Here is a 225,186-nt window from a genome sequence, read left to right as displayed (position 1 = left end):
GGTGAGAATGAGAAAGGTTAGCATGTAGAGCGGGTCCGGCGTTCAAGCAGGCCGGCCAGCCCGGGCAGGCTGGCCGGCATTGCCATCAGCGGACGTGATCCAGGAACTGGCGGTGGCGCTCGTACTGGTCCAGCACGTCGTGGATCACCTGGACTTTGGGCCATCCCATGACGTCGTAGTCCTGGCCGCCTTCGCGCAGGTACACCTCCGCCCGGTAGTGGCGGGTACCCTCGCTGGCGGGACGGCGGGGATCCTGCAGGGCAAACGTAGGCGCTTCGTAAGGCTGGGGGCGCACGGAATAGAAGAAGTCCATTTCCTCACCATGGCCTACGCGCAGCCATGCCCGGCCATCATCGCCTGCGGTCACCTCGACCGGCAGATCCTGCTTGCGCAGCTCCACGGCGACCTCCTGCAGCGCGGGCAGCACATGGTCCCTGATGAACCCGACCACCTCGATCTTGACGGGGTTGTGCGCCAACAGCTTCAGCCTGGCCCGCCAATCGCCACTGGTGCCCGGCAGCATGCGCGCCTCACGCAGGATCGAGCGCTTGGTCGCGTCCAGGTGCATGGCCTTGAGCAGGCCCCAGCACATCAGAATCATGACCACGGTGAAGGGAAGGGCGCTGGCGATGGTGGCGGCCTGGAGTGATTCAAGACCGCCGGCGATCAACAGGGCAACCGCGATGGCGCCGACCAGCAGTGCCCAGAAAATCCGCTGCCAGACCGGAGATTCTTCTTCACCCTTGGATGTCAGCATGTCGATCACCAGCGCGCCGGAGTCGGCCGAAGTGACGAAGAACAGCGCCACCAGCACCACGGCAAGCGAGGAGGTGATCATCGTCAACGGCAAGTGGCGCAGGAACTCGAACAGCGCCATCGAGCTGTCGTTGGATACGGCTGAGACAAGTGCTTGAACCCCATCGGACCGGACCATGAACAAGGCCGAGTTTCCGTAGATGGTCATCCAAAGGAACGTGAAACCAAGCGGCACCAGCAACACGCCGACGACGAATTCGCGCACCGTCCGGCCGCGGGAAATGCGCGCGATGAACATGCCGACGAACGGCGACCAGGCGATCCACCAGCCCCAGTAGAACAGCGTCCAGCCGCCCAGCCAGCCGCTCGGCTCATACGCGTACAGGTTGAACGTCATGGAGAAGAGCTGGGATGCATACATGCCCGTGTTCTGGACGAATGCCTGCATCAGATGCACCGTGGGGCCGCAGACCAGCACGAACGCCAGCAGCGCCACGGCCATGATCATGTTGATCTCGGACAGGCGGCGCACGCCGCTGTCCAGGCCTGCAACCACCGATCCGGTCGCCACCAGGATGATCACGCCGATCAGCGAAACCTGCACCAGGGTGCTGATTTCCAGGCCAAAAAGATAATTCAGACCCGAATTGATCTGCATGACCCCGAGGCCGAGCGAGGTGGCAAGGCCGAAGATGGTGCCAAGGGCTGCAAAGGTGTCCACTGCGTGGCCGATGGGACCATGGATACGGTCACCGATCAGTGGATAGAGTGCCGAGCGCACCCGCAGCGGGAGATTGTGCCGATACGCGAAGTAGGCGAGCGCCAACGCAACGACCGCGTAGATGGCCCAGGCGTGCACCCCCCAGTGGAAGAAGGTGATGCGCATGGCCTGGCGGGCTGCCTCGGCAGACTCGGCCGTGCCCGTCGGCGGGGTGGCGTAATGCATGATCGGCTCGGCCACGCCGAAGAACATCAGGCCGATGCCCATGCCTGCGGCGAAAAGCATGGCGAACCACGACGCGTAGCTGTAGTCGGGGCGGCTGTGATCGGGGCCCAGCTTGATGCGCCCATAACCGCTGATGGCCACGCCTACGACGAAGACAAGGAAGCCGGCGACGGACAGGATCGTGAACCAGCCTGCGTCGTTGGCGGTCCAGTTCTTGGCCGCGGTAAACCAGGTGGTGGCCTGTTCCGGGACGAAAATGGACAGCGCCACGAGAAGCAGGACGATGGCTGCGGTAGGGATGAACACCTGCGGCAGGATGCGCTGGCGAACAGGAGTGGATGGCGGAGCGGGGCTCTGCATGGAATCCTCCGGTTGATGCGATTGGAGCAGGAGAGCGGAGTGCTCTTAGAAATAGAACCCGATGTTGAGGTTCAGCCGGCTGTGCCAGCGGGAGGGTCCGCCGTCGTCGATGCCGATGCCGTCGCCGCCTGCGAACCACATGTTCTTGCCGGCGATCCAGTCCACATAGGTCAGCATGATTCCCTTCTGCAGGCTGCATCCGGTGACGTTCTGCCAAGACTCCCTGACGCCCGCGCGGCGACCGACCGGCCGCGTCATGCTCAGGTTGTTGTAGCAGGTGATGTCATCGAGCCAGCGCCGGGCGCCGAAGGAGTAGGCAACGTTGGCACTGGGCACGTCTGCTTCGGAGGCGATCTCGAAGGGGGCAAGGAAGGCTGACATCGCAATCCGCTCGCCCGGGACGCTGTAACGGTAGCGGGCCCACTGGAGCTGGGTGGTCCAACCCTCCCGTTTCCACTGGGCGTGCAATGCCGCGCCGTGGTGTCCGTGGTGGCGGCCGGTGGCGGTGTCCTGGACGCGGCCGCTGAATGCCGATGCGCCGAGCAGCAGTTCGCCCTCGTTCAACACGCCAGTATGTTCGTACCGGACGTGGACGCGGCCGCGCTCGCGGTAGGGCAGCTCGGGTGTCTGCGCCACATCGAACGAGTAGCGGTCATAACGCGATCCGCTTCCGTATTCATCGCCTGAGAACCAGCCCGCCGTCCAGTGGTGGTCGCCCTGTTCATGGCTGAACGTCACGCCCGGATCGTAATCGTCCTCGATCCCGAGGTAATAGCCCGAGCCAAACCAGAAGCTCTGCGACACGGTGGGTAGCAGGCCAAAGGGAACCTGTTGGATACCTGCCTTGAGTTGCGTGGTCTCGCTGAAATTCCATCCCGCGTAGGCGTGGTGGACGGCATCGAACCCGTCATACCAGCGATATTGGGCGGAGAAGAAAAGCGGGCCGGCACCGGCTTCGATATCTGCGCGGAGCAGCTCCAGCTGCAGTCGGCTGGTGGGCCCGTAGTCGAGCCAGCCGTAGTTGAAGCGCACCGCACCGCCGATGTCGACAAACGGATCGACCTGTCCGCCGCGCGCTTCCTGAGCGTGTACTGCATGCGTGGCCGTTGCCGCCGCACACAGAAAAATGAGGGGAAATACTTTCACGATAGTGGCCGCGGCCTCCATTTTGCGAACGAAAGCGTCCAAGTCTAACGCGTTGGCGCAGGAGACCCAAACGTGCGACGGCTGGCGGCGTCCTGCGCGCGGTGCTGCTCCAACGCATGAATCGCGCGCAGCTTCTCGCGATCCTGGGCAAAGCGGAGTGTTTGCAGGGCGCGCTCCAATGAAGAATCCGCATGGTGTCGCGCCGCTTCACGGGTGCTCGCCGAGCAGCCGGCGCAAAGGGCAGCCAATGCCTTCTGCAGCCGGATGTTGACCTCCAGCGACCCTGCTGCGTCGGTGGAGAGTGGGGCGAAGACATCCTCGAACAGGTCGTCCGCATCCAGCTGCGCCATATAGACGTGGCGATGCTGTACTTTCTCGTCCCGTTGCGCGCACGCCAGCGCATCCCATCTCAGCAGAAGCCGTACACAGGTGCCGATGACACTGATGCATGTACCGGGATCGTTGATTGCGGGGGACATCGACCGAACACCGATTTCAGCAAGGACGACCAGCCCGTAGCGTGGATCATTCTCTATCCTGCGGGAACCGCCGATGGTGACTGCTTCGACCAGTTGCGCCCGCTGGTCATCATGCAGGGTGCCCGTGACGTGGAGAAGTGCGCGGTTTGGCGTTGCGAATGTGCCCGGCTGGCAGGCGACGTAGACGGTCAGTCGGTGCGCTTCTGCGAGGGCGTCGAGGCGTTGGATGTCGATGTGCTCGACATGACCGACCACTGCTGCGAAGACGGCGATGGAGGCGTCCGGTACGCTGCCGGTATAGGGCATCGCGCCGAGGAACGGCTCCTCTGCACGCAGTTCCATCGACTTCAAGGTGGCCTTTTCGACCAGGTCAACCGTTTCGCCGAGCCGTCCAAAGCGGGAAAACTGCTCGATTGCGCGAAGCAGCGTTACGGTTATGACGATGATGACCGCGATGGTCGCTCCAAACAGCACCAGCCTTCCGCTGTCGCCGTAGATGCCGGTGCTGAGTGCGATCAGCCCGACGATGGAAAAAAGGAACGCGCCAACGAACGTCGCCAGCGTGCCTTGGGCACGCGTATCTTCTATCAGCAACCGGGATGCACGCGGTGTGGCGTTGGTGGCCGCTGATCCGTATGCGGCGACCATCGTGGACAGGGCGAAGGTGGTCACCGTCAGCATGGACGCGGCCAGGATGCCGAGGATGTTGCCAACCGAGTCGGCGCCGATCTGGGTGGCGAGGCCCTGCGGCAATACGAACCGGGCGGCAGCGCCCGCCAGCGCTGTGGCAACGCCCAGGACGCCATACAGCGTGGACCGGAACCACATCCTCCTGCTGATCCTGAACAGGGACAGCTTCCACTTGCTCATCATGGGACAGTTGCTCGGTCGTTGGTGCAGGGGAGTATCCCTGTTCGGCAGTTCGGACGCGTCAACATCCGATGATCAGGCCTCAGGTTGCAGCGGAGGCTGCTGGAACTCCCTGCTCGAGAACTTTAAGATCATGTTTCTTGGGCCTGTTCGGAGCTTGGGTTCTTGACATCGACGCACGTCCTGTCTCCCCCCAATCCATGAAAATCATCGTGTGTGGCGCTGGGCAGGTGGGCATGACCATCGCGCGGCAGCTGGCGTCGGAAGGCGTGGCGATCACCATCATAGACACCGATGCCGAGTTGATCCGGCGGGCCGACGAAAGCCACGACATCCGCGGCGTGGTAGGGCATGCATCGTACCCCGATACCTTGCGCGAGGCCGGCGCGTTGGACGCTGACATGCTGATCGCCGTCACCCGTTCGGATGAGGTCAACATGGTTGCCTGCCAGGTGGCGTATTCCCTGTTCAAGGTAAAGCGCCGGATTGCCAGGCTGCGGCATGTCGGCTACACCGCACGCGACACCAACGGCTTGTTTGCTGCCGAACATCTGCCGATCGATGTCATCATTTCCCCGGAGGCCGAGGTTGCCGAGGGCATCACGCGACGTCTTCGAACGCCTGGCGCATTCACGATTCTGCCATTGGCTCGTGGACAGTTGGAGGTGATCGGCGTTGGCGTGACGGATCCGGATTGCACCGCGATGGGTGAGCGGATCTGCGATCTTGAGTCCAATGGAAGGTTCGAGCACATAACGCTCCTTGCCGTCACCCGTAAGGGGATCACCTTCATTCCCACGCCACTGGATCGGGTAGAGCTGGGCGACGAGCTTTATCTGCTGGCTCGTTCTGAGCGGCGCAAGGCCACGATGGCACTTTTCGGGCACCGCGAGCGCCCCATCGCCGCGCTGGTGATCGCGGGGGCTGGCAATGTAGGCATGCATCTTGTGCGCAACATCCGTGCCCTGCTGCCGAAGACGCGCATCACGCTCATCGAACGTGATCGTGACAGGGCACGCCATGCAGCCGAGGCGCTCGGCAGCGATGTCGTCGTGCTGCATGGCGATGCATTGGATCGTGGAGTGCTCGAAGAAGCCCAGGTGGATCGAAAGGAATCGATGGTGGCGGTAACCAACGATGATGAGTCGAATATTTTCTGCTCGCTGCTGGCCCGCAAGCTCGGCTGTCGCCAAGCGGTGACACTGGTCAACAAGAGCACCTACGCCAGTCTTCTGCCTGGAATGGGCATCAACGCCGTGGTGAGTCCGAGTGCGGTGACGGTGTCGACAGTGCTGCGCCACGTTCGCCGCGGCAAGATCGTCGGATTGCAGACCTTGCGTGAGGACTTCGGTGAGGTGATCGAGGCAACCATCAGCGCCGGGCGCTCTGCGCTGTTGACCCGGCCGCTTGGCGCGCTCGCGCTTCCGGAGGGAATCAAGGTCGGGGCCGTCATCCGCGATGATCGCCCGCTGGACCTGAGCCCGGAGACACGGATTGTTCCGGGCGACCGGGTGGTGCTGGTGGTTGCCTACAGCGAAATAGATGCGGCTGAGCAGCTTCTGGGTGGCGCTGGCGGACGCTCGCTTTGAAGCACAACGGTCACGGCATGAGGTGGGCTCCTGGCGGGGTTTCGGCATCGAGCAACAGCTTTCGCCTGGTGGGAGCGATCGTGGGGCAGGTGCTGCTGGCAACGGCTGCGTTCATGCTGCTGCCGATGTTGGCTGACCTTTACTACGACAACCGGGACTGGCTGGCGTTCGGCATGGCATCGGGGGTTTCTGCGATGTGCGGTAGCGCCCTGGCGTGGAGTTATTGGCGATCAGGGGGCAAGTGGGGAAAGTCAGGACTGACCTTGAGGCAGGCTTTCGCCCTGACACCGCTGAGCTGGGTAGCGGTTTCGGCGGTCAGCGCGTTGCCCTTCCTGTTCTCGGAGCACCCGCAACTACGCGGTCACTTCGCCAACGCTTTTTTTGAAGCGGTTTCGGGCATTACAACCACCGGCGCCACGGTCATGACAGGGCTCGATGCAGCCCCGCCTGGTTTACTGTTGTGGCGCGGGCTTCTTCAATGGATGGGCGGTATCGGTATCATTGCCACCGCCATTGCCATCCTTCCTGCGTTGGGTGTCGGCGGGATGCAGCTGTTTCGAACCGAGTCGTCAGACCGCTCGCAGAAGGCGATGCCTCGGGTGCGGCAGATCGCCTCTACGATCGGCTACGCCTACATTGGTTTGACGGTCGTCGCCGCAGTGGCTTACTGGCTGGCAGGGATGGATCCATTTGACGCCATTGTCCATGCGCTTACGTCGATTGCCACGGGCGGCTACTCAACGTCGGATCAGTCGTTCGGACGCTGGCAGGACAACGGAATCCAGTGGCTTGCGACCTTCTTCATGCTGTCGGGCACGGTGCCCTTTGTCCTGTACGTACGCTTCCTGGCGGGTGACCGAAGCGCCTTCGTTGATCGCCAGGTCACGTCACTGTTGGGGCTGCTCGCGGTTTCGATAGGCGGCATCGGCACTTGGTTGGTGGTCTCGGGGCAGTACGGCGTCGAACAGGCGTTCCGCTACGCCGCGTTCAGTGTGGTGTCCGTGGTCACCACGACGGGCTACGCAGTGACCGATTATGGTCAGTGGGGTGCGGCGATCGTGGGAGTGTTCTTTCTGCTCACCTTCGTGGGCGGGTGCACGGGCTCGACCAGCGGTGGCATCAAGATATTCCGCTTTGAGGTCATGGCGGTGATGCTGCGTGTTCATTTCCTGCGCCTGCTTTATCCCAACGGGGTCTTTCCAAGGACCTACGACGGCAAACCTCTCTCCGATGAGGTGATCGGGTCGGTGGTCGCATTCCTGACGGTGTTTCTGGTCTGCTATGCCGTTTTGACGGTTGTGCTGCTGGGGCTTGGTCTGGACTTCTTGACCAGCGCAAGCGGAGCGGCCACGGCGCTGTCGAATGTGGGTCCGGGACTGGGCGAAACAATCGGCCCAGCGGGCACGTTCACCTCACTGCCAAGCGAGGCCAAATGGGTGCTGTCCTTTGCGATGCTCCTGGGCAGACTCGAACTCTTCACGGTGCTCATCATCTTCCTGCCTCGCTTCTGGCGGGGATGACGGCTGCCCGCACGGCGGTGATGCGGATCAAATGCGCGTGATTTCCCCATTTCCCCGTGTTCACAGCAAAGCGCGCAGCCTCACGACGCTTGCTGCGCCCGCAGCCATTCAGATGGAGCATCACCAATGAGTACACCCAGTGGATTCCCGGACCGCCGGCCGCTCGGCACCGAGTTCGATACCGTGGTCACTTCCACACCTGTCGTCACTCCCACCCCGGAAAGCGCGGTGTCCTGGGGCGCGATCATCGCCGGCGCCGTGGCCGCCGCTGCGCTGTCGCTGGTGCTGCTGATCCTGGGCGTCGGCCTGGGCCTGTCTTCGGTGTCGCCGTGGTCGTTCGACGGCGTATCGAAAGAAACCTTCGGCTGGACCAGCGTCGCCTGGCTGACCTTCACCGCGCTGGCGGCTTCCGGCCTGGGGGGCTATCTGGCCGGCCGTCTGCGTACCAAGTGGACCAACCTGCACGGTGACGAGACCTACTTCCGTGATACCGCGCACGGTTTCGTGTCGTGGGCGGTTGCCACGCTGCTGACCGCTGGCCTGCTCACCTCCGCCATCGGCGGCGTATTGGGTGCAGGCGCGAAAGTAGCCGGTGCCACCGCCGGCGCCGCTGCGACCACCGCTGCTGCGGCAGGTGCAGGCGCTGGGGCGGCCGGGATGGGCCCGCAGGAAGGCGACATGGAGTATTGGGTCGATTCCCTGTTCCGTAACGCCTCCACCAACCCGCCGCCGGCACCGCCGGCTCCGCCGATGGGCGCACCGATGGATCCGGCTGCCGGCCCGCGTGACGCCGCGATGCCGCCGCCGCGTCCGATGCCGGGCAACGAGCGCGTTGGCGATCGCCGTGAGGTGCGTGCCGAGGTCAACCGTATCGTGGTCTCCAGCCTGCAGAGCGAAGGCCTGGATCCGGCCGACAAGCAGTACCTCGCGCAGCTGATCGCCCGCGAAACCGGCATGACCCAAGCCGAGGCAGAAGCGCGCGTGACCGACGTGCAGACCCGCATGCGCGCCGCGCTGGAAGATGCCAAGAACACCGCCAAGACCGCTGCGGATGACGCCCGCAAGGCCACGGCCTATGCCGCGCTGTGGCTGTTCATCACGCTGCTGATTGGCGCGTTCTTCGCCAGCCTGAGTGCCACCTGGGGCGGCCGCCGCCGCGACCTGTAACTTTCGTATCCACCAAGGAGAACCGACATGAAAACCCTGCTGCTCTGGTTCCTGGGCGTTCCGATTCCGATCCTCATCCTGTACGCGATCTTCTTCTAAGCATCGTACCGGTAAGTAAAAACGCCAGGCCGCAGCAATGCGGCCTGGCGTTTTTCTGTATCAGTCCTGCAGGTCCCACTTGGCTGCGTCGGCGTGCTTTTCTTTATAGATGGCACCGGCGAAATCGACGTGCAGTTCGGTCCAGTCGCCGCCATCGCGATGGGCCAGCACTTCGAAGTGCTTGGGCTTGCGCTCTGGCGCGCCGTGAACCGTCCAGCCGGCTCTCTTCACCGCAGCCAGCACCGCGCGTGGATCGGCGGGAACGTCCGGATGGTGGTGCTTGGGGCCGTGGTGCGGCTTCTTGTGTTCCACCTCGACAAACCTTCCGCCCTTCCTGGCGATGCGGCTGACCTTGATCTCCGAAGGCCGTTGTTCGCCTTCCAGGCGGATGGCCAGGCCTTGGGCGAGCGGAAAGGCTTCAGCGCCCTTCGGGCCGAGATCGGCCAGGTAGGCAGCATCGTCGGCGATGATGGTGAAACGGTGGGCAAAGACGTGTTGGATGACGCCGGTGAGGGCGACCTTTTCGTGGTGCGGCATGCATTTCTCCTGAGAGCGCCCAACCGCGGGCGCATCCCCGAAATGGAGCTGGCGTGCAGGTGTTGCAATGCATGCGGCGCGGTATCAGCCACCGGCAGATAGCCGCCAGTCAGCCAGGGGCGGTCCGCCCGGAAAGCCGCCGAGCACGGCTCGGCGCTAGCGTTTTCCTGCTTAGAAAAGGCCTTCGAACGGGTTCCAGCTGACCTTGCCCTTCACCCGTTCGGCGTAATAGCTGTAGTTGGTGCTCATGGCCACCGAGAGACCGAGCGCCGCTCCGAGTGCACGTACCAGCAGGTCCGGCACGAAGAAGGAGACGGTGACCAGTGCCACGTACAGGCCGAATACAACCAGACCCTTGCGCCACATGCCCAGGATGAAAAGGTAGATCCAGCTGAAGAACAGGGCGAACAGGTTGATGTTCACCTTGAATTTTCCGGCGAAGGGCAGGTCTTTCAGAGCCTGTCGGTACTCCTTGGTCTTCGGCGCGCCATGCTGGGCGAAGAAGTCAAAGCGGAACTGCCATTTCGGACTGTGCGGGACGGTGTTCGGTGTTTCCATTGTCGATCAAAGCTCCATGTAATCGTTTACATGATAGCGAGATCAAGACGTATTCACCATGGAAAGGCCCGCAGCTCGTAGTAGATAGCGCCGAACCACGCTCGGCGAGCGCGGAGCGCGAAATGTTTCAGGCAGCGACGAGTCGGAACGGAAAGCCGCCGAGCATGGCTCGGCGCTACTTGGTGTCGCTGCACAGATCGAAACTGTGATCCAATCGATAAATTTCGCTATGTTTCGACATTGATACATAACGAAACATGCCATAAGGTCGTCGGCGACACTCTGGGGCTGGTTCAACGCCTCCTGTCGCCGTCTTCCCCGTGCAACCGAAGAGGTACGTCCATGTCGTCGTCACGTCCGTATTCCGGAATGCTGGCTGTCGCAGTCCTCGCCAGCGCCCTGTCCACCGCCTGTGCCCACGCCGGCACCCTGAACCCGGCGGTATCCACCCAGGAGTTCGACAATCCGCATCGTGGTTTCATGCTGTGGGGCAGTTCCTATGCAGTGGATGGCGGGGTGGATAATTTCCACGGGGCGCACATCTATCACGTGTACCTGCCGTGGCGGATCATCGAAACCGCCGACCAGGTATTCGACTGGACTGCGGTGGAGACGCTGTACCTGCAGCCGATCCTCAACGACGACCCGCTGGCGACCTTCGTGCTGCGTCCCGTCGCTGATTATCCGGAAAGTGCCGCCAGCCAGATCGACGCGCATTACACCGGCGGGGAGAACGAACGCGACTATCCGAAGTTCCTCGAACAGGCGCCACTCAACATTCCGTATGCGGTGCGCGCCAAGTGCGATTCGGACGGTCCGATCCGCAGCCTGGATTACAACAACCCGGCGGCGCGCCAGCAGATGCAGCAGTTCGTGCAGGCACTGGCCGCGCACTTCGATGGCGATCCGCGCATCACCGCCATCCAGGTCGGCCTGCTTGGCTTCTGGGGCGAGTGGCATACCAGTGGCTGCGAGGACCTGCAGCCCAACGCGCAGACCCGTTCGCTGATCCGCGATGCCTACACCGCTGCCTTCCTGAAGACGCCGCTGCAGACCCGCTATGCGCGGGCATCCGACGTGGGATCGGCGCTGTTTGGCTTCCACGAGGATTACTTCCCCTCGTTCACCGGCAAGTGCAACGCGTTCAATCCGCAGATGCCCAGCTGCAGCGACGATGGCTGGTGGAACCTGGAATACGGGCTGGCCAACGAGGTGCCAGCGGCGCGACAGAACTGGATGGTCAACCCGGTCAGCGGCGAGAGCCCGAACAGCGACCAGAAGAGTACCTGGACCAATCGCACCGCCGATGTGCGCAAGCTGCTGCGCGATTACCACTTCAGCTTCCTCGGCCCGGCCGGTGCGCACGAAACCAGTGGCAATGCGGCCAAGTTGAAGACGCTGAAGAGCGATCTGGGATACCGGCTGGGCATCAGCACGGTGACCTGGCCCAACACGCAGGTGCGTGGCCAGCAGGCGGCGCTGCAGCTGGGTATCAAGAACCACGGCTCGGCCCCGCTGTACAACGCCTACCACGTGGAACTGCATTGGGTGGCGGCTGATGGCAGCACCAAGGCGCGTACCTCGATACCCGCGGTGACCCTGAGCGAGATCATGCCGGGCACGGTGCAGAGCCGCAGCACCACCTTCACCGTGCCCAGCAGCCTGGCGCCGGGAAGCTATGCCCTGCGCCTTGCGCTGGCCGATGACACCCCGGGCCGCCGCAACATCGCCCCGCAGAACGATGGGCAGGATGCGCAGCGTCGATTGCCGCTTGGGCAGGTACAGGTGAACTGAGGGAGTGCGGTTCACTGGGGCATGGCGGTGCGGCGTGGGGCCGCATCGCCGCGCAGGCGCCCGGCCAGGCGCAGCCTTCCCCCGTCGTCACATTTGCGTCATCATGCCGCCCATTCTGTTACCTCCAGCCGCCGCCAGAGGATCACTTCCTGCCTGGAGGCATTGCCGTGTCCGTCGTTCCGTCCCCTGTTGCCCCGACCCGCAGCGGTCGTCTGCATCGCACCCTTGCCCGTTCGCCGCTGACCCAGGCGGTATCTGCGGTGCTCACCGTGGGCCTGCTCACCGTCGGCGCGCAGGCCCAGCAGAGCGCCGCCGCACAGACCGACGACGAGGCCGCACGGACCCTGCAGACCGTGCAGGTGACCGCCAACCAGCTGGGCACCGTGACCGAGTACAGCGGCTCCTACACGCCGGGCACCATCGCCACCGCCACCCGGTTGGTGCTGAGCCCGCGTCAGACCCCGCAGTCGATCAGCGTGATCACCCGGCAGGAAATGAACGACTTCGGCCTCAACGGCATCGACGATGTCATGAAGGTCACTCCGGGCGTCAGCATCGTCACCTACGACAGTGAGCGCACCGAGTACTACGCACGTGGTTTTGCCGTGCAGAACTTCCAGTACGACGGCATTCCGATGGCGCGCGACTCGGCTTATTCGGCCGGCAATACGCTCAGCGACATGGCCATCTATGATCGCGTGGAAGTGCTCAAGGGCGCCACCGGCCTGCTGACCGGCATGGGCGATCCCGGTGCCACCATCAACCTGATCCGCAAGAAGCCGACGCACGCGTTCACCGGTAGGGTCGGTCTGGGTATCGGCTCGTGGGACAGCTACCGCGCCGAAGTGGATGTCAGCGGCCCGCTGACCGAAAGCGGTCGCGTGCGTGGCCGCGCGGTGGCGGCGCAGCAGGACAAGCACTCCAACGTCGACCATTACCAGCGCACCAACAAGGTGTTCTACGGCATTCTCGAAGCAGACATCGACGACAGCACGTTGCTGACCTTCGGCGCCGACTACCAGGACAGCGATCCGCAGGGTTCCAGCTGGGGCGGCATTCCGTTGCTGGACACCACCGGCAACTTCAACAGGATGCCGCGTTCGTTCAACAACGGCGCGCGCTGGAGCAGCTGGGCGCAGTACAGCCGCACCGCCTTCGCCACGCTGGAACACACCTTCGGCAATGACTGGGTGGCCAAGCTGCAGCTCAATCACCAGGTCAACGGTTATGACGCCCCATTGGGCGCGGCGGCCGGCGGCAACCCGGACCCGGTCACCGGCGAAGGCGTGAGCATGTGGGTCGGCAAGTACGTGGGCGAGACCACCAGCAACGCCGCTGATCTGTATGTCAGCGGCGCGTTTGAATGGTTCGGTCGCCAGCATGAACTGGTGGTCGGTGGCAGCGTGTCGCGCAAGCGCTGGATCAACGATGGTTACTCGCCGCAGGAAGGCTACGTCACCAGCGTGGCCGATTATCGCGGCTGGACCGGCGATGTGCCCGAGCCGGACTGGCAGTGGGGTTACGGCAACAATGAAGTGACCCGCGAAAGCGGTGCCTACGTGGTGGGCCGCTTCGACCTGGCCGATCCGCTGAAGCTGATCCTGGGCAGCCGCGTGGCCAACTACAAGGCCTTGGATATCGACGAGACTGGCGTGATCGTGCCGTATGCCGGGCTGGTATACGACCTCAACCAGAACTACTCGGTGTTCGCCAGCTACAGTTCCATCTTCAAGCCGCAGAGTAACCAGGACGAGCAGGGCAGGGTGCTCGATCCGCTGGAGGGCCGCAGCTACGAAGCTGGCGTCAAGGCCGAGTTCCTGGAAGGACGCCTCAACGCGAGCGCGGCGGTGTTCCAGCTGGAGCAGGACAACCATGCCGAGCCCACTGGCGGGCTGACCCCGAGCGGTGGCATCGCCTACCGGGGGCTGATGGGCGTGCGCACCAAGGGCTACGAGTTCGATGTGTCCGGCCAGGTCGCACCGGGCTGGCAGGTGCAGGGTGGCTACGCGCACAAGATCGCGCGGCAGCAGTCCACCAAGGTTTCAACGCTGGAGCCGGAAGACCAGTTCAGCCTGCACACCACCTACCGCGTGCAGGACGGCGCGTTGCGTGGGGTGAGCATCGGGGGCGGCGCACGCTGGCAGGGCAGCACCTTCGGCACCATCACCAACCCGCTGGACGGTGGCAGCCTGGTGCATCGCACCGATCCGTACTGGCTGCTGGATGCGATGGCGCGCTATGAGTTCAACGACAGGCTGTCGGCCACGCTCAACGTCAACAACCTGCTGGACAAGCACTACTACACCATCTTCAACTGGTACAGCACCTATACCTGGGGTGAGCCGCGCAACGTGCGGCTGACGGTGGACTACAGGTTCTGATGGATGTGCACAGGTGCCCCGGGATGATTCCGGGGCGCCTGGCTGCGCTTGCTGGGACTTACGGAATCAGCCGCTGCGCCCGCAGCGTGGCAAACAGGTCGAAGAAGGCGTCGTCGCTCGGCTGGTAGTCCAGGAAACCCAGCCGTCGGCTCTTGGACATATCGGTTATCACTTCGACCGGACGGCCCAGGTCGGCGTCGGTGTGCCACGGAGACACCAACCGGTGGATGTCCGGCTCGGCCAGGCCCTGTTCGATAGCCAGCTGCACCCACAGTGCGGCGTCGTCCGCCATCTGCCGTTCCAGCGGGCGCAGCTCACCGGTGAACGGTGCCGCTTCGATGCCGAACCAGTCCGCGATGCGGCCCCACATCCAGCTCCAGCGGAAGACATCGCCATTGACGATGTTGAAGGCCTGGTTGGCTGCTGCCGGGGCTTGGGTGGCCCACACCAGCTGGCGTGCCAACTGGCGCGCGTCGGTCATGTCGGTCAGCCCGTTCCACTGCGCCAGCGAGCCGGGGAAATAGAACGGACGGCCGCTGCGCTTGCACAGCGAGGCATACACCGCCAGCGTGGTGCCCATGTTCATGGCGTTGCCCACCGCCGCACCGATCACCGTATGCGGACGATGCACGCTCCAGCTGAAGCCATCACGCGCGGCCGCGGCAAAGACCTCGTCTTCCTGTGCATAGTAGAAGTTCTCGATCGGCAGGCGGGGCTGTTCCTCGCGGAACGGGGTCTGCGGCAACGCGCCTTGGGCATAGGCTTCGAACGGCCCAAGGTAATGCTTCAGACCGGTCACCAGTGCGACGTGCTGCACCGAACCGGCCGGCTGCAGGGCATCCAGCAGGTGGCGCACCATGGCCGCATTCACGCGGATATTCTCGGCCTCGTTGGCCTGCCGCGACCACGTGGTGATGAATACATGGGTGGGGCGCAGGCCTGCCAGTGCGGCCCGGGTGGCCTGCGCATCGCGCAGATCGGCCGAGACACCGTGGACACCCGCCGGCAGCGCAGCCGGGTTGCGCGCCAGGCCGTGCACCTCCCAGCCTTCCTGGAGCAGCTGCTGGATCAGGGCACTGCCGGTAATGCCGGTTGCACCGACTACCAACGCTTTCTGGGTCATGGGGTCGCCTCTTTGCATCAAATAACAGGCAGACACCTTAGGATAATGGGGTCAGGCCCGAAAGAAGGCACCAAATGGTAACCACGCGATGAAAGCAGGCACTCCGGACGAAGAATGGCGCGAAGACTGTGCGCCCCGGCGGGTGCTGGAATTATTCAGCACCAAGTGGACGTCGATCGTGCTGCATACCCTGGCGGTGCGCCATGACGGGGTTGCGCGCAGCAACGCGCTGCACCGCAGCCTGCCTGCCATCTCGAAGAAGATGCTGATCCAGACCCTGCGCGAGATGGAGGTGGCGGGCATCGTGCTGCGGACCGAACATCCCACCGTGCCGCCCTCCGTGGAGTACAGCCTGACCGCGCTGGGCCGGCAGCTGGTGGAGCCGATCGAGCTGATCTACGACTGGGCGCGGCGCAATGCCGAGGCACTGGATGCGCTGAAAGCAAGGCCGACGTCGCGGCGGCGCGGGTAGCTCCAGGCAGGACCGTTCCGGTTCCGCCACCACCGCTCAGCAGATTCTGCGTGGCGCGCGGTGGGCCCGTTGCAGCTCATTCCAGACGTGGGGCGGATGCTGGCGGAGCGGGATGCAGCAGCTTGCCAAGCGTCACGGCAGTGGCGGGCTTGAGCGCCTGCGGCGCCACCTGGATGGCCGCTTTTACGGTCGGCTTCGGTTGCACCAGCGTCACAGCCCAGTTACCTGACACGTCCGTGCCAAGGGCCAACTGCGCATGGCTCTTTACCATTTTCTTCAGCCCCGCGTGGCCGTATGTTTTGGGTTTGAAGCCGGGATGCGTCTTTGAGAGATACTGCCCCAGTTCAGTTCCGCCCACTTTTCCTCCAGGCGATTGGGACGCCAGCTGCCTCACCGCGTCGACCAGCAGGGTTGGCGGCTTTTTTGCGACCGGCATGGCGGCTTTCGGGGCCGCGACCGCACTTGTCTTCGGCGCTGCCGGCGGCTTCATCACGGGCGCTGGGACCGCCGCAACGCTGGTGGTCTGCCCTTCGAAGAACTGGTCGCAGGCTTTCCTGAGTGCCATCGGGGATTGGGCGTCCCCCGCAACGACGACAGAGGCGCCACGCTCGCGCAATTTGCGGCACAGGTAAGCGAAGTCGGAATCGCTGGATACCAGGCAGAACGTATCGGCACGGCCATCCAGCAGGATCTCCATGGCGTCCAGCGCCAAGGCGATGTCCGTAGTGTTTTTTCCTGGTGCATAAGCGTATTGGAGGTGGGGAGTGAATGCTTCGCGAACCAGCATCTCCTGCCACTTCTTGCCGAGGGTGGTGTGCGTGCCGTAGCCGCGCCGGATGACCAGGCGCCCAAGTCCGGCGACTTTCTGCAACGCAAACTCGACGATCTCGGGTGAGACATTATCGCAGTCGACGAGGATCGCCACGCGTGCCGTGCTGGTCGTCGAGGAGCCGCTCATCCATGCGCTACCTGAGGTGTGATGCCCCATCTTGGAGCCAAACCGGGAGCCTCGGCAAGCAGGGGCCCCGGGGTAAGGGCAGGCGGGGGCGCTAAGGGAATCCCGGCCCGCGCCGCAGCCGGATTGGGCCCGACCCCAGGGCCTCCGGATCCAGTAGCTGATCCTTGCGGGTGATGATGATCCGATCTTCCCGCGCCAAGGCAGCGGCGGCTTCGCGCACCGGCTGCATGAGTGGGCGCCAGTCACCTGGCTCCGGGCGCAATGCTCGGGCAACCTCGGACGGACAGATGGAGGCCGACGCCGCGCGCTGGACCAGCAGGTCGATGATGGTCGCCGCGATATCCATCGCTGCACGATGCGTCGGCGCGCGTGATGGGCGCGCGGAGGTGGGCTGGGGAGCGCCGAGCCGTGCTCGGCGGCATTCCGTTCCGGCAGCACGATATCTGACGCAGGCCGCGCGGTGCGCTCGCCGAGCGTGGCTCGGCGCTACCAGAGCGAACCGACGAGATGCCTGATGCAGACCGATGATGGCAGCCGCGATATCCATCGCTGCACGATGCGTCGGCGCGCGTGATGAGCATGCCGACGTCCTGTGGCGGTAGGGCGCAGGGGATTGTCCAGAGCGGCTAACCGATGTGTCCAGCGTCTGATGGATACCGCCGCCGGGCAGGTGAGCGCATTGTCGCCCCTATCAAACAGGAAGGAGAATCATGTGAACCGATCGACTCCGAATAATCGCTTGGCCCTGGTGCTGATCTTGGCGATTGCAGCGCTGAGTTCCGCCCACGCCTCAACGCCTGAGCCCGTGCACGCCGCCGCCGCACACAACGAGGCTTTGGTCCGGAAGGCCTTCACGGACTGGTCTACGGGAAACGGCACCGTGTTTGCGCTGCTGTCCCCCGATGTCGTCTGGACCGTTCATGGCTCCGGTTCGGTGGCGGGTACTTACAAGGGCGTCGAAGCATTCCTGAAGGGCGCGGCGGCTCCGTTGACCGGCCGGCTGGCGCGGCCGTTGGTGCCGAAGGTGCATGCCATCTGGGCGGTGGGCGATACGGTGATCAGCCGGTTTGAAGCCGAATCCGTTACCACTGGGGGGCGCCCATACAGGAACCAGTATGTGTGGATTTTCCGGATGGAAGACGGCGTTGTGGTGGAGGCCGAGGCATTCCTGGATTTGGCGGCGTATGACAAGGTGGTGGCGGAGAACACCGCGCGGTAGCGCCGAGCTGTGCTCGGCGGCATTTCGTGCCGGCAGCATGATGTCCGACGCAGGCCGCGCGGTGCGCTCGCCGAGCATGGCTCGGCGCTACCGGGACGGGGCCTATGTGTTCGATGTCGGGCCGTTCACGCCGTGCAAATGGGCGCCGGATAGGATGCTGGCCTCACTGCCATCACGGAACGATCCAGTACATGAGCTCATCCACGCGTGTGTTGCCGCTGTCTGCTGTTTCTGTACTGTTGATTGCGCTTGCCGGGTGTTCCAAGGGGCCCGATTCGCCAGCGCCGAACCCCGTGACCGGCAACGCCGCCGCGGTCTCCGATGAGCAAGCCGATGTAGAACGGGCCAGCGATGTCCCCGAATTCCCGGTCATCCCGACGATCGTGGTGCCGGAGATCATCGGCGTCACCCCGGCGCAGCGTGCACTGGAAAACTCACTGCAGTCCATTCTCAATCCGGTGGAAGGCATTACCGTTTCACCGGCGCGCTGCAGCACGGATGGCAGCCTGATCAACGATGCCGGCATCACCAGCGTGGATGCGCAGGGCAAGCTGACCCGCAATGGCGACGAAGGCATCTTCGTGATCAACCCTGATGGCAGCGGCACCGCCAATTTCGAGGGCGGACTGGTGCGGGTCAATGCAGATGGCAGCGGCACCATCAACGGCAACCCCGGGGGAGGGGGCGACGATGCCATCATCAGCGTGGAAGCCGATGGATCCGGTACCTACAACGGCGTGGCCGGCCTGATCCGGCTGGACGGCAAAGGCGCCGGCACCTGGAACGGTGACAGTGGCCTGATCACGAATAATGGCGATGGCAGCGGCACGTGGAATGGGCCGATGGGCCTGGTGCGCGTCAATGCAGATGGCTCGGGCACCTGGAATGGCGACGAAGGGCTGATCACCAACAATGGCGATGGCACCGGCACCATCGGTCCGCCCGCGCGACCGGTCAAGATGCCGCCGCTGGCCCGCCTGGCGCCTGCCGGTAAATTCCCGCCGCTGAAAAAGTTTGCTCCGCCCGGTGCGCCCTGCGGTTATGTGATCACCTTGAATGACCGGGTGCTGTTTGACTTCGACAAGTCCGACATCCGTCCCGACGCGGCGAATCTGCTCGATACCTTGGCCGGGGCGCTGGCCGAAGTGAAAACGACCGGGATGGAAGTGCGCGGGCACACCGATTCCAAGGGCGCGAACGATTACAACCAGAGCCTGTCCGAACGCCGCGCGGCGTCGGTGGTTGCCGCATTGCGCCAGCGTGGTGCGGGCCAGCAGGCGGCGTCGAAGGGCTACGGCGAAACGCAGCCGGTGGCACCCAACGAGCTGGAGGACAAGGACAATCCGGGCGGCCGGCAGTTGAATCGCCGCGTGGAAATCTTCGTGCGTTCGTGAGTTCGGCAGCGCACGTTCAACACTGACAGGAGAACGGAATGAAGGCAGCGATACTCGCGGCGTTGGGCACGGTGGCCGCATTGGCAATGGCCTCGCCGGCCAAGGCGAATGATTTCAGCCTCGGCTACGACGTGGACCGTTTTCCGGCGGCCAAGCTGAGCATGCAGGCGTGCCGCGCGGCGGTAACGCGTGGGGCCGCGGCGGTGGGCTACAGCACGCGCGTGGACCAGGACCAGAAGACGCTGGTGCTGCACGTGTCCGCCCCGCGCGAGGATGGGCGCTCGCTGATCTCGTACTGCATCAGCGCAGGCGACCACACCGTGTTCGTGATCCAGGCGTTCGACTATTCGGGTCCGAACAATCCGGACGTGGATCGCGTCAAGGCGCGCGTCGGTGCGGAAGTCCGCAAGGCCGCGCGCGGCGGCTGAAGCCCTGCGTTACGTGACAGGCTGGCCGAGCTGGTTGATCTCGCGGTTTTCGACGATGGAAGGCGGGCTGGGGGGGCGGGCGAGGGAGATCATCGCCCGGCCGATGGCACCGTTGGTGGTGGCCGCCCCCGGCACATTCTTGACGATCATCCCCTGCAGCGGGTTGGCCAGCGCATGGAACATGCGCATCACACCGTGCGGGCTGTGCGTGCCTTGTTCGGGCAGGATGCCGCCCGGTCGCAGCATCACGGTGGTGATCGGCAACCGCTGCAGCGCATCCTCGGTTTCGCCCTTTATGCGCAACGGCATCAGCCGGCTGTCCGGATCGGAGTTCGCCCCGGATATATAGAAGAAGCGGCCTTGCGGATTGGCGGCGGCATAGGCTCGCGCCACTGCCAAGGTCAGCTCGAAGGTGACACGGCGGTATTCCTTTTCGGCGGTGCCGATAGGCGGAGCGCCGGCGCAGTAGAACGCCGCATCGATACCGGCCAGCTGTGACTGCACGCTGGCGGCCTGGCTGAAGTCTTCGAGCAGCACTTCGTTGACCTTCGCGTCAGCGCGTTCCAGCGGCCGACGGGCGAGGACGGTGATGTGGGTGACGTCAGGTGAGGTGAGGCAGGCGTTGAGGACACCCTGGCCGAGCAGGCCGGTCGCGCCGGTGAGGAGGATGTGCATGGCGTGGGATTCCTGTGCAGTGAAGGCGATGGCGCGTGCGTACACTCTACTTGCCCGGCATGCACTCATTGAACATTACCGGGCAGATGTTCTCGTCCTGTTCCACGCATTGCATGACGGCGCTTTCCTCTGCCTCGGCCTTGCTGGCTCCCGTGCCGCCGTAGGTGCGGGTCTGTCCACGAACAATAGCGCCGCATTGACCCAGCGACCATGCAACCACCACTTCGCAGCCGCGCTTTCCGCACTTGCTGATTGCCGTATCACCTGCGTCTTTCTGGTTCACGCCCAGGTGTATCGCAAACGCCGGACCGTCGCGTTCAGCAGCGATCGCGGTCCACGGCTGTGCCATGTTCATCGCCGGATCCTGCCCCTTTCCTGGGGTGATCGCGGTACTGGCTCCGCGTGCCTCCAAGGGTTTGGCGATGAACTCCGCCCCGCCGGGGAAAAACTCGAGTTTCGGCTTCGCCACGCGACTGGTGGCGATCAACTCCAAGCGGTGACTCAGCCGGTCCACCGCAGAATAGGCGAACTTCCAACCCGTACAGAATGCCTGATCTTCCGGACTGCGGCATTGCTCGCCCCCAGCAGCCTTGCAGGTGGAGAGTGCTGCATCGACGGCCTTTTTCTTGCTCTCGCCGTGATTGAAGTACATGCCGCCTTGTTGGCTGTAGGCTGGCACTACGCAGCTGTTGGCGAAGGTGGCTACGGGCCAGCAGGTTCCCTCGCATTTGCCCATGGCGTCACGCGTGGCCGTCTGCGGGTCGTACTGGTTGAGGATGACGTTCCAGCTGCCATCGGCCGTGCTGACCACCACGGAACCCCACCAGTCACGCTTGGCATCATCGCTGACCCGGCGCGCTGCAGCTCGCGCTGCGGCAGCGGCTTCCTGGGCGGCGTTGGCTTCTTCCGCGCTGATGTAGCGGACGGCCTGCTGGCTCTGCTGCCAGCCAAGGAAGTTCATCTGCGCCGCATGCGCCTGTTGCCTGGCCTGCGCACCATTCTGGGCTTGGGCGGTGCCGCCCGCGAACAGCAGGCCGGCGATCACCAGTGCGCCGCGCCAGTGGATGCTAGAAACAGTATTCAAGCTGCACCTCGCACTGTTTGGCGCCAGTGGCGGTGCATTGCTCCATCACCGAGGCGCCCAATGACTTTGCCTCGGCGGTGTTGGAGGCTGCTGCCATGACGAACACGGCGCGCTTGCCGGCAACTGCGCCCTTGTCGGCGGCGATACCCGTGCAATGGTTGCGGATCGGGAAGGTGGCCAGTTCAACACAGTCCGGGGCGGCCTTCTGGCATTCCATGCGCGCGCGCGCCTTGGCCTCCACTGCGGTGGCGCCCATGCCATCGCCGACGATATGTTTGCTGTCGCTGACGAACATGCTGCTGAAGATATCGACGCCAGCAGGGAGTCCCGCTGACATCGTGCCGGGCGGAGGTAGCTTGCTTGCAGCTCCGCCGGCCTGGGGGGCGGAGAACGCAGCGCTGGAAATGGCCAACGCGGTGGCACACAGCAGCGCAGGCCTGAGCCTCCAAGAGAGTAGTTGCATTCCGTTGCTCCAGGTTTTGTTTTTTTGGCGCGCGGAGCATACCCGGAACGCGGTCCGGATGGTGTGATGTGGTGGGGGGAATCGGGAAGAACGTGACGACCAACGGTCGTCACCCACCGGGGGCGCTTCCACGCCAGAGGGGCAGTCGTCACCCACCGGGGGTGTCCGGGGCGGGTGCAGCTACCCGTGTCACGGTCAGTTGTGTACAGTCCGGCCCATCATGCGCTCACGGAGGATCGGGTTTGTCCACGCAGAAATTGGTTCGTTATTCGGTCGCCCTCGTCGCGACTCTCGTCATCGGCTACCTGCTTTCGGGCTACCTGACCCTGCTGTTCCTTGGCCTGGATACCAGCCATTTCAGCTGGAACACCTACTACCCGTACGTCAGTGCGCTGGACCAGCCGCAGGTCGCGCCCTTCGTGGGCAAGATCAAGGCCGCCGGTTACGTGGGCTTCGGCATCCCGCTGTTCCTGTTGGTGGTGGTGGCCGGTTTCCTGCTGCTCCGGCGCAAGAAGAAGGGCCTGCACGGTGATGCGCGCTTCGCCACGGGTTCGGATCTGTCTTCACACGGGTTGTTCAAGAAGACCGGCGACAGCATCGTGGTGGGCAGCTACAAGGGCAAGCTGGTGCGCCTGTCCGGCCAGCAGTTCGTGATCCTGGCCGCGCCAACCCGTTCGGGCAAAGGCGTGGGCGTGGTGATTCCCAACCTGCTGGAATACGAAGAGTCCGTGGTGGTGCTGGACATCAAACAGGAAAACTACGAGCTCACCAGCGGCTGGCGCGCCAAGCAGGGGCAGGAAGTCTTCCTGTTCAACCCCTTCGCCGAAGACCGGCGCAGCCATCGCTGGAATCCGCTCAGCTACGTCTCCGATGACCCGGCCTTCCGCGTTTCCGACCTGATGAGCATCGCCGCGATGCTGTATCCAGATGGTTCGGACGACCAGAAGTTCTGGGTCAGCCAGGCGCGCAATGCGTTCATGGCCTTCACGCTGTACCTGTTCGACAATCATGATGACGAGCGCCGCAGTGGCTTCCCGGGCGGGCAGGGCGTACCCACGCTGGGTGCGATCTACCGCATTTCCTCCGGTGACGGTACCGACCTGCGCAAGTACCTGCAGACCCTGGCCAGCCGTCCGTTCCTGAGCGGCAACGCCAAGTCGGCCTTCGCCAACCTGCTGTCGCAGGCCGATGAGACCTTCGCCTCGATCATGGGCACCTTCAAGGAGCCGCTGAACGCCTGGATCAACCCGGTGCTGGATGCGGCCACCAGCAGCAACGACTTCCTGCTGACCGACCTGCGCAAGAAGAAGATGACCATCTACATCGGCATCCAGCCCAACAAGCTGGCCGAAAGCCGGATGATCATCAACCTGTTCTTCAGCCAGATCATCAACCTCAACACCAAGGAACTGCCCAAGTCCAATCCGGAGCTGAAGCATCAGGTGCTGCTGCTGATGGACGAATTCACCTCGATCGGCAAGGTGGACATCATTGCCTCGGCGGTGTCCTACATGGCCGGTTACAACGTGCGGCTGCTGCCGATCATCCAGAGCATGGCCCAGCTGGATGCCACCTATGGCCGTGATGTGTCGCGCACCATCATCACCAACCACGCCCTGCAGATCCTGTTCGCCCCGCGCGAGCAGCAGGATGCCAACGACTACTCGGACATGCTGGGCTACACCACGCTGCGCAAGAAGAACATCACCAAGGGCCGCGAGAAGAGCCACAGCTTCAGTGAAGAGCGGCGGGCGCTGATGCTGCCGCAGGAGCTGAAGGCCATGGGCACAGACAAGGAAGTGTTCCTCTACGAGGGCATTCCGCACCCGGTGATGTGCGACAAGATCCGCTACTACAAGGATCGTCACTTCACTTCGCGCCTGCTAGGAAAGGTTGAGGTTCCCAGCTTGCAGATATGAATCAGCTGGGACGAAAGCGCTGAAAATAAATGCATTCACTCCCGTGAAGTGGTGACGAGTGTCAACAATTTGTCGTGCATGCGTTGAACTTTCATGCGTTCTTGACGCATCCTTGACCTCGTTCTATGCCACTCTTCGCCATCGGTTCAGTTCATCGAGCCGATGGAGTCGATCAGGTGGTGCAGAACATCACCGGAACAGGGATGGCTTCGAACAAGGTGTCAGGCGATGCATCATGCCCACGAGGCGGTGCAACGCCCGTTGGGCAGGCGGCTTGGGCCGCAGGGGAGACGGTTGCACATGACGGCACAGGCCGGCGCGTAACCGGTTCCAGCGTGCAGATGCAACGCTGGACTGCCGAACCACCCGTATCGAAGCTGCTTATTCGTACGTCAAAGGATGTTCGTATGCGGCAAGCGTTGCTGAAGATTTTCATCGCCGTGGCGGCGGTCGCGATGTCTGGTTGTGCCACTACTCCCGCTCCGGATTTCGGCGGGCGTTGGAAGCCGGTCAATCGCTTTGACGCTGCACCCACGGAAATTCCCCTGTACACCAGCTATGCCTTCCAGGCATCGCCGATGGATGGCACCTTGAAGGCCATGCTCGAGCGCTGGGCGGCCGATTCGGGGATGTCGCTGGATTACCGGCTGGGGTCGGATTACACGCTGCACGGCGGCGTTTCCCGCATCTCCACGACCAGTGCGCAGCAGGCCGTGGCCGATGTCACCACCGCTTATGCGGCGCAGGGCGTTTACGTGAGCATCGTGGGCAACAAGATCGTCGCCGGCAGCAGCGCCGCGGTGCCGACGGCGGCCACCACGCCAGCCAGCGCGCCCAACGCCAACCCCGCATCCGCACCCGCCGAACCCGCGCCAAGCGGTAGCTGACTGCTGCCGTTTTCCCGTCGTGATGCTCCTGCGCTGGTCGCAGGGGCATGGCGCTCATTGACGATCATGCAGTCCGGAAAACCCCATGTTCCGTAAGAAAGACCCAGGCAATAGTCCCAAGGTGGAGCAGGCCGTCGCCAAGGCGGTGAGCTATGAGCTGACCGTGGCCGACATGGCGCGCAAGAGCGAGCGTCGTGCCTGGTGGGTGGCCGGTGCGTCGCTGGTGATGTCCCTGGCGCTCGCCGGCGGCTATTACTACATGCTGCCGCTGAAGGAGAAGGTACCGTTCCTGGTGATGGCTGACGCCTACACCGGCACCGCATCGGTGGCGCGCCTGCAGGGTGATTTCGGCAGCAGTTCAGTGACCCACGTCGAGGCGGTGAACCGCAGCAACGTGGCGCAGTACGTGCTGGCACACGAATCCTATGACCTGGCGCTGATGCAGCTGCGTGACTGGAACCTGGTGTTCACCATGTCCGCCGACAACATCGCCGCGCAGTTGCGGGCACGCTATGCGCGCACCAATCCGCAGAGCCCGGTGGTCCTGTACGGCAACACCAAGGCGATCCGGGTGAAGATCCTCAGCATCACCCCGATCGGCGAGCTGGACAACGGCGGCTTCCGTGGCGCATCGGTGCGCGTACAGCGCACCCTGGTGGACAAGAACAGTGGTGCGTCCACGTTCATGGACAACCGCCTGGTGACGCTACGCTTCAACTACGACGCCAAGCTGGCGCTCAACGACCAGGATCGCCTGCTCAATCCGCTGGGCTTCCAGGTTACCGAATACCGCGTGGACAGCGACTACGCCGCTGCGGTTCCGCTGCCTGACCAGGCCGCCACCGACGCACAGGCGCAGCAGCAGGCCATGCTGCAGGCACAACAGCAGGCTGCCGTGCAGGCCGACCCGGCGATGTTTGACCCGAGCCAGCAGATGGGCCAGGGCACGATTGATCCGGTGTCCGGCCAGCCCATGGTGGCGCCGGCTCCGCCGCCCCCGGGCCAGATGCTTCCGGCCCAGCAAGGCCTTCCTGCCCAGGGCATTCCCGGTGCTGCCGGGCCGGGACAGGCCGTACCTGCGCAGGGTTACCCGGTGCAGACCGCACCGGTTCCCGGTGCACCCGCTCAACAAGCGCCAGGCCGCGGCACGCCGGTCCCCGCGCGCAACCTTTCCACCGGAACTGCTGATGGAGCAAGCAACCGATGAGTAGTCGCAGAAACAAGGCATGTGCCTGGATGCTGGCGGGAATGCTGGCAGGGTATGCCACCACCGTCTCGGCCCAGGCCGTGGACCGATACGCCTATGTGCCGGACCAGATCTACACGGTCCGCACCGGCCTGGGCCTCACCACCCAGATCGAGTTGAGCCCGCATGAAAAGATCCTCGACTACAGCACCGGCTTCAGCAGTGGCTGGGAGCTGACGCGTCGCGGCAACGTCTTCTACTTGAAGCCGAAGAACGTGGACGTGGACACCAACATGATGGTGCGCACGGAAACCAACTCGTACATCTTCGAACTGAAGGTGGTGGCGACTGATTGGCGCCAACTGGACCAGGCGCGCAAGGCCGGCGTGCAGTACAAGATCGCTTTCACCTACCCCAGTGACAGTGAGTTCACCGTCGCCCAGGAGTCGGTGGAAGAGAGCAAGCCGCTGCTCAGCACCACCATCGCCAAGGATCGTCGCTACAACTTCGACTACTCCTATTCGACCCGCAAGGCCAAGCGGATGGGCTGGCTGATCCCGGTCAATGCCTACGACGATGGCCGCTTCACCTATGTGCGCCTCCCGTCTTCGCCGGAGTTCAAGACCGGCATCTTCCCGGCCGTGTTCGGCCGCGAGACCGAGAATGGCGAGGACTTCGTCATCAACACGACGGTGGAGGGCAATACCCTGGTGGTGCATGGCACCCACCCGTACCTGGTGATCCGACACGGTGACAACGTGGTCGGCCTGCGGAGGAATACCAAGAAATGAGCCAGAACACGCCTCCAGGGAATGACCCCCGCCAGGACGACGATGCCTACCGCCAGGAAGGCACCGCGCAGGAGCCCGGTAACCCGTATTACAACCGTGTGCAGCCGCAGGATGCGCCGGATCTGGATGCCAGCGCGCCGCAGCTGCGGACGGCGGAAGAACGCCGCTTGAATCGCAAGGCGTTGATGTTCATCGGTGGCATCCTCGCTCTGGTGCTGCTGATGGGCTTCCTGCTGCTGCGCAAGGGCAGGGACGACGCGGAGGCCCCCGCGCGCGGCGCTGAAGTTTCGCGTCCGAGCACGCCGGACCTTCCGAGCGTGGCGCCGACGGTGCAGACGCCCCCGCCGATGCAGGCCGATCCGATTCCGATGTTGCCGCCGCCGATGCCGGACGACATGCCGATGCCAATGGAGCGCAACAGCCGCACCATCGGCGAGGCGCCGCGCATGCCTTCGCTGCTTGATCGCCGCATTGCGGCCACCGGTAGCGGTGGCGGCGGTGATCCTTCCGAGCGCCAGGCGCCGGTCGATCCGACGTTGCTGGCGCTGCAGCAGATGAACGGCCGTCAGGCGCCGGAAGAAACACGTCGCGGTGCGGATGTGGACGATGTGTCCAACGCCGCTTTCATCCGCAGCCCGGATGCACTTCTGGTTCGCGGTACCTACCTGCGCTGCGTGCTTGAAACGCGCATCATCACCGACGTGGCCGGGTTCACCTCCTGCCTGGTGACCGAACCGGTCTACTCGATCAACGGCCGTACCCTGCTGTTGCCGAAGGGTTCCAAGATCTACGGCAGCTACGGTGGCGGCCCGATCGGCGAACGCGTGGATGTGATCTGGGATCGCATCACGACGCCGAACGGGATTGACGTTGCCATGTCCAGCCCGGGCACGGATGGGCTGGGCGGGGCAGGCATCCCGGGGCAGTACACCGCCCACTGGGGCCAGCGCATCGCCAGCGCCCTGATGATCAGCCTGCTCGCTGATGCCTTCAAATACGCAGCTGCGGAGAATGGCCCGGAGACCACCACGGTCAACAGCAGTGGCTTTGCGATGCAGTCGCCGTATGAAAGTGCAACCGCCCGCACCATGGAAAGCCTCGCACAGCAGGCCGCGAGCCAACGCCGCGCGCCGACCGTGACGGTCAACCAGGGCACCATCATCAACGTCTACGTCGCAAAGGACGTCGACTTCAGCGCCGTGCTGGCGCGTCGCTGATCCAGGAGCACAGGACCCGTCGTGGACATGGAGACTTCACCCCTCGCGCTGGTTTCCAGCGAATTCCTGCAATACCAGTACGAAGTGCTGGGTATTGCGGGTTACATGGGGTCGTCCGAAGTCACCGAAATCTGCGTCAACCGGCCTGGTGAGATCTACCTGGAAACGCGTGATGGCTGGCAGCAGGTGGCGGTGCCCACGTTGACCTTCGAACGGGCCCGCCAGTTCTGCACCGCAGTGGTGAACGAAAGCAACACGGGGCAGCGCATCACCGATGCCGATCCGATGGTGTCGCTGACCTTCCCCAGCGGCCAGCGTGCGCAGTTCGTGATTCCGCCCGCGTGTGACGCGGGCAAGGTCTCGATCACCATCCGCCTTCCTTCGCGGCAGATGCGTACCCTGCAGCAGTACCAGGACGATGGCTTCTTTGATCGCATCGTCGAGCACGATGGCAGCCTGAGTGCGCAGGACGAAGAGTTGATGGAGCTGCGCCGCGCGCGCGATTTCGCCGGCTTCTTCCGTCGTGCGGTGCAGTATCGCAAGAACATCGTGGTGTCCGGTGCCACCGGCAGCGGCAAGACGACCTTCATGAAATCGCTGGTCCACCACATTCCCCAAGGGGAACGCCTGGTCACCATCGAAGATGCGCGCGAGCTGTTCATCGAGCAGCCCAACGTCGTGCACCTGCTGTATTCCAAGGGCGGCCAGAGTGGCAGCAATGTCAGTGCCAAAACCTGCATGGAAGCCTGCCTGCGCATGAAGCCGGACCGGATCATCCTGGCCGAGCTGCGCGGCGATGAAGCGTTCTACTTCATCCGTAACTGCGCCTCCGGCCATCCCGGATCGATCACCAGCTGCCATGCGGGCAGCCCGGAACAGACCTGGGACCAGCTGGCGCTGATGGTGAAGGCATCCAACGAAGGCTCAGGGCTGGAGTTCCCGGTCATCAAGCGCCTGCTGCAGATGACCATCGACGTCGTTGTGCACGTGAAGGCGCACGCTGGCGACCGGCACATCACCGGCATCGATTTCAATCCCGGGCGTGCCCAGGGCCAAGGGGGCGCGGTATGAATGCCCGTCATGGCGGCCGCTGCCCGCATGCTCGCCAGGAGGTGCACTGATGCTGCCCGGACTGGAAGCGTTGGCCTGCCCCGAGCTGGCCGTGTCGATGGATGTCATGGCCCACGTGGTGAACGTGGAATCCTCGCGCAACCCGTACGCCATCGGCGTGGTGGGTGGTCGCCTTGCGCGCCAGCCGAAGGCTCTGGACGAGGCGGTGGCGACGGCACGGATGCTGGAAGAGAACGGCTACAACTTCTCGCTGGGGCTGGCCCAGGTCAATCGTTACAACCTGCAGAAATACGGGCTGGAAAGCTACGAAAAAGCCTTCCAGCAATGCCCGAACCTGCAGGCAGGATCGCGCATCCTGGCCGAATGCCATTCGCGTTCGAAGGGGGACTGGGGCAAGGCGTTCAGTTGCTACTACTCGGGCAACTTCGAAACCGGCTACCGGCACGGCTACGTGCAGAAGGTGTTCAATTCGATGCAGCGCGGCCAGATGGTCGCCTCCGCGAACGGCGTGTTGCCGATTCCGGTGGTGGATCGTACGCCGCGCGCACCGACTGCGGCAGCCCGCGCGCCGGCCGAATCCGCTGATGCGGCGCGCCTGCGCACCCGCATCGAAGGCCTGCAGACACAGATGCTGGCCCAGGGCGGCGGCGTAGTGATGCCCCTCCCGGAAGACCCCGCGCGCGCTTACGTGGTGTATCCCAACACCGGCGCCATGGTGCGGGGCAGCTTGCTGCGCGCCGCTGATGGTGGGCTGGCCCGTGCGGTGACCAACCTGGTCGACCGTGCGGTGCCTTCCGCAGCGCCGATGGCCGGCTATGCCGTTGAAGGCTACCCGCAGGGCCAACCGGTCGTCTCCGCACCGCCCATGGGCCTGCAAGCGCCTGCTGGCAGCCCCGGAGCTCCGGTGCTGCTGCGTCCCTGGAGTGAACGCAACCAACCTGCGGCAACCGGTGCGGCGGCAATGCCCGCGTCTGCCGCGCCTGTCACCGATGCACCTGCCAGGGACGCGGCTTTCGTGTTCTGAGCAGTTCACTGGCCGCCGGGCAGGGGCCGCACATGCTGTTTTTCGTCCATCAATAAGGAAGTCCCCATGAAGCTGAACACCCATGATCTCGCCCAGGCCCAGCGCACCCTGAAGACCCTGGCGATGGCCGTCGCCTTCGTTGGCATGATGTTCGTCCCGCAGGCCTTCGCGCAGGAATTCGGCGGCACCGACAAGAAGGTGTGCGGCTTCTTCGACAGCGTCAAAGGCCTGTTGAACCTGGTGTCGATCGCGGTGGTGACCATCGCGGTGATCTTCGCCGGTTACCAGATCGCCTTCGCCCACAAGCGCATCAGCGACGTGTCGCCGATCCTGATCGGTGGCGTGCTGATCGGTGCGGCTGGCCAGATCGCCCGCATGCTCCTGGGTGAGGAGTACGGCGAGTGCTCGGCCGTCGGCATGCTGAGCACCGCTGCCCAGTACTACAGTGCATAAGAACGTCGTCTTTCGCGGCTGCACGCGCCCGCCAATGTTCCTGGGCGTGCCCTACGTACCCTTCTTCATGGTGTGCGGCGGCCTGTTCCTGCTCGCCATCTACTGGGATTTCTGGGTCCTGCTCAGCATCCCGGTGGCCGTGATGATCATGCGGCAGATGGCGCGTCGGGACGAGATGATCTTCCGCCTGATGGGACTGCGATTGCAGTTCAAGTTCCGGGCGCGGAACGTGCGAGACCATGAAGGTATGTGGGTGTTCACTCCGAACCACTACCGCGACAAGCCGGCGCCTGCGAAGGCACCGGGTGGAAACCGCCGCTGAATGTTTCAGCGGCGTAGCAGCAGGCATATGGCAGTTCCTGGAGAGTAGGCATGTTCAGTCCGGATACGTCGATCAGCGAGTTCATTCCCTTGTCCTCGCACGTGGCCCCATCGGTGGTGAAGACCAGCGGTGGCGACTACCTGTTGACGTGGCACCTCGAGGGATTGCCGTTCGTGGGTCGGGAAGAATGGGAGCTTGAGCACAAGCACAACACCTTCAACCGACTGCTGCAGACGCTGCGCGCGCCGGATTTCGTCAACGTGGCGTTCTGGACGCACGACGTCCGCCGCCGCCGGCAGTTGAAGGAGCGCAGCAAGTTCGCCCAGCGCTTCAACCAGGACGTGTCCGATACCTACCTGGACATGCTGTCCAGCCAGCGGATCATGCAGAACGAGCTGTACCTGACGATGATCTATCGGCCGGTGGTGGCCGGTAAGCGTTTCGTTGAGAAATCAGCCGACGTGCCACGCCTGCAGGCCGAGCAGGAGCAGGCCGTTGAGAAGCTGATGGAGCTGGCCGGCAACGTCGAAGCGGTGCTGCGCGACTATGCGCCGTACCGCCTGGGCATGTACGAAGCGGCCAACGGCGTTGTGTTTTCCGAGACGCTGGAGTTCTTCGGCTACCTGATCAACCGCATCGATGAGCCGGTGCCGGTGCTGGCTGCGCCGGTGAAGGAATACCTGCCGGTGAGCCGCCACATGTTCTCGGCAAAGACCGGCGATTTCGTGATCAGTACGCCCAACGGCAAGAATCACTTCGGCGCGATCCTCAACATCAAGGAATACGCCGAGGGCACCTACCCCGGCATCCTGAACGGCTTGAAGTACCTTGATTTCGAGTACGTGGTCACCCAGTCCTTCAGCCCGATGGGCCGCCAGGATGCGCTGAAGATCCTGGACCGTACCAAGGGCATGATGATCTCCTCCGGCGACAAGGCGGTGAGCCAGATCATCGAGCTGGACCAGGCGATGGACCATCTGTCCTCGGGCAACTTCGTACTCGGCGAGTATCACTTCACCGTCGCCGTGTTTGCAGACAGCCAGGGCCAGCTATCGGCCAACGTGGCCACCACGCGTGCGGAGTTGTCCAACGCCGGCTTCGTGTCGGCCAAGGAAGACATCGCGATCACGGCATCGTTCTATTCGCAGATTCCGGCGAACTGGCGCTACCGCACGCGACTGGCCAACGTCAGTTCGCTGAACTTCCTGGGGCTGTCGCCGTTGCACAATTTCGCTACCGGCAAGCAGCACAACAATCCATGGGGGGACTGCCTGACCACGCTGCAGACCACCAACGGGCAGCCGTACTACTTCAATTTCCACGCCACCCATCCGGCGGAAAACTCGCTGGGCGAGAAGGCCATCGCCAATACAATGGTCATCGGCAAGTCCGGCACCGGCAAGACCGCGCTGATCAACTTCCTGCTCAGCCAGGTGCAGAAGTATGATCCGGCGCCGACCATCTTCTTCTTCGACAAGGACCGCGGCGCCGAGATCTTCGTGCGTGCCTGTGGTGGCAACTACCTGGCGCTGGAAAACGGGCGGCCGACCGGCTTCAATCCCTTCCAGTGCGAACGCACCGAAGCGAACGTGCAGTTCCTGGCCGATCTGGTCAAGGTGCTGGCCGGTAAGGGCCAGTACAGCGCCCGCGAAGAAGAGGACATCTTCCGCGCGGTGGAAAGCATGCTTGATACGCCCATGCACCTGCGCAGCATGACCAACTTCCAGAAGAGCCTGCCGAACCTCGGTGACGATGGGCTGTACGCGCGCATGCGCCGCTGGACTGCCGGCAGCTCGCTGGGTTGGGTGTTCGACAATCCGGTGGACACGATCGACCTGGAGCGGGCGAACATCATCGGCTTCGATTACACCGACGTTATCGACAATCCGGAAGTGCGCGTGCCGGTGATCAACTACCTTCTGCACCGGCTTGAATCGCTCATCGACGGGCGTCGCCTGATCTATGTGATGGACGAATTCTGGAAGATCCTCGATGGCGAGGGTGGACTGAAGGAGTTCGCCAAGAACAAGCAGAAGACCATCCGTAAGCAGAACGGCCTGGGCATCTTCGCCACGCAGAGCCCGGAAGACGCGCTGAAGAGCGATATTTCCGCCGCACTGATCGAACAGACCGCCACGCTGATCCTGCTGCCCAATCCGAATGCGAGCCGCACCGATTACATCGACGGACTGAAGTTGACCGATGCCGAATTCAAGGTCGTCACCGCGCTGGACGAGCGCTCACGCTGCTTCCTGGTCAAGCAGGGGCATGCCTCCAATGTCTGCCAGCTCAACATGCGCGGCATGGACGATATCCTGTCGGTGATCTCTGCCTCCACCGACAACATCGACGTCATGCACCGTGTGCTGCAGGACGCCGCTGCCCGTGAAAATGTTGTGGAATCGATGCTGACCCCCGAACAGTGGCTGGAGGATTTCTACCGCCGCCGCAAGGGTTCGGGAAAGCCGGCCAGCAACGACCGCGACAAGGCAGCCTGACCCATGACCACCCACCTCATTCCGGAGGCCACCATGAATACCGTTGCCCCGCAACGTCCCGCCCTTCGTCGTCGCCTGATGCCACTGGCGACGGCCACGCTTGCCTTGTGCGCATCGTTTTCACTGATGGCGCCTGCACCGGTGCAGGCACAGTGGATCGTCAATGACCCGCCGGCGCTTTTCCAGAGCGTGAAAGCCGATATCGCGGCCGGCCTGGAATACATCGAAACGGCCGGGCGCTGGACCCAGACCGCTTCGCACTACACCGCGACCTTGAACAACTGGCTGCAGAAGCTGCAGAACTGGTCGCAGATCATCGCCAACCCGATCATGCCGGCGACGCCGACGCTTACCACCATTCCGGATGACTGGAATATTGCCGAGCGCTGCGGCGGCGGTTCGGCGTTCAGCATCACCGGCATCATGGCCATGGCGGGGATCAGCCCTGGTGGCGACATCGGTGCGCAGCAGCGGACGATATGCTCGTACATCCAGGCGCTGGAGAACCGCAAGTACAACGAGACCGTCGCGGTCGTACAGCAGTCCCTGCCGCTCATGCAGCAGACGCTGGGAACGCTGCGCAACATCCGTCGGCTGTTTGACAACGAAGGCGCGCTGGCGGAAACCACCGCGAACGCGACCGCATCGCAGTTGCAGATCGATGCGAACTTCAAAACCTGGGAAAACCAGATGCGCATCTACGACCAGCAGATCGTGGCACTGCAGAGCCAGCAGCGTGCGCTGGCGCAGCGTGCGCTGAAGGGTGAAACCAATCCGATCGGCTCGGTGATCAAAGCTGCAGCGTTGAAGACGGCACTCGATTGAAAACCGTGCGTAATGCACCCCTGCGAGGCCCCGAAAAGGGGCAGGTGAAGCAATGAGTCTAGGGATGATGGACAGTATGTGGGCACAAGGAGCGCTGCACGGACCGATCGCGACCTCGTCGATTGGCGATTTCGTGTTCTTCAAACTGATCTTCGACTATCTCAGCAGGGAGATATCCGAGTTCGGCCTGGGTTTCCTCAGCCGCATGATGGAGTGGGTGGGCATCATCGCATTGGTGGTGATGACCATCTGGCTGCTGCTGCAGGGCTACCGCATCGTGACCGGCCGCAGCCGGGACTCGATGATGGCGCTGGTGACGGACATGGCGCGTGCCGCCCTGATCGTCATCACTGCCACCACGATGGCCATCTTCGGCCAGAACGTGCATTCCTTCCTGACCCATTACGTGCAGGACGAGATCACCTACGTGGTCACCGGTGAGGAAGACACGGCCAAGGACCTGATCGATGAAAACCTAGCGTACATGCAGGTGGCGCTGTCGGCGGTGGATGTGCTCGATGTCGCCGGTGACGTGACGCTGGACAACGCAAAGACCCGCGCCATGTGGTTCATCGGCCTGGGTACGGGCGGGCCCGCCGTAACCGCAGGTGCGATGCTGCTGCTGTATGAAGTCGCGATGGCGCTGTTCATTGGCTTCGCACCCTTGTTCATATTGTGCCTGCTGTTCGAACAGACCAAATCGCTATTCCAGCGATGGCTGTTCTATGGCATCGGCACGATGTTCTCGATGGCGGTGCTGGCGGCCATGACCGGGATCGCGATGAGCATGGTGTCCAAGGTGGCCTTTGCGTTCTGGGGCACCGCCGCGGCCGGCGCGCTGATGGGTTCCAACTTCACCGAAGGCATGACCAGCATGGCGCTGCAGCAGGGCGGCATGGGGTTGATCCTGACCACGTTGATCCTGACCGCACCGCCCATGGCGGCGATGTTCTTCCAGGGCACGCTGGGTGCGTTCATGGCGTACTCGCAGATCGGCGGTTCGCCGGGTGCTGCTGCACCGGGCCCGCAGGGTCAGCCGCCGGGTTCTTATGCGCCGCAGCAGGGGAGTGCGCAGGAACGTCCGGAGACTTCGGGCACCAACAACGTCAACACTTCGCCGCGTCTTTCGGGACTCCCTGCAGAGTCCCCGACGGCACCGGCAGGCAGCCGCGGGAATGCGCCGTTGTAGTGCCACTCAGCGTTGCCTGAGTAAGTTTCGAGCATGAATTCATGAAGAAGGGAATGGCGGGATGAACATCTGTCGAGTCGGCATTCTGGTCAAAGTGGCGTTGGCGGCTTCCGTTCTGTGGTTGTCGCTCGCCTTCGAAGCAAGTGCGGAAGGCCGCTGCCCACCGGGTCAATATCCTGTGGGCGGTCAAGGAGTAGGAGGGTGCGCGCCTATTCCGGGCAGGGGAACTGCTCAGCCTGCCCAGCAGCAGGCCCCGCCGCCGCCGCCGGTCTGGCTGCACACGCGCTATGGAGCCATCGCGATGTCGCCCTCCACTTCCGCAGCGGGTGTTGCCGCGGAACAGACAAGCAGCGAAGCCGCGGCGGCGGTGGCGATGAAGGATTGTCAGCGTGAAGGCGCCCGGGACTGCGCCGTGATCTCGCGGTACAGCAATCAATGCATCGCGCTTCTGGTCCCGGGCGCATGGCCTGCAGGAGCCAAGGGCGGAATAGGGACTGGCGTGACGCCTGAACTGGCCCGGCAAGACGCTCAGAAAAATTGCATCGATCCTGCCGGGTCCGGGTGTACAGCTACTTATGAGGCCTGCAGTTTCCCTGAGCGATGAACATATGCATGGTGCCTGCACGTCCTCGTCCTGATACGCGTCGCATGTATTGGGGTATCCGCGCTGGTGCGGGCCTGCTGGCGGCGCTGCTGATGTTTTGGGCGTGCGGTGCCTACGCTGAAGGGCGCTGCCCTCCGGGCCAGTACCCCGTCGGCGGCCAAGGCGTTGGCGGATGCGCACCGATTCCAGGCTACGGCGGCAACCAGGCGGCGCAGCCCGCGTCGCCGCCGATTGATCCGGGTCGTTACGAGGACCGCTGGGGCGCAATGGCGCTGTCTGACTCGACTCCTGATGCCGGCGTCGTGGTCGACCAGTTGACTGAGGGTGATGCCAAGCGTGTCGCCATCGAAAAATGTTCCCGGAACGGTCTGAAAGACTGTCGGATACTCCTTACTTACCGGAATCAGTGTGCCGCGTGGGTCGTTCCATCTGCAGGCGCGCCAGGAGCGAAAACAGGCATTTCAGCTGGGTTGTCCGAGCAGGCTGCGGTGGACAATGCAACTTCGAAGTGCAAACACGCCCCTGGTGGTTCATGCGTGCTCGCTTACAGCGCGTGCAGTCTCCCCCAGTGGACGCGATGAGTAGCGGCTCGGCGTCGAGTCAATCCTCGCCTGCACGCAAGTCAGCGCATGCGGGTTGGCATCTGTTGAGTGCACCGCCACCCATGGTCAACCGTATGCACAACGCTTCATGCGCGTTCCTCTTGCTGTCAGCAGTTATCGTCTGCTCCTGGCTTCCTGCTGTTCCCGCATTCGCAGAGGGCCGCTGCCCGCCCGGTCAATATCCTGTGGGCGGCCAAGGCGTAGGAGGCTGCGCCCCCATCCCGGGGTCGGCAGCGAGCCTACAACGCGCTGCTCCGCAGCCAGCCGCGCCGACATCACGTTGGGGAACGCGCTGGGGGGCTGTCGCGGCCTCCGATTCGACCTCTGACGCAGGGGCGGCAGCAGGACGCAGAGCCAAGGCGGCAGCGATAAGTGACGCGATGGCGGACTGTCGCCGCAATGGCGCGCCCGATTGCAAGATCATGGCGGAGTACAGCAACCAATGCTTCGCGTGGGTGTCTCCCGATGGTGGGGATGGCAAGGGATTGGGTGGGCTGGGTGAAGGTATGACACCGGAACTGGCACTCAAGAAAGCCATGAGCTACTGCGACAACCCGAAGGGTAACGGCTGCAAGGTTGCGTACAGTGCCTGCAGCCTGCCAGAGCTCGAAGCCCTTTGATGGCGCTTGTATCAGCTGTGCTGATAGTCTTTGAACTGGCCCGTTGGAGTAAGCGCAATGACAGCAAGATCACACTTCACCGGCACTCTGCTGCTTTCCCTGCTGCTGCTGCTCTGTGCGTTCAGCGCGCTTGCCGAAGGTAACTGCCCTCGGGGCTACTACCCCATCGGAGGGAAGGGCGTTCAAGGTTGCGCGCCTATCCCTTCTGGCACCAGAGCGCCTGCGCAATCCGGGTACTCCTACTCAGGGCCCATTTATTCGGAGACAGCAAACTCGCACCTTGAGGACAGTTGGGGCGCACTGGCGTTCTCGGCAAGCAGAGGTGCACTCGGGGATGCAGTCAACGAATACACGAAGGAGCTGGCCGAGGAGGCGGCCTTGGAGCGATGCGCGGCAAGAGGCGCCACGGATTGCAAGCTGATGGCGCACTACGCAAACAGCTGCATTGCCGTGGCTATTGCTACCGAGCCCGCCGGCCTCAGCCTGAGTGCAATCGGCATGGACAAATATCCAAACAACGCGGAGCGCGAGGCTGCACAGAACTGCATCAAGGGCGGCGCGAAGAAGTGCAGGATGTTTTACAACAACTGTGTGACTCCCAAGGTCGTCCCGAATTGAACTGCATCTCCTCTGTCGGCGGCTAAGGAGACAAAGATGATTGAAAAGATTGCTTTTGTAGTCCTATTGGCTGTGTCCGTGATGCTTCCGTTCGCGGCCGGCGCAGAAGGCCGCTGCCCTCCTGGTTCCTATCCTGCGGGCGGTCAAGGCGTAGGAGGCTGCGCCCCCCATCCCGGGGTCAGCAGCGAGCCAGCAATGCGCTGCTCCGCAGGCAGCTGCGCCGACATCACGCTGGGGAACGCGCTAAATGCCTTTTCTACGGCATAGGCAAGATGTTTTCGATGGCCGTCCTGGCGGCGATGGTTTCCATCGCGCTGGACATGGTGATCCGTGTTGCAGGTGCATTCTGGGCTACGGCTTTGGTCGATACCTTCCTGATGAACGGCAGCATGAGTGATGGCATGACCAGCCAGGCCATGCAGCAGGGTGGCATGGGCTTGATCCTGACGACGTTGATCTTGACCGCGCCTCCGATGGCAGCGTTCTTCTTCCAAGGGACTTTGGGTAACTACGCAGCGTACTCGCAGATCGGTGGCAGTGCTGCGTCGGCACCGAGCGCGGATGGTCGTCCGCCGGGTACGTATACGCCGACTGCACCCTCAGTCGGGCCGTCTAACGCGAGTAGCGTATCTTCACAAGAGGGGCGGTACCTCGGATCGACGCCTGGGGCGCAGGCCAATCCTGCCGATCCTGGGAAGTACGGTGCAGCAAACAGATGAATTGGTCCTCGAAACTGGAGCGTTGTATGGGCAAACAAATCGGGAATCTTCCTTCTGGGCTTGCAGTGCTGCTTCTTGCATGCGCAACCTTTGCATCTCCGGCAGTAGTTGCAGAAGGGAGGTGCCCGCCGGGGCAGTTCCCGGTCGGAGGTCCTGGCATGCTCGGTTGCGCACCTATCAATGGTGCAGCCCCAGCGCAATCAGCGCCGCAGCCCACGGGCAAATGGATCGACACGTGGGGCGCCATAGCGGTGTCAGACGCGAGCGGGGACAGCGGCGTTTCGAGCGGAAAGCTGAGCAGATCCGACGCGGTCTCGGAGGCGCTTCAGAACTGCACGGCAGGGGGGTCTGCGGATTGCAAAGCGCAGGTGACTTACAAAAACCAATGCGTCGCGGTGGCGAAGTCTTCCATCGCTACTCAGGAAGGTGTGGCTTACACCGGTCCTCAAGAAACGGTGCAGGCTGAAGCTCTCGCGCGTTGCTCCCGCGGCGGCAGGCACTGTCAGATAAAGTATGTCGACTGCACGAAGCCAATTTTCCAGCGCTTTTAGTTTCTCTCTTCTTGTTGGTGCCAACTGCCTAAGTAGACAGTAGTAAGCAAGCCTCGTGGGCTGGAGCCTGAGAAGCCTGGTTTTTCTCTCCCGTCTCTTACTTGGCGGGGGAGCCGCTGCAGAGGGGCGGTGCCCACCCGGCCAGTTTTCTATAGGAGGTCCAGGGATGCTTGGGTGTGCTTCTATTCCAGGGGGTCAGGCTCCCGCGCAGGAACCGCCCAGACCGAATGGACGCTGGCACTCCAGGTTTGGCGCTATCGCAGAGGATGCCTCCGCAGGTGAGCGTGGCGTCGTGCTATCCACCGGCGTGGCAGAGGCTCAATCTTCAAGTAGTGCAGCCAGCTCGCTCGCAATCAAGAATTGCGAGCAGAACGGTGGCTTGAGGTGCAAGGTCGTGACTTCCTACACTGATAGCTGCATTGCCTTGGCGGATCCCATTCCTCGCCCTCGCCCTCCGTCAATGAAGTCTGTTAGCGCTGGTGGACGAACGGAGGCCCTTGCCACCGACGCAGCACGGAAGGGGTGCTCATCCCAGGGCGGCGGCAAGAGCTGCAACATTGAATATGCGGCCTGCAGCCTGCCCATGTTTGAGGCATTTCGCTGACTCGATTGCCTGGAATTCGCTTGATCGGCGTAGGCAGCGTGTTCCTTTTGGTCCGTGTGAGCTAAGCCCTGCACCAGGGACATCCTGAGTGCTCTGATTTCCACCGCTGCGCCGATTCCAGTGCTCTTCGTCCAAGTGGCGATGCGCACGTTCACGGCTTAATCGCAGGTCGGCTGCACGAGCTTCGGTCAGCGCCAGCGATCACGTGACAACTGCGTTTCCTTGGTGGAGCGCAACGTTTAAGGGGTTCACGATATGTTTCGTTTCGTGGCCCTCTGGCCGTGTCCATTGGCGCTCTACTTCGAATGGGTGAAGGTGTGAAGGCTGAGGGTCGCTGCCCCCCTAGCCAGTTTCCGGTTGGAGGTCAGGGCATGCTGGGTTGCGCGCCGATCCCGCAGGCTGCTGCGGAGCCCGCTGCACCGTGACCTACCGGCAGATGGATTGAGACGTGGGGGGGCTTTGCAGTTTCAGGCACCACCGGCGGAGCCGCGACGGGCTTGCGAAGCGAGGCTGAAGCATCCAGAGCCGCTATCGCCGACTGTGCGAAGGATGGTGCGAAAAATTTCGCAGTGAAAATGACCTGTAATAACCAATGCATGGCGGCGATGTATTTTGGTCCTGGATACGAGAGCAGGCTTCGGTCCGCCGCAACGGTCCACATCGCCAGCCAGGGCTTGGAGCTTGACTGTAGGGCGCAGGTTCTGAGCGGCGTATGCGAAGTCATCTACACCGGCTGTAGCGAGCCGATCTTCGAGGAATGGCGTTGTCCGCCGGGCAGCCACCCGGTCGGGGGTCTGGGCGTGGGCGGGTGCGCACCAATAGGCGGTGGGCTGCCTTCCTCGCAACCTCGAGCGATGGGGCGATGGCATAAGTCGTGGGGTGCAGTGGCCATAGCTCCGAGCAATGGCGATATCGGCGTCTCTACCGGAAAGGCCAGCAAGCTCGAGGCGGAGCAGGAAGTGACTTCGTCATGCCGGAACGGCGGCGCACCCGATTGCCGAAGCGAATTGAGCTACAAGGATTAGTGTGTTGCTGCAGCATGATCTCAAGCCTCAAATGCGGGAAGTCTGAGGACAGGCGCGTCCGAGGAAAAGGCTAGTGAGTTCGCCCTCGCCGATGCGAATCGCATGGTGGAAGCTGTTCCATTATCTACGTCGGTTGCAGCAAGCCGGTATTTGAGTATTACGGAGTGGGTTGATCCGTGGTGGAGGATTGTCGTAGAGCATTTTTCACCGCCCAGCGCCTCCGCCGAACTGGATTGGTTGCGGTCGGCTTGTTGGGCCTGTTCTTCTTCTCACTGGGCAGCGGTTGCCTACGCTGAAGGGCGCTGTCCTCCCGGCCAGTACCCCATAGGCGGCCAAGGCGTTGGCGGGTGCGCACCGATTCCAGGCTACGGCGGCAACCAGACGGCGCAGCCCGCGCGGCCGCCGATTGATCCGGGTCGTTACGAGGACCGATCGGGCGCAATGGCGCTGTCTGATTCAACTCCTGATGCCGGCGTCATGGTCGACCAGTTGACTGAAGGTGATGCAAAGCGTGTCGCCATCGAAGAATGTTCCCGGAACGGTCTGAAAGACTGTCGAATACTCCTTACCTACCAGTGCGCTGCGTGGGTCGTTCCATCTGAAGACGCGCCAGGGGCGAGGCCAGGCATTTCAGCTGGATTGTCCGAGCAGGCTGCGGTGGAAAATGCAACTTCGAAGTGCAAACACGCTCCCGGTCGTTCATGCGTTCTCGCTTACAGCGCGTGCAGTCTCTCCCAGCGGACGCGATGGGCAGCGGCTCGGCGTCGAGTCCATTCTCGCCGGCACGCGACTCAGCGCATTCGGATTGGCATCTGTTGAGTGCAGCGCCACCCTTGGTCAGTCGTGTGCAACATTCTTCGTGGGCGTTGCTCTTGCTGTCAGCAGTTATCGTCTGCTCCTGGCTTTCTGCTGTTCCCGCATTCGCAGAGGGGCGCTGCCCGCCCGGTCAGTACCCTGTGGGCGGCCAAGGCGTAGGAGGCTGCGCCCCCATCCCGGGGTCAGCAGCGAGCCAGCAACGGGCTGTTCCCCAGCCAGCTGCCCCGACATCACGTTGGGGAACGCGCTGGGGGGCTGTCGCGGCCTCCGATTCGACCTCTGACGCAGGGGCGGCAGCAGGACGCAGAGCCAAGGCGGCAGCGATAAGTGACGCGATGGCGGACTGTCGCCGCAATGGCGCGCCCGATTGCAAGATCATGGCGGAGTACAGCAACCAATGCTTCGCGTGGGTGTCTCCCGATGGTGGGGATGGCAAGGGATTGGGTGGGCTGGGTGAAGGTATGACACCGGAACTGGCACTCAAGAAAGCCATGAGCTACTGCGACAACCCGAAGGGTAACGGCTGCAAGGTTGCGTACAGTGCCTGCAGCCTGCCAGAGCTCGAAGCCCTTTGATGGCGCTTGTATCAGCTGTGCTGATAGTCTTTGAACTGGCCCGTTGGAGTAAGCGCAATGACAGCAAGATCACACTTCACCGGCACTCTGCTGCTTTCCCTGCTGCTGCTGCTCTGTGCGTTCAGCGCGCTTGCCGAAGGTAACTGCCCTCGGGGCTACTACCCCATCGGAGGGAAGGGCGTTCAAGGTTGCGCGCCTATCCCTTCTGGCACCAGAGCGCCTGCGCAATCCGGGTACTCCTACTCAGGGCCCATTTATTCGGAGACAGCAAACTCGCACCTTGAGGACAGTTGGGGCGCACTGGCGTTCTCGGCAAGCAGAGGTGCACTCGGGGATGCAGTCAACGAATACACGAAGGAGCTGGCCGAGGAGGCGGCCTTGAAGCGATGCGCGGCAAGAGGCGCCACGGATTGCAAGCTGATGGCGCACTACGCAAATAGTTGCATAGCTGTCGCAGTCGCCACTGCACCCGCCGGCCTCAATTTGAGTGCGATCGGCATGGATGATCATCGGCCCAACGCGGAGCGCGAGGCTGCACAGAACTGCATCAAGGGCGGCGCCAAGAAGTGCAGGATGTTTTACAACAACTGTGTGACTCCCAAGGTCGTCCCGAATTGAACGGCATCTCATCTGTCGGGGGGGCTGAGGAGAGGAAGATGATTGAAAAGTTTGCTCTTGTAGTCCTATTGGCTGTGCCCGCGATGCTTCCGTTCGCGGCCGGCGCCGAAGGCCGCTGCCCACCCGGTCAATATCCTGTGGGTGGTCAAGGCGTAGGAGGGTGCGCGCCCATTCCGGGTAGGGGAAATGCTCAGCCTGCCCAGCAGCAGGCCCCGCCGCCGCCGCCGGTCTGGCTGCACACGCGCTATGGAGCCATTGCCATGTCTCCCTCGACGTCCGCCGCGGGTGTTTCTGCGGAACAGACAAGCAGCGAAGCTGCGGCGGCGGTGGCGATGAAGGATTGTCAGCGTGAAGGCGCCCAGGATTGCGCGGTGATCTCGCGGTACAGCAATCAATGCATCGCGCTTCTGGTCCCGGGCGCATGGCCTGCAGGAGCCAAGGGCGGAATAGGGACTGGCGTGACGCCTGAACTGGCCCGGCAAGACGCTCAGAAAAATTGCATCGATCCTGCCGGGTCCGGGTGTACAGCTACTTATGAGGCCTGCAGTTTCCCTGAGCGATGAACCTGTTCGTTCAACCTCTTCCCAGTGGACGCGCTGAGCGTCCATCCGGCCTGGTCTTGAGCCGATCCCACGCCGAAGCCAGTGCGTGAGATCGGCTTGAGGGAGTCACGGACGCGTACCTTCGGCCCGCCCCAACCAAGGCACCGGGGAACGGCTCAGGCATTCATACTGCGTGCCGCCACCTGGCTCTGCTCGATCTGCAGGTCACGCTCCTGCGAAGCCACCTGCTGCGCGGCCTGCTGCGAGGCCACGCGCTCGCTGGATTGATCCAGTGAGGTGTTCATCGCTTCGGTGGTTGCCACCGACACCCGCAGGTGCGCCGGGTCGTTGACTTCACCCTGCACGCCGAACGTGCGCGAGGCATCGTTGCTCATCAGCACATTGTCGATGCGGGTGCCGCCGTTGGCATGCATTTCCGCCGCAAGGCTGCCGGCGAGCTGGCCGCTGTGCTGGTCCGGCGTGCGGCCCACGCGCAGGTCCTGTGCTTCCACGCCGCGCAGCGCGTCCTGGAAAAGCAGGTTGCCGGGATGACCAGGCTGATCCATGCGCATCGCGCCGTCGCGCTTGTGGGCGTCTTCCTCCGCTGCCTTGCGCGCAGGCTCGCCCGGTTCCAGCGGACCGCGGATGCGGTTGATGATGTCCTCCGCGTTTCCGATTCCCCCGCGGGTGGCGGTCGTTACTCCACCGCGCAGGAATTCCAGCTTGTCGCGATACTCGCTGATCATGCCTTCGTTCTGCTTGGCCAACGCCTGCGAGGCCGGGTTGTCCAGCACCGAGCCCGCGCCGAGGAAGTTGCCCATCTTGTGCGAATCCAGCGAGCGGCCGGCGGCCAGCAACGCCGAATCGGGCATCAGGAAGCCAGCAACCGCGCCGTTGCGGAAGCCGGATCCGTACAGGTTTTTGATCTCGGTTTCGTTCGCATAGACCTTCACCTGGCCGTAGTGGCCGGACGCCGCGCTGACCGGATCGGCGGCCATCACATGGTTGACCATCGCATCGCCGCCTTCGCGGATGCGGTAACCCAGACTGGCTGCACCATAGGCATTGAAGGTCTCGCCCTTCAGGCCGTGGTGGTGCGCGCTCACTTGTGCCAGGGCACCGCCCAATGAATGTCCGGTGACGCTGACCTCGGCCGCACGCCCGTTCAACGAGGCGTTGACCTCGGCCTGGGCCACCGCACGCTGCGTCAGCGCGATGGCATCGGGCGCCTGCAGGTTGGCACGTGTGAGGACCATGCCGGCATCCGTCACTACGCCATCCAGCAGTATCTGTTCGGTGCCACGATGGGCAACGATGACTTCGCCGGTGTCGGCACGCTCGTAGATCGTGCCCTGATAGCCGTTGTTCTTGTTGTTTACATGTTCGATGATCTTGTACGAGTGACCATTGAGCGTGACGAGTTCGTCCTTGCCATTGTCACGGCGGCCAACGGCGTAGTCCTTGTACGCATCATCGGAAAGCGCGGCGTAATCCTGGCTGGTCAGGCTCATGGCTGGACCTGCCGCGCGGAGAGCTGGACGGAGAAGATCGAATCCTGCAGTTCAGGCTTGTAGTCGGTGGGCGCGGCTTCACCGCCGGCACGGTAGTCGGGCAGCGCCTCGGCACGCGGGTATACGGCGTTGGCGTAGTAGCGCGTCAGCGGCTCACTCTTTGCAAAGGCCGGGGATTCGAGGAACGAGGTGAAGCGGGTTTCGCCTTCGGCCCCGGTGGCCTTGAGCATCGCGCTGGCACCGCTGAACTCCCAGCGGCACACGCCGCGACCGTAGTAGTCCTCGTCGAGCATGCGGTCCAGGTAGACGATGCCGCGGTATTCGCCATCGGCCACCTTTCGCAGCTCGACAGGCTCCTGGCTGGTGATCCGGCCAGCGGTGCCGGTTTCCGGCTGTATGCGGCCGCACTGTTCTTCGTTGGTCACGTCATACTGCGCCACGGCCTCCACCACGTTGATCGGGCCGGGGGCGTCGTTGATCTTCAGCACGAACTCATATGCGTGACGTGGCGTGGGATTGAGCTTGGCGAGGCCACGGCCGCCCTGTTCGACGTCTTTTTCCGCGGTGGTGATTTCTTGGTTCATGGCAGTCTCGGAATGGCAGGCGGTGATGAGCAGCAGGGCGAGGCAGGGAAGGATCGTTCTACGCATGGGGTGCCTTCTCGGAACGAAGTCAGTGCGATGGTGGATGTGGGCTGACGAGGGTGACGCTGAACAATGACCCACGCAGCTCCGGTTTGAAGCCCTCGGGTGCGTCTTCGCCGTAATCGGCGTAGTTGTCCATGGCGTCGCGCGGATAACCCATATCGGCGTAATGCCGGGTTTCGGTGTCACCCTTGACGAAACGGTCGGCCTGGATGAAGGACAGGAAACGCGTCTCTCCATCGGCACCGGTGGCCTTCAGCATCGCGCCGGCGCCGCTGAACTTCCACTGGCAGACGCCGCGTCCGTAATAGTCCTCGTCCTGCATCAGGTCGAGATAAACCGTGCCACGGTATTCGTTGTCGCTGACTTGCTGCAGCTTCACCTCTTCCTTGCTGGTGATGCGGCCCGTGCGGCCGGTGGCCGGCACGATGCGCCCGCATTCCTGTTCGTTGATGACGTCGTACTGCGCGCTGCCTTCCACCACCTCGAAAGGGCCGGGCGCATCGGCGATCTTCAATACCAGCTCATGGGCCTGCCGCGGGGTGGGATTGAGTTTGGCGAGGCCGCGTTCGTTCTGCCCAGCGTCCTGTTCCGCACCGTGCGGATGGCAGGCTGCAAGCGCAACAATGGCGAGGCAGGGCAGCAGGGCCCGCCACCTCGGCCGAAGCCTTTCTGCAGAAGCGTGCGACTCAAGCATGCATCTGCCTGGCGCTGTCTTGCTGCTGTGAGAGCTGCCGCTCCTGCTCCTGTCCCATGCGCTGGCTGGCTGCCAACTGCGCGCGCTCACTGCTCTGTTCAAGGGGCACCTGCATGGCCTCGGTAGTTGCCACCGAAACCCTCAGGTGCGCCGGATCGTTGGGCTGGCCCTGCACGCCGAAGGTGCGCGAGGCATCGCTGCTCATCAGCACGCTGTCGATGCGGGTGCCGCCGTTGGCGTGCATTTCCGCCGCCAGGCTGCCGGCCAACTGGCCGCTGTGCTGGTCCGGCGTGCGGCCTACGCGCAGGTCCTGCGCCTCCACGCCGCGCAATGCGTCCTGGAACAGCAGGTTGCCGGGGTGGCCGGGGCTGTCCATGCGCATGGCGCCGTCGCGCTTGTGCGCATCTTCGGCCGCCTTGCGGGCCGGCTCGCCTGGATCCAGTGGGCCGCGGATCCGGTCGTAGAGGTCCACCGCCACGCCCGGCATGCCGCGCGCGCCGGTAGTGACCGCGCCGCGCAGCAGTTCCATCTTGTCGCGGTACTCGTCGATCATCCGCGCGTTCTGCTTGGCCAGATCCCGGGTTGCGGGATCATCCAGCACCGAACCGGTATCAGCGAAATTGCCGAGCTTGTGCGCGCCCAGCGAGCCGGCGGCGGCGACCAGCGCCGAATCCGGAATCACGCCGTTGTACCACTTGTTGCTGAAGCCGGCGTTGTCCAGCGTTCGGATCTCATCGGGCCTGGCGTACAGGCGTACCTCGCCGTAATGGCCGGAGGCCGCGCTCACCGGATCCGAGGCCATGGCATGGTTGAGCACGCTGTTGCCGCCTTCGGGGATGCGCAGGCCCAGGCTGGCCGCGCCGTAGGCGTTGAAGGTTTCGCCCTTCAGGTCGAAGTGGTGGGCGGTAACCTGGGCCAGCGCGCCGCCCAGTGAATGCCCGGTGACGCTGACTTCCGGGGCCCGGCCTTCGTTCTCGCCGATGTGCTTGGACAACGCGACCGCACGCTTTGTCAGCGCGATGGCATCGTCGGCCTGCAGGTTGTAGCGCGCCAGCACCATCCCGCCATCAGCAAGCACGGCGTCCTGCAGGATCTCCTCGGTGCCGCGGTGGGAGACGATGATCTCGCCGGTGTCCTCGCGCTGGTAGATCGTGCCCTGGTAGCCATTCTGCCGGTTGTTTACGTGCTCCAGCACCTTGTAGTTGTGCCCGTTGAGCGGCACCACTTCTTCCTGGCCGGGCGCGCGGCGGCCGACCTTGTGGTCTTCATACGCATCAGCGGAAAGTGCGGCGTAGTCGCGGTGGGTGAGCGGCATCAGCGCACCTCATGGGCGGTGAGGGTGGCGGTGAACAGCGCGTCCTGCAGCTCCGGGCGGAACCGCGACGGATCTTCGTGGCCGGCCTGGCCGAAGTCCGGCACCGATTCCACGCGTGGGTAATCGCGGTCCGGGTAATGGCGGGTGAGGGCCTTGCCGGCGATGAACTTGTCCGCTTCGATGAACGAGGTAAAGCGCGTTTCGCCATCGGCGCCAGTGGCCTTCAGCATCGCGCCGGCACCGCTGAAGGTCCACTTGCAGACGCCGCGGCCGTAGTAATCCTCATCCAGCATGCGGTCCAGGTAGACCGTGCCGCGGTACTCGGTATCGGACACCTTCTTCAGCTGCACCGGCTCCTGGCTGGTGATGCGCGCGGCCATGCCGGTGGCCGGAATAATGCGGCCGCATTCCTCTTCGTTGGTGACGTCGTACTGGGCCACGCCTTCCACCACGGCGAATGTGCCGGGTGCATCGGCGAGGCTCAGCACAAGCTCGAACGCCTGGCGTGGGCTGGGATTGAGCTTGGCCAGGCCGCGGCCGCCATTTTCGACGCCCTGTTCGGCGGTGGTGATTTCCTGGTTCATGGCGTTCTCCGGATGGCAGGCGGTGAGGAGGAGCAGGGCAGCGCACGGCAGAAACGTTCGGCGCACGGGGGGCCTCCTGGTTGCGGGTGGGAAGGGGGAAGTCGATGCGGTCATGCTGTGGCCACGCAAGCCATCGAGCGCGCCGGTAGCGGACGCAGGGCAGGGCGCACGCGCGGGAGCCTGGGGCTCGAACCGGTGTGCGGGGCTGCGATGTTGTCTCCGTTCCTTGGCGACATGTGCTCGATTCGTGACGAATAGATCGTCCTTTTTACCAGTTTCATGTTTCGTTTGCGTCAAAACGTTGGCGCACGGTTAACGGGACCGCATCGGTAACGCCGCGCCATGCGCGGCGGATTTGCCCGATCCCAAGCGTAATTGACTGCACTGCACACCACGCCGGGCGTGGCTGGGCGCTACCATGGCGGGGAATTTCGAAGGCCGTCATGTGATCAGGGGAACCGTTTGAATCCGCAGGAAAATTCCACCGACTCCGTGCCGGTCGAGCACGAGGCCTACCTGCGCAGCCAGCTGATCACCTATATCGGTAACAAGCGCGCGCTGTTGCCGTTTGTTGAGGCGGGCATCGCGCATGCCAAGGACCGCCTGGGCAAGGCGGGGATCGATTTCCTGGATCTGTTTTCCGGCTCCGGCGTGGTGGCGCGGCTGGCGCGCCGGCATGCCGCCACCCTGCAGTGCAACGACCTGGAGCGCTACAGCGAGGTCGGCAACCGCTGCTACCAGGCCAACGTGGCGGATGTGGATGCGGCAGCGCTGGAGGAAGAGCTTGTCCGCGTTGCGCACCGGGTGCAGCGCGAACTGGCGCCGGGCTTCCTGTGCGAACTGTATGCGCCGCTGGACGACGATGACATCCAGCCCGGCGAGCGGGTGTTCTATACGCGTCGCAACGCGATGTTCCTGGATACCTTCTGCCAGGTGCAGGTGGATACGCCGTTGGCGTTGCGGCCATTCCTGCTGGCGCCGGTGCTGGCGCAGGCGTCCATGTACACCAACACCTCCGGCGTGTTCAAAGGCTTCCACAAGAACCGCGAAGGCGTGGGCCAGTTCGGTGGCACGGCACGCAACGCGCTGTCGCGCATCCTGCGCCCGATCGAGGTGCAGGCGCCGGTGTTCAGTCGCTTCGCATGCGAGGTGCAGCTCCACCGCTGCGATGCCAACGCGCTGGTGCGTGAGCTGGACATGGTGGACGTGGCGTACTTCGATCCGCCCTACAATGAGCATCCGTACGGTTCGAACTACTTCATGTTGAACCTGCTGTGTGACTACCAGCGGCCATCGCAGGTCAGTCGGGTCTCGGGCATTCCAACCGACTGGAACCGTTCGGACTACAACAAGGCCCGGTTGGCCGAGACCGCGCTGTTCGACGCGGTGGCGCAGGTTCGCGCCCGTTTCGTGTTGATCTCGTACAACTCGGAGGGCTTCATCAGCCACGAGCGCTTCGTTGCCGCGCTGGAAGGGATGGGCGCGCTGAGCGTGATGGACACGCGGTACAACACCTTCCGCGGCAGCCGCAACCTGGGCGCCCGGGACACCCATGTGACCGAGTTCCTGTACCTGCTGGACAAGCGGTGAGCCGCATCCGGTAGTAACGGCCGCTGGCCGTCATGCTTGCGCCGTGGTGGGTGACGACCGTTGGTCGTCACGATTGTGCCTTCCGCTGCGCTCGCCGAGCATGGCTCGGCGCTACCAAGGCGGCAGCGTAGTGACGGCCGCTGGCCGTCATGCTCAGCGGCCCTGCAGGCGCCCGCGTACAATACCCGTATGCCCGACAGCGCCCGCCCGAAGTCCGTCCTCCCCGCCACCCAGGTCCACATGGAGGGCTTCGCGCAGGTGCGCGAGGCGCGCCGGTCCGAGCTGGTGGAGGACTACGTGGAGCTGATCGCCGACCTGATCGCTGATGGCCGCGAGGCGCGCCAGGTGGATATCGCCAGCCGCCTTGGGGTGGCCCAGCCGACGGTCGCCAAGGCGCTCAAGCGCCTGGTCAAGGAAGGCTGGGCGATCCAGCGCCCGTACCGTGGCGTGTTCCTGACCCCGGCCGGCGAACAGTTGGCGCGCGATGTACGCGTGCGCCATCAGACCGTGGAGCGCTTCCTGCTGGCGCTCGGCGTGGATGCCGATTCCGCGCGGCGCGATGCCGAAGGCATCGAACACCACGTCAGCGAGGCGACCCTGGCTGCCTTCGAGGCCTTCCTGGCCAAGGCGGCGCCGCATGTCTGACGCGCTGCCGGTGCACGATGCCGACGAACACTGGATGCGCCATGCACTGGCGCTGGCCGAGCGCGCACAGCGCGAGTTCAACGAGATACCGGTCGGTGCGGTGCTTGTCAGTGCCGAAGGTGAAGTGCTGGGCGAAGGCTGGAACCTCAACATTGCCGAGCACGACCCCAGCGCGCACGCCGAGATCGTGGCGATGCGGCGGGCGGGCAGGGCGCTGCAGAACCACCGGCTGATGGGCAGCACGCTGTACGTCACCCTGGAGCCCTGTGCGATGTGCGCGATGGCGATCGTGCACGCGCGCGTGGGCCGGCTGGTGTATGCGGCGTCCGACCCGAAGACCGGCGCCTGTGGCAGCGTGTTCGACCTCCTCGGCGATGCGCGCCACAACCACCGGGTAGAGATCCACGGCGGCGTGCTGGCACGCGAGGCGAGCACCCGGCTGACCAATTATTTCCGCGCCAAGCGCGGCCGCCCGCTGCTGTCGCTGGAAGCGCCGGGTGCCGACGAAGGCTGAACGGCGCGCTATCATGGCGCATCCATTCATGGCGAGCCTGCGGCCCGCCCACAGCGAGGCAACACGATGGCCGACACCGGCGCGGGCAATGACCGATTGATCTGGATCGACCTGGAAATGACCGGGTTGGACACCGACAACGATTCCATCATCGAGATCGCCACGGTGGTCACCGATGCCCAGCTCAACGTGCTTGCCGAAGGTCCGGAGTTCGCCATCCACCACGCGGTGGAGCGGCTGGACGCGATGGACGAGTGGAACCGCAACCAGCACCGCCGCTCGGGCCTGTGGCAGCGCGTGGTGGACAGCCAGGTCAGCCTGGGCCAGGCCGAAGCGGCCACGGTGAATTTCCTGGCCGAATGGATCGGCGCGGGCGCCTCGCCGATGTGCGGCAATTCGATCTGCCAGGACCGTCGTTTCCTGCACCGTGAGATGCCGCGGCTGGAGAAGTATTTCCACTACCGCAACCTGGATGTGTCCACCATCAAAGAGCTGGCCAAGCGCTGGGCCCCGGCGGTGGCCGCCGGGGTGGGCAAGAACAGCAACCACACCGCGCTGAGCGACGTGCATGACTCTATCAACGAACTGAAGCACTACCGGCAGTTCATGGGCACGCTGGCGGGCCTGCCGACGGCTTGATCGAGCACGGTCGGACTATGCGGTGCTCGGTAGGTGACGAGGGCATGGGTGAGTGACGTGGGCATAAGTGGGTGACGTGGGCATAGGTGGGTGACGACCGTTGGTCGTCACGCTTTTGCCGTGCGATAAAGCTGAGAAGCGTGACGACCAGCGGTCGTCACCCACACAGGCGCGGGTCATCACCCGGCCGTTCAACTACGCAGCGCTAAGATCGGCCCATGAACGAGCCGATCCTGCTTCCGCGTGACATCGCCCACCAGCCCCAGGACTGGGCCGACCTGCAGCGCGCCGTGAGCCTGCTGGAGGCCCCCACCATCACCGCGCGCATGGCCAACCTGGTCGGCACGCCGCTGGAGTTCGCGGTGAGCCGCCTGCCCAACGCGGTATCCAGCCGTATCCAAGGCGCCGTGCAGGCCGCGCTGTACAAGGCGGTGCAGGGAGCGCTGATGAGCATGGGCAACACGCCGGGCAAGTCCGCCTCTACGCGTTGGCACAAGCTGGCGGCGGCCACATCCGGCGCGGTCGGCGGCGCCTTCGGTTTTGCCGCGTTGTTGATCGAACTGCCGGTGTCGACCACCATCATGATGCGAGCGGTGGCCGACGTAGCGCGCAGCGAAGGCTTCGACCTGGCCGACATGTCCACCCGCCAGGCCTGCCTGGAAGTGTTCGCGCTGGGCGGCAACGCCAAGAGCGATGACGCCAGCGAAACCGGCTACTACCTGGCCCGTGGCTTCACTGCCGACGTGGTGCGGCACCTGTCAGCCGAGCTGGCCGGGCGGGTGGTGACCGGCCGCAACCTGACCCTCGGCGTGGCGCCGAAGGAAGCCGGCAAACTGCTGGCCAAGCTGGTGGAAAAGGTGGCCGCTCGGTTCGGCGTGGTGATCACCGAGAAGTTCGCCGCGCAGGCGGTGCCGATCGTCGGCGCGGCCACCGGTGCGGCGTTGAACACCATGTTTACCGACTACTACCAGGACGTGGCGCGCGGCCATTTCATCGTGCGCCGGCTGGAGCGCAAGTACGGCGAGGACGTGGTGCAGGCCTGCTACCAGCGCATCGCCCAAGGTTGACCGGGCGGCGCTGCTGGGCTGACGTCGCGCTGATCGTTGCACCACAGGCACAACTGTATTGCCTGGCCGGGTCTGTAAGCGGCGGCGGCCGGCCCCCATCCTTGTTGCATGCTCATCGCGCAAGGATTTTCCATGCTGTTCTCCCCGTATTCCCTGGGTCCGCTGCGGCTGGCCAACCGTATCGTGATGCCTCCGATGACCCGCTCGCGGGCCGCCGAAGGCAACGTGGCCACCGCTGAAATGGCGGAGTACTACGCCCAGCGCGCCTCGGCCGGGTTGATCGTCAGCGAAGGCACGCAGATCAGCCCGCAGGGGCAGGGCTATGCGTGGACGCCGGGCATCCACAGCCCCGCGCAGATCGAAGGCTGGCGCATGGTCACTGACGCGGTGCATGCCGCGGGCGGGCGCATCTTCGCCCAGTTGTGGCACGTGGGACGGGTCTCCCACGTGGCCCTGCAGCCGGGTAATGCCGCACCGGTTTCGTCGTCCGCGCTGCAGGCCGAGGGAGTGAAGGTGTTCGTCGATCCCACTGGCGCCGGGCCGGAGTCCGGGGTGGGCGAGATGATCCAGCATTCGATGCCGCGGGCGCTGTTGGAGGAGGAGATCCCCGGCATCGTTGCCGAGTACGCACAGGCCACCCGCAATGCGCTCGCCGCCGGCTTTGACGGGGTGGAGCTGCACGGTGCCAACGGCTACCTGATCAACCAGTTCATCGATTCGCAGGCCAACCAGCGCACCGATGGCTACGGTGGCGCGCTGGGCAACCGCCTGCGCTTCCTGCGCGAAGTGGCGGCGGCGGTGGTCAAGGTGGCCGGCGGCGAGCGGGTAGGGGTGCGGCTGGCGCCGCTGACCACGCTGCAGGGCGCGGTGGATGACACGCCGCAGGCCACGTATCTGGCCGCAGCGCACGTGCTGGAGCAGCTGGGCGTGGGTTACCTGCACATTGCCGAGGCCGACTGGGACGACGCACCGCTGATGCCTGTGGCGTTCAAGGAGGCCTTGCGGATCATCTACAGCGGCACGTTGATCTATGCCGGCAAGTACACCCTGGCGCGTGCCGAAGAGGCGCTGGCGCATGGTTGGGCCGATCTGATCGGTTTCGGCCGCCCGTTCATCGCCAACCCGGACCTGCCGCAGCGATTGCAGGCCGGTGTGACGTTGAACGAGCCAGACCGTGCGACCTATTTTGGTGGCGGGGTGGAAGGGTTCACCGATTACCCGGTGTTGGAAGCCGCGGAAGCGTAGCGGGCAGTAGCGCCGAGCCATGCTCGGCGAGCGCAGCGGAAGGCAGGAGCGTGACGACCAACGGTCGTCACCCACCAGCAGCAGGAGCATGACGGCCAGCGACCGTCACTACCGGGGTGATCGGTAGCGCCGAGCCATGCTCGGCGAGCGCAGCGGAAGGCAAAGCGTGACGACCAACGGTCGTCACCCACCAGGTCGTCACCCACCAGGAGAAGCAGCGTGACGGCCAGCGGCCGTCACTACCGGGTTTCAGCGCGGGTCGCGCACCAGGGCTTCGGCGCGGGTGACGCTGCCGTCCTTGCCGTGCAGGTACAGGTGCATGTCCTGCTGCGGATACGGGATGTTGATGCCGGCCTTGTCGTAGCCCAGCTTCAACTGCTCCAGCAGCGTCACCTTGGTGCCGAAGTGGTCGGCGGCGTTGACGTAGCAGCGGATGCCGAGGTTGATCGAGTGCGCGCCCAGTTCGTAGACCACCACGTCCGGCGCCGGGGTGGCCAGCACGCGCTTGTCGGCCTTCATGATGGACAGCGCGGTGTCGCGCGCCAGCTGGATGTCGTCCTCGTAACCAATGCCGATGACCAGCTCCACCCGGCGCGTCGGCTCGGCGGTGAGGTTGATGATCGGGGCTGCGGTGATCAGCGTGTTGGGGATGGTGGTGTGCTGGTTGTCGGCGCCGGTGATGACGGTCTGGAAGATGCGCACGTCGCGCACGGTGCCGGTCTGTCCGGCTACGGTCACCACGTCGCCCACGCGGAACGGCCGCAGGGTCACCAGCATCACGCCGGAGGCGATGTTGGACAGCGAGTCCTTCAAGGCCAGGCCGATCGCCAGGCCCGCGGTACCCAGCACCGCCAGCAGCGGGGAGATCGGCACGCCCAGCGTGGCGATGGCCAGCACCGCGACGATCACCAGCGCAGCGGCATAAACCACGTTGCGCATGAAGCTGCCGAGCATCGGGTCCATGCCGACCCGTGCGGTGGCGCGTGGCAGCACGTTGGACACGCGTCGGGCCAGCCAGATGCCGACCAGCAGCACCACAAGGGCGGCGATCAGCGGCAGGCCGTAGGTTTCGAAGATGCGTTCCCAGTTGAGGCTGTGCCACCAGGACGATGCGGGGAGGGCGGGCGTGGGATCGGGCGTGGGGGCGGCGGCTGACATGCGGTCTCCTGGGCGGGCGCTGGAAACAACAAGCCCCGCATAGGCGGGGCTTGTGTATGGCAGGAGTATGCCGGTGAAGCGGTAAAGATCCTGTAGAAGCGTGACGGCCAGCGGCCGTCACTACCAGGCGCAATCGGTAGCGCCGAGCCATGCTCGGCGAGCGCAGCGGCAAGCCGAAGAGCGTGAAGACCAACGGTCGTCACCCACCAAACCAGCGGCCGTCAGTACCGTCAGCCGGCCTGCTTCAGCTTGGCCAGCCGCAGCCAGGTGTCGACCACGGTGTCCGGGTTCAGCGACACCGATTCGATGCCTTCCTGCATCAGCCACTCGGCCAGGTCCGGGTGGTCCGACGGGCCCTGGCCGCAGATGCCGACGTACTTGCCCTTGGCGCGTGCGGCCTTGATCGCCATCGACAGCAGCTTCTTCACCGCCGGGTTCCGCTCGTCGAACAGGTGCGCGACGATCGACGAGTCGCGATCCAGGCCCAGCGTCAGCTGGGTCAGGTCGTTGGAGCCGATGGAGAAGCCATCGAAGATCTCAAGGAACTCATCGGCGAGCAGCGCGTTGGACGGCACCTCGCACATCATGATGATCTTCAGACCGTTCTCGCCCTGCTTGAGGCCATTCTGTTCCAGCACTTCGACGACCTTGCGGCCTTCTTCCAACGTGCGCACGAACGGAATCATGACCCACAGATTGTCCAAGCCCATTTCGTTGCGCACGCGCAGCACGGCCTTGCATTCCAGCGCGAAGGCAGCGGAGAAACTCGGGTCGACATAACGGCTGGCGCCGCGGAAGCCGATCATCGGGTTTTCTTCGTGCGGTTCGTAGTTGGTGCCGCCGATCAGGTTGGCGTACTCGTTGGACTTGAAGTCCGACAAGCGCACGATCACCGGGTTCGGCGCCACCGAAGCGGTCAAGGTGGCGATGCCTTCGGCCAGGCGATCCACGTAGAAGCTCACCGGATCCTTGTAGCCGGCAATCTTCTCGTCGATCTTCTTCTTCGTCGCCATGTCCTGGCGGTCGTATTCCAGCAGCGCATTCGGGTGGATGCCGATATGGCTGGCGATGATCATTTCCAGCCGCGCCAGGCCGATGCCCGCGTTCGGCAGCTGGCCGAAGTCGAAGGCACGTTCCGGGTTGGCCACGTTCATCATGATCTTCAGCGGCGCCGGCGGCATGTTGCCGAGATCGGTGGTGGTGCGTTCGAACTCGAGGATGCCTTCGTAGATGAAGCCGGTGTCACCCTCGGCGCAGCTGACAGTGACCTGCTGGCCATCCTGGATCAGCTGGGTGGCGTTGCCCGAACCGACCACGGCCGGTACGCCGAGCTCACGCGCGATGATCGCGGCGTGGCAGGTGCGGCCACCGCGGTTGGTGACGATGGCCGAAGCCCGCTTCATCACCGGCTCCCAATCGGGGTCGGTCATGTCGGCGATCAGCACGTCGCCGGGCTGCACGCGGGCCATGTCGTCCAGCGTCTTGACCACGCGGGCGGTGCCGGCACCGATCTTGGCACCCACGGCGCGGCCTTCTGCCAGCACCTTGCCGTCCTTCTGGCTCAGCGCGAAGCGCTCGATCTGGGTGGCGTGGCTGCGCGACTTCACCGTTTCCGGGCGCGCCTGCACGATGAACAGCTTGCCGCTGACACCGTCCTTGGCCCACTCGATGTCCATCGGGCGGCCGTAATGCTTTTCGATGACCAGCGCCTGCTTGGACAGTTCCTGCACGTCTTCGTCGCTGATCGAGAAGGTGCTGCGCAGCTCGGCCGGGGTGTCTTCGATGCGCACGCGCTCACCGGGGACGTCCGAATAGACCATGCGGATCGCCTTGCTGCCCAGCGAACGGCGCAGGATCGCCGGCTTGCCGGCATTCAAGGTGGGCTTGTAGACGTAGAACTCGTCCGGGTTGACCGCACCCTGAACGACCATCTCGCCGAGGCCGAACGAGGAGGTCACGAAGACCACGTCGCGGAAGCCGGATTCGGTGTCCAGGGTGAACAGCACGCCGGATGAACCGACGCCCGAACGCACCATCAGCTGCACGCCGGCGGACAGGAAAACATCCTCGTGCTTGAAGCCGTGGTGCACGCGGTAGGCGATGGCGCGATCGTTGTACAGCGAGGCGAATACTTCCTTGACCTTCAGCACGACATCGTCGGCGCCGGTCACGTTTAGGAACGTCTCCTGCTGGCCGGCGAAGGACGCATCGGGTAGGTCTTCGGCGGTGGCCGAGGAGCGCACGGCCACGGCGATGTCGCCGCCGCCGTTCTCAGCGCTCAGCTGCGCATACGCCGTGCGGATGTCCTGGTCCAGCTGCGGCTGCAGCGGCGCGTCGATGACCCAGCCACGGATTTCCTTGCCGGCAGCGGTCAGCGCGGCAACGTCTTCGACATCCAGCGTGGCCAGCTTGTCGAAAATGCGCTTGGACAGATCGTTATGGGCGATGAAGTCCTTGAAGGCTTCGGAGGTCGTGGCATAGCCCCCGGGCACGGACACCCCGAGACCGGCGAGGTTGCCGATCATTTCGCCCAGCGACGAATTTTTTCCACCCACGCGGGCCAGGTCGGCCAAGCGCAGTTCGTGCAACCACAGGATATTCTCGTTCAAGCGCGATGCTCCGTTTGGCCATCGCCCGAGGCGGGCTGGGAATGGCCGCGTCCGTAGGAAGAAGCCGCTATGATGCCGGTCGGACTGCCGTCGGCACAAGCTTGTGACAGCAGCTGTTTTAAGTTTCGGACTGGGAAAATGCGCATATGACGACCATCCGACCGGTGTTCTATGTCTCCGATGGAACCGGTATCACCGCTGAAACCATTGGGCATAGCCTGCTCACCCAGTTCTCCGGATTCAGCTTCATCACCGACCGGATGTCGTTCATAGACGACCCGGAAAAAGCCGCCGAGGCCTGTGCCCGTATCCAGGCGGCCGGGGAGCGCTACCAGGTCCGGCCGATCGTGGTGAACTCCTGCGTGGACCAGAGCCTGAGCGTGATCCTGGCCAGCAGCGGGGCGCTGATGCTGGACGTTTTCGCGCCTTTCATCGAACGGCTGGAGGCCGAGTTGTCCTCGCCGCGCTTGTCGCGGGTGGGCCAGGCGCACGGCATGGTCGACTTCGAGACCTATCACCGCCGGATCAACGCGATGAACTTCGCGCTGAGCCACGATGACGGCATCGCGGTGAACTACGACGATGCCGACGTGATCCTGGTGGCCGTCTCGCGGGCGGGAAAGACACCGACCTGCATCTACCTGGCGCTGCATTACGGGGTCAGCGCGGCCAACTACCCGCTGACCGACGAAGACCTGGAAACCGAGCAGCTGCCGCCGCGCCTGCGCAATTACCGCCGCAAGCTGTTCGGGCTGACCATCGATCCGGAACGGCTGCAGCAGATCCGCCAGGAACGCCGGCCGAACTCGCGCTATGCGGCCGCCGAAACCTGCCGCCGCGAAGTGGCCATCGCCGAGCGCATGTTCCAGCTGGAGCGGGTGCCGACGCTGAGCACCACGCATACCTCGATCGAGGAGATTTCCAGCAAGGTGCTGGCGACGCTGGGATTGCGGCGGGAGTTGTATTGAGGGGGGAAAAGCGTGACGACCCACGGTCGTCACCCACCAGAGCGGTGCCAACCCTGATCGTGCGCCCAACATGGGGGCCGCACGAGCTGCCGCGGCGTGTCCGCTTTGTGTAGGATCGAGGCATGGCCCAAGCCCGTCCCCTCGCCGAACGCATTCCCCGTCTCAGCCGGCTCAGCTGGTTGATGGGCCTGTACGCTGAAAACCACCGGCACCTGGTGCGCCTGTTCGCGCCCGGTGACCTGGAGGTTGGCAGCTATGTTTCCTCGGTCGGTGATGGGCTGGATGTCCGCCTGGACGTGATCGCCCGCCACGCCTATACGGTGGAGCTGCGGCTCACCTATGACCTGTGCGATCCGGTCACCGGGCAGCCGGACCCTTCGGCTTACATCCGGCTGTACCGCGACGCCCGGCAGGCCGAGACCACGCACTGCTACGTAGGCCGACGCTGGCAGGACGTGGTGGGCATGTACCCGCCGCCGGCCGAGCTGATCAGCCACCGCATGCGCATGAACACCTTCCTGGGCAAATGGCTGGATTACCTGGCCGAACGCGGCCACGGCGTGGCCACGCTGGTCCGGGACCACGGCACGGAACCAGCAGCCAGCGCCGAGAAGCGCCTGTCGATCGTGCCCTGATCGGACATAATCAGCGGCTCACCCGTTGCTGGACCCGCGCATGCCGTACACCCCCATCGTCGCCACCCTGGGCTACGTGCTGTCCCCTGATCGTCGCCAGGTGCTGATGATCCACCGCAACACGCGGCCGGGTGACCATCACCTAGGCAAGTACAACGGACTGGGTGGCAAGGTGGAGCCGGACGAAGACGTCGCCACCGGCATGCGCCGGGAGATCCAGGAAGAGGCGGGAATCGATTGCACTTCGATGCAGCTGCGCGGCACCATCAGCTGGCCGGGTTTCGGCAAGCACGGCGAGGACTGGTTCGGGTTCGTGTTCGTGGTCGATGCCTACGAGGGCACCCCGCACGGCGGCAACCACGAAGGCACGCTGGAGTGGGTGGACGTGGACAAGCTGGACAGCCTGCCGATGTGGGAAGGCGATCGCCATTTCCTGCCCCTGGTGTTCGACACTGATCCGCGTGCCTTCCATGGCGTGATGCCCTACCGGGACGGCCGTATGCAGTCCTGGAGTTACAGCCGGATCTGAAGGGCGCGGTCAGCCACGCCGAGCACGGCTCGGCGCTACCGAGCCCAGCGCGCCGAAGGCGGGGGGGATGTACGGCATGCGCGGACAACCCGCGCCCCGTCGGGCGGAGAATCCTTTGAGTCATACCGCAATCCGTCAGATGGAAAGCCCCCTTTGAAAGGGGGCGCGCCGAAGGCGGGGGGATGTACGGCATGCGCGGACAACCTGCGCCACGAGCCGGATCTGAAGGGCTTTCGCTTGAACTCCGTCATACCGCGGTCCGTCAGATGGAGAGCCCCCTTAAAAGGGGGCGCGCCGAAGGCGGGGGGATGTACGGCATGCGCGGGCAACCTGCGCCACCGCAGTGGCGCAGGTTGTCCACAGGGGGTGTGGATTGTTGGTGAGCAACTTTGTGGATAACCGCCGTTCGCCCCCGCCGGGCAACGCTGTCAAGATGGGTGGCCAAAAATTCACCGCATGTGATGGTCCGTGATGGGCGGGTGAATGCGCCATTCCGGCGCCGCTGTTGCCTTTGCGCGCCCTCGCGTACCCTGTAGCCCACTGCTGCCCGTGAGCCTTCATGAAACGACACTTCTCGATGCTGCGCGAGTTCCAGCTGGCCGACTGGTTCACCCTGGCCAACGCCTTCTGCGGCACCGGCGCGGTGTTCGCGGCGATGCGCTTCCTGCAGGACGGGGCACACGGCTACCTGCTGTTCGGCATGGCGCTGATACCGCTGGCTTTCATATTCGATGCCCTGGACGGGCGCATCGCGCGCTGGCGCAAGTCGAGCTCCACCCTTGGCCGTGAGCTGGATTCATTGTCCGATGTCATTTCCTTCGGCGTGGCGCCGGCCGCGCTGGCGTATGCCTGCGGCATGCAGGGTGGCTGGGACTGGCTGGTGCTGAGCTACTTCGTCTGCTGCGGCGTCAGCCGCCTGGCGCGCTACAACGTGACCGCCGAGGCGCTGTCCGATGGCGGTGACAAGGTGCCGTATTTCGAAGGCACGCCGATCCCGAGCAGCCTGCTGCTGGTGATCGTGCTGGCCATTGCCGCGGCCACCGGCGGCATCGGTCAGGAACTGTGGCTGGGCCAGTGGCAGCTGGGCCCGTGGCAGCTGCATCCGCTGGTGCTGCTGTTCGCGCTGTCCGGGTCGCTGATGATCAGCAAGACCCTGCACATCCCCAAGCCATGACGCAGGCATCGGCATGAGCGGATCGACCAACCAGCCCGGCGGCATGGATTTCGAGGCCCTTGCGCGCCAGTACTACGGCGCGTTGGGGGATTCGCTGCGCCAGGGCGGTGCCGGCGGCACCGATCCGGGTGAGTGGAAACAGGTACTGGACTGGTGGGCGCAGCTGCTGCCCGAGCGCGGCCCCGGCCCAGCGGACGATGCGCTGCATCGGTTCCGCGAACAGGCCGGCGGCTGGTACGGCACGATGCAACAGGTGGCCTCACGGTTTGCCGGCCGCGATGCGAGCAGTGCCGACGTGGCCCAGGCCTGGCGCGAAGCGGTGATGGGGCAGGGCAAGGGCGAAAGCCTGCTGCACTGGATGCTGCAGGGCGCGCAGGGGAGTACCGGCGCCGGCGGCGGCATGGACGATGTGGTGGCCGTGCTGGAGCAGTGGCAGGAGCGCCTGGCGCCGTGGCTGCAGAGTCCGGCATTCGGCCCGGCGCGCGAACACCAGGCGCGCTGGCAGAGGCTTCTTCAGGCCCAGCAGGCGTTCCAGGGCCATTCCAGGGAGTATGTGGCGCAGATCCAACAGGCGCTGGACGCGGCGTTCGCGCTGTTCGAGCAGCGGCTCGCCGAACACGAGTCGCCGGGAAGCCAGCTGACCAGCGCACGGGCGATGTTCGACCTGTGGATCGAAGTGGCCGAGGAGGCTTACGCGAAGGTGGCGCTTTCGGAGAGCTTCCAGCAGGTGTTCGCCTCGCTGGGCAATGCGCAGATGCGCCTGCGTTCGGCCGTGCAGCACGAAGTGGAGCAGCTGAGCGAACGCGTCGGTCTGCCGACGCGGACCGAAATGGACGCCGCGCACAAGCGCATCGCCGAACTGGAGCGTCAGCTGCGCCGCCTGCAGGCCAGCATGGAGCCGCTGCTGCGTGCCCCGGCCTCGGCTGCGGGAAGCGACGACTGGGCGGATGCAGTGCAACCGGCGGTCGCCAAGGTGGTGCCGCGGGCACGCAAGCGCGCTTCGCGTGCAACCAGCGCAGTGGCCCCCACGGCCAAGCCTGCGAAAGCGGCCAAGCCGGCCAAGCCGCGCGTCCGGAAGCCGCGCGCATGAAAGGCCCGCTGGGATTCAACGCCGACGACCTGATGCAGGAGACCCTGGCCATGCAGCGCAAGCTGATGGAGGGCCTGCAGCTGCTGCCATCGGTGGAGGACGTGGATTACGGCGCCACCGCGCGCGAGGCGGTCTGGAGCGACGGCAAGGTGGTGCTGTACCGGTTCGTGGGCGACCAGCCGCCGGTGCATGCCCGGCCATTGCTGATCGTCTACGCTCTGGTCAACCGGCCGTACATGGTGGATCTGCAGGCCGACCGGTCGCTGGTGCAGAAGCTGCTGGCGCTGGGACACGACGTCTACGTGCTGGACTGGGGCTACCCGGACCGCTCCGAGCGCTACCTCACCCTTGAAGATTACCTGCTGCGCTACATCGACGGCGCGGTGGATGCATTGCACGCGCGCAGCGGCGGGCCGGTGGACATGCTCGGCATCTGCCAGGGCGGTGTGTTCGCGCTGTGCTACGCCGCGCTGCGCCAGGCCAAGCTGGCCAACCTGGTCACCATGGTCACGCCGGTCGATTTCCATACCGCCGACAACATGCTGTCGCATTGGGCGCGCCAGGTGGACGTGGACCTGCTGGTGGACACGCTGGGCAACATCCCAGCCGACCTGATGAACAGCAGTTACCTGATGCTCAAGCCGTTTCGCCTCAACGTGCAGAAGTACGTCGGCCTGCTCGACATCCTGGATGACAAGGCTGCGCTGGAGGACTTCCTGCGCATGGAGAAGTGGATCTTCGATTCGCCCGACCTGGCCGGCGAAGCCTTCCGTGAGTTCATCAAGCAGTTCTACCAGGACAACGGCCTGGTCAAGGGGACGGTGCGCATCGGCGAGCACGCCGTGGACCTGTCGCAGATCACGTTGCCGGTGCTGAACCTGTATGCCGAGCAGGACCATCTGGTGCCGCCGGATGCCTCGCGTGCGCTGCGCGCGCGGCTGGGCACGACCGATTACACCGAATCCAGTTTCCGCGGCGGGCACATCGGTATCTACGTATCCGGCCGCGCCCAGCGCGAAGTGCCGGCGACGCTGCACGACTGGCTGCTGGCGCGCGCTGGCTGAATGGCCCGCGTGCCGCCCACGCATGGCGTAGACAGTGGGTTGGCTAGGGTAGTATCCAGACCATCGGAGCCGCTGCCATGAATGCCATCCCGCCTCGTTCCCTGTCGCGCTCGCTCAACGACCGCATGATCGCCGGGGTGATCGGCGGCATCGCGCACCGCTTCGGCTGGAGCCCGACCCTGTTGCGCATCCTGTTCGTGGTGGTCTCCATCGCCTCGGCGGCCTTCCCGGGCATCCTGGTCTACCTGATCCTGTGGCTGCTGATCCCCAACGAAGCCGACTGATCCCGGCGCCCTCCTGGTTGCGCGCGCTTCAGCTCCTCGGCGCGCTGTGGACCTCGCCCAACACGCTGATCGGCTTGGCCGCCGGCGCGCTTGGCTTGCTGGCCGGCGCCCGCGTGCGCTGGAGCGGCCGCGACTGTGCCTTGGTGTTCCAGCAGTGGCCGTGGGGACCGGGCGGCGCGATCACCCTGGGCAACGTCATCCTGCATACCGGCGGCGACCTGCAAGTGGCCTGCCATACCTACGCGCACCGTGCCGGACGAGGGGTGGAGCCGACGATCCGGCTGGATGACCACGAGCGCGCGCACGTTTACCAGTACCTGGTGCTGGGGCCGCTGTACCTGCCGGTCTACCTGCTGTGCGGCGGGGTGAGCGTGCGCAATCCATTCGAACGCGCCGCCGACCACTACGCACGCTTCGGCCACGGCTGGTGGCCCTGACGGCAACGCCGCCGGGCGGTCGCGTCAGCGTCGGGCGAACGACGGCAAAGGTGATCACCAGGTTAGCGTGGCGTTAAAAAAACGTCATGATTTCGCGTGGATCGTCCGTCATTTCCATGCAACCGGTCGTCATTACCATTGATGACATCTGAGTCAGCTTGGGCGCGCTAAGCTGCACTCAGGCGGTCGTGAAGGCAGTACTGCAGCGGCCACCTGGTTCAAGACGCAGTACGTAACCTGGAGAACACATCACATGGCAATTGTTCTATATGTCGGTGGTAGCAAGGACGGCGACAAGGGCGTGATGCCCTATGGCTTCAGCAAATCCCGCGCCGATACCGCGCTGGGGCCGGAGATCTATACCGAGCGGTTCATGGAACTGCAGGGCGTGGGCAAGGTCCGGTTGATGGCATTGGAGAGCCTGCGCGACGACATCGTCATGCAGCACGCCGCACGCCACTACCGCTGATCGCACTGACAGGCCTGGACACGCATCGAGGGCGTGTCCGCGCCGACATCCCAGCCTCACGCAAGGATGTCGGCGCCGGCAGGATTCCTGCCCCGCCTGCCACGCCGCTGTCAACGACTTCCCGTGCCAGCCGCGCGGCGCCAGAATGGGATCTTTCCGCATCAAGGCCACGGCCGGACGCAATGTCAGATACCAAGGTTGACCAGCAGATCGCCCAGACCATCGCCGATGAAATCGGTGCCCAGGCTGCCCAGGCGCGTGCCGCCATCGCGTTGCTGGACGAAGGCGCCAGCGTCCCGTTCATCGCACGCTACCGCAAGGAAGTCACCGGCGGGCTGGACGACACCCAGCTGCGCAACCTCGAATCGCGCCTGACCTACCTGCGTGAACTGGAAGACCGGCGCGCTGCGGTGCTGGCCAGCATCGACGAGCAGGGCAAGCTGACCGACGCTCTGCGCGGGGACATCCTGGCCGCTGACACCAAGAGCCGGCTGGAAGACCTGTACCTGCCGTACAAGACCAAGCGCCGCACCCGCGCGCAGATTGCCCGCGAGGCCGGCCTGGAGCCGCTCGCCGATGGCCTGCTGGCTGACCCGGCACGCGATCCCAAGCTGTTCGCCGAAGCCTTCGTCGATGCCGAAAAGGGCGTGGCCGACACCAAGGCCGCGCTGGAAGGCGCACGCGCGATCCTGATGGAGCGCTGGGGCGAAGATGCTGCTCTGGTGGGTGAACTGCGCAGCTGGCTGTCCGAAAACGGCGTGATCCGCGCCCGCGTGGCCGAGGGCAAGGAGAACGAAGGCGCCAAGTACCGCGACTATTTCGAGCATGCCGAAGCGCTGGCGAAGATTCCCTCCCACCGGTTGCTGGCGCTGTTCCGCGCGCGCCGCGAGGAAATCCTGCACCTTGAACTGGACCCGGGCACCGATGCCGAGGCCGGGCATCAGTACGGCGAAGGGCGTGTCGCGTTCAGGGCCGGCATCAGCGACAAGGGCCGTGCGGCTGATCGCTGGCTGCTCGATGCCTGCCGCCTGACCTGGCGCGCCAAGCTGCACATGCACCTGCTGCTGGACCTGTTCAACCAGGCCCGCGAAAAGGCCGAAGCCGAGGCGATCACCGTGTTCGGTGACAACCTGAAAGACCTGCTGCTGGCCGCACCGGCCGGACCGAAGACCGTGCTCGGGCTGGATCCGGGCATCCGCACCGGCTGCAAGGTCGCGGTGGTGGATGCCACCGGCAAGCTGGTGGCCACCGACACCATCTACCCGCACGAGCCGCGCCGGCAGTGGGAGCAGTCGCTGCAGTCGCTCAAGCACTTGTGCCTGAAGCACAACGTGGAACTGATCGCGATCGGCAACGGTACCGCCAGCCGCGAAACCGACAAGCTGGCCGGCGAAGTGATCGCCGCCATGGGCAGCACCACGCTGCAGAAGATCGTGGTCAGCGAGGCCGGTGCATCGGTGTATTCGGCCTCGGAATTCGCAGCCAGGGAGTTTCCGGACCTGGACGTGTCGATCCGTGGCGCGGTGTCCATCGCACGCCGCCTGCAGGACCCGCTCGCCGAGCTGGTGAAGATCGAGCCGAAGGCGATCGGTGTCGGCCAGTACCAGCATGACGTGGACCAGTACCGTCTGGCGCGGGCGCTGGAAGCGCGCGTGGAAGACTGTGTCAACGCGGTCGGCGTGCATGTCAACACCGCCTCTGCCGCACTGCTGGCGCGGGTGTCCGGGCTGTCCTCCACCGTGGCCGAGAACATCGTGCGGCACCGCGACGACAACGGACCGTTCAAGCGCCGCAAGGACCTGCTCAAGGTGCCGCGCCTGGGCGAAAAGACCTTTGAACAATGCGCCGGCTTCCTGCGCATCGCCGATGGCGACCAGCCACTGGACGCGTCCTCGGTGCATCCGGAAGCCTATCCGGTGGTGGAGCGCATCGTGGCCGCCACTGCCCGCCCGATCAAGGCGCTGATCGGCGATGGCAGCTTCCTGCGCGGGCTGAAGGCCGAACAGTTCACCGACGAGACCTTCGGCGTGCCGACCGTGCGTGACATCCTGAAGGAGCTGGAGAAGCCCGGCCGCGATCCGCGTCCGGAGTTCAGGGCCGCCCGCTTCGCCGAGGGCGTGGAGGACATCAAGGACCTGCGCGAAGGGATGATCCTGGAAGGCGTGGTGAGCAACGTGGCGGCGTTCGGCGCGTTCGTCGACATCGGCGTGCACCAGGACGGGCTGGTGCACATCTCGGCGCTGTCGGACACCTTCGTCAAGGATCCGCGCGATGTGGTCAAGGCCGGTGACATCGTCAAGGTCAAGGTGCTGGAGGTGGACGTGGCGCGCAAGCGCATCGCCCTGACCCGCCGCCTGGACGATACCCCAGGGCAATCCACCAGCCGTCCGGGCGCGCGCGAAGAGCGTCCAGGGGCGGGCAACCCGGCGCGCCGCGACGGAGGCGGCCGCGGTCCGGGCCAGCCGCGTGGCAATGGCGGCGGCGGGCGTCCTGGCAGCACGCCGGCCCCGGCCAACAATGCGCTGGCCGACGCCTTCGCCCGCGCCAAGCGCAGCTGAGGCAGGGCCGACAGGCCGGCCCGCAGTGTCCGGCCGAGCCCTTTCCGGCGATCTGGGACGGGGGGGCTTACGCAGCGCCCCGTGATTGCGCACACTGGGCGATGAGGGGGCCGATGAGGCCCGGGCCAGATGCCGGGAGGGCCATGGCGGTCAGTGCTGCAGGCGTGTCGACCAGGTCCCCGTGCGCAGGCACGCGACAGGCCTGCGCACGGGTGCGCGCGGTGCGCCGATGAACGACCTGTCCGCCCGTCCCCCCATCGATCTGCAGGCGCAGCTGGAGCAGGCGCTTGAGCAGGTCCGCCGGCTGCGCATGATCATCGATGGCAGCGCGGCTGGCACCTGGGAGTGGAGTCCGGCGACCGGCCACATGCAGGTCAACGCGCGCTGGGCCGAGATCGTCGGTTACACGCTGGAGGAGCTGCAACCCATCTGCTCCGATACCTTCGAGCGCCTGGTCCATCCCGATGACCTGCAACGTTCCGATGTCCAGCTGCAGGCGCATTTTGCCGGCCAGACGCCGTTCTACGAGTGCCTGGTGCGGATGCGCCACCGCAATGGCCACTGGGTATGGGTGCAGGACCGCGGCCGGGTCTGCGAATGGGATGCGGACGGGGCGCCGCTGTGGATGGCCGGCGCGCACGCCGATGTGACCGATCTGCAACAGGCACGCCAGGACGTGGCGGGTGCGCGCCAGCGGCTGCAGTCGATCGTCGACTCATCCGATGAAGTGGCGGTCATCGTCACCGATGAGCAGGGCTCGATCACGCTGTTCAACTCCGGTGCCGAACGCCTGCTGGGCTACCGGGCCGATGAAGTGGTGGGCGTCGCCAGCCCGGTGCTGTTCCACCAGGGCGAAGAAGCAGATGCGTTCCTGCGGACCCTGCCGGCCGACGAAGCAGCGGGAGGCGACCTGTTTTCGATACTCAGCGCGAGGGCACGCGAGCACACTTTTTCACGGCAGTGGACCTTCCTGCGCAAGGACGGCCAGCCCCGCCAGGTGCGGCTGTCGATCAGTGCCCTGGCCGACGCACGGGGGGAGATCACCGGCTTCGTCGGCATGGCTACCGACATCACCGAGGTGTTGCAGGCCCGCGCCGAGGCACGCCTGGCGGAAGAGAAATTCGCCGGGGCGTTCACCAGCGCGGCGCTGGGCATGGCGCTGGTGTCGCTGGAAGGGCGCTGGCTGGACGTCAACGATGCGCTGTGCCGGATCATGGGCTATTCGCGCAATGAGCTGCTGCAGGTCGATTTCCAGCGCCTGACCCACCCCGACGACCTGGACACCGACCTGGCCATGGTGCAGGGCCTGCTGCGCGGCGAGCGCGCGCATTACCACCTGGAAAAGCGCTACATCGGCCGCGAGGGCAACATCATCTGGACGCGTCTTTCGGTGTCGCTGGTGCGTAGCGAGCAGGGCGATCCGCTGCATTTCGTATCGCAGATCCAGGATGTCACCGCCCAGCACGCCAGCGAACAGCGCGTGCTGCAGGCCGAGCAGCGCAGCCGGATCACCCTGGATGCGGTGACCGACCTGGTGCTGAGCGTGGACCTGGACGGGCGCATTGAACATGCCAACGCGGCTGCGGTGCGTGCGCTGGGCGGGCCAGAGGGTGCCCCGCTGCACGGCCGCCACGTGGGGGAGATGATGCAGCTGACCACCGAATATGCACCGCTCTCACCGCTGGATATATCGGTGCTGCTGGATCCGGAAAGCAACGCAGTGGACCTGCATTCGGACCTGCTGCTGGTGCAGGACGGGGAGAACATGCCGGTGGATGTCTCCCAGGCCTGGCTGCATGACGATGCGGGCGCGCTGCGCGGTGCGGTGTGGGTGATACGCGATGTGACCCAGCTGCGCGCGCGGCAGCGCGAGGCGCGACAGCTGGCCGAGATGGATCCGCTGACCGACCTGGTCAACCGGCGCGGTTTCGAAGCGCACCTGCAGCAGGCCATCGCCCACGTGGACCGTACCGGGCAGGCCGCCTCGCTGATGTTCATCGACCTGGACCAGTTCAAGCCGGTCAACGATACCTGGGGGCATCTGGCCGGCGATGCGGTGCTGTGGGCGGTGGCCAACGTGCTGCGCCATGGCGTGCGTGATTCGGACGTGGTGGCCCGGCTGGGTGGCGACGAATTCGCAGTGATCCTGGCGGGTTGTTCGCTGCGCCGGGCGCGACGGATCGCCGGCGAGCTGCTGCATACCATCGGCGGGCTGTCCATCCCGTGGGAGCAGCACCGCATCAAGGTCGGGGTGAGCATCGGCATCGCCTCGATCAACACCGGGATGAGCGTGGACGAAGCGGTGGCCGCGGCCGACGTGCAGTGTTACCGGGCCAAGGCGGCCGGACGCAACAACGTGCAGTCCGAACCGATGGGCCTGGCTTCGCCACCGGAAAGTGACTGATCGGTGCGTGAAGGTCTCAGCCGGTGAGAGCGGGGCAGGGGACACTGCCCGCACCTTCAGAGACACCGGGGAACGGCATGGCAGATTGGGATCGGGAAGTGCTTCGTGCGTATGGACCTGCGGCAGCGGCGTGGATGGCTGCGGTGCTGGGTTGGCTGTTGCTTGAGCAGGTGCAGGGGGCGGCGCTGCACGTGGAACTGGCCAGCGTGCTGCGCTGGGCGGTGGTGGCGCTGCTGGGGGCCACGCTGGGACATGGCGGCTGGGTGAGCTGGCGGCTGTGGCGGAGAGCGTGACGACGGAAAGCGTGACGACCAACGGTCGTCACCCACCGGCCGATGGCATGGCGGCCAGCGGCTGTCGCTACGAATGAAAAAGCCAGGCACGTGGCCTGGCTTTTTCTTGTTGCTGGTGCCGGTGAAAGGACTCGAACCTTCATGGGGTCACCCCCGGCTGATTTTGAGTCAGCTGCGTATACCATTCCGCCACACCGGCAGCGTGGCCGCGTAGTGTAAACAAAACCGCGCGCCACGGGTAGGCCTCAAGCCGCTTCGCTCCAGGCGTATTCGATGTCTTCGCGGTCATCCAGGATCCGGTACTGCGCGGCCAGGTCGGTGGGATCCGGGTTCAGCCATGCATCCAGATGGGCTTCGCGAATCGGTACGATGCCGCGGTCGTGCCCGGTGGCGGCGACATCGCGCGGTGGCTCGTCGGTGACCGCCGCAAACGACAGCAGGCGGCCTTCGGGGCCTTCCCACTCCGCCCACAGGCAGGCGACCAGCAGGTCGCGGCGTGGCCGTGGCTGGAACTCCAGCACCACGTCGCTCTCGTCATCGGCGGACTGCAGCGGCAAGCCCTTGCGCGGTACGTGCTCGTAGAACGACTGCACCACCACCACGCCGTGGCGATGGCCGAATGCGCCACGCCAGTAGCCTTCCAGGCTGTCGCGGCGTGCGTTGTAGGTACCCGGATACAGCACGTCATTGCGCGCCGGCTTGTCCGGCAGCCGGCATTGGTAGCGCATCGGCTTGATCACCCGCCGGCCGTCTTCGGCCACGATGACCGGGGCATACGTGCCGGGAAAGATGCGATTGTCGCGCGGCAGCTGCTGGCTGCGCTGCAGGTCATCCAGGCGGGACTGGGCACGCTCGATGCGGTTGCCGGCGATGCGCAGTTCGTTGCGTGCCTTCTGCGTGGGCTTGCTGGCCACGGCGGCCTGGGCAACGGTGCGGCGCTCGTGCTGGCGCCGCAGTTCGGCTTCCAGTCCGGTCTGTTCCTGCGCATGCCACTGTTGGATCATCGCCACGATGTCGCGGCCGGCATCAGTGCGCGCGCCGCGGAATCCATCGTCCATCGCCTTCGGGGTTTTCGGCCGCTTCTTGGCCGGGTCGAAGGTGTACAGGCGGGAGAATTCCTCCAGCGACATCGTCGCGCCGTAGTGGCGGACCAGTTTGGCGTAGTCGGCGCGGATCTGGGCGGAGTAGCACATGCAGGCAGCTTAGCGCAGGAAAAGAAAAACCCGGCCGAAGCCGGGTTTTTGCAGAATTGGCGTCCCCACGGGGATTCGAACCCCGGTCGCCACCGTGAAAGGGTGATGTCCTAGGCCTCTAGACGATGGGGACGCACGAAAACTTGAGTTGTACTGCTATCCAGACGGCCTAATGCCTGGAGTGGTGGAGCCAAGCGGGATCGAACCGCTGACCTCCTGCATGCCATGCAGGCGCTCTCCCAGCTGAGCTATGGCCCCATTGAAACCCGGTTGCCTGATGGGTCAGGTTCCCGTTTTGAAACTGGCGTCCCCACGGGGATTCGAACCCCGGTCGCCACCGTGAAAGGGTGATGTCCTAGGCCTCTAGACGATGGGGACGCACGAAAAACTTCAAGTTGTAGAACCTTCGACGGCCTATTGTCGAAAGTGGTGGAGCCAAGCGGGATCGAACCGCTGACCTCCTGCATGCCATGCAGGCGCTCTCCCAGCTGAGCTATGGCCCCGTGTAACCGAGCCGCCTATCATACCGGCTTATTCACGTTTGTGGAAGCTTTTTCGAAGCTTCTCGACAATTGAAGGATACACCCACCGAAGTGAAGATCCGACAAGCGCCACGCCCGTGAAGGCCGAAGGCGATGAACAAAAAAGACCCGGTTTCGTCCGGGTCCCGGTTGTTCAGATGAGTGGCGTCCCCACGGGGATTCGAACCCCGGTCGCCACCGTGAAAGGGTGATGTCCTAGGCCTCTAGACGATGGGGACGCATTGCTCATCAATTTATTCGCGACCTTTCGACGGCCTAATGCCGAAAGTTTGGTGGAGCCAAGCGGGATCGAACCGCTGACCTCCTGCATGCCATGCAGGCGCTCTCCCAGCTGAGCTATGGCCCCACGTCGCTGAGGTGCGAAATCATAGCGATGGGTACTGGGGTTGGCAAGCATTTATTGCAGTTTTCTGCATGCCGATCCAGACACCCGGAAGCCGCTGCGAACGCAGCCGAAGTGCGTTGCTGATCACCGATACCGAACCCAGGTGCATCGCCACCGCCGCGTTCGGCCGAAAGCATCGGCAACGCGCCTGTTTTCTCCAGGCAGAAGGCAGCGCGGCGGCGGTCGGCCGGTCGGTAACAGCTGTTGCCGCTCGTAACGGCGGACGATATCGATAGGCGCGCTGGCACGGCGTACGGGTTGACCCCTATCCAGAGAGCCCTCCGAATGTGACCACCATCAACCCTTGAGTGAGGTCTAGAGCCACTAGCCGCTGAAAAGCAAGGCTTCTGACGCAGTTTGCAGCTTTCTTCATAGCCTCGGCCTGTACGCGATTCCTAACCTGCAGTCACCGAAGAGCCACGCCGTCAATGGCGGCGGCTCTGTTCGCGGGAGGCAAGAGGAGGAGCTGATGGACGCAAACAAGAACGAGCTGACAGAAATCGCAGTAGTGGAATACCCGGGTGCTGACCCTTCGGCTGCATCGATGCTGGCCGAGATGGCGCATGTCGGAAACCGGCTGGCGCAGCAACAGGGTCGGCATACGGCACGCATTCTGGTGTCGCGCTGGATCATGGCCAGCGATGGTGGCGGACCACAGCGGGTAGCCGGCGCGGAGATGCTGGATGCGACGGTGCCTGCGATCATCGCCCTGCCTGGGCAGGTCAGCCAGAACGGACAGATCCGTGACGAAACCGTGCTGCTGGACTGGTTAAGCGCCCACTACGACGGCGGAAGCCTGATGGCGGCGGTGAATGACGGAATCGGCGTGTTGTCACGCGCCGGACTGTTGGCTGGCCGGACGGTTGCCAGCGTGGACGCCACCCGCTTCCCGGGGCTGTCATCGCAGAGCGGAAGCTGGGTTCCCAGTGAACGGTTGCTGGTGGACGACGGCGACCTGTTGACCGTCACCGGATCCCAAGCGTGGCGATTCCTTGCCCTGCGCCTGCTTTACCGGGTGCACGGCCAAGGCGTGATGGCGGCGGTGGCTCACCAGCAGGGCATCGTGGTGCCTGCCGGCATCCAGCAGGACCTGGAGCGCTTCAGTGCCAACTTCGCACATGGTGATCGCGACGTGCTCAAGGCGCAGCGCTGGCTGCATACCACGGCCGCGCGCGGTGCCACGCTGGGGGCGATCTGCCAGGCCTCGGGACTGGAGCCGCGCACGCTGCAGCGTCGCTTCCTGAAGGCAACCGGGCTGCGCCCGATCGAGTATTGCCAACGGCTGCGCATTGCCAAGGCACAGCTGCTGCTGCAACTGGGCGGGGCCATCGATGAAGTGGCCTGGGGCGTCGGTTATGCGGACCAGAGCGCATTCCGCCGTCTGTTCCTGCGTATCGTCGGCATGACCCCGGCAACGTACCGGCGCATGGTGGCGGGCAAGCAGCGCGCCGCGCAGTCAGGCCCATCGCCGATGGGCAGCCCGTTCCGACCAGTCGACCGGCACGCTGCCTGAATGGACACCTGTCCAGTGGCTTGCTGCGGCCGCGATGGTGAACGACCCTCGTTCCTGCTGAACCTGCCGGACAGTATCCGTTGAAGACACACCTGTGATGATGAGCCTGGGACCAGTGCCACTGCCGGTGGCACTGGCCATCTCTTTCCTGCTGCTGGCGTTGCTGGTGGCGCGCCTGTGGCCGCGCCCGCCCGGCGTGGCATGGCGGCCCGCCACCGCCTTGCTGGTGGACATGTTCCTGCTGGGGCTGCTGGCCGCACGGGTGGTGTTCGTGCTGCGCGCCGCGCCGTTGTATCTGGCCGATCCCGGATCGATCCTGCGCATCGGTGATGGCGGCTTCGACCCTATTGGATTCTTCGCCTGTGCCGCTGGCTGGGGCGCGTGGAAGTTGCGTCAGCACCCTTCACTGCGCCCTGCCGTCGTTGCTGCCGCGCTGTTCGCCACGGCCGGTTGGTGGGGTGCCACCGCTGGCCTGCAGCATTGGCAGGCAGGGCAGGTCAGCCTGCCGGCGATGGTGCTGCACGACCTGGGTGGCCAACCGGTTGCATTGGCCGCAGGGCAGGGCAGCCCGGTCGTGGTGAACCTGTGGGCCAGTTGGTGTGGGCCGTGCATCCGCGAGATGCCGGTATTGGCAGCGGCACAGCGAGCGCACCCGCAGGTGCGTTTCCTGTTCGTGAACCAGGGCGAGGATGCGGAGACGGTGCAGGAATTCCTGCGCGTGCATGCGCCGGGCCTGCAGGGCGTGCTGCTGGACGAGCCGGCCCGCACGGCCGAGGCGATGGGCGTGCAGGCCTACCCGAGTACCCTGTTCTTCGACCGCGAAGGCCAGCTTCGCGAACTGCACCTGGGCGAACTGACCGCTGCAGGCCTCGAGCACAAACTGCGCCGGCTACGGTAGCCTGCGCGGGCATTCAATCAGGAGTTGTCATGCTTTCCACGTATCTGCGCGCCGCACCAGCGGCGCTGGTGTTGCCGATCCTGCTGGCGGTGTCCGGCTGTGGCCAGGCGCAGGCGCCGAAAACCGCGGCTCAGGCAACGCCTGCCACTGCGGGCGCCAATGGGGACGCAAGCGGCGTCCCGGCGCCGATCAAGGGCCTGCAGAAGCTCGGTTTCGAAGTGGTTTCAGAGTTCGAAGCGCCTGGCGGCCTGCGCGGGTTTGCCGGTGTGGTCAATGGCCAGCAGCCTGCCGCCGCTTACCTGACTCCCGATGGCAAGCATGTGGTGGTGGGCAGCCTGTTCGATGCGCAGGGCAATGACGTGGCGCGCGATCTGCTGACCGAAAAGGTGGCCGGGCCGATGACCGAGAAGATCTGGTCGCAGCTCGAATCCAGTGCCTGGGTCGCCGACGGCAAGGCCAGCGCGCCGCGCGTGGTGTACACCTTCAGCGATGCCAACTGCCCCTACTGCCACAAGTTCTGGGATGCGGCGCGGCCGTGGGTGGATGCCGGCAAGGTGCAATTGCGCCACATCATGGTGGGCGTGATCCGCGAAGACAGTCCGGGCAAGGCAGCGGCCATCCTGCAAGCGGCCAATCCGAGCGCTGCGCTGCTGGAGAACGAGCACGCCTTTGACCGCGGCGGCATCAAGCCGGTGGCGATCAGCGCCGATGCGTCGCGCAAGCTGGATGCCAACCAGGCGTTGATGGTCGAGATGGGTTTCCAGGGCACGCCGGGGATCCTGTTCAAGGATGCTGAAGGGCACGTGCAGCGTCGTTCGGGGCTGCCGCAGGGCAACGACCTGGAACTGATGTTCGGGCCGCGCTGAGTGTGTTCTGGTTTGCCGGGCCTGCGGCCCGGCACCCGCTTTTCAAGCCGAAGCAACGGCAACGTCAACGGCTGCAGGGCTGGTTGTTGGCGGGGCGGGGTGGCTGTGCAGGACACGCCGCAGGTACGTCCCTGTAGGCTCGCTTTTCGCATCCATGCGAAAAGACGGCCCTGCACAGCCACCCCGCCCCACCTTTCGACAGGTCCACGGCGGCCATGGAATCTTCGGTAGCGCCGACCCATGGTCGGCGGATTCTGTGGGGAAATGGGGTCTGATGGATTCCGCCGACCATGGGTCGGCGCTACCAGAGCGCCGTGTTTGTGTCGGGTGGAGGGAGCCCCTGAGTCAGGGGCGGCCGCGAAGCGGCGGGGTGTGGGTGTTGGTGAGACGGGGCCCGCGGTTTGCGCAGCAAAGCGTGGGAGCGGCAGCGCGAATGCGATGAAGTGGACCCGCGCCATGGATGGCGCGAAACGAGGCCCGCAGGAGCGGCTTTTGCCGTCCCCCGCACAGCCCCACCGCCCGGCCCCGAGCACGTAACCAGCAACAAAGCCACCCGCGAGGGGTTTCACCCGTTCGACCCACCGCCTACGGCGCCGAAGGCATCCCCGGCCGCACGTAGAACGAGCGCCCGGTATCGTCCACGAACATCAGCTCGGGCGCGCCCTGCCACGAGGTCAGCATCGCGCCCGTATTGTTCTGGTGCTTGACCATCAGCGTGGCACCCCGGTCCGGGTTGGCGACCACCTTGAAGACTTCGGTGGCGCCGGTGGCATCATCCAGGGTCAGGATCGCCTCGCCGCCGACGTCCGAGGTGCCATAGCCGCCGCGTTCGGAGCCGTCCGGGCCGAGCAGTACCAGGCCGGACAACGGAGCGCCACGCGGGCCCAGCGGCTTGCCGCCCGTGGTGGGATCGGGGACCGGGGCGCCCAGGATCAACCGCGCCTGGCCGTTCGCGTCGGTGATGATGAGTCCGCGGGCATGCAGCACCTGGTCGGGCGATTGCGCGCGCTGCTGGCGCCATGCGGTCCAGCCGCAGGCGGCCAGGGCGACCAGGGAGAGCGCGAGGGCGGTGCTGCTCAGGGCACGTGACATGGACGGATTCCTTCCTTGGATCGATCCACGACAATAGCCGATGCACGCGGCGTGCTCCAGTCGTCCATGCGACCTTCGCCGCATGCGACGGAGGTTGACAGCAACAAACCCCCTCGACCACTCTTCACCTGTTGGATTGCCTCGCAGTCCAGGAGCAGGTTGTCACGCCGGACGGAGGGGTCCGTGCGCAGGCCTGCTCCGCCCCGGTCCCTGCAGCATCGCTTCGGCGAGGCCTGCATGCGGGCTAGCGCTGCTCCCTTCGGCGGCACCCTTTCCAGGACCGACTGCGCAGGCATCGGGTTTGAAACGTCTGTCGATGAAAACGATTACAAAGCAGCTCTCCCTTTCCGCCGCCATTGCGCTGGCGCTCTCCGTTCCGGCCTTCGCTGCCGATACGACGCCGTCCTTCACTGTGTTGGCGCTGGACAAGGCCCCGCAGGCCGCCGATGTCGGTTCGCTGGCCACCCAGCTGACCTCGGTGCAGGCCGATGTGGTGACGGTGCTGGACGTGGAGCGTGCGGTCGGGGCGATTGATCCGCTGCAGACGCTGGCTGACCAGCTCGGCTTTGCCTACCGCTTCGTCCAGGCCGAGGTGGATGCCCAAGGCACTGCGCAGGGCCAGGTGATCCTCAGCCGTGTCCCGGTGCAGGCCGAGTCCGGTCCGGACCAGATCGGCCGAGGTTATCTGCGACTGGCCGATGACCGTCATGTGGTGGCGCTGTATGCGCAGGCCGGTGCGGATGCGACGGCACTGCCGGCCCTGCTGCAGTCCTCGCGCCTGGGGGCGCCGGCGGTGCTGCTGGCGTCGCAGGCCGTGCGGGCCGACGGCTTCGCCGCAACTGCGGTGGACGGCGTGGCCAGCAACGGATTCGCTGAAGGGCGCGCCTCGACGCTTGACCTGCGCGATGGCGCGGGTCGCAAGCTGCAGGCACGACTGCTGACCTTGCCGTATGCGCAGGGCGCGACGCCGCCGCAGCCGTGGATGGACACCACGCTGGGCGCCGATGAGCGCACCCGCCTGCTGTTGGGTGAGATGACCCAGGACGAAAAATTCCAGATGCTGCGCAGCTACTTCGGGCTGGGCAAGGACGGCGGTCCGCTGCCGGAAGGCGCGGTCGGTTCGGCCGGCTTCGTGCCCGGCGTGGCGCGGCTGGGCATCCCGGCGCAGCAGTCGGCCGATGCCGGCGTAGGGGTGACCAACCCCGGCGGCATCCGCAAGGGTGACTTCGCCACCGCGATGCCGTCCGGTCCATCCACGGCGTCCAGCTGGAATCCGCTGATCGCCTATGTCGGCGGCGCCACGATGGGTCGCGAAGCCTGGCAGCAGCGCTTCAACATCCTGCTCGGTGGCAGCGTCAACCTGCAGCGCGATCCGCGCAACGGGCGCAACTTCGAATACGCCGGTGAAGATCCGCTGCTGGGCGGGGTGATCGTGGGTGAGTCGATCCGCGGCATCCAGAGCCAGCACGTGATCTCCACGATGAAGCACTACGCGCTCAACGACATGGAGACGCGGCGCAACTTCCACAGCGTGCAGATCGGCGACCAGGCGATGCACGAGTCGGACCTGCTGGCCTTCGAGATCGCCATCGAGCTCGGCAAGCCGGGTTCGGCGATGTGTTCCTACAACAAGATCAACGGCATCTACGGCTGCGAACATCCGTACCTGATGAACCAGGTGCTGAAGCAGGAATGGAAGTTCCCCGGTTTCGTGATGTCCGACTGGGGCGGCGTGCACAGCGGCTCGAAGGCGGCGCTGGCCGGCCTGGACCAGCAGTCGGCCGGCGAAGTGTTCGACGCCACCACCTTCTTCGACCAGCCGCTGCGCCTGGCCGTGGCCGGTGGCACGGTGCCGCAGGCGCGGTTGGACGACATGGTGTCGCGCATCCTGCGCACGATGTTCCTGCATGGCAACTTCGACAACCCGCCGCAGCACCAGCCGATCGACGTGGAAGCCGGCTATGCCGCGGCCCAGCGCACGGTGGAAGAGGGCAGCGTGCTGCTGCGCAACGAAGGCAACCTGTTGCCGCTGGCCGACAGCGTAAAGCGCATCGTGATCATCGGCGGTCACGCCGACAAGGGCGTGATCGGCGGCGGTGGTTCGTCGATGGTGGGCATCACCGCCAAGGGCACCAACGCGGTACCGGGCGTGATGCCGACCACCTGGCCGGGTCCGGTGATCTTCCACCCGTCTTCGCCGCTGGAAGCGCTGCGCGCCGAGCGGCCCGATGCCCAGATCACCTATGTGGATGGCCGCAATCCGGCGGCCGCCGCGCGCGCGGCCGCACAGGCCGATGTGGCCCTGGTGTTCGCCACCCAGTGGTCTGCCGAATCGGTCGACCTGCCGGACATGCAGCTGCCCGACCAGCAGGACGCGCTGATCAGTGCGGTGGCCAAGGCCAATCCGAAGACCGTGGTGGTGCTGGAAACCAACGGCCCGGTGCGTACGCCGTGGCTGGCCCAGGTGCCGGCGCTGCTGCAGGCGTGGTATCCGGGCATCCGCGGTGGTGAGGGCATCGCCGCACTGCTCACCGGCAAGGTCAATCCGTCCGGTCGCCTGCCGGTGACGTGGGTGGTGGACGAATCACAGCTGCCGCGCCCGCACGTGCCGGGACTGGGGTTCAACCCGAAGCAGCCGGCGGTGGACATCTTCGATTTCGATATCGAAGGTGCCAACGTGGGTTACAAGTGGGCTGCAGCCAAGGGCCTGGTGCCCACCTTCGCCTTCGGCCATGGCCTGTCCTATTCCAGCTTCGCCTACGAGAACCTGCAGGTGAGCGTGGAAGGCCAGCGCCTGGTCGCCAGCGTGGACGTGCGCAACACCGGCGCGCGTGCCGGCGCTGATGTTGCCCAGCTGTACCTGAAGCTGCCACAGGGCCACACCACGCCGATCCGCCTGGTCGGTTTCGACAAGGTCAGCCTGCAGCCGGGTGAGCAGCGCCGGATCCGCATCGAAGCCGAGCCGAAGACACTGGCTGATTTCAATCCGACCGCGCGGGAGTGGAAGATTGCCGCTGGCGAGTACCAGCTGCAGCTGGGTCGCAACGCGGCCGAGCCGCTGCAGGTGGTGGATGTGAAGCTGCAGGACACCGTGGTTCGCTGATTGCGGTCGGGGAGGTGACGACCAACGGTCGTCACCCACCGGGCAGTCGTCACACCCACCGGGCGGTCGTCACACCCACCGGGCGGTCGTCACCCGCCGGGCGGTCGTCCCCCCACCGGGCAGTTGTCAGCCCGTGTTGCTCACAGCGGCGGGTAATCGGTGTAGCCCTTTGCACCGCCGCCATACAGGGTGGCCTGGTCGATTTCGGCCAGCGGTGCGTCGCGGCGCAGGCGCTCGACCAGGTCCGGATTGGCGATGAAGGCACGACCGAACGCCACCGCATCGGCGTAGCCCGATGCCAACGCGGCTTCGGCACGCGTCTTGTCGTAACCGTTGTTGGCGATCCATGCGCCGCCGAAACGCGAACGCAGGGCCGCATAGTCGAACGGGATATTGTCCCGGTCACCGCCGGTGGACCCTTCGATGACATGCACGAAGGCCAGCCCCTCGATATCGTCCAGGCGTTCCACGGCGCGTTCGAACAACGGCTGCGGATCGCTGTCGTGGGCATCACCGGCCGGGGTAGTGGGGGACAGGCGCACGCCGGTGCGCGCCGCACCGATCGTGCCGGCCACTGCGCTGACCACTTCGAACAACAGGCGGGTACGGTTCTCGATGCTGCAGCCGTAGGCGTCCTCGCGTTTGTTGCTGCCATCGCGCAGGAACTGATCGATCAGGTAGCCGTTGGCCGCGTGGACTTCAACACCGTCGAAGCCGGCTTCGATGGCGTTGTGCGCGGCCTTGCGGTAGTCCTCGATCAATGCCGGGATCTCGTCCAGGGCGAGCGCGCGCGGTGTGGACACGTCTTCGAAACCGTTGGCGGTAAAGGTCTTCGCATCGGCGCGGATGGCGCTGGGCGCGACCGGTACCTCACCTTCCGGCAGCAGGCTGGTGTGCGAGATGCGGCCGACGTGCCACAGCTGCAGCACGATCTTTCCGCCGCGGGCGTGGACTTCGTCGGTCACGGCCTTCCAGCCCTGCACCTGTGCGCTGCTGTAGATGCCCGGCGTGTCGAGGTAACCCTGGCCCAGCGGACTGATCTGTGTCGCTTCGGCGATGATCAGCCCGGCGCTGGCGCGCTGCCCGTAGTACTCGACCGCCAGCGGCGTAGGGACGCGGTCCGGCAGGGCGCGATTGCGGGTGAGCGGGGCCATCACCACCCGGTTGGCGATGGCGATCGCGCCCAGGCGGGTTGCAGAGAACAGCACAGTGTCATCGGTTGGCATCAAGCATCCTTCGTTGGGGGAGGAAAGGCCGCGTCAGGGCCCGTGCGCCGAGCATAGGACCTGGGTTGTTGCAGCGATGGGAAGGCCTGTTGCACGCGCCGTGGACGCATGTTGCGGGCGCGTCACGACGCGCGGCGTAACGTTGCCGGTGATGGCTGGACCCCATCCAGACCAACGCAACAGGAGTCGAGCAATGATTGATTACCAACTCAAGGGCAAGACCGCGATCGTGACCGGCGGCGTGTCCGGGATCGGGCTGGCCGTGGCGGAAATGCTGGCCGCTTCCGGTGCCGCGATTTCGGTATGGGACCTCAAGCAGGAGGCGGTCGACGCCACCGCCGAAGCGCTGCGCGGCAAGGGCGCAAAGGCGCTCGGCATCGCACTGGACGTCACCGACGAGACCGCCGTGGAAGCGGCCGTGGCACGCACCGTGGCCGAACTTGGCAGCGTGGATATCGCGGTCAACAACGCCGGCATCGGCGGTCCGGCCGCGATCAGTGGGGACTACCCCGTGGAGGGCTGGCGCAAGGTCATCGACGTGAACCTGACCAGCGTGTTCCTGTGCCAGCGCGCGCAGATCCAGGCCATGCGCAAGGCTGGCCGTGGCGGCAGCATCATCAACATGGCCTCGATCCTGGGCCAGGTGGGGTATGCCGGTTCGGTGGCCTACGCGGCGGCCAAGCATGGCGTGGTGGGTCTGACCCAGACCGCTGCCTGGGAGCATGCCGCCGACCAGATCCGCATCAACGCGGTCGGACCCGGTTTCATCAGCACCCCGTTGCTGGAACAGATGGACCCGAAGGTACGGGCCACGCTGGAAGGCCGGCACGCGCTCAAGCGCCTGGGCACGCCCGAAGAGGTCGCCGCGCTGGTGGCCTGGCTGGCCAGCGATGCCGCATCGTTCGCCACCGGCACCTACTACGCCATCGATGGCGGCTACCTGGCACAGTAAGCCAGCGGCTTTCACGGTCCTCGCACGGCATTCCGGCGACCTTCACGATTTGACCAAGGGAAGACGTGCGATGGATTTCAGCCAGGATATCTCCCTGCTGCTGCGGGTGGCTGCGGCCATGCTGTTCGGCGGGGTCATCGGGTTCGAGCGCGAACTGGGCAAGCATGCGGCGGGACTGCGCACGCACATGCTGCTGGCCGGCGCGGCGGCGCTGATCGTCGGGCTCGGCGATTCAGTGGCCGAGCATTTCCAGCAGGACCAGTACCGGGACCTGCTGCAGGTCGATCCGATCCGCCTGATCGAGGCGGTGGTGGCGTGCGTGGGCTTCATCGCCGCCGGCACCATCATCCGCGGTACGCGCGATGGCGAAGTCAGCGGCCTGACCACCGCCAGTTCGCTGATCATGTCCGCCGCGGTCGGCATCGCAGTCGGTATCGGCGCGTATGTGATCGCCAGCGGGGTGACGCTGATGTGCGTGGTGGTGCTGACCGTGATGCGCCGGGTCGAGAAAAAACTGTAAACCGGCGCATTCGCCGAAAGGCGAATTGCCTGGCGGCGCCGTTTGCGCTCACAGTCGGACATGATCATTTCCGCCTCCACCGACTACCGGGCAGCGGCGCAGCGCCGGTTGCCGCCGTTCCTGTTCCATTACGTGGACGGGGGTGCCTACGCCGAATACACGTTGCGGCGCAACGTGGAGGACCTGGCCGGGATCGCGTTGCGCCAGCGCGTGCTGCGCGACATGTCAGAACTGGACCTGCACACCGACCTGTTCGGCGAGACGCTGGCGATGCCGGTCGCGTTGGCGCCGGTCGGCCTGACCGGCATGTTCGCGCGGCGTGGCGAGGTCCAGGCCGCACGTGCGGCAGCCAGCCGGGGGATCCCGTTCACGCTGTCCACGGTATCGGTGTGCCCGATCGAAGAGGTGGCCCCGGCGATCAACCGGCCGATGTGGTTCCAGCTGTATGTCCTGCGTGATCGTGGCTTCATGCGCAACGCGCTGGAACGCGCACAAGCGGCCGGGGTGACCACGTTGGTGTTCACCGTGGACATGCCGTTGCCCGGTGCGCGCTACCGCGACATGCATTCCGGGATGAGCGGACCGAACGCTGCGCTGCGCCGCGCCGGCCAGGTGCTGGCGCATCCGCGCTGGGCCTGGGACGTCGGGGTGCGCGGGCGTCCGCACGATCTGGGCAACATCTCGGCTTACCGCGGCGATCCCACCGGGCTGGCCGACTATATCGGCTGGCTGGGCAGCAACTTCGATCCGTCGATCAGTTGGAAGGACCTGGAATGGATCCGCGAATTCTGGAAGGGATCGATGGTGATCAAGGGCATCCTCGACGCTGATGACGCGCGCGATGCGGTGCGCTTCGGTGCCGATGGCATCGTGGTGTCCAACCATGGCGGGCGCCAGCTGGATGGGGTGCTGTCGACCGCACGCGCCTTGCCGGCCATTGCCGATGCGGTAAAGGGCGAACTGAAGATCCTCGCCGATTCGGGCATCCGCAGTGGCCTGGACGTGGTGCGCATGCTGGCGCTGGGCGCCGATGCGGTACTGCTCGGACGCGCCTTCGTGTATGCCCTGGCCACCCATGGAGAAGCCGGGGTGGCCAACCTGCTGGACCTGATGGCGAGGGAGATGCGGGTGGCGATGACCCTCACCGGGGCGCGTTGCATCGCCGACATCAGTCCCGAACTGCTGGTCCGCGCGGACTGAAGGCCGCCCCGGTGCTGCGATTACTCGCAGCGCACGGCGGTGATCACGTCCTGCTTGTCGATGAAGACGCGCAGGCGATCGGTGCGCAGGTCCTTGGTGGTGATCGTGCCGGGGCCGATCGGGTTGACCAGCCCGGCGCCGCTTTCGCGTGACAGCCGCCGCATGTTCGCCTCGTTCGCAGGCTGGCCCACGGCCCATCCCAGCGCGCTGGCCTGGCACTGGCCACTGCCGCGCACCTGAGGGCCCGGACTGCTGGCACAGCCGTTCAGGACCAGCGTGCCGAGCAGGGCGAGGGGGATCATCATGCCGTGGCGGATATCCATCAGTGCGCTTTCACAGGGGTGGTGGGAGCACCATAGCACTGCCTGGCGTGATGGCCACGGTCAGTGCGGCAGCGCGCCCTGCAGGTAGCTTTCGATGACATAACTGAAAGGCCGCTGCGCGCTGTCGCGCAGCAGGGCACGGACTTCCAGCACGGTGGCGCCGGCACCGTCGCCGCGAGCGGGCCAGTAGGTTTGATCACGCAGGGTCTGGCGCTTGAAGCCGAGCGGTGCGACCACCCGGCCGAACGGCTCGTCACTGCCATCAAGCAGGCTGTTCATCGCCGGCGTCAGCAGCGCGGGCACGTACCAGTTGTCCGCTTCGGACAGCACGCGCGAACCGCAGGCCAACTGCACGCGGCGGTAGCGCAGCGGCGTGCTGGCGTCGACCTGCAGCGCCCTGCGTACGTCGTCGGGCGCATCGCGCTGCACGCCCTGGACCCGTACCGCGCGGACCCGCCCCTTGTCGGCCAGGCCGTGTTCGGCGCACCAGGCCTCCAGGGCCGCGGTGGCGCTGCGTTCGGCCAGCACACGCCGGTGCAGTTCCTCCACGCGCTGTTGCGGCGTTGCGGACGCCGCCGAGGCGTCCTGCCCGGTCTGCGCATCGGCCGCGGCCAAGGCGGCAACCGGCGCTGCCGCCAGCAGCGAGGCGGCCTGCCAGCGATGGCGGTCGGTGCGGTCGAACGGGCCCATGGATCCTGCTGTGGTGATTGCGTCATCGCTAGTTTACCCGCTCCTGCGATCGACCCGCTGCCGGGGCACCGGGCAGTGGCGTGGTGGATGCCTGCAATGCAGCGATTTCATTGGCGGCCTGGCCGTACCAGCCCGTAAGGTCGCATGCATTCATCGAAGGAGAACCGCATGACGGCCCTGCATGTACGTGGCGCGGTGGATGCCGCCGGCCAGCCCCTGTCCTTCACCATCGAGCACGGACGGTTCACCCGCTTCGGTGCCAGCGTGCCCCCCGAAGCCGGTGACGGCGAGGGGGTCGACCTGCGCGGGTACACGGTGCTGCCGGCTCTGGTCGACGGCCACATCCACCTGGACAAGAGTTTCGTTGGCGACCACTGGCGTCCCCACCAGCCGGTCGCCAGCCTGCGCGAGCGCCTGGCCCAGGAGAAGCAGGCGCTGGCGGCCGCCGCGCCGATGGACGTGCGCGCCGAGGCGTTGATGCGGCAGATCGCCGCGCTGGGTACTGCGGCGGTGCGTTGCCACGTCGATGTCGATGCGACCACCGGCCTGCGCAACCTGCATGCGGTGCAGCAGGCCCATGCACGCTGCGCGGACCTGCTGGACATCCAGTACGTTGCCTTCCCGCAGGCCGGGGTGATGTCCTGTGCCGGTACCGCGCAGGTGCTGCGGCAGGCATTGGCCGAAGGAGTGCAGGTCGTGGGCGGAATCGATCCGCAGGGCCTGGATGGAGACGCCCGTGGGCAGCTGGATCTGTTGTTCGGCCTGGGCGACCGGCACGGCGCACGGATCGACGTGCACCTGCACGAGCCCGGCGAGCAGGGCCTGGCGCAGCTGCAGCAGGTGTGTGCGCGTACCGAAGCGGCCGGCCTGCAGGGCAGGGTGGCGGTCAGTCATGCGTATGCCCTCGGTGAGGTGCCGCTGGCCCGTGCGCAGCAGGTCGGCGAAGCACTGGCACGCGCGCAGGTGGCGATCATGACCAATGCGCCGGGCGACCGGCCGTTTCCGCCGGTGGCGGCCCTGCATGCGCAGGGCGTGCGGCTGTTTTCCGGCAACGACAACATCCGTGACAGTTGGTGGCCTTATGGCAACGGCGACCTGCTGCAGCGCGCGATGTTGATCGGCTACCGGTCCGGCTTCCATACCGACGGCGAGCTGCAGCTGGCGCTGGACATGGTCACCAGCCACGCCGCGGCGGTGCTCGGCTTGCCGGAACATGGCCTGCAGGAGGGCTTGCCGGCGACCTTCGTGGCGGTACGCGCCGATCATGGACCGGCAGCGGTGGCGGCCGTGCCGTCGGACCGCGTTTCGATGCGCCGGGGACGCTGGATCCTGCCCCCGGCCAGCGCCTGAGCAGGCTGGCTCACCGGGTTTCGCTGTCGACCTGGCGTTTCAGCTCCAGCGCCAGCGCGCGCACGCCGTCGTCGGCGTTATCTCGGTAGAGGATGCCGATTTCGTAGCTGTCGATCACCGGTAGTCCGTGTTCGCCATCGATGATGCGATGGTCGGCGGTGACCGCACGACGTGGCAGCAGACTGATGCCGATACCATCGGCCACCGCGCCCTGGATGCCGCTCAGCGAGGAACTGGTGAAGGTGATCCGCCAGCGCCTGCCGAGCGTTTCGATCGCATGGATCATCTCATCGCGGTACAGCCCACGGGGTGGGAAGGTGACCAGCGGCAGCACGTCCTGGCCAGCGCTGGGCGTGGCCCTGCCGTCGATCCAGTGCATCGGTTCGGGCCAGCAATGCACGGCGGGCCGGCTGTTGCGCCGTTGCTTGACCAGCACCAGGTCCAGCTCACCGTGGTCGAAGCCCTGCGCCAGGTCCCGGCTCAGGCCGCTGCTGATTTCCAGCCGGACCTGCGGATTGCCCCGGTTGAAGGCGGCCAGCATGCGCGTGGTGGTCGGGTTGACGAAATCCTCGGGCACGCCGAGGCGCAGCGTCGTGGCCACCGTTGCACCGGCCAGCGCCTGCAGCAGTTCGTCGTTCAAGCCGAGCATGCGGCGCGCGTAGCCCAGCAGCGTCTGGCCGGCGTCGGTGGGCTGCACGTCGCGGTGGCCGCGTTCCAGCAGGCGATGGCCGGCCAGCTGTTCCAGGCGGCGCACCTTCTGGCTTATGGTGGACTGGGTGGAGTGCAGTCGGCTGGCGGCCGCGGTGAAACTGCCGCAGTCGGCGACCATGACCAGGGCGCGCAGCAGGTCCAGTTCAAACAATGATCTATTCGCCTGGTTCATCGCTGGGATTTACTTATTTCGTTTCCGCATGGGTAAATCGACTTCTACCATGCGCTGACACGGTGTGCCAGCGCGCATGCCCAAATCGATCCCACGGCCTGCGCGCCGTGCAACCGGATGCCGCCCATGTCTGCTCGAACCGTCTGCCTGCTTGCCTTCGCCCTTGCCGGGGCCGGCGTCCCCGCTGTCTCGCTGGCCTCGCCGAAGGTCGCCGACGTGCTGATCCAGCACGCCACGATCGTCGACGTCGAAGCGGCCAGGACCCGTCCCGGACAGAGCGTGGCGCTGCGTGGCGAGGACATCGTCGCCGTCGGTGACGATGCCTCCATGGCCTCCCGATGGACCGCTGCGCGGCGGATAGATGCGGGCAACCGGTACCTGGTTCCGGGGCTGTGGGACATGCACGTGCACTTCGGCGGTGGTCCGGCCCTGATCGAGGAGAACAAGGCGCTGCTTCCGCTGTACATCGCCCATGGCATCACCACCGTACGCGATGCGTCCGGCGACCTGCCGCAGCAGGTACTGCAGTGGCGTGGGCAGATCGCCAGCGGTGCGCTCGACGGGCCGCGGCTGCTGACGTCCGGGGCAAAGATCGAAGGCCTCGACCCGGTCTGGAAAGGCACGCTGGAAGTGGGCAGCGAGGCGGACGTGGATGCGGCGATCGCGCAGCTGCGTCGCGACCGCGTGGACTTCGTCAAGATCACCGACAGTACGTTGAAGCCCGAGCTGTTCCTGTACGCGGCCAGCGCGGCGCGCAAGGCCGGACTCAAGGCCTCCGGGCACATCCCGATGGCCTTGACGGTGGAGCAGGCCGTCGATGCGGGCCTGGCGTCCATCGAGCACCTGGATTACGCGTTCAAGGCCGGCAGTCGGGAACAGGCCGCCATCGCCGCGGATTTCGGCGCCGGGCGGATCGACCGCGCGCAGGCCAACCAGCGCCTGGATGCCAGCTTCGATCGGGACACTGCGATGTCGGCCTACCGTGACTTCGCCCGTCGCGGCGTCTTTGTCACGCCCACGCTCAACGGCGGACGCATCCTGGATTTCCTCGACCAGGACGACCATCGCCACGATCCCTACCTGGCCTACATCGGGCCCGGGCTGCGCGCCACCTATGCATGGCGCGTGGATCGCGCCGCCAAGGCCACGCAGGCGCAGGTGCAGGCGCGCCACCGGCAGTACCACCAGGTGGCTGCGGTGCTGCCGATGCTGCAGCAGGCCGGGGTGACGATCATTGCCGGTACCGATGCCGGGTTCCTCAATGCATTCAATTATCCCGGCATCGGGCTGCACCAGGAACTGCAGTTGTTCGTGCGCGAGGGACTGACGCCGCCGCAGGCACTGGCGGCAGCTACCCGCGCCGGTCCGGCCTGGTTCGGCCAGATGGACCGTTACGGTTCGGTGGAAGCGGGCAAGGCCGCCGACCTGGTGCTGCTGGACGCCAATCCGCTGCAGGACATCAGCGCCACCGAGTCGATCAACACGGTGGTGCTGCGTGGCAAGGTGCACGACCGCGCCGCGCTGGACGCGATGTTGCAGCAGGTGCGCAGCAAGGTGAAGGCCTGGGACGCAGCGCAGGGCGGCGCGCGCGTTGATTGAACCGCGCACCGCGGTTCACTTCGGGTCTTCAACCGCGATGAAGACGATGCTCAGCAGGCGGCCGTGCTGTCGATGGAGACGGCGTGCCACGCGGCCACGCTCGGCGATGCGGCGTGCTGCATGCCGGAGGCGCGGCAGCGCAGGATCCATGGCGGTCAGGACGGGCAGCGAGCGGAGGGCGGGCAGCTTGGTGGCTTGCGGCGGGGAGCGGAATACAAGAAACACGAAAAGGTGAATCCGCCGCCTTCGCCTCTTGGCCGGCGCTCATCATTGCCGCAGCGTGGAGTGCAAGGAGGATCGCCATGCACGCATCACCCTGGTGGTTGGCGGTAGGCATCGGTGTCTGCTCCGCTGCCTTTGCAGGGCCGGTCCATCGGTGTGGCAGCGGCGCCGCCGTGCGTTACCAGGACGCAGCGTGCGCGGCGGGCGAGCCGGCGGTGCGGTGGACGGTCCCGGACAGCGCGGCAAGCGGGGAAACCGCGGAAACCGCGGCCGTATCGCCCGTTGCCCAGCCACGGCCGCCGCCCGCCAGCCGCAGGACGCGCCAGCAACAGCCGGGTCGGGTCGTGTTGATCCCCCTGCAGCGCGATCCGCAGGCCTGCAGCCGCGCGCAGCGTGCACGCAGGAACGCCCTGCAGCGCAGACGCCGACGCGAATCCTTCGTTCAACAGCGGCACTGGGACGATCGGCTGCGCGATGCCTGTCGATGAAGGTCCAGTGCGCTCGCCGTTTCAGTCGCGTCCTATGGGGATCGAGGACGGGTCCGACTAACGTGCAGGTCATCTCCCCGGAACCCTGTGGCAACCAGGAACGCCGCGCGCTGCGTGGATCCTGCCTGCCTGCACGCCCCCAGCATGATTGCCTGCCTGCGGCCCCTCATCTACCTGTCGCGCCTGCGTGGACGTGATCGACCTGGCGGTGACCTGCGCGTGGTCCATCGGCATACGCGGCGCCTGCTGCTGGCGGCGGGGATACTGCTCAGCATGCTTTCGTGCATCGCACTGGCGATCACGGTTGCGTCCTGCGTGCGTGCCAGGCAGCAGGACCATCTGCACGATTTCCTGCGCGCGCGCGCAGCATTGGACGCGCACCTGCTCCATCAGCACGACCACTACGCCAAGCTTGCCCGCTTGACCGCCTACGCATGGCAACGGGGTACGGAAAGGGATCCTGCGCTGCAGGCAGCAGATCTGCGGCGTTACTTCGCCGATGGCCAGACGCTGCGGGTCAAGCAGGGAGCGGGTGCAGCCGTGCAGCTGGTGATTGGACGGGATACGCAGCGATGGCCCGCAACACGGCTCAGGCGCTACCTGGCGCTGTCGCGATCGATGTCGCTTCTTTCGCAGCTGGAGTCCGATGGTGCAGCGGCCGCGAGCGTGGCTTACTTCCTCGATCCCAGCGGACACTTTGCCGTGCTCGACGACGGCTTGCAGGACAGTGCCCTGGCCCGTGCGCTGTCCCGCGCGGACCGTGATGCGCCATTTGGCCAGCTGCGCGCGTATGTAAGATCGAGCCTGCCTGGGCCTTTGGGCGGCAGCGTGGCGACACCGGGCCCGACCCACGGCGATCATCGCAACCGGATCGGCATGGCTGCCCATCCCCTCAGCGGAAGGCCGTCGCGGATCACCGCGTTTCCGGTCCATGACGGCACGCGCGCGGTGGGTGTGCTGGTGGCCTTCGAACCCGTCGCAGCGCTGGCCGGCCTGCTGCGCCAGGCAACGGCCGACAATCTGCTGGTGGTTGGCCCCGATGGCGAAGTCATCCTGGGTTCGCGCGCGGACGCGCCGGTCGACCTGCTGCACGAATTGAAGGATATCCGGCGATGGCCACGAGGCGGATCGGGCATCAGCGAGTACCTGCACGAAGGCAGGCTGGGGTTCGCTGCGCCCGTGGCGGGAACCGGCTGGACGCTGGTCAGCCTGCTGGACGGGCGTGGCCTGCTGGCCGAGGCACGGCGCGAGCTGGGCATCGCCGTGGCCGTGTGGGCGCTGGGCATGGCCACGATCTGGATCCTGCTGGCATGGTTGGACCGGCGCGTGCTCGCCCCAGCAGCGCATCGGTCGCGGCAGGTGCATGCCGATGAACAGCTGTTCCGCTCGCTGATCCAGATGACGCCGGCCGGGCTGTGCCTGATAGACACCGAAGGGGCGCAGGCGGTGGTCCAGAATGAGCTGATGCGTCGTTATGCGGCCGCGGCCGAGCGATGCGGCATGGACCTGTATGCCGCCGTGGTGGAGGGCCACACCCGCGCGCGCAGGGTGGGCGGGGAGGGCGATCCGGCGATCGCCGAATTCGAACTGTCTCATCCTGCAGCGGGTCGGGTCGCCGCGCGCCACTTGCTGGTCAGTGCGACCCAGGTCGTCCACGAGCAGCGCAGCGTACTGTTGTGCGTGCTGCAGGACCTGACCGCACGGGTTGAACTGCAGGAGCAGAAGGACCTGCTGCATGACCAGGCAGAATCCGCGCACCGCGCCAGATCGCGCTTCCTGGCCGCGATGAGCCATGAGATACGCACGCCACTGCATGGCATCCTGGGCCATCTGGAGCTGTTTGCGCGCTCGCGGCTGGACAACGAGCAGCACGCCCGCCTGCGGCGCATCACCCAGTCCGCCGATTCGTTGCTGCTCATCATCAGTGACGTGCTTGATCTGGAGCGCGCCGAGGCGAACCAGCTCGGGCTGCAGGTGGTGCGCTTTGAGCCGGCCGTGCTGATCGAAGGCGTGGCCCTGCTGTATGCGCCATTGGCGCTGGGCAAGGGCGTGGACCTGGACCTGCTGGTCGATCCGCTGCTGCCCAGCCACTGCACCGGTCCGATGGCACGCATCGAGCAGGTGCTGCGCAACCTGGTCGGCAATGCCATCAAGTTCACCCCTTCCGGCAGGATCGAGATCCGGCTGCTGCCATCGGCGCAGCCGGGAGCGCTGCGCTGGGAGGTCGCCGATTCGGGAATCGGGCTGACCGAAACGCAGCAGGTGAATCTGTTCGAGCCTTTCATCCAGGCCGACGACTCCATTGCCGGCCGCTTCGGCGGTTCCGGCCTTGGCCTTTCGCTGTGCCGGCAGCTGTGCCGGCTGATGGGCGGGGACATCGATGTGCACAGCACGCCGGGGGTGGGCAGCGTGTTCGGTTTCGACATCCCGATGCTGCCTGCCGAACGTCCCTGCGACGAGGGGCGCGGTCCGCTCTCAGGCCGCCGGGTGCTGCTGCATTCGACGGTGACCAGTTGGCGCGAAGAGTTGGCGCGCCGGCTGCGCCGATGGGGCGCCGAGGTGCTGGTGCTGGACACGTTGGGGCAGGCGGACAAGGCCAATGACGGCGAACCATTGCCGCTGGTGATGTTTGAACGCAACCAGCGCGCTGCCGGTCCAGCGCGGCACGCCGGGGTCGAGCGTATCGTCCGTGTGCGCAGTGACGGGCCGCTGCGGGCCGCGCTGCGCGAAGGGGTCTGGCAGGTGTCGGCCTATTCGGCCGCATCGCTGCTGGAAGCACTGCTGGAACCGGAACGCACGGAGGACGGGTCGGCCGCGATGGATGGGCCGATGGCAACCCCGGCAGCGATCGGCTAGATTCGAGGCGCGCAGGCGCGCAAAGGGAATCGGCTTGGATACGTTGCCAACCAGTGTTGCATCGACGGTGCGGGGACGCTCCCTGTTGCCGTCGCTACGCCGCCACCAGCGCAGGCTGTTGTTCGGCGGCGGGGGCGTGGTCAGTCTGTTGATCCTGGCGACCCTGCTGGTGGCCCTGTTGTCCGATGTGGCCGCATTCCATGCAGCGCAGCAGCAGCGGTTCGCCGAAGCGCGCGCCTCGGTCGACTATTTCCTGTTCCAGCGCGACCGTGCCTATGCCGCCAACATCAACGGCAGCGAGGCCATGTGGAACGGGCAACAGGCACAGCTGCAGGCGCAGGGACGGCCGTTGGCAGACCGCTTCCTTGACGCTGGCGGACAATGGGTGGTGCGCGCGGAGGGACGTACCGCCGTGCCGTGGCTGGTACTGGGGGCGAAGGACAACCCGCTGCCACGGCCGCAGCTGGATGCCTACCTTGGCATCATGGTCGAGTACTCGGCCTATGCCGCCTCTACCGTGACCGCCCTGCGTGCCTCTGGTCCGGTCACGATGTACCTGTACGAACCGCAGGGACGCCTGTTGGCGGTTGCCGGGGTGCCCGACGAGGCCCAGCTGCTGCGCGCGCTTCGGGTTGCCAATCGTGAAGAAGCCTTCGCCCGGTTGCTGGTCGATGAAGAAAGGGCCCGGGCCATGCGGCCGCAGGTGGGTCCAGTGGAAAGTGCCGCGGCCAGCGGCCGCTTGATCTCGCGCTTCGATACCAACCCGATTACCGGCCAGCCGTCGCTGGTCGGCGTGCAGACCCTGCTGCAGGGGCGGGATCCGGCATTCCGACGCATCGTCTTCGAGCCGGTCGAGACCATCAAGACGCGGCTGGATGAGCGCGTTTCCGGTGCCTACGCCGTGGTCACCCGCGACGGGCGCACGGTGCTGCGCAGTGCCGGCCTGCCGCGTGATGTCAGTCCCGCGCTGGCGCGGCGGATCGCCCGTGCCGTCCCGGCGGGGGACGGCCGGCTGCATGTGGGCGGCCAGTTCATCGTGCATGGGCCGGTAAATGGGGTGGACTGGACCGTCCTGCACCTCTATGGCTGGGGTGATCTGTGGCAGGAGAAAGGCACGCGGCTGCTGGCGCAGGCGCTGGCTGCGGCGGTGATCCTGCTGGCGCTGTGGCTGCTGCTGCTGCGGCTGGACCGTCGCGTGTTCACCCCCGCGCTGGCAGACGCTTCTCGCGTGTACGAAAGCGAGGCGTTGAGCAGGGTGATCATCGATACTTCGCCGGTCGGGCTGGTGCTGATCGACCCGTCCAGCGGTGAGCCGCTGGTGGAAAATGAGCCGGCCCGGCAGATGGCCGCACAGGGCGTGGCCGCTGACGGCCAAGCGCTTTACGCAGTGTTGTCCGGACACGCGCGTGACGCCGTTGCGGCCGACGGCGATACCACCCATGAGTTCCAGTGGAACGCCGAGGGACCTGCCCGGCATGCGCTGAAACTACAGGTGGCGATGGCCCCTGCAATGTTCCGCGACCGGCCCGTGTGGGTCTGTGCGTTGCGCGATGTCACCGCGCAGGCAGAGCTGGAACAGACGCTGCGGGTTGCGCGCAGCGATGCCGATCGCGCGCGCGCGGCGGCCGAGTCGGCATCGCAGGCGAAATCCGCCTTCGTTGCCACCATGAGCCACGAGATCCGCACGCCGCTCAATGGGGTGCTGGGCCACCTCGAGCTGCTGGCGCGTTCGCCGATGCAACCGGCGCAGCAGGAGCGCGTAGAGCGCATCCGGCTGTCGGCCGACGCCTTGCTCGGCATCATCAGCGATGTGCTGGATTTCTCCAAGATCGAAGCAGGCCAGCTGGACATCGACCCGGTCGCGTTCGAGCCGCGGCCGCTGATCGAACAGGCCGCGCTGTTGTTTTCCGCGCAGGCCCAGCGCAAGGGCGTGAAGCTGTACTACGCGCTGGATCCGGCGCTGGACAGCGTGTTCCTGGCCGATGTGCAGCGCATCCGCCAGGTGCTCAACAACCTGCTGGGCAATGCAGTGAAGTTCACCGAGTCCGGCAGGATCGTGGTCAGGGCCGCGCTGGTGGAGCGCCCCACCGCGCCGGATCCGCTGCTGCGGCTGCAGGTGGTGGATTCAGGCATCGGGCTCGCCGAAGACCAGCTGGGGCAGTTGTTCCAGCCCTTCCAGCAGGCCGATGCCAGCGTTTCGCGTCGCTACGGCGGCAGCGGGCTCGGGCTGGCGCTGTGCCAGCAGCTGGCGCGCCTGCTGGGCGGCAGCATCGGCGCGGAAAGCACGTTGGGCGTGGGCAGCGTGTTCACCCTGGAGGTACCGGTGCAGCGTGCCGGGGTACCCGCCCGTCCCGCTGCAGTGCTTGCCGGCCAGCGCATCACGCTGCTGTCGGCCGCGGCGGAATGGCGGCTGGAAATCGGCGGGCTGTTGCAGCGGGCGGGGGCGGACGTGACGGTGCTGGAGCAGCCGCCACTGGAGCCGGTGGCCAGCGAGGGCGCCACGCTGCTGCTGTTCGGCGAGCGGCGCGCGTGGAGCGCCGATGACGAGGCGGCACTGGTCGCACGCCACCGTTACGTGGTGCGTGCCTACGCCAATGGCCCCCTCTCGCCGCAGCAGATGGCCGATGGGGTGCATGTCAGCTGCTATGCAGGACAGTCGCTGCTGCGTGCGCTGGGCGCGCTGCACGGCGCTGTTTCGCCCCTGCCGCCCGCACCGCCGGCGGCGGCCGTCAGCGCGCGCGGCAGGGTGCTGCTGGTGGAAGACAATCCGATCAACCGCGAATTGATCCAGCAGCAGCTGGAAACCCTGGGATTCACCGTGGACACCGCAGAGGATGGCAAGGAAGGGCTGCTGGCGTGGCGCCAGCATGAGCACCTGGCCGTGCTGACCGACATCAACATGCCGGTGATGGATGGTTACGCGCTGGCGCGTGCGCTGCGGGAACGCGCGGCCACGTTGCCGATCCTGGCGATAACGGCCACCGCACTTGCCAGCGAGCGCGAGCGCTGCCGCCAGGCCGGCATCACCGACCTGTTGCTCAAGCCGCTCAACCTGGAGACGCTGGGCCGCGTGCTGCTGCAGCATCTCGGTGCGATGCCCGGCATTGCCGGCGAGGCTGCCGTGCGGCCTGCCGGGCCGGCCGACGCCGCCCCGCCTGGAGGCGGGATGGTCCTCCCGGACCACCTGCGCCGCACGTTCGTCAACAGCTCCAGGGACGACCTGCAGCGCATCGCGCGTGCGCGCGCCGATCAGGATCAACCGGCCCTTCTGGATCGGGTACACGCGCTCAAGGGCGTGCTGATGATGCTGGGGCAGCGCGGGTTGGGGGAGCGCTTCAGCGAGATCGAAGCGCAGCTGCGCGAGGGCGGGCCCGTGGACGCCGCCGCGCTGGATGGGGTGATCGAAGCGCTGCAGGCGCTGGTCGACCAGCAGGCGGCGCAGCTTGGCGCAGGCTGAACCGGCCTGCGCGGATCGGCTCAGCTGGCGGCCCCCGACAGGCCCAGTTCGACGGCGTATTTGAACAGGTCCGCATCGCGCTCGATGCCCAGTTTGGCCATTCCGTTGACCTTCTGCGTGCTGACGGTCTGCTTGCGGCGGTCGAGTTTCTCGGCAATGGCGTTGACGCTCCAGCCGGCCACGAACAGGGTCAGTACCTCACGCTCGCGTGGCGACAGTGCCAGAGGCGGGCGCTGGGTGCCGCGCGAAGGCAGCAGGGGGGCGATGCTGGGCGAAAGATACCGGCGCCCTACGTGGGCGGCGGTGATCGCAGCGGCGATGTGGCTTACGTCATCGGCCTTGCTCAGGATATGGCTGATTCCCGCTTCAAACAGCGTCTGCACGATCGCGGCCTGGTCCAGGCCGGTGAACACCACGATCTGCAGTTCCGGATAGCGCTCGCGCAACAATTGCAGCAACGGCAGGCCATCGCCATGGGCGCCGCCCGGCATGGCGTAATCGGTGACCAGTACGTCACAGGTTTGTTCATCGAGCAGCGCTATCAGTTCGGTCGAATCGGCGGCGGATCCCACATGGACCAGGGCCGGGATCGAATCGAGGGCGGACTCGACGGCCATCCGGATCAGCGGGTGATCGTCTGCCACGACGACGTGGATCGAATTATCGGCCATTCAGGACTCCAGCTTTCGTGGTCAGCCCCTGCAGAAAGGGGGCGCGGCGCAACTATATGACAGCTTCGATTGAAGGTGGCATATAGTTCCCGGCATACCCTCAACCCATGGGCCGATGACGTGCCACTTCGCATAGCGATCGCCGATGACCACCCCGTGCTGCTGGCCGGGATCACCCATCTGCTCCAGTCCGAGGCCGACATTGAGGTCGTGGGCGTGGTGAAGGACTCCACTGCCCTGGTGGCGCTGGTCAGCGGGCAGGAGGTGGATGTGGTGGTCACCGATTTTTCGATGCCGCATGGGCAGTACGGTGACGGCATCGCCATGCTGCGGTTCCTGCATCGCCGGTTCCCGCAGACCCGGCTGGTGGTGCTGACCGGCATGGAGAGCCCACTGGTGCTGAACAACATCCTGGCGGCGGGCGTGGAATGCATCGTCAGCAAGAGCGATCCGATCGAGGAAGTGTTGCCGGCACTGCGGATGGCGTGGGCGCAGGGCGGCTATCTGTCGCCGCAGGTGCGGGCGCGCCTGGTGCCGGATGCCGGGGCGGATGACGAGGGCCAGCAGTTGTCCAAGCGCGAGAAGGAAGTGCTGCGCATGTATGCCGAAGGGCTTTCGGTGATCGAAATCGCTGCCCGCATCGGACGCTCGCGCAAGACCATCAGCACGCAGAAGGTGGCGGCGATGCGCAAGCTCGGGCTGGCGACCGACGCCGATGTGTTCCAGTACGCCATTGCCCATGGCCTGGTGAATGCCTCGCAGCAGGCCCGGGCGAATGCGGCCGAAGCGGAGTAGCGTTTAGTCCGGGTCCGATACGCGGCGCGTGCGCATGCCTCTATGGTGGCATGCAATGTCGTGGATCAACCGGTGCCGATGTGCTGCCCCTTCCACCCGCCCCTGTCGTGCTGATGCTGGTCCGGTTTTCCGAGCTCGACGCGAAAGGGCAGGCTGCTTTCCTTGATGCGCTCAATGCGTATCTGTATGCCTCCCCGCAACAGCGCAGGCGCCTGCGCGATGCCTGGCGCCTGCACGACTACGGTGCACCCTGCGCGGACGACCCACCCTGCAACGACCCGCCCGGCCTCGGCTGAGCCTCGATGGCGCCGTGCAGCGCCATCGTACGGGCCACGACGGTCGGATCAGTCGACCTGCGGGGCCGGTGACGGCGGCGGGGCCGGCGTGGGCAGCGTGGTTTCCGGATTGCCCTGTTGCAACTGCAGCTGCTGGATGCGCTGCTGCAGCGTGCCAAGCTGGCTGTTGCTGCTCTGCAGTTCGGTGCTCAGACTGACCGCCTGCTGCTGTGCCTGCTGCAGCGCGGTGCTGACCTGCAGGGACTGCGCGCGTTCCTGTTCCACCTGCGCCTGCAGGGTGCGCAGGCGCTCTTCGTTGAAGCTGACCAGGCGCTCGGTGTAGCGCTTGCCCGCATCCAGGCGGATGGTGTCGATGTTGACCTGCGCCAGCTGCTCGGTCTGCTGCACGAACGTGCGGTAGACGTGCTCGGCGTTCTCCACCGAATCGGTCTTGATCACGCGCCAGAAATTCTTTTCCTGGAACAGCGCCACGTAGTAGTTCAGCGTGCTGGGATTGAACAGCAGGCTGGCACCGTAGTTGCCGTTGTAGGTGGTGCGCAGCTCGGTCAGCTGCTTGGCGTCCATGAGCTGGCGCAGTTCGTCGACCGAATTGCGCGCTACCGGCGCGGTGCGTTCGGTATCCGGCATCGGCGTGCGCTCTGCGCGCGCGGCATGCGCTGCCGGCACCGAAAGGGGTGCTTGGCCAGGTGTAGCGGGCCAGCGAGGTGCAGCGGATCGAGGTGGTCGGATACACCGATCGCATCGGTAGCGCGTCCTACAACCGGGCGCTGTCCACGCGTCGTGCCGAGGCCGTGCGCAGTGCGCTGGTGGAAGGCGGAGTGGCCAGCGGGACGATCCGTGCCGAGGGTCGCGGCGCTGCCGAGCCGCTGGTGCAGTGCGACCAACGCAGCCAGCCGGCATTGATCGCCTGCCTTGCGCCGAACCGCCGGGTGCAGATATCCGGGCGTGCCCGGATCGACTGAGGTTTTCTTTTCGTGGGCGGCCTGCGGGCCGGCCCACCTCCCGTGTCCCCCTGGTTCCCCGGCACGCGCGGCAGCGTCTCCCCCGTCCAGCCCGCGCGTGCCGGTGAACCAGTTCTCTCCAGGCAGCATTGCATGAACGCCCAACTGGCGATGAAGACCTACACCACGATCAGCCTGTATGGACAGCTCGGCAACCATGCCGTGGTGCGTCTGCCGGGACGCCGCCATCCTGGCCTGATCGTGCAGTCCGACACCGTGGCCGGCTTCATCGCGCAGCTGCAGGAAGCGCAGGTGTCACTCCGTGCCGGCCGCCTTCCGCGCGCCGATGCGGAAATGGACCTGTTGATCGAGGTGCTGCAGGACTGGTATGCGCAGATCGAAGAACGCCTGGCCGATGCCGGCGAGGCGATGGGCTGAGTCCAGCCGTGCGTGGCTGCGGTGCTAAAATGCGCGTTGATTTCCGTTGCCGCGAGACTGCCATGAGCCCTGTTGCCTTCTATCCCGTGGGATCCCCCGGCCAGCCCTGGGGCGAGGCCGAGCGCACGCAATGGCGGGCACGGCAGCAGCGGCTGCGTCGCTTCGACCAGGACGTGTTGCCGCGCATCGATGCGCTCGCTGGTACCTTTGAGCCGGTGCAGTACGGTGCGCTGGACTACGCCGGCGAGACCTATCCGCTGCTGGCCCTGCGCAGCCCCGACTGGAATCCGGCGCTGCCGGCGGCACTGGTGACCGGCGGCGTGCACGGCTATGAGACCAGCGGCGTGATGGGCGCGCTGGAGTTCCTGGAACAGCATGCCGCCGCCTATGTGGGGCGCATCAACCTGCTGGTGGTGCCGTGCGTGAACCCTTGGGGCTATGAGCGCATCAACCGCTGGAATTTCGATGCCATCGACCCGAACCGCAACTTCCGCGAGGGCGCTCCGGCACGCGAGTCGACCGCGCTGATCGAGCTGGTGGCCCCGTTGAAGTCGCAGTTCGTGCTGCACATCGATCTGCACGAGACCACCGACAGCGACGAAAGCGAGTTCCGCCCGGCGGTGGCTGCACGCGACGGCAAGCCGTTCGTGCCTGGGCTGATTCCGGATGGGTTCTACCTGGTGGATGACACCGAAAACCCGCAGCCGGCGTTCCAGCAGGCGGTGGTGGCGGCGGTGGAGCAGGTGACCCACATCGCACCGGCCGACGAGGCCGGGGAGATCATCGGGTCGAAGGTGGTCTCGCACGGGGTGATCGAGTACCCGCTGGTGGCGCTGGGCCTGTGCGCCGGCATCACCGGGGCCCGCTACACCACCACCACCGAGGTCTACCCGGACAGCCCGCGCGCCACCCCGGCCCAGTGCAACCGGGCCCAGGTCGTGGCGGTGACCGCTGCGCTGGACTACGTAGTGGCTGCTGCGTGACGTAATCGACTGTCGCCTTTCGCCAGAAATCACGCTAAATGCTTGGTTTCTGGTGGCCTTCATCACGAATCGATGGTGGGACCGTCATGATGGTACGGATACCCCTTGATTCGGAGCAGGTCGCTTTCATGGAAGCCCTGGAGCCTCAACATAACCCGGTGCGGACGCTGCGGCCTGTCTTTGCCATCGCCTCGCTCATCGTCGTGGCGTTCGCCGTGTTCGTCAGCGTCTACCCCCTGGGTGCCGGGCGGATGCTCATGCAGGCGCAGGACTGGGCCTCGTCCAACGTGGGCTGGTACTACCTGCTGGCGATGACGCTGTACCTGGTATTCGTGGTGGTCGCCGCGCTGTCGCCGTATGGCAGCATCAAGCTGGGCGCCGACCACGACGAGCCGGAGTTCAGTTATCTGTCCTGGGCCGGCATGCTGTTCGCCGCCGGCATCAGCATCACCCTGTTCTTCTTCTGCGTGTCCGAGCCGCTGACCCACTTCATGCAGCCGCCGCAGGGTGACCCGGCGGCAGGCGAAGCGGGGGCGCGCCAGGCCATGCAGCTGTTGTTCCTGCACTGGGGCTTGCACGGCTGGGGCGTGTTCGCGCTGGCGGCGATGGCGATGGCCTACTTCGCCTACCGGCACAACCTGCCGCTGGCGCTGCGTTCGGCCCTTTACCCGCTGATCGGCAACCGGATCAACGGACCGATCGGCTACACCGTCGATGCCCTCGGCATCGTCGCCACCGTGTTCGGGCTCGGCGCGGACATGGGCTTTGGCGTGCTGCATCTCAACGCCGGCCTGGCCAATCTGTTCAACGTGCCACACACCCACGGCGTGCAGATCACGCTGATCGTGCTGATGATGGGCGCGGCGGTGGCGGTGGCGGTGACCGGCGTGGAAAAGGGCGTGCGCTGGATGTCCAACATCAACATGCTGCTGGCCATCGCGCTGGTGCTGTTCATGCTGTTCGCCGGCCCTACCCAGTACCTGCTGGGCACGCTGATGCAGAATGCAGGTGACTACCTGGGCAGCGTGGTGGGCAAGAGTTTCGATGTCTATGCCTACGGCGGGAAGCCGGGCTGGATGGGAAGCTGGACGGTGTTCTACTGGGCGTGGTGGATTGGCTGGTCTCCGTTCGTGGGGCTGTTCATCGCGCGCATCTCGCGCGGCCGCACCATCCGCCAGTTCGTGTTCGGCGTGCTGCTGATCCCGCTGGGGTTCACCCTGGCGTGGCTGTCGATCTTCGGCAACAGCGCGCTGGACCAGGTGCTGCACCATGGGCAATCGCAGCTGGCGCAGCTGGCCATCGATGACCCTCCCACCGTGCTTTACGCCTTGCTGGAAAGCTATCCGTGGAGTCGGGCGGTGATCGCGGTGACGGTGCTGGTGAGTTTCGTGTTCTTCGTGACCTCGGCCGATTCCGGTGCGGTGGTACTGTCCACGCTGTCATCGCATGGCGGGGCGCCCGAAGACGACGGTCCGCGTTGGCTGCGGGTGTTCTGGGGCACGGTGACCGCGGTGGTCACCGCCGGGCTGCTGCTGGCCGGCAACATGGATGCGTTGAAATCCGCAGTGGTGCTGGCCTCGCTGCCGTTCTCGGCGGTGCTGCTGCTGATGGCGTGGGGGCTGATGCGGTCCTTTGCCGATGAGTCGCATCGCAAGCGGGCGCTGCAGTACCGGGCCTCGCCGTTGGTGGGGGCCAGCCGGCACCATCAGGGCTGGCGCCAGCGGCTGGGGCGGGCGGTCAATTTCCCGGTACGCGACCAGGTGTACCGCTTCATGGATACCGACGTGAAGCCGGCGATGGAGGCAGTGGCCGAGCAGCTGCGCGGGGATGGCTGGGAAGTTTCCACGCGGCTGGAAGCGGGTGACATGGAGCTGTCGGTCAATCATGGGGAGCAGCAGGATTTCCTGTACCGGGTGATCCTGACCGGTTACCGGGTGCCGTCGTTCGCCTCGCACCAGGCGCGCAACAGCCGCTACTACCGGGCTGAGGTGCATCTGTACGAGGGCAGCCAGGATTATGATCTGGTCGATTACAGCCGCGAGCAGATCATCAACGACATCATCAGCCAGTACGAGCGCCATGTGCAGTTCCTGCACCTGAGCCGCTGATCTTCGTATGACGACCAACGGTCGTCACCCACCAGGGCGGGAAGCGGACGGCCAGCGGCCGTCACCCACCAGGGCGGGAAGCGGAAGAACAACGGTCGTCACCCACCAGGGCGGGAAGCGGACGGCCAGCGGCCGTGGTCGCCGCCGGCAATGGTCAAGAAACCGTCATACGGGTCGATAGAGAGGCTGTCCGCCCCCTTCCGAGTTCCGTGATGCGTACCGCTTCCCCCACTTCCCGCTCCACGCGTCAGCCCAGCGTGGCCCGGCGCCTGATGCTCGGCACCGGCCTGCTGGCCCTGGCCTGCTTCGGTTTCACCGCCGTGATCAGTTACTGGCGCAGCAGCGATGCATTGCTGGACAGCGCGCAGGCGCGGCTGCAGGACCTGGCCGGGCAGGAGGCCCAGCGGATCGCCGCGGAGATCGCGGTGGCCGCCGACACCGGCACGGCGCTGGCCAATAGTTTCAGCGTGCAGCGATCGCTGGGCAGCTTGGACCGGACGGCGGCCAACGAAATCATCCGCGCCCAGTTGCAGGCCCACCCGCAGTGGCTCGGCATGGGCACCTTGTGGGAGCCCGATGCTTTTGATGGCAAGGACGCTGCGTTCGTGGACAGCGAGGGCCATGATGGCAGCGGCCGCTTCATGACCTGGTGGGCCTGGCAGGACGGTACGCTGGTGCGCGAAGCGCTGCGCGATTACGAAAAGCCCGGTGACGGCGATTGGAACCTCAAGCCGCGGCAGACCCTCGCCCAGGCCGTAGTGGAACCGTACTACTACCCGGTGGCCGGCAAGGACACCCTGATGACCACCGTGGCCACCCCGATCCTCGCAGATGGGCGCTACCAGGGCGTGATCACGGTCGACTTCACCTTGGCGGCGCTGCAGGCGCGCATCGCGGCGATGCGGCCGATGGAAGTCGGCCATGCGACCCTGCTGTCGCCGGCCGGTTCGGTGATGGCCAGCCGTAATGCGGATGAGGTCGGCAAGCTGCGTGACGATGCCGGTACCCAGGCGATGCTGGCCGCCGTCGCAAAGGGTGAGACGATCGGCAGCCAAGCCCGCTTCAATGGCGAGGAGGAGCTGCAGGTGTTCGTGCCGTTGCGGGTAGGCTCGGCGCCGCAGGTGTTCGCCTTGGGTATCGCGGTACCGAAGGCCCACGTGATGGCGCAGGCGCGTACGCTGCTGTGGGTGATCGTGGCGGTGGGCCTTTTCTCGGCCGTGCTGCTGAGCGCGGCCTTGTTCGTGCTGCTGCGGGCGCTGGTGCTGAAGCCATTGGCCGAGGCCGAACGAGTGTCCGCGGCGGTGGCCGAGGGGCGCCTGGACAGCCGTATCAGCGTATCGCGCAATGACGAAGTGGGCCGCCTGTTGACCTCGATGGGGGCGATGCAGGACCAGCTGCGCGCGGTGATCGCCGCGCAGGCGGACATGGCCGGGCGGCATGACGAAGGGCAGATGAGCTATCGGCTGGATGATCGTGCCTTCCCCGGCGAGTATGGCCGCATGGTGGCCGGCACCAACATGCTGGTAGCTGGGCACGTGGACGTGCAGCGTCGGCTGGTCGAGGTCATGGCCTGCTACGCGGTGGGCGACATGAGTGCGGACATGGAGGAGCTGCCCGGCGAGAAGGCGATGATCAGCGCGGCGATGCGCGAGACCAAAGCCAACCTGCAGGCGATCAACGCGCAGATCCTGCAGCTGGCACACGCTGCGGCAGCCGGTGATTTCACCCAGCGCGGTGATGCGACGCGCTTCACCCACGATTTCCGCAGCATGGTGGAGGGTCTGAACACCCTGATGCACACCACCGACGGCAACCTGGCCGAGCTGTCGCGGCTGCTGCAGGCGATCGCCCGGGGCGACCTCACCGCGCGCATGCAGGGTGACTTCCACGGCGTGTTCGCCCGGATGCGGCGCGATGCCGATACCACGGTGGAGCAGCTGACGCGCATCGTCGGCGGCATCCAGCAGGCCAGCGCGATGATCAACAGTGCGGCAGGCGAGATCGCCGCGGGCAACGAGAACCTGTCGCAGCGTACCGAACAACAGGCGGCCAGCCTGGAAGAAACCGCTGCTTCGATGGAAGAACTGACCTCCACCGTGCGCCAGAATGCCGACCACGCACGCCAGGCCAACGAGCTGGTGCAGGGTACCGCCACGGTGGCGTCACAGGGAGGGGAGGTGGTCGCACAGGTGGTGCAGACCATGACCGGTATCGAAGGATCGTCGCGGCGCATCGCCGAGATCATCACGGTGATCGACGGCATCGCATTCCAGACCAACATCCTGGCGCTGAATGCCGCGGTGGAAGCGGCGCGTGCCGGTGAGCAGGGTCGCGGCTTCGCCGTGGTGGCCACCGAAGTACGCGCCCTGGCACAGCGTTCGGCCACTGCCGCGCGCGAGATCAAGGGCCTGATCGATGATTCGGTCGGGCAGGTGGAGCAGGGCGCCCAGCTGGTGCGCCAGGCCGGCAGCACCATGCAGGACATCGTCACTTCGGTGCACCGGGTGACCGACATCATGGCCGAGATCTCAGCTGCCTCGCAGGAGCAGAGCGCGGGCATCGAGCAGGTCAGCCAGACCGTGGTGCAGATGGACGAGGCGACCCAGCAGAATGCCGCGCTGGTGGAAGAGGCCAATGCCGCGGCGCGTTCCCTGGAAGAGCAGTCACACGAACTGCAGCAGGCGGTGGCGATCTTCCGCCTGCGCGAAACTTCCACCCTTACGCCGCGCGCCGCGCTCACCGCCGAGCCTGCATGACGTCCCGACGGTAGCGCCGAGCCGTGCTCGGCGGAATCCTTCCGGCGTCGTGGAAAAGCGCCGCCGAGCGCGGCCCGGCCCCTGCTCCGGGATGCCGCGTTTACGGACGCAGCAGCACCTTGCCGGTGCGTCCACCGGCCAGGCTGGCGGCGGCCGCGTCGGCGATCTGCGCGAGCGGATAGACCGCCTGCACCGGCAGCTGCAGGCCACCGCCAGCGGCACGCTTCAACAGCTCGCCCACCAGTCGGCGCTTGTCCTCCACGGCCATTGCCTGGCTGACCTTGCTGCCCCAGAAGCCCTTGACCGTAGCCTGCTTGAAGATCACGTCACCGGACGGAATCTGCATCGGTTCGCCGGTCATCGAACCGAACGACACCAGCGTGCCGCCCTCGCCAAGCAACCCCATCAGATCACCGCTGGCGCTGCCGCCGATGGAGTCCACTGCGGCGCGCGCCAGCCGGTCGCCGAGCGCTGTGCGCACCGCCTGCTGCCAGTTGTCGGAGGCGGTGGAGAACACATTGGCGATGCCCAGTGCTTCCAGTTCGGCTACGCCGTCGTCGCGGCGGACCAGATTGGCGACGTTGACCCCGCGTGCGCTGGCCAGCATCGCCAGCGTTTTGCCCACCGCACCGTTCGCGGTGTTCTGCACGATCCAGTCGCCCTTTTCCACATGCAGGAATTCCAGCAGCATCAACGCGCTGAGCGGCATCGCGATCAGCTGCGCTGCGGTCTCATCGTCGATCGCATCCGGCATCGGGATCACCATCCGAACCGGTGCGATGAAGGCTTCGGCCCAGGTTCCATGCACCGAAGCGGCGGCCACCCGCTGGCCTGGCGCGAGTCCTTCCACACCTTCGCCGAGGGCATCGATGATGCCCAGTCCCTCGCTGCCACCGACGGCCGGAAGGGTCGGCTTGTAACCATACTGCCCGCGCACCGTCCACAGGTCGTGGTTGTGGATCGGAGCGAGCACGGTGCGGATGCGCACTTCACCGGGACCCGGCTCGGGCAGGTCCGTCTGGCCTTCGGAGAGAACAGCGGTGGGGTCGCCAAAACTGGCGTGGAGGGCGGCGCGCATGCGGAATCCTGGTGGGGGTTGAGGCCCACAGGGTGCCACCGCGCGCGGTAACGGCAGGTCAACGGCATGGGGCAGTGGGGGCCGGTGGGGGGCGGTGGGTGACGACCGTTGGTCGTCACGCTTTGCAGCCATGAGCGTGACGACCAACGGTCGTCACCCACCGACGGTCGTCACCCACCGAGTATGACGGCCAGCGGCCGTCGTACCCGCATCAGCGCTTGCGGCGGAAGGCGGCCGGGGTGCGGGCGCCGACGATGATCATGCGCACCATGGTGGAAATCTCTTCGATCAGCTCGGCATCCTTTTCCGGCGGCTGGTCCATCGCGCTGGCGCCCATCGCGAACACCAGCCGGGTGATCGCCTTGGCGGCCAGCTGCGGGGCGTGCAGGCGCACCCCGTCCATCGCGGCCAGCCTGACCAGGTCGACCTGCAGCTCGTCTTCGAAGTACTGCAGCTCGCGTTCCACCGCGTGCTTGAAGTCGTCCGAACCGACCGCGCCTTCGCGCAGCAGCACGTGCAGCAGCTTGTCGTCGGCGCGCAGCTGTTCCATGAAGGTTTCCACCGACACCCAGACCACGCTGGTGGCCGACACCGTGGCACGGCGGCGGGCCTGGCCGATGATGGTGCGCAGCGAGCGCCCGGCCAGGTCGATCAGCGCGATGGACAGTTCGTCCATGTCACGGAACTGGCGGTAGAAGCTGTTCGGTGCGATGCCCGCTTCGCGCGCGACTTCACGCAGGCTGAGGGTGGACAGGCTGCGGTGCGGCCCGATCAGCGCCAGCGCCGCGATGATCAGATCCTCGCGGGTCACCGTACGGCGGACCGGCGTGGCGTCTTCGGGCGGAGGCGTGACGATGGGGGACATGGGGGAACCGGGTGGACCAAGCGTGAATCATACCTGATCCGGGTCGATATACACCTGTATACACAGCTGTGTGCGCGCACGTATAGTTGGATCCATGAACACTGCCGTCCGCCCTGCCATGGTTGATCGTCCGTCGCTGCTCTCGCCGCATCGCTGGCTGTCGCCGGCGCTTTTTGATTACTGGGCGGGGCAGGTCAACCGCCTGTGGACGCTGCGCCAGCCGCTGGCACGCCTGCTGCGGCGTGAGCCGGCCGGCGAGGGCGCCTGCACCCTGGTGCTGCGCACCAACCGCCACTGGCGCGGTATGCAGCCGGGCCAGCACGTGACCCTCGGCATCGAAATCGACGGCCGTCTGCTGCATCGCAGCTACAGCCCGACGCTGCTGGGGCCTAACCTGCTGGCGATCACCGTCAAGGCCGTCGATGGCGGCCGGGTCAGCCAGTATCTGGTGTCGCAGGCCCGCCGCGGCAGTGTTTTCCACATCGGTGAAGCGTTCGGTGAGTTCTCGGTACCGACTGCGGCTCCGCTGCTGCTGCTGGCCGCAGGCAGTGGCATCACTCCGATGCGCAGCCTGCTGCGCGCCCTGTCCGCGCGTCCGCTCGGTGCGCCGGTGGATCTGTATTACTGGGAGCGCAGCGACGCCGGCTTCAGCTTCCGCGAGGAGCTGCTGGCGATGGCGGCCGCCGATCCGCAACTGCAGGTGCGCCTGCTGGCCACGCGCGATGTGCAGGCGCCGGCAGCACGCATCGACAGCGTGGCCTTCGACAGCCTCGGCGATGTGCCGCTGGCGCAGCGCCACGTGCTGGCCTGTGGTCCGGATGGCTTCGTCGCTGCCGCGCGCAATCGCCTGCTGCATCAGGTGGCAGGGTTCCAGGCCGAAGCCTTCACCCCGCCATCGGCGCCTGCCGGTGACCAGGGCGAGGTGCAGCTGACCCTGGCACGCAGTGGCCGCACGCTGACCGTGCCACGCGGCAGGGCCCTGCTCGAAAGCCTGGAAGCCCAAGGGCTCAAGCCGAAGCATGGATGCCGCATGGGCATCTGCAATACCTGCACCTGCGTGCGCGCCAGTGGCGCCACGCGGCACCTGCGTACCGGCCAGGACCAGGATGAACCGGCAATGCCGGTGCGTATCTGCGTCAGTGCCCCGACCACCGACCTGGTCCTGGATCTCTAAAGGAAGCCTTTGCTGATGAGCCGCCCTGATCGTGCCCTGACCCCTGCTGAGCTGAACGCCTTCGGCGCCGAACTGGACGCGATCCGCGACCGCGTTATCGGCGAGCTGGGCGCCAAAGATACCCGCTACATCCGTCGCGTCGCCGCCGCCGTGCGCTGGTCCGGCGTGCTCGGCCGCCTGCTGCTGTTCGTTGGCGCCTTCTCGCCGCTGTTCTGGTCGCCCCTGCTGTGGCCGGCGTGCATCGCCGGTACGCTGCTGCTGGCGCTGTCCAAGATCCTGGAGAACATGGAGCTGGGCCACAACGTGATGCACGGCCAGTACGACTGGACCGGCGACCCGAAGCTGGACGGCAACAGCTACGAGTGGGACATCGTGGCCACCAGTGACAACTGGCGCAAGACCCACAACTTCAAGCACCACACCTATACCAACGTGCGCGGCATGGACGATGACATCGGCTACGGACTGCTGCGCATCTTCCCCGAGCAGCGCTGGCGCCCGTTCTACCTGCTGCAGCCGATCATCGCGCCGGTCTTCGCGCTGCTGTTCCAGTGGGGCGTGGCGATCCAGGACCTGCGCATCGGCCGTTGGCTGAAGGGCCGCATGACCGCCCGCCAACTGTGGAAGGAGACCCGTCCGGTGGGTGCCAAGATGGCGCGCCAGCTGGGCAAGGACTACATCCTGTTCCCGGCGCTGGCCGGCCCGTTCTTCCTGCCGGTGATGCTGGGCAACCTGGTGGCCAACGGCATGCGCAACATCTGGACCTACGTGATCATCTTCTGCGGTCATTTCACCGCCGATGCGGAAACCTTCCCCAAGGACTGCCTGCGCAATGAATCGCGCGGCCACTGGTACCTGCGCCAGCTGCGCGGCTCCTCCAACCTCAGGGGCGGCTGGGTGATCAACGTGCTGTCGGGCAACCTGAGCCACCAGATCGAGCACCATTTCTACCCGGACCTGCCGGCCAACCGCTATTCACGCATCGCCGTGGAAGTGAAGGACATCTGCCGCCGGTATGGCCAGCACTACAACACCGGCTCGCTGCCGAGCCAGTTCGGCCAGGTCGTCTGGCGCATCCTGCGGCATGCGTTCCCCAGCCGTCCGGCGCGCATGAGCTCCCGCGAGCCGGTGGCGGGCGCAGCCTGAACGGCCAGGGCCCGCGCTATGCAAAGCGCGGGCAATCGCTGAGAATTGCACGCATTGCGTTGTTTTCCGTAAAGGCGTGCGAGTGAACGTTGCGGTATCGTCCCCGGTCTCCATCGAGAGCCCATCCCCCTCGCCGCAGCCCTTGCCCGAGTCCCATGCCGCACAGATCGTCGCGGATGTCGGCGGGACCTTCGCCCGCCTGGCCTGGTCGTGCGGCGACGGGCGCGCGCCGCGCATCGAGGGTTTCCGCCGCTACCGCTGCGCCGACCATCCGAGCCTGTCCTCCATCCTGGCCGATTTCGCCGGCGAACGTGCAGGGTCTGGTTGTGGCGCGGTAGTGGCCATCGCCGGGCTGCTGCGCGGTGATGTGCTGGTCAACGCGAACCTGCCCTGGCCGGTGGCCGTCGAATCCACGCGCCAGCAGGCAGGATTGCATTCGCTGCAGCTGATCAACGATTTCGAAGCGGTCGCGCTGGCGATCCCGCACGTGCGCGCCGATGCACTGGTCGCGCTGCATGGCAGCGGCGATCCGACCACGGCGTGGCCGGCGCTGGTGCTCGGGCCCGGTACCGGACTGGGTGCTGCGCTGCGCTTTGCCGATGGCGCGCGTCCGGTGCTGGCCAGTGAAGTCGGTCATTCGGCGCTGTCGGCCGGTACCGCGCTGGAGCTGGACGTGCTGCGCCTGCTGCTGCAGCGCTGGGACCACGTCGACAACGAACGCGTGTTGTCCGGCACCGGCATGCTCAATCTTTATCAGTGCCTGAGCCAACTGCGTGGCGCGAGCGCGCACTGGGACGACACCGAAGCGCTGCTCGCTGCCGCGCATCGGGGCGATGATCCGCTGGCGCGTGAGACCGTCCACATGTTCTGCGGCTGGCTGGGCAGCTTCGTCGGTGACCTGGCGATTGCGTTCGGTGCACGCGCGGTCTACCTGGCCGGCGGGGTGTCGGCGCATATCGCGCCGTTCCTGCCGGACAGCCCGTTCGTGGCACGCTTCCTCAACAAGGGCGTACTGGCCAGCGTGCTGCAGCAGGTGCCGGTGTGGCGCGTTGAACATGGCGAACTGGGCGTACTCGGTGCAGCGGCGTGGAACGCCTCGGTGGCCCGGTAGAACCAGGCCACGGCGCCCGGTGGCACAACCAACAGAGGGATTCGCATGACCGATCGTAGAAGCTTCCTGCAGGCCGGTGCGTTGGCGGTCGGCGCTCTCGGACTGCCACGCAGCGCACGCGCGGCTGCGGCCGATCCCGGGCCCCGGGTGGTGTCGACCTGGGACTTCGGGGTGGGTGCCAACCAGGTGGCCTGGAAGACCCTGGCCGCGGGCGGCAGTGCGCTGGATGCGGTGGAGCAGGGCGCACGCTGGGCGGAGAGCGAACTCTGCAACCCGACTGTGGGGCGGTGTGGCAACCCCGACCGCGACGGCAACCTCAGCCTGGATGCCAGCATCATGGACGGCGACGGTCGCTGTGGCTCGGTCGCTGCGCTGATCGACATCCTGCATCCGGTATCGGTTGCGCGCCGGGTGATGGAACAGACCCCGCACGTGATGCTGGTCGGGCAGGGCGCACAGGCTTTCGCGGTTGAGCAGGGTTTCCCGCGCGGCAAGCTGCTCACCCCCGCTGCCGAAAAGGCCTGGAAGGCGTGGCTGGAGACCGCCGAGTACGCACCGCAGATCAATGCCGAACGCCGCACCCTTCCTGGCGACAGCAGCAACCATGACACCCTGGGTATCCTGGCACGCGACGCACAGGGTCGGCTGGCCGGGACGTGCACCACCAGCGGCATGGCGTGGAAAATGCAGGGCCGGGTGGGTGACAGCCCGATCATCGGCGCTGGCCTGTACGTGGACAACGAGGTGGGCGCGGCGACCGCATCAGGGGTCGGCGAGGAGATGATCCGCAACGCGGCCTCGTTCCTGGTGGTGGAGCTGATGCGCCAGGGCCGCAGTCCGGCCGAGGCCTGCCGCGAGGCGATCGCACGGGTGGTGCGCAGACGCCCCGAAGCCAGCCGCACACTGCAGGTGTGCTTCCTGGCGATGAATCGCGACGGCGAGGTCGGCGCCTACGCCCTGCATCGTGGATTCGTCTACGCGGTGTGCGATGCGCAACGCCAGGACGGGCTGCACGATGCGGACTCGGTGTACCGCACGGAGCAGGCCTGAGCATGCGCCGGCTGCTGGAGATCGCCGCTGATGGGGTCGGATCGGCACTGGCCGCGCAGGCCGGCGGAGCGGACCGCGTGGAACTGTTCGCCGACCTCGCCTCCGGCGGCCTGACGCCCTCGCATGCAACGCTCGCGGTCAGCCGCGACCGGGTGCGCCTGCCCCTGTTCGTGCTGATCCGGCCGCGCGCCGGGGACTTCCTGTATGGCGGTTGGGAAGCGGACGTCATGCTGCGCGACATCCAGCATTGCCGTGCACTGGGCATGGACGGCGTGGTGCTCGGCGCGTTGACGGCCGAGGGCGACGTCGATGTCGCGCTGTGCCGCGAGCTGGTGGCGGCGGCAGGCGGCCTGCCGGTCACTTTCCATCGCGCCTTCGACGCGGCGCGCGACCTGCCCGAGGCGCTGGAGACGGTGATCGGGCTGGGCTGCGCGCGGGTGCTGAGCTCCGGAGGCCACGGCTCGGCGCTGGAAGGCGCGGACGTGCTGGCGGACATGGTCCAGCGGTCTGCGGGGCGCATCGGGATCATCGCCGGGGCGGGCCTTGCCGCCTCCAACATCGCCGATGTCGCCCAGCGCAGTGGCTGCACCGAACTGCATGCCTCGGCGAAGGCGCTCAAGCGCAGTGCGATGCAGCACCACAACCGCGCTCTGTCCGGCCTGGCGCTGGATCATCAGCAGAGTGACGCCACGCAGGTCGCCGCGTTGCGTGCCGCGCTGGATGCGTTGCCGGACCGGCGCTGACGACGGCGTCACGGGCTGGACACTACGGTGTTTATCGTTTATCAATAAACACAGGGCGCTCTTCCGGCGCCTGTCTGCTGGAGGCCCCGTGCCGAGCCGTACCCGCCGCGCGCCTGATCCGCGTGGCATCTTCAAGCTGACCCATGCCGCCATCCACGCTGTCGTGGCGATGTGCTGGCTCGGCATCCTGGCCGCCCTGTGCGCGGTGCCGCTGGTGTTGCAGCGGCCGGCGCGGCTGCTCGATGCGGTCGACGCGTCGGTGGTGGCCGACCATGGCGATGCGCCGCACCTGCTGCTGCACTTCAGTGCCGGCCTGCTGGCCATCGTGGTGCTGCTGGCGCTTGGCCTGGTTTTCCTGCGCCACCTGCAGCGCCTGGTGCGTTCGGTGCGCGACCGGCAACCGTTCACCCGGGGCAATGTCACCCGCCTGCGCCGGATGGCCTGGCTGATGCTGGCGATGGAGCTGCTGTCGATCCTGATCGGCGTCTACGCCAGCTGGATGGGACCGCAGTTCGCCTGGATGGAAATAGGCGGCGGCATGTCGATCACCGGACTGGTGGCGGTGCTGATGCTGTTCGTCATCGCCCATGTGTTCGCCGTGGGCACTGCGATGCGTGAGGACCTGGACGGGGTGGTCTGATGGCGATCGTCATCACCCTGGACCGCATGCTGCAGCAACGCGGCATGACCCTGTCCGAGCTGGCCGGGCGCATCGACATCACCTTGGCCAACCTGTCCATCCTGAAGACCGGCAAGGCGCGTGCGATCCGCTTTTCCACGCTCGATGCGATCTGCCGCGAACTGCGCTGCACGCCCGGTGACCTGCTCGGGCACGATCCGGCCGCGGCCCAGGACGACGGCGCCTGATCCTGCAGCACCCGCACTTCTTTCCCTTCAACCAAAGAAAAGAACCCACGCATGGAATGGCTGGCTGACCCCTCGATATGGATGGGGCTTGCAACCCTGGTAGTGCTTGAGATCGTGCTTGGCATCGACAACCTGGTGTTCATCGCGATCCTGGCCGACAAGCTGCCGCCGCACCAGCGCGACCGTGCGCGGGTGATCGGCCTGACCCTGGCGCTGCTGATGCGGCTGGTGCTGCTGGCCGCGCTGTCCTGGATCATGAAACTGACCGAGCCGCTGTTCGCGGTGCTTGGCCATGATTTCTCAGGGCGCGACCTGATCCTGCTGGTGGGCGGCCTGTTCCTGCTGTTCAAGGGCACCATGGAACTGCACGAGCGGCTGGAAGGCCGTACGCACGAGGGCGGCGGCAACCGGGCATACGCCGGCTTCGGTACCGTGGTGGCGCAGATCGTGGTGCTCGATGCGGTGTTCTCGCTGGACTCGGTGATCACTGCGGTCGGCATGGTCGACAACCTGGGCGTCATGTATGCAGCAGTGACCATCGCGATGGCGCTGATGCTGCTGGCCAGCAGGCCGCTGACGCGCTTCGTCAACCGCCATCCCACCGTGGTGGTGCTGTGCCTTGGCTTCCTGCTGATGATCGGCTTCAGCCTGGTGGCCGAGGGCCTGGGCTTCAGGATCCCGAAGGGCTATCTGTACGCGGCGATCGCGTTCTCGATCCTGGTGGAAGGCTTCAACCAGTGGGTGGGCTTCAACCGCGAGCGCGACCAGGCCCAGCTGCCGTTCCGCCAGCGCACCGCCGATGCGGTGATGCGCATGTTCGGGGTGCGCGATGCCGACGCGCAGGAGGACGATGGTGATCCGGCTGCTGGCGTCGGCGGGGAGCGTCTGCAACCGGTGGAGCAGGACATGATCCGCAGCGTGTTGACCCTGGCCGAACGGCCGGTGTCCAGCGTGATGACCGTGCGCACCGATGTGCAGTGGATCGATGTCAGCCGTGGCACTGAAGATGTCATTGCACGGTTGATCGCCAGCCCCCACACCCGCCTGCTGGTCGCCGACGGCGACCTGGACCGCCTGCGCGGCGTGGTGCAGAGCCGTGACCTGCTGGCCAACCTGCTGCAGGGCAGACCGCTGCAGTTGGAAGCCAGCCTGCGCGAGGCCCAGTTTGTTTCCTCCAACGCCAGCGCGCTGCAGGTGCTGGAGCTGATCCGACAGCATCCGGTGCCGCTGGCGGTAGCCGTGGATGAGTACGGCAGCGTGGAAGGGCTGGTGACCGCCAACGATCTGTTGGCCGCCATCGCCGGCGACCTCGCCGACACCCAGGATGAGCGTTATGGCATCACCGGGATCGCCGACCAGCAGTGGGAGGCCGACGGCGCGCTGACCCTGGACGACCTGCAGCGCATGGCCGGCATCCGCTTCGAGCGCAGCGGCGACTACCAGACGCTGTCCGGGCTGGTCCTGCATGCGCTGGACAGGATGCCGCTGGCCGGGGATGTGATCGAACACGCAGGCTTCCGGCTGCGGGTGCTCTCGATGGAGAAGCGCAGGGTGGGACGGGTGGCCTTGCAGCGCATTTCTGAACAAGTCAGGTGACGCCGGCCTTGGCAATGCGGAGCACGCGACACGCCGCGTCGCGAGTCGCCCGGAACGTCTTCACGCGTTGAACACATTGCTGATTGCGTAATGTGAAGGTTGTCCGGTCGGGGAAGGGGAACGCACCGTACTGCGTTACGTCATACCCGGCTGGAATCCTTCCGGCCAGATGTCCATGCAATGGCATGCACTGCTGGCCCTACCCAGCAGGAAACTCTCATGGCGGCATTGCAGCAGCGCACCCTTGATCTCATCCGCAGCAACGAGGAACAGGTTCTCACACAGTGGCAGCAGACCCTTGCCGCCGCAGGCCAGGGACAGGACAACCGCATTTCCAGCCACGAAGTGGATTCGCAGCTTCGTGAGTTCTGGCGGCTGTTCCTGCAGTCCATCCCGGCCGCCGATGTCGGCAGCCTGCAGGGCCCGGAATGGCAGGGCCTGCGCCGCTTCCTGGAAGACCTGTCCGCCGATCGCGCGCGCAGGGGCTTCAATTCCTCGGAGACGGCGAGCTTCATCTTCTCGCTGAAGCGCCCGTTGTTCGCCCAGGTCCAGGCGGCCCTGGCGGGCGATCCGCAGCAGCTGGGCGACCAGCTGTGGGCCATCTCCGAACTGCTGGACCTGCTCGGGCTGCAGACCGTGAAGGCATTCCAGAAGAGCCGCGAAGAGGTCATCCAGCGCCAGCAGGAAGAAATGCTCGAGCTGTCCACCCCGGTGGTGAAGCTGTGGGAAGGCGTGCTGGCGCTGCCGATGATCGGCACGCTGGATTCGCAGCGCACCCAGGTGGTGATGGAATCGCTGCTGCAGCGGATCGTCGAAACCGGATCGGAAATCGCCATCATCGACATCACCGGCGTACCCACGGTGGATACGCTGGTGGCCCAGCACCTTCTGAAGACCGTCACCGCCATCCGCCTGATGGGCGCCGATGCGATCATCAGCGGCGTGCGCCCGCAGATCGCACAGACCATCGTGCACCTGGGCCTGGACCTGCAGGGCATCGTGACCAAGGCCAACCTGGCCGACGCCCTTGCACTGGCGCTCAAGCGGACCGGCCAGACCGTGACCAAGGTGGCTGGCTGAGATGGATCGCATCCCGATCCTGCAGATGGGCGATCTGCTGTTGGTGACCATCCAGGTGGACATGCACGACCAGCTGGCGTTGACGCTGCAGGATGACCTGACCGACAAGATCCAGCGCACCTCCGCACGTGGCGTGCTGATCGACATCTCCGCGCTGGATATCGTGGACTCGTTCATCGGGCGCATGATCTCCACCATTTCCGCGCTGGCGCGGATCATGGATGCCACCACCGTGGTGGTGGGCATGCAGCCGGCGGTGGCGATCACCCTGGTGGAGCTGGGCCTGGACCTGCGCGGCGTGCGTACCGCGCTGAACGTGGAGCGCGGCATGAAGCTGCTGCAGCTGCCTGCAGGCGACCCATGATCGCCGAAGACGGATCCCTTCCGATTCGCATCGAGCAGGACGTGGTGCTGGCGCGGCAGACCGTGCGGCAGCTTGCGGTCCGCTTCGGGCTGCGGCTGGTGGACCAGACCAAGCTGGTCACCGCCGCCAGCGAACTGGCACGCAACGCGGTGATCTATGGCGGTGGCGGTGACATGCACTGGCGCATCGTCGAACGCGGTGTCCGCCGCGGCATCCAGTTGCAGTTCGCCGACCAGGGGCCGGGTATTCCGGACCAGGTGAAGGCGCTCACCGATGGCTGGTCATCGGGGTCGGGGATGGGCCTGGGCCTGTCCGGTTCGCGTCGGCTGGTCGATGATTTTGATCTGGACACGGCCGCAGGGCAGGGCACGCGGGTAACCATCACCAAATGGATCTGAATTTTTCCGGTCCGCTTACCCGTGTCGTGGTCGTCGAGGAAACCACCCAGGTCGGGCAGGCGCGGCGCGAAGCGTTGCGCGTGGCCGCCGAAGCCGGCTTCAACGAGATCGATGCCGGCCGGGTCGCGCTGGCTGCCACGGAAATGGCGACCAACCTGTGGCGCCACGGTGGCGGCGGTCGCATGACCCTGTCGGTCATCGCCGGTGCCTGCGGCCAAGGGGTGGAGCTGTGCACCTTCGACCGCGGCCCGGGCTTCGTGCTGGCCCAGTGCCTGCAGGATGGGTACTCCACCGCCGGCAGCCAGGGCCTGGGCATGGCCGCCATCGCACGCCAGGCGCGGGTGATGGAGGCCTGGTCCGATGCGCGCGGCTCGATACTGGTGGTGCGGATCCATCCAGAGCGGGCGCCGCGCGATGCGGACCTTGCCTATGGCGCGGTGCGGCTGCCGATGAAGCATGAGCTCGCCTGCGGCGATGCCTGGCACCTGCGCGTGCAGGACCAGAAACTGGCGTTGACGGTGATCGACGGCCTGGGCCATGGCGCGCTGGCGGCGGAGGCTTCCGAGGGCGGGGTGCGCGCGCTGGCCGCGCTGCCAACCGCAGGCTCGGCCGTGGACACCATCAACGACCTGCATGCCGCATTGTCGGGCTCGCGCGGCGGTGCGGCGGCGGTCGCCTGTGTTTCGCTGGGAAGCGGGGACATTGAGTACGCCGGCGTGGGCAACATCGCCGGCAGCCTGCTGATCGGCGATACTTCGCGTGGCATGGCTTCGATGCCCGGCATCGTCGGCGTGCAGTACCGCAAGGCGCAGGCATTCAGCCTTCACGCCCCCGCTGGCACGCTGCTGGTGATGCATAGTGATGGACTGCAGGCGCGGTGGAGCCTGCGCGATTACCCTGGGCTGCAGCATCGCCATCCCGCGTTGGTGGTTGCCGTGCTGCAACGTGATTTTGATCGTGGTCGCGATGATGTCTGCGTCGTCGCGCTGCGCGTGGGAGCCTTCCGATGAGCGTCACCGATCTGTCCCCGCAGCAGGAAATGGAGCGTCTCCGCGCGGAGAACGAAGGCCTGCGCGCTGAGCTGGACGAGACCAACCAGGGCGTGCTGGCGCTGTATGGCGAACTGGACCAGCAGGCCGAACAGCTGCGCCAGGTGTCCGAGTTGAAGAGCCGCTTCCTGTCCTACATGAGCCACGAGTTCCGCACGCCGCTCGGGTCGATCCTGAGCATGACCCGGCTGCTCGACGATGGCATGGACGGCGAGCTCAGCAGCGGACAGCGCCAGCAGGTGCTGTTCATCAGCAACGCCGCCAGCGAGCTGCGCGAGATGGTCGATGACCTGCTCGACCTGGCCAAGATCGAAGCGGGGCGTATCACCATTTCACCGGGCTGGTTCGACTTGATGGATCTGTTCTCGGCCTTGCGCGGCATGTTCCGCCCGTTGGTCGAAGGCAACGACATAGAGCTGGAGTTCATCGCGCCGCCGCAGCTGCCGATGCTGTACACCGATGACAAGAAGCTGGCGCAGATCCTGCGCAATTACGTGTCCAATGCATTGAAGTTCACCCCGCGCGGCCGGATCGTGGTCTCCGCCGAGCTGGAAGGCGATGCGGCGGTGCGCTTCAGCGTGCGCGACACCGGCATCGGCATCCCGCAGGAGATGCAGGCGGCGTTGTTCGAGGATTTCATGCAGGTCGATTCACCGCTGCAGAAGCGCCTGCGAGGTACCGGGCTGGGGCTGTCGCTGTGCAAGCGCTTCGCCGGGCTGCTGGGTGGCCATGTCGGGGTCAACAGCGTGCAGGGCGAAGGCTCGGAGTTCTTCGTAGTGGTACCGGTGAACCTTGAAACCGCAGCAGAGGCCGTCGATGCCGCACCGTGACCGCATCCTGATCGTGGATGACAACGTAGCCACGCGCTATGCAGTGCGACGGGTGCTGGAGCATCACGGTTTCCGCGTGGATGAAGCCGGGATGGGACAGGACGGGCTGGATGCGGTGGCGGTCAATGACTTCGCAGCGCTCGTGCTGGATGTGAACCTGCCCGACATGAGCGGCTTCGACGTGGTCCGCGAGCTGCGCGCACAACCGCGTACCGCGCTGCTGCCTGTGGTGCACGTGTCGGCGGCTTCGATCAGCACCGGGGACATGATCACCGGGCTGGACGCGGGTGCTGACGGCTACCTCACCCACCCGGTCGATCCGGAAGTGCTGCTGGCTACCTTGCGCAGCCTGCTGCGGGCCCGCCGCGCCGAAGATGCGCTGCGCGAGGCCGAGGCCCGTTTCGGCGAGATCTTCCGCCAGATCAACGCGCCCATCGCGGTGTTGAACGCCGACCTGAGCGTGCGCGATGCCAATGATGCCTTCGCCCGGTTGCTGGGCACCGGCATCAGTGGCGGCTCGCCCCTGGACCGGCTCGGCGGGGCAGGCGATTTCATCGATGGGCTGCGCGGGGCGCTGCAGCGGCGCGAGCGCTGGCAGGGCACCGTCGCCCTGCCCAATCCGGGCGGGACCCCGCGCATGACCCAGTGGCGCCTGACCCCGTACCAGCAGCCCGACCAAGGGCTGGTGGTGGTGGAAGACATCACCGCCCACCACGAGCGCGACCGCGAACAGCGCCGCGAACTGGCGTACCAGATTTCCGAGCGCGAGCGCACCGAAGCCGAGCTGCTGCAGGCGCAGAAGATGGACGCGCTGGGCCAGTTGACCGGCGGCATCGCACACGACTTCAACAATCTGCTGACCACCATCATCTCCGGCCTGGACATGATCGAACTGGCGGCCGACAGCGGCAAGCTGGAGCGGCTCGGCCGCTACATCGATGCCGCCTCCAGTTCGGCCACCCGTGCCGCGGCGTTGACCCAGCGCATGCTGGCCTTCGCGCGCAAGCAGCCGCTGGATCCGCAGCCGTTCGACGTGGCCCAGCGCGTGCATTCGCTGGAAGACCTGCTGCGGCGGACCATCGGCGAGAACATCGAGCTGGAGTTCGAACTCGGCGACGCACCGCTGGTGGCGCTGGCCGATCCCAACCAGTTCGAAAGCGTGGTGCTGAACCTGGTGATCAACGCGCGCGATGCGCTGGGTGGCAACGGCCTGATCCGCATCCGCGGAGAGCGCACCACGGTGGAAGGCGACTACAGCCTGGCCGCCGGCGACTACATCAGCGTGAAGGTGATGGACAACGGCAGTGGCATCGAAGCGCACCTGCTGAAGAAGGTCTTCGAGCCGTTCTTCACCACCAAGCCACAGGGCGAGGGCACCGGGCTGGGTCTGTCGATGACCTATGGCTTTGCCCGCCAGAGCGGTGGCGTGGCACGCATCAGCAGCGAACCCGGGGTAGGGACCGAAGTGGAACTGCTGTTGCCATTGGGCGATGCGGCCAAGATCGAGGTGGCCGGTGAGCGCGGTGAAACACCGGTAGGCCGCTTCGAGCGGATCCTGGTGGTGGACGACACCGATTCGGTGCGCCAGATGGTACAGGACATGCTGCGTGAGGCAGGATACGAGGTCATCGCGGTGGCCGATGCGCGGCAGGCGCTGCGCGAACTGCGCGACGATGAGAGTATCGCGCTGCTGCTGTCCGATGTCGGCCTGCCGGGCATGAACGGTCGTGAGTTGGCCGATGCCGCTCGCGAGCTGCGTCCCCGTCTGCCGGTGCTGTTCATTACCGGCTACACCGAACGCGCAACGGTGCGCAACGAGTTCCTCGGGCCGGGCATGGGCCTGCTGCCCAAGCCGTTCAACCTGTCCGAACTGCTGCGCGCGGTGAGTTTCGCCCTGCGCTGAGCCAGGCGCTGGTGCTTAGACGCCGCCTTCGCGCGGCAGTGGCGCGGGAACATTCAGCTGCCCGCCGGCCGCGACGTAGGCGGCCAGCGCTTCACCCTGGCTGAGCAGGTGACGGTTCATCGTCGCTTCGGCGGCGGCTGCATCCCGACGGCGGATGCAGTCCATCAGTTCGCGGTGTTCGGCCAGTGACTGCGCCATCCGGCCCGGCGTCAGCAGCTGGCGGCCACGGTGCATCTTCAGGATCCGGTGCAGGTCATGGGTCACCCGGATCAGCCACGGATTGCCGGCGTGGGTCTGCAGGGATTCGTGGATGAAGTAGTTGTTGCGGTAGTACTCGGCCAGGTCGCCGGCCGCGGCCGCCGCTTCCATCGCATCGTGCAAGGCCTGCAGCTGGGCGATGCCGGCGTCATCTATGCGGCGCACCGCATCGTGCGCGCAGCGGCCTTCCAGCATCGCCATCACCGGGAACAGCTGGTTGAGGTCTTCCAGGGTGAGGCGGGTGACCCGGCTGCCACGCCCGGCATCGATCTGCACCAGGCCTTCGGCGGCCAGCAGTTTCAGGCTTTCGCGCAGCGGCGTACGGCTGATGCCGAGTTCCTCGGCCAGTGCCGGTTCGTCGATCCATTCGCCCGGTGGCAGGAGGTAATCGTAGATCTTCTGCCGCAGTTGTTCGGCCACCTCTTCATAGAGTGGCACGCGGCGGGTGCTTTTACGGGGGCCGGGGGCCAGGGGCATGGTCGAAGCGCAGTCCAGGTGGATGCATCAGTCTAGCGGGTGCACCGGGAGGTGACGACCAACGGTCGCCCCCTCCCGGACGGATCACATCCAGCCCGGTACCACGAACAGCAACCATGCCAGCAGCGGGCCGAAGGCCACCACCAGTCCGCTGTAGACCAGGAAGCGACGGAACAGTGCCTCGCGCTCCTCCTTCGCCGCCGACGCCACCACCAGCGCGCCATTGGTGGAGAACGGGCTGACGTCCACCACCGTGGACGACACCGCGAGCGCGCAGATCACCCCAGCGGCGCTGAGGTGGCCCTGCATCAGGAACGGGACTGCCAGCGGGATCGTGGCGCCGAGCACGGCCGCCGACGAGGCGAACGCCGAGACGATGCCCCCCACGTAGCAGACCAGCAGCGCACCCAGCAGCGGGATGCCGATGGCCCCGACGCCGTGGCCGACGAAGTCGACCGCGCCGGCCTTCTGCAGCACCGCGACATAGGTCACCACGCCGCTGATCAGCAGCACGGTGGACCAGCTGATGCCATCCACCGCGCCCTTCTGCGCGGAAGGCGAGGCCAGCGCGATGGCGACCGCGACGGTGATCGCCACCAGGCCCACGTTGAGGTCATACACCAGTGCCGCCACGCCCAGGCCCAGCAGGCCCACCAGGGTGATCAGGCGGTCGCGGTTGATGCGGACTTCGTCCAGTGCCTGCGGGTCGTTGGACAGGGTGCCGCCGCCGGCACTGACCACCGCGCCATGGCCTTCAATGGCGAACTGGCGCGATGACGCCTGCACGCCGGCGACCAGCGGTTCTTCGGCCACCGCACGCCCACGACGCAGCAACGCGATGCCGCCGAAGGCGAAGAAGCAGATGAAAGCCATCAGCAGGTTGAAGCCGAGGCTGGTCAGGAACACCGCCATTTCCGTGACGTCCAGTCCCGCCTTCTGCACCACCTGGTTGGTGATGCCGCCATACACGCTGATCGGCGAGAAGCCGCCGGCCTGCGCACCGTGGATCACCAGCAGGCCCATCATCAACGGGTTGATCCTGTACTGCTTGGCAAAGCGCAGTGCGACCGGGCCGATGATCGCCACCGCCGCCGGACCCAGCGCACCGAATGCGGTAAGCACCGCAGTCACGATGAACATCACCCACGGGATGGCCACGATGTGGCCTCTTACTGCTTTCACCGCCCAGTGCACCAGAAGGTCGATGGTGCCGTTCTTCTGCGCGATGGCGAACAGATACGTGATGCCGACCAGGGTCAGGAACAGGTCGCCGGGGAATCCGGCAAGGACGTCCTTGCCGTCCATGCCGACCCAGATACCGCCGACGATGAACGCCAATGCAAAGCCCACGGCACCCATGTTGATGGGCAGGGCCGTGGCCACGATGAACATGATCACCAGACCGATGATCGTTGCGATTTCCGGACTCATGCGCCCTCCCGAGACACCTGGTTCGTTGCTTCCGATGGCGACCCGCCATCCAGGGGTAGTGCTTCGACTGCGTGGCCGATGCGCCCGCTCATGCGCGCGCGCAGGCCGTTTCCACCCATTCCACGACGCCCTCCAGCGTGTGGAAATCCTCCACCGATCGCGCCTGCAGCTGCGGATGCAGTTCGCGCGCGAGACGGCTCAATGCACTGCCGGGACCCAGTTCCAGGAACACCCGCGCGCCGCGCTCGACGGCCTGCTGCATCACGCCCTGCCACTGCACGGTGTGGGCGATCTGGGCGGCCAGCGTGTTGCGCACCTGGTCCGGCGTGGCCACGCGGCGGCCGTCGATGCCAGCCAGCAGCGGCAGCCGTGGGGCGTGCAGTGGCGTGTCATCCAGCACCTGGGCGAACGCGGTGGCGGCGGCGGCCAGCAGCGGGGTATGCGCCGGCACGTGGACCGGCAACACCACGCAGCGCGCGCCGCGTTGTTCGGCGTCGGCCTGCACGGCCAGAAGGTCGGCGCGCAGACCGCCCAGCACCCTGTGGTCGTCACCGTTGACGATGGCGACGGTCACGCCGCGCCCGGCGCACAGCGCCTCGATGCTGCCGCGTTCCAGCCCCTGTACCGCCAGCAGGCCGGCGTCTGCCGGACTGGCTGCGTCCATGCAGGCGGCGCGGCGCACGGCCAGCTGCAGGCAGGCCGTCGCATCGCAGCTGCCGGCCACCGCGTGCGCGGCCAGTTCGCCGGCGCTGTAGCCGGCAACCACCGTGGGCACCGGCAAGCGTGCTTTCAGCGCCAGCCAATGGCTGAGTGCGCCGGCGCAGACCAGCGGTTGTGCAATGGCGTTGTCGAAACGTATGGGGCGGTTGGCGGCAGCGGTGGGCGCATCGCCGAGCAGCACAGCCGCCGCCGCCAGCAAGGCGCAGGCATCAGGGTCTGCCTGCACGCGGCGGAACATGTCCGGATGCTGGCCGCCCTGTCCGGGGCACAGGATGGCCAGGCTCATGCGGCCTCCTGCTGCAGCAGGAAAAGCGCGCAGGCCAGCAGGTCGGCGCTGCCGCCCGGGCTGAGTCGCCGCTCTTCGAAAGCGTGGCAGATGCGTGCCATGTGCGCGGGGGCATCGCTTGCGCGCACGCCGCCGGCGTCAAGGAAGCCGCGTGCCTGTGCCTGTGCGAACGCCAGGCCTTCGGCGCCGCCACGATGCAGCAGGTTGAGGTCATCGGTGACCGCGACCAGCTGCATCAACGTCTGCAGCAGGGCGGCATCGCGCGCCAGCCCATCGGCCAGCGCGGCGCGCAGCACCGGTACCGCCACCCCGTGCAGCAGCGGGAAGCCCGCGGCCGCCTGTTCGCGCACCCCCGGGACGGCATGGCGGGCACGCGCACGCTGGCCGGGGCTGCCGGCATCCAGCGGCGCCTGCAGCAGGGCGTGGCGCCACCGGCGCACGCCGTCGCACACCGCATCGGCGGAAGGGGCAGGGCAGCCTTCAGCGTTCAGCCGCGCCGCCGAAGCCACCAGCAGGCCGAGGCTGAAGATCGCGCCGCGATGCGTATTGACGTTGCCGGTGGCGGCCAGCATGCCGCGCTCGGCCTGGATGCCGAGCTGGCGCAGCGGCGCGAAATCGGCGCTGGCGGCGGCCTGTGCGGCGATCGCCGTGAAGTAACCGCGCAGCGCGAACAGGCTGCGCAGGAAGGTGCCGGCATCCATGTCCTGGTGGCTGCCACGGCTGAAGGGAGTGACCAGTCCGGGCTTCGGGCTGCAGGCCAGTTCGGCGTGCAGCGCGACGATCGCAAGGCGACCGAGCGGACGCGCGCGCGGCACGGCCGTGGAAAGCGGGCGGGCCAGCGCACTCATGCGGGCAGCTCCGCGCCGGCAAGGCGTGAACGCGCTGCCAGCCAGCAGGCGGCATCGCCCTTGACCAGCACCTGCGCGGCTTCGCCGGCGTACTCGCGCCAGTTCACGGCCTGCGCCGCATCGAACACCAGTTCGCCATCGGCACGCAGCCCGTGCAGCGCTTCCCAGTCCTGCAGCAGGCGGCAGACCTGCGATGCCTGGCGGGGTCCGTCGACCCGCCAGAGCAGGTCCAGGTCGGAGCCGGCATGCAGATAATCCAGACCGGTGATCGCCTGCCAGGCGTGGCTGCCAAACACGCGTGGAAACAGTGCCTGGGCCGCGCAGTGGTCTTGCAGCGCCTGCAGGGCCGGGCGCCACGGCGCCGACAGCGCATCGATGACCTCGGTCAACCGTGGCGGGGCCACGTGACGGATGACCGCCTCGCGCTTGATCCGCAGCGACAACCGTTGCCGCCCCTCATCCAGCGGCAACGGCACGCCCAGCCGCAGCTGCACGCCGTCGGCGGCGGGGTCACGCCGCGCCACCACCAGCGGCAGGCGCGCCTGCATCCACGCGCGCAGGCGCGGTTCGGCCTGCGGACTCAGCGTGGTCCACCTCGCCTGCGGGTCGATCCAGACCAGGTCGTGGCGATGCATTTTTCAGGCCTCGCCTGCGGCCACGGCGCGGGCGACGTCGTGCGCCAGCAAGCGACCGCCACGTTCCAGCCCGCGCTCTCGGCGCAGGTCGAGCCGTTGCGGTTCGCTCAGCGCGGCAGCCAGCGCGGCGGCCAGGTCACCCTGCCAGACCGCCTCCACCGCGCCCATGCTTACGTAGTTGTCCACGCCGGGTGCGAACACCGGCGAGCTCAGGCTCAGTGCCTGCAGCTTTTCCAGCGGTTGCTTGGTGACACGCGCCATCGCGCGCAGGTCCATCACCCGTACCTGTGCCTCGGGCAGGGCGAAGATGCGGTCGGCCATCAGGCCGAAGGACAGGAAACCGCCGCTGACCGATTCACCGTAGACCAGGCTGACCAAAGCGGCGCCGCGCCGGCGCGCCAGCTCCAGGCTGCGCGCCAGGTGGGCGAAGCAACCGTTGATGCCCAACAGTTCATCGCGCCGCGCCAGCCGCTGGCCGGCGGTATCGACCAGCATCACGATCGGTCGTGTGGGATGGCCGCGGGTACTGGCCAGCACGCAGGCCGACAGTGCCAGCGCATGGTCCACGCCGACCTCCAGCTTGTTGGCGGTGCCGATCACCGTCACCTCGCCGGCGGCGGTGGTTGCCGTCCCGGTCAGCACGTCGTCGTTGCGTTCGATGCGATGGCCGGCGGGGAACAGCGCCGGCAGCAACTGGTCAAGGTTCATGGGACGCTCCGCGCGGCAACCGCGTCGAGGAAGGCGGCCGTATCCAGCAGCGGCAGCCGGTCGGGATCGGCGATGCCCTGGCGGGCCCATATCTCCAGCGCGTCACGGCAGTCGCCGTAAGCGGCGATCCGCGCTTCCAGCTGCTGCTGCGCCTGTTCGAGCGCGGCCAGCGGATCCTGGTCCGGGTCGCACGCGGCAATCGCGGCGACCGCGGCATCGGCGAAGGCCTGCATGTGGTCGGCCACCAGCGCGGATGCCTCGCCTGTCAGGTAGCGGTGCTTGCCACCGGTCACCCGCCACACCAGCGCGCGATCGCGCGAGTCGAACTCTTCCACGCCGCGGACGGTTTCAATCACCTCCGGGCCTGACAGCGACAGACGGCCTTCTTCGGACATCAGCACGGCCGAGCAGCAGCGGGCGACGATGCCCATGCCACCGAATGCACCATTGCCGCTGCCCACCAGCGCGATGACCGGAACACCCTCGGCGCGTGCGGCAAGGACCGCGCGCATGATTTCGGAGATGGCGATCAGCCCGGCATTGGCCTCATGCAGGCGCACCCCGCCGCTGTCCAGCAGCAACAACACCGCGTCCGGGCGCTGCTCGCGGGCGCGTTCCAGCAGGCCGGTCAGCTTGGCGCCATGCACCTCGCCCACACCGCCGCCCATGAAGGCGCCTTGCTGTGCAGCGACCAGCACCTCGCGCCCCTGCAGGCGCCCGGCACCGACCACGATGCCATCGTCGAACGCGCCGGGCACGTCCAGCTGCGCCAGGTGCGGGCTGATGGTGCGGCGGCGCGGCCCGAAGAATTCGCTGAAGCTGCCGGCATCCAGCAGGCCCTCGATGCGCTCGCGCGCATCGGCTTCGTAGTAGCTGCGCTGGTTCATGCCTCACTCCCGCGTTCGGCAAGGGTTTCCAGCGCCTGCTGCAGTCGTAGGCTGACCACCGCCGGGGTGGCGCCGGCATCATTCAGTGACAGGCGGACATCGCGCAGCGGGTGGCGGGCGGCGAAATCGGCCAGCACCGCCTGCCAGACATCGCCGAACCCGCGCGCGGAGGTGATCACTTCGATCTCCATCGCGCCATCCAGTGGGGCCGGCTCGACCAGCACTTCCAGGTTGCCGGAGGCGACCACGCCGACCAGCGCATGCAGCTCGGCGCTGCCAAGTTCCTGGGTGCCGGGAAAACGATAACGAAGGGTTTCCATGGAGAGTGTCCCTTACCAGTTGCGGAAACGTTTGGGCGGGTCGTACAGGCCGCCGGACCAGTGCACCAGGTCCTTCACCGAGCGCGCGGCCAACAGGTCGCGGCTGGCATCGCGGCTGCGCACGCCAAGGTCTTCGGCGCGGCGGATCACGCCGCGGTCGCGCAGGTTCTCCACCATCGCCTTGTCGCGCGCCATGCCGACGGCGGTGTAGCCGGCGACCCCGCGGATCGCCTGTTCGCGCTCTTCCGGCGTACGGCACAGCAGCAGGTTGGCGATGCCCTCTTCGGTGAGGATGTGGGTGACATCGTCGCCGTAGATCATCACCGGCGGCAGCGGCATGTTCGCGCGCTCGGCCAGTTCCCAGGCATCGAGACGGTCGACGAACGCCGGCGCCATGTGTTCGCGGAAGGTTTCCACCATCTGTACCACCAGCTTTCGTCCGCGCGGCATCTGGCCGGGCAGGGCGGCCTGCTGGCCGGCCTTCAGCCAGGCCGGACTGGCGTGGCGGCGGCCGCGGGCGTCGGAGCCCATGTTCGGCGCGCCGCCGAAACCGGCGATGCGGTCGCGGGTCGCGGTCGAACTGTTGCCCTGCAGGTCGATCTGCAGCGTAGAGCCGATGAACATGTCGCAGGCATACAACCCGGCGGTCTGCGAGAACGCGCGGTTGGAGCGCATGCTGCCGTCGGCGCCGGTGAAGAACACATCCGGGCGGGCCTGGATGTACTTCTCCATGCCCAGCTCGGACCCGAAGGAATGCACGGATTTGACGAAGCCGGATTCGATCGCCGGGATCAGCGCCGGATGCGGGTTGAGCGCCCAGTGGCTGCCGATCTTGCCTTTCAGCCCCAGCGACTCCGCATAGGTGGGCAGCAGCAGTTCAATGGCCGCGGTATCGAAACCTATGCCGTGGTTGAGGCGCTGCACGCCGTATTCGGCGTAGATGCCCTTGATCGCCATCATCGCCATCAGCACCTGGATCTCGGAGATCTGCGCCGGATCACGGGTGAACAGCGGTTCGATGTAGTTGGGACGCGGCGCCAGGGTCACGAAGTCGACCCAGTCGGCCGGGATGTCGACGCGGGGAAGCGTGTCGACGATCTCGTTGACCTGGGCGATGACGATGCCGCCACCGAACGCGGTGGCCTCCACGATCACCGGGGTGTCCTCGGTATTGGGACCGGTGTAGAGGTTGCCGTGGCGGTCGGCGGCCTGCGCGGCCACCAGTGCGATCTTCGGGGTGAGGTCGATGAAATAGCGGCCGAACAGCTCCAGGTAGGTGTGGATGGCGCCGATGTCGATGCGGCCTTCGGCCACCAGCCCGGCCAGCCGCGCGCCCTGCGGTCCAGAGAACGAGAAGTCCAGGCGCTTGGCGATGCCACGCTCGAATACGTCCAGATGCGAAGGCAGCGACAACACCGACTGCACCATGTGCAGGTCGCGCACCCGTTCTGGATTGACCTGGGCCAGCGACTCGGCAAGGAAGTCAGCCTGCTTCTGGTTGTTGCCTTCCAGGCAGACCCGGTCGCCCGGTTCGACGACCGCCTCGAACAGGTCGATCACGCGGGTATGCGGCACCTCGCGCTGCAGTCCGGCCTCGGCGGCCCGCTGCAGCCGCTGTTGGCGCTGTTGCTCAAGGGTGTTCCAGACACGGGTCATGCCACTGACCTTGGTAATTACGGAGTAATTACGACGTTATCACCGGACCGAGGGGCCTGCAAGCGCGAGTGCACCAGGAATGCACGTACCCGCTAACCACTGCGGATGCGTATCATCCGTATCTTTGGCCCCACCACCGGAGTTCTGCTTGACCTCTCTTCGCCCGATCAGTCCGATGGGCCGCGTGTTTGCGTGGACTGCTTTCTTCGAAGCCCTGACCTGGGCAGGCCTGCTGCTGGGCATGTGGCTGAAATACGGCCCGCAGACCACCGAATCGGTGGTCTGGCTGTTCGGCCGCCTGCATGGGGTGGTATTCATGGCCTACGTGGCGGTGACCGTGGTGGCTGCACTGCGCCTGCGTTGGCCGTGGTGGGCGACCCTGCTGGCGCTGTTGGCGGCGGTGCCGCCGCTGGTCACCCTGCCGCTGGAATGGTGGTTCCGCCGCCGCGGCTTGTTGTCGGTCCAGCGCTGAGACGCCGCCGCTCAGCGCACCGCGCGCGCCGAAATACCGACCAGCAGCAGGGCGATGGCCGCCAGCACGAAGGCGGTCACCAGGCTGCTCAGCTGGGCAACGAAGCCGACCAGCGCCGGGCCCGCCAGCACCCCGGCGTAGCCGAGCGTGGTGACCGCCGGAATCGCCAGGCTTTCCGGCATCGCCTTCTGGTTGCCGGCCAGGGTGAACAGCACCGGCACGATGTTGGCGCAGCCCAGGCCGACCAGCGCATAACCGATCAGTGCAACCGGCAGCGCGCTGGCGAAGGTGGCCAACAGCAGGCCAGCGGCCGCCACCGCGCCGCCGATCAGCACCGCACGCTGCGCGCCCAGCCACGCCACAGCGCGATCACCGAACAGGCGGGTGACGGTCATCGCAACGGAGAACACCAGGAAGCCCAGTCCCGCGCGGCCTGTCGGCACGTCCTGCACCTGGTTGAGGAACACTGCGCTCCAGTCCAGCATCACGCCCTCGCCGAGGAAGGCGACGAAGCACAACAGGCCGATCAGCAGTACGATCCCGCGTGGAATGGCGAACATCGGCGCATCACCGGCGGCGCGCTCTTCGCGCCAGTGCGGCGCGGCCACCAGCACCACCGTGGCCATCGCCGCCACCAGCAGGCAGGCGCCGAGCCATGGCGCCACGCCGAGCGCGAGCAGGCCGGTCATCGCCGCCGCGCCGACTGCCCCGCCGATGCTGTAGAAGGCGTGGAATCCGGACATCATCGGGCGCCGGGCATCGCGCTCGACCATCACCGCCTGCAGGTTCATGACGCAGTCGCAGGCGCCGATACCTGCCCCGAACACGAACAGGGCCAGCGCCAGGCTGATCGCCGACGGTGCGATGGCAAGCAGCGGCAGGGTCAGGCCGGCCATCAGCAGGGTCACCAGCATCACCGCGCGGCAGCCGACGCGGGCCGCCAGGGCGCCGGCCACCGGCATCGCCAGCAGCGAGCCGGCGCCCAGGCAGAGCAGGGTCAGGCCGAGGCCGCCTTCATCCAGGCCGGTGCGTGCCTTGGCGAAGGGAACCAGCGGGGCCCAGGCCGCGATGGCGAAGCCGGGCAGGAAGAACACGGCACGCGTGGCATGTTGCTGCCGCGCGCCAACGGGGAAGGAGGCTGCAGACATCGGTAGGCTCGGTAGGGGAGTCAGATGGAAGGAGCGGCGCTGACGATCACGTCCAGCCCCTGCAGGCGCAGCGCATCGACCAGCGCGGCGGGCGCATCGGCTTCAAGCAGCAGCACGTCAACCTGCTCGCGCGAGGCGATCCGATGGCTGGCGATGGCGCCGAGCTTTTCATTGCCGGCTACCACGACCACCCGGTCGGCGCAGCGCACCAGCGCCCGCTTGAACGCGGCTTCCTCGCCGTCCACGGCCCAGGCGGTGCCCTCGCTGTCGATCGCGCAGGTGCCGGCGAAGCAGACATCCACGTGCAGGCCGGCGAGGCATTCCATCGCCTGGCTGCCGAGCACCCCGCCGGAACGCCGGTCCAGGCGGCCGCCGATCAGGCTGACCTCGATGCCCTCGCGCGCCATCAACAGCAGGGCGATGTCCGGTGCGTTGGTGACCACCCGCAGTTGCAGATGACGCGGCAACATCGCGGCGATGGCGCTGTTGGTCGATCCGGCATCCAGCGCGATGAGCTCACCGTGGCGGACCAGGCCGGCCGCCAGCTCGGCGAGTGCCTGCTTGCGCGGCAGGTCCTGCTGCTGGCGCTCGGCCAGCGGCGGGAAGGTCGGAGTGAGTGGCAACGCGCCGCCGTGCACGCGCCGGCAAAGACCGCGCTGGGCGAGGTCGCGCAGGTCGCGGCGGATGGAATCCTCCGACACGCCGAACTGCAGTGCCAACGGCGTGGCCAGGACACGGCCGTGTTCGCGCAGCAACTGCAGGATGGCCTGCTGGCGCTCGCCGGGCAGGGTGTCGGCACTGTTCATTGGAGTGGTGCCGTACGCAACGGGCAGGGCATGGGCGGGCACGCGGTCTGGGCGGATCGCCATGCTATCGAGTGCATGCACGTTCGTGCAAGATCGTGCATCGGCGTGCATACGTATTCACTGGCCTGCAGCGCCTCCGCTGCCCGGGCAACGTGGTGGCGCCGCCGCGTGACACGCGCGAAAGTCATCCCATCGCGACGGCACGACCGGTACGCTGCAGAGCATGATGGCGAAGGAAACCGGAAGGATGGTCAAGGCATGGCGGTAGGACGGAGCGGCGCGATGGTCGATGGGAGCGCCACTGCGCTCGGGGACAGCTTCGGCCGTCGTTTCCCCTACCTGCGACTGTCGCTCACCGAAGCCTGCAACTTCAGCTGCAGTTACTGCCTGCCCGATGGCTATCACGGCCAAGCCGGCCCGGGGTTTCTTGGCGTGGCGGAAATCCAGCGGCTGGTGCGTGGCTTCGCGGCACTGGGCATGCACAAGATCCGCCTGACCGGTGGCGAGCCCAGCCTGCGCAAGGACCTGGAGCAGATCATCGAAGTGGTTGCCGCCGTGCCGGGCATCCGCAAGGTGGCCATCACCACCAATGGCACGCTGCTGCCCCGTCGGTTGCCCGGCTGGCATCGTGCCGGGCTGACCGCGCTCAACGTCAGCATGGACAGCCTGCGGCGCGATCGTTTCCATGCCCTGACCGGCCACGACCGGCAGCCGGAAATCCTGCAGGGCCTGCAGATGGCGCAGGCCTTGGATATTCCATCGGTGAAACTCAATGCGGTGCTGCTGCGCGGCGTCAATGATGACGAGCTGCCGCAGTGGATGGACTTCCTGCGCGAGCGACCGGTCAGCGTGCGCTTCATCGAACTGATGCGCACCGGCGACAACGAGGCCTACTTCCTGCAGCACCACCGGCGCGCGGACGAGGTCATCACCCAATTGCTGGAGGCCGGCTGGAGCGAGCGTCCGCGTTATCCCGATGCCGGGCCGGCGCGTGAGTTCGGCCATCCGGGGCACCGTGGCACGGTCGGCATCATCGCGCCGTACGCCCGTGATTTCTGCAGCAGCTGCAACCGCCTGCGGGTGACCGCGCGTGGTGACCTGCGGCTGTGCCTGTTCGGTGAATTCGGCGTGCCGCTGCGCCCGCTGCTGCAGTCCGACGACGACTTCGACGCCCTGCTGGCCCGCATCACGACCCAACTCGGGTTGAAGGCGGCCGGCCACGGCTTGCACCAGGGCCAGACCGGGTTGATCCCGCACCTGGCCTCCATTGGAGGATGAAACACAGCATGAGTGGTGAGATGAGCGCGGCCTTCCACATGGCCGATGTGCGTGACAAACGGATCACCCGACGCCGCGCGGTGGCGGTCGGCGAGCTGCTGGCCGGCCCGCTGGCGTATCCGATGATCCTCGAGCGCCGCCTGCCCAAGGGCGATGCGCTGGTGATGGCTGAAATCGCCGGGCTGCAGGGCGCCAAGATGGCCTCCGCGCTGATGCCGCTGTGCCATCCGCTGCCGCTGGAACTGGTGCGCGTGCACTGTGCGCCGGTGCCCGGACGACACGCCATCCGCGTGTGGTGCGAGTGCGCCAGCGAGGCCCGTACCGGTGTGGAGATGGAAGCGCTGGCGGGGGTCAACGCCGCGCTGCTGACCCTGTACGACCTGACCAAACCAGTGGAACCGGCGCTGGAGATCAGTGGCGTGCGGCTGCTGTTCAAGGAAGGGGGCAAGCGCGGGGTATGGGTCCATCCACAGGGCATGGATGCGCAGGAAACCGAACGCTTCGCCCCGCGTCCGCCGCTGCAGCTGCAGGGCGCACGCAGCGCGGTGCTGACGCTGAGTGATCGTGCCAGCGATGGCCGCTATGAGGACCGTTCCGGGCCGGTGCTGGTGCAGGGCCTGCAGGCGTTGGGCGCGGAGGTCGCGTTTGCCGAGGTGCTGGCTGATGGCATCGAGCCGCTTGCCTTGCGCCTGCGCGCGCTGGCGGCCGAGGGCGTGCAGCTGTGCCTGTGCACCGGCGGCACCGGCCTGGGGCCGCGTGACCTGACCCCTGAAGCGCTGCAGTCGCTGGGCGGCCGGCGGGTCGAGGGGCTGGCGCAGATGCTGCGCGCGCTCAGTGCCCAGCACACGCCGATGGGCTGGCTCAGTCGGGCCGAGGCGGTGCAGCTGGGCGGCATGCTGGTGTTCGCCCTGCCGGGCAGCCCGCGCGCCGCCGCGCAATGCCTGGAGATGCTGGCGCCGTTGCTGGGCCATGCCCTGGCGATGGTGACGGGCAGGGGGCACGCGTGATCGCCTATGCCGAGGCGCTGCGCATCGTGCTGGAGGCGGCACCGTTGTTGCCGGACGAGCCGGTCGCGCTGGACCAGGCGTGCGGCCGCACGCTATCCGCGGCCGTTTACAGCCCGCAGTGCGTTCCTCCGTTCGACAATTCCGCGATGGACGGCTTCGCGCTGCGCCTGGACGGATCCATGGCCACGGCGGGCAGTGAATTCGATGTGTTCGGTTGGCAGGCCGCCGGGGATGCGGCAAGCGTGGCGGGCAACGGGGCATGGGAAATAATGACCGGTGCACGTCTTCCGGATGGCCTGGACAGCGTGGTGCCGGTGGAGCAGGTGGAGATCCTGCGCAGCGAAGGCGGACGCCCGCTGCGGGTGCGCCTGCGCGCCGACGTAGCGCCTTTACAGTTCGTGCGCCTGCGCGGCCAGGATGTGCAGTCCGGCGAACAGGTGCTGGCAGAAGGTGAGTGCCTGGACCTCAATGCGCTGAGCCTGCTGCATGCCATCGGCGCCGCGCAGGTGAGGGTCAGGGCGCGTCCGCGCGCGGCCGTCATCACCACCGGCAAGGAGCTGGTCAGCCAGGCCGGCCAGGCACTGCAGTCCGGACAGATCCGTGACAGCAGCCGGCCCGCGCTGATCGCCCGGCTGCAGTCGGCCGGTGCACAGGTGGTTGCCGATGCGCTGGTGGGTGACGAGGTGGCCGCCTTTGATGCGGCGCTGGACCGGGCGCTCGCGGCTGGCGCACAGGTGCTGGTGAGTACCGGCGCGGTGTCTGCCGGCCGCTACGACTTCGTTCCTGCCGCGTTGCAGGCGCGCGGGGCGCACATCCTGTTCCACAAGGTGGCGATCCGCCCGGGCAAGCCGGTATTGTTCGCGCGACTGCCCTGCGGCGCGTTGTACTTCGGCCTGCCGGGCAATCCGGTATCGACCGCAGTCGGTCAGCGCTTCTTCGTGGAGCCGCTGCTGCGCGGCATGCTCGGCCTGCCCGCGGAGGTTCCCTTGCAGTTGCCGCTGCTGGCCGCTGCGGACAAACCGGAAGGCCTGCGCTTCCATGCGCGTGCGCGGGTTGAGATCGATGCCAGTGGTCAGCTGGGGGTGCGCGTGTTGGCCGGGCAGGAGTCGTTCCGGCTGAAGTCTTCATTGCGGGCCAATGCGTGGGCGGTACTGGACGGAACAGGTGACCGTGCCCCGGCGGGAAGCCGGGTGCAGGTGCTGGGTTGGGGCCACGCGACGCCCCTGCAGTTGAATGGAAAGGAGCAGGCATGAGGCAGGTGAGGGTGCAGTTGTTCGGCGCGTTTTCCGAACTGGAACCCACGCGCGAAATCGCCGTGGATGTGGCCGGGGGGCGGGTGGCGGATCTGCGCGCGGCGCTGCAAGCGCTGCTGCCGGTGCGCTGGCCCGCGTTCCGCGCTGGATTGCTGGAGTATTCGGCGTTCTCCGACCAGCAGCGCGTCCTGCGCGATGATGACGCGCTGCCCGATGACGGGCGCGTGGCGATCCTGCCACCGGTGAGCGGAGGATGAGCATGGCAGAGCAGGACCAGTGGATGATCGTCGACCGCGCCGGCGCGGCCATCGACGCGGCCGAGGCGATCGCCTTCGTGTCCGATCCCGGCTTCGGCGGCATCGATGTGTTCATCGGCAAGGTGCGCGACCTCAACCAGGGACGCGCCGTACTGGGCATCACCTACGATCTGTTCGAGCCGCTGGTGATGGCTGAGTTCGAACGACTGGTCGGTGAGGTCCGCGGGCAGTTCGGGCCGCGGGTGAAACTCTACGTGGCACATGCCAAGGGCCGCCTGGGGGTCGGCGATACGGCGGTGGTGGTGGCCGCCGGAACACCGCACCGCGACGAGGCTTTCAAGGCCTGCCGCGCGCTGATCGAAGCGGTCAAGCACCGCAGTCCGATCTGGAAACAGGAGCACTACCAGGACGGCGACAGTGTCTGGAGCGAAGGCTGTTCGCTGTGCCACCTCGCCGAGGGTGCCGGCCCCGCCTCGCCGCCCCCCGCAGCATGAAAGAGACCTGCCAGATGAAAGCCTGGATCACCGCGTTGCTGCTGCTCGCCGCTGCGCCCCTGGCGAGTGCGGCGGACCTGACCGTGTCGGCGGCCTCGAGCCTGACCGAGAGCTTCCGCGAGATCGCAACCGCCTACCAGAAGACCCATCCGGGCACCCGGGTCGACCTGAACTTCGCCGCCTCCGGCGTGCTGCTGCAGCAGATCGCGCGCGGTGCCCCGGTGGACGTGCTGGCATCGGCCGATGAAGCGACCATGGACCAGGCGGTGAAGGGCGGCCACGTGGACCCGGCCACGCGCCGGGTATTCGCGCGCAACGCCCTGTGGGTGATCGTGCCGCCGGACAGCCGCCTGCCCCTGACCTCGTTGCGGTCACTTGCGCAACCGGACGTCACGCGGGTAGCCATCGGTAACCCGGACAGCGTGCCGGTGGGGCGTTATGCACGCGCCGCGCTGCAGTCCGCCGCACTGTGGACGGGCGTGCAGCGCAAGGCGATCACCACCCAGAACGTGCGCCAGTCATTGGATTACGTGGCGCGCGGTGAGGTGGACGCGGGTTTTGTCTATGCCACCGACGCGCAGGCGATGCCAGGCCGTGTCAAACGTGCGTTCCAGGTCCCGATAAGCGCTGGCATTACCTATCCACTGGCGGTGGCCTCGCACAGCAGGAGGGCGAACGAAGCGCAGCGCTTCGTCGCCTTCGTGCAGTCGGCAGCGGGCCAGGCGATCCTGCGCCGGCATGGCTTCAGCTCGCCCTGATCGATGGACCTGGACTGGAGCGCACTCGGGTTGTCCCTGAAAGTGGCCGGATGGGCCACCGCGATCAACCTCGTGCTGGGTGTGGCGCTGGGTTGGTTGCTGGCGCGCCGCCGCTTCCCCGGGCGCGAACTGCTGGACACACTGCTGACCCTGCCGATGGTGCTGCCGCCGACCGTGCTGGGCTATTACCTGCTGGTGCTGATTGGCCGCAATGGTCCGCTCGGGGGGTGGCTGCAGTCCAGCTTCGGCATCAACCTGGTCTTCACTTGGCAGGCGGCCGTGATCGCCGCTGCGATCGCGGCCCTGCCGCTGGTGTTCAAGCCGGCGCGCGCGGCCTTCGAAGGCGTGGACGGGCAACTGGAGCAGGCGGCGCGCACGCTGGGTGCCAGCGAAGCGGCGGTGTTCTTCCGCATTACGCTGCCGCTGGCCTGGCGCGGCATCCTGGCGGGCCTGTTGCTGGCGTTCGCCCGCGCGATGGGGGAATTCGGCGCCACGCTGATGGTGGCCGGCAGCATTCCCGGGCGCACGCAGACCTTGTCCATCGCCATCTACGAAGCGGTGCAGGCCGGCCAGGATGGGCGCGCCAATGCGCTGGTGCTGCTCACCTCGGCGGTGTGCATCGTGGTGCTGCTGGTCGCGGCCCGGCTGGTCGGTGGACGACGCAGGGAGGCCCGCGATGTGGCTTGACGCGGACATCCAGCGCCACCTGCATGCCTCGGGCGAACATTTCCGGCTGCAGGTGCACCTGCAGTGCACGCAGCGTCGCGTGGTGCTGTTCGGTCCCTCCGGGGCGGGCAAGAGCCTCACCCTGAAAGCAATCGCCGGGTTGCTCAGGCCTGATGCTGGTCGCATCGTGCTCGACGGCCAGGTGCTGTTCGACGCCGAAGCGGGGATCTGCGTGCCCGCACGCGCTCGCCGGCTGGGCTACGTCTTCCAGGATTACGCGCTGTTCCCGCACCTCACCGTGCGCCAGAACGTGGCCTTCGGGGTGCAGCGCGGATGGTGGAACGCGCGGCGCGGCAGCCGCCATGCCGAGGTCGAGCACTGGCTGCGCGTGCTGCGCATCGACCGTCTTGGTGAACTGCTGCCGTCGCAGATTTCAGGCGGGCAACGGCAGCGCGTCGCGCTTGCCAGGGCGCTGGTGACGCGTCCCCGTGCGCTGTTGCTGGATGAACCCTTCGCTGCATTGGACCACGATCTGCGTGCGCACCTGCGCATCGAGCTGCAGGCCGTGCTCGAGCAGGCCGGCATGCCGTTGTTGCTGATTAGCCATGATCCAGAGGATGTGGCCGTGTTCGGTGAGCAGGTCCTGCATCTGCTTGACGGCGGTCCGGCAGCGGCCGGCGAACGCGCTTCATCGCCGTCGCGCTGAGCTGCCGGTCCGCTAGCGTGCAGGGTCGCGAGGGTCGCGGAAATCGGCGCGCACACGGCGCCCGACGCGCTGCCCACGACGCGCGAATCTGAAATCTTCAGCCAATCCGTGCGCGGATGCGTCGCCGCGCACTGCGGCGCTATCGGTAAGCGGTACGTGGCGATACCAGCCGCTGAAGCTGTTCAGATGATCGGCTCATGCGGCGATGTTCGTCGCACATCACGCGATGTCACAAAGACAACGCAGCGATTTCACGAAGGTTTGATTGATCGCAGGTATAGATTCACTGCAAGAGCTTCGCCAGCGTCCCCCACGCCCGCGCCGACTTTCCCTTTAGGCCCCGCTGCTTCCTGGCGGCTGGGCACGCCATTCTGCACGCCCTTCGAGCTACCTGATGAACACCATTGCCCCATTCAGTCGTCCGTCGCCGTCACCTGTCGCGCGCAAGGCGAGCCAGCGCCTGCGCCGGCGCGATGTGCGCGGTAGGTTCGTTCCCACCCTGACCTCGGTAGACCGCGGCGAGCCGGTGCTTTTCGTGGTGTCGGAGATGGCGGATTTCATCAAGGCCGGCGGCCTGGGCGATGTCGCCGCCTCGTTGCCGCGCGCACTGCGCAGCGCCTGTGATGTCAGGGTATTGATTCCGGGCTACCCGGAAGTCCTCTCACGCCTGCGTTCGATCGAAGTGGTCGGCAGCGTGGCGCCGCGGGGTCACCTGCCTGCCTGCCGCATCGGGCGTGCACTGCAGACCGACGGGTTGCCGATCTATGTCCTGTTGAACGGCCCGTTGTTCGATCGCGAAGGGTCGCCCTACGTGGACGCCGCAGGCAAGGAATGGAAGGACAACGCGATCCGCTTCGCGACCCTCTCGCACGCAGCGGCGGAAATCGCCGCCGGCCGCACCGGGATGGACTGGGCCCCGGGGCTGCTGCACCTCAACGATTGGCCCACCGCGCTGGCCGCTGCCTACGTGCGCTGGGACGGCACCGAAGTGGCCATTTTGTTGACCATCCACAACCTGGCCTACCAGGGACTGTTCCCGTATGCGCTTGCAGAGGCGCTGGGCATCCCGGCCGAACACCTGGAGGAAATGCATTTCTTCGGACACATGTCCTTCCTGCAGGCCGGCATCGTCAATGCCACGCGCTTGAACACGGTGAGCCTGCACTACGCCGAGCAGATCACCGCGCCGGCCGATGGCTGCGGGCTGGACGCACTGTTGGCGCGGCGCGCCGCGCGCGGGCACCTGAGCGGCATCGTCAACGGCATCGATGCAAGCTGGGATCCGCGTTCGGATGCGCACTTGAGCGCGCACTTCAGCGTGCAGCAGTGTGCAGGTCGCGCTGCCAATGCAGCGAGCGTGCGGCAGGCGTTCGGTCTGCGCGACAGTGATGGTCCATTGTTCGCGGTGGTCAGCCGTCTGGTGCACCAGAAGGGACTGGACATCACCTGCGATGTCGCCCCGCAGATCATCGCCGCCGGTGGCCAGCTGGTGGTCATCGGCGGCGGCGAGCCGCAGGTTGAAGAGCAGGTGCGCGCCCTTGCGCGGCGCTTCCCGGGGCAGGTCGGTGCCTGGATCGGTTTTGACGAACAACTGGCGCGGCAGATGTTCGCCGGTGCGGATTTCCTGTTGATGCCCTCGCGGTTCGAGCCGTGTGGACTCAGCCAGATGTATGCGCAGCGTTTTGGCTGCCTGCCCATCGCCCACGCCACCGGCGGACTGGTGGATACCGTGGACGACGGGGTGACCGGGTTCCTGTTCCACGAGCCCACCGCCAACGTCATGCGCCGCTGCGTCGAGCGTGCACTGCGCACCTTCCGCATGCCCAGCCTGCTGCGTTCGATGCAGCGCGCAGCGATGCTGCGGCCCAGTGGCTGGGATATCGCCGGGCGGCAATACCTCGACCTGTACCGGCAGGCACGGGTGGCTGCATGATGGAGGGTGAGCGCGTGCGGGACTCGGCCATTGCACAGGACCCTGTCCAGACGACGGTGACAGAAACGCTTCCGGGCGCGCTGCAGGCGCTGTCGCGGGGTGAACCAGCCGATCCCTTCGCCTGGCTGGGCGTGCACGGCGACGGCAACGGCGGATACCTGCTGAGAACGCTGCTGCCGGGTGCGCTGGCCGTCCATGCGCGGCTGCCCGGCGAGCCCACGGAGCGGGCCATGGCCGCGGCAGCAACCTGCGATGGCCTGTTCCAGCTTGCCGTCGCCGGTCCTGGCCGGGCGAGCCTGCGCATTACCTGGCCTGACGGCGAGCAGCGGCTGGACGACCCTTACGGGTTCTGGCCCGTGCTGCCGGATGACGTGCTGGATGGTGTGCGCGCGGGTGACGGCGAAGCCATGCGCGCGCTCGGAGCGGTTCCCATGCAGGTCGACGGCGTGGACGGGGTGCGGTTCGCGGTCTGGGCGCCGAACGCGCGGCGGGTCGCGGTGGTGGGCGAGTTCAACAGCTGGGACGGCCGTCGCCATCCCATGCGCCTGCGTCACGATGCGGGCGTCTGGGAACTGTTCCTGCCCGATATCGCCGCCGGTGCGCGCTACAAGTTCCGCATTACCGGGGCAGATGGGGTGGTGCTCGCCGACAAGGCCGACCCCATGGCGCGTTGGGCCGAGCTGCCCCCGGCCACCGCCTCGCGGGTCGCCCCCGCGCCGCAGCGCGAGTGGCAGGACAGCCAGTGGATGCAGCAACGCAGTGCCTGTTCGCACGCGCCGTTGTCGATCTATGAGGTACATGCCGGCTCCTGGCAGCGCGACGGCGAAGGCCACGAGCTGGACTGGAACGCGCTGGGCGACCGGCTGATTCCGCACGTCCAGGCACTTGGCTTCACCCACATCGAACTGTTGCCGGTGAGTGAACATCCGTTCGGCGGTTCGTGGGGCTACCAGCCACTCGGCATCTATGCCCCGACCGCGCGCCACGGCACGCCGGATGATTTCGCGCGCTTCGTGGAGCGCTGCCACCTGGCGGGAATCGGCGTCATCGTCGATTGGGTGAGTGCGCATTTCCCCAATGACGCGCACGGCTTGGAGCGCTTCGACGGCACCGCGCTGTATGAGCACGCCGACCCCCGGGAAGGCTTCCACCAGGACTGGCACACCCTGATCTACAACTACGGTCGCAACGAAGTGGCGGCCTACCTGATCGGCAGCGCGCTGGAATGGATCGAGCGTTTCCACATCGACGGACTGCGCGTGGACGCGGTGGCTTCGATGCTGTATCGCGATTACAGCCGCAACGACGGCGAGTGGGTGCCCAACGAGCACGGCGGGCGTGAGAACCTGCAGGCGGTGGCCTTCCTGAAACAGATGAACGCCACGCTGCGCGGACGTTTCCCGCAGGTGATGGTGATCGCCGAAGAATCCACCGCCTGGCCCGGCGTCACCGCCCCGGTGGAGCAGGGGGGGCTGGGATTCACCCATAAATGGAACATGGGCTGGATGCACGATTCGCTGCGCTACATGCAGCATGACCCCGTGCACCGCCAGCATCACCACAGCGAGATGACCTTCGGCCTGGTGTATGCGTTCTCGGAACGCTACGTGCTGCCGCTGTCCCACGATGAGGTGGTGCACGGGAAAGGGGCCCTGCTGGCGCGGATGCCGGGCGATGACTGGCAGCGTTTCGCCAACCTGCGCGCCTATTACGCGCTGATGTGGGCCCACCCGGGCAGCAAACTGCTGTTCATGGGCGGCGAGTTCGGGCAGAGCCACGAATGGAACCACGGTCAAGCGCTCGACTGGGAGCAGGCCGCACGCCCGCTCAACCAGGGCCTTGCAAGGTTGGTCGGTGACCTCAACCAGCTGCTGCGCCGGCATCCGGCGCTGCACCGCGACGAGCAGGATGAGCGCACCTTTGAATGGAGCATCGGCGATGACCATGCCAACAGCGTGTTCGCCTTCGTGCGCCACGATCCCCGAGGGGTGACACCGCCCTTGCTGGTGGTCAGCAACCTGACTCCGCTGCCCCGCCATGGCTATCGTGTCGGCGTGCCGCGCGCGGGGCGGTGGCGGGAGATCCTCAACAGCGACAGCATGTTCTACGCCGGCAGCAACGTCGGCAACGGCGGCGCGCTGGCAACCGAGCCGCAGGCGATGCACGGTCAGCCGCACTCGCTGCAGCTGACCCTGCCGCCGCTGGCCACGCTCTACCTGCAGGTGGATGCATGACGGCAGCGGTAAGGGAGCGACTGGGTGCATGGCCCCTTGGGGACGGCCGTTACCGTTTCTGCCTGTGGGCGCCCGACGCACGTGAGGTGGCGCTGGTGCTGGATGGCGAAGTACACGCGATGTCGCCGGGCGAGGACGGTTGCTTCCGCGTGGAGGCCTGCGGCAGCAGCGGGACACCTTACCGGTTCCTGATCGACGGCCAGGCGCAGGTGCCTGATCCTGCATCGCGCTGGCAGCCGCATGGCGTGGAAGGCGCCAGCGCGCTGCTGCCCGACGATGGCCATGTGTGGCAGGCGCGCTGGGAAGGCCGGCCGTGGCAGGAACTGGTCATCTACGAGGTCCACCTGGGGTGCAGCGGTGGCATCGCCGGCCTGAAGGCACAGCTGCCTGCGCTGGCGGCGATGGGCATCACCGCGCTGGAGCTGATGCCGGTGGCGCAGTTCCCCGGCCGACGCAACTGGGGCTATGACGGTGTATTCCCCTATGCACCGGCCGAAGCGTATGGGCATCCGGATGAGCTGAAGGGGCTGGTCGACGCCGCCCACGCGCACGGCATGGCGGTGCTGCTGGACGTGGTCTACAACCATTTCGGTCCGCAGGGAAACCTGCTCGCCAGCTACGCATCGGCGTTCTTCAACGACCAGGCCCCGACACCCTGGGGCGAAGCCATCGACTTCAACCAGCCCCAGGTCAAGCGCTTCTTCGTCGACAACGCACTGATGTGGCTGCAGGAATATCGCTTTGACGGTCTGCGGCTGGATGCGGTGCAGGCAATCACCCCGAACGCGTTCCTCGGCGAGTTGCTGCAGGCCATCCGCGCCGGCTGCGCCGACCGGCCGCACGTGCACCTGGTACTTGAGAACGAGCGCAACCAGGCCTCGTGGCTGCGCCAGGGGTACCAGGGGCAGTGGAATGACGACCTGCACAACGCACTGCATGTGATGCTCACCGGTGAGTCGGAAGGCTACTACGCCGACTATGCCGGGCGCGCCCCCCAGTTGCTTGCGCGGGCGCTTTCGGAAGGATTCGCCTGGCAGGGCGAGCGCAACCACAAGGGCGAACTGCGCGGCGAGCCGAGCGCCGACGTGCCTCCCCAGCATTTCGTGATCTTCGCCCAGAACCATGATCAGATAGGCAACCGGGCGCTGGGCGAGCGACTGGTTTCGCTGGTGCCCGCCCATCACGCACGTGCCGCGCTGGCGCTGGTCCTGCTGGTCCCGATGGTGCCGCTGCTGTTCATGGGTGAACCGTGGCAGGCCAGGCAACCGTTCCTGTTCTTCACCGATTACCTGCCGCCGCTGGACGAGGCGGTGCGCGAAGGCCGTCGGCGCGAGTTCGCCGGGTTCGCGGCATTCGCCGATGCCGACCAGCGGCAGCGGATTCCCGATCCCAATGCACGCTCCACCTTCGAGGCCTCACGTGTCGCCCTGCCGGCGGCCGACGATGCGCAGGCCGCTGATCATCTCGCCGTGTTCACCACGCTGCTGTCGTTGCGCCGCCGTTATCTGCAGCCCGGGCTTGCGCATGCGCGCCCGCTGGGCGCCCGCGTGCTGGGCCCCGGTGCCGTGCAGGCGGGCTGGCAGCTCCCCGATGGCCAATGGTGGATCGCGCTGAACGTCGGCGAAGCTGCGCTGGGGCACGAACTTCCCGACGGGACACGGGTATGGCAACAACAGGACGCAGCGCCCGGGCAGATCGCCGCCGGCAGCGTGTGCGTGCATTGGGTGCCGCGATGAGCAGCGAGCACGCGCTGCTGCTGCGCGCGGCGGAGGCCGGCCTGCAGGTCCGTTGGACCGATGTGGCTGGCGTCGAGCGGGAGGTCGCGCCGGATGTGGTCGAAGCGGTGCTGAGGTCGCTGGCAGACAGTGCCGGAGCGGCAGGCGCCGCCCCGCCTCTGCTGACCTGCGTGGTCGGGCACACGCTGTCGGTGCCCGGCGCGGGCAGCGGCGAAGCCCACTGGGTTGCAGAAGACGGCACAGCGCAACCAGCGCGGCAGACAGGGGCAGGGCAGTGGCAGGCGCCCCCGACTCCCGGCTATTGGCACTGGGCCCAAGGCCCGCGGCTGCAGGCTGTGGCGGTGGCGCCGCAGCGCAGCTGGTTTCCCGGACCAGGCACCGCTTGCCGTCACTGGGGTGTCGCCGCACAGGTCTACAGCGTGCCCGGAACCGGGGACGGCGGGATCGGTGACAGCGCCGGCATCGCGGATTGGATCCCGCGCCTGCGCGCGCACGGAGCCACGGCGATCGCGCTTTCGCCGATCCACGCCAGCATGCCGATCCGCAGCGGCTTCAGTCCCTATTCGCCGAGCGACCGGCGCTGGCTTGAACCCCTGCACGGCGCCCCCCTGCAGCAGCTTCCCGAAGCCGCCGCGGCGGTACGCGCAGCGGATGCCGACCTCGATGCGCGGCTTGCCGCCCACGAAGCCGATGAGCAGATTGAATGGGCCGAGGCGGCCGCTGCCAAGTGGCAGTGGATCGGCCGGTTGCCGGCCTGGCTGCAGACCCATCGTCCCGGACAGTGGCGCCAGATCGAATCCGAACTGATGGCCGGTGGTGCGCCGTTGGCCTCATGGGCTGCCCAGACCGCGGCGTTGTCGCGCAGCCCGGCGTCCCTGCAGGCGTTTGGCCAGTGGCTGGCGCAGGCCAGCTGGCGCCAGCTGCAGCACGACGCCCGCCAGGACGGGATGGCGATCGGCCTGATCGCCGACCTTGCAGTGGGATTCGATCCGGCCGGTGTCGAGGCGCAGGACAACGCGGGTGCCGTGCTGCAAGGCCTGGAACTCGGCGCGCCACCGGATGCATTCAATCCGCATGGCCAGGCGTGGGGCATCACCAGCTATGCGCCCGGCGCGCTGCGCGCCCAGGGCTACGCGCCGTTCATCACCCTGCTGCGTGCAGTGATGGCGCAACGCGGCGGAGTCCGCATCGACCATATCCTGGGCCTGCTGCGGCTGTGGGTTTTGCCGCGCGGAGCAGGTGCCGGGCAGGGCATCTATCTGCGCTACCCCTTCGATGACCTGCTCAACCTGCTGGTGCTTGAGTCCTGGCGCAACCGCTGCGTGGTGATCGGCGAAGACCTGGGCGTGGTACCGCCGGGCATCCGGGATGCGCTCGCCGCGCGCGGCGTGCTGGGCATGGAAGTGCTCGCCTTCAACCGCGATGAACAGGGCTTCCTGCCCACCGCGCAGTGGCGGAAATCGGCCGTGGCGATGTCCTCCACCCATGATCTGCCTCCGGTGGCGGGTTGGCTGCAGAGCCGCGACCTGCAGTGGCGCAGGCGGCTGGGCTGGAACGACGAAGCCGCCGACCAGAGGCAAACGGTACAACGCCAGGCCGAGGTCCAGCAGCTGGCTGCACGGGCGCGCGCCGAAGGCGTGGACAGCGGAGACCTGCAGCGCGATGCGCTGGCACTCACCGCGCGCGCACCGTCCGTACTGGCCCTGCTGCCGCTGGAAGATGCCACGGCAAGCATCGAACAGCCGAACCTGCCGGGCACCGTGGAAGCGCATCCCAACTGGTGCCGCCGGATGGCATCGCACGCTGATGACGCGGCGATCGAAGGACGGCTGGCGGCCTTCGCTGCACAGCGCAGGCAGGGAGCCATTGCATGACGATGCTGCGCGCCACCGTTCGCCTGCAGCTGCACGCCGGCTTCGATTTCGATGCGGCGGCTGCCCAGGTCGACTACTTCGCCCGGCTTGGCATCAGCCACCTTTACCTGTCCCCGATTGCCAGCGCCGTGCCGGGTTCGACGCACGGCTATGACAATGTCGATCCCACCCGCATCAGCCCGGAGCTGGGCGGCGAGCAAGGCTTCCATCGACTGTCCGATGCCGCCCGACAGCATGGGATGGGCATTCTGCTGGACATCGTGCCCAACCACATGGCGGTGCATCCTGCCAATGCGTGGTGGAACGATGTGCTGCGCAATGGCCGGCGCAGCGCACACGCAGGTTGGTTCGATATCGACTGGGACGCCCCGGAATGCGACGGCAGGCTGTGGCTGGCGGTGCTGGACAGGCCGTTGGCTGCCGCCCTTGCGGACGGCGTGCTGCATCTGGACATCGATGGAGAAGGGCCCTGCCTGCGCCACCACGATCTGGCACTGCCGCTGTCGCCGCTGAGCTATCCGGCGCAGGCAGACAGCTGGCCTGGGTGGATCGCGCGTTGCCAGCGCAGCCCTCAACGGATGCAGGATGTGCTGCAGCGGCAGGCGTATCGCCTGGGCTGGTGGCGTACCGGCGCCGACCATGCCAACTACCGGCGCTTCTTCGACATCGATGGCCTGGTCGCGCTGCGGATGGAGCTCCCGGAGGTCTTCGACGCCGTCCACGCATTGCCGCTGCGCCTGGTCGCCGAGGGCCATGTCGACGGTCTGCGCGTGGACCATGTCGATGGATTGGCTGATCCGCAGGGGTACCTGGGTCGGCTGCGCAGCGGTCTGGATCAGGCTGCCATGGCGTCCGGTCGGCCCGCCGAGGCGATCACCCTGCACGTGGAGAAGATCCTGGCCGATGACGAAGCGCTGCCCGCCGACTGGGCCTGCGACGGAACCACCGGCTACGACTTCATGGACCAGGTCGGGGCGCTGCTGCACGACAGCGAAGCCGGACCTGCCCTGCACGCACTCTGGCACTCGGCCAGCGGCGATGCCCGCAGCTTCGACCAGCACCAGCAGCAGGCACGCCTGCAGATGCTGCAGGGTTCGCTGCGTTGCGACTTCGACCGGCTGCTGCGGCTGCTTGATGCCCAGCGGCGGGCCGATCCCGCCGCGGCCGACATCACCGGCGGCATGCTGGAACGGGCCCTGCGGGCCCTGTTGCAGCATTTTCCGGTCTACCGCACGCATGGGCTGCGCTCGGCAGCGGATCGGGCGTGGCTGGCGCGTGCTGGCGACGACGCCGCCGCCCAGCTGGGGGAAGGTGACCGCGCCGCGCTCGAGCAGCTGTGTGTCTGGTTGCACGGGAATCCCGCCGTGCTGACCCGGTTTGAACAGCTGACCGCACCGCTGAATGCCAAGGCGGTTGAAGACACCGCGTTCTATCGCTACGGGCGGCTGCTGTCGCGCAACGAGGTCGGCAGTGATCCAGGCAGGCTGCACCTGCCGCTGGAGGAATTCCTGCTGCGGGCACGGCAACGCGCGCAGCAGTGGCCGCGCGCGATGCTGGCAGTGGCCACGCACGACCACAAGCGCGGTCCGGACGCGCGCTGTCGTCTGGCCGCGGTGAGCTGCAACCTCACGCACTGGTCAGCCCGGTTGGCGCAGTGGAACGAGCTCGCCACGCAGGCCGGTCGCCCCTGTCCGCTGCCGGGTGCAGAGACCCTGATGGTGTGGCAGACGTTGCTGGCAAGCTGGCCGCTGCAGGCTGAACGCGTGGATGCCGGCTTCATCGGCCGCGTTGACGGGTGGTTGCAGAAGGCCCTGCGCGAAGGCAAGCAGATGAGCAGCTGGAGCGATCCGGACCGCGCGCTCGAACAGGCGGCATCGGACTGGCTGGCATGGCTGGGCAGCAGCCCGCAGGCGGCGCCGCTGCGCTCGGCACTGGACGCGTTCGTGCACGCCATCGCACCGCACGCCGCGCGGCTGGGGCTGGTGCAGCTGGCGTTGCAGCTGTGCTGCCCCGGGGTACCGGATCTGTACCAGGGCAACGAAGGCTGGGACACCAGCCTGGTGGATCCGGACAACCGACGCGAGGTCGACTACCTGCAGCGGCGCGCATGGCTCGGCTCGCCGCCAGACTGGCAGCAGGCCCTGCAGGAACACTGGAGCGGGGGCAGTCCCAAGGCGCTGCTGCTGGCGACCCTGCTCCGTCATCGCGCTGCGGTGCCAGCGCTGTTCGCCGATGGCTCGCTGACGCTGCTGTCTGCCAACGCCGGTGCGTGGGTCCTGTCGCGACAGCTCGGTGACGACCAGCTGCTGCTGGTGCTCGACACGACGGCACGGCTGGAAACGCCCCTGGCGCCGGGCACGCTGCTGCGCGAAGAGGATAGCGGGCGCGCCCGCGTCGGCCTGCCTGCGGGCCACTGGCGCAGCCTGCTTGACGCGCGCCGCTGCGAGGGTGGGGACGACATCGAGGCAGATGCGCTGCTGGATGGGGCGCCGCTGGCGATATGGGTATTGGACAACGGAGAGAATGATGGACGCTGAGGAACGCAAACGGCGTACGGCCGCGCTGGCCCACCAGATTTGGGAGGCCGAAGGGCGCCCGGACGGCCAACAGGTACGCCACTGGCAGATGGCCGAGCGCCTGGTGCTGGCCGATATCGAAGCCGCTCATGGCAAGCAACCGGAGGAGGCAGCCGTTGGCGCTCCGTAAATGGACGCAGACCTCGCGCGTGCGCGAGGGTCTGCCGTATCCGCTGGGTGCAAGCTGGGACGGACTGGGCGTCAATTTCGCACTGTACTCGCGGCACGCCACCAAGGTGGAGCTGTGCCTGTTCGATGCCCGCGGGCGCGAGAAGGAACGCATCGCCTTGCCCGAGTACACCGACGAAATCTGGCACGGCTACCTGCCCGATGCGCGTCCCGGCCAGCGTTATGGCTACCGGGTGCACGGGCCCTATGCGCCGGACGCGGGCCATCGTTTCAACCCGAACAAGCTGTTGCTCGACCCGTATGCCAAGCAGATCGTCGGCGAGCTCAAGTGGGCTCCCCACCTGTTCGGTTACACCATCGGTCACCGCGACCGCGACCTGAGTTTCGACCGCCGTGACAGCGCCGCCTATATGCCGCGTTGCGCGGTGGTCGACCCCGCTTTCAGCTGGGGCAATGAACGCGCGCCCGCCACCCCCTGGGACCGCACGGTGATCTACGAAGCACACGTGCGCGGACTCACCATGCGCCACCCGTCGGTGCCGCAGGACGAGCGGGGCACGTTCTCGGCGCTGCGCCACGATGCGCTGGTCGATCACCTCACGCACCTGGGCGTGACCGCAGTGGAGCTGCTGCCGGTGCACGCCTTCATCGATGACCAGTACCTGCTGGATCAGGGCCTGCGCAACTACTGGGGCTACAACTCGATCGGTTTCTTCGCACCGCATCCGCGTTACCTGTCGCAGGGCACGGTGGCGGAGTTCAAGCAGATGGTGGCACGCATGCACCATGCCGGGCTGGAGGTGATCCTGGACGTGGTCTACAACCACACCGCCGAAGGCAACGAACTGGGCCCGACGCTCTCGTTCAAGGGCATCGACAACACCAGCTATTACCGGCTGGGCGATGACCGGCGTTACTACATCAACGATACCGGCACCGGCAATACCTTTGACCTCACCAATGCCGGTGCGCTGCGCATGGTGATGGATTCGCTGCGCTACTGGGTGACCGAAATGCGCGTGGACGGATTCCGCTTCGACCTCGCCACGATCCTCGGGCGCGAGAAGCATGGCTTTGATCCGTCCTGCAGTTTCCTCGACGCGGTGCGGCAGGATCCCGTGCTGAGCCAGGTCAAGCTGATCGCCGAGCCGTGGGATATCGGTCCGGGTGGTTACCAGCTGGGTGCCTTCGCGCCGGGCTGGGCCGAGTGGAACGATCGATTCCGCGACACCAGCCGCGCGTTGTGGCGGGGCGATGGCGGCCAGCTTCCCGGTTTCGCCGCACGCTTCACCGGGTCGGCCGATCTGTTCGACCATCATGGGCGCCGCCCCTCGGCGAGCATCAATTTCATCACGGCCCATGATGGATTCACGCTGCACGACCTGGTGAGCTACCAGCACAAGCACAACCTTGCCAACGGAGAAGATGGACGCGACGGGCACGACCACAATCTGTCCAGCAACCATGGCGTGGAGGGCGAGACCGACGACCCGTCGATCCTGGCCCTGCGCGCGCAGCAGATGCGCAACCTGCTCGCCACGCTGCTGCTTTCGCAGGGCACCCCGATGCTGTTGGCGGGCGACGAGTTCGGCCAAACCCAGCACGGCAACAACAACGTGTACTGCCAGGACAACGAGCTGGCCTGGATCGATTGGGAGCGCGCCGAGCAGCCGGCCGCGCAGGCGCAGGCCGCCTTCGTGCGGCGCCTGTTGCTGCTGCGCCGCCGCTACGGACTGCTCCGGCGCAACCGGTTCCTGCGCGATGCCGGGCAGCACAGTGGTGACATCCATTGGCTGACGCCGGAAGGCCACCGCATGCAGGAGGCCGACTGGCACGACGGCGAGCGCCGGGCGTTGACCATAGTGCTGGACGGACGCAGTCCGGCGCCGGCGCACGCGTCCGGCCGCAACGTCAGCCTGGCCCTGCTGATCAATACCGGCGGCTCGCCGCAAGTGTATCGGGTCGCCCTGGAAGGCATGGATTTCCGCAAGGTATTGCTGCAGACGCCCGAGCTGCCACTGCACCAGGATGACGAGGGGCTTTGGGAACTGCCCGGCCACAGCCTGTGCCTGCTGGCAGCCAGCAGCAGTTGAAGGCGGTGGGCAGGTGGCGCATCCAGCGGCCGCGCCACCTGCCCGCAAACGGTGTCAAAGCGCAACAAACCATCCCGTCACGTTCCGTTGCGGTGCACTGCGTCCATCATCGTGCTGTATTCATGGCGCCGCGATGTGGCGGGGCTACTCCTGGAGGCAGTGTGTGACGGTGACGAACGTGGACAATGGCGGGCTGGCGGGCAAGCGGATACTGGTCGCCGAAGACGAATACAACATCGCCATGTTCCTGGTGGAATATCTGCAGATGAAGGACGTCGACGTGGTCGGTCCTGCCGGAAACCTCAAGGCGCTCGATGCGCTGCTGGACGCGCAGCCGGTGGACGGCGCGCTGCTGGACATCAATCTCGGCGGGGAGCTGGTATATCCGCTGGCGGACCGCCTGCGCGATGGCAACATTCCCTTCGTGCTGACGTCGGGTTACGACGACAACGTACCTGAGCGCTTTGCCGATGCCCCGCGCTGCGGCAAGCCCTACCGCCTGGAAGCACTGACCCACGCATTGGAACAGGCGCTGCAGGCACGTCACGTGCCCGGCAGCAGCTGACTTGGCCATGGCCAGCCATCTGGATCCGCGCCTTTCGCCGCAGTCCGGCCGTCCGGTCGATCATGCGGGGTTGATGGGCACAGGCGCCCGCGGCGGGATGCGCGAGCGCATCCAGGGCCATGACTGGGCGGCGTCACCGCTGGGGAGCATGGATGACTGGCCCCCGCACCTGCGCGCCTGCGTGGACCTGATGGCTGCCCACGGCTTCCCGATGATCGCGCTGTGGGGCCCCGACCTGCTCCAGATATACAACGACGGGTACGCTGAAATCATGGCGGACAAGCACCCGGCCGGGCTGGGCCAGCCGACGGCGGAATGCTGGCCGGAAGTCTGGCACATCAATGAACCGCTCTACGAACAGGTGTGGCAGGGCAGGACCCTGACATTCTCCGACAAATGCTATCCCCTGCGCCGTCACGGCCGCTTGCAGGATGTGTGGTTCACCATCACCTACAGCCCGATGCGCGCCTGCGATGGCTCGATCAGTGGCGTGCTGGTGACCATGTTCGACACCACCGCCGAGCACGTGGCGCGGGTGGAGCGCGAGCGTACCGAGCAAGAGCTGCGACAGACCAATGCCGCGTTGCAGGCCAACGAGGAGCGGTTCCGCCAGTTTGCCGCCGCTTCGTCCGATGCGCTGTGGATCCGCGATGCCGACAGCTTGGACACCGAACTGCTGAGCACCGCCTTCGATGCGGTGTACGGGCTGCGCCCGGGGCAGGCGTCAGGCGCGCTGCGTTGCTGGGCGGCGCGGGTAGTGCCTGATGACCGGCAAGCCGCCATTGATGCGGTAACCGGAGTGCGCGATGGCCTGCCGCGCGTCCATGAGTTCCGCGTGCAGCGCGAGGACGACAGCCGGTTCCGCTGGGTGCGTGACACCGTTTTTCCGCTGTTCGACCAGCAGGGACGGGTCAGCCGGATCGCCGGCATCGCCCGCGATGTCACCGAAGAACGACGCTGGGCCGAGCATCAATCCGTGCTGGTGGCCGAGCTGCAGCACCGTGTACGCAACATCATGGCCACCATCGGCTCGATCACCCTGCGCACCCGCGAATCGGCAACCAGCGTGGATGACTACGCGCAACGCCTGTCCGGCCGGGTGATGTCACTGGCACGCACGCAGGCCCTGCTGACCCGCGCCGGCAACGTCGGCATCGATCTGCGGGGCCTGCTCAACGACGAGCTCTCTTCTTCGTCCTACGGCGCGCAGCGGGTCGTGCTGCACGGACCGACCGTCATGGTGCCGCCGAAGGCGGCCGAGGTGATGTCGCTGGCCATCCACGAACTGGCCACCAATGCGTTCCGACATGGCGCACTGCGCGATCCTGACGGCAGGCTGGAGGTCAGCTGGCAGGTGCGCGAGGACCCGCAGCAGCAGCGCTGGGTCGACCTGCACTGGGTTGAAACGCATGCTGCGCGTCCGGGTTGGGAGCCGCCGGCCCGCCGCGGCTTCGGCACCTCGCTGATCGAAGACCGGATTCCGTATGAGCTGGAAGGCGAGGGCCATCTGCAGGTGGCTGAGGAGGGGACCGAGGCACGCATTTCCTTCCCGTTGCGGCATCGTGACAGCATCCTGCAGACGGATGCGCCGCAGGGCACGTCCATTGCCGGTGGTTCGGTCGACCTGGGCGATGCCGGGCTGCTTGCCGGTCATCGCGTCCTGGTGGTGGAGGATGATTTCTATCTCGCCCATGACACCGCCACTGCGCTGCGCAGCGCCGGCGCCGTGGTGCAGGGACCGTGCTCGACCCTGCAGGCCGCGCTGCAGCGGCTGGATGGCGGCGGGGTGGATGCGGCGGTAATCGACATCAACCTCGGGCAGGGCGCCGAGACCGGAGTCATCGCTGCCCTGCAACGGGCAGGGCTGCCGTTCGTGGTGGTCACCGGCTATGACGAAGGGGCTGCCTCGCTCGAAGCGGGTCGCTTCGTGCGCCTGCAGAAGCCGGCTACGCCGGCAGGAATCGCCCGCGCGCTTGCGCGTCTGGTGCAAGCCGGGACGGCCTGATTCGCTGATGCGCGGAATCTTGAAGCGCCGCGTCGCCTGCCTCGCTCGAATACCCCGGCGCCGCCGTCACGGGGCGTTCCCGTAACGCAGGCCAGCGGGCGGCGATGCTGGGCCGGGGGCAGACGGCAATGCTAGCCTTTACTCCCGCCGCAACGCTCCCCGCCCATGGATTACCGGCTTTTCCTGTTCGACCTGGACGATACCCTGCTGGATTTCCGCGCATCCGAACGGCTCTCCTTCGCCCGTACGCTGTCCAGCCTCGGTGTCGAAGCGGCGGTGGACCCGCTGTATGCCACCTACCAGCAGTGCAACCGTGCGCTGTGGGAGGCGCTGGAGCAGGGAAGGGTGGACAAGGATTTTCTGAAGGTCGAGCGCTTCCGGCGCCTGTTCGCGGCGCATGCCATCGACGCCGATCCGGCGCGCGCCGGCCAGGTCTACCTGGAGTGGTTGCCGCAGACGGTGGTGCTGGTGGACGGTGCACGCGCCGCCTGCGAAGCGTTGGCGGCGATCGGCGAGATCGGCATCATCACCAACGGCATCGAGCAGGTGCAGAACCGGCGCATCGCGGTATCCGGGCTGGCCGACCTGATCAGCTTCGTGGCGACGTCCGAAGCCTGCGGCCACGCCAAGCCGGACGTGCGTTTCTTCGCCTACGCCACCGCCATGGCCCGTGCTTTCCAACCGCAGCGCACGATCATCATCGGTGACCGGCTGGAAGCGGACATCCTGGGTGCCAACCGCTTCGGGATCCACAGCTGCTGGTTCAATCCGGACGCTGTTGCGCTCACCGGCGAGGTCCTGCCTACCTGGCAGGTTGAAAAGCTCAATGACCTGCCTGCCGTGCTTGGAGTGAGCTGAACGCCTCGGCCGGGCGCGGCGCTGCGCCTGCTTCTGCGCAAGGATGCACGGCACGCACACGCCGGCATTGCAGGACGCTTACATGGCAGCCTCTACGGTGGGGCTTCATGCCGTAGCGCACCACACAGAGGAAAGACCATGACCGAGCACGCTCCCATCCCCGAAGGCACGTTGATTGTTGTCGCCGACGGCGGCTCGGCCCGCGTTTTCACCAACGTCGGCAGCAAGACCGAGCTCAAGCTCAAGCAGCAGGACGAACTGGTGCTGCGCGATGTCAGCCAAGCCGGCGTCTCCGGACAGGGGCCTTCCGGTGCGGTGCCCAAGGACATGAGCATCGCCCAGCTCAACGAGGCGACGTTCGCCAAGCAGCTGGCCGAGCAGTTGAACGATGATGCCCTGAACAACCGCTACACCCACCTGGTGCTGGTGGCCGATCCGCAGACACTTGGCCGGATCCGTCCGCAGTTGCACAAAGAAGTGCAATCGCGGCTGGTGCGTGACTTGGCCAAGGATTTCACCAACGCACCGCTGGAAGACATCCAGCGCGCACTGGGCTGAGTCATGACAATGCCTGCAGGAACGCCGCAGCCGGAGCCACTGCGATCGGCTGTAGATGCCAGCGAGGGCTGGCTTCTGCTTGAGTTCGGAGCGACATGGTGCGGTCACTGCCAGGCCGCCAGGCCGGTGGTGCAGGCGTTCGTGCAGGGTCATGCGCTTGACCACCTGTGGGTGGAGGATGGCAAGGGGCGCCCGCTGGGGCGCTCGTTTGCGGTCAAGCTGTGGCCCACGCTGATCCTGCTGCGTGACGGGCAGGAGGTGGCGCGGGTGGTCCGGCCTTTGCGCGAGCACGACCTCGCGCCGCTGCAGAATGCGATGGCGGTCTAGCAACAACGCAATGCAGCATGAACGGCGCGCGCGCCGATGCTAGGATCGGGTTCCCTGAATCGATCTAAATGCCGCCCATGCCAAACCGTGCGAAGCGTCGATGGATACTTCTTGCTGCCGCAATGCTGCTGGGCTCGGCGGCAACCGCGGCCGGTGCTGCCAGCGTGGGTGAGCGCGCTTTCGCTGCCGTCGATCCGTTCATCGGCACGGCGGGCGAGGGGCATACCTATCCCGGTGCGACCGTGCCGTTCGGCATGGTGCAGCTGAGCCCGGACACGCGCATCCAGCCACGCGAAAAGGCCTATGGCTGGGCTGCCGGTTACCGCCACGACGACAGCAGCATCGTGGGCTTCTCGCACACTCATTTTTCAGGCTCTGGCCATTCCGACCTCGGCGATGTCCTGCTGATGCCCTACACCGGCGAGCCCGGTCTGGAACGCGGCGATCCGGACAAGCCGCGCAGTGGTTATGCGTCGCGCTTCAGCCACAAGGACGAGCGCGCCGAGCCGGGCTATTACGCAGTGACCCTGGACGATTACCGCGTACGCGCCGAGCTGACCGCGAGCGAGCGCGTCGGCGTGCACCGCTATCGTTTCCCGGCAGGGGAGCAGGCCAAGGTGCTGCTGGACCTGCGCACCAGCCTGTACGACTACCCCGGCAAGATCCTGTGGTCGCGCCTGCGCGTGCATGAAGACGGCACGGTAACCGGCTTCCGCGAAACCAGGGGCTGGGCACCGGGACGGCAGTTGTACTTCGCGATGCGTTTCTCGCGTCCGGTCACCGGGCATGCGCTGCACAACACCGAAACCGACATCGCCTACAAGGGCTTCCCGCCGCCGGGGCACGGCTCACCATTGCAGCGGGCACAGGTGGAAGGCCGCCAGCTGGTGGCGACCTTTGATTTCGGCAGGCTCGACGGTCCGCTGGTGGCGAAGGTGGCCATTTCCTCGGTGAGCGAGGCAGGTGCCATCGCCAACCTGGATGCCGAGGTGCCAGCGTTTGACTTCGACCGCATACGCGCCGATGCGAAAAAGAAGTGGATGGAAGCGCTTGCGGTGGTGGACATCGAAGCGCCGTTGCCGGACCGCCGCAGCGCTTACACCGCGTTGTACCACTCGCTGCTCGGGCCGACCCTGTCGATGGACGTGGATGGGCAGTACCGTGGTCCGGACAATGCGGTGCACCGTGCCGAAGGGTTCCGCCACCATTCCACGTTCTCGCTGTGGGATACCTATCGCGCCCTGCATCCGCTGCTGACCCTGGTGCAGCCGGAGCAGCGCAACAGTGATTTCATCAATTCGCTGATCGCCCACCAGGCGCACAGCCCTTACGGCATGCTGCCGGTGTGGTCGTTCCATGGCCAGGAAACCTGGTGCATGATCGGCTACCACGCCGTGCCGGTGATCGCCGATGCCTACCTGAAGGGCATCCGCGGCTTCGATGCCGACAAGGCGCTGGAGGCGATGGTCGCCACCGCCAATTACGGTCCTTACGACGGCATCGCGCAGTATCGCGAGCTGGGCTGGGTGCCGATCGACGAGGAAGGCGAGGCGGCCAGCAAGACGCTGGAGTATGCCTTCGACGACTGGACCATCGCGCGCATGGCGCAGGCGATGGGCCGCACCGAGGTCGCCGCCGAGTTCGGCAAGCGCGCGGGCAACTGGCGTCATGCGTTCGACAAGGAGACCGGCTTCATGCGCGCGCGCAAGCGCGACGGTAGTTTCCGCACCCCGTTCGATCCGTCGGCCAGCGGCTATGGCACTGATTACACCGAAGGCAACGCCTGGCAGTATTCCTGGTACGTGCCGCAGGACGTGCAGGGCCTGGCCGATGCACACGGCGGCAGCGACGCGCTGTTGAAGCGGTTGGACCAGGTGTTCGAGGCCAAGGTCGACCCGGCCGTGTTCGAGCACATGGAAGACATCACCGGGCTGATCGGCTGGTATGCGCACGGCAACGAGCCCAGCCACCACGTAGCCTACCTGTACGCCCATGCAGGCCAGCCGTGGCGCACCCAGGCCCGCCTGAAGCAGATCATGGACACCCAGTACGCCGATCGCCCCGACGGCCTGGCAGGCAATGACGACCTCGGCCAGATGTCGGCGTGGTATCTGTTCACCGCGCTGGGTTTCTATCCGGTGGCACCGGGCAGTGGCGAGTACATTATCGGCCGGCCGTTCCTGCCCAAGGCGACCTTGAACCTGCCCAATGGCAAGGTCTTCACCATCGTCGCCGAAGGCCTGACGGCGGGACATGGCTACATCGCCTCGGCCACGCTCAACGGCAAGCCGCTGCAGCGTGCGTTCCTGCGCCACGACGAGATCATCGCCGGGGGCGAGCTGCGATTCGTGATGCAGGCCGAACCCAACACCGCATGGCCCGGAAAGGACGCCGAACGGCCGTATTCGATGTCCCGCGCGTTGCAGCAGTAACCGGCGTACCTGCCCATGGCGGCGCGTCCTGCTTGCCGCCATGATCGGTGGACCCGGAACCCGCAGGTGGCACGATGTCGATGGTGTTATCGCTGATGATGCTGGGCTTGGCACTGACGCACGCAGAGGGCGCCGCCGCCGCCGCCGCGTCTAAGGTCCCTACCGATTCCGAGGCGCGCACCGCGGTACGTGCGGTGCTGCAGCGGATTCCCGGCGATGATATCCAGCATGATTACCGCCCATTGCAGGTCCGCGTAGCGGACCTTGATGGCGACGGTGTCGCCGAGATCATCCACGTCTACAGTTCCACCTATACCGGCGGAACGTTTGAACAGTCCAACGAGTTGGTGGTGATGACCGCGCTCTCCGAAGGCGACCGCCGCGGTCAGGTGCTGCATCCGGGTGCGAACGCCATCGATGACAGCGACATGGCGGCCATACGCGCCGCCGGATATGCCACCGATGCCGAGGAGCATGTGCCTGGCCGACTGGACGCGCTGCAGGTGGCCGATGGAAAGATCATCGTGCGTTTCACCGCTGCGGCGGGCTCTACGTTCTGCTTCGAGAAGGACCGGGAGCGTGCGAAGCTCGAAGGCTGCCCGACGCCGGGTCCGCATGTGTGGCGGTTTGATTGGAGCCCGGGGCAGTTGCAACGCATCCAGTGACCGATAGCGCTGCGCTGCATTTGTTCTTTTATTTCATCACGCCGCTGGCGGCCATTGGGACCTGTCAGAGGGGCGGGCGGTGGGGCTGGGCGGGGGCGTTGAGCGCCATGGATGGCGCGAAACGAGGCCCGCAGGAGCGGCTTTTGCCGTCCCCCGCACAGCCCCAGCGTCCGGCCCCGCCCGTCATCGCCGACGCAGAACGGGTTCGGGATCAGGGGTCCAGCATCCCCAAGGCGCGCGCATGCGCCAGGTCCTGCGGGGTGTCGATGTCCAGTTCCATGCCGCCTGCCGGCAACAGCAGCAGCGCATCGTCGGCGAGCGCGCGCAGGCGGGCACGGAAGCCCACATTCGACGCGCCTTGCGGCAACGCGTTGAACCAGTCACCGGGCACCACCGCAGGCACGCCGGCCAGCCCCTGCAGGCGGGTAGCCGCGCAGCCGGAGCGTGACCGGCGTGCACCCTCCAGCAGGCACTGCAGGTGCGCGCTCGAAAGCGCCGGCTGGTCCGACATCAGCACCAACACCTGCGCATGGCCGGCCACGTGCGATACAGCAGCCTGCAGGCTGCCGGCCATGCCGCTGGCGGCGTTTTCGTTGATCACCCTCTCGTACCGCAGGTCCTGGAGTGCGGCCTGGTACGCAGACGAATCGCTGCCCAGCACAACGGCGAGGACCTCCGGGCCGGTCTCCAGCGCGATACGTGCCGCACGGTGCAACAGGGTTTCGCCGTCGCGGCGCAGCAGCTGCTTGGGCTGGCCCAGCCGTGTGCTGCTGCCGGCGGCGAGCAGCACCACGGCATGACCGCCACGCTTACTCACGCGGGCGCCAAGACATCGTGGCGCCACGATTGCAACTGGGCGGCAATGCTCAGTGCGATGGCGTCGGGGCCGCGCCCCCCCAGGTCCAGCCCCACCGGCGCATGCAGGCGTGGCTGCAGCGCGTGCCGGGCGGCATCAGGCAGCAACGAGAACAGGTCATCGCGGCGCCGGGTCGGGCCCAGCAGGCCGATGAACGGCACGGGGCAGGGTGCCAGCGCCTCCAGCGCCTGCAGGTCGAGTTCGAAATTGTGATGCATCACCAGCACGACATCGGGCACGGCGGGGGTATTGGCCAGCGCGATCGAGGCAGCCAGTGGCTCCACCTCGACCGGGCTGCGCGCGCGCCACGTTGCGCGCGGGTCCGCTACCCGGACCTGCCAGCCGAGGCCCCGCAGCGTTGGCCACAGCGCCGCCACCTCGGGGCCGGCGCCGAGCATCAGGGTGCGCGGTGGCGGCATCCAGCGCAGCGACCACAGTCCCTGCGGCGCATCGAAACCACAGCAATCGGAGGGAAGGCGCTGATCCACCGCGACCTCTGCACAGCCGATGCGCACGCCGCCGCCGGCGTCCACGTCGAGCCGCATCGGACCCTCGCCACGCAACCATCCCTGCAGCACCACGGCGACCCCAGGCAGCGCGGACAACGGCAACAGCAGCAGGCGCTGGCAGCCGCGGCAGCCCACCGCGTTGCCGGAGAACAACGCGGAATCGTCGCGGGTATCGATCTCCATCCAGCCGATGCGACCGCTCGTGGCGCACCCCCGTGCCATGCGCTCGATCTCCGGCTCCAGGCAGCCCCCGCTGAGCCAACCGACGTGCGTGTGTTCGCCGAACAGCACCAGGGTGCCGGCCCGCGCGTAGGTCGAGCCTTCGGTCTCCAGCACCACCGCCAGCGTCACCGGCTGGCCAGCGGTGCAGGCAGCGGCCGCGGCCTCCACCACACGGGCCATCCCGGCGTCGGGCACGTCCACTATCGGGATGGCAGGCAGCCGGGTCATGCGATGTCCGGCAGTCCACCGAGCAGCTTGTCCAGCGTGATCGGGTAGCTGCGCACGCGCACGCCCGTCGCGTTGTAGATTGCGTTGGCCACCGCGGCGCTGACACCGCACAGGCCCAGCTCACCCACGCCCTTTGCCTTCATCGGCGAAGAGATCGCATCGGCTTCGTCCAGGAACACGACCTCCTGGTGTGGGACATCGGCATGCACCGGCACTTCATAGCCGGCCAGATCGTGGTTGACGAAGAAGCCCAGGCGGGTATCCACGGCAAGCTCTTCGGACAGCGCCGCGCCGATGCCCATCGTCATCGCACCGATCACCTGGCTGCGCGCGGTCTTCGGATTGAGGATGCGGCCGGCGGCGCAGACGGCGAGCATGCGGCGGATGCGGCTTTCGCCGGTGGCCACGTCCACGCCGACTTCCACGAAATGTGCAGCGAAGGTTGACTGCTGGTACTTCTCTTCCAGGCTGGCGAACTCGATGCTGTCTTCGACCACCAGGTCACCATCGGCGGCGGCCTTGCCCAGCGCCGCCGAGCGGTTGCCATCGCGGACCTTGCCGTCGGCGAAAGTGGCGCTGTCCGCGTCGTAGCCGAGCTTGCCGGCAATGGCCGCGCGCAGCTTGGTGCAGGCCGCGAATACGCCGGCGGTGGCACTGTTGGCGCCCCACTGGCCGCCCGAGCCGGCCGAGGCCGGGAAGCTGGAATCCCCCAGCTTCACCGTGACCTGGTCCAGGCTGACGCCGAGCATTTCCGCAGCGGTCTGGCCGAGGATGGTGTAGCTGCCGGTACCGATGTCGGTCATGTCGGTTTCCACGGTGACATGGCCCTTGCCATCCAGCCGCACCCGCGCGCCGGACTTCATCACCAGGTTGTTGCGGAAGCCGGCGGCCACGCCCATGCCGACCAGCCAGCGGCCATCGCGGCGCTGGGCTGGCGCGGCGGACCGCTTGTCCCAGCCGAAGCGCTGCGCGCCCTGCTGCAGGCACTGCACCAGCTGCCGCTGCGAGAACGGCCGTTCGGGGTTGGACGGGTCCACCTGGGTATCGTTGCGGATCCGGAATTCGACCGGGTCCAGCTCGAGCTTCTCGGCCATTTCGTCCATGGCGATTTCCAGCGCCATCAGCCCCGGTGCTTCGCCCGGTGCGCGCATGGCGTTGCCTTCCGGCAGGTCCATCGTGTGCAGGCGCAGGCCGGCCAGTCGATTGGCGCCGGCATACAACAGCTTGGTCTGCTGTACCGCCTCTTCCGGCGAACCGCCGGCAAGGTTGCCCGACCACGACTCATGTCCGATCGCGGTGAGCGTGCCTTCGGCCGTGGCACCCAGCCGGATGCGCTGCACGGTGGCAGGCCGGTGGGTGGTGTTGTTGGCGATCAGCGGCCGCTGCAGCGCCAGCTTGACCGGACGCTTGGCCGCACGCGCGCCCAGCGCAGCCAGTACCACATCGGAACGGATGAACAACTTGCCGCCGAAGCCACCGCCGATGAACGGCGACACCAGCCGCACCTTGTCCTCCGGCAGGCCGAGCGTGGTGGCCAGGTCTTTCTTTCCCCAGGCGATCATCTGGTTGGAGGTCCACACGGTCAGCTGGTCACCCTCCCAGGCGGCCAGCGAGGCGTGCGGTTCCATCATCGCGTGCGACTGGTCAGGCGTGTGGTACGTGGCGTCCAGCGTCACCGGTGCATCGCCGTAGGCTTTCTCGAAGTTGCCCACGCGTGCATCGGGATCGGTGTCCTGCAGCTTGTTTCCGGCCCTTTTCGCAGCGTCAAGGTCGAACACCCCCTTGCTCGGGGCATAGCGGATCCGGACCAGGTCCGCGGCGGCGCGCGCCTGCTCGAAGGTTTCGGCCACCACCAGTGCCAATGCCTGGTGGTAGTGGTCGACCTGCGGGCCACCCAGCAACGGGGCGGTATTGCGGTCGCCCTTGTGCAGGGGGCCGGCGTTGTCGGCGGTGACGATGGCGAGCACGCCGGGCGAGGCACGTGCGGCGTCGAGGTCCATCGCGCTGACCCGTCCCTTGGCGATGCCGGCGCCGACCACGTAGCCATAGGCGGGCGATGCGGCGACGTCGTGCCACTCATACGCATAACGGGCATGTCCGGTGGTCTTCTGCGGGCCATCGATGCGATCAAGCGGCTTGCCGACCACCTTCATCTGGTCGATGGGATTGGTGCCTGCGGGGGTATCGAATTTCATGGATCAGCTCCTCGCCTGCAGCAGGACCGAGGCCAGCGTGCGTTCGGCAAGCTGTACCTTGAACTGGTTTTCAGGGCTGGGCGTGGCGCCCTGCAGCAGGTTGCCGATCACCGCACGCGCGCCCTGCGGCAACAGCGCGTCGGCGGCATCGCTGCGCCATGGCTTGTAGGCCACCCCACCCAATGCCACGCGGCCGCTGCCGTCGGCCTGCAGCACGGCGGCGACCGAAACCAGCGCGAAAGCGTAGGACGCGCGGTCGCGCACCTTGCGGTAGAGGTGGGTGCCGCCCAGTGGGGCAGGCAGGAGGGCCGCGGTGATCAGCTCCCCCTTCTCCAGCACCGTCTCGATGTGCGGGGTCTTTCCCGGTGCGCGGTAGAAATCATCCAGTCCGATGCGGCGCGTGCTGCCGTCGGCGCGCACGGTCTCTACCGTTGCATCCAGCAGCATCATGGCCACGGCCATGTCGCTGGGATGGGTGGCGATGCACGATGGGCTGGTGCCGATCACCGCCAGCTGCCGGCTGACGCCGCCAATGGCCGCGCAGCCGCTGCCGGGCAGGCGCTTGTTGCAGGGCTGGGCGGTATCGTAGAAATAGGGGCAGCGGGTGCGCTGCAGCAGGTTGCCGGCGGTGGTTGCCTTGTTACGCAACTGTCCGGACGCGCCTGCGACCAGCGCACGGGTCAGCAGGGCATAGTCGCGGCGGATCCGGCTGTCGGCGGCCAGGTCGGTGTTGCGCACCAGCGCGCCGATGCGCACGCCGCCGTCCTCGGTGGCCTCGATCGTATCCAGCTTGAGTCCGTTGACGTCGATCAGATGGCTGGGGATCTCGATCTCCAGCTTCATCAGGTCCAGCAGGTTGGTGCCGCCGGCGATGAAGCGGGCTCCCTGGGTGCGGGCGGCCGCAGCGGCGGCTTCGGCCGGAGTGCGTGCGCGTTCGTAGGTGAAGGCTCTCATGCGCGCTGGCCTCCGACGTCTTCGATGGCTTCGATGATGTTGGAATAGGCACCGCAGCGGCACAGGTTGCCACTCATGCGCTCGCGTATTTCTTCAGCGCTGGCCTCGCTGCGCGCGGTCAGGTCGGCGGTGACATGGCTGGGAATGCCTTGCTTGATTTCCTTCAGTACCGCAACGGCCGAGCAGATCTGCCCGGGCGTGCAATAGCCGCACTGGTAGCCATCATGCTTGACGAAGGCGGCCTGCATCGGGTGCAGGTCATCGGGTGATCCCAGGCCCTCGATGGTGGTGATCTCGGCACCTTCGTGCATCACCGCCAGGCTCAGGCAGGCATTGATGCGACGGCCGTCGACGATCACCGTGCAGGCGCCGCACTGGCCGTGGTCACAGCCTTTCTTGGTGCCGGTCAGGTGCAGGTGCTCGCGCAGCGCGTCCAGCAGGGTGACACGCGTATCCAGCTTCAGTGCGCGCGCTCGGCCATTGACCTTGAAAGCCACCTCGGCGGTGACGGGCGCGCGCGCGGGGGTGCCGATTCCAGGCACGTCAGCCATGGCGGCAGGGGCGACCAGCACCGATGCCGAGCCCGCGCCGAGCTTGAGCAGGGTGCGCCGGCTGAGCGCGAATTCGGGAGGGGTATTCATGCAAGGCGGATCCTCTATGGCGGGTGCAGGCATGGCTGAGGGGATCGCGGCGCTCCGATCCAGGCAGGGCGCCGAGGACTCCAGCATGGCCGCAGCCAAGTAGTCAGGGGGTGAACCGACACCGGGAGGGAGAAACGAGCAGAGGCGCGCGGGGTCAGCGACCCGACTCAGATGGCGGGCGTGCTGCCCAGGCCTTCAGCAGGGGCAGCGGATCGTAGGCGCCCTGCGCGCCGTAGATGCCCCAATGCAGGTGCGGCGGCGTGCCTTTCGCATTGCCGGTGTCCCCGACGTAACCCAGCAGTGTGCCCGCATCGACCACCTCGCCGCGCGCCAGCCCGTCCCGCCATCCAGCCAGGTGGGCGTAGTAATAGCGTTCCCGCGCGGGCCCCTGGATCCACACCTGGCGCCCGCCCAGGCCGCCCTCGCGCACGTCCATCACGATGCCGCGGGTGGCGCTGCGTACGGCGGTGCCGCGTGCGGCGAAGATGTCCACCCCGGCATGGGTGCGATCGGCGCCGCGTGGCGCACCGAAGGTGTCGGCCACCTGGCGCGCGCGTACGCCTTCGACCGGTACCGGCAGGGCGGTGGGCGCGGGCATCCGCGAGATATCCCACATCGCGCGTGGCACCGCGGCCCAGCGACTGTTCCAGAGCGCACCGCCGGCCACGATCAACACGGCGATCCAGGCCACGCGCAACAGCCAGCGGCGGAGTTTTCGCGCAGGCGAAGGCCCTGCAGGTGCGGCGGCGGGATCAGTCAAAGGGCAGGCCGGTCATGGAGGACGGTCCAGCATGCCAGCGGCGGCATCAACGGTGCGTGGCCGCCGACGGGCAGATCGGACCTGCCGCGCGCCGGGCGGCCCGGTCAGCCGGCGCGTTCTTCGTCCAGGGTGCCACGCACCGCCCGTGCCAGGTCGATGCGGGTGAACGGCTTGGGCAGGATCGCGATGTTCCGGCCAAGCTGGTTGTTGGACTGGTGGTCGCGCGGATAGCCCGAAGTGAACAGGATGCTCAGCGTGGGCTTGCGCTGGCGTGACTGGCGGGCAAGCTCCCAGCCGGTCATGCCGGGCATCACGATGTCCGAAAACAGCAGGTCCACGTCCACATCGGGACGATCCAGCAGGCGCAGCGCCGATGGCCCGTCATGCGCTTCCAGGACGCGGTAGCCGAACTGGCGCAGCGCTTCTACGGTATAGGCACGCACGTCGTCGTTGTCTTCGGCCACCAGGATGATTTCATCCCTTGCCTCGTACTCGGCATAGCCATTGTCCTCGGCCAGCCGCGGGCCCGGCAGCGGCAGGCTGGAACGCGGGAACAGCATGGTGATCACCGTGCCGCTGCCGGGCGTGGAATCCAGCTGCACGTGGCCACCGGACTGCTTGACGAAGCCATACACCATCGACAGGCCGAGACCGGTTCCGCGACCGACTTCCTTGGTGGTGAAGAACGGTTCGAACACCCGGGCCATGGTGTCCGCGTCCATGCCATGCCCATCATCGCGCACCCGCAGCACCGCGTACTGCCCGGGCGGGACGTCCGGATTCTGTTCGGCGAACTCCTCATCCAGCACGCTGGTGCCCGTCTCCAGCATCAGCGTACCGCCGTCGGGCATCGCATCGCGCGCGTTCACCGCCAGGTTGAGGATGGAAGCTTCCAGCTGGCCCGGATCGACCTCCACGCACCACACATCCGGCGCGGTCGCGATCTCCAGCCTGACCAGTTCGCCGAGCGCACGCTGCAGCATGTCCTGCATGCCCTGCACCTGCTCGTTGAGGTTGACCGCCTGGTTCAGCAGCGGCTGGCGGCGTGCGAAGGCCAGCAGGCGCTGGGTGAGGCTGGCCGCGCGCAGCACCCCCTTCAGTGCGTTGTCCAGCGGACGCGAAACGGGGCCTGCCTGCTCGCCGAGGCGATCGGTCAGCAGCTTGGCATGCTCCACGTTGCCGGCGATGACGGTCAGGATGTTGTTGAAATCATGGGCGATGCCACCGGTCAGCTGGCCCACCGCCTCGATCTTCTGGCTCTGCCGCAGCGCCTCTTCGGCCTGCCGGCGTGCGGTGGTTTCCACCGCTTCGGAGACCACCGCGGTGACCGTCCGGTGGTGATCGAGCAGCGGGCGGAAGGAAAACTCGAACGAGCGGGTGCCGGTTGGCAGCTGCAGCTCCAGTTCCTGCCGGGATTCGTTGCCGGCGGCGGCGGCCTGCACGGCGCCGTGCACGGCGGTGGCCGCATCCGGGCTGCCCGAAAACCAGGCGGAGTCCCAGAACAGGCGGCCGCTGACATCGCTTTTCTCTGCCAGGATCGCCGCCAGCGATGCCCGGTTGGCATCCAGCACGCGGCCCTCCGGGCTGATCAGTACCTGCAGCTGGAAGCTGGATTCAAACACGGCCTGCAGCCGGCTTTCGCTCTGGCGCAGGTCGGCGGTGCGCTGCTCGACCTGCTGTTCAAGCGATTCGTTGGCATCACGCAGCAACAGCTCGGCCTGCTTGAGGTCGCTGATGTCGCGGGCCAGGGTGTAGTAGCCGGCCACCTGGCCATCGGCGGCGATCTCCGGGACGCCGTCGAGCAGCACATGGCGTGCACTCCCGTCGGCGCGCGGGACCTCCAGCTCGAAGCTGACCCGTTGACCCTGCAGCACCTGCTGCAGGTGGGGCAGGGCGGCGTCGAACATGCCCGGGCCGGCCACGTCACTGATCTGCAGGCCAATCATCTCCGCTGGCGGCCGCCCATGCCAGGCCTGGTACGCATTGTTGGCGAACCGGTAACGATGGTCCGGGCCCAGGTGGGCGATCAGGGCGGGCATCGAATCGGTGATCAGCTGCAGGCGGTCGCGGCTCTGTTTCAGTTCCACCTCGGCGCGGCGAAGCTTCTCCCTGGCTTCCGCTTCACGGATGGCGCGCAGGATGGCATCGGGCAGGCGCTGCAGGCGCTGCTTGACCACGTAGTCGCGCGCGCCGCGGGTCAGCGCCTGCACGGCCAGTTCTTCGGTCAGGGTGCCGGAGACGAAGATGAAAGGCAGCTGCGGCACCCGCTCGCTGGCCAGGGTCAATGCGGTGTCGCCATCGAAGCCGGGCAGGACGTGGTCGGCAAGGATCACGTCGTGGCGATCACCATCGAGCTCGGCGAGGAACGCCTCCCGCGTCCACACGCGCTGGATCACGAACGCCATGCGCGCGCGGGACAGCTGCGCTTGGATCAGTTCCGCGTCGAGCGCGCTGTCCTCGAGCATGAGGATGCGGATCGGCGCATCCCTGGGTGTTTCAGTCATTCGTGCGGCCTTGGCCTGGCGGGCGGATGGGATGCGGCGGCGGATTGTTGGTGATGCCCCAGAACATGCCCAGACCCTGGATGGCGTCGAAGAATTCCTTGAAGTCCACCGGCTTGACGACGAACGCATTGACGCCCAGCTCGTAGCTGCGCACCAGGTCCTGCTCTTCGCGCGAGGACGTCAGCATCACGATCGGTGTGCGGCTGAGGTGGCGGTCACCGCGCACCTCGGCCAGCACTTCCAGGCCGTTCAACTTGGGCAGCTTCAGGTCGAGCAGCACGACCACGGGGCCCCCGTGGTTGAGGTCCTTCCAGGCGCCTTCGCCGCGCAGGTACTGCAGTGCCTCGACCCCGTCGCGCACATGGGTGACCTGGTTGAGCAACTGGCAGCGCGCCAGCGCATCGAGGGTCAGCTCGGCGTCTTTCGGATTGTCTTCCACGAGCAGGATCGGTCGCAGGTCCCTCATGCAGTACCTCGTTGGGAATACGGTAAGGTGAAATGGAACGTAGCGCCGGCGCCCGGCTCGCCTTCGGCCCAGGTGCGGCCGCCGTGCCGGCTGACGATGCGGTGGACGTTGGCCAGCCCGATACCGGTGCCTTCGAACTCGTCGGCGTGGTGCAGTCGCTGGAAGACCCCGAACAACTTGTCGACATAGCGCATGTCGAACCCGCAGCCGTTGTCGCGGACATGGAAGACGTGCTCGCTGCCGTTGTCTTCGTGGCCGATTTCGATGGTCGGCTCGGCGCTGTCACGGGTGAACTTGATCGCATTGCCCAGCAGGTTCTGCCATACCAGCCGCAGCATGCTGGAATCGGCCTCGACCCGCGGCAATGGTGCGATGGACCAGGTGATGCTGCGCCCGCCGGTTTCCATCACCAGGTTGCGCCGCACGTCTTCCACCAGCGTGGCGACATCCACGCTCACCAGGCCCATGCTGGAGCGGCCCATCTGCGAGAAACTGAGCAGGTCATCGACCAGCGTGCCGGCGGATTTGGCCGATTCCACGATCGTGGCCAGGAAGCGTTTTTCGGTGTCGGTCAGCTTGTCCGCCGCCGAACTGCCCAGCAGCTCGGAATAGCCGACGATGTGGCGGAAAGGCGCGCGCAGGTCGTGGCTGACCGAATAGGAAAACGCCTCCAGCTCCTTGTTGCTGCGCAGCAGCTGTTCATTGAGCTCGGCCATTTCCTCGGCCTTGCGCAGCACGATGTCCACGATGGCCGTGCGCAGCTCGATCGCTGCGTCGCGGTCCACGTCCTGCCAGGGCGTGGACTGCTCGCGCACCGTTTCCTTCCATGCCTCGAAGGACAGCCGCGGCGAGAGCCTGCCGTCGACGGCGGCCTTGCGGGGTTCGCCGCCCCAGCGCACCGTGCGCATGACTTCGGCGCGGAACCACAGCACGAAACTGTCGTGCAGCTGCGAGATCGAAATGGCCATGACGCCGCTGGCGAGCTCGGCGAAGGCAGCCGCTTCCGGCCAGATCGCGGGCAGGGCATCGGTGTGGAACACGTCCTCGGCGGGGTGATGGCGGGTCAGCCAGTCCACCAGCGCGTTGACGTCGGTCTGGCCCGGGGTCTGCCCCAGCAGCACGCACTGGCCGCGGTGGACGATCGCCGCGCCGGTGGCGCCGGTAAGGTCCAGCAGGCTTTTCTGGTCGCGACCCAGCGCCGCCATGAAATCTTCGTCGCCGGCCATCCGCCCGAGCAGGCGGACCTGGATGGCGCGCCGCGCGATGCGCTCCTCCACCGCCAATGCGCGCTCCTTCAAGGCGATCTGCAGCGACAGGATCTGTCCGATGAACTCACACGCGGTGCGCACGTGATAGGGCACGCGGCGCGGCAACTGGTTGTGGCAGGACACCAGTCCCCACAGACGGCCTTCTGCCAGCAGCGACACCGACAGCGAGGCGCCGGTTCCCATGTTGCGCATGTACTGCAGGTGCACGGGCGAAACGCTGCGCAGGACCGCCAGGCTGAGGTCGGTGGGGGCGGCACCGGCCAGGCCTGCACTGCGCAGCAGCGGCACCGCCCGGTAGTCGTTGTCGGCGATCAGCCGCACGCGGTTGCGCCGATACAGTTCACGTGCCTGCGCCGGGATATCCGATTCGGGGAAGCGCAGGTCCATGTAGGACGGCAGCCGGTCATTGCGATCCTCGGCCACCACCGCGCCGTTCCAGTCCTTGTCGAACTGGTAGATCAGCGTGCGGTCGAAACCGGCCAGGTCGCGCACGTGGCGCGCACCGATCTCGCACAGCGAAGCGATGTCCGGAGCCACCTCGACCTCACCCATGAAGCGGCGTATGTGGGGGTACAGGTCTTCCAGGGAGCCGGGTTCGCCGTCGACCGGCTCTTCCAGTTCGATGATGAAATGGGTTTCGCTGCGGTGCGCCAGCGCATGGTGGCGACCGGACCGCCCGAGCTGGACCGAGCCGAGGAACACCGTGGATTCCGGTGCCAGCAGGTCCAGGTGTCGTCGATAGGGCACCAGCGCGCCGCCGAGCACCCGGTCCAGGTGCTGGTCCAGCGGATCACCGAAGTCCTCCAGCACCTGCGCCTGGCTTACGGCGCGTTCCTGTACCCGCATCGACAGCGGGTCCACCACCAGCAACACCCCGTATGGCTGGATGGCCCCGGGCGTATGGATCGGTTCACGCGCGCAGCTGGATAGATCCAGGTCGACATCAGGGGCGTCGTTCATGGGAACTCCTCGGTTACGAACCTGCCCACGGCAGCGAAGGCAGCGCGTGCGCCGTCCTCGACGTGCCGTTCGTCCGCCGCGGGCAGCGCGATGGCATTCAAGGCAGTGGTGAAGCGGCGCCAATGGGCCGCAACGCCCCCGGCAGGAGGAGCAAGATGGCGTGCGCCGAAGGCCCGGTCCACGCCCAGCGGGGCAGCCAGTCTGTAGATCACCGCACCGCCCAACGCGGATCCCTCGGCCACGTACAGCCAGCCCAGCGCGGTGGGCAGCGGCAGGGTGGCGGGCAGCACCGGGACCGGCGCAGGCAGCGGTGACTGCAGGTCGGACAGGTCGCGGCTGATCCCTTCCAGCCGGCGCCGGGCAGGCAGGTCGGGCAGCAGCGGTTGCAATGCCGATGCGGCGTAGAGACTGTCCACGTGCTGGTGCAGGCGGTGCTGCACGCGCAGGAAGGCGGCGAAGCGTTCGCGGCTTTCGAAGATGCGTTGGGCCATGATGCGCTGGTCCAGCCGCTCGTGCGTTTCATGGGTGGCGCGTTTCAGGCGCTCGGCACGGGTAGGCGGCAGGGCCGGGTCAGGTACTGGCATCGACGACGACGGGCAGGATGCACGATGGGGGAGACGCTGCAGAATATCAGACCGCCCGATGGCCTCGTGTCAACGGAATTTCATCCGCTCCGGTGATGCACCAACGGCCCGCTGCGCTCGCCGACCATGGGTCGGCGCTGCCGGTCTACATCAGCCCCAGGGTCACCAAAGCGAGCACGATGTAGCGCATGGCCTTGGCGATGAATACCAGCGGCAGGAACACCCGCAGCGGCTCGCGCATCACGCCGGCCGCCAGGGTGATCGGGTCGCCGATCACCGGAGCCCACGACAGCAGCAGCGACCAGCGCCCGTAACGTCGATACCAGGCCTGCGCGCGCTCCAGCCGTACTGGCGAAACCGGGAACCAGCGACGCCCCTGGAACCGTTGCACCTGCAGGCCGAGCCACCAGTTGACCAGCGATCCCAGCACGTTGCCGGCGGTCGCCACCGCGACCAGCAGGACCGGATCGCCGCCGTCCAGCAGCAGGGCCACCAGCACCGCCTCGGACTGGGCGGGCAGGAGGGTGGCGGCGATGAGGGCGGCGAGGAACAGGCCGGACAGGGAAAGCATGCTTCATTCTACGGCGGCGGTGTCCTCGCGCGGCTTTCAGCCCGCCCGCGCCATGCTGTGCCGGTCCATCCGCAGCAACCGAGGTGCCGCATGCCCCGTTCGCGCACGCTGACGATCGCGACCTTCAACGTCAACGGCATCAACAGCCGTCTGCCGCACCTGCTGGCGTGGCTGGAGCAGGAACAGCCGGATATCGTCGCCCTGCAGGAACTGAAGGCGACCGACAGCGGGTTCCCGATCGCCGCCATCGAAGGCGCGGGCTACGGGGCGATATGGCAGGGCCAGGCGTCGTGGAACGGCGTTGCCCTGCTGGCCCGCGGCAGCGTCCCGGTGGAGAGCCGCCGCGGCCTTCCCGGCGCACCAGCGGATACCCAGGCGCGCTATATCGAGGCGGCGGTGCACGGCATCGTGGTGGCCGCGCTTTACCTGCCCAACGGTAATCCGCAGCCGGGGCCGAAATATGATTACAAGCTGGCGTGGATGCAGCGGCTCACGCGGCATGCCCGCACCTTGGTGAAGCTGGAGCATCCGGTGGCCATGCTCGGTGATTTCAACGTCATTCCCACCGATGAGGATGTGTACGACGCCGCCGCGTGGAAGAAGGATGCGCTGATCCAGCCTGCGGTGCGCGAGGCCTACCAGAAGCTCCTGGCGCAGGGCTGGACCGATGCACTGCGGTCCTGTTCCGGTGAGCAGCGGGTATATACCTTCTGGGACTATTTCCGCCAGCACGCGCAACGCGACCGCGGCCTGCGCATCGACCACCTACTGCTGAATCCGGTGCTGGCGCCGGGACTGGTCGAAGCCGGCGTGGACCGTTGGGTGCGCCTGCAGGAGAAGGCCAGCGACCATGCGCCCACCTGGGCCAGGATCAAACTGCCGGCGGTCCGCCGAGCTTCCTGATATCGGCCAGCAGCAGCGCATGGGCGGCCTCGCGCGCTGCCCCCTCGCCCTGGCGCAGCACCCAGGACGGATGCACGGTGACCAGCGCCGGGGTGCCGTCATGCAGGGTGTGCCACTGCCCACGCCCTTCGCTGAAACGGAATGCGGCGCCGAGCAGCGCCGAGGCGGCCGTGGCGCCCAGGCACACCACGGTATCCGGACGCACCTGTTCGATCTCACCTGCCAGCCAGGAACGGCAGGCCTGCACGTGCTCGCGGTCGGGGCGCTGGTGCACGCGGACTTTGCCACGGCGCTGGAAGCGGAAGTGCTTCACCGCGTTGGTCAGGTAGAGCGTGGTCCGATCAATGCCGGCCTCGGCGAGCACGCGATCCAGCAACTGGCCGGCCGGCCCCACGAACGGTCGGCCGCTGAGGTCCTCTCGGTCTCCGGGCTGCTCACCGATCAGCATCACCCGCGCATCGGCCGGTCCTTCGCCGAACACGGTCTGGGTGGCCGGTTCCCACAGTGCGCAGCGCCGGCAGGCGGCGGCGCGGTGTCGCTGCGCGGTGAGTGAATCGGGAAGGGCCTCGGCGGCGCGTGCGGCGGCTGCCGACGGCAGCAACGGTGCCTCGGGAATCCGGCGCTGCGGCACCGATGCTTGGCGCGCATGCATTTCCTCCACGCGCGTACCGGCATCGCGCACCAACCGCGGCAGCAACGTGGCTTCGGGCAGGTGCTTCCAGTATTTGACCGGCATCTCCTGGCGCATCATCCGCTCATTCAACCGCGCCGGGTTGAAGATGCTGGCGTAGTAGGTGCGCCACAGCTCCTCGCGTGAATCATCGGCAGGGGCGTCGCTGCGCTGCGCACCGGGGCCGGCGCTCAGTTGGCTGCCATCCCAGTACGCACTGCGCGAGGGTGTCAGGATGGCCCAGCGCATGCCGGCGAAGCGGCGCGCGAAAAATGGCGCGACCCGGTCCACGATATGGTGGTCCGGTTCGAACCAGGCGATGAACGCATCGTCCTCGCCGGGCACCTGGCGGAAACGCACGAAGGCCTTCATCTTGTGCGAATCGCGGCGTACCGCCTGCGCCAGCGCATTGGCGCGCAGCACATCGGCATCGGCGGGGTTGGACAGCACCTCGCGCTGGCCGTGGGCTATCCGCCACAGCAAGCGGTACAGCAGCGGCAGGCGCTGCGGATCGCGATGGCACAACACGCTGGCCGCCAGTTCCAGGAAGGCCTTGGACACGCGTGGGCCGGGTGCGCCGCCGCCGGCGCCCGACGTTGCCGCGCCCGCCAGCGCCGGCGCATCCAGCAGCGAGGCCTCGGTGCCCTCCAGCCAGTCGATCTGTTCAGGTGCCACCGCTGCAGCAAGCCCCAGGCGCGCGGCCGCCCGCCAGCCATCCAGTGACCACGGCGGATCGATCCGTGCCGACCAGCGCTGCATCTCAGCTGGCAAGGCTTTCGCCGAACAACGAACCCTGCCGCGGCGGGGGCGCCAGGCTGGCGCGCAGGCTGGCCGGATCATCCAGCCGACGGTGCGGATGGTGGTCCAGCAGCTGCACGAACGGCAGCAGCTTGCGCATCGGCGCGCGCAGCCGCGCCACGTCGGCCACCCGCAGGCGGCCATGGCGGCGCGCCATCAGTACGCGCTTTACGTTGCGTACGCCCAGTCCCGGCACCCGCAGGAGCAGTTCCTTCGGTGCCAGGTTGAGGTCCACCGGGAACTGCTCGGGATGGCGCAGCGCCCAGGCCATCTTCGGGTCGATGTCCAGGTCCAGCATGCCGTCCTGGGTAGTGTCGGTGATCTCTTCGATACCGTAACCATAGAAGCGCAGCAGCCAGTCGGCCTGGTACAGACGGTGCTCGCGCTGCAGCGGCGGGGGCTGCAGCGGCAGTGCCTTGCTGGCATCGGGAATCGGACTGAAGGCGGAATAGTAGACCCGACGCATGTGGTAATTGCCGTACAGCTGGTCGGAGGTGGTCAGGATATCGCGGTCGCTGGCACCGTCGGCACCGACGATCATCTGGGTGCTCTGACCGGCAGGCGCGAACTTCGGAGCGCGCTTCTGTGCGCTGCGGTGCGGGGTGGCCACCACGGAAGGACGAGCGCGCTCCTCCTTGGATTCCTCGATGCGCCAGCGCAGCTCACCCATCGCGCCGCGGATGGTGGGCATGGTCTTCTCCGGCGCGAACGCGGCAAGGCCGGCTTCGGTCGGCAGCTCGACGTTGATCGACAGGCGGTCGGCGTACTTTCCCGCTGCCGCCAGCAGTTCCGGCGAGGCCTCGGGGATGGTCTTGAGATGGATGTAGCCGGCGTAGCGGTGTTCTTCGCGCAGTTGGCGTGCCACTTCCACCATGTGTTCCATCGTGTAGTCGGCGCTGCGGATGATCCCGCTGGACAGGAACAACCCCTCGATGTAGTTGCGCTTGTAGAAGTCCAACGTCAGCGCGACGACCTCGGCCACGCGGAAGCGGGCGCGCGGCACGTTGCTCGATACGCGGTTCACGCAGTAGGCGCAGTCGTAGATGCAGAAGTTGGTGAGCAGGATCTTCAGCAGGGAGACGCAGCGTCCGTCCGGGGTATAGCTGTGGCAGATGCCGGACCCTTCGGTGCTGCCGATGCCTCCGGACTTTTTCGAGTCGCGCTTGCCGGCCCCGCTGGAGGCGCACGAGGCATCATACTTTGCCGCGTCGGCGAGGATTTCGAGTTTGCGCAGGGTTTCCATGGGGCCACGCTAGGGAGGGCGCGTCTCGGGCTGTGAGACGGACAGCAAAGGCAATCTGAAGGCTTCAGTCGACGATCCGCAGCGCTTTCAGCTCCGTTAGCAGGAATACTAACAGGTGCCAGCTGTCATCTGTGTGTATGCGGCCGCCGGCAGACTGCGGGGCCTCGAAGCTGACAGGTCATTGCACGTGGCATTCTCCCGCAGGCGCCGTTCCACCTTGCTGTTGTTGCTGGCGCTGGCCGCCGGCGCCTCCGCCGCGCCTCCGGTGCTGCGCATCAACGATGTGCTTGCCGTCGGCACCCACAACAGTTACAAGCTGCCGATGCCACAAGCCCGCCTGCAGGCACTGGCAATCCAGCAGCCGGGCATGGCCCAGGCGCTGGACTACGCCCACCGACCTTTGGTCGAGCAGCTGCAGCACGGAGCGCGCCAGATCGAGCTGGACGTCAATTTCGATCCGCAGGGCGGCCATTACGCGGCCGGATCGGCCGACCCGGACCTGCAGCGGCCGGGCTTCAAGGTGCTGCACATGCCCGGCCTGGACAATGCCAGCAGCTGCACCAGACTGCTGCAGTGCCTGCGGCAGCTGCGCGCGTGGTCCGATGCGCATCCCCGGCACGCGCCGATCCTGCTGCTGGTCAACGCCAAGGATGACCAGAACGCCCGGCTGGGTGGTATCGATGCGCTGCGCTTCGATGTGGCGGCGTTCGACGCGCTGGATGCGGAGATCCGCACGGTGCTCGGGCCGGGGAAACTGATCGTGCCCGATGACGTGCAGGCCGGCTACCCGACGCTGCGCGAGGCGGTGCTGGCGGGAAACTGGCCGGCGCTGGAGCAGGCCCGTGGACGCTTCCTGTTCGCGCTGGACGAAGGTCCGGAAAAGGTGGCGCTGTATCGGGGCGATCGCCGTTCATTGCAGGGCAGGGTGTTGTTCGTCAACACCGATGCCGATTCACCGGCCGCTGCCTACATGACGCTCAACGACCCGATCGGCCAGGCGGGCCAGATCCGCCGTGCGGTGAAACAGGGTTTCATCGTGCGCACCCGTGCCGATGCGGAAACCCGTGAGGCGCGTACCGGGGATACCCGGCGGCGCGAGGCGGCACTGACCAGCGGGGCGCAGTATGTATCGACGGATTATCTCTGGCCTGATCCGCGCTTCGGCACGGGTTACCAGGTTCCGCTGCCGCAGGGGGCAGCGGCGACTTGTAATCCGGTGCGCGCGGACCACTGCGGCATGGCCGATCTTGAAGCCCTGCCTTGAACAGCAACCGGTTCAGGGCACCATCGCGGCAGAGTTCACCAAGCCTACGGCAATTGCCACGCCTGCCGAAAACCAGCCGGCGCTTTCGTTGCCAGCGTCGATCTGGTCCGGTCCGCGACGGGTGATGATGGCGCGCGAGATACCGAAGGCCAGCATCTGCATCACCGCAGCGATGGCCGCCCAGATCGCGGCATCCACCAGCGACACCGAGTGGCTGATCACCGAATTGATCGGCAGCGCCAGGCCGACGAGGGCACCGGCCATGCCGATGCCAGCCGCCTTGTTGCCCTGCCGGATCAAGGTGATTTCCTTGTGCGGGGTGATCAGCGCGACCAACGTGATGGCCAGCAGCAGGATCAGCAGGCCGATCCCCATGAAGGCGGCGAAGGCGAGGAACGATTGACCAGTGATGACATAGTTCATGGCAGTCCTTGGAGCATGTCGGGGCAGGGGCCCACGCTACCGCATCGTTGCAAGGAATGCGCGCGATCGTGATCGCGAACGCAGCGTGCGCGCAGGGCGTCGATGCGCTGCCGGCCCGCCCATGACATCGCCTGCACGGGCCGCAGCAGACTCTTGCGCGTCCCAGGCCGCACTTCCGCCGCCTGCCCAGCGAGCAGACCATGCGCGATACCGTACACGCCCGTTATGCCACCCCCTCGCGCGTCCGTGAAGGCCGACCGTTCCCCCAGGGCGCCACGTTCGACGGCAAGGGCACCAACTTCGCGCTGTTCAGCGCGCACGCCACCCGGGTCGATCTTTGCCTGTTCGACGACGCCGGCAACGAAGAACGGATCGAGCTCCCCGAGTACACCAACGAGGTCTGGCACGGCTACCTGCCAGACGTGAAGCCGGGCCAGCGTTACGGCTATCGCGTGCATGGCCCGTACGCGCCTGCCGAAGGCCATCGATTCAACCACCACAAGCTGCTGCTTGATCCGTATGCGCGGGAGATCGAAGGCGACCTCACCTGGAGCGATGAGCTGTATGGCTACACCATCGGCCACCCCGATGCGGATCTCAGTTTCGACGAGCGCGACAGTGCACCGTTCATGCCCAAGGCCGTGGTGGTGCACGACGACTATGACTGGGAAGATGACCAGCGCCTGTTGACCGCCTGGAACCAGACCCTGGTCTACGAAACGCATGTGCGCGGCTACACGATGCGCCATCCCGACGTCGCCGAAGCAGCGCGGGGCACCTGTGCCGGCCTGGCACACGACGCGGTGCTGGATTACATCAAGGGGCTGGGGGTCACCGCGGTGGAACTGCTGCCGGTACAGGCCTACCTGGATGACAGCCACCTGCTGGAAAAAGGCCTGCGCAATTACTGGGGCTACAACACGCTGGCCTTCTTCGCGCTGAAGAGCCGCTACCTGGCCAGCGGACACCGCGACGAGTTCCGTGACATGGTCAAGGCGATGCACCGCAAGGGCCTGGAAGTGGTGCTGGACGTGGTGTACAACCACACCGCCGAAGGCAACCAGCTGGGCCCGACGCTGTCCTTCAAGGGCATCGACAACGCAACCTACTACCGGCTTGCCGACGACAAGCGCTATTACATCAACGACACCGGCACCGGCAACACGTTCAACCTGAGCAACATGCAGGCGATGCGGTTCGTCACCGATTCGCTGCGCTACTGGGCACAGGACATGCACGTTGATGGCTTCCGCTTCGACCTGGCGACCATCCTGGGCCGGGAACCGAGTGGGTTCGACCAGCGCGGCGGGTTCCTGGACGCCTGCGGGCAGGATCCGGTGCTGTCGCAGGTCAAGCTGATCGCCGAACCGTGGGATTGCGGGCCGGGCGGTTACCAGGTCGGGCGTTTCCCGCCGGGGTGGGCGGAATGGAATGACAAATTCCGCGACAACGCGCGAAGCTTCTGGAAGGGTGACGAGGGCATGCTGGCCGAGTTCGCCACGCGCTTCACCGGATCGGCGGACCTGTTCGATCGCCGTGGTCGTCGCCCGTGGTCATCGGTCAACTTCATCACCGCCCACGATGGGTTCACCCTGCATGACCTGGTTAGCTACAACGAAAAGCACAACAGTGCCAACGGCGAGGGCAACCAGGACGGGTCCAACCATGATGGTTCATGCAATCACGGCGCTGAAGGCGAGACCGATGACGCGGCGATCAACGCACTGCGCGAGCGGCAGATGAAGAACCTGCTGGCCACGCTGCTGCTGGCGCAGGGCACGCCGATGCTGCTGGCCGGCGATGAACGTGCGCAGACCCAGGGCGGCAACAACAATACGTATTGCCAGGACAACGAAACCGCCTGGATCGACTGGCAGCGGGACCCAAGCGAAGGACGGCTGGCGGAGTTCGTGCGCGAACTGACGGCACTGCGCCGCCGCTACCCGATCCTGACCCGTGGCCGCTACCTCAACGGGCGCTACAGCGAAGAAGCCGGGGTCAAGGACCTGACCTGGCTCAATCCGAGCGGGGCGGAGATGCAGGAGGCTGACTGGAGCGATGCCGGCGCGCGATCGGTGGGCCTGGTGCTGGAAGGCAAGGCGCAGCATTCCGGCGTGCGCGAGCATGCCAACGATGCCACCCTGTTGATCCTCATCAATGCATGGCAGGAAGGGGTGTCCTTCAAGCTGCCCGATGACGAGCAGACGCCGCTGCACTGGAAGCTGATGGTGTCCACCGATGAAGCGCTGGATCGCGAGTCGGTACCCAAGGGCTCAACCGAATTCCTTGCCCCGCCGCGCAGCGTCACCGTGTTCGAATGCCGTAGTTGACGGCAGGACGGGCCGGGGGGCGTGCAACGCCCCCTTGCCGCAGGGGGCGATCACACCAGTTGCGCGGTGGGCTTGTGGGTGGCCAGCCAGATCGCCTGCCACAGCCCGGAAAGCCCGATCAATGCGTAGACCGCACGCGGCCACGGACTGTCGATGCCGCAGGCGAGACCGATCAGGTCGATCTGGAACTGGCCCTGCAGGCCCAGGCAGATGGCACCGAACAGCACCATGATCATCGTCGCGATGTTGAACGCTCGCACTGCATTGCCCCCTGGTTGACTCGTTGGTATCGGCATGGTGGCGCGCGTTCCGTGCGAGCACCGTGATCGCGCGCTTCACGCTCCCTCAACCCGGGCCTGCACCCGCACTGCACGCCGGGCTGCCTATGCTCTGTCCATCCTTTCGTCCTGGCAGACACTCCGCATGGTCCCCACTTCCTATTGGCGCAAGAGCTGGGGCAGCTTCGTGCGACCCAATACCGGGTCGTTCGATATCCGTGATGTCTCCTGCCTGCAGGAGCCGACCTCGCTGCGGATCGTCCACCTGTACCGCATCGATGCCTGCTGCCAGCGCTGCGACCGCGCTTTCTCGGCACGCGATGGCCATGGCATGGCGACGGTCACCGGTGCGCGCGTGTTGACCTGTCCGGGATGCTCGGCCAGCCAGGCAGTATCCAACCGTGAGCTGGCGCGATTCTCCGCCTCCCACACGGGCACCGCGATGGCAGCGCCAGGGCCGGTTGCCGAAGTCGCTTGAGCGCGCCACCGTGAAGAATTCCTTGCGCGTCCATCACACCGCCGCACAGAGGGCTGATGGACACTGTGCGCATGAGATGTGTTGCCGATGCCATGAACCGCCCCGACACCCGCACCCGCACCGAGAACGGCGCAGCACCCAGGATCCTGGTGGTCGAAGACGAGCTTGAGCTGTCCACGCTGCTGCAGACCATCCTGGTGGGGGAGGGATACCAGGTCGAGCAGGCCTATTCCTTGTCAGATGCGCTGCATTCGCTCGACGACGAAGCGTTTGATGCGGCTGTACTCGATGTCGAGCTTCGCGACGGGCTGGTGTTCTCCGTCGCCGATCGCTTGAAGGCGCGCGGAATTCCGTTCTTCTTCCTGTCCGCGGTTTACCGCGGGGTAGTGCCGGTGGCGCACCGTGACGTGCCGTTCCTGGGCAAGCCTTATGAACTGGACGAACTGAAGGGTTACCTCGCTGAGAGTCTGCGAAGCGCTTCATGAGTTGCCAGGCAGTGGGAGAAGCGCAGGCAGCCGTGCGGCGTCACACGCTCTAGCAGGCGGCGATGGCAAGCTGTCGGCCGTCTTTCACCGCCTCCCAGGAGCACACAGCCATGGCGTCCAGCCCCTTCCTTCATCCCGTGCGGGCGATACATCCCGTGCATGCCGCCGTGCTCGGTGGCGTGCTTCCGCTTTTCCTCGGAACGCTGCTGGCGGATTATGCCTACTGGAGCAGTCATGAGATCCAGTGGAGCAATTTTGCTGCGTGGCTGCTGATCGGCGCCATGGTGATGACCACGCTCGCCCTGCTGTGCGGCGTTGTCGACCTGGCCCGGCATCGTCACGGACTGGCTTACGTGGTGGTGCTGGCGGTGACCTGGGTACTGGGCTTCTTCAATTCGCTGCACCATGCGCGTGATGCTTGGGCAGTAATGCCGGCCGGACTGGTGATGTCGCTGGTCGGTACGCTGTTGGCACTGGTGGCGACCTGGATCGGCCTGTCCACCCTGCGCGTGGGAGGTGTCCGATGAGCCGCCAAGTGATCACGATTCTCTCGGTTTCGGTGCTGGCTGCCGCGCTCGCCGCCTGCAGCAACAAGGCCCCGCAGGTGGACCAGTACGGTGCCACCCCGGAGATGCCCGCGCCCAAGCGCGACCTGATGCCGGACATGACCATCGCCAAGCCGACCGCGTGGGGCGACAGCGTCCCGACCGTGCCGGCCGGTTACCGTATTTCGGCCATCGCTACCGACCTGGGCATTCCGCGCCAGACCCTGGTGCTGCCCAACGGTGACATCCTGGTGGCGGAAGGGCGGGGCGGCAACGCACCGAAGCTGAAGCCGAAGGATGTCATCGCCGGCAAGATCAAGGCCAAGGGCAACACGGCGGTGAAGAGTGGCAACCGCCTGACGCTGCTGCGCGATGCCGATGGGGACGGTGTGTATGAAATGAAGACCGTCTTCGCCGACAAGCTCAATGCCCCGTATGGCCTGGCGATGATCGGCAACGTACTGTACGTCGCCAACCAGGATGCGCTGGTACGGTTCGACTATGTCGAAGGGCAGACCCGGGCCAGTGCGGCGCCGGTGACGGTCACCGAGCTGCCTTCGGCGATCAACCACCACTGGACCAAGTCACTCACCGCGAGCGCCGATGGTCGCCATCTGTACGTGGGCATCGGCTCCAACAGCAACATCACCGAACGCGGCATGGCTGCCGAAGTGGACCGTGCGGTGGTGTGGCAGATCGACGCTGCGACCGGCGCCCACAAGACCTTCGCCACCGGCCTGCGCAATCCCACCGCGCTGGCGATCCAGCCGGGTACCGGCGCGCTGTGGGCGGTCGTCAACGAACGCGATGAGATCGGGCCGAACCTGGTGCCGGACTACCTGACCTCGGTGAAAGAGGGCGCGTTCTACGGCTGGCCGTACAGCTATTGGGGCAAGAACGTGGATGAGCGGGTGATGCCGCAGGATCCGGCGAAAGTGGCCAGTGCCATTGCGCCGGATTACGCGCTGGGCTCGCACGTGGCCGCGCTGGGTGTCTCGTTCTCCGGCCCGACCATGGGCGCCAAGTTCGCCGATGGCGTGTTCGTCGGCGAGCACGGCAGCTGGAACCGCAATCCGCCCGTGGGCTACAAGGTGGTCTTCGTGCCGTTCCGTGACGGCCGCCCGGCCGGTGAACCGATCGACTTCGTCTCCGGCTTCCACGGCGAAGACGGGCTGACCCGTGGCCGCCCGGTGGGCGTGACCGTGGACCCCCGCGGTGCGTTGATCGTTGCCGATGACCTGGCCAACACGATCTGGCGGGTGACGCCGGATACGGTCGCCGCCCCGGCTGCACCGGCGGCGTCACCGCCGGCTCCGGTTACCCCGTAAACCGGCTGCGTCCGCGCCGGGCGATCCCCGGCGCGGACGGCGCTCAACCCAGCGCCGCGCGTACGCGCGTGGCCAGCTCGTCCACGCTGAACGGTTTGCCGATCAGCTGCACGCTGGGATCCAGCACGCCGTCCTGCACCAGCGCGTTACGGCTGTAGCCGGTCGCGAAGAGCACTTTCAGGTTCGGCCGGCGCCTGAGTGCCTCATCGGCCAGTTCGCGGCCGTTGACTTCCGGCATGACGACATCGGTGAACAGCAGTGCGATCGCCGGGTGCGCATCGAGCAGCTTGAGCGCGGCGGCGGCGCCGTCCGCGGCCAGCACCGGGTAGCCCAGTTCGGTCAGCGCGTCGATGGAGAACTGGCGCACGCCCGGCTCATCTTCCACCACCAGCACCAGCTCCTGCCCCCCGGACAACGCCACCGGGACATCCTCCGCAGTGGAGGGCGGCGCATCGAGCACCGCCATCAGGCGCGGCAGGTAGAGCATCACGGTGGTGCCCTGGCCGACGCGCGAATCGATGCGCACGTGGCCGCAGGACTGCTTGACGAAGCCGTACACCTGGGACAGCCCCAGTCCGGTCCCCTGGCCGACCTTCTTGGTCGTGAAGAACGGCTCGAAGGCCTTGGCCATCACCTCCGGCGGCATGCCGCTGCCGTTGTCGGCGACAGAGATCAGCACGTATTCGCCGACGGGGACGCCGCCGGCTTCGGCGCATTGCTGCGCACAGTTGGCCGTTTCCACCGTGAGCCGGCCGCCTCCGGGCATGGCATCGCGCGCATTGACCGCAAGATTGAGGATCACGTTTTCCAGCTGGTTGGCGTCGGCGAAGGTCGACCACAGGTCGGCGGCCAGCACCGTCTGCAGGCGCACGCTGCTGCCCAGCGAATGCACCAGCAGGTCCGACATGCCCGCCACCAGCCGGTTGGCATCCACCGGAACCGGCTGCAGCGGCTGTTGGCGGGAGAACGACAGCAGCCGCTGGGTCAGCTGCGCGGCCCGGCGCGCGCCATCGATCGCCATGTCGATGTAGCGCTTGGCACGCGGATCCTGGTCGCCCAGGCGTGCCGCCAGCAGGTCAAGCGGCCCGATGACCGTGGCCAGCATGTTGTTGAAGTCATGTGCGATGCCACCGGTCAGCTGGCCCACGGCCTCCATTTTCTGGCTCTGCCGCAGCGCGTCTTCGGCGCGCGTGCGCTCCTGTACCTCCTCCAGTACGCGGGCTTCCAGATGCTCGTTCAGCTCTTTCAGGCGGGCCTCGGCCAGCCTGCGCTCGGTGACATCGATGGCCACCCCCAGTACGCGCAGGCAGCGGTCCCCTTCGAACAGCCCGCGGCCTTTGGCGGCCACCCAGCGCAGCACGCCGTCCTCCCGGCCCACCGTGCGGTATTCCACGTCGTAGAGCGCGCGCACGGCCGGGTCGGCGGCGGCGGCAAAGGCGGCGGTGGTCGCCTGCCGGTCATCAGGATGCAGGCCGTCGTAGAAGTCCTGCAGGGACACCTCGACCTGCGCGGAGATGCCGAACATGGCCTTGGTGCGTGGCGGCCAGATCAGCACGTTGTTGACCAGGTCCACGTCCCAGAATCCCATGTCCCCGGCTTCGGTCGCCGAGCGCAGGCGCTCTTCGCTCTCGGCCAGGGCCGCCTCGGCGGCCTTGCGCGTGGTCAGGTCGAGCATCGCGCCGATCATCCGATGCGGCTCGCCGGACGGACCGCGCAGCACCGTACCGCGATCCAGCACGGCCGCATAACTGCCATCGGCACGGCGGAAGCGGTACTCGCCCGACCAGGCCGAGCTGCTGCTGTCGATCACCGCGTGGATGGCTGCATCCACCCGGCCACGGTCGTCGGGATGGATATGGTCCAGCCACCACTGCGCGCTGGTGGCAGTAACCGCATGCCCGAACAGCGTACTCAACGCCTCGTTCCAGATGACGTGCCCATCGGCCATCCGCCAGTCCCAGATCGCATCATTGGTGGCCCGGGCCGCGAGCCGGTAGCGTTCCTCGATTTCCTGGTGCTGGGCTTCGGCGGCCTTGCGGTCGGTGATGTCCAGCGACGTACCGACCAGGCCGACCACGGCGCCTTCACCATCGCGCAACGGCGCCTTGGTCGACAGCCAGAACGCACGGCGGCCATCGGGGAAACTGATTTCTTCTTCGACCTGCTCACTGCGGCCGCTGGCCATCACGCGCTCATCGGTGGCCATCACCGCTGCCGCCTGCCCGGGATCGCCCAGCAGCTCGGCATCGGTGCGCCCGACATAGTGCTCCGGCGGCATGCCGATCAGTTCGGTGGTGCCGCGGTTGCCCATCAGGATGCGGCCCTTGCGGTCCTTGGCGTAGACCACGCCGGGCGCGGCCTCGACGAAGGAACGCAGCAGGGTCTGCGCCTGGTCACGTTCGGCTTCAAGCCGGCGCCGCTCGTCGATATCGATCAGCACGCCGGGGAAGTCGATCGCGCGACCGTGCGCATCCAGGTCCACACGGCCGGCCGCTTCCAGCCAACGGTACTGTCCGTCCGCGCCGCGCGTCCGGAACTGGTGGACATAGCGCCCGCCGCGGCCTACTGCCTCGGCGATTGCCTGCTGCAGGCCGTCCCGGTCATCAGCGTGCACGGCGGCCACCACCTGGTCCAGGCGCAGCTCGCTGCGTGCCAGCGCCGGATCCAGGCCGAACGCCCGGGCGAGGGCATCATCCACGGCGAGTCTGTCGTGCGCGACATCCCAGAACCAGGTGCCCACGATCGCCCCGGCGGCAAGCGCCAGTTTGACCCGCTCGGCATCACGCGCCACCCGGGTCGAATTTCCGTCTTCAAGGTTCAAGGTGTTCTCACGGCGAGGCGCGGGGATGACGTGTTTGGCCGCATAGATTATCGCCGCCGCCCAGCGCTGGGAACGTGGCTTGCTGAAGCTGATCAGGATGTCACCGGCGCAGTGCCTTCACGCCAGCGCCGCCCGCGGCCTGCGGGTCCCCTTTGACGTGTGGCACAGTGGCGGCGCGGGAGCAACCACGACGTCAAGGAGATCGGAATGAGCGCGAGAACGATGATGCTGGTGCTGTGCCTGGCCGCGGCGGGTTCGGCGATGGCAGGCGGCAGTGCCCGGTTCGGCAACAAGCTGGTGAGTACCGGCGACGGGGCAGGCAAGGTGACCCAGGTGGCAGGCAAGCCGGACCGGGTGATCCAGCTGGAAACCGACTACAGCGGCAACGTGGGCGAGCGCTGGGAATATTACAAGGCGCAGAAGACCGTCCAGATCATTTTCCGCGATGGCAGGGTGACCGAGGTCAACGAGCTCTACAACTGATTGGCCAGCACGCCCTGAATCGATCTAAACTCGGTCGAAACCACCTGGGAGGGCAGGGCATGGCGAAGATGAGGGTAGCAGTGGGCGCGGCACTGGTTGCTGTGGCAGTGGCCGCTGCGGCAGCCTCGGCGGGGCAGGTTGGGCCTGCGGCGGCGACATCCGGCAACCCCATCCTGCCGGGCTGGTATGCCGACCCGGAAGCGGCGGTGTTCGGCAGCACGTACTGGATCTTCCCGACCCGCTCGGCGCCGTATGCCGAGCAGACCGGATTCGATGCATTCTCCTCGCCCGACCTGGTGCAGTGGACCCGGCATCGCAACGTACTCACCACCGACGCCATCGCGTGGGCCAGGGAGGCGCTGTGGGCGCCCTCGGTCGTGGAACGCGATGGCCGCTATTACTTCTTCTTTTCCGCCAACGACATCAAGAGCGACCAGGAGCTCGGTGGCATCGGCGTGGCGGTGGCCGACCGGCCCGAGGGTCCTTACCGCGACCTGCTGGGCAAGCCGCTGATCGGCACCTTCCATAATGGTGCCCAGCCGATCGACCAGTTCGTGTTCGAGGACGATGACGGCGCCTGGTACATGATCTACGGCGGCTGGAAGCACGCCAACATCGTGCGCCTGAAGGATGACTTCACTGGCGTGCAGCCGCACGAGGATGGCACGCTGTACAAGGAGATCACCCCCGCACCGGAATACGTGGAGGGCTCGCTGATGTTCAAGCGCGGCGGCCGCTACTACTACATGTGGTCCGAGGGCGGCTGGGGCGAGCCGGAGTACTCGGTGGCTTACGCCATCGCCGACAAGCCGACCGGACCGTTCAAGCGGATCGGCAAGATCCTGCAGCAGGATCCCACCATCGCCACCAGCGCCGGCCACCACTCGGTGATCCACGCGCCGGGCTCGGACAACTGGTACATCGTCTACCACCGTCGCCCGCTGGGAGAGACCAGCCGCCATCACCGCGCCACCGCGATCGACCGGATGTACTTCGATGAAAAGGGATTGATCCTGCCGGTCCGGATGACGATGGAGGGCGTGCCGGCCGAGCGGCTGGACGCGCGCTGATCGCGGTTGTCCCGCGCACGGTGGACGTGCTGCCGCGCTTGGTCGGCGCTCCAGTGCGGTCCATCGCGTGCTGGGTGGTTTCGTCGGATGCCACTGGAGTGGCCGGGGCGCCGCGTGCAGTCTGCCGGTGTACGACCTACCCGACGCGACAAGGAATGTTCGATGCCATCCCGAGCCCCACTGCTTTGCTTCGTGCTTGCCGGCTCCCTGCTGTCCAGCGGCGCGATCGCGGCCGACGCCAGTGCACCGCCGGATGACGCGTGCGCGCTGGCGGCACGGCCCCTGCGCGCGCCGGACCTGCAGGTTCCCTTCGACATCGTCGACGGCCGCATCTATCTCCAGGTCCAGGTCAACGGCCGTGGACCATTCCGCTTCGCCGTCGATACCGGGGCAAGCGGCATCGGCCGCGCCGACATCCGCCTGGCCACCGCGCTCGACCTGCCGTTGCACGGCCAGGCCACCACCTCCGATGGCGTGTCCAGCGCCCGCGTGCAGACGGTCCGGATCGACTCGCTTGCCCTGGGCGCGGTGGTCCGGCGCGACGTGGAGGTCATCACGCGCGACTACAACGCGCACAATGCCCCGGAGGCGGCGTTCCTGGGGATACTGGGTCGTGGTTTCTTCGATGACGGCCTGCTGGTCATCGACTATCCACGGCGCATGCTGTCCTTCAGCCGCACCCAGCAGCTTCCCACCCAGGGCACGAATGTACTGCGTTATGAGCGTGCCTTCCGCGTACCGGTGCGGATCGGCGGGGAGCAGGTGCTGGGCCAGCTCGATACCGGCGCCAACGTCAGCTTCGTGCTGCCACGGGCGCTGTATGACACCGTTTCCGCCGGACCCCTGGAAGCAGCCGGCCGCTCGCGGTTGACCAACAGCCAGGTCGAGGCGCAGCGGGCCACCGTGCAGGGGCCGATCGAGATCGGCCAGCTGCGCCTCGCTGATGTGGAGGTGCGCGTGTCGGCGAAGTATCCCGAGCTGCTGATAGGCGCACATGCGCTGCAGCAGGCCGTTGTGCTGATCGACCAGCGCACCAGGGCGGTGGCCATCTGCCGGTAAGCCGCACGGCTCCGCGGCTATACTCGGCCTTCATGCTCAAGGAAGCTCGATGGCCGTCCTGCTGCTTGCGATCGTGGTCATCGAAGGGATCCTGCTGCTGTCATGGTGGCGGCCGTACTGGGCATGGGGCCTGCCGGTGTTCAGTCGTCGCATCCCCGCGCCTTACCCGGCGTTGAAGGCATTTCCCTTCCACCAGCTGGAGCGCGAAGTGGCTGCGGAAAAATGGCCGGACCTGGTGTTCCGCCCGCTCGACAAACGAAGCCATGCGTTCCGCGAGAGCTTCGGCCTGCATTTCGGCTGGCGCTACCCGCCGTTGATGCGCGGCCAGGTCGTGGTCGACATGCGACGCCGGCAGATCCATGTCATCGGGCGCGGCAACTGGCTGCTGATGGTCGCCGTGGTCACCGCCATCCCCGCGCTCACGGTCGCACCCGGTGGGGTGCTGGTGGTCGCGCTGGTGCTGATCGCCAGCTATCTTGTACAGCGCCATCGCTATCTTGCCGTCGTCGCGGCGATACGCCGGCTGCTGGATCACCCGGCGGCCGTCTAGCGCCCGCCCGTCAGCAGCAGCCGGGCCTGGGTGCCCCAGCCGCCGATCAGCACATCCGGCCTGCCGTCGCCGTCCAGGTCGCCCTGGCCCATGCTCCAGCTGCGCCCCACGGTGATGCCCGGCACCACGGCAAGCGTGACATCCCGGAAGTGGCCCTTGCCATCGTTCTGCCACGCACGCAGTTGCAACGGCACGAACCCAGGCACCTGGATCGCGCCGACCAGCAGGTCCGGGTGGCCATCGTGGTTGAAGTCGACCACCGTCCCGGCCCAGCTGGAAAACGTGTGCGCGGGAAGGCGCTCGGCAGTCTCATCGCGGAAGCGGCCATTGCCATCGTTGACCAGCAGGCGCGTCTGCGGGTCCTTGTCCCAGGCCGCGTTGTTGCTGGTGATGTTGAAGAACACGATGTCCGGGCGGCCATCACCGGTGAGGTCGGCCACGTGCACTTCACGGGTTTCCATCGGCACCTTCAGTTCCAGCCGATGCGACTGGTCGCTGAAGCGTCCGCGGCCATCGTTGATCAGCAGTCGATTGGGGTGCGCCGGGCTGGCCAGCACCGCGTCCAGGTCGCCGTCGCCATCGATGTCGGCCAATGCCACGCCCTCGGTCTGCGCCTCGCCCTGCGGCAGATGGGTCGCGCTGGCATCGATGAAATGGCCGGGTCGTTTGGGGTCGTTGAGGAAAAGAAGACTGCGCGACGCCCGCGCAGGCACCCCGGCGCCATGGCCGGTCTCGCCGGTGCTGCCGATGAAGATGTCCGCGCGCCCATCGCCATCCACATCGCCCACTGCTAGCCCGTTGCCCTGGCTGCCGGCTGGCAGGCGCTCACTGGCATCGGTGAAGCCGCCCTTGCCATCGCCGAGGAACAACTGGTGCACCTCCTCGGATTCGCTGATGAACACCATATCGGCGTGACCATCGCCGTTGAAATCCGCAGTGCGCACATGTTCGTTGTCACGCATCGTGCGGCCGAACGCATCCGGAACGTAGCGCAGCTTTCCGGTTCCATCGTTGAGGTAGAGCCGGTTGACGCCGTGTTCCACCGAGACCACCACGTCGCGGTGCCCATCGCCGTTGACGTCCACGAATACCGAGTCAGTGGAATGCAGGCTGGGCGCGGTCGGCACATGGGTCGCGGTGGCATCCACGAACACCGAAGAGGGGGCCTCGTTGATCACCTTGAAGGCGTGCGTACCAGGGTCGCGCGGTTCTGCGCGCTGGGCGGAGGCGGCGTGCGCGGCGGCCAGCAGCGCCAGGCCGGTGGCCAGCAGGGGAATCGAGAACCGTGTCGGCATGGGGGCGCTCCGGGTGCAGGAACCAGCCTTGAACCTAACCGCAAAACGGGCGCTTCTGCAAAACTGCCCCGGCATGCCACTATCATGCCCGCACGCGGCCTTGGCCAACGGAACGTATTTCAATGTCTGACATGCATCTGGTACTGCAGGAACTGTTCAAGGTCGGCCGGCTGGAGCGCCGCGAGATCACGCTGGTCGCCGCCCCGCGCACCTTCCCGATCTGGGATCGCGTGGAGAAGCTGCTGAAGATCAAGGGTCCCGAGCCCCGGACCCTGACGCGCCACATGTTGTTTGATCTGTACCGGCTGTTTCCGCAGCTGAAGGGTGAGATCGAACTGACGCGTTACATCTACACGCTCGGAACCTTCAAGCCAGCCCGCGTGCCGGCCGATGGTTACCTGCTGGCGCGGCGCTCGGAGGTCGATGGCAGTGTCATTGCGATGTTCCATGCTCCCGCCGAACAGGTGCAGCAGGCGTGGACGGACACCTTCGCGCCCGATGCCCCCGGTGCCTACGTGTCGCGGTTCATCGCGCCGGCCCTGCGCGACCCGCTGCTGGCGGCGTACGGGGTCACCGACGATGGCGGCAGTGAGTGCTTCCACGAGCTGCACCCCTACGTACTGGGCCATCGCGCGCATTACCTCAATACCTACGGCGTGGACATCGCGCCCGGGCACGCGGCAGACGACTCGAAGGCGTGACGCGTCACGCCGGTCCGGCGTCCGGCGGCATCTTCTTCACCCGTTTCCGATGGTCGTGCACGTTGTCTCCGGCGATGCGCTTCTGCTCGGTGCCGGTCACCGTATGCAGCCTGCGGTCGTTGCCGGTCACCGGCTTGGTCGCCACGGCCGTCTCGCGCTCGAATGCATGGGACTTGTCCGTGTTGCGGTAGTAACGGAAAAGCGTCCAGTACAGCGCCGTCGCGCTGGCCGGACCCAGCGCAAGCAGCGCCACCAATCCACCCCCATCACTGCTCATAGCGTCATTCCCAGGAACCAGAGGACTGCACCCTCGACGATCGTGCCCACGCCCAGCGCCGCCAGCAGCAGCTTCCAGTGCTGTACCGGCACGCTGCCCATGGTTTCACCCGTGCGTCCATTCACCGCGATGTAATGCAGCATGCCCTTGCCACTCTGGCGGTACGAATATAGCCAGACCGGCACATACATCGACACCCAGCGCGACCCATGCACCTCGACTTTTTCCATCTCCCAACGCACGCCGCGGTCGTAGCGCCGCACCGACTGCTCCAGCCTGGAGCGGGCGATCGACAGCAGCTGGTCCTCCAGCCGCGGTCGCAGCTGTTCGATGTCCACGTCCCGCTTTTCCGATGAGTACCCCACCAGATAGGACGCGTTCCACTTCAGCGCATTCTTGGTGTCGAAGGGCAGGATGGTGTTGATGATGTTGTTGGTATTGGTCTGTATGTCCAGCCGGCTACGCCGGGCCGAAGACTCCAGCGGGAGGTCGTCGACGGTGAAATCGAGCTGGCGCTCCACCTGGTAGACATCCGCGTCGTAGTAGGTTTTCTTGTTCTTCTCGGTGCCGCGGGTATAACGCCGCGTTTCGATCTCGCCGTTGCCCACCACGCTGGCGCTGGCGCTGCTGTCCACCACCATGTATGGCAGGTACACTCCGATGACGTTCTCCGGCGTGAACTCGGTCTTGAAGGCCTTCAGCGCGAAGAAGCGCCGCTTGTCCACGAACTGGCGGATGCGCGCCACCGCATCGGTCTTGCTGACCTTGAACGGCAGCACCGCATCGGGCACGGCACCGTTGGCCACCTGTTCGTTGACCCCGAACACGTGACGACACCAGTGGCAGCGCGCCGTCATGCTGCTTTCGGTGTTGATCGTGACTTCCGCGCCGCAGCCGTTGCATTTGAAGCTCATCAGGCTGGCCGCACCGGCGTCGATATTCCGCGCGCCGGAGGCGATCACATCGCCACGCAGCTCCTCGATGCCCGTGCCCAGCCCGAAGGCCTCCTCGATCCGGTCGCCGTGCCATTCGTTGCGGCAGTACTGGCAGACCAGCACATCGGTGCCGAGCGCGTGGCGGATATCGCTGGATCCACATTTCGGGCAGCGATTCAGTCCGTCCTTCAGCTCCGTAGCAGACGTGTCCAGGGCGATGGGATCCGGCGCCAGCAGTTCGTCACGGATCGGCGGGGGCAGGGTGGAAGGGTCCACCCCGAAACTGCCGGGCAGCGGCGGCATGTCCTGCGGCGATCCCAGGCCGGCAGGGGAAACCGCCCCGGGCAGGGGCGGCGGCTTTCTGGGGTTGGTCATCGTGGCGTCGCCTGGCGTTTACAGCCCCAGCGCCTTGGCTTTCAGCTTGTCGTAGTCATCCTGGGTGATCAGGCCGAGATCGAGCAGTTCCTTGGCCTTCTTCAGCTGGCTCACCGTGTCATCGGCAGCCGCTGCAGCGGGCGCGACCGGCTGCTGCAGGCTGCCGGCACCGAACATCCCCGAGGCCATGCCGACGCCCACCAGCCCGGCGGCACCGCCGCTTTCACCGGCCGACTGGATGCCCTGCGCCACGCTGGCCTGCAGGTTGGAATTGCCGCGTGCACCGCCCAGCGCATCGGCGCGCTGCACCGTCTTGAGCAGCTCACGGGTGTTGGCGTCGTACTCGATGGAAACGATGGCGGTCTTGACGATGGCCAGGCCACGATCGGACTTCCACTGGTAACCCTGCTCGACCGCGCTGGACAGGCTCTGCGCGAAGCCGAGTGAATCCTGCTGCAGCCTGCTGATACGGTTGCCCTTGCCTGGATCGTTGGTATACAGGCTGAAGGCCGGCGCCAGCGAACCGACCACTTCGTTGAACAACTGGCTGGCTGCCGCATTGTCCAGGTCGGTGAAGTCGAAAACCTGGCCGGGCTGCAGGTAGCTTGCCGGAACGAAATTCTTCACGAACAGGATCGGATCCACGATCTTCAGCGTGTACGAACCGCGGGTCACCGCGCCGACCTGGGTGCCGAGGAAGCCGTCATCCCAGTAGATTTCCGACTGGGTGCCGAAGCGGTTGTCCGGCAGTTCCTTCAACGACACGAAGAAGGCTGCCTGCTGCGATCCCGGCTGGCCGCCGAACTTGAAGCGTTCCCAGCTCTGCCGGATCAGCGAACTTACCAGGCCGTCGCCGGCGAAGATCGACTGCGAGTTGATGTCATCCGATTCCCAGATGTAACCGCCCGGCTCGGCGACGAAGGCGGTGACCGCGCCGTCCTGCAGCAGCAGCAGGCCATAGCCTTCGGGCACGACGATCTTCGACCCGTTGCTGATGATGTGGTTCGAGGCGCCGGTGTTGGAACCGCGCCCGGCGTTGGTGCCACGAGGCGCAGCGGCAAACAGCGCTGCGGTGGAGGGCAGGCCGTTCGGCACCGTGTAGAAGTCCTTCCACTGGTCGGCCAGAACACCGCCCACCGCACCTGCCACCGCCTGTCGAAGACCCATGACAATTCCCTGTTGTTCGTGGACGGGCACCACGCCCGTCGTGCTCGTCCGACTATATCAGCCGGTGCACCCGGGCGACACGCGCCGGCATCAGGGCAGGTTGCACTGCATCTTGCCATCCACGTAGTAGGGCTTGGGCACGTTCGGGTTCTCACTGGTCTTTTCGAACACCACCTCGAACGAGGCCAGGTCCGGCGTCCCCTTGCGATCGGTGCAGGCGGCCTGCAGCTTCTGTTTGACGGCGGCGATGCCGGCTTCGCGGTTGGCCCCGTCGGCGCTGTTGGTGAGGTTGGCGACCTCGGCAAAGGCGGCCGGGGAGCCGCCAAGCAGGCCGGCGGCGATCAGGGACAGGTGCAGCTTCTTCATGGACGCTCCTTGTGGTGGGGCGGGCGATCGGTGCCCGGCCAGCAGGATAGGGCGACGGGGTTAAGGTCCCGTGGACTGCCGGTGCCTATCGGGATCTCGGCTAGACTGCCGGGCAGTCGCGCTGCGGAGTACGCAATGCCTTCCACGGTGATCGGGGCTGCCGCCCGCCAACTGGTGCAGGAAGAATGCTTGGCGATTGCCGATGCGTTGGCGATGCGGCCGGATATCCATGTGGGCGTGCACAACGCCCGCAAGGCGATCCGGCGCCTACGCGCGTTGCTGGCCCTGTTTGCCACCGACGAACAGCCGCTGCAACGCAGCGACCGTGCGCTGCAGCGGCTGGGTCGTGGGCTTTCGGCGCTGCGCGATGCGCATGTGCTGGTAGACACCGCGCAGTCCCTGCAGGCGGGCGCTCCCGCCTCTGGCTGGGCCCCTGTGATCACGCATCTGGGTGCCCGCCGTGACCGCCTGCTGCAGCGCGCCTGTGCGCAGGACCCCGGCTTCCAGAAGAAACGGCGCGTGGTGCGGCGCGTCGGTCTGGAGCTGGATACGCAGGGCTGGGAGTTGGTGCGCAAGGCGGATCTTCGGCGGGCGTTGGCGCGCAGCCGGCGAAGGGTCGAGAAGGCCGCCGCGCGTGCCCGCCGCAGCGATGATGCGCAGGCGCTGCATGAGTGGCGCCGCAGGGTGCGGCGGCTGCGCATGCAGCTGGAGGTGATGGCCCGGCTGGACGGCGGCCTGGTCAAGGGTCATTCCGGCAGTGACGGCGGGAAACAGGCCAAGGGGCTGCACAGGTTGAGCGATGCGCTGGGCCGGGAGCAGGACCTGCGCCTGCTGCGCAACCACGTGCGCGCGATGCGCGGGCTGCAGGACAAAGCGGAGCTGATGGCGCTCGCGCGATGAGATGGAGCCGGTAGCGCCGAGCCATGCTCGGCGAGCGCAGCGGCAAGCAACCGCGTGACGACCAACGGTCGTCACCCACCAAGGGCGGGCGCTGACGACCAACGGCCGTCACTACCGGGGCACGACTTACCAATCGGTAGGTGCGTAATCCTTCAGGAACTGGCCCCACACATGCTCGCCTGTGTTGAAGCCGTGGATGATCGGGTCGACGATACGCGCAGCGCCATCCACGATGTCCAATGGTGGATGGAAGCGCTCTTCCTGCACCTTCTTGGCTGCGATGTCCGCCGGATCTTCGTCGGTCACCCAGCCGGTATCCACGCTGTTCATGTGGATGCCGTCGTTCTGGTAATCCGCCGCCGAAGTGCGGGTCATCATGTTCAACGCGGCCTTGGCCATGTTGGTATGCGGATGACGGGTGGTCTTGAAGTTGCGGTAGAACTGGCCTTCCATCGCCGATACGTTGACGATGTGCTTGTCACGCTCGGGCGTGGCCAGCATCAGTGGCTTCAGCCGTGCGTTGATGATGAACGGGGCGATGGCGTTGACCAGCTGGGTTTCGAGCAGCTCGACCGACGGCACTTCGGCCATCAGCAGGCGCCAGGAATTGCGACCCCGCAGGTCGACCTGCTGCAGGTCCTGGTCGAGCCGGCCTTCCGGGAACAGATGCTGCTGGCCGACCAGCTCGTCTTCCAGCAGGGCCACCTGGGACAGCTCGGCGGCGCGGGTCAGGCCATCGGCACCGTTGAGTCCCCGTTCCTGCACCGCCGGAAGCGCGATCGCCGAGGCGTCGCTCAGCAGCTCGGCGCCGCGCAGGCCCTCGTAATGGCCTACCAGCCTGCGCACGGTCTCGGGCAGTTCGTGCAGCGCGGCCGTTTCGCCGGCCATCATGTGCGCATAGAACTGCGGCGGCCGGCGCACCGTCTGGCAGGCATTGTTGATGATGAAGTCCAGTCGCTTGCGGGTGGCCAGCAGCTCGCTGCAGAAGGCTTCCACGCTGGGGGTGTGGCGCAGGTCCAGGCCGTACACCTGCAGGCGATGGCCCCATACCGCGAAATCCGGCTCTTCGGCGTAGCGGGCAGCGGAATCACGCGGGAAACGCGTGGTGACGATCAGTTCGGCGCCGGCGCGCAGCAGCTTCAGGCCCGCCTGGTAACCGATCTTGACCCGGCCACCGGTGAGCAGCGCGACGCGGCCGCGCAGGTCGGCGGTCTCGGTGCGCTTGGTGAAGTTCAGCTCGGCGCAGGCCGGGCACATCTGGTCATAGAAATGATGCAGCCGGGTGAACTTCTGCTTGCACACGTAGCAGTGGCGCAGTTCGGGCGAGTGCACCGGCTCGGCAGCGGCTTCGGCGCCTTCCCCGTTGCGTGCGTCATGCAGGCCGGCCGCATGTGGCGGGAAGTAATTCGGGGTGCTGAAGACGGGCTTGCGGCGCAGCGTGCGGATGCCGGTCTGTTCCAACAGCGCTTCAGCCTTGCGCACCTTCTCCTGGTGGCGGACCTTGGCCTGCTGTTTGAGCATTGCCCGGCGTGCCTTGGGTTCGGGGTGATACACCTTGGCCACGACCTGGTGCAGGCGCACGCGGTCGGCTTCGGGCAGCGCATCCAGTACGCTGCGGTCGGCCTCGATGGCTTCCAGCAGGTCCAGCGCGGTGCGCAGGCGGTCGGTCAGGGGCAGGTCTTCGGCCACGGGCGCGGCGGGTGGGGCAGTGGTAGTCACATCGGATCCGGAAGAAACGGCACAAGGCCTGGAATGGACAGCAGAGCGGTGACCGGCTCGATGCGGGTCCATGCTGTTGCGGGCCGGGCACGGCCCGGGTCGGGGCCATTGTCCCTGATTGGCAGGGGCGGGCGCCACTTCAGTGAGCTGGCCGCCAATGGCGGCGCCTTCACGCGGGATCGGTGAAGCTGAAGCCCGACCCAACCAGCGGCAACGGCATGACTCAGACGGCGATCAGGTGCCGCTCCATCCTCAGCGAGGTCAACCTCGGCGACGCCTCGCATGAGGCGCGACCGGGCGTGGACCCGCGCATGGTGCGCGACCAGGTGCAGCAGCGGCTGGCCGAGCTGTTGCCGGCGGGTCCGGAGGGCGACCGGGTGTGCGCTGCGATGCGCGAGTTCATGCTCACGGCCGGAAAGCGGATGAGGCCGGTGTTGATGGTGATGGCGGCGCGCGGGATGGGCCACGCCGACGACGCGATCATCGATGTGGGCTGTGCGGTGGAAATGGTGCATGGCGCTTCGCTGATCCTCGATGACCTGCCCAGCATGGACAATGCAGAACTGCGACGGGGCCAGCCGACCGTGCATCGCCAGCATGGCGAGGACGTGGCCATCCTGGCTTCGGTCGCGCTGTTGAGCCGAGCGTTCCAGGTGTTGGCGGAGCTGGAAGGCGTTCCAGCGCCGTTGCGGAGCGAACTGCTGGCGACGCTGGCGGCAGCGGTTGGCAGCCAGGGCCTGGTCTGTGGCCAGTTCAACGACCTGCATGGCAGCGAGGGAGCGCGCGATGTCCAGGCCGTCCAGCGCACCAACGAACTCAAGACCGGCGCGCTGTTCAGTGCAGCGCTGGAAATGGCCGCGATGACCGCCGGCGCCAGTGCGCGCGCGCGGGCGCTCGCACGGGAGTGCGCCGTGCAACTTGGGCAGGCTTTCCAGCTGCAGGACGACCTGCGCGACGGCGACGACAGTGCGCTGTCCGGCAAGGACGGCGGAAAGGATGCGGGCAAGTGCACGCTGATAACGCTGCTCGGGCGCGAGGAAGTGCAGCGCCGCCTGCAGGCCCACCTGCAGCGGGCGTTCGCCCTGCTGGCAGAGCTTGATGGCCAGCATGACGACCTGATCGCCTTCGCCCACCAGCACTTCCGCATCACATGAGTGTCCCCGTCGCCAAGGGCGTGCCGCAGAGCGAGCTGGTCAAGCGCAAGAATGACCACCTGGATATCGTGCTTGATGAAGCACGCGCGTGGCAACGTGCCGAAACAGGCTTTGCCGCCTACCGTTTCGAACACTGTGCGCTTCCCGAGCTTCATCTTGATGCCATCGACCTGCGTACCACGCTGCTCGGCCGACCGCTGCGTGCGCCGCTGCTGGTGAGCTCGATGACCGGTGGCGCGCTGCGTGCAAGCCGGATCAACCTGCATCTGGTGGAAGCAGCACAGGAGCTGGGCATCGCGCTTGCCGTAGGTTCCCAGCGGGTTGCGCTGGAAACCGGACTGGACCACGGCCTGACCCACGAGTTGCGCCGGCGCGGGCCCGACGTACCCCTGCTTGCCAACCTGGGCGCTGCGCAGCTGCGCGGGAAGGGCATCGCATTGGCTCAGCGCGCCGTGGAGATGATCGACGCCGACGCGCTGATCGTGCACCTCAACCCCCTCCAGGAGGCCGTGCAATCCGGAGGCGACCGTGACTGGTGCGGCATACTGGATGCGATTGCGGCGCTGACCGCCGCGCTGTCGGTGCCGGTGGTGGTGAAGGAGGTCGGCGCTGGAATTTCCGCTTCGGTGGCCAGGCAGCTGGTACAGGCCGGGGTGCAGGTCATCGACGTGGCCGGAGCCGGAGGCACCAGCTGGGCGGCGGTGGAGGGCGAACGGTCTCCGGATCCGCTCGGCCGGGAAATCGCCATGGCCTTCAGCGACTGGGGCATTCCGACGGCGCTGGCACTGCGTGCCACCCGTGCGGCGCTGCCATCATTGCCGATCATTGCCTCCGGCGGCATCCGCGACGGGATCGATGCCGCCAAGGCCATCCGTCTCGGTGCCGACATGGTCGGCCAGGCCGCTTCAGTACTGACCAGTGCGCTGGAGTCGACCGAAGCGGTGGTCGATCACTTCCGGGCGGTGATCCGCCAGCTGCAGATCGTCTGTTTCTGCACCGGCAGTGCTGACCTGGCCGCGCTGGCGCGCGCGCCGATGTTCCTTGACGGCGAACTCCTGGATGCCCCGCCTTGAGCCACGTCGGAATCATCGCACCGCCGTTTCCCAGCCACTGGCGCGCCATGCAGGCGCTCGGCCGCGGCCTGCAGCGGCAAGGGCATCGGGTGACCTTCTTCCATCAGCACGATGCGGCGCGGCTGTTGTCGGACCCCGCCCTCGGGTTTGTCGCACTGGGGCAACAGACGCATCCGCCTGGATCGCTGGATGCGGTCCTGCGCCGCGCGGCCAACCCGGGCTCTCCCTGGGGCCTGAAGCGGGTCATTGCCGACCTTGCGCGGACCACGGACATGTTGTGCCGCGAGTTGCCGCAGGCGGTGTCGCTGGCTGGCGTTGACGCATTGGTCTGCGATCAGATGGAGGCCGCCGGTGGCCTGGTCGCCGAGGCACGGCAGATGCCCTGGGTATCGGTTGCATGTGCACTGCCGGTCAATCGAGAGCCGGGGATTCCGTTGCCGGTGATGCCCTGGTCCTGCTCCCGTCGTCCACGCGATCTTGAGATACAGGCCGCCAGCACACGCGTATACGATCATCTGATGGCGCCGCAGCGGCGGGTGATCGAGCACCATGCGGCCGCGTTCGGACTGTCCCGGCGCGGCGCGCTGCATGAGTGCCTGTCGCCGTGGCTGCAGATCAGCCAGACGGTGCGCGATTTCGATTTCCCCCGCCCCGCCGGCGGCGACGAGCTGCAGCATGTGGGGCCGCTGCGCGAGCCGATGCAGCAGGAGTTCGACGGCAGCGGGCTGTCTGCCGGGCGACCCTTCGTATTTGCGTCGCTGGGCACCTTGCAGGGCCAGCGCGAACGCACCTTCCAGCGCATAGCGCAGGCGTGCGCAAGCCAGGACGTACAGCTGCTCATCGCACACTGCGGCGGCTTGAGCACCCGGCAAGCGCAGGCGCTGCGTCGTCCAGGACAGGTCTGGGTGACCGACTTCGCCCCGCAACAGGCGGTCCTGGAGCGGGCCGATGCGGTGGTTTCGCACGCCGGCCTGAATACCGTGATGGATGCGTTCACCGCCGCCGTGCCGGTGTTGGCGCTGCCCATCGCCTTCGATCAGCCCGGCGTGGCCGCACGGCTGGTGCACGCTGGCGCCGGCCTGAAGGCATCCCCTCGGTGGACCTCCTCGCGCGAGATGGGGCGTGCGCTGCGGCGCCTGCTCGACGAGCCGGCGTTCGGCGCCCGTTCGGCCGAACTGGGGCAGGCGGTCCGCCAGGCCGGCGGCACCGACCGCGCCGTCGCGCTCATCGAAGGGGTGCTGCGCAGCGGCCCCTCCGGCATTGCCCACGTCGCCTGATGCACCACGATTACGACCTCATCCTGGTGGGCGGTGGCCTGGCCAACGGGCTTATCGCCCTGCGCCTGCAGTCGCTGCGGCCGCAGTTGCGGGTGCTGCTGCTGGAAGCTGGCGACCGCCTGGGCGGCAATCACACATGGTCCTTCCACCAGCACGACCTGGAGCCATCCCAGTGGGCGTGGGTCGCCCCGCTGGTGTCGCATCGCTGGCAGGGGCAGCAGGTCCGGTTTCCCGGGCACCGCCGGCAGCTGCGCGCCGGCTACGCCAGCATCCTGGCGGACACGTTCGACACCTGCCTGCGTGAGCGTCTGGGCACGGCGGCGTGCTGTGGCAGCCGCGTGCTGGACATCGGGCCTGGGCAGGTCCGCCTGGCCGATGGACGCACGTTGCAGGCCGGCGCGGTCATCGACGGCCGCGGCCCTTCGGCGACCCCGCACATGACCCTGGGCAGACAGGCTTTCCTCGGCCAGGTCGTGCGCACCGCGGTCCCGCATGGGCTGCGCTTCCCGATCATCATGGATGCGGACGTAGCGCAGGGCGAGGGGTACCGGTTCGTGTACACCCTGCCGTTCGCCGATGATCTGCTGCTGATCGAAGACACCCATTACGTGGACGGTGTGGGCCCGTCGGCGGCGCAGTTCCGCGACAACATCGCCGACTACGCGCGCGCGCAGGGCTGGGAAATACAGCAGGTCCTGCGCGAAGAGCAGGGCGTGTTGCCAATCACCCTCGCAGGGGACCTCGACGCCTTCCATGGCGCGCTTGATGGCCAACCCAGCGTGGGTCTGCGTGCCGGCCTGTTCCACCCGACCACGGGCTATTCCCTTCCCGAAGCCGTGCGGCTGGCCGAGCACGTGGCGCAACTACCACGGCTGGACGCGCCGTCACTGTCTGCCTCCCTGCAGCGCTACACCCGCCAACGCTGGCGGCAGCAGGGCTTCTTCCGGATGCTCAACCGCATGCTGTTCCTGGCCGGCCCCGCCAACCGGCGCTGGACGGTCATGCAGCGCTTCTACTCCCTGCCTGAGCCGCTCATCGAACGCTTCTACGCCGGCAGGCTCGGCTGGGCCGACAAGCTGAGACTGCTTTCCGGCAAGCCGCCGGTGCCGCTGCTGGAAGCGGCTCGAGCGGTGCTTGCTTCGCATGCTTCACTGCAAAGGAATTCCTGAATGCCCACGCCCAAACGCGCCGTCGTCATCGGTGCCGGATTTGGTGGACTTGCCCTTGCCATCCGCCTGCAGGCCGGTGGCTGCCAGACCACGCTGCTGGAAAAACGAGACAAACCCGGCGGTCGCGCCTATGTGTATGAGGACGACGGCTTCACCTTCGATGCAGGGCCCACCGTCATCACCGACCCCTCCGCGCTGGAGGAGCTGTTCACCCTGGCTGGCCGCAGGATGTCCGACTACGTCGAGCTGCTTCCGGTGGATCCGTTCTACCGGCTCGGCTGGGAGGACGGGACGCGGTTTGACTATGTCAACGACCAGCAGTCGCTGGAACGTCAGATACACGCCCTGCAGCCGGACGATGTCGAAGGCTATCGGCGTTTCCTGGCGTACTCGCGCGCGGTGTTCAAGGAGGGGTATCTCAAGCTTGGAGCCGTCCCGTTCCTGTCCTTCCGCGACATGCTGGCAGCCGCACCGCAGCTGGCGCGCCTGCAGGCATGGCGCAGCGTCTACGGCATGGTGTCCCGCTTCATCAAGGACGAGCACCTGCGCCAGGCGTTCTCGTTCCACTCACTCCTGGTGGGCGGAAACCCGTTCGCGACCTCATCGATCTACACCCTGATCCACGCGCTGGAGCGCGAGTGGGGAGTGTGGTTTCCACGCGGCGGAACCGGCGCACTGATACGCGCGATGGTGCGCCTGTTCCAGGATCTCGGCGGCGAGCTGAAGTTGAACGCCGATGTGGCCCGCATCGAAGTGGAGGCCAACCGTGCCTGCGCGGTGACGCTGCAGGACGGGGAGCGGATCGAGCTGGACATGCTGGCATCCAATGCCGATGTCGTGCATACCTACCGGCAGTTGCTTGGCCACCACCCGCGTGGCGTCGCCCACGGCAGGAAGCTTGCCGGAAAGCGTTCCAGCATGTCCCTGTTCGTGCTGTATTTCGGCCTCCGGACGCGTCACGAAGACCTGCGCCATCATACCGTCTGCTTCGGCCAGCGATATCGCGGCCTGATCGATGAGATCTTCAACGGCGACAAGCTGGCCGAGGATTTCTCGCTGTACCTGCACAATCCCTGCGTCACCGATGCGTCGCTGGCGCCGGCCGGGTGCAGCAGCCTGTACGTGCTGGCACCGGTTCCGCACCTTGGCAACGCTGACATCGATTGGGACGTGGAGGGGCCGCGCTACCGAGAGCGGATCTTCGACTATCTGGAGAAACACTACATACCCGGCCTGCGCGAAGACCTGGTGACCAGCCGCTTCGTGACACCCTTTGATTTCCGCGACACGCTCAACGCGCACCATGGCTCGGCGTTCTCGCTGGAACCGGTGCTCACCCAGAGCGCCTGGTTCCGTCCGCACAACCGCGACAGCACCCTGGCCAATCTCTATCTGGTCGGGGCGGGCACGCATCCCGGCGCCGGGGTGCCCGGCGTGGTGGCATCGGCCAAGGCAACCGCGGGCCTGATGCTGCAGGAGGCGGGGCGATGACCGATGCGCTCGAACGCCAGGCGCGGGTGACCATCAGCCGGGGTTCGAAGAGTTTTGCCATTGCATCACGGGTGTTCGATGCACGCACGCGGCGCGGGGCGACCCTGTTGTACACCTGGTGCCGCCACTGCGACGACGTCGTGGACGGGCAGGTCCTCGGCCATCGCGACGTCCCGGCGTCGGCTTTGGATACCGGCGCGGCGCTGGCCGAACTACGCCGTTGCACTGCGCTGGCCTACCAGCAGCCCCTCCTGCAGGACCCACCCTTTGCCGCCCTGCAGGAAGTGGTTCGTACGTTTGCGATTCCGGCCCGGCATGCGCAGGCACATCTGGACGGCTTTGCAATGGATGTGGCGGGACGCGAGTACCGCACCTTCGACGACACCCTGGAGTACTGCTATCACGTTGCCGGCGTGGTGGGCATCATGATGTGCCACATCATGGGGCCGACCGAGCCTGCCGTGCTTGACCGCGCCGCCGACCTCGGACTGGCGTTCCAGCTGAGCAACATCGCGCGCGACGTGGTGGAGGATGCCCAGGCAGGGCGTTGCTACCTGCCCGTCGACTGGCTGGAACAGGCGGGGTTGAACCCGCGCAACCACGCCGATCAGGCGCACCGGCAGGCGCTGGCGGGCGTCGTGGCGCGTTTGCTGGAATCGGCCGAGACCTACTACGCTTCCGCGCTGAAGGGGCTGCCCGCCCTGCCTGCGCGCTCTGCCTGGGCCGTGGCCACCGCGCACGGCATCTACCGCGAAATCGGCCTGCACGTGCGCGCCCTCGGGCCTGCGGCTTGGGACCACCGGGTATCCACCTCGACCCGCGACAAGCTCCGGCTGCTGCTACGAGGCGCATACCAGGCGCGCGCTTCGCGCGGTGACGGGGTCGCTGCGGCGCAGGGCAGGCCGGCGACTCTCTGGCAGCGGCCCGGGCGCGCATGATGGCCGCAGCATCGCACCGGCACGCCTGCCTGGGATCACGACCGCGGTTCGCGCGTCCTGCCCACGCGGCCGCCGTGCAGGCGCTGCAGCTCGCGCTTCAACCGGTCCACCGGCGGCGCCCACAGGAATCCGAACGACACGCAGCCCTCGCGGCCCTGCACCGCATGGTGCATCCGGTGGGCCTGGTAGAGCCGTTTGAGGTAGCCGCGGCGCGGCGCATTGCGGAACAGCCAGCGCCGATGCACCAGGCCATCATGGGCGATGAAATAAAGCATCCCGTACCCGGTCATGCCTGCGCCGACCCATTCCAGCGGATGCCAGCCGCGCGTGCCGAGGTAGATCAGCACGATGGCGATCGCGGCGAACACGACCGCGTACAGGTCATTTCGCTCGAAGCGTCCCGTGCGTGGCTCATGGTGCGACCTGTGCCAGCCCCAGCCCCAGCCATGCATGACATGCCGGTGGACGAGGGCGGAGAACACCTCCATTCCCGCGAGAGTGGAGAGAAACACCAGCGTATTGACCAGAGGACTCACGGTAGGCAGGCGGCAACGGGACAGAGAGGCCACTCTAGCAAACGCCCATGCGAGGCCAGTGAGGGAAGTGCAGCGCCCTGATGAACAGGCCCGATTCCACCGCCGGCCACGAGTATCCAGGACGCGCTGATGCCTGGCTGCGCGCCTGTTTCGCACAACGCACCACCGCCACCGCCGCACTGCTGGCGGTCCACCTGCTGTGGCTGCTCGGCGCCGGGCGCCCCTGGGGATGTAGCGGCGGAGACACCTTCGCCTGGCAGCCCGGATCCGGCATTGCGCACAATTCGCAGCATCTGGCGGACTGGTATGCCCTGCTCCATGGCGGCTTCGGCATCGGGCTGGCCTGGGCGCTGCGCACGCTGAGGCCGCGCTGGCAACGGCAGGACGCCTGGCTGGTCGCATTGGCTTGCAGCACGGTGTGGGAGGTCGTGGAAAACACGCCCTTCGTCATCTCGCTACTGGACAACACGACCAACATGGCGCCGGATTACAGCGGGGACAGCGTCGTCAACTCGCTTGCCGATACCGGGTGGGTCCTGCTGGGCTTCTGGTTGGCCTGGCGTATGCCGGGGCGATGGGCACTGGCCGTGATCGTGCTGCTGGAACTGACGGTGTCGCTGGCCATCGCGGACGGGTGGGTACTCACCGCATTTCGCCTGCTCGCCGGCCTGCTCGGGCGCGGCGCGTTGGCGCTGCTGGGCTGAGGCGCCGCGTTCAACGTCCGGGCTGCTGCGCTGCCCCTTTCTTGTCCACATGCTTGCCAGGTTCCTGCGGCGTATCCGGATTGCCGTTGCGCGACAGCCAGATGCACGATGGCCCCACCATCGCCAGGATGCCGATCACCACGATCAACAGGAGCTTGGTACTCTTTTTCATGCCACTACCTGCGTCCAGACTGTGCCCAGAGAATAGGCAGGGCAGCGTCAGTCTGGTGTGTTCGCCGCATGCCCGGCGCGGACGCCGGATGGCGCCCGCCCGGCCATGCAACCTTACTTCGGCATCAGTACGGTATCGATCACGTGGACCACGCCGTTTGACTGCATCACGTCAGCGGTGCTGACCGACGCCTTGCCTCCCTTGTTGTCCACGATCCAGAGCTTGCCCTGGTGCAGCTTGAAGGTCAGCGGCTCCCCTTGCACGGTGGCCAGCGTGGCGGCCCCGCCTTGCCGGGTAGCAGCCGCGGTCAATTCGGCGGCGGTGTGTTTGCCGGGGATGACGTGGTACGTCAGGATTTTCGACAGGGCGGCCTTGTTTTCGGGTTTGACAAGCGTATCCACGGTGCCGGCCGGGAGCTTGTTGAAGGCGGCGTTGGTGGGAGCGAACACGGTAAACGGGCCCGGGCCGCTGAGGGTTTCCACCAGGCCGGCAGCCTTCACCGCCGCAACCAGTGTGGTGTGGTCCTTCGACGCGCTGGCGTTCTCGACAATGGTCCTGGTCGGCTCCATCGGTGCGCCGCCGACCATCGGCGGATCGGCGGCAAAGGCGGGCGCTGCGATGGACCCGAGAACGACAAGGCCGGTAGCGAGGGCGAGCTTCCTGATAGTGGCTTGCACGGTGCGTCTCCTGTTCTTCCCTCGGATGAGGGGGTACTTCAGATACGCGGCAGACAGCGCGCTGGATGCAGTAGCGTGCAACTTTCTTTCTCCCGCACGCGCCGATCTCCCGCCACGGTCATGCTGCGACGCAGCGTACCGGTTCGGATCCGCGGCCCACGGTCTACGCCGCACAAGGGGTGTCCTGCGCATGGGGAGCTTCGCCGTTGACAGCGTTGTCAATCCGGACATAGAAACGTCCCTGCGTTGCCGCCTGCGCGCCCCGTCCTGATTCGAAAGGAATTCGCCGATCATGAAGTCTCTGAAGCCCCTGTTGCTGTGCGCCGCCTTGGCACTGGCGTGCAGCAGCGCCGCCCATGCGGCCACGCCCGCCGGCCAGATCCATCCGTCGCAGTGGCCGCAGCCGAGCTGGCCGCTGCCCGGCGAGGCGGCCATCGAACGCCGCATCGACGACCTGATGGCGAAGATGAGCGTGGAAGAAAAGGTTGGCCAGATCGTGCAGGCCGACATCGGCAGCATCACCCCGGCAGAGGTCAGGAAGTATCGCCTCGGCTCGGTCCTGGCCGGCGGCGGGTCCGATCCGGGTGGGCGTTACAACGCCAAGCCGGCCGAATGGTTGGCGCTGGCCGATGCTTACTGGGAAGCATCGATGGACACCAGCGGCGGCGGCCATGCGATCCCGATCATCTGGGGAATCGATGCGATGCACGGACAGAGCAACGTGGTCGGTGCCACGTTGTTCCCGCACAACATCGGCCTGGGCGCGACGCGCAACCCGGACCTGCTGCGCGAGATCGCCCGCATCACCGCCGCCGAAACCCGCACCACCGGCATGGAGTGGACCTTCGCACCCACCGTTGCCGTACCCCAGGACGACCGCTGGGGCCGCGCCTACGAGGGCTATTCCGAGGATCCGGCGCTGGTCGCCAGCTATGCCGGCGTGTTCGTCGAGGGGCTGCAGGGCAAGGCCGGCGCGGCCGACTTCCTCGACGACCACCACGTGATGACCACGGTTAAGCACTTCCTGGGCGACGGCGGCACCACCAACGGCAAGGACCAGGGCGATACCACCGTCACCGAAGCGCAGCTGCGCGACATCCACGCCGCTGGCTACGTGCCGGCCATCGCGGCCGGCGCACAGTCGGTGATGGCCTCGTTCAACAGCTTCCACGGCGAGAAGATGCACGGCCACAAGCCGCTGATGACCGATGTGCTGAAAGGCCAGATGAACTTCGGCGGCTTCGTGGTCGGCGACTGGAACGGACACGGGCAGGTGAAGGGCTGCACCAATACCGACTGCGCGCAGACGTATATCGCCGGCATGGACATGGCGATGGCGCCGGATACCTGGAAGGGGCTGTACGAAAGCACCGTCAAGCACGTCAAGGAGGGGCGCTTGCCGATGGCGCGGCTCGACGATGCGGTGCGCCGGATCCTGCGGGCCAAGATGCGCATGGGGCTGTTCGAAAAGCCCAAGCCGTCCGCGCGTGCACTGGGTGGCAAGTTCGAACTGCTCGGCTCGCCGCAACATCGCGCCGTGGCGCGGCAGGCCGTGCGAGAGTCGCTGGTGCTGCTGAAGAACCAGGGCGGACTGCTGCCGCTGTCGCCGAAGCAGCGCGTGCTGGTCGCAGGTGATGGTGCCGACAGCATGACCAAGCAGACCGGCGGCTGGACACTGACCTGGCAGGGGGACGGCACCAGGCGCGAGGACTTCCCCAACGCCGATACCCTCTGGGATGGGCTGAAGGCCCAGGTGCAGGCGGCCGGTGGCAACGCCGAGCTGGCCCTGGACGGCGCGTACACAACCAAGCCCGACGTCGCCATCGTGGTGTTTGGCGAGGACCCGTATGCCGAGTTCCAGGGCGACCTGCCGGACCTGATGTTCAAGGGCGGCCGCTCGGGTGACCTGGAGCTGATCCGCAAGCTGAAAGCCGACGGGATTCCGGTCGTCGCGGTCTTCATCAGCGGGCGTCCGCTGTGGCTGAATCGCGAGATCAATGCCGCCGACGCCTTCGTTGCCGCATGGCTGCCGGGATCGGAAGGTGCAGGCCTGGCCGATGTGCTGCTGCGTGGGCCCGACGGCAAGCCCCAGCATGATTTCAGCGGCAAGCTCAGTTTCTCGTGGCCGCGCCGTGCCGACCAGTACGCCAACAACGTGGGCCAGCCGGGCTATGACCCTCAGTTCGCGTTCGGCTACGGGCTTACCTATGCAGACAAGGGCGACCTGCAGGTGCTTTCGGAAGAGCCGGGCATAGACCCCACCGCCTCGCGCACCAGCACCTGGTTCGACCGTGGCGTGGCTGCGACCGGGCTCACGCTGCGCCTGACCGGCGCCGATGGGGAGGCGATGGATATCGTGCATCCCAATGCCACCACGGCGGACGGCTCGGTCGCCATGACCGCGATCAACACGGAGGTGCAGGAAGGCGGGCGCCAGTTCAATTTCGCCGGGAACGGATTGATCGAACTGCGGGCCAATGCACCGCTGGACCTTGACCGCGAAACCAATGGCGACGTTTTCGTGATTGCAACACTGCGGGTCGATACGCTGCCTGCCGGTGCCCGGGTGAGTTACCTCGCGACGAGCGGGAAGACCACGCGCGGGGAAGTTTCGATCAGCAAGGCGCTGACGGCGGCCAAGGTAGGCGAGTGGACCCGCGTGGGCGTGCCGCTGCGCTGCGTGCGCGGTGCCGGGGTGGACATGAAGCAGGTCGATATCCCGATGGCCCTGAAGGCCGGCAAGGGCGTGCGCCTGTCGCTGGCAAAGGTTGCCATCGGAACGGATTACGACCAGAAGGTGACCTGCGCCAAGTAAGCGCATGTCCAGGTGCTCGCCGACCAGAGGTCGGCGTGAACCCGGGAAGACAGACGATCCTGCAGCGCGGAGCGATGCTCGGCGGCGCGTGCACGCTCAGGGGTTGCTGCGCTTCGCGCATCGGGTGATCAGCGCCGCGCTGCCCACCGCGATCGCATCTTCGACCGCGCCGGTGGGCTTCTGGCCATAACGTGCGATCGCGCGCATGCGCAGGTTGAAGGTGAGGTAGGCCATGCCGACCGCAGTACCCGCGCCCAGCACCGCGCCCAGCCCGCGCTGGCTGCGTGGGGCAAGCGCGGCACCGGCCAGCATCCCGGTAGCCACGCGCGCGACCATCCCGGCGGGCACGATCCGGTCCGGTGCGGTTTTCATCTTGTCGCCGAGCAGTTCACCACCGGCCAACGCCAGCATGCCTGCCGAGGCCAGCGGGTTGCACAACAGCCGCGGCGCACCGTTGTCGGCAGGCAGGGTGCCGGTGCGCGCGGCGTTGGTCACTGCCGCCAGCGGCGTCATCGCACGCATCCCGGCGACCGCGCCCATCAGTATCGAATGGATCAATGCCATGACGGCCTCCTTCAGGGACGGGGCGGCTTTTCGTAGTCGTCGGGGGTAGCGGTGTGTTCGGATTCCGGCATGTCCTTGTCCTTCCACCGCGCATCCTCGTTGCGCAGTTTGTCAGGCGTGTGCGCCTTTTCCTGGTCATCCACGTCGCCGGTCGGGTTCAACGGTAGCTTGCTCATCGGGGTCTCCGTGCAGCGCGCCTGCGTGCCGGGGACTGGCAGCATGGCCGTGCAGGCGGACGATGCACGCCCGCAGGTGAGTGCGGTGTCGCCGAGGTTGCACGTGCCCACCACATCGCGGTCACCAGCGGGTTACGGCACGGCGGTTATCACTGGGCCACCATAGCGTGAGGATCCCTCGATGCGTGCACTGACTTATCACGGCAGCAAAGACGTCCGCATGGACACCGTTCCCGACCCGGCCCTCGCCGCGCCCGATGACATCATCCTGCGCGTGACCGCCACCGCCATCTGCGGATCCGACCTGCACCTCTACCATGGAAAAATCCCCGACCTGCACACCGGCGACGTGCTCGGCCACGAGTTCATGGGGATCGTGGAAGAGGTCGGCAGCGGTGTCACCGCGCTGCAGCCGGGAGACCGGGTGGTGGTGCCGTTCGTCGTGGCCTGCGGGGAGTGCTTCCATTGCCGGTTGGCCGAACATGCCGCCTGCGAAACGACCAATACCGGCAAGGGCGCTGCGCTGAACCGGAAGGGCATACGACCCCCCGCGGCACTGTTCGGCTACAGCCATCTGTACGGCGGGGTATCCGGCGGCCAGGCTGAATACGTGCGGGTGCCCAAAGCCAACGTGGGTCCGCTGCGGGTGCCCGACGCATTGCCCGATGAGCAGGTGCTGTTCCTGTCCGATATCCTGCCGACCGGATACCAGGCGGCGATCAACGCCGGGGTGAAGCCCGGTTCGACGGTGGCGATCTTCGGCGCCGGGCCGGTCGGCCTGATGGCGGCTGCGTGTTGCCGGCTGCTTGGTGCGGAAACCATCTTCATGGTGGACCATCTGGCCTATCGCCTGGCCTTTGCCGTGCAGACCTATGGGGTCACGCCGGTGAACTTCGCCCAGATCGAAGATCCCGCTGAATACATCATCACCCAGACCAACGGACGCGGCGTGGATGCGTCGATCGAGGCGGTGGGGTTCGAAGCGGAGGGGAGCGCGCTGGAGACCGCGCTGACCACGCTGAAGGTGGAGGGCAGCAGCGGTGTGGCGATACGCCAGTGCATCGCCGCCACGCGTCGCTGCGGCACGGTGAGCATTCCCGGTGTCTACGCCGGCTTCCTGCACGGATTCCTGCTCGGCGATGCGTTCGACAAGGGGCTCACGTTCAAGATGGGCCAGACCCACGTACAGGGGCTGATGCCGGAACTGCTGGATCTCATCGGCGAGGGGGCGCTGGACCCGGGTGTGATCATCACCCACCGCCTGCCCTTGGAAGATGCCGTGCGGGGGTACGAGCTGTTTGACCGAAAGGAAGAAGACTGCCGCAAAGTGATCCTGGTGCCGTGACATGCAGGAACACGCTACGGTCATAGCCCGCAGCAGGCAGGCACCGTCTCCACCGGAGCCGCCGCGATGAGCGCCGGGCTGACGGACCTGCTGGGCTGGGCGGCGACGGCGGTGCTGATTGCCACCCTGGCGCGGCAGATCTACAAGCAGCACACGGCCGACTCGGTGGAAGCGGTCTCCACCTGGTTGTTCGTCGGCCAGATGACCGCCTCGGTGCTGTTCATCGCCTACAGCGCGCTGGTCGGCTCGACGGTATTCGTGGTCACCAACACCCTGATCCTGGCCACGGCGGTCACCGGGCAGGTGCTGGCCATGCGCCGGCGCAGGCGTCGCTGATATTTTGACGCCGTCTTGGCGCGATCTGCGGAAACTTCAGCATCATCGTGGCAGAGGAGAGGGGTCATGGCCCAGAAAAGCAGGATCGCACCGGCGCCGAAGGTGCGCAGGATCGAAGTCATGCCGTTGGACGAGGGCGAAGCAGTGGCGGTGATCGAACTCGAATCGGAGCCTCCGGCGCATTGGCTGGAGGCGTTGCAGCGCGAGATGCGCTTCACCGAAGGGCTGGAGTCCTCGGCGGCGAAGGTGGACGGCTGCCATGTCTACCTGCTCGGGCTGGAGCCAGGCCTTGGCAGGGCCACGCGGCATGTCGGCCGCCTGCTGGCCACGGTCCCGGCCGCGGCCCGCTGAGCCGCGATCGTCAGGGGGCGGGGCGCTCGCGGCGGCGCCGTTCGTACAGCTTCAGGTCCGCGCGGTTGATGGTTTCGGCGACGGTCTCCGCGGCGCGGCTGATGGCGCACCCGGCAGAGAACCGGATCGGCGCCTGGCAGGCGAGTTCAGCGTAGCTGGCTTCCAGTGCCTGCAGTCGTTCCAGGTTCGCGCCGGGGACGAACACCAGGAACTCGTCGCCACCGAGGCGGACCACGACTTCGCCCGGCTGCAGCCGGGCCGAAAGAAACTCGACGAAGGCGATCAGGACCGCGTCGCCCTCTGCGTGGCCAAGCTGATCATTGACCTCCTTGAAGTGGTCCAGGTCAAACACCAGGCAGCCCCACGCGCTCAGCTGGTCGTGCGCCAGTTCGCCCAGGTAACGCCGGTTGAAGCAGCGGGTGAGCGGATCCCGGATCGCCAGCTCCTGCAGCTGGATCTCCTGCAGGTGCTGGGTGGTGATGTCCTGCGCGTGGCCCAGCACGTAGGGAGGATCGGCTTCGTTGTCGAGCACGTTGTGGTACATCCAGAAGCGCCGTGAACCGTCTTCCGCCACCAGCTCCATCACGCCGGAATCGCTCTGGTTCTGGACGATCCGGGCCAGGTAGCCCTGCAGCTGGGCGCGCTTTTCCAGCGGGATGATCGCTGCAAGGGAATGACCGATGACCTCCGCCTCCGGCCGTCCCAGCGACAACGACGCGGCTGGGTTCAGCGAGGTCACAACACCTTCCAGCGTGTGCGTGCAGATCAGGCCCATGCTGTGCTGGAACAGGCGGCGGTAGCGTGCTTCGCTCTGCCCCAGCGCCTCCAGCGCGGCACGTTGGGCCGTGACGTCCTGGATCGCACCGATCAGGCGAGTACCCGCTTCGTCCGTGATGCGGCGCCCCACGATGTGCAGCCACGCTTCGCGGTTGTCCTTCGGCCTGGTCTTCAGGGTCAGGTCGATCGGCGAGCCGGTCGCAGCACAGGCGTCCATCGCCTCTTCAAGCTGCCGGGCGTGTTCATCCAGATAGAGCGCCAGCGCGTGGCGCAGCGAAGGAGCATCGCCTTCCTGCACGCCGTGCAGCACATGAGTTTCGCGGGTCCAGGCCAGTTCGCCCGTTGCGAGGGAGAGCTCCCAGCCGCCCACTTTTGCGGCGGTGTTGGTCTGTTCGAGGAACGTCTGGCTGCGCTGCAGCCGGGCATGCAGGCTGACCGCTTCTTCCATCCGCGTCAGCAGCATGGCGCGCTGTTCCATGCCGCGTGCGGCGGCCTCGGCCAGTCCGCTCAGGGCCTCGCGCTGGTTCGGCCTGAGCCGTCCCGGCTCCGGGCTCAGCAGGCACAGCGTGCCCACCCGGCTGCCAGCACCGGCCTGGATCGGTACGCCCACGTAATGCCGCACGTTCGGCGCGCCGACGACCAGCGGATTACCCGCAAACCGCGGATCCCGCGTCGCGTCTTCGATCTCGAACACGCCGTCAGCGTCGATCGCCCACGTGCAGAACGAGATGTCGCGGGGTGTCTGGCGCGTCCCGTCCAGGCCCACCTGCGACTTGAACCACTGGCGTTCGCCGTCCACCAGCGAGATCAGCGCGATCGGCATGCCAGCCATCGCACAGGCCGCACGCGTGAGCGCGTCGAAGAACGGCTCCGGGTCGGAGTCCAGGATGCGCAGCGAATCCAGGACCGACTGGCGAACGTCCTCTGTCATCGGACACCTCCAGAAGTGGATCAGCGCGGCGCGCGGTGCGCCGCAGGCACAGTGTAGTAGCCGCCGACGTCGACCCCGGTGAACGACCTGCGCCGACGTCGGCTGCGCAGCCATCGCTGCATGCGACGCGCTGTGGGATCGCTCAACGCCGATCCTCGGGCGCCTGCGCACGGGCAGCCCAGCGTCGGCACCGATGGTATTCATACACCCCCGGCACCACGCTCAGCAGCAACCCCGGCACCAGCGCGAACGTCCACGTTGCCAGCGGGGCAGGGGACACCGTGAAGGCGGCTGCGGTGGGGACGTGATGCGGGGACAACAGCGGAAAGCCGATCGCCCCCAGTGCGATCCATGGCGCAAGATCCAGGATGCTGTGCACGTGCTGCTCGAGGGGAATGATGTCGCGGGTGGGATAGGCGATGCGGGTATCCCAGTATCCCGTCAACGCATGCAGGCAGGTCATTGCCAGCAGGACGAACCACAGCGCGGGCGTGTCGGCGAACAGCAGCCACAATACGGTAGCGGTACCGAGCAGGGCGATCTGCAGCAGATGCAGCGAGGACTCCCGAAGCCCGGAGGTGGCCTCGATGTGGCTGCGCCGGTGCAGCAGGAAGTCCGATGCTCCGGCGACCAGCCAGACCAGGTACAGCGCATGCCATACGGTCACGCGAGCGGTGTCCGCTGGTGGCGCAAGCATTGCCGCGAGCGCGCCGCAAGCGGTGCCGATCGTCACGATACTGTCCATGAGCCGAGTGGCCTCCCGGATAGGGTTCGGAGTGCTGACTCTAACGTGGTGCGCTGCAGACCCGCGTGGCGGCGACGTGAGGAAAATGAGGGCGCTGGTTGATGCACCGGTGACGCCGCCGCTACGTGTTTCATGACCGGCGCGGACGATAGTGGCCGCAACCCCCCTGTTTGATGGAGACGCCACCATGGATCACGAACCGCAGTTCCGCACAGCCACCCCGCGCGTGGTCCGCGTGGAGCTGGCTGACCTCTACGTTGGCGGCAACACCGCTGCCGTGGAGCTCGATGGCCACCCCTGCGACGCATGGGCGCAGGCACTGGCCGACTGCCTGGTGCACGACCACACGCTTGCGGGAGTGACAGCGGAGGTCGATGGCTGCTGGGTCCACTTCACCGGCGTGCGCAAGTCCGCCGAGCCGCTTGCGCCCCGGCTGCTGGCGCTGGTGGGCGCCGCCGGCCAGCGTGTCTATGCGCCCCAGATGCTGCGTTCCATCAGCCAGGCTGCACCCAACGCTGCAGCCGCCGCGTAGGGCACGCAGGCATTCGCGCCGGCTGCACGCCGCGCAGAGGTGACTTTAGCGCGCGCGCAGGTAGCGTGTGACGCACCTCCGCACTGGAAGCTGATCATGAGCCAACGCGCGCCCCGCATCCATACTGACCCTGACGCCATCCAGCGCCTGAAGGCGCTGCAGCTTCAGCTCGATGCCGAACTGCTGGCAGAGCTCCACATGCGCGATGGACGCGTCATCGTCGGAACCATCGTGGAGCGGCCGAACATCCAGCAGTTCATCGACGAAGAAGGCAACGAGGGAACCAACGGCCTCATCCGGTTGGATGCGGGGCAGGAACCGGTCCAATTGATCTGGCTGGACGAGGTGGAGCGTGTCGTTCGTATCGGGTCCTTCTGAAGCAGCCGCTATCGCCCAGCCGTGATGCCTGGCGGCCGCCGGCGGTGGCCACGGCAAGCTGCATTGAGTGTTGCTGCCCAATGGCGACCAGGACCGGCGTTCATCTTCCTGGTGGAAAGCCGTGAATCCGCCGCGCGAGCGCGAGGCTTCCTGAACCCGACGCGCTGCTGGTGCCCGCCGGGCCGCCTTGCAGAGGCCGTCGCTTCGCTTTGCCGCATCGGGCCGGGGCCTGCCCGTGCCCGGTATTTTTGGCCGGCGAGCTTCCCGATGCGGCATGGCGGGAGGACAATGGCCGCATGTCTCCACCCGATCCCCTCCGCAGTACGCTGCGGTCTGCCTTGTCGACAGAAGGCTGGAAACGGCGCGTTGCCCTGTGGGGCGGCGCCGTGGCGGTGGCCCTGGTGGCCATCCTGTTTGCCAAGGCCAGCGATGCCGCCTTCGCGCTGTTCCAGCGCATCATCGAACATTCCCTGTGGTGGGCGCTGCTGCTGACGCCGGGCATCTTCGCCCTGCTGGCGTGGTTGACCAGCGGCGTGCTGCGTCCCACCCGCGGTAGCGGGATTCCGCAGGTGATCGCCGCGCTCGAAAAGCCAGAGGATGCGGCGTTCCGTGACGAAAACCTGTCACTGAGGGTGTCGGCCGGAAAACTGCTGCTGACCAGCCTTTCCCTGCTGGGCGGTGCCTCGGTGGGCCGCGAGGGGCCGACGGTGCATGTGGGCGCGAGCCTGATGTACAGCTTCGGACGCTGGTTCGGTTTCCGCGACCCACGCGAACTCTCGCACTTCCTGCTCGCCGGTGGCGCCGCCGGCATCGCCGCTGCGTTCAACACGCCGTTGGCCGGCATCGTGTTCGCCATCGAAGAGTTGAGCGGGCGTTTCGAACATCGTTTCTCGGGCACCCTGCTCACCGCGGTGATTGTCGGCGGGGTGGTGTCGCTTGGCCTGCTCGGCAATTACACCTACTTCGGCCGCGTGGCCACGTTCCTGCCGCTGGGGCAGGCGTGGCTGGCCATCCTGCTGTGCGGCACGGTCGCCGGCCTGCTGGGCGGTGTATTCGCCAGGCTGGTGCTGCTGAGCGTGTCGGGCCGGCCGCGCTGGCTGGGCCGGCTGCGCCGCGAGCATCCCGTGCTGCTTGCCGCTGCCTGCGGGCTGGTGGTGGTGGGGCTTGCCGCCGGCTTTGGCAATGGCGCGTTCGGCACCGGTTACGAGCAGGCACGTGGGCTGGTGCAGGGGCAGGCGGCGGTAGGCCATGAGTTCGGCCTGATGAAGCTGCTGGCCAACCTGGCGTCGTATGTCGCCGGCATCCCGGGCGGGCTGTTCTCGCCGGCGCTGGCGGTCGGAGCGGGGCTGGGCCACAACCTGTCCGTGCTGATGCCATCGGTGGATCCCAGCGCGTTCGTGGTGCTGGGAATGTGCGCCTACCTCACCGGCGTCACCCAGGCGCCGCTCACTTCGGCGGTCATTTCCCTTGAGCTCACCGACACCAATGGAATGCTGCTGCCGATCCTGGCGACGGTGCTGTTGGCGCGCGGGGTGTCCGGGCTGGTCTGCCACGTGCCGATCTACCGTGGGCTGGCCGAGCAGCTGATCGGTGGCGAGCAGGGCGCAGCGCAGGCCGGGGCTGCACAGCCGCCGCGCTAGAAAGACTGGCGATGGCGCTATGGCGACGCTACGATCTTCCTTCCGCGACAAGGATGTTGACGTGATGGTTCGTGTGCTTTTCTGTCTCGCCCTGCTTTTCGTGCAACCCGTGGCCAGCGCCGAGACCGCATGGAACGGCACCAGCAGCCATTCCCGGGTGGTCGGTTCGGGCGACGTCCGTGATCCTGCGGGCGCGCGCCTGAGCCTGTCCTCCAGCGAGGCCGGGAAAGAAGGCTTCTTCGGCGCGATCACCTCGCTTGATGCTGCTCCTTACCGGGGCAGGGACGTAGTCCTGTCCGGCATGCTTGGCGTGGAAGAAGGCACCGGCAACGGCGCGCTCTGGCTGCGCGGTGACCAGTCCGGTCGAGTGCTCGTTTTCGACACTACGCGTGCAACGCCGGTGACATTGGCCGATGGCGAGCAGGAGCGGCAGCTCCGCCTGTACATCCCGTTGGCGACGACCAGCCTGAAGTTCGGCGCCACCATGACGGGGGTGGGGCGCATCCATGCCGCGTCGCTCAGGCTGCACGCCGAGCCCCCGGCGGCGGGAAACGTGTCGGCGTACCAGGTGCTGGACGCCGCCATTTCGCACATCGAAAGCCGGGCCCTCAACCGATCGCGGGTTGACTGGAACACAGAGCGGGCACAGCTGCTGACTGATGATCTGAAGGGGCTGCCCGCAGGGGAAGCTTACCCGAAGGTCCGTGCGGCACTGGCAAAGCTCGGTGATCGGCACAGCTTGTTGCGGACCAGGAACCAGGCCGCGCAGGACCGATCAACCGCCATCGCCAGTGAGCCGCTCATGGCCAACGCGTCGGACGACGTCGGCTATGTGCGGGTGCCCGGCCTGCGCGGAACGGACCGGCAGGCCACGCGCAGGTTTGCTGCCGACCTGTGCCAGCGCATCGAAGCGATGGCTGGAAAGGTCTCGATGGGAATGATCGTCGACCTTCGCGCCAATACCGGTGGCAACATGTGGCCGATGGTCAGTGGCCTGTTCCCCCTGCTGGGGGGCGGTCCCATCGGGTCATTCCGGGATGCCGACGGCAACATCAGCCCGTGGACCGAACGCGCGGCCGAAGGATGCGAAGTGGACATGACCATGACGCCGGTCGCGGTGCTGATCGGCCCCCGGACCGGCAGTTCCGGCGAAGCCGTGGCGACCGCGTTCAAGGGCCGGCCATGGACGCGGTTCTTTGGGCAGCCCACCGCAGGGGTCGCCACCGGAAACGTACGCATTCCGTTGCCCGACGGCAGCGTGCTCGGCCTCACCCAGAGCAGCTTCCTTGATCGTACAGGCGAGCTGATCCCCGGCAGATTGACCCCTGACGTTGGCGTGGAAGAAGGTCAGGATGCCATCGCACTCGCTCGCGCCTGGCTGCGCTCAGCACCGGGGTGATCCCGATCACGCCGAAGCAGGGGGGGGGGGCGGGCTGCCCCAGCCAGGCAACCCATGCGGAGAATGCAGGCGAGGGCTGCCGGCGATTCGGGTAATACAGTTGGTCGCCAGGGAAGGGCAGGCACCACTTTTCCAGCACGGCGACCAGCCCCCCTGCGCGATGTGCCCGGCGATCATCGGCTCCGGTGCATAGGCCAGGCCACCGCGCCTGCAGCACCGAGGCGGGAAGCTTCGTTCAAGTCTGAGCCTGGCAAACCACCTCCACGTTGACGCCATCAGGGTCCAGCACATACGCGGCTTAGTAGTGAGGGTGGTATTGCATCCGTACGCCGGGCGCTCCATTGTCGATGCCGCCAGCGGCCACCGCGGCACTGTGGAAAGCGTCGACGGCGGTTCGTTCTTTGGCGGCAAAGGCAATGTGCGTACCTGTTGCCGGGGACTCGCGGTCGTGGATCCAAAGACACGGATAACCGTCCGTGCCAAAGCCGTGGCGCGTGCCACGCGTGCGAGTACGCTCGGGGCCGATGGTGATGACGTGAAAGACAGACAACGGGGCCAGGGCGGCTTCGTAGAAGCGCCGGGATGTCTCTGCGTCGCTCACTGCAAATTCAATGTGGTCGAGGATTGTCATGAGGCCCGGGTGCTCCTGGTGTTGAGGAAAGTCTCGAAGGCCTCGCCGGCCAGCCTGGCGACAGAAGCCAAGCGCGGCCTCGACAATCCAGCGCGTGCCGAAGCAGACAATCCCTGCATCGTCGTCACTACGTAATCGGCCAGTTCACGCGCACGTTGCGGCTCTGTCCGGCTGATGTAATGCTCGATGAAGGTGGCAGAGGCGTCCACGTAGGCACTGGCCATTGCACGTGCCTGCGGGTCGTCAGCACGCATGCCTTCGGCCGCCATGCAGCCTCGCCGCGATTTCGATCTCCTATAGAGTGCAGCGGCATGCAGCGGCAGGTCGCTGATGGCCTCGCCCAGCCGCCGATCAGGCGTCAGGATCCTGTCTGCTGGCAGATTCGCCTCTTCAACATAAACCGCTAGACATCGCTCGAACAGGCCCGCCTTGTTTCCATAGGCGGCGTAGAGACACGGTGGATTGATGTCGAGCGCGCGGACCAGCTCGGAGGTGGCCTCTCGTCTGGTTGCTTGGCCACGCTGTTGAGCTTGGCTTGGGGGAAGCTCGACAGATCAACGCCTTTTGGGGAAGTACTGACGCAGCTGCCCGTTCGTGTTCTCGTTCGAGCCGCGCTGCCAAGGATGCGGCGGGTCGCAGAAGTGGACCTGGATGTCCGTGGCGAGAATGAAGCGGCGATGGTCGGCCATCTCCTTTTCCCGGCCCAAGTCAGTGATTTGTGGAGCTCGCTGGGCAGTCGGCGTGCGGTGCGGATCAGCGCGTCAACGACGGTCTGCGTGTCCTCGCGATCTACCTTCACCAGCATCTTGTTGTGCGTGCTTCCCTGGACCACCGTCGCGATCTGGCTGTTCCGTTGCCGCAGAGCAGGTCGCCTTCCCAGTGTCCGAGAACGGCCCGGTCCTCGACCGACGCCAGACGCTCGCAGATCGACACGGTGTCGCTGATGAGGCCGTATCGCAACACTCCTGCTGCTTGGACAGCTGTCTGTGTTTCATGAAACATTATGAAACCGCCATCCAAAGCGGACACCACGGGCGATGACTCAGCGTCATTTCGTCGGCGATCCGGGTGATTCATCGGCGGCTTCCGTGGCTTGGTCGCAAACGGATTGCCACGCCGCCGCGCGAATGGCAACTTGCAGCGGCGATCACGTCGACCTGGAGCCCCGCATGACCCCCGTTGCCCTGTATTCGCCCGATCCGGTCCGCGGCTGGCTGTCTTGGGCCTGGCTGACGCCGATCGTGATGATCCTGTTCAACGCGGTACCGGTGATCGCGCTGGACGGGTGGATGCAGTCGCAGCATTGGTCGACGCCGAGCGGCGATCCGATCGGCCTCGCTGGCTTGCATGCGCTGCTGTGGATCGGCTTCGCGCCGACGCTTGCGGCCGTGCTCGCCTGGGTACGCTTCGTCGAAGGGCGCTCGCTGGCAAGTATCGGGCTGACCGGTCCGGCTCCGCTGGAAACCTTCCTGCGCGGACTGGCCGTTGGATTCGGCACGGTCGCGCTGGTCGTAGTCGCGATCTGGATGGCTGGCGGCATTCAGGCGGCGGGCTTGGGGCAGGCTTGGCGGTCGCCCGTCAGTCTGCTGCACATCGGTCTGCTGCTATTGAGTTTCATGTTCCAGGCGAGCGTGGAGGAAGTCATCTTCCGCGGCTGGATGCTGTCGGTGGTGGCGCGCAAGACCAATGTCGCGGTGGCAGTGCTGCTGGTGTCGCTCGTTTTCTGCTTCCTGCATTTCAGTCCGCACCAGCCGCCCCGGGTCATGCTCAGCACGTTCCTGTTCTCGCTGTTCGCCTGCGCCTGGGCGCTGCGGACCGGCAATATCTGGGGCGTGATGGGCTGGCATGCGGGGTGGAACTGGTTGCTCGCGACCGGCTTCGAACTGCCCGTCACCGGCATGGATGCGCACTTGCCGGCGCTGCTGGTGGCGCTGCGCCCGCAAGGCCTCGACACCCTGACTGGTGGCACGGAAGGACCGGAAGGCAGTTACCTGTGCAGCGTCTTCTTCCTCGCCGCGATCGCGTGGATCCAGTGGCGAAAGACTCGCCGAGCTCAGGACTTCTCGCCGACCAGCAGGTAACGCCACTGCCCGGGCAGCATCGCAGCGTCCGGGCGTCACGCGACTATCAACGGGAAGCAAGCCCGCGCACGCAGCCGGCTCTTGCCGCCGACAGACCGACCGAGGAACCCCGCAATGGATATGCAGGCAAGTGAGTGCAATGGCGCTGACGCCAGCACGAAGCCCGTCACAGGTGAGCTGACCTTCTCCTGGCTGTTCGAGAAAGCGCAGGGCTATGCAGCCCAGAGCATCCATCCGAAGCCGTCGCGCCTGGAAAAGGGCGGCACCTGGGTAGGCGTGGTGGCCACCGGGCTGGGGCTGCTCACTGCCGCCTTGCCAGACAGCCTGTTTCCCGCAGGCTCGCAGATCATGATCCTGATGGGGTGTCTGCTGACCGAGATCGTCGGATTCCTGCTGTCGTTCGTGCTGATGCTCAAGCGGGAAGGGCGACAGTACATCAAACCTCGCCTGACCCATGCGGCAGAGATGGATGGTGACTTCGCGTACTGGGCGTATCTGGTTGATCAGCTCAGGGCGTTCCCGAGAGACGAGCGCGAGCAGCGGCTTCGCTTTGCGAGCACGCTTCGGCAAGGCATGACGGAGCGGATGGGCCTGGTCTTCGGCGGGCTGCAGAAGCTCGGCTTCTTCCCCGTGTTGGGAGCACTCTACTGCAGCTTCGCACCTGGAAGTGGGGTGACTGGGCCGGTGCGTTCGATGTCAATCCGATCGCCGCTGTGCTGATCTTCGGCATCGTCGTGCTGTATGCCCTCGGCTGGGTTCTGGTCGGCATCCGCAGCAGGCTGGAGACCTATGTGAACCTGCTTGAAGCTTCATTGGCTGAGCAGTCGGCGCGAGCGGGCCCCGCCTTGTAGTGATTACAGAGCGTTCCACGCGTCGCCATTCAGTTACAGGCTAAGCGTAATACCCCGGGCGTATAGTGGTCGCATCCTCACCGCAAGGATCGACGCTATGCAGAAGGGCTCGGATCTACTGGTCAAGGCGCTGGAAAACGAGGGCGTAGACCGCATTTTTGGCGTGCCGGGCGAAGAGAATCTGGACTTCCTGGAATCGCTTCGGAACTCCAGGATTGAACTCGTCCTCACCCGCCATGAGCAGGCAGCCGCCTTCATGGCCGCTACCCACGGCCGGCTCACCGGCAGGCCCGGCGTGTGCTTGGCTACGCTCGGCCCGGGCGCGCTGAACTTCTCCACCGGTGCGGCGTATGCCCACCTGGGTGCGTGGCCGATGATCCTCATCACCGGCCAGAAAGCGGTAATGAGTGCGAAGCAGGCACGCTTCCAGATCGTGGATATCGTGGCGTCGATGAAGCCGCTCACGAAAATGACGCGGCAGATTGTCAGCCCGGCCTCGATCCCCGCCATGGTGCGTGATGCGTTCCGTGTGGCAATGGAAGAGCGGCCCGGGCCGGTCCATCTGGAACTGCCGGAGGACATCGCCGGCGAGGAAGTGGAGGATGTCCCGGTCATCCCCGTCCATGCGCTGGAACGGCCCATCGCGGCGCCTGCCGCGCTTGATCGGGCTGAAGCGGCCATCCTCGCGGCAAAGCGACCGCTGGTGATGATCGGCGCGGCCGGAAGCCGGCCGTGGCTGACCGAGGCGCTGTCCGCGTTCGTGGCGCGCACACGCCTGCCATTCTTCAACACCCAGATGGGCAAGGGCGCCGTCACCGGTGGCTCCAACCTGTACATGGGCACCGCGGCGCTGTCCGAAGGGGATTATGTCCACGAGGCGGTGGCACGCGCCGACCTGATCATCGCCATCGGCCATGACACGATCGAAAAGCCGCCCTTCCTGATGAAGAGCAGCGGAGGCCCGAAGGTCATCCATATCAGTTTCCAGTCGGCCACGGTCGAGCAGGTCTACCACCCGGATATCGAAGTGCTGGGCGACATCGGCGCCTCTGTGGATGCGTTGGCGGAGCGGCTGGAAGGCCGTTTGGCTGCCGACGAAGGCATGACCGGACTGCGGCAGAACATCCTCGCCCGGCTCAATGATCGTGCCGAGGAGGACCGTTTCCCCATCACCCCGCAACGGATAGTGCACGACGTGCGTCAGGCGGTGCCGGACGATGGCATCGTCTGCCTCGACAACGGCATGTACAAGATCTGGTTTGCCCGCAATTACCGCACGCATGTGGCCAATACGCTGCTGCTCGACAATGCGCTCGCCACGATGGGGGCCGGCCTGCCGTCGGCGATGATGGCGGCGATGCTGTACCCGCAGCGTCGGGTCATGGCGGTGTGTGGCGACGGCGGCTTCATGATGAACTCGCAGGAGATGGAAACCGCCGTGCGGCTGGGGCTCAACCTGGTCGTGCTGATCCTCAACGACAGCGCCTACGGCATGATCCGCTGGAAGCAGGCGGTGGATGGTTTCGAGGATTTCGGCATGCGATTCGGCAATCCCGATTTCGTGAAATATGCCGAGGCCTACGGCGCGAAGGGCAGTCGGGTGACCGCCGTCGAGGAGCTGGTGCCGATGATCGAAGCGGCCTTCGCCGGCGGCGGCGTGCACGTGCTCGATGTGCCGATCGACTATTCCGAGAACACCCGCGTGCTCGTCGATGAGCTGCGCAACCGCACGCCGGATGTGGGCTGCGCCTGATCGTCCCCTGACTCTATAAAAGGAGCCCAACATGCTGACCGTCGTACAGGCCTTCGACCGCGCGCCCATCACGGAAGTCAGATTCGATATTGCCTCAGCGCTGGAACACAAGCTCAGCGCCGCCGAGCGGGCGTTCAAGGACCGCGACGGCTGGCTGCCGCCGCACGAGCGCATCGCGATCCTGCGCAGGCTGGCCGCGTTGATGGACGCCAAGCGCGACCACCTCGCGCTGCAGATCGCACGCGAGGGTGGCAAACCGCTGCCGGACGCCATCATTGAAACCACGCGGGCCATCGATGGCGTCCACAACGCCGCCGACGAACTACGCAACTTTGGCGGCCGCGAGATCCCGATGGGTCTTTCAGCGGCGGCAGCGGGACGCTGGGCATTCACCACCCGCGAGCCCATCGGCATCGTGGCGGCGATCTCGGCCTTCAACCACCCGCTCAACCTGATCGTGCACCAGGTCGCCCCGGCGATCGCCGTGGGGTGCCCGGTGATCATCAAACCCGCATCGGCAACGCCACTTTCCTGCCTGGATTTCGTGGCGATGGTGCATGAAGCCGGGCTGCCCGAGCCGTGGTGCCAGAGCTTCCTGCCGGAAGGCAACGACCTGGCCGAGGCACTGGCCACCGACAAGCGCGTTGCCTTCCTGAGCTTCATCGGATCAGCCAGGGTAGGGTGGTCGCTGCACGGCAAGCTGGCACACGGCGCCCGTTCGGCACTGGAGCACGGCGGGGTTGCGCCGGCCATTGTCGACCGCAGCGCGGACTTGTCCAGGATCATCGAGCCCATCGTCAAGGGCGGCTATTACCATGCCGGCCAGGTGTGCGTTTCCACCCAGCGCATCTTCGTCCACAACGATATCGCCGATGACTTCACCGAGGCGCTGATCGCCCGTGCGGAACGGCTGCGTACCGGCGATCCCACCCTGAAAGACACCGACGTGGGCCCGCTGATCCAGCCCCGCGAGGCCGACCGGGTGGCCGAGTGGATCGATGAAGCCGTGAAGGGCGGTGCGAAGCTCGCCAGCGGCGGCAAGCGGCTGTCCGAGACCACGCTGCAGCCGACCGTGCTGCTCGACCCGGCCGCTGATGCGCGGGTGACCACGCAGGAAGTATTCGGGCCCGTGGTGGCGGTGTATCGCTATTCGGATCTGGACGAAGCCATCGCCCGGGCGAACTCGCTGCCGACCGCCTTCCAGGCCAGCATCTTCGCGCAGGATATCGACATCGCCATGCGCGCGGCCAACCGGTTGGATGCCTCGGCGGTGATGATCAACGACGCCACCGCGTTCCGCACCGACTGGATGCCGTTCGCCGGCCGTCGCGAATCGGGTTACGGCACCGGCGGTATTCCGTACACCATGCGGGACATGTCGCAGGAAAAAATGATCCTGATGCATAGAAGCTGAGCAGGAATGCGCTGCCTTCACGCTGCCTCTACTTCTCCCGGCATCAACTGAACGTCGGTCTTGGCACAGCCGAAAACGCCGCTATAGTCCGAACACCCCCGAAGAAGGAGACAGTGAAATGTTCCTCAGCAAACCCAATCTGACGACCGCACGCAACCTTGGTATCGCCCTCATCGCTGGCGTCAGCCTGAGCGCCTGCGCCACCTATAAGGACGACTTCGCACGCATCGATTCGCGCCTCGACCAGCTCGACGTGAAGGTGCAGGGCGCCGCACAGAGCGCCGAATCGGCCAACCAGTCCGCCACCCAGGCCAACCAGCGCCTCGACCAGATCGAAGGCCGCGTCCAGCAGCTTGAGCAGGCGCCGCGCCGCAAGCCACGCGGTTGATCGCCCGACACGTTTGAACCAGGCACCGGTGGCCTGCACAGGCCACTGGTTTCCTCGGGAGCAGTAGAAACTGATTCAAAGGAAGTGTCCCATCCGTACTCATCCATCCTCCAGAATGCGGCCCGTTTGTGGTGTGCTGGCACTCGCGCTGGCGTTGGCGTGCACCGCACCGGTGAGCGCGAAGAACGCCGCCGCGCAATCCGCCGCTGCGGTCGACGAACTCCCGGAAGGCCAAACGGTGTCGGACACCGTGATCGAACTGGCCGGCTGGGTCGTTGCATCCAAAGACAGCCAAGGCTATCCGTTCGCGATCATGGACAAGGCGGCTGCCCAGGTCCTGGTCTTCGACGGGGAAGGCCGACTGCGCGGTGCCGCGCCCGCGCTGTTCGGCTCGGCCACCGGTGACCACACCGCGCCCGGCGTCGCTGGCCTGGCCCTGCGGGCCATTCCGGGACGTGACCGCACAACTCCTGCGGGTCGCTTCATCGGCGGCTACGGACCCTCGATCGATGCAGGGCGCGTGCTCTGGGTCGACTACGATTCGGGTGTCGCGCTGCATCCCATCACCACCGGCGTCCCATCAGAGAAGCGTGCCGAGCGACTTGCTTCGGCCTCGCCCGATGACAACCGCGTCACCCACGGCTGCATCAACATCTCGCCGACGTTCTACGAACAGATCGTCCGCACCACGTTCGAGCGCGGTGGCGTGTTCTATGTGCTTCCGGACAAAGCGTCGATGGCCGAGACGTTTCCCGAGTTCGCACAGACGCGTGCCGCGATGAAAGACAACGGCGAAAAAGCCGCGCGTTGATACGCGCGGCGCAGACACTCAACGCGCTTCCGCCCTCAGGCGTTCGCAGGTTTCCTTGGCACGCTGCAGGCCCATGCCCTCCGGCGAGGCGGCGTCAGGTTCGCCCAGGGTGAACGCCTCCATCCGCGCATCATGCGCGGCGCGCACTTTGGGGGCAGCCAGGACGGCGGCAAGCAGCTCGGGCAGCTCGACCTGGTTGCGCTGGCCAAGGAACGCTTTCAGCTCGGCGGGGGTGTAGACGCTCGCCAGCAACTGATCGAACCTGGCCTCTTGGACAGGGTCCTGGATTCCCTCGGCTACCTGCCTCACGCCGGCTGACAGATGTGCCGCCATCGCGGCCCTGATCGCTTCGCGGCACGCGGGAGGATCGTCGGGCGCCGCGATACCTTCGCCGCTGCCAAAGGCACGCAGGAAGGCCTGGCCCTCTTCGATGACCTGCCTGGTCACGATTTCCGTGTTGACCTCGTGGGCCAGTTCCAGCGGCGTGGCAGCCAGCAACGGCAGGCTGGCCAACGCCAGCAACGCCGCGCCGGTCCAACGCACGCGCCGGCTCCGCAGCCGTATGCCGGTAAGCCTTGCTGCGGGAATTCCGTGTCGTTCTTTCATATCCAGGGGAGCATCGCCATGCGGCGGGCAAGGATAGCGCATCGCCTGCGGTCTGCCGGCCGCGCCCGCTCACGCCTGGTTGAACGGACAACCCGAAAGACGCTCGAATTCGGCGACGTCGTGCGAGCAGAATATCTCCAGTTCGCCACGGGAATGCAGGCGCCGCAGGCTTCGCACCTGGTCCCGCGATGCCAGGCGTTGGCGGCGATCCTGCTCCATCATCCACTGATAGCCGCGCAAGCCGGGCGGGCACCGATACGTCCCCGGTCCCAGTTCGTCCTGGTGGAAGTACGCATCACCGGCGAGCAGCTGCCAGCGCCCCTCGCTGTGAACCGCTATGCCGGCATGGCCACGGGTGTGGCCCGGCAACGGCACCATCAGGATGTCAGGTGGCAGCCCCTGCAGCGGTCGCACGAAGGACAGCCCGAACCATGCTTCGCCAGCGGTTTCCCGGTGCAGGTGCCAGCGTTCGACGCGCGGCCACTGCTGCGGGCGGAAGCGCTGCCGCTGCAGCCACCGGCCGCGATTCCCCGCCGTATCTGCTTCAGCGGCCAGCACGTGGACCGCTGCTTCGGGGAAATCGTCCAGTCCGCCGGCGTGATCGAAATCCAGGTGGGTCAGCACGATATGCCGCACGTCGTGCGCCGACCATCCCAGCGCCTGCACCTGTGACAGCGCGGTCATCGACTGGCGAAGGTCGGGCGCCAGCAGCGCACGGAAGAACGGCGAGAGGCGCTCTCGTGGATGGGTGACGTCACGGGTTCCAAAGCCGGTATCCACCAGCACCAGGCCGTGGTTGGTCTCGATCAGCAGGCAGTGGCAGCAAAGGCGTGCCCGCCGCAGCACCCCGTGCGTGCGCCCATCCATGAGGCGGCCGCCGGGCGGGCATGTGGAAACACAATTGAGATGGTGGATGCGCACCGTCGGTACCTCGCAGGATGGGCGATGCAGGTAGTCTGCGCAGCGCGATGTAGCGCGCGGTGCTGCCGGCGCCAGTGCCATGTCACTGCGGATGCGCCGTTCCATCACGGTTCCACGACATTGCCGGCAAACGTCATTTCGAGCGCGCTGGACGGGACGCGGCGTCCTTCGGTGGCAACGGCGTGGATACGGACGCGCGCGTGACCAGCCGGTGCGCAAGCACCTGATTGACGGCCACGCGCCCAGCGGTGGCGGTGCGGCGGATCTCCCGCAACAGGATGTCCACCGCGCTGTCCGCCATGTCTGCCACGGGCTGATGCAGGGTGGTCAGCTCCGGCCACACCATCGTCGCGGCGGATGTGTCGTCGAAACCAACGACTGAAAGATCGCCTGGTACCTCCAGGCCGCGCCGGTGCGCCACGGAAACGACGGCCGATGCCATGTCATCGTTGCTGGCGAAGATCGCGCTGGGGCGCTGATCCAGGGCCAACAACCGTTCGGCTGCGTCCAGTCCGGAGCGGTAGGTAAAGTGACCGGGCTGCACAAGGGAGGCGTCATAGTCGATACCGGCATCAGCCAGCGCATCCCGGTAACCCTGCCATCGATGCGCGCTGGCGGTCTGGTTTGGATCGCCCTTGATGTAGCCGATGCGCGTGTGCCCGTGTGCCAGCAGATGCGACATGACGTCCCGGCTTGCCTGGCGGTCGTCGATGCGCACGCAGGAAACATGATCGCTGAAATGGCTGGACGCGATGGAAACCACGGGAATGCCGGCGTCGACGAAGACATCGACGATGTCCTTTGTTTCGCACAGCGGCGGCGGAAGGATCACGCCCGAGACCGTGATGGAGAGCTGCCGGGCCGCCTGCCGACGCGCCTGCCCATCCAGCTCATCCCAACTGGCAATCACCAGCTGCGCCGCTGAGCGGGTAGACCCGCGCAGCGCGCCGACCAGCAGCTCGCGCAGGTAGCTGGAGCTGGGATTGGTGTAGATCAACGCGATGCAGGTGTGCTGCGCGGCGGCCAACGCACTGGCGGCAGGGTTGGGGCGGTAGTCCAGTTCCTGCACGCTGCGCATGACCCGATCGCGGTTGCCTTCGCGCACGCCGGCATGGCCATTGATGACACGTGAAACCGTCATCGGCGAAACGCCGGCATGCGCGGCGACGTCATCGATGGTGACGCCGCTTGCCTTGCGACGGACCGCTTTTTGGCTGCTTTTCAATCAATCAACTCCTTTGCTGCGCTGCATGATGACAAGCGCGATCCGGGGTGAGTAGTCTGCGCCCGAGACGT

At 66.4% G+C, this 225,186-nt stretch carries 213 protein-coding genes, 7 tRNA genes and 3 pseudogenes; 141 read left to right on the top strand and 82 right to left on the bottom strand.

Features of this window, described 5'->3' with window-relative positions; genetic code table 11:
• Positions 1-85: 85 nt before the first annotated feature.
• Genes ACI2JH_RS01365 through ACI2JH_RS01355 form a run of 3 tightly spaced genes read right to left on the bottom strand, consistent with a single transcriptional unit; the run spans position 86 to position 4,557 of the window.
• The gene (locus ACI2JH_RS01365) at positions 86-2,062 is read right to left on the bottom strand and encodes a choline BCCT transporter BetT (protein WP_182655715.1); all 1,977 of its coding nucleotides are present in this window, start codon (positions 2,060-2,062) and stop codon (positions 86-88) included.
• 45 nt (positions 2,063-2,107) lie between these two features.
• On the bottom strand, positions 2,108-3,250 hold the full coding sequence (locus tag ACI2JH_RS01360) for a hypothetical protein (protein ID WP_404735203.1): 1,143 nt from the start codon (positions 3,248-3,250) through the stop codon (positions 2,108-2,110).
• Between the two features lie 2 nt (positions 3,251-3,252).
• Complete coding sequence (locus ACI2JH_RS01355; protein WP_349998193.1) at positions 3,253-4,557, bottom strand: DUF2254 domain-containing protein; 1,305 nt, start codon at positions 4,555-4,557, stop codon at positions 3,253-3,255.
• 200 nt (positions 4,558-4,757) lie between these two features.
• Between ACI2JH_RS01355 and trkA the strand changes: the two genes are divergently transcribed.
• From trkA to ACI2JH_RS01340, 3 genes are all read left to right on the top strand, one after another.
• Positions 4,758-6,146: a Trk system potassium transporter TrkA gene (gene trkA / locus ACI2JH_RS01350; RefSeq protein ID WP_404735202.1), complete on the top strand. Its 1,389-nt coding sequence runs from the start codon at positions 4,758-4,760 to the stop codon at positions 6,144-6,146.
• 68 nt (positions 6,147-6,214) lie between these two features.
• Positions 6,215-7,666, top strand: a complete 1,452-nt coding sequence (locus ACI2JH_RS01345) for a TrkH family potassium uptake protein (protein ID WP_404735201.1) — start codon at positions 6,215-6,217, stop codon at positions 7,664-7,666.
• A 126-nt stretch (positions 7,667-7,792) separates the two neighbouring features.
• Positions 7,793-8,833, top strand: coding sequence for a hypothetical protein (locus ACI2JH_RS01340; RefSeq protein ID WP_404735200.1), 1,041 nt, complete (start codon positions 7,793-7,795; stop codon positions 8,831-8,833).
• Positions 8,834-8,992: 159 nt separating this feature from the next.
• Here ACI2JH_RS01340 and ACI2JH_RS01335 read toward each other — a convergent pair whose 3' ends face one another.
• Together ACI2JH_RS01335 and ACI2JH_RS01330 are read right to left on the bottom strand one after the other, a co-directional pair.
• A complete protein-coding gene (locus ACI2JH_RS01335) occupies positions 8,993-9,469 on the bottom strand; it encodes a hypothetical protein (RefSeq protein ID WP_404735199.1) in 477 nt (158 codons plus the stop codon).
• A gap of 171 nt (positions 9,470-9,640) precedes the next feature.
• Complete coding sequence (locus tag ACI2JH_RS01330; RefSeq protein ID WP_182655719.1) at positions 9,641-10,027, bottom strand: DUF2628 domain-containing protein; 387 nt, start codon at positions 10,025-10,027, stop codon at positions 9,641-9,643.
• 342 nt (positions 10,028-10,369) lie between these two features.
• On the opposite strand from ACI2JH_RS01330, the gene ACI2JH_RS01325 reads away from it, so the two are divergent.
• Positions 10,370-11,821, top strand: coding sequence for a DUF4832 domain-containing protein (locus ACI2JH_RS01325; RefSeq protein ID WP_404735198.1), 1,452 nt, complete (start codon positions 10,370-10,372; stop codon positions 11,819-11,821).
• 275 nt (positions 11,822-12,096) lie between these two features.
• Complete coding sequence (locus ACI2JH_RS01320) at positions 12,097-14,202, top strand: TonB-dependent siderophore receptor (RefSeq protein ID WP_404735306.1); 2,106 nt, start codon at positions 12,097-12,099, stop codon at positions 14,200-14,202.
• A 58-nt stretch (positions 14,203-14,260) separates the two neighbouring features.
• Here ACI2JH_RS01320 and ACI2JH_RS01315 read toward each other — a convergent pair whose 3' ends face one another.
• Positions 14,261-15,325 (bottom strand): SDR family oxidoreductase, encoded by a 1,065-nt coding sequence (locus ACI2JH_RS01315; protein ID WP_404735197.1) that lies wholly within the window; start codon positions 15,323-15,325, stop codon positions 14,261-14,263.
• 88 nt (positions 15,326-15,413) lie between these two features.
• Between ACI2JH_RS01315 and ACI2JH_RS01310 the strand changes: the two genes are divergently transcribed.
• Complete coding sequence (locus tag ACI2JH_RS01310; protein ID WP_404735196.1) at positions 15,414-15,797, top strand: winged helix-turn-helix transcriptional regulator; 384 nt, start codon at positions 15,414-15,416, stop codon at positions 15,795-15,797.
• A 76-nt stretch (positions 15,798-15,873) separates the two neighbouring features.
• Here the strand turns inward: ACI2JH_RS01310 and ACI2JH_RS01305 are convergent, their stop codons facing one another.
• Positions 15,874-16,755 (bottom strand): NYN domain-containing protein, encoded by an 882-nt coding sequence (locus ACI2JH_RS01305; RefSeq protein ID WP_404735195.1) that lies wholly within the window; start codon positions 16,753-16,755, stop codon positions 15,874-15,876.
• 91 nt (positions 16,756-16,846) lie between these two features.
• On the bottom strand, positions 16,847-17,101 hold the full coding sequence (locus ACI2JH_RS01300; RefSeq protein WP_404735194.1) for a DUF3253 domain-containing protein: 255 nt from the start codon (positions 17,099-17,101) through the stop codon (positions 16,847-16,849).
• A gap of 402 nt (positions 17,102-17,503) precedes the next feature.
• On the opposite strand from ACI2JH_RS01300, the gene ACI2JH_RS01295 reads away from it, so the two are divergent.
• The 3 genes from ACI2JH_RS01295 (at position 17,504) to ACI2JH_RS01285 (ending at position 19,796) form a co-directional block, all read left to right on the top strand.
• Positions 17,504-17,974 carry a nuclear transport factor 2 family protein gene (locus ACI2JH_RS01295; protein WP_404735305.1) on the top strand — a complete coding sequence of 157 codons (471 nt, stop codon included), beginning with the start codon at positions 17,504-17,506 and terminating at the stop codon, positions 17,972-17,974.
• Between the two features lie 191 nt (positions 17,975-18,165).
• Positions 18,166-19,368, top strand: a complete 1,203-nt coding sequence (locus ACI2JH_RS01290; RefSeq protein ID WP_404735193.1) for an OmpA family protein — start codon at positions 18,166-18,168, stop codon at positions 19,366-19,368.
• Positions 19,369-19,406: 38 nt separating this feature from the next.
• Positions 19,407-19,796: a DUF6180 family protein gene (locus tag ACI2JH_RS01285; protein ID WP_349998207.1), complete on the top strand. Its 390-nt coding sequence runs from the start codon at positions 19,407-19,409 to the stop codon at positions 19,794-19,796.
• Between the two features lie 9 nt (positions 19,797-19,805).
• On the opposite strand, the gene ACI2JH_RS01280 is transcribed toward ACI2JH_RS01285, so the two are convergent.
• The 3 genes from ACI2JH_RS01280 to ACI2JH_RS01270 are packed head-to-tail and all read right to left on the bottom strand — an operon-like array spanning position 19,806 to position 22,018.
• Complete coding sequence (locus tag ACI2JH_RS01280) at positions 19,806-20,471, bottom strand: NAD(P)H-binding protein (protein ID WP_404735192.1); 666 nt, start codon at positions 20,469-20,471, stop codon at positions 19,806-19,808.
• Between the two features lie 46 nt (positions 20,472-20,517).
• Entirely contained in the window at positions 20,518-21,516 is a 999-nt protein-coding gene (locus ACI2JH_RS01275; protein WP_404735191.1) for a DUF4189 domain-containing protein, read from the bottom strand.
• Positions 21,517-21,538: 22 nt separating this feature from the next.
• Positions 21,539-22,018 (bottom strand): DUF4189 domain-containing protein, encoded by a 480-nt coding sequence (locus tag ACI2JH_RS01270; RefSeq protein WP_404735190.1) that lies wholly within the window; start codon positions 22,016-22,018, stop codon positions 21,539-21,541.
• 257 nt (positions 22,019-22,275) lie between these two features.
• Here ACI2JH_RS01270 and ACI2JH_RS01265 point away from each other — a divergent pair, with 257 nt between their 5' ends.
• The 24 genes and pseudogenes from ACI2JH_RS01265 (at position 22,276) to ACI2JH_RS01150 (ending at position 43,315) form a co-directional block, all read left to right on the top strand.
• Complete coding sequence (locus tag ACI2JH_RS01265) at positions 22,276-23,937, top strand: type IV secretory system conjugative DNA transfer family protein (RefSeq protein WP_404735304.1); 1,662 nt, start codon at positions 22,276-22,278, stop codon at positions 23,935-23,937.
• Between the two features lie 407 nt (positions 23,938-24,344).
• Positions 24,345-24,824, top strand: coding sequence for a hypothetical protein (locus ACI2JH_RS01260; protein ID WP_404735303.1), 480 nt, complete (start codon positions 24,345-24,347; stop codon positions 24,822-24,824).
• A gap of 85 nt (positions 24,825-24,909) precedes the next feature.
• Positions 24,910-26,031, top strand: a complete 1,122-nt coding sequence (locus tag ACI2JH_RS01255; protein WP_319275029.1) for a VirB8/TrbF family protein — start codon at positions 24,910-24,912, stop codon at positions 26,029-26,031.
• Positions 26,028-26,801, top strand: coding sequence for a TrbG/VirB9 family P-type conjugative transfer protein (locus ACI2JH_RS01250; RefSeq protein WP_042612593.1), 774 nt, complete (start codon positions 26,028-26,030; stop codon positions 26,799-26,801). Before ACI2JH_RS01255 ends, ACI2JH_RS01250 begins: the two co-directional genes overlap by 4 nt.
• The gene (locus ACI2JH_RS01245) at positions 26,798-28,018 is read left to right on the top strand and encodes a TrbI/VirB10 family protein (protein ID WP_319275032.1); all 1,221 of its coding nucleotides are present in this window, start codon (positions 26,798-26,800) and stop codon (positions 28,016-28,018) included. Before ACI2JH_RS01250 ends, ACI2JH_RS01245 begins: the two co-directional genes overlap by 4 nt.
• A 27-nt stretch (positions 28,019-28,045) precedes the next feature.
• Positions 28,046-29,089 (top strand): P-type DNA transfer ATPase VirB11, encoded by a 1,044-nt coding sequence (virB11, locus tag ACI2JH_RS01240; protein WP_042612595.1) that lies wholly within the window; start codon positions 28,046-28,048, stop codon positions 29,087-29,089.
• 49 nt (positions 29,090-29,138) lie between these two features.
• A complete protein-coding gene (locus ACI2JH_RS01235) occupies positions 29,139-30,113 on the top strand; it encodes a lytic transglycosylase domain-containing protein (RefSeq protein WP_404735189.1) in 975 nt (324 codons plus the stop codon).
• A 66-nt stretch (positions 30,114-30,179) separates the two neighbouring features.
• A complete protein-coding gene (locus tag ACI2JH_RS01230; RefSeq protein ID WP_319275037.1) occupies positions 30,180-30,566 on the top strand; it encodes a TrbC/VirB2 family protein in 387 nt (128 codons plus the stop codon).
• Positions 30,559-30,888 (top strand): type IV secretion system protein VirB3, encoded by a 330-nt coding sequence (locus ACI2JH_RS01225; RefSeq protein ID WP_080335038.1) that lies wholly within the window; start codon positions 30,559-30,561, stop codon positions 30,886-30,888. Before ACI2JH_RS01230 ends, ACI2JH_RS01225 begins: the two co-directional genes overlap by 8 nt.
• A 50-nt stretch (positions 30,889-30,938) precedes the next feature.
• Positions 30,939-33,386, top strand: coding sequence for a VirB4 family type IV secretion/conjugal transfer ATPase (locus tag ACI2JH_RS01220; RefSeq protein ID WP_319275040.1), 2,448 nt, complete (start codon positions 30,939-30,941; stop codon positions 33,384-33,386).
• Positions 33,387-33,419: 33 nt separating this feature from the next.
• On the top strand, positions 33,420-34,211 hold the full coding sequence (locus tag ACI2JH_RS01215) for a hypothetical protein (RefSeq protein ID WP_319275042.1): 792 nt from the start codon (positions 33,420-33,422) through the stop codon (positions 34,209-34,211).
• A 64-nt stretch (positions 34,212-34,275) separates the two neighbouring features.
• Entirely contained in the window at positions 34,276-35,400 is a 1,125-nt protein-coding gene (locus ACI2JH_RS01210) for a type IV secretion system protein (RefSeq protein WP_404735188.1), read from the top strand.
• Positions 35,401-35,461: 61 nt separating this feature from the next.
• The gene (locus ACI2JH_RS01205) at positions 35,462-36,004 is read left to right on the top strand and encodes a DUF4189 domain-containing protein (RefSeq protein WP_404735187.1); all 543 of its coding nucleotides are present in this window, start codon (positions 35,462-35,464) and stop codon (positions 36,002-36,004) included.
• Positions 36,001-36,585, top strand: coding sequence for a DUF4189 domain-containing protein (locus tag ACI2JH_RS01200; RefSeq protein WP_404735186.1), 585 nt, complete (start codon positions 36,001-36,003; stop codon positions 36,583-36,585). The genes ACI2JH_RS01205 and ACI2JH_RS01200 overlap by 4 nt, the downstream gene beginning before the upstream one ends.
• Positions 36,537-37,226 (top strand): DUF4189 domain-containing protein, encoded by a 690-nt coding sequence (locus ACI2JH_RS01195; RefSeq protein ID WP_404735185.1) that lies wholly within the window; start codon positions 36,537-36,539, stop codon positions 37,224-37,226. The genes ACI2JH_RS01200 and ACI2JH_RS01195 overlap by 49 nt, the downstream gene beginning before the upstream one ends.
• A 57-nt stretch (positions 37,227-37,283) precedes the next feature.
• On the top strand, positions 37,284-37,844 hold the full coding sequence (locus ACI2JH_RS01190; protein WP_404735184.1) for a DUF4189 domain-containing protein: 561 nt from the start codon (positions 37,284-37,286) through the stop codon (positions 37,842-37,844).
• 245 nt (positions 37,845-38,089) lie between these two features.
• Positions 38,090-38,563: pseudogene (locus ACI2JH_RS01185) on the top strand (type VI secretion protein); the annotation flags it as partial.
• A complete protein-coding gene (locus ACI2JH_RS01180; RefSeq protein WP_404735183.1) occupies positions 38,560-39,114 on the top strand; it encodes a DUF4189 domain-containing protein in 555 nt (184 codons plus the stop codon). The pseudogene ACI2JH_RS01185 and the gene ACI2JH_RS01180, both read left to right, overlap by 4 nt.
• Before the next feature lie 166 nt (positions 39,115-39,280).
• Complete coding sequence (locus ACI2JH_RS01175) at positions 39,281-39,718, top strand: DUF4189 domain-containing protein (RefSeq protein ID WP_404735182.1); 438 nt, start codon at positions 39,281-39,283, stop codon at positions 39,716-39,718.
• Between the two features lie 440 nt (positions 39,719-40,158).
• A complete protein-coding gene (locus ACI2JH_RS01170; RefSeq protein WP_404735302.1) occupies positions 40,159-40,743 on the top strand; it encodes a DUF4189 domain-containing protein in 585 nt (194 codons plus the stop codon).
• Between the two features lie 102 nt (positions 40,744-40,845).
• The gene (locus tag ACI2JH_RS01165) at positions 40,846-41,562 is read left to right on the top strand and encodes a DUF4189 domain-containing protein (protein ID WP_404735181.1); all 717 of its coding nucleotides are present in this window, start codon (positions 40,846-40,848) and stop codon (positions 41,560-41,562) included.
• A complete protein-coding gene (locus ACI2JH_RS01160; RefSeq protein ID WP_404735180.1) occupies positions 41,445-42,134 on the top strand; it encodes a DUF4189 domain-containing protein in 690 nt (229 codons plus the stop codon). Before ACI2JH_RS01165 ends, ACI2JH_RS01160 begins: the two co-directional genes overlap by 118 nt.
• Positions 42,135-42,191: 57 nt before the next feature.
• Positions 42,192-42,752, top strand: a complete 561-nt coding sequence (locus tag ACI2JH_RS01155) for a DUF4189 domain-containing protein (protein WP_404735179.1) — start codon at positions 42,192-42,194, stop codon at positions 42,750-42,752.
• Positions 42,753-42,790: 38 nt separating this feature from the next.
• Positions 42,791-43,315, top strand: a complete 525-nt coding sequence (locus ACI2JH_RS01150) for a DUF4189 domain-containing protein (protein WP_404735178.1) — start codon at positions 42,791-42,793, stop codon at positions 43,313-43,315.
• A gap of 155 nt (positions 43,316-43,470) precedes the next feature.
• Here the strand turns inward: ACI2JH_RS01150 and ACI2JH_RS01145 are convergent, their stop codons facing one another.
• The 5 genes from ACI2JH_RS01145 to ACI2JH_RS01125 are packed head-to-tail and all read right to left on the bottom strand — an operon-like array spanning position 43,471 to position 48,111.
• Positions 43,471-44,805 carry an XVIPCD domain-containing protein gene (locus ACI2JH_RS01145; RefSeq protein WP_182655735.1) on the bottom strand — a complete coding sequence of 445 codons (1,335 nt, stop codon included), beginning with the start codon at positions 44,803-44,805 and terminating at the stop codon, positions 43,471-43,473.
• Entirely contained in the window at positions 44,802-45,455 is a 654-nt protein-coding gene (locus ACI2JH_RS01140; protein ID WP_182655736.1) for a hypothetical protein, read from the bottom strand. Before ACI2JH_RS01140 ends, ACI2JH_RS01145 begins: the two co-directional genes overlap by 4 nt.
• A 22-nt stretch (positions 45,456-45,477) precedes the next feature.
• Complete coding sequence (locus ACI2JH_RS01135) at positions 45,478-46,146, bottom strand: hypothetical protein (protein WP_404735177.1); 669 nt, start codon at positions 46,144-46,146, stop codon at positions 45,478-45,480.
• On the bottom strand, positions 46,139-47,461 hold the full coding sequence (locus ACI2JH_RS01130; RefSeq protein ID WP_404735176.1) for an XVIPCD domain-containing protein: 1,323 nt from the start codon (positions 47,459-47,461) through the stop codon (positions 46,139-46,141). The genes ACI2JH_RS01135 and ACI2JH_RS01130 overlap by 8 nt, the downstream gene beginning before the upstream one ends.
• Complete coding sequence (locus tag ACI2JH_RS01125) at positions 47,461-48,111, bottom strand: hypothetical protein (RefSeq protein ID WP_404735175.1); 651 nt, start codon at positions 48,109-48,111, stop codon at positions 47,461-47,463. Before ACI2JH_RS01125 ends, ACI2JH_RS01130 begins: the two co-directional genes overlap by 1 nt.
• A 396-nt stretch (positions 48,112-48,507) precedes the next feature.
• Here ACI2JH_RS01125 and ACI2JH_RS01120 point away from each other — a divergent pair, with 396 nt between their 5' ends.
• From ACI2JH_RS01120 to ACI2JH_RS01095, 6 genes are all read left to right on the top strand, one after another.
• Positions 48,508-49,635, top strand: a complete 1,128-nt coding sequence (locus tag ACI2JH_RS01120; protein ID WP_404735174.1) for a DNA adenine methylase — start codon at positions 48,508-48,510, stop codon at positions 49,633-49,635.
• A gap of 189 nt (positions 49,636-49,824) precedes the next feature.
• Entirely contained in the window at positions 49,825-50,280 is a 456-nt protein-coding gene (mntR, locus tag ACI2JH_RS01115) for a manganese-binding transcriptional regulator MntR (protein ID WP_182655741.1), read from the top strand.
• A complete protein-coding gene (tadA, locus tag ACI2JH_RS01110; RefSeq protein WP_404735173.1) occupies positions 50,273-50,794 on the top strand; it encodes a tRNA adenosine(34) deaminase TadA in 522 nt (173 codons plus the stop codon). Before mntR ends, tadA begins: the two co-directional genes overlap by 8 nt.
• A 66-nt stretch (positions 50,795-50,860) precedes the next feature.
• Positions 50,861-51,433, top strand: coding sequence for an oligoribonuclease (gene orn, locus ACI2JH_RS01105; RefSeq protein WP_191768332.1), 573 nt, complete (start codon positions 50,861-50,863; stop codon positions 51,431-51,433).
• Between the two features lie 218 nt (positions 51,434-51,651).
• The gene (locus ACI2JH_RS01100) at positions 51,652-52,500 is read left to right on the top strand and encodes an EcsC family protein (RefSeq protein ID WP_404735172.1); all 849 of its coding nucleotides are present in this window, start codon (positions 51,652-51,654) and stop codon (positions 52,498-52,500) included.
• A 132-nt stretch (positions 52,501-52,632) separates the two neighbouring features.
• Positions 52,633-53,745, top strand: a complete 1,113-nt coding sequence (locus ACI2JH_RS01095; RefSeq protein ID WP_404735171.1) for an alkene reductase — start codon at positions 52,633-52,635, stop codon at positions 53,743-53,745.
• 249 nt (positions 53,746-53,994) lie between these two features.
• Here ACI2JH_RS01095 and ACI2JH_RS01090 read toward each other — a convergent pair whose 3' ends face one another.
• Together ACI2JH_RS01090 and ppsA are read right to left on the bottom strand one after the other, a co-directional pair.
• Complete coding sequence (locus ACI2JH_RS01090; RefSeq protein ID WP_182655746.1) at positions 53,995-54,903, bottom strand: mechanosensitive ion channel family protein; 909 nt, start codon at positions 54,901-54,903, stop codon at positions 53,995-53,997.
• Between the two features lie 230 nt (positions 54,904-55,133).
• Positions 55,134-57,512, bottom strand: coding sequence for a phosphoenolpyruvate synthase (ppsA, locus tag ACI2JH_RS01085; RefSeq protein WP_349998225.1), 2,379 nt, complete (start codon positions 57,510-57,512; stop codon positions 55,134-55,136).
• Positions 57,513-57,658: 146 nt separating this feature from the next.
• Here ppsA and ACI2JH_RS01080 point away from each other — a divergent pair, with 146 nt between their 5' ends.
• The 12 genes from ACI2JH_RS01080 (at position 57,659) to ACI2JH_RS01025 (ending at position 69,417) form a co-directional block, all read left to right on the top strand.
• Positions 57,659-58,480 (top strand): pyruvate, water dikinase regulatory protein, encoded by an 822-nt coding sequence (locus ACI2JH_RS01080; protein ID WP_042613919.1) that lies wholly within the window; start codon positions 57,659-57,661, stop codon positions 58,478-58,480.
• Between the two features lie 122 nt (positions 58,481-58,602).
• On the top strand, positions 58,603-59,115 hold the full coding sequence (locus tag ACI2JH_RS01075; RefSeq protein WP_042613920.1) for a DUF1249 domain-containing protein: 513 nt from the start codon (positions 58,603-58,605) through the stop codon (positions 59,113-59,115).
• 40 nt (positions 59,116-59,155) lie between these two features.
• Positions 59,156-59,644, top strand: a complete 489-nt coding sequence (locus tag ACI2JH_RS01070; protein ID WP_101100599.1) for an 8-oxo-dGTP diphosphatase — start codon at positions 59,156-59,158, stop codon at positions 59,642-59,644.
• A gap of 559 nt (positions 59,645-60,203) precedes the next feature.
• Entirely contained in the window at positions 60,204-60,818 is a 615-nt protein-coding gene (locus tag ACI2JH_RS01065; protein WP_182655747.1) for a phosphatidylcholine/phosphatidylserine synthase, read from the top strand.
• Positions 60,819-60,831: 13 nt separating this feature from the next.
• The gene (gene phaE / locus ACI2JH_RS01060) at positions 60,832-61,908 is read left to right on the top strand and encodes a class III poly(R)-hydroxyalkanoic acid synthase subunit PhaE (protein ID WP_404735170.1); all 1,077 of its coding nucleotides are present in this window, start codon (positions 60,832-60,834) and stop codon (positions 61,906-61,908) included.
• Positions 61,905-62,972 carry a class III poly(R)-hydroxyalkanoic acid synthase subunit PhaC gene (locus ACI2JH_RS01055; protein WP_404735169.1) on the top strand — a complete coding sequence of 356 codons (1,068 nt, stop codon included), beginning with the start codon at positions 61,905-61,907 and terminating at the stop codon, positions 62,970-62,972. Before phaE ends, ACI2JH_RS01055 begins: the two co-directional genes overlap by 4 nt.
• 77 nt (positions 62,973-63,049) lie before the next feature.
• On the top strand, positions 63,050-63,256 hold the full coding sequence (locus ACI2JH_RS01050) for a PspC domain-containing protein (RefSeq protein WP_101100603.1): 207 nt from the start codon (positions 63,050-63,052) through the stop codon (positions 63,254-63,256).
• Positions 63,256-63,693, top strand: coding sequence for a hypothetical protein (locus ACI2JH_RS01045; RefSeq protein ID WP_182655823.1), 438 nt, complete (start codon positions 63,256-63,258; stop codon positions 63,691-63,693). The genes ACI2JH_RS01050 and ACI2JH_RS01045 overlap by 1 nt, the downstream gene beginning before the upstream one ends.
• Before the next feature lie 253 nt (positions 63,694-63,946).
• Positions 63,947-64,162 carry a hypothetical protein gene (locus ACI2JH_RS01040; RefSeq protein WP_042613926.1) on the top strand — a complete coding sequence of 72 codons (216 nt, stop codon included), beginning with the start codon at positions 63,947-63,949 and terminating at the stop codon, positions 64,160-64,162.
• Positions 64,163-64,344: 182 nt separating this feature from the next.
• Complete coding sequence (locus ACI2JH_RS01035; RefSeq protein ID WP_404735168.1) at positions 64,345-66,720, top strand: Tex family protein; 2,376 nt, start codon at positions 64,345-64,347, stop codon at positions 66,718-66,720.
• A gap of 229 nt (positions 66,721-66,949) precedes the next feature.
• The gene (locus ACI2JH_RS01030; RefSeq protein WP_404735167.1) at positions 66,950-69,124 is read left to right on the top strand and encodes a PAS domain S-box protein; all 2,175 of its coding nucleotides are present in this window, start codon (positions 66,950-66,952) and stop codon (positions 69,122-69,124) included.
• 77 nt (positions 69,125-69,201) lie between these two features.
• On the top strand, positions 69,202-69,417 hold the full coding sequence (locus ACI2JH_RS01025) for a hypothetical protein (RefSeq protein ID WP_404735166.1): 216 nt from the start codon (positions 69,202-69,204) through the stop codon (positions 69,415-69,417).
• A 113-nt stretch (positions 69,418-69,530) separates the two neighbouring features.
• Here ACI2JH_RS01025 and ACI2JH_RS01020 read toward each other — a convergent pair.
• The 8 genes from ACI2JH_RS01020 to ACI2JH_RS00985 all read right to left on the bottom strand — a co-directional run bounded on the left by ACI2JH_RS01020 (position 69,531) and on the right by ACI2JH_RS00985 (position 71,498).
• Positions 69,531-69,616, bottom strand: a tRNA-Leu gene (locus ACI2JH_RS01020).
• A gap of 46 nt (positions 69,617-69,662) precedes the next feature.
• On the bottom strand, positions 69,663-70,610 hold the full coding sequence (locus ACI2JH_RS01015; protein WP_319275082.1) for an SOS response-associated peptidase family protein: 948 nt from the start codon (positions 70,608-70,610) through the stop codon (positions 69,663-69,665).
• Positions 70,611-70,667: 57 nt separating this feature from the next.
• Positions 70,668-70,743 (bottom strand) — tRNA-Glu (locus ACI2JH_RS01010).
• A gap of 49 nt (positions 70,744-70,792) precedes the next feature.
• A tRNA-Ala gene (locus ACI2JH_RS01005) sits at positions 70,793-70,868 on the bottom strand.
• Between the two features lie 44 nt (positions 70,869-70,912).
• Positions 70,913-70,988 (bottom strand) — tRNA-Glu (locus ACI2JH_RS01000).
• Between the two features lie 49 nt (positions 70,989-71,037).
• Positions 71,038-71,113 (bottom strand) — tRNA-Ala (locus ACI2JH_RS00995).
• 181 nt (positions 71,114-71,294) lie between these two features.
• Positions 71,295-71,370 (bottom strand) — tRNA-Glu (locus ACI2JH_RS00990).
• A 52-nt stretch (positions 71,371-71,422) separates the two neighbouring features.
• Positions 71,423-71,498: transfer RNA gene (locus ACI2JH_RS00985), tRNA-Ala, on the bottom strand.
• Positions 71,499-72,006: 508 nt separating this feature from the next.
• On the opposite strand from ACI2JH_RS00985, the gene ACI2JH_RS00980 reads away from it, so the two are divergent.
• The 3 genes from ACI2JH_RS00980 to dsbG all read left to right on the top strand — a co-directional run bounded on the left by ACI2JH_RS00980 (position 72,007) and on the right by dsbG (position 74,814).
• Positions 72,007-73,050, top strand: coding sequence for a GlxA family transcriptional regulator (locus ACI2JH_RS00980; protein WP_182655751.1), 1,044 nt, complete (start codon positions 72,007-72,009; stop codon positions 73,048-73,050).
• A gap of 100 nt (positions 73,051-73,150) precedes the next feature.
• Positions 73,151-73,948 carry a redoxin family protein gene (locus tag ACI2JH_RS00975; RefSeq protein WP_404735165.1) on the top strand — a complete coding sequence of 266 codons (798 nt, stop codon included), beginning with the start codon at positions 73,151-73,153 and terminating at the stop codon, positions 73,946-73,948.
• Between the two features lie 29 nt (positions 73,949-73,977).
• A complete protein-coding gene (dsbG, locus tag ACI2JH_RS00970; RefSeq protein WP_182655753.1) occupies positions 73,978-74,814 on the top strand; it encodes a thiol:disulfide interchange protein DsbG in 837 nt (278 codons plus the stop codon).
• A gap of 585 nt (positions 74,815-75,399) precedes the next feature.
• Here the strand turns inward: dsbG and ACI2JH_RS00965 are convergent.
• Positions 75,400-75,906 (bottom strand): hypothetical protein, encoded by a 507-nt coding sequence (locus ACI2JH_RS00965; protein ID WP_101100609.1) that lies wholly within the window; start codon positions 75,904-75,906, stop codon positions 75,400-75,402.
• Positions 75,907-76,222: 316 nt separating this feature from the next.
• On the opposite strand from ACI2JH_RS00965, the gene ACI2JH_RS00960 reads away from it, so the two are divergent.
• Positions 76,223-79,009: a beta-glucosidase gene (locus ACI2JH_RS00960; RefSeq protein WP_404735164.1), complete on the top strand. Its 2,787-nt coding sequence runs from the start codon at positions 76,223-76,225 to the stop codon at positions 79,007-79,009.
• A gap of 140 nt (positions 79,010-79,149) precedes the next feature.
• On the opposite strand, the gene ACI2JH_RS00955 is transcribed toward ACI2JH_RS00960, so the two are convergent.
• The gene (locus tag ACI2JH_RS00955; RefSeq protein WP_404735163.1) at positions 79,150-80,235 is read right to left on the bottom strand and encodes an alkene reductase; all 1,086 of its coding nucleotides are present in this window, start codon (positions 80,233-80,235) and stop codon (positions 79,150-79,152) included.
• A gap of 193 nt (positions 80,236-80,428) precedes the next feature.
• Here ACI2JH_RS00955 and ACI2JH_RS00950 point away from each other — a divergent pair, with 193 nt between their 5' ends.
• The 3 genes from ACI2JH_RS00950 to lldD all read left to right on the top strand — a co-directional run bounded on the left by ACI2JH_RS00950 (position 80,429) and on the right by lldD (position 82,907).
• Positions 80,429-81,187: an SDR family NAD(P)-dependent oxidoreductase gene (locus ACI2JH_RS00950; protein WP_101100612.1), complete on the top strand. Its 759-nt coding sequence runs from the start codon at positions 80,429-80,431 to the stop codon at positions 81,185-81,187.
• Between the two features lie 70 nt (positions 81,188-81,257).
• Positions 81,258-81,707, top strand: coding sequence for an MgtC/SapB family protein (locus tag ACI2JH_RS00945; protein WP_042613935.1), 450 nt, complete (start codon positions 81,258-81,260; stop codon positions 81,705-81,707).
• 60 nt (positions 81,708-81,767) lie between these two features.
• Positions 81,768-82,907: an FMN-dependent L-lactate dehydrogenase LldD gene (gene lldD / locus ACI2JH_RS00940; RefSeq protein WP_404735162.1), complete on the top strand. Its 1,140-nt coding sequence runs from the start codon at positions 81,768-81,770 to the stop codon at positions 82,905-82,907.
• 20 nt (positions 82,908-82,927) lie between these two features.
• Here lldD and ACI2JH_RS00935 read toward each other — a convergent pair whose 3' ends face one another.
• Complete coding sequence (locus ACI2JH_RS00935) at positions 82,928-83,212, bottom strand: I78 family peptidase inhibitor (protein ID WP_404735161.1); 285 nt, start codon at positions 83,210-83,212, stop codon at positions 82,928-82,930.
• Positions 83,213-83,290: 78 nt separating this feature from the next.
• Positions 83,291-83,920: a hypothetical protein gene (locus ACI2JH_RS00930; protein ID WP_404735160.1), complete on the bottom strand. Its 630-nt coding sequence runs from the start codon at positions 83,918-83,920 to the stop codon at positions 83,291-83,293.
• 168 nt (positions 83,921-84,088) lie between these two features.
• Here ACI2JH_RS00930 and ACI2JH_RS00925 point away from each other — a divergent pair, with 168 nt between their 5' ends.
• Positions 84,089-85,270, top strand: a complete 1,182-nt coding sequence (locus ACI2JH_RS00925) for an amidohydrolase family protein (RefSeq protein ID WP_404735159.1) — start codon at positions 84,089-84,091, stop codon at positions 85,268-85,270.
• Positions 85,271-85,280: 10 nt separating this feature from the next.
• On the opposite strand, the gene ACI2JH_RS00920 is transcribed toward ACI2JH_RS00925, so the two are convergent.
• Positions 85,281-86,153: a LysR substrate-binding domain-containing protein gene (locus ACI2JH_RS00920; RefSeq protein WP_182655761.1), complete on the bottom strand. Its 873-nt coding sequence runs from the start codon at positions 86,151-86,153 to the stop codon at positions 85,281-85,283.
• Positions 86,154-86,279: 126 nt separating this feature from the next.
• Between ACI2JH_RS00920 and ACI2JH_RS00915 the strand changes: the two genes are divergently transcribed.
• Complete coding sequence (locus tag ACI2JH_RS00915) at positions 86,280-87,752, top strand: amidohydrolase family protein (protein WP_404735158.1); 1,473 nt, start codon at positions 86,280-86,282, stop codon at positions 87,750-87,752.
• A gap of 15 nt (positions 87,753-87,767) precedes the next feature.
• Here the strand turns inward: ACI2JH_RS00915 and ACI2JH_RS00910 are convergent, their stop codons facing one another.
• Positions 87,768-87,977, bottom strand: coding sequence for a hypothetical protein (locus tag ACI2JH_RS00910; protein ID WP_404735157.1), 210 nt, complete (start codon positions 87,975-87,977; stop codon positions 87,768-87,770).
• Positions 87,978-88,549: 572 nt separating this feature from the next.
• On the opposite strand from ACI2JH_RS00910, the gene ACI2JH_RS00905 reads away from it, so the two are divergent.
• Both ACI2JH_RS00905 and ACI2JH_RS00900 read left to right on the top strand, forming a co-directional pair.
• Entirely contained in the window at positions 88,550-91,318 is a 2,769-nt protein-coding gene (locus ACI2JH_RS00905) for a sensor histidine kinase (RefSeq protein WP_404735156.1), read from the top strand.
• Positions 91,319-91,352: 34 nt separating this feature from the next.
• On the top strand, positions 91,353-94,775 hold the full coding sequence (locus ACI2JH_RS00900) for a response regulator (RefSeq protein WP_404735155.1): 3,423 nt from the start codon (positions 91,353-91,355) through the stop codon (positions 94,773-94,775).
• 20 nt (positions 94,776-94,795) lie between these two features.
• On the opposite strand, the gene ACI2JH_RS00895 is transcribed toward ACI2JH_RS00900, so the two are convergent.
• On the bottom strand, positions 94,796-95,446 hold the full coding sequence (locus ACI2JH_RS00895) for a response regulator transcription factor (protein WP_182655765.1): 651 nt from the start codon (positions 95,444-95,446) through the stop codon (positions 94,796-94,798).
• 120 nt (positions 95,447-95,566) lie between these two features.
• Between ACI2JH_RS00895 and ACI2JH_RS00890 the strand changes: the two genes are divergently transcribed.
• Positions 95,567-96,241 carry a response regulator gene (locus tag ACI2JH_RS00890; RefSeq protein ID WP_404735154.1) on the top strand — a complete coding sequence of 225 codons (675 nt, stop codon included), beginning with the start codon at positions 95,567-95,569 and terminating at the stop codon, positions 96,239-96,241.
• A gap of 107 nt (positions 96,242-96,348) precedes the next feature.
• Complete coding sequence (locus tag ACI2JH_RS00885) at positions 96,349-96,537, top strand: hypothetical protein (RefSeq protein WP_404735153.1); 189 nt, start codon at positions 96,349-96,351, stop codon at positions 96,535-96,537.
• A gap of 48 nt (positions 96,538-96,585) precedes the next feature.
• Here ACI2JH_RS00885 and ACI2JH_RS00880 read toward each other — a convergent pair whose 3' ends face one another.
• The gene (locus ACI2JH_RS00880) at positions 96,586-97,266 is read right to left on the bottom strand and encodes a DUF2968 domain-containing protein (protein ID WP_404735301.1); all 681 of its coding nucleotides are present in this window, start codon (positions 97,264-97,266) and stop codon (positions 96,586-96,588) included.
• Between ACI2JH_RS00880 and ACI2JH_RS00875 the strand changes: the two genes are divergently transcribed.
• The 5 genes from ACI2JH_RS00875 (at position 97,242) to ACI2JH_RS00855 (ending at position 103,763) form a co-directional block, all read left to right on the top strand.
• Positions 97,242-97,499, top strand: coding sequence for an OmpA family protein (locus ACI2JH_RS00875; protein WP_404735300.1), 258 nt, complete (start codon positions 97,242-97,244; stop codon positions 97,497-97,499). The genes ACI2JH_RS00880 and ACI2JH_RS00875 overlap by 25 nt on opposite strands.
• 132 nt (positions 97,500-97,631) lie before the next feature.
• Entirely contained in the window at positions 97,632-97,916 is a 285-nt protein-coding gene (locus ACI2JH_RS00870) for a DUF6959 family protein (RefSeq protein WP_042613608.1), read from the top strand.
• A gap of 62 nt (positions 97,917-97,978) precedes the next feature.
• Complete coding sequence (locus ACI2JH_RS00865) at positions 97,979-98,899, top strand: M14 family metallocarboxypeptidase (protein ID WP_404735152.1); 921 nt, start codon at positions 97,979-97,981, stop codon at positions 98,897-98,899.
• Between the two features lie 128 nt (positions 98,900-99,027).
• Positions 99,028-101,007 (top strand): choline BCCT transporter BetT, encoded by a 1,980-nt coding sequence (gene betT / locus ACI2JH_RS00860; RefSeq protein ID WP_404735151.1) that lies wholly within the window; start codon positions 99,028-99,030, stop codon positions 101,005-101,007.
• A 212-nt stretch (positions 101,008-101,219) separates the two neighbouring features.
• Positions 101,220-103,763 (top strand): methyl-accepting chemotaxis protein, encoded by a 2,544-nt coding sequence (locus tag ACI2JH_RS00855; protein WP_404735150.1) that lies wholly within the window; start codon positions 101,220-101,222, stop codon positions 103,761-103,763.
• A gap of 100 nt (positions 103,764-103,863) precedes the next feature.
• On the opposite strand, the gene ACI2JH_RS00850 is transcribed toward ACI2JH_RS00855, so the two are convergent.
• Together ACI2JH_RS00850 and fabR are read right to left on the bottom strand one after the other, a co-directional pair.
• Positions 103,864-104,841 (bottom strand): zinc-binding dehydrogenase, encoded by a 978-nt coding sequence (locus ACI2JH_RS00850; protein ID WP_404735149.1) that lies wholly within the window; start codon positions 104,839-104,841, stop codon positions 103,864-103,866.
• A gap of 211 nt (positions 104,842-105,052) precedes the next feature.
• The gene (fabR, locus tag ACI2JH_RS00845) at positions 105,053-105,706 is read right to left on the bottom strand and encodes an HTH-type transcriptional repressor FabR (RefSeq protein ID WP_319277986.1); all 654 of its coding nucleotides are present in this window, start codon (positions 105,704-105,706) and stop codon (positions 105,053-105,055) included.
• 94 nt (positions 105,707-105,800) lie between these two features.
• On the opposite strand from fabR, the gene ACI2JH_RS00840 reads away from it, so the two are divergent.
• From ACI2JH_RS00840 to ACI2JH_RS00775, 14 genes are all read left to right on the top strand, one after another.
• Positions 105,801-106,880 carry a flavin reductase family protein gene (locus ACI2JH_RS00840; RefSeq protein WP_101100622.1) on the top strand — a complete coding sequence of 360 codons (1,080 nt, stop codon included), beginning with the start codon at positions 105,801-105,803 and terminating at the stop codon, positions 106,878-106,880.
• A gap of 15 nt (positions 106,881-106,895) precedes the next feature.
• Entirely contained in the window at positions 106,896-108,026 is a 1,131-nt protein-coding gene (locus ACI2JH_RS00835; protein ID WP_101100623.1) for an acyl-CoA desaturase, read from the top strand.
• Positions 108,027-108,108: 82 nt separating this feature from the next.
• Entirely contained in the window at positions 108,109-109,137 is a 1,029-nt protein-coding gene (locus tag ACI2JH_RS00830) for a glucokinase (protein ID WP_404735148.1), read from the top strand.
• A gap of 45 nt (positions 109,138-109,182) precedes the next feature.
• Positions 109,183-110,187: a N(4)-(beta-N-acetylglucosaminyl)-L-asparaginase gene (locus ACI2JH_RS00825; RefSeq protein WP_404735147.1), complete on the top strand. Its 1,005-nt coding sequence runs from the start codon at positions 109,183-109,185 to the stop codon at positions 110,185-110,187.
• Positions 110,184-110,930: a copper homeostasis protein CutC gene (locus ACI2JH_RS00820; RefSeq protein ID WP_349998297.1), complete on the top strand. Its 747-nt coding sequence runs from the start codon at positions 110,184-110,186 to the stop codon at positions 110,928-110,930. The genes ACI2JH_RS00825 and ACI2JH_RS00820 overlap by 4 nt, the downstream gene beginning before the upstream one ends.
• A gap of 169 nt (positions 110,931-111,099) precedes the next feature.
• On the top strand, positions 111,100-111,570 hold the full coding sequence (locus tag ACI2JH_RS00815; protein ID WP_101100668.1) for a DUF2975 domain-containing protein: 471 nt from the start codon (positions 111,100-111,102) through the stop codon (positions 111,568-111,570).
• Entirely contained in the window at positions 111,570-111,797 is a 228-nt protein-coding gene (locus ACI2JH_RS00810; protein ID WP_191768426.1) for a helix-turn-helix transcriptional regulator, read from the top strand. The genes ACI2JH_RS00815 and ACI2JH_RS00810 overlap by 1 nt, the downstream gene beginning before the upstream one ends.
• 51 nt (positions 111,798-111,848) lie before the next feature.
• A complete protein-coding gene (locus ACI2JH_RS00805; protein ID WP_404735146.1) occupies positions 111,849-113,393 on the top strand; it encodes a TerC family protein in 1,545 nt (514 codons plus the stop codon).
• Positions 113,394-113,612: 219 nt separating this feature from the next.
• A complete protein-coding gene (locus ACI2JH_RS00800; protein ID WP_101100627.1) occupies positions 113,613-114,473 on the top strand; it encodes an STAS domain-containing protein in 861 nt (286 codons plus the stop codon).
• 1 nt (position 114,474) lies between these two features.
• Complete coding sequence (locus tag ACI2JH_RS00795; RefSeq protein ID WP_101100628.1) at positions 114,475-114,837, top strand: STAS domain-containing protein; 363 nt, start codon at positions 114,475-114,477, stop codon at positions 114,835-114,837.
• Positions 114,834-115,235, top strand: a complete 402-nt coding sequence (locus tag ACI2JH_RS00790; protein ID WP_101100629.1) for an ATP-binding protein — start codon at positions 114,834-114,836, stop codon at positions 115,233-115,235. The genes ACI2JH_RS00795 and ACI2JH_RS00790 overlap by 4 nt, the downstream gene beginning before the upstream one ends.
• Complete coding sequence (locus ACI2JH_RS00785; protein ID WP_404735145.1) at positions 115,226-116,245, top strand: ATP-binding protein; 1,020 nt, start codon at positions 115,226-115,228, stop codon at positions 116,243-116,245. Before ACI2JH_RS00790 ends, ACI2JH_RS00785 begins: the two co-directional genes overlap by 10 nt.
• Positions 116,242-117,114 carry a sensor histidine kinase KdpD gene (locus ACI2JH_RS00780; protein ID WP_182656126.1) on the top strand — a complete coding sequence of 291 codons (873 nt, stop codon included), beginning with the start codon at positions 116,242-116,244 and terminating at the stop codon, positions 117,112-117,114. The genes ACI2JH_RS00785 and ACI2JH_RS00780 overlap by 4 nt, the downstream gene beginning before the upstream one ends.
• Positions 117,101-119,017, top strand: a complete 1,917-nt coding sequence (locus ACI2JH_RS00775; RefSeq protein WP_404735144.1) for a response regulator — start codon at positions 117,101-117,103, stop codon at positions 119,015-119,017. The genes ACI2JH_RS00780 and ACI2JH_RS00775 overlap by 14 nt, the downstream gene beginning before the upstream one ends.
• A gap of 15 nt (positions 119,018-119,032) precedes the next feature.
• Here the strand turns inward: ACI2JH_RS00775 and ACI2JH_RS00770 are convergent, their stop codons facing one another.
• The 9 genes from ACI2JH_RS00770 to mdcA all read right to left on the bottom strand — a co-directional run bounded on the left by ACI2JH_RS00770 (position 119,033) and on the right by mdcA (position 127,243).
• Positions 119,033-119,752 (bottom strand): GntR family transcriptional regulator, encoded by a 720-nt coding sequence (locus ACI2JH_RS00770; RefSeq protein ID WP_042613592.1) that lies wholly within the window; start codon positions 119,750-119,752, stop codon positions 119,033-119,035.
• Positions 119,753-119,836: 84 nt separating this feature from the next.
• Positions 119,837-121,183, bottom strand: coding sequence for an SLC13 family permease (locus ACI2JH_RS00765; RefSeq protein ID WP_101100634.1), 1,347 nt, complete (start codon positions 121,181-121,183; stop codon positions 119,837-119,839).
• A gap of 88 nt (positions 121,184-121,271) precedes the next feature.
• Positions 121,272-122,189 carry a malonate decarboxylase subunit epsilon gene (gene mdcH, locus ACI2JH_RS00760; RefSeq protein ID WP_404735143.1) on the bottom strand — a complete coding sequence of 306 codons (918 nt, stop codon included), beginning with the start codon at positions 122,187-122,189 and terminating at the stop codon, positions 121,272-121,274.
• On the bottom strand, positions 122,186-123,037 hold the full coding sequence (gene mdcB / locus ACI2JH_RS00755; RefSeq protein ID WP_404735142.1) for a triphosphoribosyl-dephospho-CoA synthase MdcB: 852 nt from the start codon (positions 123,035-123,037) through the stop codon (positions 122,186-122,188). Before mdcB ends, mdcH begins: the two co-directional genes overlap by 4 nt.
• Positions 123,034-123,672, bottom strand: a complete 639-nt coding sequence (gene mdcG, locus ACI2JH_RS00750) for a malonate decarboxylase holo-[acyl-carrier-protein] synthase (protein ID WP_404735141.1) — start codon at positions 123,670-123,672, stop codon at positions 123,034-123,036. The genes mdcB and mdcG overlap by 4 nt, the downstream gene beginning before the upstream one ends.
• Before the next feature lie 3 nt (positions 123,673-123,675).
• Complete coding sequence (gene mdcE, locus ACI2JH_RS00745) at positions 123,676-124,380, bottom strand: biotin-independent malonate decarboxylase subunit gamma (RefSeq protein ID WP_404735140.1); 705 nt, start codon at positions 124,378-124,380, stop codon at positions 123,676-123,678.
• Positions 124,377-125,267, bottom strand: a complete 891-nt coding sequence (locus tag ACI2JH_RS00740) for a biotin-independent malonate decarboxylase subunit beta (protein ID WP_349998266.1) — start codon at positions 125,265-125,267, stop codon at positions 124,377-124,379. The genes mdcE and ACI2JH_RS00740 overlap by 4 nt, the downstream gene beginning before the upstream one ends.
• Entirely contained in the window at positions 125,264-125,587 is a 324-nt protein-coding gene (gene mdcC / locus ACI2JH_RS00735) for a malonate decarboxylase acyl carrier protein (protein WP_101100640.1), read from the bottom strand. The genes ACI2JH_RS00740 and mdcC overlap by 4 nt, the downstream gene beginning before the upstream one ends.
• Before the next feature lie 12 nt (positions 125,588-125,599).
• Positions 125,600-127,243 carry a malonate decarboxylase subunit alpha gene (mdcA, locus tag ACI2JH_RS00730; protein WP_404735139.1) on the bottom strand — a complete coding sequence of 548 codons (1,644 nt, stop codon included), beginning with the start codon at positions 127,241-127,243 and terminating at the stop codon, positions 125,600-125,602.
• Between the two features lie 175 nt (positions 127,244-127,418).
• Between mdcA and ACI2JH_RS00725 the strand changes: the two genes are divergently transcribed.
• Positions 127,419-127,715: a DUF3817 domain-containing protein gene (locus ACI2JH_RS00725; protein ID WP_223181708.1), complete on the top strand. Its 297-nt coding sequence runs from the start codon at positions 127,419-127,421 to the stop codon at positions 127,713-127,715.
• A gap of 11 nt (positions 127,716-127,726) precedes the next feature.
• Here ACI2JH_RS00725 and ACI2JH_RS00720 read toward each other — a convergent pair whose 3' ends face one another.
• Together ACI2JH_RS00720 and ACI2JH_RS00715 are read right to left on the bottom strand one after the other, a co-directional pair.
• A complete protein-coding gene (locus ACI2JH_RS00720) occupies positions 127,727-128,863 on the bottom strand; it encodes an MFS transporter (RefSeq protein ID WP_404735138.1) in 1,137 nt (378 codons plus the stop codon).
• Between the two features lie 20 nt (positions 128,864-128,883).
• Positions 128,884-129,669, bottom strand: coding sequence for a DeoR/GlpR family DNA-binding transcription regulator (locus tag ACI2JH_RS00715; RefSeq protein ID WP_404735137.1), 786 nt, complete (start codon positions 129,667-129,669; stop codon positions 128,884-128,886).
• Between the two features lie 282 nt (positions 129,670-129,951).
• On the opposite strand from ACI2JH_RS00715, the gene moaA reads away from it, so the two are divergent.
• The 22 genes from moaA (at position 129,952) to ACI2JH_RS00605 (ending at position 156,073) form a co-directional block, all read left to right on the top strand.
• Positions 129,952-130,947 carry a GTP 3',8-cyclase MoaA gene (moaA, locus tag ACI2JH_RS00710; RefSeq protein ID WP_319278048.1) on the top strand — a complete coding sequence of 332 codons (996 nt, stop codon included), beginning with the start codon at positions 129,952-129,954 and terminating at the stop codon, positions 130,945-130,947.
• Positions 130,948-130,955: 8 nt separating this feature from the next.
• Positions 130,956-131,954 (top strand): bifunctional molybdenum cofactor biosynthesis protein MoaC/MoaB, encoded by a 999-nt coding sequence (moaCB, locus tag ACI2JH_RS00705; RefSeq protein ID WP_404735136.1) that lies wholly within the window; start codon positions 130,956-130,958, stop codon positions 131,952-131,954.
• Positions 131,951-133,207: a molybdopterin molybdotransferase MoeA gene (locus tag ACI2JH_RS00700; RefSeq protein WP_404735135.1), complete on the top strand. Its 1,257-nt coding sequence runs from the start codon at positions 131,951-131,953 to the stop codon at positions 133,205-133,207. The genes moaCB and ACI2JH_RS00700 overlap by 4 nt, the downstream gene beginning before the upstream one ends.
• Positions 133,204-133,464, top strand: coding sequence for a MoaD/ThiS family protein (locus tag ACI2JH_RS00695; RefSeq protein ID WP_404735134.1), 261 nt, complete (start codon positions 133,204-133,206; stop codon positions 133,462-133,464). Before ACI2JH_RS00700 ends, ACI2JH_RS00695 begins: the two co-directional genes overlap by 4 nt.
• Before the next feature lie 2 nt (positions 133,465-133,466).
• A complete protein-coding gene (locus ACI2JH_RS00690) occupies positions 133,467-133,958 on the top strand; it encodes a molybdenum cofactor biosynthesis protein MoaE (RefSeq protein WP_182656114.1) in 492 nt (163 codons plus the stop codon).
• A 14-nt stretch (positions 133,959-133,972) separates the two neighbouring features.
• Positions 133,973-134,716 (top strand): molybdate ABC transporter substrate-binding protein, encoded by a 744-nt coding sequence (gene modA / locus ACI2JH_RS00685; protein ID WP_404735133.1) that lies wholly within the window; start codon positions 133,973-133,975, stop codon positions 134,714-134,716.
• Positions 134,717-134,719: 3 nt separating this feature from the next.
• Positions 134,720-135,403 carry a molybdate ABC transporter permease subunit gene (gene modB, locus ACI2JH_RS00680; protein WP_349998274.1) on the top strand — a complete coding sequence of 228 codons (684 nt, stop codon included), beginning with the start codon at positions 134,720-134,722 and terminating at the stop codon, positions 135,401-135,403.
• On the top strand, positions 135,393-136,088 hold the full coding sequence (locus ACI2JH_RS00675) for an ATP-binding cassette domain-containing protein (protein WP_404735132.1): 696 nt from the start codon (positions 135,393-135,395) through the stop codon (positions 136,086-136,088). The genes modB and ACI2JH_RS00675 overlap by 11 nt, the downstream gene beginning before the upstream one ends.
• A 394-nt stretch (positions 136,089-136,482) precedes the next feature.
• On the top strand, positions 136,483-138,021 hold the full coding sequence (glgA, locus tag ACI2JH_RS00670; RefSeq protein WP_404735131.1) for a glycogen synthase GlgA: 1,539 nt from the start codon (positions 136,483-136,485) through the stop codon (positions 138,019-138,021).
• Complete coding sequence (gene glgB / locus ACI2JH_RS00665; protein ID WP_404735130.1) at positions 138,018-140,255, top strand: 1,4-alpha-glucan branching protein GlgB; 2,238 nt, start codon at positions 138,018-138,020, stop codon at positions 140,253-140,255. The genes glgA and glgB overlap by 4 nt, the downstream gene beginning before the upstream one ends.
• Positions 140,252-141,991 carry a malto-oligosyltrehalose trehalohydrolase gene (gene treZ, locus ACI2JH_RS00660; protein WP_404735129.1) on the top strand — a complete coding sequence of 580 codons (1,740 nt, stop codon included), beginning with the start codon at positions 140,252-140,254 and terminating at the stop codon, positions 141,989-141,991. Before glgB ends, treZ begins: the two co-directional genes overlap by 4 nt.
• On the top strand, positions 141,988-143,865 hold the full coding sequence (gene malQ, locus ACI2JH_RS00655; RefSeq protein ID WP_404735128.1) for a 4-alpha-glucanotransferase: 1,878 nt from the start codon (positions 141,988-141,990) through the stop codon (positions 143,863-143,865). Before treZ ends, malQ begins: the two co-directional genes overlap by 4 nt.
• On the top strand, positions 143,862-146,402 hold the full coding sequence (gene treY, locus ACI2JH_RS00650) for a malto-oligosyltrehalose synthase (protein WP_404735127.1): 2,541 nt from the start codon (positions 143,862-143,864) through the stop codon (positions 146,400-146,402). The genes malQ and treY overlap by 4 nt, the downstream gene beginning before the upstream one ends.
• The gene (locus tag ACI2JH_RS00645) at positions 146,392-146,571 is read left to right on the top strand and encodes a DUF2934 domain-containing protein (RefSeq protein WP_101100656.1); all 180 of its coding nucleotides are present in this window, start codon (positions 146,392-146,394) and stop codon (positions 146,569-146,571) included. The genes treY and ACI2JH_RS00645 overlap by 11 nt, the downstream gene beginning before the upstream one ends.
• The gene (glgX, locus tag ACI2JH_RS00640) at positions 146,558-148,663 is read left to right on the top strand and encodes a glycogen debranching protein GlgX (RefSeq protein ID WP_101100657.1); all 2,106 of its coding nucleotides are present in this window, start codon (positions 146,558-146,560) and stop codon (positions 148,661-148,663) included. The genes ACI2JH_RS00645 and glgX (ACI2JH_RS00640) overlap by 14 nt, the downstream gene beginning before the upstream one ends.
• Positions 148,664-148,826: 163 nt before the next feature.
• On the top strand, positions 148,827-149,228 hold the full coding sequence (locus tag ACI2JH_RS00635; protein WP_232767830.1) for a response regulator: 402 nt from the start codon (positions 148,827-148,829) through the stop codon (positions 149,226-149,228).
• A gap of 7 nt (positions 149,229-149,235) precedes the next feature.
• On the top strand, positions 149,236-151,233 hold the full coding sequence (locus ACI2JH_RS00630; protein WP_404735126.1) for an HWE histidine kinase domain-containing protein: 1,998 nt from the start codon (positions 149,236-149,238) through the stop codon (positions 151,231-151,233).
• 165 nt (positions 151,234-151,398) lie between these two features.
• Positions 151,399-152,091, top strand: a complete 693-nt coding sequence (locus tag ACI2JH_RS00625) for a YjjG family noncanonical pyrimidine nucleotidase (RefSeq protein WP_404735125.1) — start codon at positions 151,399-151,401, stop codon at positions 152,089-152,091.
• A 138-nt stretch (positions 152,092-152,229) separates the two neighbouring features.
• Positions 152,230-152,649: a host attachment family protein gene (locus tag ACI2JH_RS00620; RefSeq protein WP_042613567.1), complete on the top strand. Its 420-nt coding sequence runs from the start codon at positions 152,230-152,232 to the stop codon at positions 152,647-152,649.
• A 3-nt stretch (positions 152,650-152,652) separates the two neighbouring features.
• Positions 152,653-152,976: a thioredoxin family protein gene (locus ACI2JH_RS00615; RefSeq protein ID WP_101100661.1), complete on the top strand. Its 324-nt coding sequence runs from the start codon at positions 152,653-152,655 to the stop codon at positions 152,974-152,976.
• A 77-nt stretch (positions 152,977-153,053) separates the two neighbouring features.
• Positions 153,054-155,408, top strand: coding sequence for a GH92 family glycosyl hydrolase (locus ACI2JH_RS00610; RefSeq protein ID WP_404735124.1), 2,355 nt, complete (start codon positions 153,054-153,056; stop codon positions 155,406-155,408).
• Positions 155,409-155,482: 74 nt separating this feature from the next.
• Positions 155,483-156,073 (top strand): hypothetical protein, encoded by a 591-nt coding sequence (locus ACI2JH_RS00605; protein ID WP_404735123.1) that lies wholly within the window; start codon positions 155,483-155,485, stop codon positions 156,071-156,073.
• 211 nt (positions 156,074-156,284) lie between these two features.
• Here the strand turns inward: ACI2JH_RS00605 and ACI2JH_RS00600 are convergent, their stop codons facing one another.
• The 11 genes from ACI2JH_RS00600 to ACI2JH_RS00550 form a co-directional block, all read right to left on the bottom strand.
• The gene (locus tag ACI2JH_RS00600; RefSeq protein WP_404735122.1) at positions 156,285-156,890 is read right to left on the bottom strand and encodes an NTP transferase domain-containing protein; all 606 of its coding nucleotides are present in this window, start codon (positions 156,888-156,890) and stop codon (positions 156,285-156,287) included.
• On the bottom strand, positions 156,887-157,888 hold the full coding sequence (locus ACI2JH_RS00595; protein WP_404735121.1) for an XdhC family protein: 1,002 nt from the start codon (positions 157,886-157,888) through the stop codon (positions 156,887-156,889). Before ACI2JH_RS00595 ends, ACI2JH_RS00600 begins: the two co-directional genes overlap by 4 nt.
• The gene (gene paoC, locus ACI2JH_RS00590) at positions 157,885-160,083 is read right to left on the bottom strand and encodes an aldehyde oxidoreductase molybdenum-binding subunit PaoC (protein WP_182656101.1); all 2,199 of its coding nucleotides are present in this window, start codon (positions 160,081-160,083) and stop codon (positions 157,885-157,887) included. Before paoC ends, ACI2JH_RS00595 begins: the two co-directional genes overlap by 4 nt.
• 3 nt (positions 160,084-160,086) lie before the next feature.
• A complete protein-coding gene (locus ACI2JH_RS00585; protein WP_404735120.1) occupies positions 160,087-161,037 on the bottom strand; it encodes an FAD binding domain-containing protein in 951 nt (316 codons plus the stop codon).
• Positions 161,034-161,678, bottom strand: a complete 645-nt coding sequence (gene paoA / locus ACI2JH_RS00580) for an aldehyde dehydrogenase iron-sulfur subunit PaoA (RefSeq protein WP_404735119.1) — start codon at positions 161,676-161,678, stop codon at positions 161,034-161,036. The genes ACI2JH_RS00585 and paoA overlap by 4 nt, the downstream gene beginning before the upstream one ends.
• A gap of 154 nt (positions 161,679-161,832) precedes the next feature.
• On the bottom strand, positions 161,833-162,438 hold the full coding sequence (locus tag ACI2JH_RS00575; RefSeq protein ID WP_404735118.1) for a M23 family metallopeptidase: 606 nt from the start codon (positions 162,436-162,438) through the stop codon (positions 161,833-161,835).
• Positions 162,439-162,542: 104 nt separating this feature from the next.
• Positions 162,543-164,942, bottom strand: a complete 2,400-nt coding sequence (locus ACI2JH_RS00570) for a PAS domain-containing protein (RefSeq protein ID WP_404735117.1) — start codon at positions 164,940-164,942, stop codon at positions 162,543-162,545.
• The gene (locus tag ACI2JH_RS00565) at positions 164,935-165,408 is read right to left on the bottom strand and encodes a response regulator (protein ID WP_101100981.1); all 474 of its coding nucleotides are present in this window, start codon (positions 165,406-165,408) and stop codon (positions 164,935-164,937) included. Before ACI2JH_RS00565 ends, ACI2JH_RS00570 begins: the two co-directional genes overlap by 8 nt.
• On the bottom strand, positions 165,405-167,636 hold the full coding sequence (locus tag ACI2JH_RS00560) for an ATP-binding protein (protein WP_404735116.1): 2,232 nt from the start codon (positions 167,634-167,636) through the stop codon (positions 165,405-165,407). The genes ACI2JH_RS00565 and ACI2JH_RS00560 overlap by 4 nt, the downstream gene beginning before the upstream one ends.
• Positions 167,633-168,220 (bottom strand): biliverdin-producing heme oxygenase, encoded by a 588-nt coding sequence (locus ACI2JH_RS00555; RefSeq protein ID WP_182656096.1) that lies wholly within the window; start codon positions 168,218-168,220, stop codon positions 167,633-167,635. Before ACI2JH_RS00555 ends, ACI2JH_RS00560 begins: the two co-directional genes overlap by 4 nt.
• A gap of 145 nt (positions 168,221-168,365) precedes the next feature.
• Complete coding sequence (locus tag ACI2JH_RS00550; protein ID WP_404735115.1) at positions 168,366-168,791, bottom strand: YqaA family protein; 426 nt, start codon at positions 168,789-168,791, stop codon at positions 168,366-168,368.
• 90 nt (positions 168,792-168,881) lie between these two features.
• Between ACI2JH_RS00550 and xth the strand changes: the two genes are divergently transcribed.
• On the top strand, positions 168,882-169,694 hold the full coding sequence (gene xth, locus ACI2JH_RS00545; RefSeq protein WP_101100989.1) for an exodeoxyribonuclease III: 813 nt from the start codon (positions 168,882-168,884) through the stop codon (positions 169,692-169,694).
• Here the strand turns inward: xth and ACI2JH_RS00540 are convergent.
• Together ACI2JH_RS00540 and ACI2JH_RS00535 are read right to left on the bottom strand one after the other, a co-directional pair.
• Positions 169,663-171,123, bottom strand: coding sequence for a UdgX family uracil-DNA binding protein (locus ACI2JH_RS00540; protein WP_349998541.1), 1,461 nt, complete (start codon positions 171,121-171,123; stop codon positions 169,663-169,665). The genes xth and ACI2JH_RS00540 overlap by 32 nt on opposite strands.
• Position 171,124: 1 nt before the next feature.
• Positions 171,125-172,405, bottom strand: a complete 1,281-nt coding sequence (locus ACI2JH_RS00535) for a putative DNA modification/repair radical SAM protein (protein ID WP_101100993.1) — start codon at positions 172,403-172,405, stop codon at positions 171,125-171,127.
• 187 nt (positions 172,406-172,592) lie between these two features.
• On the opposite strand from ACI2JH_RS00535, the gene ACI2JH_RS00530 reads away from it, so the two are divergent.
• Positions 172,593-173,669: a phosphatidylinositol-specific phospholipase C1-like protein gene (locus tag ACI2JH_RS00530; protein ID WP_404735114.1), complete on the top strand. Its 1,077-nt coding sequence runs from the start codon at positions 172,593-172,595 to the stop codon at positions 173,667-173,669.
• Between the two features lie 12 nt (positions 173,670-173,681).
• Here the strand turns inward: ACI2JH_RS00530 and ACI2JH_RS00525 are convergent, their stop codons facing one another.
• Positions 173,682-174,092 carry a DUF350 domain-containing protein gene (locus ACI2JH_RS00525; protein ID WP_042612938.1) on the bottom strand — a complete coding sequence of 137 codons (411 nt, stop codon included), beginning with the start codon at positions 174,090-174,092 and terminating at the stop codon, positions 173,682-173,684.
• Between the two features lie 200 nt (positions 174,093-174,292).
• On the opposite strand from ACI2JH_RS00525, the gene glgX (ACI2JH_RS00520) reads away from it, so the two are divergent.
• A complete protein-coding gene (gene glgX / locus ACI2JH_RS00520; protein ID WP_404735113.1) occupies positions 174,293-176,422 on the top strand; it encodes a glycogen debranching protein GlgX in 2,130 nt (709 codons plus the stop codon).
• Between the two features lie 50 nt (positions 176,423-176,472).
• Here glgX (ACI2JH_RS00520) and ACI2JH_RS00515 read toward each other — a convergent pair whose 3' ends face one another.
• A complete protein-coding gene (locus ACI2JH_RS00515) occupies positions 176,473-176,682 on the bottom strand; it encodes a DUF378 domain-containing protein (RefSeq protein WP_042612965.1) in 210 nt (69 codons plus the stop codon).
• A 163-nt stretch (positions 176,683-176,845) separates the two neighbouring features.
• On the opposite strand from ACI2JH_RS00515, the gene ACI2JH_RS00510 reads away from it, so the two are divergent.
• The 4 genes from ACI2JH_RS00510 to ACI2JH_RS00495 all read left to right on the top strand — a co-directional run bounded on the left by ACI2JH_RS00510 (position 176,846) and on the right by ACI2JH_RS00495 (position 179,536).
• Positions 176,846-177,178: a hypothetical protein gene (locus ACI2JH_RS00510; protein WP_101100999.1), complete on the top strand. Its 333-nt coding sequence runs from the start codon at positions 176,846-176,848 to the stop codon at positions 177,176-177,178.
• A gap of 56 nt (positions 177,179-177,234) precedes the next feature.
• Positions 177,235-177,663: a response regulator gene (locus tag ACI2JH_RS00505; protein ID WP_404735112.1), complete on the top strand. Its 429-nt coding sequence runs from the start codon at positions 177,235-177,237 to the stop codon at positions 177,661-177,663.
• 110 nt (positions 177,664-177,773) lie between these two features.
• Entirely contained in the window at positions 177,774-178,190 is a 417-nt protein-coding gene (locus ACI2JH_RS00500) for a DUF2231 domain-containing protein (RefSeq protein WP_404735111.1), read from the top strand.
• The gene (locus ACI2JH_RS00495) at positions 178,187-179,536 is read left to right on the top strand and encodes a sorbosone dehydrogenase family protein (protein WP_101101005.1); all 1,350 of its coding nucleotides are present in this window, start codon (positions 178,187-178,189) and stop codon (positions 179,534-179,536) included. Before ACI2JH_RS00500 ends, ACI2JH_RS00495 begins: the two co-directional genes overlap by 4 nt.
• Positions 179,537-179,579: 43 nt before the next feature.
• Here the strand turns inward: ACI2JH_RS00495 and ACI2JH_RS00490 are convergent, their stop codons facing one another.
• Positions 179,580-182,357 (bottom strand): PAS domain-containing protein, encoded by a 2,778-nt coding sequence (locus ACI2JH_RS00490; RefSeq protein ID WP_404735110.1) that lies wholly within the window; start codon positions 182,355-182,357, stop codon positions 179,580-179,582.
• 207 nt (positions 182,358-182,564) lie between these two features.
• On the opposite strand from ACI2JH_RS00490, the gene ACI2JH_RS00485 reads away from it, so the two are divergent.
• From ACI2JH_RS00485 to ACI2JH_RS00470, 4 genes are all read left to right on the top strand, one after another.
• Positions 182,565-182,840: a DUF2845 domain-containing protein gene (locus ACI2JH_RS00485; RefSeq protein ID WP_157825122.1), complete on the top strand. Its 276-nt coding sequence runs from the start codon at positions 182,565-182,567 to the stop codon at positions 182,838-182,840.
• A gap of 59 nt (positions 182,841-182,899) precedes the next feature.
• Positions 182,900-183,910: a glycoside hydrolase family 43 protein gene (locus ACI2JH_RS00480; RefSeq protein WP_404735109.1), complete on the top strand. Its 1,011-nt coding sequence runs from the start codon at positions 182,900-182,902 to the stop codon at positions 183,908-183,910.
• A gap of 162 nt (positions 183,911-184,072) precedes the next feature.
• Positions 184,073-184,969 (top strand): aspartyl protease family protein, encoded by an 897-nt coding sequence (locus ACI2JH_RS00475; RefSeq protein WP_404735108.1) that lies wholly within the window; start codon positions 184,073-184,075, stop codon positions 184,967-184,969.
• Between the two features lie 49 nt (positions 184,970-185,018).
• Complete coding sequence (locus ACI2JH_RS00470) at positions 185,019-185,519, top strand: hypothetical protein (protein WP_404735107.1); 501 nt, start codon at positions 185,019-185,021, stop codon at positions 185,517-185,519.
• Here ACI2JH_RS00470 and ACI2JH_RS00465 read toward each other — a convergent pair.
• Positions 185,516-186,814, bottom strand: a complete 1,299-nt coding sequence (locus ACI2JH_RS00465) for an FG-GAP repeat domain-containing protein (protein WP_404735106.1) — start codon at positions 186,812-186,814, stop codon at positions 185,516-185,518. The two genes, ACI2JH_RS00470 and ACI2JH_RS00465, sit on opposite strands and share 4 nt — an antisense overlap.
• Before the next feature lie 122 nt (positions 186,815-186,936).
• Here ACI2JH_RS00465 and ACI2JH_RS00460 point away from each other — a divergent pair, with 122 nt between their 5' ends.
• Positions 186,937-187,515 (top strand): hypothetical protein, encoded by a 579-nt coding sequence (locus tag ACI2JH_RS00460; protein ID WP_319275599.1) that lies wholly within the window; start codon positions 186,937-186,939, stop codon positions 187,513-187,515.
• 4 nt (positions 187,516-187,519) lie between these two features.
• Here ACI2JH_RS00460 and ACI2JH_RS00455 read toward each other — a convergent pair whose 3' ends face one another.
• The 4 genes from ACI2JH_RS00455 to ACI2JH_RS00440 all read right to left on the bottom strand — a co-directional run bounded on the left by ACI2JH_RS00455 (position 187,520) and on the right by ACI2JH_RS00440 (position 190,635).
• Positions 187,520-187,792 (bottom strand): hypothetical protein, encoded by a 273-nt coding sequence (locus ACI2JH_RS00455; RefSeq protein WP_404735105.1) that lies wholly within the window; start codon positions 187,790-187,792, stop codon positions 187,520-187,522.
• The gene (locus ACI2JH_RS00450; protein ID WP_404735104.1) at positions 187,789-189,102 is read right to left on the bottom strand and encodes a TFIIB-type zinc ribbon-containing protein; all 1,314 of its coding nucleotides are present in this window, start codon (positions 189,100-189,102) and stop codon (positions 187,789-187,791) included. The genes ACI2JH_RS00455 and ACI2JH_RS00450 overlap by 4 nt, the downstream gene beginning before the upstream one ends.
• A gap of 18 nt (positions 189,103-189,120) precedes the next feature.
• Positions 189,121-190,269, bottom strand: coding sequence for an SPFH domain-containing protein (locus tag ACI2JH_RS00445; protein ID WP_319275593.1), 1,149 nt, complete (start codon positions 190,267-190,269; stop codon positions 189,121-189,123).
• Positions 190,270-190,359: 90 nt separating this feature from the next.
• On the bottom strand, positions 190,360-190,635 hold the full coding sequence (locus ACI2JH_RS00440) for a hypothetical protein (RefSeq protein ID WP_101101022.1): 276 nt from the start codon (positions 190,633-190,635) through the stop codon (positions 190,360-190,362).
• Positions 190,636-190,770: 135 nt separating this feature from the next.
• On the opposite strand from ACI2JH_RS00440, the gene ACI2JH_RS00435 reads away from it, so the two are divergent.
• Positions 190,771-191,535, top strand: coding sequence for a CHAD domain-containing protein (locus ACI2JH_RS00435; protein WP_404735103.1), 765 nt, complete (start codon positions 190,771-190,773; stop codon positions 191,533-191,535).
• A 126-nt stretch (positions 191,536-191,661) separates the two neighbouring features.
• Here ACI2JH_RS00435 and ACI2JH_RS00430 read toward each other — a convergent pair whose 3' ends face one another.
• A complete protein-coding gene (locus ACI2JH_RS00430; protein ID WP_404735102.1) occupies positions 191,662-193,254 on the bottom strand; it encodes an SDR family NAD(P)-dependent oxidoreductase in 1,593 nt (530 codons plus the stop codon).
• A gap of 218 nt (positions 193,255-193,472) precedes the next feature.
• Here ACI2JH_RS00430 and ACI2JH_RS00425 point away from each other — a divergent pair, with 218 nt between their 5' ends.
• From ACI2JH_RS00425 to ACI2JH_RS00400, 6 genes are read left to right on the top strand one after another with little or no spacing between them, the layout of a single operon-like run.
• Positions 193,473-194,408, top strand: a complete 936-nt coding sequence (locus ACI2JH_RS00425) for a polyprenyl synthetase family protein (RefSeq protein ID WP_404735101.1) — start codon at positions 193,473-193,475, stop codon at positions 194,406-194,408.
• Complete coding sequence (fni, locus tag ACI2JH_RS00420; RefSeq protein WP_404735100.1) at positions 194,405-195,481, top strand: type 2 isopentenyl-diphosphate Delta-isomerase; 1,077 nt, start codon at positions 194,405-194,407, stop codon at positions 195,479-195,481. The genes ACI2JH_RS00425 and fni overlap by 4 nt, the downstream gene beginning before the upstream one ends.
• A complete protein-coding gene (locus tag ACI2JH_RS00415; protein ID WP_404735099.1) occupies positions 195,478-196,758 on the top strand; it encodes a glycosyltransferase in 1,281 nt (426 codons plus the stop codon). The genes fni and ACI2JH_RS00415 overlap by 4 nt, the downstream gene beginning before the upstream one ends.
• Positions 196,758-197,927: a lycopene beta-cyclase CrtY gene (gene crtY, locus ACI2JH_RS00410; RefSeq protein WP_182656078.1), complete on the top strand. Its 1,170-nt coding sequence runs from the start codon at positions 196,758-196,760 to the stop codon at positions 197,925-197,927. The genes ACI2JH_RS00415 and crtY overlap by 1 nt, the downstream gene beginning before the upstream one ends.
• Positions 197,928-199,418, top strand: coding sequence for a phytoene desaturase (locus ACI2JH_RS00405; protein WP_404735098.1), 1,491 nt, complete (start codon positions 197,928-197,930; stop codon positions 199,416-199,418). It abuts the gene before it with no gap.
• On the top strand, positions 199,415-200,356 hold the full coding sequence (locus ACI2JH_RS00400; protein WP_404735097.1) for a phytoene/squalene synthase family protein: 942 nt from the start codon (positions 199,415-199,417) through the stop codon (positions 200,354-200,356). Before ACI2JH_RS00405 ends, ACI2JH_RS00400 begins: the two co-directional genes overlap by 4 nt.
• 35 nt (positions 200,357-200,391) lie before the next feature.
• Here the strand turns inward: ACI2JH_RS00400 and ACI2JH_RS00395 are convergent, their stop codons facing one another.
• Entirely contained in the window at positions 200,392-200,844 is a 453-nt protein-coding gene (locus ACI2JH_RS00395; protein ID WP_404735299.1) for a sterol desaturase family protein, read from the bottom strand.
• A gap of 128 nt (positions 200,845-200,972) precedes the next feature.
• On the opposite strand from ACI2JH_RS00395, the gene ACI2JH_RS00390 reads away from it, so the two are divergent.
• On the top strand, positions 200,973-201,596 hold the full coding sequence (locus ACI2JH_RS00390) for a DUF2585 family protein (RefSeq protein WP_404735096.1): 624 nt from the start codon (positions 200,973-200,975) through the stop codon (positions 201,594-201,596).
• 10 nt (positions 201,597-201,606) lie between these two features.
• Here the strand turns inward: ACI2JH_RS00390 and ACI2JH_RS00385 are convergent, their stop codons facing one another.
• On the bottom strand, positions 201,607-201,768 hold the full coding sequence (locus ACI2JH_RS00385; RefSeq protein WP_157825123.1) for a hypothetical protein: 162 nt from the start codon (positions 201,766-201,768) through the stop codon (positions 201,607-201,609).
• Positions 201,769-201,881: 113 nt separating this feature from the next.
• On the bottom strand, positions 201,882-202,445 hold the full coding sequence (locus ACI2JH_RS00380) for a fasciclin domain-containing protein (protein WP_319275663.1): 564 nt from the start codon (positions 202,443-202,445) through the stop codon (positions 201,882-201,884).
• 292 nt (positions 202,446-202,737) lie between these two features.
• Here ACI2JH_RS00380 and ACI2JH_RS00375 point away from each other — a divergent pair, with 292 nt between their 5' ends.
• The gene (locus ACI2JH_RS00375) at positions 202,738-205,260 is read left to right on the top strand and encodes a glycoside hydrolase family 3 N-terminal domain-containing protein (RefSeq protein WP_404735095.1); all 2,523 of its coding nucleotides are present in this window, start codon (positions 202,738-202,740) and stop codon (positions 205,258-205,260) included.
• Between the two features lie 96 nt (positions 205,261-205,356).
• Here ACI2JH_RS00375 and ACI2JH_RS00370 read toward each other — a convergent pair whose 3' ends face one another.
• Together ACI2JH_RS00370 and ACI2JH_RS00365 are read right to left on the bottom strand one after the other, a co-directional pair.
• Positions 205,357-205,824, bottom strand: coding sequence for a DUF4126 family protein (locus ACI2JH_RS00370; protein WP_191768558.1), 468 nt, complete (start codon positions 205,822-205,824; stop codon positions 205,357-205,359).
• A gap of 11 nt (positions 205,825-205,835) precedes the next feature.
• A complete protein-coding gene (locus ACI2JH_RS00365; RefSeq protein WP_182656071.1) occupies positions 205,836-206,000 on the bottom strand; it encodes a hypothetical protein in 165 nt (54 codons plus the stop codon).
• Positions 206,001-206,181: 181 nt separating this feature from the next.
• Between ACI2JH_RS00365 and ACI2JH_RS00360 the strand changes: the two genes are divergently transcribed.
• From ACI2JH_RS00360 to ACI2JH_RS00350, 3 genes are all read left to right on the top strand, one after another.
• On the top strand, positions 206,182-207,345 hold the full coding sequence (locus tag ACI2JH_RS00360) for a zinc-dependent alcohol dehydrogenase (protein ID WP_404735094.1): 1,164 nt from the start codon (positions 206,182-206,184) through the stop codon (positions 207,343-207,345).
• Positions 207,346-207,411: 66 nt separating this feature from the next.
• Positions 207,412-207,681 (top strand): PQ-loop domain-containing transporter, encoded by a 270-nt coding sequence (locus ACI2JH_RS00355; RefSeq protein WP_182656069.1) that lies wholly within the window; start codon positions 207,412-207,414, stop codon positions 207,679-207,681.
• Positions 207,682-207,747: 66 nt separating this feature from the next.
• Positions 207,748-208,032: a hypothetical protein gene (locus ACI2JH_RS00350; RefSeq protein ID WP_182656068.1), complete on the top strand. Its 285-nt coding sequence runs from the start codon at positions 207,748-207,750 to the stop codon at positions 208,030-208,032.
• Positions 208,033-208,042: 10 nt separating this feature from the next.
• Here ACI2JH_RS00350 and ACI2JH_RS00345 read toward each other — a convergent pair whose 3' ends face one another.
• A complete protein-coding gene (locus tag ACI2JH_RS00345; protein WP_404735093.1) occupies positions 208,043-209,740 on the bottom strand; it encodes a diguanylate cyclase in 1,698 nt (565 codons plus the stop codon).
• A gap of 142 nt (positions 209,741-209,882) precedes the next feature.
• Complete coding sequence (locus ACI2JH_RS00340) at positions 209,883-210,407, bottom strand: hypothetical protein (protein ID WP_317450726.1); 525 nt, start codon at positions 210,405-210,407, stop codon at positions 209,883-209,885.
• Positions 210,408-210,672: 265 nt separating this feature from the next.
• Here ACI2JH_RS00340 and ACI2JH_RS00335 point away from each other — a divergent pair, with 265 nt between their 5' ends.
• The 4 genes and pseudogenes from ACI2JH_RS00335 to ACI2JH_RS00320 all read left to right on the top strand — a co-directional run bounded on the left by ACI2JH_RS00335 (position 210,673) and on the right by ACI2JH_RS00320 (position 214,434).
• The gene (locus tag ACI2JH_RS00335) at positions 210,673-211,017 is read left to right on the top strand and encodes a hypothetical protein (protein WP_404735092.1); all 345 of its coding nucleotides are present in this window, start codon (positions 210,673-210,675) and stop codon (positions 211,015-211,017) included.
• A 96-nt stretch (positions 211,018-211,113) separates the two neighbouring features.
• Positions 211,114-211,395: a DUF3247 family protein gene (locus ACI2JH_RS00330; protein ID WP_191768568.1), complete on the top strand. Its 282-nt coding sequence runs from the start codon at positions 211,114-211,116 to the stop codon at positions 211,393-211,395.
• A 296-nt stretch (positions 211,396-211,691) separates the two neighbouring features.
• Positions 211,692-212,984, top strand: a pseudogene (locus ACI2JH_RS00325) (chloride channel protein); the annotation flags it as partial.
• 1 nt (position 212,985) lies between these two features.
• Complete coding sequence (locus tag ACI2JH_RS00320) at positions 212,986-214,434, top strand: S41 family peptidase (protein WP_404735091.1); 1,449 nt, start codon at positions 212,986-212,988, stop codon at positions 214,432-214,434.
• A gap of 298 nt (positions 214,435-214,732) precedes the next feature.
• Here ACI2JH_RS00320 and ACI2JH_RS00315 read toward each other — a convergent pair whose 3' ends face one another.
• The 3 genes and pseudogenes from ACI2JH_RS00315 to ACI2JH_RS00305 form a co-directional block, all read right to left on the bottom strand.
• Positions 214,733-215,065 (bottom strand): VOC family protein, encoded by a 333-nt coding sequence (locus tag ACI2JH_RS00315; RefSeq protein WP_404735090.1) that lies wholly within the window; start codon positions 215,063-215,065, stop codon positions 214,733-214,735.
• Positions 215,062-215,319 (bottom strand): hypothetical protein, encoded by a 258-nt coding sequence (locus ACI2JH_RS00310; protein WP_404735089.1) that lies wholly within the window; start codon positions 215,317-215,319, stop codon positions 215,062-215,064. Before ACI2JH_RS00310 ends, ACI2JH_RS00315 begins: the two co-directional genes overlap by 4 nt.
• A gap of 239 nt (positions 215,320-215,558) precedes the next feature.
• Positions 215,559-216,019, bottom strand: a pseudogene (locus tag ACI2JH_RS00305) (IS30 family transposase); the annotation flags it as partial.
• A gap of 215 nt (positions 216,020-216,234) precedes the next feature.
• Here ACI2JH_RS00305 and ACI2JH_RS00300 point away from each other — a divergent pair.
• From ACI2JH_RS00300 to ACI2JH_RS00270, 7 genes are all read left to right on the top strand, one after another.
• Positions 216,235-217,146, top strand: coding sequence for a CPBP family intramembrane glutamic endopeptidase (locus tag ACI2JH_RS00300; RefSeq protein WP_404735088.1), 912 nt, complete (start codon positions 216,235-216,237; stop codon positions 217,144-217,146).
• 114 nt (positions 217,147-217,260) lie between these two features.
• Positions 217,261-217,866 (top strand): hypothetical protein, encoded by a 606-nt coding sequence (locus ACI2JH_RS00295; protein WP_404735087.1) that lies wholly within the window; start codon positions 217,261-217,263, stop codon positions 217,864-217,866.
• A complete protein-coding gene (locus ACI2JH_RS00290) occupies positions 217,860-217,997 on the top strand; it encodes a hypothetical protein (protein ID WP_404735086.1) in 138 nt (45 codons plus the stop codon). Before ACI2JH_RS00295 ends, ACI2JH_RS00290 begins: the two co-directional genes overlap by 7 nt.
• Positions 217,998-218,094: 97 nt before the next feature.
• Positions 218,095-219,750 carry an acetolactate synthase large subunit gene (locus ACI2JH_RS00285; protein WP_404735298.1) on the top strand — a complete coding sequence of 552 codons (1,656 nt, stop codon included), beginning with the start codon at positions 218,095-218,097 and terminating at the stop codon, positions 219,748-219,750.
• Between the two features lie 31 nt (positions 219,751-219,781).
• Complete coding sequence (locus tag ACI2JH_RS00280) at positions 219,782-221,164, top strand: aldehyde dehydrogenase family protein (RefSeq protein ID WP_404735085.1); 1,383 nt, start codon at positions 219,782-219,784, stop codon at positions 221,162-221,164.
• A gap of 118 nt (positions 221,165-221,282) precedes the next feature.
• Complete coding sequence (locus tag ACI2JH_RS00275) at positions 221,283-221,552, top strand: hypothetical protein (protein ID WP_042612885.1); 270 nt, start codon at positions 221,283-221,285, stop codon at positions 221,550-221,552.
• 115 nt (positions 221,553-221,667) lie between these two features.
• Positions 221,668-222,363, top strand: a complete 696-nt coding sequence (locus ACI2JH_RS00270; protein ID WP_182656051.1) for a L,D-transpeptidase — start codon at positions 221,668-221,670, stop codon at positions 222,361-222,363.
• 18 nt (positions 222,364-222,381) lie between these two features.
• On the opposite strand, the gene ACI2JH_RS00265 is transcribed toward ACI2JH_RS00270, so the two are convergent.
• The 3 genes from ACI2JH_RS00265 to ACI2JH_RS00255 form a co-directional block, all read right to left on the bottom strand.
• Positions 222,382-222,906 (bottom strand): hypothetical protein, encoded by a 525-nt coding sequence (locus tag ACI2JH_RS00265; RefSeq protein ID WP_349998490.1) that lies wholly within the window; start codon positions 222,904-222,906, stop codon positions 222,382-222,384.
• 132 nt (positions 222,907-223,038) lie between these two features.
• Entirely contained in the window at positions 223,039-223,836 is a 798-nt protein-coding gene (locus ACI2JH_RS00260) for an MBL fold metallo-hydrolase (RefSeq protein ID WP_232767848.1), read from the bottom strand.
• Positions 223,837-224,023: 187 nt separating this feature from the next.
• Positions 224,024-225,031: a LacI family DNA-binding transcriptional regulator gene (locus ACI2JH_RS00255; protein WP_404735084.1), complete on the bottom strand. Its 1,008-nt coding sequence runs from the start codon at positions 225,029-225,031 to the stop codon at positions 224,024-224,026.
• Positions 225,032-225,186 lie beyond the last annotated feature (155 nt).

The sequence above is a fragment of the Stenotrophomonas sp. NPDC078853 genome, from assembly GCF_044901215.1.
GTDB lineage: Bacteria > Pseudomonadota > Gammaproteobacteria > Xanthomonadales > Xanthomonadaceae > Stenotrophomonas > Stenotrophomonas lacuserhaii.
This window is presented reverse-complemented; position numbering and strand designations above follow the sequence as displayed.

Bases quoted from the DNA above. Each gene is read 5' to 3' on its own strand.
- ACI2JH_RS00955 (WP_404735163.1), bottom strand. From the start codon at position 80,235: ATGCCAACCGATGACACTGTGCTGTTCTCTGCAACCCGCCTGGGCGCG.
- mdcA (WP_404735139.1), bottom strand. From the start codon at position 127,243: ATGACCCGTGTCTGGAACACCCTTGAGCAACAGCGCCAACAGCGGCTG.
- ACI2JH_RS00390 (WP_404735096.1), top strand. From the start codon at position 200,973: ATGAACAGGCCCGATTCCACCGCCGGCCACGAGTATCCAGGACGCGCT.
- ACI2JH_RS01305 (WP_404735195.1), bottom strand. From the start codon at position 16,755: ATGAGCGGCTCCTCGACGACCAGCACGGCACGCGTGGCGATCCTCGTC.
- ACI2JH_RS01290 (WP_404735193.1), top strand. From the start codon at position 18,166: ATGAGCTCATCCACGCGTGTGTTGCCGCTGTCTGCTGTTTCTGTACTG.
- ACI2JH_RS00300 (WP_404735088.1), top strand. From the start codon at position 216,235: ATGACCCCCGTTGCCCTGTATTCGCCCGATCCGGTCCGCGGCTGGCTG.
- ACI2JH_RS00645 (WP_101100656.1), top strand. From the start codon at position 146,392: ATGGACGCTGAGGAACGCAAACGGCGTACGGCCGCGCTGGCCCACCAG.
- dsbG (WP_182655753.1), top strand. From the start codon at position 73,978: ATGCTTTCCACGTATCTGCGCGCCGCACCAGCGGCGCTGGTGTTGCCG.
- ACI2JH_RS00535 (WP_101100993.1), bottom strand. From the start codon at position 172,405: ATGGAAACCCTGCGCAAACTCGAAATCCTCGCCGACGCGGCAAAGTAT.
- ACI2JH_RS01205 (WP_404735187.1), top strand. From the start codon at position 35,462: ATGAACATCTGTCGAGTCGGCATTCTGGTCAAAGTGGCGTTGGCGGCT.
- ACI2JH_RS01035 (WP_404735168.1), top strand. From the start codon at position 64,345: ATGTCAGATACCAAGGTTGACCAGCAGATCGCCCAGACCATCGCCGAT.
- ACI2JH_RS00935 (WP_404735161.1), bottom strand. From the start codon at position 83,212: ATGATGATCCCCCTCGCCCTGCTCGGCACGCTGGTCCTGAACGGCTGT.
- ACI2JH_RS00455 (WP_404735105.1), bottom strand. From the start codon at position 187,792: ATGAGCAGTGATGGGGGTGGATTGGTGGCGCTGCTTGCGCTGGGTCCG.
- moaA (WP_319278048.1), top strand. From the start codon at position 129,952: ATGGTCGATGGGAGCGCCACTGCGCTCGGGGACAGCTTCGGCCGTCGT.
- ACI2JH_RS00595 (WP_404735121.1), bottom strand. From the start codon at position 157,888: ATGACCCGGCTGCCTGCCATCCCGATAGTGGACGTGCCCGACGCCGGG.
- ACI2JH_RS00485 (WP_157825122.1), top strand. From the start codon at position 182,565: ATGAGCGCGAGAACGATGATGCTGGTGCTGTGCCTGGCCGCGGCGGGT.
- ACI2JH_RS00630 (WP_404735126.1), top strand. From the start codon at position 149,236: ATGGCCAGCCATCTGGATCCGCGCCTTTCGCCGCAGTCCGGCCGTCCG.
- crtY (WP_182656078.1), top strand. From the start codon at position 196,758: ATGCACCACGATTACGACCTCATCCTGGTGGGCGGTGGCCTGGCCAAC.
- ACI2JH_RS00315 (WP_404735090.1), bottom strand. From the start codon at position 215,065: ATGACAATCCTCGACCACATTGAATTTGCAGTGAGCGACGCAGAGACA.
- ACI2JH_RS00870 (WP_042613608.1), top strand. From the start codon at position 97,632: ATGAACGCCCAACTGGCGATGAAGACCTACACCACGATCAGCCTGTAT.
- modB (WP_349998274.1), top strand. From the start codon at position 134,720: ATGGACCTGGACTGGAGCGCACTCGGGTTGTCCCTGAAAGTGGCCGGA.
- ACI2JH_RS01030 (WP_404735167.1), top strand. From the start codon at position 66,950: ATGAACGACCTGTCCGCCCGTCCCCCCATCGATCTGCAGGCGCAGCTG.
- ACI2JH_RS01100 (WP_404735172.1), top strand. From the start codon at position 51,652: ATGAACGAGCCGATCCTGCTTCCGCGTGACATCGCCCACCAGCCCCAG.
- ACI2JH_RS00895 (WP_182655765.1), bottom strand. From the start codon at position 95,446: ATGGCCGATAATTCGATCCACGTCGTCGTGGCAGACGATCACCCGCTG.
- ACI2JH_RS01050 (WP_101100603.1), top strand. From the start codon at position 63,050: ATGAATGCCATCCCGCCTCGTTCCCTGTCGCGCTCGCTCAACGACCGC.
- ACI2JH_RS00815 (WP_101100668.1), top strand. From the start codon at position 111,100: ATGTGCTGGCTCGGCATCCTGGCCGCCCTGTGCGCGGTGCCGCTGGTG.
- ACI2JH_RS00725 (WP_223181708.1), top strand. From the start codon at position 127,419: ATGGGCCGCGTGTTTGCGTGGACTGCTTTCTTCGAAGCCCTGACCTGG.
- ACI2JH_RS00445 (WP_319275593.1), bottom strand. From the start codon at position 190,269: ATGGGTCTTCGACAGGCGGTGGCAGGTGCGGTGGGCGGTGTTCTGGCC.
- ACI2JH_RS01220 (WP_319275040.1), top strand. From the start codon at position 30,939: ATGTTCAGTCCGGATACGTCGATCAGCGAGTTCATTCCCTTGTCCTCG.
- ACI2JH_RS00840 (WP_101100622.1), top strand. From the start codon at position 105,801: ATGAACACTGCCGTCCGCCCTGCCATGGTTGATCGTCCGTCGCTGCTC.
- glgX (WP_404735113.1), top strand. From the start codon at position 174,293: ATGCGCGATACCGTACACGCCCGTTATGCCACCCCCTCGCGCGTCCGT.
- ACI2JH_RS00435 (WP_404735103.1), top strand. From the start codon at position 190,771: ATGCCTTCCACGGTGATCGGGGCTGCCGCCCGCCAACTGGTGCAGGAA.
- ACI2JH_RS00965 (WP_101100609.1), bottom strand. From the start codon at position 75,906: ATGTCACGTGCCCTGAGCAGCACCGCCCTCGCGCTCTCCCTGGTCGCC.
- ACI2JH_RS01095 (WP_404735171.1), top strand. From the start codon at position 52,633: ATGCTGTTCTCCCCGTATTCCCTGGGTCCGCTGCGGCTGGCCAACCGT.
- ACI2JH_RS00825 (WP_404735147.1), top strand. From the start codon at position 109,183: ATGACCGATCGTAGAAGCTTCCTGCAGGCCGGTGCGTTGGCGGTCGGC.
- ACI2JH_RS01140 (WP_182655736.1), bottom strand. From the start codon at position 45,455: ATGCGTAGAACGATCCTTCCCTGCCTCGCCCTGCTGCTCATCACCGCC.
- treY (WP_404735127.1), top strand. From the start codon at position 143,862: ATGACGATGCTGCGCGCCACCGTTCGCCTGCAGCTGCACGCCGGCTTC.
- ACI2JH_RS01165 (WP_404735181.1), top strand. From the start codon at position 40,846: ATGGTGGAAGCTGTTCCATTATCTACGTCGGTTGCAGCAAGCCGGTAT.
- ACI2JH_RS00835 (WP_101100623.1), top strand. From the start codon at position 106,896: ATGAGCCGCCCTGATCGTGCCCTGACCCCTGCTGAGCTGAACGCCTTC.
- ACI2JH_RS00525 (WP_042612938.1), bottom strand. From the start codon at position 174,092: ATGAACTATGTCATCACTGGTCAATCGTTCCTCGCCTTCGCCGCCTTC.
- ACI2JH_RS01150 (WP_404735178.1), top strand. From the start codon at position 42,791: ATGATTGAAAAGTTTGCTCTTGTAGTCCTATTGGCTGTGCCCGCGATG.
- ACI2JH_RS01270 (WP_404735190.1), bottom strand. From the start codon at position 22,018: ATGCAACTACTCTCTTGGAGGCTCAGGCCTGCGCTGCTGTGTGCCACC.
- ACI2JH_RS00800 (WP_101100627.1), top strand. From the start codon at position 113,613: ATGGCGGCATTGCAGCAGCGCACCCTTGATCTCATCCGCAGCAACGAG.
- ACI2JH_RS00400 (WP_404735097.1), top strand. From the start codon at position 199,415: ATGACCGATGCGCTCGAACGCCAGGCGCGGGTGACCATCAGCCGGGGT.
- ACI2JH_RS01315 (WP_404735197.1), bottom strand. From the start codon at position 15,325: ATGACCCAGAAAGCGTTGGTAGTCGGTGCAACCGGCATTACCGGCAGT.
- ACI2JH_RS00395 (WP_404735299.1), bottom strand. From the start codon at position 200,844: ATGGAGGTGTTCTCCGCCCTCGTCCACCGGCATGTCATGCATGGCTGG.
- ACI2JH_RS01130 (WP_404735176.1), bottom strand. From the start codon at position 47,461: ATGCCGCTCACCCACCGCGACTACGCCGCACTTTCCGCTGATGCGTAT.
- ACI2JH_RS00560 (WP_404735116.1), bottom strand. From the start codon at position 167,636: ATGAACGACGCCCCTGATGTCGACCTGGATCTATCCAGCTGCGCGCGT.
- ACI2JH_RS01075 (WP_042613920.1), top strand. From the start codon at position 58,603: ATGGCCCAAGCCCGTCCCCTCGCCGAACGCATTCCCCGTCTCAGCCGG.
- ACI2JH_RS00440 (WP_101101022.1), bottom strand. From the start codon at position 190,635: ATGAAGAAGCTGCACCTGTCCCTGATCGCCGCCGGCCTGCTTGGCGGC.
- fni (WP_404735100.1), top strand. From the start codon at position 194,405: ATGAGTGTCCCCGTCGCCAAGGGCGTGCCGCAGAGCGAGCTGGTCAAG.
- ACI2JH_RS00620 (WP_042613567.1), top strand. From the start codon at position 152,230: ATGACCGAGCACGCTCCCATCCCCGAAGGCACGTTGATTGTTGTCGCC.
- ACI2JH_RS01175 (WP_404735182.1), top strand. From the start codon at position 39,281: ATGCTTGGGTGTGCTTCTATTCCAGGGGGTCAGGCTCCCGCGCAGGAA.
- ACI2JH_RS00375 (WP_404735095.1), top strand. From the start codon at position 202,738: ATGAAGTCTCTGAAGCCCCTGTTGCTGTGCGCCGCCTTGGCACTGGCG.
- ACI2JH_RS00570 (WP_404735117.1), bottom strand. From the start codon at position 164,942: ATGACTGAAACACCCAGGGATGCGCCGATCCGCATCCTCATGCTCGAG.
- ACI2JH_RS00615 (WP_101100661.1), top strand. From the start codon at position 152,653: ATGACAATGCCTGCAGGAACGCCGCAGCCGGAGCCACTGCGATCGGCT.
- ACI2JH_RS00585 (WP_404735120.1), bottom strand. From the start codon at position 161,037: ATGAGAGCCTTCACCTACGAACGCGCACGCACTCCGGCCGAAGCCGCC.
- ACI2JH_RS00425 (WP_404735101.1), top strand. From the start codon at position 193,473: ATGACTCAGACGGCGATCAGGTGCCGCTCCATCCTCAGCGAGGTCAAC.
- ACI2JH_RS00500 (WP_404735111.1), top strand. From the start codon at position 177,774: ATGGCGTCCAGCCCCTTCCTTCATCCCGTGCGGGCGATACATCCCGTG.
- ACI2JH_RS00360 (WP_404735094.1), top strand. From the start codon at position 206,182: ATGCGTGCACTGACTTATCACGGCAGCAAAGACGTCCGCATGGACACC.
- ACI2JH_RS01355 (WP_349998193.1), bottom strand. From the start codon at position 4,557: ATGAGCAAGTGGAAGCTGTCCCTGTTCAGGATCAGCAGGAGGATGTGG.
- ACI2JH_RS00765 (WP_101100634.1), bottom strand. From the start codon at position 121,183: ATGAGTCCGGAAATCGCAACGATCATCGGTCTGGTGATCATGTTCATC.
- ACI2JH_RS01180 (WP_404735183.1), top strand. From the start codon at position 38,560: ATGAATTGGTCCTCGAAACTGGAGCGTTGTATGGGCAAACAAATCGGG.
- paoA (WP_404735119.1), bottom strand. From the start codon at position 161,678: ATGAATACCCCTCCCGAATTCGCGCTCAGCCGGCGCACCCTGCTCAAG.
- ACI2JH_RS00695 (WP_404735134.1), top strand. From the start codon at position 133,204: ATGAGGCAGGTGAGGGTGCAGTTGTTCGGCGCGTTTTCCGAACTGGAA.
- ACI2JH_RS00810 (WP_191768426.1), top strand. From the start codon at position 111,570: ATGGCGATCGTCATCACCCTGGACCGCATGCTGCAGCAACGCGGCATG.
- ACI2JH_RS01210 (WP_404735188.1), top strand. From the start codon at position 34,276: ATGATGGACAGTATGTGGGCACAAGGAGCGCTGCACGGACCGATCGCG.
- ACI2JH_RS00780 (WP_182656126.1), top strand. From the start codon at position 116,242: ATGAGCGTCACCGATCTGTCCCCGCAGCAGGAAATGGAGCGTCTCCGC.
- ACI2JH_RS01155 (WP_404735179.1), top strand. From the start codon at position 42,192: ATGACAGCAAGATCACACTTCACCGGCACTCTGCTGCTTTCCCTGCTG.
- ACI2JH_RS01145 (WP_182655735.1), bottom strand. From the start codon at position 44,805: ATGAGCCTGACCAGCCAGGATTACGCCGCGCTTTCCGATGATGCGTAC.
- glgB (WP_404735130.1), top strand. From the start codon at position 138,018: ATGATGGAGGGTGAGCGCGTGCGGGACTCGGCCATTGCACAGGACCCT.
- ACI2JH_RS00865 (WP_404735152.1), top strand. From the start codon at position 97,979: ATGAGCCCTGTTGCCTTCTATCCCGTGGGATCCCCCGGCCAGCCCTGG.
- ACI2JH_RS00255 (WP_404735084.1), bottom strand. From the start codon at position 225,031: ATGACGGTTTCACGTGTCATCAATGGCCATGCCGGCGTGCGCGAAGGC.
- ACI2JH_RS01310 (WP_404735196.1), top strand. From the start codon at position 15,414: ATGAAAGCAGGCACTCCGGACGAAGAATGGCGCGAAGACTGTGCGCCC.
- ACI2JH_RS00335 (WP_404735092.1), top strand. From the start codon at position 210,673: ATGGATCACGAACCGCAGTTCCGCACAGCCACCCCGCGCGTGGTCCGC.
- ACI2JH_RS00785 (WP_404735145.1), top strand. From the start codon at position 115,226: ATGGATCTGAATTTTTCCGGTCCGCTTACCCGTGTCGTGGTCGTCGAG.
- ACI2JH_RS00565 (WP_101100981.1), bottom strand. From the start codon at position 165,408: ATGAGGGACCTGCGACCGATCCTGCTCGTGGAAGACAATCCGAAAGAC.
- ACI2JH_RS00915 (WP_404735158.1), top strand. From the start codon at position 86,280: ATGTCTGCTCGAACCGTCTGCCTGCTTGCCTTCGCCCTTGCCGGGGCC.
- ACI2JH_RS00795 (WP_101100628.1), top strand. From the start codon at position 114,475: ATGGATCGCATCCCGATCCTGCAGATGGGCGATCTGCTGTTGGTGACC.
- mntR (WP_182655741.1), top strand. From the start codon at position 49,825: ATGCCCGACAGCGCCCGCCCGAAGTCCGTCCTCCCCGCCACCCAGGTC.
- ACI2JH_RS00740 (WP_349998266.1), bottom strand. From the start codon at position 125,267: ATGAACCAGCGCAGCTACTACGAAGCCGATGCGCGCGAGCGCATCGAG.
- ACI2JH_RS01250 (WP_042612593.1), top strand. From the start codon at position 26,028: ATGAGTAGTCGCAGAAACAAGGCATGTGCCTGGATGCTGGCGGGAATG.
- ACI2JH_RS00610 (WP_404735124.1), top strand. From the start codon at position 153,054: ATGCCAAACCGTGCGAAGCGTCGATGGATACTTCTTGCTGCCGCAATG.
- ACI2JH_RS01255 (WP_319275029.1), top strand. From the start codon at position 24,910: ATGTTCCGTAAGAAAGACCCAGGCAATAGTCCCAAGGTGGAGCAGGCC.
- ACI2JH_RS00605 (WP_404735123.1), top strand. From the start codon at position 155,483: ATGTCGATGGTGTTATCGCTGATGATGCTGGGCTTGGCACTGACGCAC.
- ACI2JH_RS00715 (WP_404735137.1), bottom strand. From the start codon at position 129,669: ATGAACAGTGCCGACACCCTGCCCGGCGAGCGCCAGCAGGCCATCCTG.
- ACI2JH_RS01280 (WP_404735192.1), bottom strand. From the start codon at position 20,471: ATGCACATCCTCCTCACCGGCGCGACCGGCCTGCTCGGCCAGGGTGTC.
- betT (WP_404735151.1), top strand. From the start codon at position 99,028: ATGGAAGCCCTGGAGCCTCAACATAACCCGGTGCGGACGCTGCGGCCT.
- treZ (WP_404735129.1), top strand. From the start codon at position 140,252: ATGACGGCAGCGGTAAGGGAGCGACTGGGTGCATGGCCCCTTGGGGAC.
- ACI2JH_RS01055 (WP_404735169.1), top strand. From the start codon at position 61,905: ATGAAAGGCCCGCTGGGATTCAACGCCGACGACCTGATGCAGGAGACC.
- ACI2JH_RS01235 (WP_404735189.1), top strand. From the start codon at position 29,139: ATGCTGCCCGGACTGGAAGCGTTGGCCTGCCCCGAGCTGGCCGTGTCG.
- moaCB (WP_404735136.1), top strand. From the start codon at position 130,956: ATGAGTGGTGAGATGAGCGCGGCCTTCCACATGGCCGATGTGCGTGAC.
- trkA (WP_404735202.1), top strand. From the start codon at position 4,758: ATGAAAATCATCGTGTGTGGCGCTGGGCAGGTGGGCATGACCATCGCG.
- ACI2JH_RS00470 (WP_404735107.1), top strand. From the start codon at position 185,019: ATGGCCGTCCTGCTGCTTGCGATCGTGGTCATCGAAGGGATCCTGCTG.
- ACI2JH_RS00790 (WP_101100629.1), top strand. From the start codon at position 114,834: ATGATCGCCGAAGACGGATCCCTTCCGATTCGCATCGAGCAGGACGTG.
- ACI2JH_RS00550 (WP_404735115.1), bottom strand. From the start codon at position 168,791: ATGCTTTCCCTGTCCGGCCTGTTCCTCGCCGCCCTCATCGCCGCCACC.
- ACI2JH_RS01215 (WP_319275042.1), top strand. From the start codon at position 33,420: ATGAATACCGTTGCCCCGCAACGTCCCGCCCTTCGTCGTCGCCTGATG.
- ACI2JH_RS00775 (WP_404735144.1), top strand. From the start codon at position 117,101: ATGCCGCACCGTGACCGCATCCTGATCGTGGATGACAACGTAGCCACG.
- ACI2JH_RS00805 (WP_404735146.1), top strand. From the start codon at position 111,849: ATGGAATGGCTGGCTGACCCCTCGATATGGATGGGGCTTGCAACCCTG.
- ACI2JH_RS00920 (WP_182655761.1), bottom strand. From the start codon at position 86,153: ATGAACCAGGCGAATAGATCATTGTTTGAACTGGACCTGCTGCGCGCC.
- ACI2JH_RS00295 (WP_404735087.1), top strand. From the start codon at position 217,261: ATGGATATGCAGGCAAGTGAGTGCAATGGCGCTGACGCCAGCACGAAG.
- modA (WP_404735133.1), top strand. From the start codon at position 133,973: ATGAAAGCCTGGATCACCGCGTTGCTGCTGCTCGCCGCTGCGCCCCTG.
- glgA (WP_404735131.1), top strand. From the start codon at position 136,483: ATGAACACCATTGCCCCATTCAGTCGTCCGTCGCCGTCACCTGTCGCG.
- ACI2JH_RS00540 (WP_349998541.1), bottom strand. From the start codon at position 171,123: ATGCAGCGCTGGTCGGCACGGATCGATCCGCCGTGGTCACTGGATGGC.
- orn (WP_191768332.1), top strand. From the start codon at position 50,861: ATGGCCGACACCGGCGCGGGCAATGACCGATTGATCTGGATCGACCTG.
- ACI2JH_RS00950 (WP_101100612.1), top strand. From the start codon at position 80,429: ATGATTGATTACCAACTCAAGGGCAAGACCGCGATCGTGACCGGCGGC.
- ACI2JH_RS00975 (WP_404735165.1), top strand. From the start codon at position 73,151: ATGAGCCTGGGACCAGTGCCACTGCCGGTGGCACTGGCCATCTCTTTC.
- ACI2JH_RS00480 (WP_404735109.1), top strand. From the start codon at position 182,900: ATGGCGAAGATGAGGGTAGCAGTGGGCGCGGCACTGGTTGCTGTGGCA.
- ACI2JH_RS00385 (WP_157825123.1), bottom strand. From the start codon at position 201,768: ATGAAAAAGAGTACCAAGCTCCTGTTGATCGTGGTGATCGGCATCCTG.
- ACI2JH_RS01200 (WP_404735186.1), top strand. From the start codon at position 36,001: ATGAACATATGCATGGTGCCTGCACGTCCTCGTCCTGATACGCGTCGC.
- ACI2JH_RS01300 (WP_404735194.1), bottom strand. From the start codon at position 17,101: ATGGATATCGCGGCGACCATCATCGACCTGCTGGTCCAGCGCGCGGCG.
- lldD (WP_404735162.1), top strand. From the start codon at position 81,768: ATGATCATTTCCGCCTCCACCGACTACCGGGCAGCGGCGCAGCGCCGG.
- ACI2JH_RS00460 (WP_319275599.1), top strand. From the start codon at position 186,937: ATGTCTGACATGCATCTGGTACTGCAGGAACTGTTCAAGGTCGGCCGG.
- fabR (WP_319277986.1), bottom strand. From the start codon at position 105,706: ATGTCCCCCATCGTCACGCCTCCGCCCGAAGACGCCACGCCGGTCCGC.
- ACI2JH_RS01025 (WP_404735166.1), top strand. From the start codon at position 69,202: ATGGCAGATTGGGATCGGGAAGTGCTTCGTGCGTATGGACCTGCGGCA.
- ACI2JH_RS00690 (WP_182656114.1), top strand. From the start codon at position 133,467: ATGGCAGAGCAGGACCAGTGGATGATCGTCGACCGCGCCGGCGCGGCC.
- ACI2JH_RS00980 (WP_182655751.1), top strand. From the start codon at position 72,007: ATGGACGCAAACAAGAACGAGCTGACAGAAATCGCAGTAGTGGAATAC.
- ACI2JH_RS01090 (WP_182655746.1), bottom strand. From the start codon at position 54,903: ATGTCAGCCGCCGCCCCCACGCCCGATCCCACGCCCGCCCTCCCCGCA.
- ACI2JH_RS00850 (WP_404735149.1), bottom strand. From the start codon at position 104,841: ATGCGCGCCGCCCTCCACGCCAGTTTTGGCGACCCCACCGCTGTTCTC.
- ACI2JH_RS01260 (WP_404735303.1), top strand. From the start codon at position 24,345: ATGCGGCAAGCGTTGCTGAAGATTTTCATCGCCGTGGCGGCGGTCGCG.
- ACI2JH_RS00770 (WP_042613592.1), bottom strand. From the start codon at position 119,752: ATGCCCCTGGCCCCCGGCCCCCGTAAAAGCACCCGCCGCGTGCCACTC.
- ACI2JH_RS00330 (WP_191768568.1), top strand. From the start codon at position 211,114: ATGAGCCAACGCGCGCCCCGCATCCATACTGACCCTGACGCCATCCAG.
- mdcH (WP_404735143.1), bottom strand. From the start codon at position 122,189: ATGAGCCTGGCCATCCTGTGCCCCGGACAGGGCGGCCAGCATCCGGAC.
- xth (WP_101100989.1), top strand. From the start codon at position 168,882: ATGCCCCGTTCGCGCACGCTGACGATCGCGACCTTCAACGTCAACGGC.
- ACI2JH_RS01040 (WP_042613926.1), top strand. From the start codon at position 63,947: ATGGCAATTGTTCTATATGTCGGTGGTAGCAAGGACGGCGACAAGGGC.
- ACI2JH_RS01325 (WP_404735198.1), top strand. From the start codon at position 10,370: ATGTCGTCGTCACGTCCGTATTCCGGAATGCTGGCTGTCGCAGTCCTC.
- ACI2JH_RS00405 (WP_404735098.1), top strand. From the start codon at position 197,928: ATGCCCACGCCCAAACGCGCCGTCGTCATCGGTGCCGGATTTGGTGGA.
- ACI2JH_RS00505 (WP_404735112.1), top strand. From the start codon at position 177,235: ATGGACACTGTGCGCATGAGATGTGTTGCCGATGCCATGAACCGCCCC.
- ACI2JH_RS01190 (WP_404735184.1), top strand. From the start codon at position 37,284: ATGACAGCAAGATCACACTTCACCGGCACTCTGCTGCTTTCCCTGCTG.
- ACI2JH_RS00495 (WP_101101005.1), top strand. From the start codon at position 178,187: ATGAGCCGCCAAGTGATCACGATTCTCTCGGTTTCGGTGCTGGCTGCC.
- ACI2JH_RS01245 (WP_319275032.1), top strand. From the start codon at position 26,798: ATGAGCCAGAACACGCCTCCAGGGAATGACCCCCGCCAGGACGACGAT.
- ACI2JH_RS00960 (WP_404735164.1), top strand. From the start codon at position 76,223: ATGAAAACGATTACAAAGCAGCTCTCCCTTTCCGCCGCCATTGCGCTG.
- ACI2JH_RS01230 (WP_319275037.1), top strand. From the start codon at position 30,180: ATGAAGCTGAACACCCATGATCTCGCCCAGGCCCAGCGCACCCTGAAG.
- malQ (WP_404735128.1), top strand. From the start codon at position 141,988: ATGAGCAGCGAGCACGCGCTGCTGCTGCGCGCGGCGGAGGCCGGCCTG.
- ACI2JH_RS01340 (WP_404735200.1), top strand. From the start codon at position 7,793: ATGAGTACACCCAGTGGATTCCCGGACCGCCGGCCGCTCGGCACCGAG.
- ACI2JH_RS01070 (WP_101100599.1), top strand. From the start codon at position 59,156: ATGCCGTACACCCCCATCGTCGCCACCCTGGGCTACGTGCTGTCCCCT.
- ACI2JH_RS00510 (WP_101100999.1), top strand. From the start codon at position 176,846: ATGGTCCCCACTTCCTATTGGCGCAAGAGCTGGGGCAGCTTCGTGCGA.
- virB11 (WP_042612595.1), top strand. From the start codon at position 28,046: ATGGAGACTTCACCCCTCGCGCTGGTTTCCAGCGAATTCCTGCAATAC.
- ACI2JH_RS00370 (WP_191768558.1), bottom strand. From the start codon at position 205,824: ATGGCATTGATCCATTCGATACTGATGGGCGCGGTCGCCGGGATGCGT.
- ACI2JH_RS00345 (WP_404735093.1), bottom strand. From the start codon at position 209,740: ATGACAGAGGACGTTCGCCAGTCGGTCCTGGATTCGCTGCGCATCCTG.
- mdcC (WP_101100640.1), bottom strand. From the start codon at position 125,587: ATGGAAACCCTTCGTTATCGTTTTCCCGGCACCCAGGAACTTGGCAGC.
- mdcB (WP_404735142.1), bottom strand. From the start codon at position 123,037: ATGAGTGCGCTGGCCCGCCCGCTTTCCACGGCCGTGCCGCGCGCGCGT.
- ACI2JH_RS01135 (WP_404735177.1), bottom strand. From the start codon at position 46,146: ATGCTTGAGTCGCACGCTTCTGCAGAAAGGCTTCGGCCGAGGTGGCGG.
- phaE (WP_404735170.1), top strand. From the start codon at position 60,832: ATGAGCGGATCGACCAACCAGCCCGGCGGCATGGATTTCGAGGCCCTT.
- ACI2JH_RS00280 (WP_404735085.1), top strand. From the start codon at position 219,782: ATGCTGACCGTCGTACAGGCCTTCGACCGCGCGCCCATCACGGAAGTC.
- ACI2JH_RS00310 (WP_404735089.1), bottom strand. From the start codon at position 215,319: ATGCGTGCTGACGACCCGCAGGCACGTGCAATGGCCAGTGCCTACGTG.
- ACI2JH_RS00285 (WP_404735298.1), top strand. From the start codon at position 218,095: ATGCAGAAGGGCTCGGATCTACTGGTCAAGGCGCTGGAAAACGAGGGC.
- ACI2JH_RS01285 (WP_349998207.1), top strand. From the start codon at position 19,407: ATGAAGGCAGCGATACTCGCGGCGTTGGGCACGGTGGCCGCATTGGCA.
- ACI2JH_RS00925 (WP_404735159.1), top strand. From the start codon at position 84,089: ATGACGGCCCTGCATGTACGTGGCGCGGTGGATGCCGCCGGCCAGCCC.
- ACI2JH_RS00555 (WP_182656096.1), bottom strand. From the start codon at position 168,220: ATGCCAGTACCTGACCCGGCCCTGCCGCCTACCCGTGCCGAGCGCCTG.
- ACI2JH_RS00275 (WP_042612885.1), top strand. From the start codon at position 221,283: ATGTTCCTCAGCAAACCCAATCTGACGACCGCACGCAACCTTGGTATC.
- ACI2JH_RS00930 (WP_404735160.1), bottom strand. From the start codon at position 83,920: ATGGGCCCGTTCGACCGCACCGACCGCCATCGCTGGCAGGCCGCCTCG.
- ACI2JH_RS00260 (WP_232767848.1), bottom strand. From the start codon at position 223,836: ATGGATGGGCGCACGCACGGGGTGCTGCGGCGGGCACGCCTTTGCTGC.
- mdcE (WP_404735140.1), bottom strand. From the start codon at position 124,380: ATGAACCTTGACCAGTTGCTGCCGGCGCTGTTCCCCGCCGGCCATCGC.
- ACI2JH_RS00855 (WP_404735150.1), top strand. From the start codon at position 101,220: ATGCGTACCGCTTCCCCCACTTCCCGCTCCACGCGTCAGCCCAGCGTG.
- ACI2JH_RS00350 (WP_182656068.1), top strand. From the start codon at position 207,748: ATGGCCCAGAAAAGCAGGATCGCACCGGCGCCGAAGGTGCGCAGGATC.
- ACI2JH_RS00270 (WP_182656051.1), top strand. From the start codon at position 221,668: ATGCGGCCCGTTTGTGGTGTGCTGGCACTCGCGCTGGCGTTGGCGTGC.
- paoC (WP_182656101.1), bottom strand. From the start codon at position 160,083: ATGAAATTCGATACCCCCGCAGGCACCAATCCCATCGACCAGATGAAG.
- ACI2JH_RS00365 (WP_182656071.1), bottom strand. From the start codon at position 206,000: ATGAGCAAGCTACCGTTGAACCCGACCGGCGACGTGGATGACCAGGAA.
- ACI2JH_RS01015 (WP_319275082.1), bottom strand. From the start codon at position 70,610: ATGTGCTACTCCGCCCAGATCCGCGCCGACTACGCCAAACTGGTCCGC.
- ACI2JH_RS01195 (WP_404735185.1), top strand. From the start codon at position 36,537: ATGCGTGCTCGCTTACAGCGCGTGCAGTCTCCCCCAGTGGACGCGATG.
- tadA (WP_404735173.1), top strand. From the start codon at position 50,273: ATGTCTGACGCGCTGCCGGTGCACGATGCCGACGAACACTGGATGCGC.
- ACI2JH_RS01330 (WP_182655719.1), bottom strand. From the start codon at position 10,027: ATGGAAACACCGAACACCGTCCCGCACAGTCCGAAATGGCAGTTCCGC.
- ACI2JH_RS00465 (WP_404735106.1), bottom strand. From the start codon at position 186,814: ATGCCGACACGGTTCTCGATTCCCCTGCTGGCCACCGGCCTGGCGCTG.
- ACI2JH_RS00625 (WP_404735125.1), top strand. From the start codon at position 151,399: ATGGATTACCGGCTTTTCCTGTTCGACCTGGACGATACCCTGCTGGAT.
- ACI2JH_RS00355 (WP_182656069.1), top strand. From the start codon at position 207,412: ATGAGCGCCGGGCTGACGGACCTGCTGGGCTGGGCGGCGACGGCGGTG.
- mdcG (WP_404735141.1), bottom strand. From the start codon at position 123,672: ATGCATCGCCACGACCTGGTCTGGATCGACCCGCAGGCGAGGTGGACC.
- ACI2JH_RS01160 (WP_404735180.1), top strand. From the start codon at position 41,445: ATGCGTTCTCGCTTACAGCGCGTGCAGTCTCTCCCAGCGGACGCGATG.
- ACI2JH_RS01335 (WP_404735199.1), bottom strand. From the start codon at position 9,469: ATGCCGCACCACGAAAAGGTCGCCCTCACCGGCGTCATCCAACACGTC.
- ACI2JH_RS01365 (WP_182655715.1), bottom strand. From the start codon at position 2,062: ATGCAGAGCCCCGCTCCGCCATCCACTCCTGTTCGCCAGCGCATCCTG.
- ACI2JH_RS01080 (WP_042613919.1), top strand. From the start codon at position 57,659: ATGACGACCATCCGACCGGTGTTCTATGTCTCCGATGGAACCGGTATC.
- ACI2JH_RS00450 (WP_404735104.1), bottom strand. From the start codon at position 189,102: ATGACCAACCCCAGAAAGCCGCCGCCCCTGCCCGGGGCGGTTTCCCCT.
- ACI2JH_RS00720 (WP_404735138.1), bottom strand. From the start codon at position 128,863: ATGTCTGCAGCCTCCTTCCCCGTTGGCGCGCGGCAGCAACATGCCACG.
- ACI2JH_RS01065 (WP_182655747.1), top strand. From the start codon at position 60,204: ATGAAACGACACTTCTCGATGCTGCGCGAGTTCCAGCTGGCCGACTGG.
- ACI2JH_RS00675 (WP_404735132.1), top strand. From the start codon at position 135,393: ATGTGGCTTGACGCGGACATCCAGCGCCACCTGCATGCCTCGGGCGAA.
- ACI2JH_RS00945 (WP_042613935.1), top strand. From the start codon at position 81,258: ATGGATTTCAGCCAGGATATCTCCCTGCTGCTGCGGGTGGCTGCGGCC.
- ACI2JH_RS00475 (WP_404735108.1), top strand. From the start codon at position 184,073: ATGCCATCCCGAGCCCCACTGCTTTGCTTCGTGCTTGCCGGCTCCCTG.